A 230,686-nucleotide genomic window follows, 5' to 3' on the forward strand; every position below is an offset into this window, starting at 1 on the left:
ACTTGTAGTGCTCCTGTTTGCAGGCATGGGACTCACGTATAAGAACGTAGTTAAGGACGTTAATCTTGGTCTTGATTTGCAAGGTGGATTTGAAGTCTTATACCAAGTAGATCCTTTACAAAAAGATGATAAAATAGACGATAAAGCGGTAAAAGCAACGGCTAAAACGCTTGAAAATCGTGTGAACGTTTTAGGTGTTTCTGAACCTAAGATACAAGTAGAAGATAAAAATAGAATTCGCGTACAACTTGCCGGTGTGAAAAACCAATCACAAGCGCGTGAGATACTATCTTCTCAAGCGAATTTAACAATTCGTGACGCTGATGATAATATCAAATTAACTGGTAAAGATATCCAGCAAGGTTCTGCAAAACAAGAATTTAAACAAAACACGAATCAGCCAGCGGTTACATTTAAATTGAAAGATAGTGCTAAATTTAAAAAAGTAACTGAAGAAATTTCTAAAAAAGATGAAAATGTTATGGTTGTATGGCTAGACCATGAAAAAGGTGACACTTATCATAAAGAAATGAATAAGAAAGATCCTAAGTATGTTTCTGCGGCTTCAGTTGATAAGCCAATAAACTCCGATAGCGTTGAAATTTCAGGTGGTTTTAATGGTGAAGAAGGTGTAGAAAAAGCAAAACAAATTGCAGATTTATTAAATTCTGGTTCACTACCAGTTGATTTAAATGAAATATATTCAAATTCTGTAGGTGCTCAATTTGGCCAAGATGCCTTAGATAAAACGGTGTTTGCCGCTGCAATCGGTATTGCTATTATTTATCTATTCATGTTAGGATTCTACCGTTTGCCTGGATTAGTAGCTATAATTGCGTTAACTGCGTATATTTACTTAACGTTATTAGCATTTAACTTTATTTCAGGGGTGTTAACACTCCCAGGTCTCGCAGCCTTAGTACTCGGTGTTGGTATGGCTGTTGATGCTAATATAATCATGTATGAACGGATTAAAGATGAATTGAAGATTGGACGAACACTTAAGCAGGCATATAAAAAAGCGAATAAAAGTTCTTTCTTAACGATTGTAGATGCCCAGTTGACAACAGTAATTGCTGCTGCAGTGCTATTCTTCTTTGGTGAAAGTTCAGTTAAAGGTTTCGCTACAATGTTGCTATTAGGTATTTTAATGATATTTGTAACAGCTGTATTCCTATCAAGATGGTTGTTAACATTACTTGTATCATCTAATTACTTTAAAAAATCAAATTGGTTGTTTGGTGTAAGCAAGAAAAATATTTATGATATTAACGATAAAAAAGAAATTCATGATTTGAAAACACCATACGAACGTATTGATTTTATGAAACTTGCTAAACCATTACTATCATTAAGTGTACTTATTATCGCCATAGGTGCCATCATTTTATTTGTATTTAAGTTAAACTTAGGTATTGATTTTACAAGTGGTACGCGGGTTGACTTTGAATCTGATAATAAAGTTACTGAAACTAAGGTTAAAAATACTTTAGAAGATAATGATTTTAAACCTGACCAAGTATCTTTAGGTGAAAATGGTAAAACGGCAACGGTTCAATTCAAAAAAGATTTATCTAAAGATCAAGTATCTAAAATACAGGATACGATAGATGATCAATTTGGTCACAAACCAACTGTTAATACGGTTTCACCAGTAATAGGTCAAGAACTAGCTAAAAATGCTATGCTTGCATTACTATATGCTGCAATTGGTATTATCATCTATATCACATTTAGATTTGAATGGCGTATGGGACTTTCATCTGTGCTCGCATTATTACATGATGCGTTTATGATTGTGGCAGTATTCAGTTTATTTAGATTAGAGGTAGATATTACCTTTATAGCAGCTATATTAACTATTATTGGTTACTCAATAAATGACACGATTGTTACATTTGATAGAGTTAGAGAAAACTTACACAAAGTAAAAGTGATTACTACAAATGCTCAAATTGATGATGTTGTTAATAGATCGATTCGTCAGACAATGACACGTTCTATAAACACGGTATTAACTGTAGTTATTGTAGTTATTGCATTATTATTATTCGGTGCACCAAGTATCTTTAATTTCTCTCTTGCATTATTAGTTGGGTTAATTACAGGCGTATTCTCTTCTGTATTTATAGCAGTGCCACTTTGGGGTATTATGAAGAAACGTCAACTTAAAAAATCCGATAATAATAAACTTATAGTTTATAAAGAGAAAAAATCAAATGACGAAAAAATCTTAGTATAATTTAAAATTTTATTTCAAAAGACCACAATTTTTGCAAATGCATTAATTGTGGTCTTTATCTGTTTAATTACTTGTAAAAATATATTTATTAGTCTGTATTAAAGTAGTGTATTTCAAATAGTATTTGACCATTTTATTATCAAAAAGTCGATTCAAACAATTCTATAAATGAAACTACTTTTTATTTTGGTATATCTTTTGTATAATGACTTGTGGAAATGAGGGAGAATAGTATGATTAAATCAAAATATACATGGGATGTTAAATTACCAGAATATGAAATTGCAGAGGCAGATGCTTCGGATTTAAAACTAACTCCTATTGTAAAAAAAATCCTAGAGAGTAAAGGATTAGCAGATAAAGACACAATTAACAATCTCCTCAATGGCACACCCGTATTGCATGATCCAATGTTAATGAGTGATATGGAAAAAGCAATAGCACGAATTAATTTAGCGATAGATCAAAATCAAAAGATTTTAGTTTATGGCGATTACGATGCAGATGGGGTAACCTCTACAACGATTTTAGTGAATACATTAAAGGAATTAGGTGCACATGTAGGTTGGTACATACCTAATCGTTTTTCCGAAGGCTATGGACCTAACGAAATGGCTTTTAAAAATGCGCATGAAGAAGGTATCTCATTAATCATTACAGTCGATAACGGTATTCAAGGCCATGATGAAATTCAAATGGTTCAGGATTTAGGTGTTGATGTAATAGTGACGGATCACCATGAAATTGGTCGTACAATGCCAAACGCATATGCAATTGTTCATCCAATGCATCCAAAATTTGATTATCCATTTAAGTATTTATGTGGCGCAGGGGTTGCATATAAATTGGCACAAAAATTATTGGACGAACCCCCAGTATATTTCTTAGGGTTAGTTGCGATTGGCACAGTAGCAGATTTAGTATCATTGACAGATGAAAATAGAGCTTTAGTAAAAAAAGGATTGGAAGTATTAAACGATCATTGCCCGCCATCTATAAAAGCAATATTAAGCCAAGCGGGTTATAGTGATAGTATTACGGAAGAGACAATTGGATTTATTATAGGACCAAGACTAAATGCGGTAGGAAGGCTTGAAGATGCAGGTCTTGCAGCAGAATTATTGATGACTGATTCAGATGAAGAAGCAGAATTTCTTGCAGAACAAGTAGAATTTTTTAATCAAGAACGTAAAGACATCGTTTCTCAAATTACTGAAGAAGCATTAGCAGCAGCGGAAATTCAAGTTAATCAAGGGTCGAAATTTTTACTTTTAGCTCAGCCCGATTGGCATGAAGGTGTTTTAGGTATTGTTGCTTCCAAAATAGTAGAAACTTATAGTCTGCCAACTCTAATTTTAAATATAGATGAAGGGCAAAATCATGCTAAAGGTTCTGCACGTAGTATTGAACAAGTATCTATGTTTGAAATTCTAAATGCACACACAGATTTAATAACAAAATTTGGTGGTCATCACATGGCTGCTGGTATCACTATGCCGATTGAAAATGTTGATTCTTTACGAAATGGTTTAAATGATTGGATGGAGCAATTAGCTAGCACTACTTCATTGGAACCACGCAAAAAAGTTGATGTGAAAATTGATGAATCTGATATTACTATTAAAAATATTCAAGATATCCAAAGGTTACGTCCGTTCGGTACAGATTTTTCTAGTCCATGTTTTGAATTAGAAGATATTACAGTCAATCAAAGTAAAGCGATTGGCCAAGATAGTAAGCATTTAAAGTTAGTTATGGGTGATACTAAGTTACAAGCTATATTTTGGCAACATGGTCACTTAGTTAAGGAATTGGGAGAACAACAACCGATTAATGTAATAGGAACATTACAAATTAATGAATGGAACGGCTTCCAATCTCCTCAATTTATGATACAAGATTTAGCTAGTAATAATTTACAGATTCTAGATTATAGAAGTAAACGTAATATTAGTAGTTTTCAACAAGGCGCTGATGATGTCGCATATTTAATTCATAATAAAAATGAAAAATTAGGAGATAATTACTATTATTACGGGGAAACGATTCAACAACAGTATAATAAGTATGTATTTCGTGATTTACCAACGTCTATTCAAGAAATTAAAGATACACTTAAAAGCGTGAATGTTTCACAAATTTATTTAGTTTTAAATCATGAGCAATCGATATATTTTGAAGGTATGCCAAAAATGGAAACATTCAAAAAATGTTTTAAAGCACTAGCAACGAAACGTGAAACTAATTTAGCTAAAGACGGAATGCAATTATGTCAGTTTTTAAATATACAACCTAGTATGCTTAAATTTATCTTAAAAGTTTTTCTTGATTTAGAGTTTATAAAAGAGGAAAATGGTATAATTACGATGAACAGCATTTCCACAAAGAGAGAGATTGAATCCAGTAAATATTATCAAGGTCGATTAAATAGAATAGAAGTGGAAAAAATTCTATTGTATGATGACTTTAGTAATTTAAAGAAATGGATTAAATCAGAGTTGATAGATAAATAGGAGGAAGTTTGAATGGATTTAAAACAATATGTGTCTGAGGTTGAAGATTGGCCAAAACCAGGCGTTAACTTTAAAGATATAACAACGATTATGGATAATGGTGAGGCATATGGTTATGCTACAGATCAAATCGTGGAATATGCTAAAGATAGAGATGTTGATATTATTGTTGGACCGGAAGCACGTGGCTTTATCATTGGTTGTCCAGTAGCTTATTCAATGGGGATAGGTTTTGCTCCAGTAAGAAAAGAGGGTAAATTACCAAGAGAAGTAATTCGCTATGAATATGATTTGGAATATGGAACAAACGTGCTTACAATGCATAAAGACGCAATTAAACCAGGTCAACGTGTATTAATCACAGATGACTTACTTGCGACAGGTGGGACAATAGAAGCGGCGATTAAACTTATAGAGCAATTGGGTGGAATTGTGGTTGGTATTGCATTCATTATTGAACTTAAATATTTAAATGGTATAGAAAAAATTAGAGACTACGATGTTATGAGTTTAATCTCATATGATGAGTAATCAACACAATTAAGTTAAAGGCTTGAATTACCAACATACTTAAAGTAAAAATGCATCTTCATTTTTAAAATGGAGGTGTGTTTTTTTATTTAATTTGTACTAAAAAAACAGTGATCTATTAATTATTTACTGCGATTAAACTAAAGCTAAGGTTAATAGAACATGAGTATTTGCTATATATATATAATAAAGTAAGGAAAATCATTAATGATTTTGGGAAATTAGCTTAATTTTGTATTTATAAGACAAAATTAAAACCATATTTTACTATTAGTATCGCATACTCATTTATTTATTTATTAACATGTAGTATTATATAACTATTATACATAATTTGGCCGAATAACGTTAAAATACGTTACAATCATAATTAAACGAAAATTAATTGAAGCTAACGAAATATAATACTGGGTATCTAATAGCGATTAATATTTAGTATAGGGGTGTCTTAAGTGAACAATGAATATCCATATAGTGCAGATGAAGTACTATCCAAAGCAAAATCATATTTATCTAAAGAAGAGTATGAATATGTATTGAAAAGTTACCACATTGCCTATGAGGCACATGAAGGCCAATTTAGAAAAAACGGTTTACCGTATATTATGCATCCAATTCAAGTTGCGGGCATTTTGACTGAAATGCATTTAGATGGTCCAACCATTGTTGCGGGTTTCTTACACGATGTTATAGAAGATACACCTTATACATTTGATGATGTGAAGGGTATGTTTAATGAAGAAATTGCAGTTATCGTTGAAGGTGTAACTAAATTAAAAAAAGTGAAGTATCGTTCGAAGGAAGAACAACAGGCAGAAAATCACAGAAAATTATTTATAGCGATTGCTAAAGATGTGCGAGTAATCCTAGTTAAATTAGCAGACCGCTTACATAACATGAGAACATTAAAAGCAATGCCAAGAGAGAAGCAAATTCGAATTTCAAAAGAAACTCTTGAAATTTATGCTCCTTTAGCACATAGATTAGGTATTAATACTATAAAATGGGAATTGGAAGATACTGCACTGCGATATACGGATTCTGTCCAATATTTTAGAATAGTAAATCTTATGAAGAAGAAACGTAGCGAAAGAGAAGAATACATTCAAAATGCCATTAACCAAATACAAAATGACTTGTCCAATATGCACATTGTTGGTGACATAAATGGGCGTCCCAAGCATATTTATAGTATTTATAGAAAAATGGTCAAACAGAAAAAACAATTTGATCAAATCTTTGATTTATTAGCAATTAGAGTTATTGTTAATTCTATTAATGATTGCTATGCTGTTTTAGGCCTTGTTCATACATTGTGGAAACCAATGCCTGGAAGATTTAAAGACTATATTGCCATGCCGAAACAAAATATGTATCAATCTTTACATACTACTGTAGTAGGACCAAACGGCGATCCACTAGAAATCCAAATTCGAACTTATGAAATGCACGAGATAGCAGAGCATGGTGTGGCAGCACATTGGGCTTATAAAGAAGGTAAAAAAGTTACTGAAAAATCTCAAAATTTCAATAAAAAATTAGATTGGATTAAAGAGCTGGCTGAAACTGATAACACAACTTCTGATGCAGAAGAGTTTGTGGAAACTCTAAAATTTGATTTACAAAGCGATAAAGTTTATGCCTTTACGCCTGAAAGTGATGTCATTGAATTACCTTATGGTGCAGTACCAATTGATTTTGCTTATGCAGTTCACAGTGAAGTAGGTAATAAAATGATTGGTTCAAAAGTAAATGGTAAAATTGAACCAATCGACTATGTGTTACAAACAGGAGATATCGTTGAGATAAGAACAAGTAAACATTCATATGGACCTAGTCGTGATTGGTTAAAAATAGTGAAATCATCCAGTGCTAAGAGTAAAATCAGAAGTTTCTTCAAAAAACAAGACCGCTCTTCAAACATTGAAAAAGGTAAATTTATGGTTGAGGCTGAAATTAAAGATCAAGGCTTTAGAGTGGACTCAGTTTTAACAGATGAAAATATCGAAATCGTCAACAATAAATATAATTTTGCTAATGAAGATGACTTGTTTGCTGCAGTAGGTTTTGGTGGCGTGACAGCATTGCAAATTGTTAATAAATTAACTGAAAAACAACGTATTTTAGATAAACAAAAAGCATTAAATGAAGCTCAAGAGATAACTAAATCAGTACCTATTAAAGAAGATATAACGACTGATAGTGGTGTCTATGTCGAAGGTATTGAAAATGTCTTGATTAGATTATCAAAATGTTGTAATCCAATCCCTGGTGATGATATTGTAGGATATATCACAAAAGGCCATGGTATAAAAGTGCATCGTACAGATTGTCCAAATATAAAAAATGAAAAAGAACGTCTGATTCATGTAGAGTGGGTACGTTCTAAAGATTCAACCCAACGCTATCAAGTAGATTTAGAAGTTTCTGCATATGATCGTAACGGTTTGCTAAATGAAGTGTTACAAGCAGTTAATTCAACACAAAGTAACTTGGTAAAAGTATCTGGACGTTCTGATATCGATAAAAATGCAGTGATTAATATCAGTGTAATGGTTAAAAATGTGAATGAAGTATATCAAGTTGTAGATAAAATTAAACAACTTGGAGATGTATATACTGTAACAAGAGTTTGGAATTAGAGGTGTAACTAAATGAGAATAGTAGTCCAAAGAGTCAGAGAAGCTTCAGTTTCAAATGATTCTATTGAAAACAAAATAAATAAAGGCTACTGTTTGCTTGTGGGTGTTGGTAAAACTTCAACAGAAGCAGATATAGCTACATTAGCTAAAAAAATCCTTAATGCAAGGCTGTTTGAGGATGAGGATGGGAAATTAAATTTAAACCTTCAACAAATTGGTGGAGAGATTTTATCTATTTCCCAATTTACACTTTATGCAGATGTTAGAAAGGGTAATAGACCAGGGTTTACACAATCCATGCCTCCAGAACGTGCTAATGAATTATATGAAAAATTAAATGAAACACTCCGTTCTTATGGAATAAATGTGTTGACAGGGGAATTTGGAACAGACATGTTAGTAAATATTGCCAATGATGGTCCTGTAACAATTATTTATGAAAGTCAGGATGGCAAAATCATATGAAAAAAATCAATACTTGGCTAGAAAAAAATAAACTTAAAAATTTCCCCGCATTAATTGTCGTTGTAACATTTGTCGTCTTCATCATTATGATTATCTCTTTCTTAAATCATAATGATGAGAATAGTAGTAGTATCTATGTTACTGAAGATGCAGAACTAAGAACTGGTCCAAGCGCCGCGTATCCAGTTATTAATAACATCGATAAAGGACAAAACTTCCAAAAAATAGGTAAGACAGGTAAGTGGATAGAAGTAGAATCTTCTAACAAGAAAGAAAAAGGTTGGGTAGCAGGTTGGCATACGAATTTAAATATTGAAGCGGATGCTAACCATAATGCCAAACCTTTAAAAGATAAAACGATAGTACTTGATCCTGGTCACGGTGGTAGTGACCAGGGAGCATCAAGTAATACAAATAAAAAAAGTATCGAAAAAGTATACACTTTAAAAACTGCTAAAGAACTAAAATCGCTTTTAGAAAAAGAAGGTGCCACGGTTAACATGACTCGTGAGACCGATGCGTATGTTAGTCTTGATGAGCGAAACATAAAAGGTGATGCTTATATTAGTATACATAATGATTCACTAAAGTCATCTAAAGCTAATGGTAGCACAGTATATTGGTTCAAAGATAATCAAAAAGCATTAGCCGAAACATTAAGTGCTAGTTTGCAAAAGAGAGCATTACTGACAAATAAAGGTGCCAGACAGGAAAATTTCCAAGTATTGAGACAGACAGATGTACCAGCTGTATTATTAGAATTAGGTTATATTAGCAATCCTACTGATGAAGATATGATAACGGATCAATTACATAGACATATACTCGAAAAAGCAGTTGTTGATGGCCTACGTGCATATTTTTCAGAATAAAAAGGTTGCATAATTCTAACAAACTGGTTATTATTAAGTATGAATTCTATATTAAAACCGATATGATTCTTGAATTTTCTTAACGAAATGGTAGCAAAATATGCGAAGAGACATAATTCCTGGCTGAAAAATTATGCATAGTAGTTTAGATAAATTGAACACAAGAACAGGTGCTTTGATAAAAGCCGTTTAGCGAGCGTTATTCGTATGAAGTGGATTATAAATCTAACGTTTATAATCAATTAGGGTGGCAACACGGAAATTCGTCCCTTGTATGACTTATTAGTCATGCAAGGGTTTTTTTATTGCATAAAAGGAGAGATTCTATGATAAATATACCTAGAGGGACGCAAGATATTTTACCAGACGAAACAAAAAGATGGCGTTTTATTGAATCAAGATTAGATGAGTTAATGGAAGTTTACAATTATCAAGAAATTCGTACGCCAATTTTTGAAAGTACAGAATTATTTGCACGAGGTGTAGGTGATTCGACAGACGTAGTCCAAAAGGAAATGTACACGTTTAAAGATAAAGGAGACCGCAGTATTACACTACGCCCAGAAGGCACAGCAGCGGTAGTACGTTCTTATATTGAAAATAAGATGCAAGGTTTACCTAATCAACCAATTAAATTATATTACAATGGCCCAATGTTTAGATATGAACGTAAACAAAAAGGGCGTTATCGTCAGTTCACACAATTTGGTGTTGAAGCAATTGGTGCAGAAGATCCTGGTATAGATGCGGAAATTTTAGCGATGGCCATGCACATTTATCAATCATTTGGATTGAAACATTTAAAATTAGTGATTAATAGTATCGGTGACATTGAATCACGTCGCGAATACAATGATGCACTAGTCAGACATTTTGAACCTGTAATTGATGATTTCTGTAATGACTGTAAGGCACGTTTACACACAAATCCAATGAGAATATTAGACTGTAAAATTGATAAAGACAAAGAAGCTATTAAAACTGCTCCTAAAATCACCGATTTTTTAAATGAACAATCTAAAAAATATTATGCTGACGTCAAGCAACATTTGGATGATTTAGGTGTTCCTTATGTAGAAGATCCTAATCTGGTTAGAGGCTTAGATTATTATACACATACTGCATTTGAATTAATGATAGATAATCCAAATTATGATGGTGCGATTACAACATTATGTGGAGGTGGTCGTTATAATGGTTTGTTAGAATTATTAGATGGACCAAGCCAAACTGGTATTGGATTTGCGTTAAGTATCGAAAGGTTATTACTAGCTTTAGATGAAGAACAAATCGAACTTGATGTTGATCATGATTTTGATTTATTTATCGTAACTATGGGTGAAGAAGCGGATCGTTTTGCCGTGAAATTACTTAATGATTTACGTAGAAATGGCATTAAAGCCGACAAAGATTATTTACAACGTAAAGTTAAAGGACAAATGAAACAAGCCGATAGATTGAAAGCAAACTATACTATTGTTATAGGTGAACAAGAATTAGAAGAAAATAAGATAAACGTTAAAAACATGCAATCAGGTGAAAGTGAAACTATTCGTTTAGATGCAATTATAAATTATTTTAAAAACTAAGGAGAAGATATCATGAGTAAGCGTACAACATATTGTGGTTTAGTAACTGAATCATTACTAGACCAAGAAGTAATATTAAAAGGCTGGGTACACAACCGTAGAGATTTAGGAGGTCTTATTTTTGTTGATTTAAGAGACCGTGAAGGATATGTACAAGTAGTATTTAATCCGGATTTTTCTGAAGAAGCATTAAAAATAGCTGAAACAGTGAGATCTGAATATGTAGTTCAAGTTAAAGGTATCGTCAAAAAACGTGATCCTCAAACGGTAAACCCTAAAATTGCTACAGGTCAAGTAGAAGTACAAGTTTCAGAAATTGAAATTATAAACAAATCAGAAACACCACCATTTGCATTAAATGAAGAGAATCAAAATGTTGATGAAAATATCAGATTAAAATATAGATACTTAGATTTAAGACGTCAAGAATTAGCACAAACATTTAAAATGAGACACCAAACTACACGTTCAATTAGACAATATTTAGATAAAGAGGGCTTTTTCGATATTGAAACACCTGTACTAACTAAGTCAACGCCTGAAGGGGCGCGTGACTATTTAGTACCTTCACGTGTGCATGACGGTGAATTCTATGCATTACCACAATCACCACAACTTTTTAAACAATTATTAATGATAGGCGGTTTTGATAAATATTATCAAATCGTAAAATGTTTCCGTGATGAAGATTTACGTGCTGATCGTCAACCTGAATTTACACAAGTCGATATTGAAATGAGCTTTGTAGATCAAGAAGACGTTATGGATATGGGAGAAGAAATGCTACAGAATGTAGTGAAAGATGTAAAAGATGTCGAAGTTCCAAGACCTTTCCCTAGAATGACATATAATGAAGCGATGCAACGTTTTGGTTCAGATAAACCAGATACACGTTTTGGTATGGAATTAATAGACGTATCAGAATTGGGAGAAATCATGGATTTCAAAGTGTTCAAAGATGCTGTAACTAATAATGGTCAAGTTAAAGCGATAGTTGCGAAAGGTGCTTCAGATCAATATACAAGAAAAGATATTGATGGTTTAACAGAATTTGTAAATATCTATGGTGCTAAAGGTTTAGCATGGGTTAAAGTGGTTGATGAAGGTGTGAACGGCCCAATTGCTAAATTCTTCGAAGCAGACCATGTTGCTAAACTACAAACATTAACCGAAGCACAATCTGGTGACTTAGTATTATTTGTAGCTGACAAACCAAGTGTTGTTGCACAAAGTTTAGGTGCGTTACGTCTTAAGTTAGCTAGAGAGTTAGATTTAATTGATGAATCTAAATTGAACTTCTTATGGGTAACAGATTGGCCTTTACTAGAGTATGATGAAGACTTAAAACGTTATACTGCGGCTCATCACCCGTTCACTGCACCAAAACAAGAAGATATCGCTAAATTAGATACTGAACCTGAAAATGCACAAGCTAATGCTTATGATATTGTATTGAATGGTTATGAATTAGGCGGCGGGTCTATCAGAATTCATAATGGTGATTTACAATCTAAAATGTTTGAAGTACTAGGATTTACCGAGGAACAAACCCAAGAACAATTTGGATTCTTGCTAGATGCATTCAAATATGGTGCGCCACCACATGGCGGTATTGCACTTGGATTAGACCGTTTAGTAATGTTATTAACAGGTCGTACAAACTTACGTGATACGATTGCGTTCCCTAAAACAGCTTCAGCTACATGTTTATTAACAAATGCACCAAGTGAAGTTTCGGAAAGTCAATTAGAAGAATTGTCATTACGTATTAGACATTAATTTTTGTTATAAGTTAATATTCTTGCTAATTTCAAATATTGTGTTATTATTAATCCCATAAGATAGTCATCTGTAGTGTTCGTATGTTTGCTTTATATTTGGGCCTAACACTCTTTGATCCGGGAGCCCAATGGGTTTTCTTGCAGCGCACACGCCTCATTAGGAGGACTTGCAAAACAAGAAACAGGGCACCCACCTGTTTTAAGCAGGCCGAATGATCAAGCATTTTATAACTACGGCACTTACGGACTCTATCGGTACGCAAGACTTCGGTCTTGCGTATTTTTTTGATATAAAATACAAAACTTGATATTTTTAATTACATTGAAATAAAATAAATATATTAAATTCAATAAGAGAAACAGATTTTTAAGCGTGAAAATTATATTTAATCACTCTTATTATTAAGGAGAATGACATGAAACATCAATTTTCAAGAAATGAATTGGCTTATGGCCAAGAAGGTTTAGAATTATTAAAACAAAAAACTGTGGTGATTTTAGGTGTTGGAGGGGTTGGCTCGTTTGCTGCCGAAGCGCTAGCACGTACTAATATTGGACATATTATTTTAATAGATAAAGATGATGTAGATATCACTAATGTGAATCGTCAATTACATGCATTAACAACAACTGTTGGACAAAGTAAAGTTACCTTGATGGAAGAACGTATTAAATTAATTAATCCAGAATGTAAGGTAACTTCATTACATATGTTTTATACAGAAGAAACATATGAAGCGTTGTTTAATAATTATGATATTGACTACTTTGTTGATGCAAGTGATACTATCATGTATAAAGTTCATTTAATGAAAGAATGTTTAGAAAGAGGCATATCTGTTATTTCAAGTATGGGAGCTGCTAATAAAACGGATCCAACACGATTTAAGATTGTTGATATTTCTGAGACGTATATGGATCCAATGGCTAAAATTATTCGTCGTAAATTGAAAAAGTTAGGGATAGTTAAAGGTGTACCTGTTGTATTTTCGGATGAAAGTCCTATAGTGATAAGAGAAGATGTTAAAGAAACTGTAGGTGATGCAAACGCATCTACGAGAAAAGGTCAAATTCCACCGTCATCTAATGCATTTGTACCAAGTGTAGTTGGTCTGATTAGCGCTAGCTATGTTGTTAATGATATTTTAAAAGATATACCTGTAACACGTATTAAAGATAAAATATAACATTAAATTTGGTACTGCAGTTACCTAATAGTTAAAAATAGAAAAAGAGGTTGAGATGTAATTTTCTCAACCTCTTTTTTCTATATTAAATTCGGAATTTTTATTTTTTATGTTGTGCTTGGGTGATATTTTCATAAACCGATTTGAATTGTTGTTCACTTTTAGAAGTCGTTTTCGGTTCATAATAAATTCTGTTTTTTAGTTTGTCAGGTAGATATTGTTGAGGGATAAATCCACTATCATAACTGTGGGGATACTGATAACCGATAGCGCGTCCTAGTTCTTTAGCTCCTGCATAATGCCCATCTTTTAAATGATCAGGAATTTGTCCTATATGACCTTTACGTATATCAGATAGGGCAGCATCGATTGCAGAGATACCTGAATTAGACTTGGGTGATAAACAGAGCTCAATAACAGCTTGGCTTAAAGGTATTCTAGCCTCTGGAAAGCCTAAACGCTCAGCTGATTCGATAGCAGCTAACGTGCGCTGTCCTGCACCAGGAGAAGCTAGCCCTATATCTTCGTAACTTATTACTAGTAGTCGTCTAACGATTGTTGGTAAGTCGCCAGCTTCAATTAAGCGTGCTAAATAATGAAGTGCGGCATTTACATCACTACCGCGAATTGATTTTTGAAATGCACTCATCACATCATAATGCATGTCGCCATCTTTATCACTCACGAAAGCCCCTTTTTGCAAACAATCTTTAGCATCTTGTAAGGTGATGTAACGATGGCTGTCCGTTGTATCCGAACTTAAAACTGCTAATTCTAATGCATTTAAAGCACTTCTCACGTCACCTTGACTTTGAGTTGTAAAGTAAGACATCGCATCTTCGTCTACAATGGGATTATAGCTAGCTAAACCACGTTCTTCATCATTTAAAGCTCTATTCAATGAAACCTTGATGTCATCTTCATCTAAAGGATAAAGTTCAAATATTTGAGCCCTAGATCGAATGGCAGGGTTTATTGCATGATATGGGTTTGATGTCGTAGCCCCAATAAGAACAATTTTTCCATTTTCTAAATGTGGTAATAGGAAATCTTGTTTAGCTTTATCTAAACGATGAATTTCATCTAATAATAAAATAACTTGCCCAGACATTTTAGCTTCTTCAACTATGAGTTGCATGTCTTTTTTGGTATTTGTAACTGCATTTAATTGACGGAACTTAAATTGAGTACTTCCTGATATAGCTTTAGCAATACTTGTCTTACCGATACCAGGTGGCCCATAAAAGATCATTGAGGATAATCTTTTTGTTTCTACCATTCTTCTAATAATGCCTTTTGGACCTACTAAATGCTCTTGAGATATAATCTCATCAATGTTACTTGGTCGCATTCTTGAAGCTAGTGGTTCGTTTGACACAATCTTTCACACCTTTCTAATTCTATATTAACGTAAAAAGTGATAGAATGTTATTATATAGTATTCGAATTAAGTGAGGTAATATAATGAAAATTTCAACTAAAGGAAGATATGGGTTAACGCTAATGATATCTCTTGCTAAAAAAGAAGGTCAAGGGTGTGTGTCTTTAAAATCTATTGCGGAAGAAAATAATTTGAGTGATCTGTATTTAGAGCAATTAGTCGGTCCATTGAGAAATGCCGGATTAATTCGAAGTGTTCGTGGGGCAAAAGGTGGTTATCAATTAAGAGTACCGTCTGAAGAGATAACAGCGGGTGATATTATTCGTTTATTAGAAGGTCCAATCACATTCGTTGAAAGTATAGATTCAGAACCACCTGCTCAAAAACAACTTTGGATTAGAATGAGAGATGCAGTAAGAGATGTGCTAGATAACACATCATTAAAATATTTAGCAGAGTATAAAGATACAAATAATCTAGACGGGTACATGTTCTATATCTAATATTATACAGAAATGTCATTTTATACTAATGATATAACATTTTTAAAAAATATTTATTAATCTATGTTTAAGATGTTTATTTTATTGAAATTAGTGGTATGTACAATATATACATCATTAAGGAGGTAATTTACATGGCAGACGAAAATAAAGTAGAACAAGCAAAAGGTAATGTGAAAGAGACATTAGGTAACGTTACTGATAATAAAGAATTAGAAAACGAAGGCAAAGAAGATAAAACTTCTGGTAAAGCTAAAGAATTTGTAGAAAATGCAAAAGATAAAGCTAATGATGTTATCGATAAATTTAAAAAATAAACTATAAACTATATTTTATAACTACTAAAGGAGAGATTTTAAATGGCTGAGAACTTTTTAGATAAAGCAAAAGAAACTGCAAAGACTGTATCAGATAAATTAAAAGATACAGACAACGAAAAAGCTAAACAAGCATCAGAACAAATCGATAAATTTACTGGTGGCAGTGATAACGATAAAAAAGATGATAAGAAAGACGATAAAAAATAATATTTGTTGTAAACAAAATTATTTTAATAAAGGGCTAGGGCATTATATGTCTTGGTCTTTTTTATTTGCAATCAAAAGCATAATAAAAATAATACCCACTAACATCGGATAAAGACTAGATTTAAGCTTTCCATTGTTTAGTAGGCATTATTTATTATAAATTGTAGTGATTGGTTAAGGACGTTAATTAAGTGTGTGACAATCTAGCCTCAATAACCTGAATTTTATATTCAAATATTCGTTTCTTTAATTACTACTTTGATAAATATTAAATATTGAAAGGGTCTAGGTTTATTTTATGAATTATAACGATTCGACAATAGTTTTGAGTTTTTTATAAGAATTTAACTGTTCGTCTTGATTATAGATATAACTAATCGCCATAAGCTCATCAATTTCACCATGTTCTTTGATAAAGTCTTGAATTTTAGCTTTAACTGTCTCTTCTGATCCTATTAGTGATTGTTGCATTCTTTGTTTTGCAATTTCATATTCTGTAGGTGTTAAAAGTCCTCTTAAATCATCAGTTGGTGGTTGCACAGGTTGCATTCTGCCTCTTGTAATGCTTACCATTACTTGTGCTTGTGTAGTTGCTAAGTATTCAGCTTGTTCATCTGTATCTGCTACGATAGCGTTGAGACAAACGATAACATAAGGTTTGCTTAGTATTTCAGAGGGCTCAAATAGTTCTTTATATATTTGAATCGCGTCTTTCATTTGTTGTGGTGCAAAATGACCGGCAAAGACATACGGTAGCCCTTTACGTGCGGCTAGGTGGGCTGAATCTGTAGAAGAACCTAGTATATAAAGTGGCACTTGCTTATTAACAGCTGGATAAGCACGAACATATCCTTGCTGATTAGCTGGGCCAAAGTACGTAGCAAGTTGTTCAACTTCTTCAGGGAATTCATAAACGCCGTTATGTTGGTCTCTGCGTAAAGCGCTAGCAGTCATCATGTCTGTTCCCGGTGCACGTCCTAAACCAAGGTCTACACGATTTGGAAAAACAGTTTCCATTGTTCCGAATTGCTCTGCAACAACTAATGGTGCATGATTTGGTAACATAATACCACCAGAACCAACACGTATTTTTGAAGTGTGTTCTAATGTGTGTTGAATTAATAATGCTGTTGCCGAACTAACTAGATTAGGAGCGTTGTGATGCTCAGCTATCCAATAACGTTCGAAGTCAAGTGTTTCTAAATCTTGCGCGAGTTTAACCATATCTTTGATTGCAGCTTGATCATCTTGACCTTCGCGGATTGGTACTAAGTTAAGCGCAGATAATTTTAAATTGTTCATTTTATATCGTAATCCTCCTTGATCTTGTTAATACAAAGTAGTATAACAGGCGATTTAAAACTTGCGTAAGAAATTGCTCATTGTTATACTTATATGAAATTAAAACGTTAGGTGGCTTAATTAAGACAATGGATAAATCTCATAAGAAATATACAAACCAATTAAATTTAAATAAAAGTTATGGGATATGACTCTGTCTAAATTACATGGAAATACTTAAGCAACCATATATAAAGTAATATATATTATGTAAAGATATGTCATGTCCTAAAAAGTGAGGGAATTGATATGTCTTTTTATTATGAACAAAAACCATTTGAACAGTATGGACGAATACTGATTGACAAAGTGCTAATTGATATAGAAGAAGGAGAGCATGTTGCATTTTTAGGAGATAATGGTGTTGGAAAATCAACACTTTTATATGCACTTAAGAATGCTTATAAAGAAAGTGCATATCTAATGGAACAAGATATGACTGATTATTACGAAATGACAGCAATGGATTTTCTCCTATTTTTAAAACCACAATTAGCTCAATTAAAAAAAGAGATGCTAAATAATTATGAAAAAATAAGCGACTACGTAGCATTGGAAGGCTATGAATTTGAACAAGAAATCATTACGCAAGCGAAGTTATTTGATTTAACGGAAATCGACTTAGATAAAAAGATTAAGTCTCTTAGTGGAGGACAGCAAACACGTGTAGCGATATTAAGAGCTTTCTTATCGAAAAAATCGTTAATATTACTTGATGAACCTACTAATCATCTTGATATGACAATGCTAGATAATTTAATAATTAATATTAATAAATCTAAACAGACTATTGTTTTTGTGTCACATCATAGAGGATTCATTAATCAAACGGCGTCACACATTTATCAAATAACACGTAATGGAACGAGAAAATTCCAAGGGGATTATGACCATTATAAACATGTTGTAGATTTAGCCCATCAATCAGAAGTCAATGCTTATGAAAAACAACAAAAAGAAGTCAAAGCACTTGAAGCAACTATTAAACGTGTGAACGAATGGCATTCAGTTTCGCAAAGAACGACTAGTGTGCGAGACCCGATACAACAAAAAAGGTTAAGCAAATTAGCACAAAAAGCTAAAGTTAAGGAATCACAACTAAAACAAAAGATAAATGAAAAGCAAGTTGAAGCACCCGAAAATGATAATAGAGAATTTCATTTTAATGAACAAACACATTTGCGAAAACGTAGCTTGATTAGATTTGAAAATGTTAGTATAACTATAAATCAACAAGAAATTTATAGAAATGCTAACTTTGAAATGAAAAATAAAGAAAATATACTTTTAACAGGTCCCAATGGCAGTGGGAAATCATTATTTATCGCAATGATAAAACAAAGTATAAAACCGAATAAAGGTGATGTATATATTACACCATCTCTTAAAATTGCTTCTTTTGACCAGCAAAATAGCAATTTAAAATATAATAGCAGTCCATTAGACATGGTGATGGCATTAGAAAGTGTGACTCGTAGTGAAGCACAAACAATCTTAGCTACTTTTGATTTTAATAATGAAAAAATTAATCAGCATATCGCATTTTTATCCATGGGTGAGAAAAGTAGATTGCAGTTTGTATTATTATATTTCTCTAATCCACATCTTCTTATTTTAGATGAACCAACTAATTATTTTGATATCGCTACACAAGATTTAATATTAAAAATGATTGATAGTTTTCAAGGTCAAGTGCTTATCGTTACACATGATCAATATTTACAATCAAGAATCACCGCTACACACTGGCATATTAATGATAAAAAATTGAAAAATATGACTTTGAATAGTAAACAACCAGCAGACATAAAAAAGACTATGAAATTATTAGAGGATTTTAAAGATATTGATGAAAATGGTCATTTTGAAACAGACAACTAGAAAAATTAATTATATGGTGCTATCATTGGAACATTGATAAAAATTTAAGGAGTGTCAAGCATGGAAGTATACGCAGATTATGCTGCTACAACACCAGTTAAGCAAGAAGTAATTGATAAAATGATGGATATTTATTCTGTTCATTATGGTAATCCGTCTTCCATTCATAGTATAGGAAGAGATGCACGAAAGTATTTAGATGAAGCACGCCGTACGATCGCATCTTCTTTTAATGCAAAACCAAGTGAAGTAATCTTTACAAGTGGTGCGACAGAATCTAATAATACTGCTATTAAAGGAATGGCTTATGACCAAATGCACAGAGGAAAACATATTATCACTTCAAAAATTGAGCATCATTCTGTACTCCATGTGTTTGAGCAACTAGAGAAAGAAGGTTTTGAAGTCACATATTTAGATGTTGATAAACAAGGCATAATAAACCTTCAACAATTAGAAAATGCCATTACAGAACAGACGATTTTAGTTTCTATTATGTTTGTTAATAATGAAGTAGGTACTGTAGAACCAATGTACGATATTGAAGAAATTGTTGGAAAATCCAATGCATTGTTCCATGTTGACGCAGTGCAAGCGATTGGTCATTTAGAAATAGATTTTCATGAATTTGCTATTGACGCTATGAGTATTACAGCACATAAATTTGGTGGTCCTAAAGGCGTTGGAATCTTACTGTTAAAAGAAGGTACTTCATTAAAATATCAACAGTTAGGTGGAGAACAAGAGGCTAAACGTAGAGCCGGAACTGAAAATTTACCACAAATTGTTGGATTAGCTGAAGCTGTTACACTTGCAAATCAATATAGAGATGAAAATAATGTGCATTTAATGAACCTTAAAAATTTATTCCTAGTCTCATTACAAGAACGCTCTATACCATTTGAATTAAATGGTTCTATGACAGATTCAACTGGTCACATTGTGAATTTATATCTGCCATTTATAGATGTAGAAACAATGCTAACTTTATTAGATCTCTCCAATATATATGTTTCATCAGGTTCAGCTTGTACTGCAGGGACTACAACACCATCACATGTACTGAAAGCAATGTATGACGAAGAAGATGAGCGAGCAAAACATTCGGTAAGGTTTAGTTTTAATGAACAAACAACTGAGCAAGAAATAAAATATATAGCTACAGAAATTCATAAAATTTATCACAAATTTAAGGAGGAAGTGTAAGTGTCAAATAAAGATACACGAGTTGTTGTCGGAATGTCTGGTGGCGTAGATAGTTCCGTTACAGCACACATATTAAAAGAACAAGGTTATGATGTCATAGGTATATTCATGAAGAATTGGGATGATACAGATGAAAATGGCGTATGTACAGCTACTGAAGATTATAATGATGTCATCGCAGTATGTAATCAATTAGATATCCCATACTATGCAGTGAATTTTGAGAAAGAATACTGGGATAAAGTATTTACTTATTTCCTAGATGAATATAAAAAAGGCCGTACGCCAAACCCTGATGTAATGTGCAATAAAGAGATTAAATTCAAAGCATTTTTAGAACATGCGTTGAAACTTGGTGCTGACTATGTTGCTACAGGTCATTATGCACGTGTGCGTCGTCATGAGGATGGGCACGTTGAAATGTTAAGAGGCGTGGATAACAATAAAGATCAAACTTATTTCTTAAATCAATTATCACAAGATCAATTATCTCGTGTAATGTTTCCAATAGGTGATATCGATAAAAAAGAAGTACGTCGTATTGCTGAAGAACAAAACTTAGCAACTGCTAAAAAGAAAGACTCTACAGGTATTTGTTTTATTGGAGAACGTAATTTCAAAGAATTTCTTTCACAATATTTACCAGCACAATCTGGAGAAATGCGTACACTACAAGGTGAAAAAATTGGCACGCATGCTGGGCTGATGTATTATACAATCGGACAACGTCATGGCTTAGGTATTGGTGGAGACGGTGATCCATGGTTTGTAGTTGGCAAAAACTTAAATGATAACGTATTATATGTTGAACAAGGTTTCCACCATGAAGCATTATATAGTGATTACTTGATTGCATCAGATATCTCATTTGTGAATGATGTTGACTTGGAAAATGGATTTGCATGTACTGCAAAATTTAGATACCGTCAAAAAGATACTAAAGTATTTGTACAAAAAGAGAGTGATAGTGCAATTCGTGTAGTATTCGATGAACCTGTTCGTGCGATTACGCCAGGGCAATCAGTTGTACTATATGATGGCGATGTCTGTTTAGGTGGCGCAACAATTGATGATGTTTTTAAAGAGTCAGGACAATTAAGTTACGTTTTATAAACTAAAAGATGAAGTATTATTTAGAAATCGTTAGTAGACTATATAATATAGTATCTAGCGATTTCTTTTTTTGAAATTCATATTTCAAAAAAATGAGTAAATGTTATAATTAATAGTCAGAAAAGAGGGTTAATGTTGAATCAAGAGCAAATATATCAATTAATTAAACAAGGTAATTTTGAAGAAGCACTTAAAGCATTATTTGAAAATATAGAAGCTAGTCCAAAAGAAGTAGAAAATTACATAAATGCTGGAATATTATTGGCTGAAGCGGGAGAAGGAGAAAAAGCTGAAAAATTCTTTCAAAGAGCAATCACTTTAGATCCGGAAAATGGTGCAATTTATTATAATTTAGGTAATGTATATTACAATGAAGGTCGTTTTAATGAAGCGATAAAATTATACCAACAAGCGTTAAAATTTAACGTTGATAAAGTTGATACAAATTACATGATTGGTATGTCTTTTAATCAACTAGAAGCATTTAACGAAGCTTTACCGTTCTTAATGACAGCAGCGGAACTAGATGATCGTGATGATGCTGAGGTACAATTTCAATATGGACTTGTATTATGTCATTTAGAAATGTTTGAACAAGCTATTGACCAGTTAAAGCGTGTGTTAGCAATTGATAGCAAACACGCAGATGCACTATATAATTTAGGCTTAGCGACTTATATGCAAACGGAGGATACTGACGAAGCTATTCGTCATTTTGAAGCGGCTGTAGACGCCAATCCAGATCATGTCATGAGCCATCATGCTATTAAAACATTTAAAGCTATCGCAGAGGAGGAATAACTTATGGAAAACCCTACACTATTTAACAATTCAATGATTAAAGGGACCGTTGATGCGATTTTGTTTCAAAACAAAGAGAATTTTTATACGGTTTTAAAAGTTGATACGATTGAATCCAATGAGACATTTGATTCAATGCCTACAATTGTAGGGTTTTTCCCAGATATTGCAGAAGGTGACGTCTATACATTTAAAGGCCAAGTAGTTACGCATGCAAAATATGGCAAACAATTAAAGGCTGAAACATTTGAAAAAGAGTTACCACAAACGAAAGAAGCAATTATAAGTTATTTATCTAGTGATCTTTTTAAAGGAATAGGAAAAAAAACAGCTCAAAGTATTGTAAATAAATTAGGTGAAAATGCAATTAGCGACATATTAAATGATCCAACTATATTAGAAAAAGTGCCTAGTTTACCTAAAAAGAAACAAAAACAAATTGCTGAACAAATCGCAAGTAATCAAGAAACGGAACAAATTATCATTCGCCTCCATGATCTAGGTTTTGGGCCAAAGTTAGCAATGGCTATATACCAAGCATATTTAGGAGAAACACTTAACGTAGTTGAAAAGAAACCTTATCAACTTGTATATGATGTCAAAGGCATCGGTTTTAATAAGGCAGACACATTAGCGCGTAATGTCGGCATTCAATTTAACGATGCAGAACGTCTTAAAGCAGGGTTACTTTATGTGTTAGAAGAAGAATGTATAAAACAAGGTCATACGTATTTACCTACTAATAATGTACTAGAGATGACTCAAGATATGCTATCACAACCACCAGGTGAACTAATAGAAACACAGCAGCTTGAACAAGTTTTACAAGATTTAGTTAATGACACTAAATTAATTCAACAAGAAAATGAAGTTGCGATTCCAAGTCTATACTATTCAGAATTGAAAAGCGTTCAAAATTTATACCGTAATTTTTCTTATACAAATAAACTAAAAGAAATTGAGCAATCTGATTTGCTGCTTGAAATAGGAGAAATTGAGGAACGCAATAAAGTGACATATGCAGATTCTCAAAGAGAAGCCTTGCAAACAGCGATTAACTCTAAAATAATGTTACTGACTGGTGGCCCAGGTACAGGAAAAACAACTGTCATTAAAGGAATTGTTGAACTTTATGCAGAGTTGCATGGTCTATCATTAGATTATGACGATTATCAAAATGATGATTATCCAGTAGTTCTAGGTGCGCCAACTGGACGTGCATCGAAGCGTTTGTCAGAGTCAACTGGTTTAGAGGCTATGACGATACATCGCTTAATAGGTTGGAATCAAGATACGCAACCAGAAGATATTTTAGATAATGAAATTTCTGCAAAACTTATTATTATTGATGAAATGTCTATGGTTGATACATGGTTATTCCATCAATTTTTGAGTGCTGTACCTATTGATGCGCAAGTTATACTAGTCGGTGATGAAGATCAGCTGCCATCTGTTGGACCAGGCCAAGTATTTAAAGATCTAATTGATTCGAAAGTAATTCCTCGTGTAAATTTAACTGAAGTTTACCGACAACAAGATGGTTCAAGTATTATTGAATTAGCGCATAGGATGAAACTAGGAGAAACTATTGATATTACACAGAGATTTCATGACCGTAATTTTATAAACTGTACAACAGAACAGATACCTTCAGTTGTTGAAAAAGTGGTGTCAAGTGCAGTGAATAAAGGTTATGATATGAGTGATATTCAAGTATTAGCTCCGATGTATAAAGGATCTGCAGGTATTAAGAAACTAAATACAGTATTGCAAGATATCTTGAATCCCAAAGAACAAGATACTAGAGAAATTGAGTTTGGTGATATTGTCTTTAGAAAAGGTGATAAGGTATTACAACTAGTTAACCGACCAAGCGATAATATATTTAATGGTGATATCGGGGTCATTGTAGGCATCTTTTGGGCTAAAGAAAATGCATTAAACAAAGATGTATTGGTAGTTGATTTTGAAGGTAATGAGATTACATTTGTTCGTCAAGACTTAATGGAGTTGACGCATGCCTATTGTACTTCAATTCATAAGTCACAAGGATCAGAATTTCCAATTGTGATTATGCCAATGGTTAAACAGTACTTTAGAATGCTTCAAAAACCTATATTATATACAGGTTTAACACGTGCCAAACAGTCACTTGTGTTCTTAGGAGATCCGCAAGCATTTGATATTGGTCTAAAGACTCACGGCCAAGTGAGAATGACGCAATTGTGTGCTTTTCTTAAAGCGTATTTTAATAATGAGGAAGAAACTGAAACTGCTGATGTCAGTAAATCCTTTGATTCAGATATTATATTGTCTGAAGAAAATATATTTAAAATAAATCCAATGATTAATATGGGTGAATTTTCCCCGTATGACTTCGTTGAAGATTGACATTGTCGTTGAAAATAAATACAATATAAATAACTTCGCATAAAGATAAGTAAACTATGTTTTATCTTCAGAGATGTACTGGCTGGTGAAAAGTACAGTAAACATAGTTGAAAGCTACTTTGTGTCAGTAAGCATAATAACTAATTGAGTGATAAGTGTATGTTAGTAAATTTGTTAAGACGATTGAATTGCATAATTTTAACAATGAAGTCTATAAAGATTTGCTAACACTTATAACTAGGGTGGTACCGCGAAACGTTCGTCCCTTTTATGAGGATGGGCGTTTTTTATTTTCATTTTTAATGAATTACTGTTATAACTTGAGTTGAGATGGAGGAAATTTAAGGTATGAAAAACTTAAAAGCGAGTGAAATTAGACAAAATTTTATCGATTATTTTGTAGAACAAGGTCATATGGTTGAACCGTCAGCACCATTAGTTCCAATTGATGATGATTCTTTACTATGGATTAATTCTGGCGTAGCAACATTGAAGAAATATTTTGATGGTAGAGAAACGCCTAGAAAACCACGTATTGTGAATTCACAAAAAGCAATTAGAACAAATGATATTGAAAATGTAGGGTTTACTGCACGTCATCATACATTTTTTGAAATGTTAGGTAATTTCTCAATTGGTGATTATTTTAAAAAAGAGGCTATTGAATTTGCATGGGAATTTTTGACTAGTGAGAAATGGATGGCAATGGACCCTAAAAAGTTATATGTGACTGTTCATCCAGAAGATATTGAAGCGTATCGTATATGGAACGAAGATATTGGCTTAGAAGAAAGCAGAATTATTAGAATTGAAGGGAATTTCTGGGACATTGGGGAAGGTCCTTCAGGTCCTAATACAGAAATTTTCTATGATCGTGGAGACAGTTATGGCAAAGATGATCCAGCTGAAGAAATGTATCCAGGTGGGGAGAACGAGCGTTTTCTTGAAGTATGGAATTTAGTGTTTAGTGAATTCAACCATAACAAAGACCACACATATACACCATTACCAAATAAAAACATTGATACGGGTATGGGATTAGAAAGAATGGCCTCTATAGCTCAAAATGTACGCACTAATTATGAGACAGATTTATTTATGCCAATTATTCGCGAAGTAGAAATGCTATCTGGGAAAAAATATTTAGAAAAAGATGCATACGATGTTGCATTTAAAGTTATATCAGATCATATTCGTACGATTGCATTTGCAATTGCTGACGGCGCATTACCAACTAACGAGGGTCGTGGTTATGTATTACGTCGTCTATTACGTCGTGCTGTGAGATTTAGCCAATCTTTAGATATCAATGAACCATTTATGTATCAATTAGTTGATATTGTTGCTGATATCATGGAACCTTATTATCCAAATGTAAAAGAAAAGTCAGATTTTATTAAACGCGTAATCAAATCTGAAGAAGAACGTTTCCACGAAACATTAGAAGAAGGGCTTGCTATTTTAAATAATCTTGTGGCTCAAGCAAAAGAACAATCTAATGAAATTAGTGGTAAAGATGCTTTTAAATTATATGATACTTACGGGTTCCCAGTAGAACTAACCGAAGAGATTGCAACACAAGAAAATTTATCAGTTGATATGGCTACATTTGAAACTGAAATGCAACAACAAAGAGATAGAGCTAGACAAGCAAGACAAAATTCACAATCAATGCAAGTACAAAGTGAAGTATTGAAGAAAATCACTACTGAAAGTAAATTCGTTGGTTATGATGTTATGGACAGAGCTACAACAATTACGGACATCATTCATAACGGCGAGTTAATTGATGTTGCAGAAGCTGGCGAAACTGTTTATTTCATTCTTAAAGAAACACCATTTTATGCTGTAAGTGGTGGACAAGTTGCCGATCAAGGTAAAGTAAGTAATGAAAACTTTGAAATACTAGTAACTGAAGTTACGAAAGCACCTAATGGCCAAAACTTGCATAAAGGTGAGATTCAATTTGGCACAGTAAAAACAAACGCAGAAGTATCTGCAAGTGTTAATCATAAAGAACGAAGTGCAATTAAGAAAAATCACAGTGCAACACATTTATTGCATGCAGCATTAAAAGAAGTATTAGGCGAACATGTTAACCAAGCTGGCTCATTGGTTGAAGCAGAGCGTTTAAGATTTGATTTTTCACATTTTGGTCCAATGACTCAAGACGAAATTGACCAAGTAGAACGTAGAGTTAATGAAGAAATATGGAATAGTATTGAAGTTAATATCCAAGAAATGCCTATCGAAGAAGCTAAGAAAATTGGCGCAATGGCACTATTTGGTGAGAAATACGGCGATGTGGTTAGAGTAGTAAATATGGCACCATTCTCAATTGAATTGTGTGGCGGTATTCATGTGAATAATACTTCTGAAATCGGTCTATTTAAGATTGTAAGTGAATCTGGTACGGGCGCTGGAGTTAGAAGAATAGAAGCTTTAACTGGTAAATCAGCTTTCTTATATTTAGAAACAATACAAACGCAATTTAATGCTGTTAAAACTCAAGTAAAAGTTAAAACAGATGACCAAGTATTAGATAAAGTAAAACAAATGCAAACAGAAGAAAAAGAATTAGTGAAACAACTAGAACAAAAAAATAAAGAAGTTACTTCACTGAAGATGGGAGATCTTACAAATCAAGTTGAAGAAATTAACGGTTTGAAATTCCTTGCTACAGAGGTAGAGGTACCTAACGCCAAAGCTATACGTGAAACTATGGATGATTTTAAATCAAAATTACAAGATACAGTGATTGTACTCATTAGTAATGTAGATGGTAAAGTATCTTTAGTAGCAACTGTACCAAAAGCATATACTGACAAAGTAAAAGCTGGTGATATCATCAAAAATATGGCTCCAATTGTTGGTGGTAAAGGTGGCGGTCGCCCAGACATGGCTCAAGGTGGCGGTACTCAACCAGAAAACATAACAGAAGCATTACGATTTATTAAAGATTACATTAAATCGCTATAACTTAAAGCCATTCTCATGTAGAATGAGAATAAGAACTTTTTTATCTCGATACAAAAGGAGTGTTGTACATGGAAAATTTTGATAAAACAATGAAGTTTAATTATGATGAAATTCCAAAAGAAGATGTCAAAACAGTGTTACAAAATGTCTATAATACGTTAAAAGAAAAAGGATATAATCCAGTGAACCAAATCGTAGGTTATTTACTATCAGGTGATCCTGCTTATATTCCGCGTAATAATGAAGCTAGAAATCAAATACGTCGCATTGATCGTGATGATATTATGGAAGAATTAGTTTCTAGTTACTTACAAGAGAAATCTAACTAATATATGCTAAAACATAAAATTATTGGATTAGATGTAGGTAGTAAAACTGTTGGCATTGCAATAAGTGATCTTATGGGTTGGACAGCCCAAGGATATGATACACTCCGTATAGACGAAGAAAAAAATGAATTAGGTATAGATCAACTTGTAGATATTATACAAAAAGAGAAAGTTGGTACCGTAATTGTCGGATTACCAAAAAATATGAACAATTCTATTGGATTTCGAGGCGATGCTTCGTTACAATACAAGGAGCAACTTCAAGAAGCACTGCCATCATTAGAGATAATCATGTGGGATGAACGCTTAAGCACGATGGCTGCAGAACGTTCACTGCTTGAAGCAGATGTTTCTAGACAGAAACGAAAAAAAGTAATTGATAAAATGGCAGCAGTGTTTATTTTGCAAGGCTATTTAGACTCATTACAATAAAAAGGAGCGTTTAATTATGACTGAACACAATCACGATTCTCAATTAGAAATTAACAACGAAGAGGAATTGCTTACACTTTATGATGAAGAAGGAAATGAAGTCTTATATCGTAAAGTTTTAGAATTCTTCCACCCAGAATTTAAAAAAGAATATGTGATTCTTGCTGAAGAAGGCGCAGAATCTGATGATGATGATTTAATAGAATTAGTACCAATGATTAATGAACCAGACGAAAATGGTGAAGGTGGTAAATTCTTACCTGTAGAAACAGATGAAGAGTGGGACATGATTGAAGAAGTAGTTAATACTGAAATGGACGATCAAGACCATGACCACGACCACGAATAATAGATAGTATTTAGTTAAAATGCGAAAAGCATCAGAGTTTGGGACTTAAACACCTATTCTCAAAATAAGAGGGCTAACCCATTAGGGATTAGCCCTCTTTTATATTTAAAATCTTATGAATTTGACCTTAAACGAGGCTCTTATACATATATTGTGACATGATTTTAATTTTATTAACAATGTTAAATAGAATCCTAAGTATTATGTATGGTAGATAAAATAATGACAACAGCAATAATTATATTTTTAATTTTAATATTCACTGTGACTTTACACTTATATTATCTAAGTGTTTGTGATAAAATATATAAAGTTAAATTTGTGCGTACATACATAAAAGAAAAAGTTTTATACTGAATCATAATTAAAATAAATACGCATATTGAATTTAGGATTTAATATTTTGTTTAAATTATTTAATCAGTCACTTAATGACTGATTTATTTTATTGCTTGAATCCAAAGTATGATTTTACAACAAAGGAAGTTATGAAGAAATGGATAATAATCAATCCTATTTATTAAAATTACACAAGCAAACAGACGAAAACATAGAAACTCTAAGAACGTTTGCAGAAGAAAATAGTGTCCCAATTGTAGATAGACTTACGCTTGAGATGATAAAGCAAGTAATCAGATTACATAAACCAACGAACATATTAGAAATTGGTACTGCTATTGGCTATAGTGCTATGCAATTTGCTTCGATATCAAAAGAAATTAAAGTGACGACAATAGAACGTGATGAAGAAATGATAAATAAAGCAAAAGCAAATATAGATTTATATGGTTTTAATAACCAAGTAAGACTAGTTGAAGGAAATGCGTTAGAACAGTTCAATCAGGTGAACGATCAAACGTATGATATGATATTTATTGATGCAGCTAAAGCACAGTCAAAGAAATTTTTTGAACTATATACACCAATCTTAAAAGATGGTGGTGTTGTCGTTACAGATAATGTTTTATACCACGGTTTTGTCTCAGATATATCAGTAGTACGGACACGAAATGTACGTCAAATGGTTAAAAAAGTAATAGAGTATAATGAATGGTTAATCAATCATGAAGGATACACAACTAATTTTTTAAACATAGATGATGGTTTAGCAATTTCAATTAAAGGAGAATCACAATGACAGAATTATTAGTTACACCCAAATCTGTTAATCATATTGAAGTGTTAATTGAAAAAGGGGCTGATGCGTTTGTGATAGGTGAGCAGAAATTTGGGTTGAGGCTTGCTGGTGAATTTAATAGAGAGGCCATGCGAGAAGCTGTAAACCTGGCTCACAGTAAAGATAAAAAGATATATGCAGCTGTGAATGGGCTTTTTCACAACTATCATTTAAATGCTGTTGAATCATATATAGAATTTTTACACGAAATTAACGTGGATCGTATTATTTTTGGTGACCCTGCAGTAATCATGTTTGTTAAAAATCAGGACAACCCGATTCCACTTAATTGGGATGCTGAAACGTTAGTTACAAATTATTTTCAGTGTAATTACTGGGGTAAAAAAGGTGCCAAACGTGCACAATTAGCAAGAGAGTTAAATTTAGAAGAAATAATAAATATAAAAGCGAATGCAAATGTAGAAATTGAAGTACAAGTCCATGGCATGACATGTATGTTTCAATCTAAGCGCATGTTGTTAGGGAACTATTATACATTCCAAGAGCGACAATTAAAAATTGAGCGTAATCTAGTAGCTGATGAATTATTATTATATGACGAAGAACGTGATAACAAATATCCAGTTTTCGAAGATTATAATGGAACACACATTATGTCTCCGCATGATATATGCTTAATAGAAGAATTAGACGCTTTATTAGAGGCTGGTATAGATGCATTAAAAATTGATGGTGTGTTACAGTCAGAAGAATATATAAATGTATGTACTGAACAATACAGAGAAGCCATTGATTTATATAATGAAGACCCCGAAGCCTATGAAGATGAAAAATTTATGCTAGTTGATCCAATTGAAGCGATACAACCAGAACATCGACCATTTGATGAGGGATTCTTATATAAACAAACAGTATATTAATGGAGGTTGAACAGTGGAAATTTTAGAAGAAATTAATATTCAAAATAAACCTAAAATGAAAAAGCCTGAACTTCTTGCACCAGCTGGAAATTTAGAAAAACTGAAAATCGCCGTACATTATGGGGCAGATGCTGTTTTTCTAGGTGGACAAGCATACGGTTTGAGATCAAACGCTGATAACTTTACACTAGCAGAAATAAAAGAAGGCGTTGAATTTGCCCAACGATATAATGCTAAAATTTATGTTACTACGAACATAATCGCTCATGATGAAAACATGGAAGGTTTAGATGACTATTTGCGTGACTTAGCATTGGCGGGTGTCACAGGCATTATTGTTGCAGATCCGTTAATTATTGAGACTTGTAAAAGCGTTGCGCCAGAATTAGAAATTCATTTATCTACGCAACAATCTCTTTCAAATTATAAAGCGGTTGAATTTTGGAAAGAAGAAGGTTTGGATAGAGTTGTTTTAGCACGTGAGACCGGTGCAATGGAAATGAAAGAAATGAAAGAGCAAGTAGATATCGAGATTGAATCATTTATACATGGAGCTATGTGTATTGCTTATTCAGGTAGATGTACTTTAAGTAATCATATGACTGCAAGAGATTCAAACAGAGGCGGCTGTTGTCAAAGTTGCCGTTGGGATTATGATCTACTGCAAGTGGAATCTGACGGGGAATTAGATTTATATTATGGTGATGAAGAAGTGACGCCATTTGCAATGAGTCCGAAAGATTTAAAATTAATAGAATCAATTCCAAATATGATGGATATTGGTGTTGATTCATTGAAAATAGAAGGACGTATGAAATCAATTCACTATATTGCTACAGTTGTTTCTGTTTATAGAAAAGTAATTGATGCTTACGCCAATGACCCTGAAAATTTCAAAATCAAACAGGAATGGTTGATAGAATTAGATAAATGCGCCAATAGAGATACTGCTTCTGCTTTTATAGAAGGGACACCTGGTTATGAAGAGCAAATGTTCGGACATCAAAATAAGAAAAATTCAGCTTATGACTTCTGTGGATTAGTATTAGATTATGATGAGAAAACTAAGATTGCAACGATTCAACAACGAAATAAATTTGAGCCTGGGCAAGAAATAGAATTTTTCGGACCAGAAATTGAGACTTTTCGACAAGTTGTAGAAACAATTTATGACGAAGAAGGTAATGAACTTGATGCTGCCCGTCACCCATTACAAATTGTGCAAATTAAAGTTAATCATCCAATTTATGCAAATAACATGATGAGAAAGGAAATTGGATAATGAAAAGTACAACAATAATCGGTATAGCTGGTGGGTCTGGATCAGGTAAAACATCAGTCACAAATGAAATTATGAAAAATTTAGAAGGTCATAGTGTTGCACTATTGGCTCAAGACTATTATTATAAAGACCAATCGCATTTAACTTTTGATGAACGTTTGGAAACCAATTATGACCATCCTTTCGCTTTTGATAATGACTTGTTAATTGAAAATTTAACCGACTTAAGAAATGGTAAGCAGGTTGAAGTGCCAACGTACGATTATACAAATCATACAAGAAGTGAGGAAACGATTGCATTTGAGCCAAAAGATGTTATTATCGTAGAAGGTATATTTGCACTTGAAAACAAAACATTAAGAGATTTAATGGATGTAAAAATTTATGTCGATACAGATGCTGATTTACGTATATTAAGACGTCTTCTTAGGGACACTGAAGAAAGAGGGCGTACAATGGATTCTGTAATTAATCAATATCTAAATGTAGTTCGACCAATGCACAATCAATTTATAGAACCTACAAAAAGATACGCAGATATTATTATTCCAGAAGGTGGAAGTAATAAAGTAGCAATCGATATAATGACAACTAAGATTCAAACTTTAGTAAGTAAACAATAGTATTTATATGTAAAGGAAGATGACATAATGGAAAATCAAAAACAATATCCAATGACTCAAGAAGGATTTGAAAAGTTAGAAAAAGAACTTGAAGAATTAAAAACAGTTAAGCGACCTGAAGTCGTTGAAAAAATTAAAGTTGCACGTTCTTTTGGTGATTTATCGGAGAACTCAGAGTATGATGCAGCTAAAGATGAGCAAGGTTTTATTGAACAAGATATCCAACGTGTAGAACATATGTTGCGTAATGCACTTATTATTGAAGATACCGGTGATAATAACCAAGTGCAGTTAGGTAAAACAGTAACTTTTGTAGAATTACCTGGCGATGAAGAAGAAGAATATCAAATCGTTGGTTCTGCAGAATCAGATGCGTTTAAAGGAAAAATCTCTAACGAATCACCAATGGCAAAAAGCTTGATTGGGAAAAAATTAGATGATGAAGTACGCGTACCATTACCAAATGGTGGAGAAATCAACGTAAAAATTGTTAATATTAAATAATATAATTAAGTACCCCCTAACAGAGCTTTTAACTGTTAGGGGGTACTTACTATACTTATGAATTGTATTTAAAAACATCAAAACTCATTTTATAGTATATTGCTAAAAATAACTCAATTTATTAATTAAATTTTAAGGTTTTATGTATTTGTATTTATTATTGTTGTTGATAATTATTTACTATTAAACAAGAAAATAAAATGAATGATACAATGATATTGTTAATCTCTTGATAAAGTTTTTATTCAAAATTAATTGTAGAAAGCATAAAGGGGGATATGTTTTGGAGTATAAATTAATAAACGAGCAAACCATTATGATTTATTTCGAAGCGCAAATAAATCCAGATATTTTTAATAAAGTTCAGCAAATCAGTAATTATATTACAAAGCAAAATCATCCTGCAATTGTAGATATTGTACCGAGCTATAGAGCAATTATGCTCAATATTGATATCGCACAATGTGATGTTAAACAAGTAGTTAAAGAGCTTAAATTAGAGCAATTAAATAATAAAATGGAAGCGCATACAAATGAGAACGCTAAGCAAATCAGTATTCCTGTCCTTTATGGTGGAGCTCATGGTCAAGATCTAAAAGAAGTCGCTTCATACCATGATTTATCAGAAGCAGAAGTTGTGCAATTACACACTGAAAATACATACCTAATATACATGCTTGGCTTTATGCCTGGTTTTCCTTTTTTAGGAGGTTTGAATTCACAATTACATACTCCTAGAAGAAAAGAACCAAGAACAAGTATACCTGCTGGTTCAGTTGGTATTGCTAATAATCAAACTGGGTTATATCCAAAGGATTCACCAGGCGGATGGCAGATAATTGGCCGTACACCTATACAAGTATTTGATATTAATCGATCTCCAATGTGTTTGTATAATTCTGGAGATACCATTAAGTTTTATTCAATTGATGAAGAAACATTTGATCATATACAACAGGCACAACTACAAGATGATTTTGATATTGAAAAGTGGGTGAATAAGTAGTATGAGTATTAAAATATTAAATCCGGGGCTATTTAGTACAGTTCAAGATTTAGGTAGAGTAGGTTACCAAGATCAAGGTTTCTCCACAGCTGGTGCTTTAGATACTTACGCTTTAAGAATGGGGTATACATTAATAGGTAATAATGGACCTGCTATTGAATATACTATTGTTGGACCGACAATACAATTTCTAACGGATAATACATTTGTGCTTACAGGCGGGCAATTTGAAGCGACTTTAAACAATCAAGTTATCTCATCTCAAACAGTAATTTTTGTGAAGAAGGGAGATGAATTAAAAATAGGCTCAGTTGTTGATGGGGCAAGGGGTTATATATTGTTTGGTAAGCCACTTAATATACCAAAAGTAGCCAATAGTTATTCAACACATACTAGAAGTAAGATAGGTGGCTATAAAGGCAGAGCTTTAAAATCTAATGATGTAATTACGTGCCAACAAAATAATATGTATGCCGAGCGTATAGGATTAAGTTGTCCGGTTGAGGCAATAAATCAGCAAGTAATTCATATAATTGAGGGTCCTCAAATAGAGAGTTTTAGTAATGAGGCTAAACAAAAATTAGTAAACGAAGGCTTTAAAATTTCAGAAAAATCAGACCGTATGGGTTTTCGTTTACAAGGTGAAAAAATCGCGCCAATAGAATCTGCAGATATTATTTCTGAACCTGTAGCTCTGGGTAGTATACAAGTTCCAAATGATGGTAATCCTATTATTTTATTAAATGATAAACAAACGGTTGGTGGCTACACTAAAATTGCAACGGTGTGTGCTGCCGATTTATCGCTTATTGCACAGAAACAACCTAATGAAACAGTTAAGTTTGAATGGATAACGGTAGAAGCAGCTATAGAAAAACTACATCAAAAAGAACGAAAACTTAATGAAAAACAAAATGAAGTATTAAAAGCACCTATTTTTGATACATCTCAAATGAGAAAGACTTCAACTCGAATTAATAAATTGCTTAAAGGAGAATAGTAATGAATTTAGAAAAAGTAGAACAATTAATCAAATTGGTTAAAACAAATGAAGTTAAGAAATTTACCTATAAAGATTTTGAACATGAAATCTCAATAGATTTCACTGAAGGTGGAGCTAATAATAATGTTTCAAACCAGCCATCTAATCAGTCAAGTGCAGGAAATTCAAACGATACGTCACAGGAGGAAACAACTGAATCAAGTTACCAGTCAGTCAAATCACCTATGGTCGGAACATTTTTCTTGCAAGACGAGAAAGAGTTAACCAATCCAATCGTAAAAGTTGGTGACGAAATTAAAAAAGGAGATACGATTGGTTATATAGAAGCGATGAAAGTTTTAAATGAAGTAACAAGTGACGTTGCCGGTGTGGTTGATGAAATTCTTGTAGATCACGGTTCTAATGTTGAATACAATCAACAAATCATAAATGTGAAATAAGTTTGTATAAAGGGGTGTTTCTATGTATCGTTGTTTAATCGCTAACAGAGGTGAAATTGCAGTAAGAATTATTCGAGCTTGTAGAGAGCTTAATATTGAAACGGTTGCAATATACGCTCTAGGAGATGAGAAAAGTTTACATGTAAGTTTAGCGGATCAAGCAGTTTGTATCGGTGAAGCTAATCCATTAGAAAGTTATCTAAACCAGGACAGAATTATAAGTGCAGCTAAAATTACAGGCGCGAATGCAATTCATCCAGGCTATGGATTTCTATCAGAAAGTTCCTCTTTTGCCCGAAAAGTAGAAGACAATGATATCTACTTTATCGGTCCCACGCAAAAAACGATGGAAATGATGGGGGATAAAATCACAGCGAGACAAACTGTAGATAACGCTGGCGTACCGATTATTCCAGGATCGACTAAAGCTGTAGAATCAATTGAAGAAGTGCAAAACATTGCAAAAGAAATTGGTTATCCGCTTGTACTGAAAGCTGCTAGCGGTGGTGGCGGTAAAGGTATTAGGATTGTTAAAACAGAAGATATGCTTACTAAATCTTTTAAAGAGGCAAAAAGCGAAGGTGAAAAATATTTTGATGATGATCGTATTTATGTAGAATCATTTATACCAGTTGCCAAACATGTTGAAGTTCAAGTGATAGGTGATGGGAATGGGAATTACATACATTTAGGTGAAAGAGATTGTTCAGTACAAAGGAAAAATCAAAAGTTGATCGAAGAATCACCGTGTGCAGCTATAACTGATGAAATGAGAAAATCTATGTGTTTAGATGCAGTTAAGGTTGCAAATGCTTCAAATTATAGGAGCGCAGGCACCATAGAATATTTAGTTACTAAAGATGCATACTATTTCATTGAAATGAATGCACGTATCCAAGTAGAACATACTGTAACTGAGATGAGAACTAATAGAGATTTATTACAAGCGCAACTTTATTTGATGCAACATGGCACGTTGCCATTTAATCAGGAAGATATTGTTTTTGATGGCCATGTAATTGAAGCAAGAATTAATGCTGAAAATCCAGAAAAACAATTTCAACCTTCACCGGGTACAGTTAAATCTTTACATTTACCACAAGGGTTTAATATTCGTGTAGACAGTTTATTATATTTCGGGTACAAAGTTTCCCCTAATTATGATTCATTAGTTGCCAAGGTAATTGTTAAATCATCTACTCGTCAATTAGCGATTAAGAAATTAAAAATAGTACTTGATGAAATGGTTATAGATGGGTTTACAACTACTGCGGATTTCCTATATGCTGTATTATCTTATCCTTTATATGCGGAAGGAAATGCTGAAGAAGTAGATATCAAGTTTTTAGATAGGCATCAAATCATTAAGGAGGAAATGACATGAAAGTGGATTTAAATTGTGATTTAGGTGAAGCATTTGGTAATTATTCTTTTGGTGGAGACAAAGATATTATTCCCCTAGTTACATCAGCAAATATTGCTTGTGGTTTTCATGCTGGTGATCAACATGTTATGAACCAAACGATTGAACTCGCAAAAAAACATGATATTGGAATTGGCGCACATCCAGGTTTACCAGATTTGCAAGGGTTTGGTCGTAGAAATATGGATATTACACCGAATGAAATTTATGATATTGTAGTTTATCAACTGGGTGCACTTTACGGATTTTCTAAAATACATGATGTTTCAATGAATCATGTGAAACCACATGGCGCACTATATCAAATGGGAGCGAGAGATAAAGCAGTTGCACAAGCAATTGCACAAGCTGTTTATGACTTTGATGAGTCATTGATATTTGTTGGACTTTCCAATACATTGCTAATATCTGAAGCTAAATCAGTTGGACTAGCAACTGCTTCGGAAGTATTCGCTGACAGACGTTATGAAGATGATGGTCAGCTTGTAAGTAGAAAAGATGCCAATGCACTTATAACAGATACAAATGAAGCTATCGAACAAGTTATAAATATGGTAAAATCGCAAAAAGTTATTACTAAAAATAACAATACAATAGCTATAGAAGCTGATACTATTTGCGTACACGGAGATGGTGCGCATGCGCTTGAATTTGTATCGCAAATAAGAGAGAGATTGTCGAAAGAAGGTATTTCTATTTCGAGGCTGGAGGGCTAAATTATGGGGGAGAAATTAAAGTCAGGTGAGCAAGAATTTAAGTTTACTAAGAACCACAAAAGGCTACTGTTAGGATCAGTGTTTTTAATGGCAACTTCTGCAATAGGACCGGCATTTTTAACACAAACCGCGGTCTTCACTGCACAATTCGCTTCAAGTTTTGCGTTTGCAATTTTGTTATCAATAATTATTGATATAGGTGCTCAAATTAATATTTGGCGTGTACTTGTTGTAACTGGAAAACGAGGACAAGAAGTAGCTAATGAAATATTTAATGGTTTGGGAACGTTTATTTCAATTCTTATTGCAATAGGTGGTCTCGCATTTAACATCGGTAACATCGCTGGTGCAGGACTAGGACTAAATGCTATTTTTGGTTTAGATATTAAAATTGGCGCAGCCATTACGGCTGTCCTATCAATTGGTATATTTATCAGTAAAAGCGGACAGAAAATAATGGATGTAGTGACAATGTTCTTAGGCGTATTGATGATTATTGTAATAGCATTTGTCATGTTTAAAGCTAATCCACCTTATGCTGAAGCGGCTAAACACCTAGTAATGCCTGAACAACCACTTGCACTAGTATTACCTATTATTACTTTAGTAGGTGGTACAGTTGGGGGCTATATTACTTTTGCGGGAGCGCATAGAATATTAGATTCTGGTATACAAGGGAAGGCCTATTTACCATTTGTTAATAAAGCTGCTGTCTCTGGTATTTTAACGACAGGGGTTTTAAGAACATTGCTATTTTTAGCAGTACTAGGTGTAGTAGTTACAGGTGTAACATTAAACTCAGAAAATCCACCGGCTTCTGTGTTTGAACATGTTCTAGGACCAATAGGACGTAATATCTTTGGTGTTGTATTATTTTCTGCAGCCATGTCATCAGTGATTGGTTCGGCATATACGAGTGCTACGTTTTTAAAGACACTTCATAAATCAGTTTATAATAAAACAAATATCATTGTAATTAGTTTTATTGTGTTTTCAACTTTAGTGTTCTTATTACTAGGTAAGCCTGTAACATTATTAATCGTTGCAGGGGCGTTAAATGGTTTGATTTTACCTATTACGTTAGGTACAATATTGATCGCTAGTAAACGTAAATCTATTGTTGGAGATTACAAACACCCAACATGGATGCTGATTTTCGGTATTGTGGCAGTAGTTGTAACTATCGTAACTGGCGTATTTTCACTACAAGGGCTAACTGAATTATTTGGTTCGTGATACATTTTTGATACAGTTTTTAAGTTATTGAAATAGTAGTCTATTTTTTGATTAAATGTGTAACATATAAATATCTTATAGTCTGAGAATAGTGAGTTTTGAATCAAATTTAAAAAACAGCATAAAACATTTTTTTGTATAGCTCGATATATGCATAGTGCTTTTTACTATTAAAATATATACATCATTAGGTTCAGCATTTCCTCTTAGTTCTCCAAGTATTACACTTATTTGTTTAAGAGGGGCTATTCCTAATGATGTTTTTGTTATTATAATATTAATAGTTTTTATTTTTATGCGTCGGATATACATTAATTTAACTTAGTGTTAATATTTATTTGGGTAAATTTATGAATGAAGGATGAATAACGTTGATAATATTAACAATGCTTGTTTTGGGAATTATCTTAGGATTTGTTGGAGCAGGTGGAGCAGGTGTAATTATTGCTGTTCTTACTGTTTTTTTTAATGTTCCTATTCATTATGCTATAGGAACGTCTTTGCTTGGTTTAGTATCGACTTCTTTATTTGGCTCCATTAGTCATTATAGAGAAAAAAACGTTGATGTTAAAATTGCTTGTTTATTGGGATTTACAGGTGGTATTGGTGCTTTAATTGCCTCTTTCATAGTAAAACACATACCTCAAAATGATTTGAATTATATGACTGCTGGTGCCTTGTTTGTATCAGGACTAATCCTATGGTTAAAGTTAGCTATAAAACCCAAGAGCAATGTAACAAATGTGTATACTAAAAAAGTACTTTTAGTATCGATTATAATTGGTTTCGCACTAGGAATGATATCAGGCTTATTTGGTATCGGATCGGCTGCTTTTATTCAATTAACTTTATTGTTGGTAATAGGGTTAAGTGTGCAAATTTCAGTAGGCACTACAATGTTAGTCATGCTTCCAATTTCTTTAATAGGTGGAATTGGGTACATAATTAATGGGAATGTTGATTTACTATTATTAATTAAAGTCATTTTAGGAACTTCAATTGGTTCATATATTGGAGCGAAATTCACTAATAAATTGAGGCCTCTAGTTTTAAAGATATCTATGGTCTCAGTTCCAATAATTGGAGGATTAATATTAATTATTAATTAAAACAGGATGCAAACACAAAACAGCCTCCTAAATGAATAGGTTCATTTTTGTGTTTTATAAAAATTCGTGTTACAGTTTTTGTTGCAAAAGTGTATTAATGTTTTGATTGAATAATATGAACTTCTTGTGTTCAGCACGCAATCTTAATTATATTATCAACTTACTTTTATATAATTAATGTATTATTGATTTGCTCTGAAATCGCCTTAATAGTCCGACAAAGATGCTGATTTTCAGTATTGTTACAGTAGTTGTAACTATTGTAACTGGAGTGTTCTCACTGCAAGGACTAACTGAATTATTGAGTAGTTAATAAAATAATTTTATAAAACCCTGTAAGTAATGCTATTAGCGCATGCTTACAGGGTTTTAACTATTAAAAGTGTAATAGTTAAATACGATAGAAATAATTTAGATTAATAATCAAAATAGATAATGAATTGAATATTTGGAATTTGTATAAAAACATAGATCTAATATCGAGCTATACTTTTAAATGTGGTAGAATAACTAAGGCTAGGATTTTAAGATGAGGTGAATAAATGTGATTGGTATTATAGGTGCTATGGAAGAAGAAGTAGCAATCTTAAAAGATAAAATAGAAAATTTAGAAGAAATTAAAATAGCGCATGTAATCTTTTATAAAGGGAATTTAGAAGGTAAAGACATAATTCTTACACAAAGTGGTATTGGTAAAGTGAATGTAGCGATATCAACTGCATTATTAATTAATCAATTTAAACCTGACTTAATTATTAATACAGGTTCTGCCGGAGCATTAGATAAATCACTAAATGTAGGAGACGTTGTCGTAAGTGATATGGTTGCCTATCATGATGCAGATGCACGAGCTTTTGGCTATCAACTAGGACAAATCCCGCAGATGCCGGCACAATTTGTTGCAAATAAAAAATTAATAGACAAAGCAACAGAAGCTATTAAGCAACAACAGATTAATGCAAAGACTGGTTTGATTGTTAGTGGTGACAGTTTTATTGGTACAAGTGAACAACGCATGACAATTAAAGCAAACTTTCCACAAGCTATGGCAGCGGAAATGGAAGCTACTGCTATTGCACAAACTTGTCATCAATTTAACGTGCCATTTATAATTACTCGAGCAATTTCAGACTTAGCTGATGGAGATGCTGGTATTACATTTGAAGCATTTTTAGAAAAAGCAGCAATATCTTCAAGTGAAATCGTAGAACGCTTAATTAAAACTATATAAAAAGGTGAAAATAAAATGGGTATGATAAAGCATTATTTTATGCCAAATGAATATGTTCAATCTATATTTCAAATAGATGTTGAAAAACTTGCAGCTTCTGGTGTAAAAGGTATAATTACAGATTTAGATAATACACTTGTAGGTTGGGATGTATCTGAGCCTACAGAAGCTGTTAAACAATGGTTTGAACAAGCGAAAGAAGCAGGTATTACAGTAACAATTGTATCTAATAACAATAAGCAACGTGTTGGAAGTTTCTCACAATCATTAGAAGTTGATTATATATTTAGAGCGAAAAAACCAAGAGGTAGGGCTTTTAACCAAGCATCAAAATTAATGAATTTGAAACCTTCTGAGATTGTAGTAATAGGTGATCAAATGCTAACAGACGTATTTGGTGGTAATAGAAGAGGTTTATTTACAATTATGGTTGTTCCTGTAAAACAAACAGATGGTTTTATAACAAAATTCAACCGATTAATCGAGCGTAGATTATTACAACACTTTAGAAAAAAAGGTTATATCACATGGGAGGAAAACTGATTGACTGAAACAGAAACATTAAAATGTATTGGCTGCGGTGCACCATTACAAGCTGAAGATCCAAATGCACCTGGGTATGTACCAGAGCATAATTTATATCGTGAAGATGTCATTTGTAAGAGATGCTTTAGATTGAAAAATTACAACGAAGTACAAGATGTAGGACTAGAGAGTGAAGACTTCCTAAAATTACTCAATGGCTTAGCTGATAGAAGCGGTATTGTTGTAAATGTTGTTGATGTGTTTGACTTTGAAGGTTCATTTATTAATGCAATTAAACGCATTGTAGGTAATAAAAAGATTATTTTAGTAGCCAATAAAGTAGATTTATTACCTAAACAAATTAATAAGCGTCGTGTGAAAGAATGGTTGAAAAAGACTGCTAGAAAATATGGCTTAGAAGCTGATGATGTTGTACTTATTTCTGCTGAGAAAAATGAAGGGATTGAAGATTTATTAAACTCAATCAATACATTAAGAAACAGTGAAGACGTATATATCGTAGGTACGACAAATGTTGGTAAGTCAACGCTTATTAATAAATTAATCGAACGTAGCGTTGGTGAAAAAGACGTAGTTACAACATCAAGATTTCCTGGTACGACATTAGACATGATTGATATTCCATTGGATGATGTTTCCTTCATGTACGATACACCTGGTGTTATTCAAGAACATCAGATGACGCATTATGTCACTGAAAATGAACTTAAGACAATCATGCCGAAAAAGGAAGTTAAACAACGTATATACCAATTGAATGAAGGGCAAACTTTATTCTTTGGTGGACTAGCACGAATAGATTATGTAAGTGGTGGCAAACGCCCATTAATCTGCTATTTTTCTAATGAATTAAATATACATCGTACTAAAACTGAAAACGCAAATGAATTGTGGAGAAATCAGTTAGGTGCGGTTCTTGCACCACCTAATAACCCAGAACATTTTGATTTGCAAAATGTTAAAGCGGTAAGGTTAGAAACTGGAAAAGAAAAACGCGATGTTATGATTTCAGGTTTAGGGTTTATTACAATTGATGAAGGTGCTAAAGTTATAATTCGTGTACCTAAAAATGTTGATGTAGTGTTAAGAAATTCAATAATGTAAGGGGGTATAAACATGAAATACGCAGTAATAGGTAACCCAATAGCACATTCATTATCCCCAATTATGCATAATGCGAATTTTGATGCGTTAAACAATCCATCATCTTATGAAGCAATTAACATATCAGAAGATCAATTTCATTTAATAAAAGAAATTATTGATGAAAAAGCACTTTCTGGATTTAATGTGACAATTCCTCATAAAGAAAATATATTGCCATATTTAGATGAAATAGATGAGCAAGCGGAGACAGTTGGCGCCGTGAATACGGTGAAAATTGAAGATGGTAAATGGATTGGCTACAATACAGATGGTATTGGGTATGTAACTGGCTTAAAACAAGTATATCCAGATTTGGAAAATGCTTATATATTAATTTTAGGTGCTGGTGGTGCAAGTAAAGGTATTGCAAATGAATTAGTTAAACACGTTCACTCTAAATTAACAATTGCTAATAGAAATTTGAAACGCTTTGAAAATTGGAATTTAGATGTGAACCAAATTACTTTGAATGAAGCTGAAAAAGCACTCGATGAATTTGATATCGTGATTAATACAACACCTGCTGGCATGCATGAAAATAAGGAAGTAGTTATAAATCTAGACAATTTAGATTCACGTACTTTAGTTAGTGATATCGTGTATGTACCTTTTAAAACACCCATTTTAGAAATAGCAGAAGCAAAAGGAAACCCAATTCACAATGGCCTTGATATGTTTGTATACCAAGGTGCCGAGAGTTTTAAAATATGGACTAATGAACTACCTCAAATCCAAATTATGAAAGAGGCAGTTTTAAAGCATTTATAAAGGAGCTAATTATGTTAACAGGTAAGCAAAAAAGATTTTTACGCAGTAAGGCCCATAATATCGACCCAACTTTTCAAATAGGTAAAGCTGGTATAAATGATAATATGGTAGATCAACTTCAAGATATTTTAGAAAATAGAGAGTTAATTAAAATACATGTGTTACAGAATAATTCTGAAGATAAAAATGATTTAGCACAGACTTTAAGTGATGCAACACGTAGTGATATTGTGCAAGTAATCGGGTCTATGATTGTGTTGTATAAAGAATCACAAGACAATAAGCAAATTCAATTACCGTAATGACGAAATCAATCGTAATATATGGTGGGCAGTTTAACCCGATTCACCTCGCTCACATGGTAGTAGCTAGTGAAGTTAATGATGTTATTAAGCCGGATATATTTTATTTTTTACCTAGTTATATGTCGCCTTTAAAAGTTCATGATAATTACTTAGACGCAAATCATAGAGTTGCAATGATTCATAAAGTTATTAAAGAACTTGGCTTTGGCGAAGTATATCTAGATGAAATAGAGCGAAAGGGACAAAGCTATACATTTGATACAGTTCGTTCTATGTTAGAAAAAAATCCCGAGGCTAAAATATATCTAGTGATTGGCACTGACCAGTATAATCAACTAGATAAGTGGTATAAAATAGATGAATTAAAAGCGCTCATCACATTTGTAATTGTTAATAGAGAAAAGGCCCAACAAAATGTTGATCCAGGTATGATAGCAATTACAATCCCACGCATTGATATTAGTTCAACATTAATTAGAGATAGAATAAAATCTAATAGAAATATTCAAGTTTTAGTTCCTCCTAGTGTTGAAGAATATATCCGAGAGGAAGGATTATATGAAAATTGATCAAGCAGTTGAAATTGTTAAAGAGAAATTGCCTGAAAAAAGGTTTAACCATTCATTAAGAGTAGCAGAAACAGCTGTGAAATTAGCAGATATTTATGATGGTGACAAAGATAAAGCTGAACTGGCAGGTATTTTACATGATTATTCAAAGTACGATGATTTAGGTTCAATGTATCAAATTGTTACACAACACGATTTAGATCGCAATTTATTAAGTTACGGTTCTGAAATTTTACATGGCCCAGTTTGTGCAGTAATTATGAAGGAACACTATGGTATTAAAGATGAAGAGGTATTACTCGCAATAAAAAACCATACGACTGGCCGAGCTCAAATGACAAAGACTGAAAAACTTGTATTTATTGCAGATTATATAGAACCTGGCCGTCAGACCCCAGGCGTTGAAGAAATTAGAGATTTAGCATACAATCAAGGTAGCTTAGATAAAACAATATACGAAATATCTAAGCGAACAGTGTTATATTTAATTAATAAAGATATTAATGTTTATGACGCAACGATTGCATGTTTAAATTATTATAATTACAGTGACGAAAGAGTAAAGGATGATTAGATGAAATCAGATCAACTATTAAAGCTAGCTGTCGAAGCAACAGAGAATAAAAAAGCAGAAGATATTATTTCATTAAATATGAAAGGTATTAGTGATATGACAGATTATTTCGTAGTTTGTCACGGAAATAATGAAAAACAGGTTCAATCAATTGCACGTGCAGTTAAAGACGTCGCTAACGAAGCAGAAATTGAAGTTAAGCGTATGGAAGGCTTTAATGAAGCGAGATGGATTCTTATTGATTTAGCTAATGTAGTCGTTCATGTTTTCCATAAAGACGAAAGAGATTATTACAATATTGAAAAATTATATAGAGATGCACCATTAGAATCGTATAGACAGGTAGTATATTAATCATGTCTCAATACGAAGAAATGAGCCTGTTTTATGATCAATTAACGCTTGATCAACCTTATGAGTCTTGGTTAGAGATTGTAAATTACTTTGCTGAAAATAAAAACTCTATCCTGGATATAGGATGCGGAACAGGTAGTTTAACCTCATTATTTAATGAATTTAAACAAGTGACTGGTATGGATCTCAGTGTCGATATGCTTGCAATAGCAGCACAAAAATCAAGTCATGTTAATTGGCTAGAAGGCGATATGACTGATTTTCAACTCGACAAATCATTTGATGTAATCACTATTTTTTGCGATTCACTAAATTATCTACCAGAGACAGATGATGTTGTTGCTACTTTTAAACGTGTTTTCGAGCATTTAGATAATAAGGGTGTATTTATGTTTGATGTACACACAAGTTTTAAAATGGATACTTTATTTAACAATCAAAGTTATATTGATGAATCGGATGATGTATTTTTAGGTTGGGAAGCTGTTAAAGGTGAAGAACCGCTAAGTGTATGGCATGATATGTCGTTTTTCATTAGACAATCTGATAGTCAGTATAGCCGATTTGATGAATCGCACTATCAGCGTACCTATTTAGAATCTGATTACAAAGATATGCTTACACAAGTAGGTTTTAAGCATATTCAAACATTTGTAGATTTTGAAATTAATAATCATGATGATGAAGGATACCGCTTATTCTTCATTGTTAAAAAATAAAAGTAAAATCACTCCTTTGTACGTGTATAGTATAAAGGAGTGATTTTTATGTTGCCGCAATGGGAAAGATGGAAAGAAATTATTAGCAAATATAAAATTTTATTTACCTTTATTTCAATCGCTTTATTATTAGCAGTCATTTTATTATGCAATATATTTATTCATTTGGACAACAAAGAGATGAAGGGGATTCCAACAGTTTCTATAAATAAAATAAATAAAACTGGAAGCGAACCACAAACTGATAAAACTGAGACCAACGTTAAACGCAAAGAAAAATCAATTAAGTCCGAAAATGAAATTATTGTTGTAGATATAAAAGGTGCGGTTAAATATCCTAATATCTATGAGATGAAGTCTACAGATAGAGTCAAACAGTTATTAGATAAAGCACAAATTTTGGATAATGCAGATCTTTCAACTATTAACCTTGCAGAAAAGTTGTTGGATCAAAAAGTAATATATATACCCAAAAAGGGAGAATCAGCAATTGCAAATGGTAACGGTTCAAATAAATCTAATGACCGTCAACAAGAACAAACGTTATCCTTGGAAAATGAAGGCAATGTTGGACAACAAGGGAAAATAAATTTAAATACTGCTAGCGAATCTCAATTGCTAAGTGTTAATGGCATTGGCCCAACAAAAGCTAAATCTATTGTTGAATTTAGAGAACAACATGGCAAATTTGAATCGGTTGATCAATTGAAAGAAGTTAAAGGTATAGGGGCAAAGACACTGGAAAAGATAAGTGATTTTTTTGTGGTTTAAGTTTTTGTTGCATTTTTAGATGATACAAATTAACCTATAATTAAATCGGAATCATATATTAATCATAATACGGAGGACTATTATCATGGATCGCATTAAATGGGAAGAATATTTTATGGCTCAAAGTCATCTGTTGGCATTACGTTCTACTTGTCAACGTTTATCGGTAGGCGCCACTGTTGTAAAAGATAATAGAATTATAGCAGGAGGATATAACGGGTCTGTATCAGGTGAAGTTCATTGCATTGATGAAGGTTGTTTATTAGAAGATGGCCACTGTATACGTACGATACACGCTGAAATGAATGCATTATTACAGTGTGCTAAACAGGGAGTATCTACTGATGGTGCAACAATTTATGTTACACATTTCCCTTGCTTGAATTGTACGAAATCAATTATTCAAGCAGGAATTAAAACAATTTATTACGCTGAAGATTATCACAATCATGATTATGCTTTGAAACTATTAGATCAATCAGGTATCGAACATACAAAAATTCCTTTCAATCAGGAACATGTAGCACAATACTTAATGAATCAGTAATTTTTGGTATTTTATGCATTAGCATATCTAGTTGGTATTTTATGGCTACATGTCAAATCATTGTCGATGCTGATTTTTGTAAACATAATGATAATTGGGATTAGAAAAAAGTTAAGATGGTTTCAAATACTATTCATTATATTAATACCAATATTATCGAACTTTTATTTTCAATATCATTTTAAGTATATGGTTGAACAACGTAACTTTTTATTGAAACAAACCTTGCATAGTCATGCTTATTTTATAAATAAGCCAAATTTGAACAATCAAAAGTTAACAGGAAAAGTCAAAATAGGAAAACATACATTCAAATATTATTATCAAATAAAAAGTGAAAACGTTAGGGGAGTACAATCAAAACTTGTTCGGCAAAATTGCAAAATTGATGCTACATTTAAGTCGCACAACAATCAGCCGTACAGCCAACTTTCACTTTTTATAAATAATATTGATTTTAATAGTTGTAGGAAATCAAAAATTGATTATACATATATATTAGATTATCACAAGCAGTATGTATTAAATCGACTTAAATATTTACAAATTGAATCTCCGGGCAAGGTTTTTGCACTTATAAGTGGTGATACATCAGCAATTAGTGCAGACGACATTGAGCAGTATAAAGATATTGGTATATACCATTTATTAGCCATTAGTGGAATGCATATAGCTACATTGACTAGTATAATATATTTTTTGTTAAACCATATGAAATGCCCGATTGTTATCATTAAAATAGTCATTTGCATTATTTTACCATTGTATGTCTTTTATACAGATTTAGCTCCAAGTGCAATAAGAGCAACTATGACTTGTCTCTTATTAATCTTATTATCTAAATCAATTGCAAAAAATGCGCTTAATTTACTATCATTATCATTTATTTTTATGTCTTCGCTTCATCCACCTTTTGTTTATAATATAGGCTTTCAATTCTCTTTTCTTATCACATTTTTTATTTTATTTGCTCTTCCAATATTAGAAAATACTCATTTATTAAAGCGTACTATCTATCTCTCTTTAATTGCGCAACTCGGTTCATTTATTATAAGTGCAATTTATTTTAATCATATCCAGTGGATGGGTATTATAACTAACTTATTTTTTGTACCGTTCTATACATTTATTCTCTTTCCATTTGTCATTTTTTTTGTTATTTTCGCACACTTACCTTTAGAACTAAACTGCCTTATCACAGTTCTGAATTTATTAATGAGGTTTCATGATGCAGTTCTGAATTTATTTATACACATGAACATTTATAAATGGCATGTACCTGAACTTAATGAAATGTTTATTACCTTAACTTTTGTAACAGTTTTTATAGCATTAGTTTTTTTAGTTCATAAATACTATGTATGTTTTATTGTAACTGTGCTTATTTTGTATATCATCTCTACAATCATTCCACATGACGATGCTTATAAATTAACGATGTTAAATGTGAATCAAGGTGATGCATTTCTATTCGAGACAAATGAGAGTGAAAGTATACTTATAGATACTGGTGGCACAGGGGTGGACTCAACAATGAAAGAAAATCATAATATTGCTAAATATCATATAATTCCCACACTTAAAAAGCACGGACTAACATCTATAGATTATATTATTATTTCACATCCTCATATGGATCATATGGGTGAATTAAGTTACTTAATAACTAATTTCAAGATAAAAAATATAATCATAAATACAAAAAGTTTCAACATAAATAAAATAGAATATTTAATTAATCAGAGTAAGCAAAAACATATAAAGCTGATTGATTTTAAAGATATACAGCAATTTAACTTAGATGAAGCAAATATTACTTTACTTGATTCAACAATTAATTATTCAGAGGATTTAAACGAGCATTCTATCGTTACTTATATAGAATATAATAAAATTAAAATGTTGTTTATGGGGGATGCAAGCATTAATAATGAACAAATACTTTTACGCAATTTTGAATTACCAAAGATAGACATACTGAAAGTGGGCCACCATGGAAGCAAAACAAGTACTAGCAATGAATTTATACAAAAAATACAGCCAAAAATTTGTCTGGTTTCTGTAGGTAAGACAAATAGGTATCATCTACCTAATAAAGAAATTATAACTAAATTAAAAAGCTTGGGTGCTAAAGTTTTCCAATCAAATGAGAACGGAGAGGTAACGATAAAACTCACCCCCAAATTATCTATAAATACCGAAATGAACTAATGATTATATGTAGAGAGATCAATCTCTCCATGCTATAATAATTAAATGCGTAATAGTGATGAAAGGGTGCTAAGGATGAGCGATAAAATTATTACAATTTACGGTGAAGTACCTGAACTTATTGAAAAAAAGTCAGCTGAAGTTATTAACCGTTACTTGAATGCCCCTAAAGATGATTTTAACTTTGTTAAATATAATTTATATGAAAGTGATTTATCTCCTATAATTGAGGAAACACTGACCTTGCCATTTTTTTCTGACAAAAAAGCAGTATTAGTTCAAAATGCTTATGTGTTTACAGGCGAAAAACCGCCTAAAGATCTAAGTCATAATACTGACCAACTTATTGAATTTATTGAAAAATATGACGGTGAAACTTTAATAATATTTGAAGTCTATCAATCAAAATTAGATGAAAGAAAAAAGTTAGTTAAAACATTGAAGAAACAGGCTAATTTAATCAAAATTGAACAAATGACCGAAGAAGAGATAAAAAAATGGATAAAAAATGAACTTCACGAAAATTACAAAGATATAAAACAAGATGCATTAGATTTATTTTTAGAACTTACGGGTATTAATTTTAATATTGTAAAGCAAGAACTTGAAAAAGTAATACTATTTTTAGGTGATAGAGCTACAATTAATAAGCAAGATGTACATCAAATTGTTAATAGAAGTTTAGAGCAAAATGTCTTTTTATTAACTGATTATATTCAGAAAAACAAAAAATCACAAGCTATACAATTAGTGAAAGATTTGATAGCAATGAAAGAAGAACCAATTAAATTATTAGCATTAATTACAAGTAATTATCGGTTGTTTTATCAATGTAAAATATTAGGACAAAAAGGTTACAGTGGTCAACAAATAGCTAAAACAATTAATGTGCATCCATATCGTGTTAAATTAGCTTTGAATCAATCAAGGAATTATCAACTAGAAAAATTATTAAATATAATTGATACATGTGCGGAAACAGATTATAAATTGAAGTCATCATATATGGATAAACAATTAATTTTAGAACTGTTTATTTTATCACTTTAATCATTTTCGGTTAGTTATATTGAAACTGATAGAATCGGTATTGATAGTGTTGAAATAGCTTTTATCAATGGATTTGTAAATAATTTATTCTAAATTTTAAAAGTAATAAAAAACAAACCCAATGCCTTTAGCATTGGGTTTGTTTGATTTGTTAATTCGAGCAGTTGCTTGAATCTGTTTATTATTTAGCAGCTGTCATTAATGAAGACTTGATACGAGCAGCTTTGTTAGTGTGGATTAAGTTGCGTTGCGCAGCTTTATCTACTTTTTTCAAAGCAAAGCTAACTAAGTCAGCTTTGTTATCAGCACCAGCTTCTATAGCTGAATGTGCTCTCTTAACTGCTGTACGCATTTCATTTTTTTGTGAAATATTACGAGCTTCAGCAGTGTGTGTTGTGTTAACACGTTTAATTGCAGATTTAATGTTTGGCATGTGTGTCACCTCCTAAAAGTGATCTTCGCTATCAAAGTTAATTTGATTACAACAAGAAATATTTTATCAAAACCAGCAACTTTCTGCAATCATTTATTTATCTAAGGCGCGTAAAATAGATATAAATGATACAATATACGATAGACAGATAAGAAAATAACACAAAAGTTTAATTCGAAATCTCTTTAAGAATGTTATGACTTAATAAGTATTATTGTTAAAATACTTAGCAGGTTTGCAATTAACTATTAAAAACGTTATTATATCAAAGAATGTCATACATATTACGGGCTAGAATTATGAAAGTGAGAAGGATAATACATGGATAAACAAGAACGCTATAATCGACGTAAAAATATTAGAAACTTTTCCATTATCGCACATATAGACCATGGTAAATCTACGTTAGCTGATAGGATTTTAGAAAATACAAAATCAGTCGAAACTAGAGACATGCAGTCTCAACTGTTAGATTCTATGGACTTAGAAAGAGAGCGCGGTATAACAATCAAATTAAATGCAGTTCGCTTAAAATATGATGCTAAAGACGGTGAAACATATACATTTCACCTAATCGATACTCCAGGACATGTCGATTTTACTTATGAGGTGTCTAGATCACTTGCAGCATGTGAAGGTGCTATATTAGTTGTAGATGCTGCACAAGGTATTGAGGCACAAACATTAGCGAATGTCTATTTGGCTCTTGATAATGAATTAGAATTATTACCAGTTATCAATAAAATAGATCTACCAGCGGCAGAACCTGAACGAGTAAAACAAGAATTAGAAGACGTTATCGGTATTGATAAAGATGATGTGGTACTTGCTAGTGCAAAATCAAATATTGGTATTGAAGATATCTTAGAGAAAATCGTTGAGGTAGTGCCACCTCCTGAAGGTGATCCAGAAGAACCTTTAAAAGCACTTATATTCGATTCAGAATATGATCCGTATAGAGGGGTTATCTCTTCTATCAGAGTGATGGAAGGCATTGTTAAAGCTGGCGACCGTATTAAAATGATGGCAACTGGTAAAGAATTCGAAGTGACTGAAGTAGGTATCAATACACCAAAGCAATTACAAGTTGACGAATTGACTGTCGGCGATGTTGGTTACATCATTGCAAGTATTAAAAATGTAGATGATTCACGTGTTGGGGATACAATCACTCATGCTAGTAGACCAGCTGCTCAACCATTACAAGGATACAAGAAAATGAATCCAATGGTATTCTGTGGCCTATTCCCAATTGATAACAAGGATTATAATGATTTAAGAGAAGCTTTAGAAAAATTACAGTTAAATGATGCTTCGTTAGAATTCGAACCTGAATCATCACAAGCTTTAGGGTTTGGTTATCGTACAGGTTTCTTAGGTATGTTGCATATGGAAATTATCCAGGAACGTATTGAACGTGAATTTGGAATAGAACTTATTGCCACAGCACCTTCAGTTATTTATGAATGCATCTTAAAAACAGGCGATGAAGTAACGGTAGATAATCCTGCGAACATGCCTGATAGAGATAGAATAGAAACAATATATGAGCCATTTGTGCGCGCGACTATGATGGTACCTAATGATTATGTAGGTGCAGTCATGGAGTTGTGTCAACGTAAACGTGGTCAATTTATAAATATGGAATATATGGATGATATCCGTGTGAATATTATTTATGAGATTCCATTATCAGAAGTGGTGTTCGATTTCTTTGATCAGTTAAAATCTAATACTAAAGGATATGCTTCGTTCGACTATGAATTTATCGATAATAAAGAAAGTGATTTAGTGAAGATGGACATCTTATTAAACGGTGAAAAGGTTGATGCTTTAAGCTTTATCGTGCATAAAGAATTTGCATATGATCGAGGAAAAGCTTTAGTCGAAAAACTTAAAACGTTGATACCTAGACAACAGTTCGAAGTTCCTGTACAAGCAGCTGTAGGACAAAAAATCGTTGCAAGAACGAATATTAAATCTATGGGTAAAAATGTACTATCTAAATGTTATGGTGGTGACATTACCCGTAAGAGAAAACTTTTAGAAAAACAAAAAGCTGGTAAAGCTAAAATGAAAGCAGTAGGAAATGTGGAAATTCCACAAGATGCTTTCTTAGCTGTACTTAAGATGGATGAAGATTAATATAAATTAAAAATGGGGGCCTTAAATCCAAAAGATTTATGGCCCAGTTTTTTGTGATGATTGTTAATCTTCAATATACGAAAGAAGGTGCACGCAATATGGAAGTAAAAAGTGCATATATCCATATTCCATTTTGTGTAAGAATATGTACGTATTGTGATTTCAATAAATATTTTATACACAATCAACCGGTGGATGAATATTTAGATTGCTTAATTAAAGAGATGCAAGATAGCGAGGTTAGAGTATTAGAAACCGTATTTGTGGGTGGCGGGACACCGACAGCATTAAGTTATGAACAACTTAAGCGATTACTTATTGCAATTACTGATACATTCAAAATTAAAGGCGAATTTAGTTTTGAAGCTAATCCAGATGAATTAACACTTGAAAAAGTTCAATTATTAAAAGATTTTGGTGTTAACAGACTATCTATGGGCGTACAAACGTTTAAACCTGAACTTTTAGAAATATTAGGTAGGACGCATCATACAGCAGATATATATCAAGCTGTTACTAATGCGCGAGCAGTCGGTATTCCCTCTATAAGTTTAGATTTGATGTACCATTTACCACAACAAACACTAGAGGATTTTAAGGATAGTTTAGAAAAGGCATTAGAAATGGATATTGATCATATTTCAAGTTATGGTCTTATATTAGAACCTAAAACACAATTTTATAACATGTATAAAAAAGGCAAGTTGAAAATTCCGAATGAAGATATCGGTGAAGAAATGTATGAATATCTAATTGAGAGAATGAATAATTCTGACTTGCATCAATATGAAATTTCGAATTTTGGGAAAGTAGGTCATGAGTCAGAGCATAATAAAGTTTATTGGAAAAACGAAGGATATTATGGTTTTGGTGCAGGTGCAAGTGGTTATGTTGATGGTGAACGTTACAGTAATGTTAACCCTGTAAATCACTATATTAAAAAAATAAACAATAATGAAAGGCCTATTTTACATTCAACTTATCCCACGAAATCAGAACAAATGGAAGAAGAAATGTTCTTAGGGTTAAGAATGAATAAAGGTGTAAGTAAACATAGGTTTTTTGAAAAGTTTGATCAAACAGTCGAACAAGTATACGAACAGGCTCTCAAAGATTTAACTCAAAAAGGACTTATCGTTGAACAAGATGACTACATTTCTATGACTGATCGCGGAAAAGTCGTCGGAAACTTAGTGTTTGAAGCGTTTTTGCTTAATGTATAAAAATTTATAAAAAACCAGTGCTTTAACATTGACTTACTTTGACCAATTTGATAAATTATAATTAGCACTTGAAACAAAGGAGTGCTAATGAGGTGAAAACATGATTAGTGATAGACAATTAAGCATACTAAATGCAATTGTTGAAGATTATGTTGATTTAGGTCAGCCAATTGGTTCAAAAACACTGATTGAACGGCATAAATTGAATGTTAGTCCTGCTACTATTAGAAATGAGATGAAGCAATTAGAGCTTCTCGAACTAATAGAGAAGACGCACACGTCGTCAGGGCGATATCCTTCAGAATCAGGTATCAGATATTATGTGAATCAATTATTACAAGAAACATCTCATCAACAACAAACTAAAATTCAACGTTTGAGAGATTTATTAGTTGAAAATCATTATGATATTTCGACTTCGCTCAGTGATTTTGCAAATGAGCTTTCAAATCAATCTCAGTATACTACGTTGGTAATGCGTCCAAATCATAAAAAAGATATTATTAATAACATTCATTTGTTTAGAGCAAATGCTTATTTGGTTATAATGGTTGTTGTATTCTCATCAGGTCATGTTGAAAACTTACATTTAGCATCTCAAGTTCCATTATCAAATAATGAACTTACGAACATTTCTAATTTTGTTACTGCTAAATATAACGAGTGGAATAATCATCATTTTGAAAATGACTTGAATGCTTTTGTGAAATCAGATATTGAAAAAGATTTTATAAAAGACATGTTGAATACAATAGATATTCATTTTGATAATCAAAGTAATGGCATTTTTATGGGCGGAAAGGTTAAACTCATAGATGCGTTGAATGAAACAAACGTATCATCAATTCAACCGATTCTACAATATATAGAATCAAATAAAATCACACAATTACTTGATGAAATGTCTAATTCATCTATTAATGTCAAAATTGGTCATGAAATTGAATCAAGTTTAAGTGATATTTCAATTGTCACAAGCGAATATCACATTGATGATAGACTTAAAGGTCAAATTGCGGTTATCGGACCAACGGCAATGAATTATCAGAACGTAATAAGATTACTAAATACGATTTGGTAATTAACAATTGTATTGGAGGGCAGACAATGACAGAAAAAAATGAATCAGTTTTCGACCAGAACGAAGATGTAAATGAACAAACATCAGAAGAAAATACGGTTGAAAGCACTGATGAAACTACAGAAACATCACAAGATAATCTGCAGGAGGACGATTCACAAAATATCTCAGAAGACGTAGATCCTAAAGATGAAGAAATTCAACAATTGAAAAAAGATGTTCAAGAAAACGAAGAGAAATATTTAAGATTATACGCTGAATTTGAAAACTATAAGCGTAGAATTCAAAAAGAAAACCAGACAATGAAAGAATATAAAGCACAAGACGTTTTAAATGATATCTTACCAACAATAGATAACATTGAACGTGCTTTACAAATTGATGGCGAAGATGAACAGTTTAAATCACTTAAAAAAGGTGTAGAAATGGTTCATGAAAGCTTATTAAATGCATTGAAAAATAATGGTTTAGAAAAAATAGAAACTGAAGGTCAACAATTTGATCCTAATTTCCATCAAGCTGTAGTTCAAGATGACAACCCTGATTTTGAATCTGGACAAATCACTGAAGAACTACAAAGTGGATACAAATTGAAAGAAAGAGTTTTAAGACCTTCAATGGTTAAAGTAAATCAATAAATTATTTTATTGTTGAAAACACCAAATTATTCAAACATAACAGGAGGAATTTATTTATGAGTAAAGTAATAGGTATTGACTTAGGTACAACAAATTCATGTATTGCGGTATTAGAAGGCGATGAGCCAAAAGTAATTCAAAATCCTGAAGGTGCTAGAACAACACCATCTGTAGTTGCATTTAAAAATGATGAAACTCAAGTAGGTGAAGTTGCTAAGCGTCAAGCAATCACTAACCCTAACACAATTCAATCTATCAAACGTCACATGGGTACAGATTACAAAGTAGACGTAGAAGGTAAATCATATACACCACAAGAAATTTCAGCAATGGTATTACAAAATCTTAAAAGTACAGCAGAAGATTATTTAGGCGAAAGCGTAGATAAAGCTGTTATTACAGTTCCTGCATACTTCAATGATAGCGAACGTCAAGCTACTAAAGATGCTGGTAAAATTGCTGGTTTAGAAGTTGAACGTATTATTAACGAACCAACTGCAGCTGCATTAGCATACGGTTTAGACAAAACAGAACAAGATCAAAAAGTACTTGTATTTGACTTAGGTGGCGGTACTTTTGACGTATCAATTCTTGAGTTAGGTGACGGCGTATTTGAAGTACTTTCAACAGCAGGTGACAATAAACTTGGTGGGGATGACTTTGACCAAGTGATTATTGATCACTTAGTTGCAGAGTTCAAAAAAGAAAATAGTGTAGACTTATCAAAAGATAAAATGGCTTTACAACGTCTTAAAGATGCTGCTGAAAAAGCTAAAAAAGACTTGTCTGGTGTTTCTCAAACACAAATTTCATTACCATTTATCTCTGCTGGAGAAAGCGGTCCATTACACTTAGAACTTACACTAACTCGTTCTAAATTTGAAGAATTAGCAGATTCATTAATCAGAAGAACTATGGAACCAACTCGTCAAGCAATGAAAGACGCTGGTTTATCTAGCTCTGATATCGATGAAGTTATCTTAGTTGGTGGTTCTACAAGAATCCCTGCAGTACAAGATGCAGTGAAAAAAGAAGTAGGTAAAGACCCTCATAAAGGTGTTAACCCTGACGAAGTAGTAGCAATGGGTGCAGCAATTCAAGGTGGCGTTATCACAGGTGATGTTAAAGACGTAGTATTATTAGACGTTACACCATTATCATTAGGTATTGAGATTATGGGTGGACGCATGAACACACTAATTGAAAGAAATACTACAATTCCAACATCAAAATCACAAGTATACTCTACAGCTGCAGATAACCAACCAGCAGTTGATATCCATGTATTACAAGGTGAACGCCCAATGGCAGCAGATAACAAGACACTTGGTAGATTCCAATTAACTGATATCCCAGCTGCACCTCGTGGTGTACCTCAAATCGAAGTTACATTCGATATTGATAAAAATGGTATTGTAAACGTTACTGCAAAAGACTTAGGTACTAACAAAGAACAAAACATTACAATACAATCAAGCTCAGCACTTTCAGACGATGAAATTGATCGCATGGTTAAAGATGCAGAAGAAAATGCGGAAGCAGATAAAAAACGTCGCGAAGAAAGTGACTTAAGAAATGAAGCAGATAGCTTAGTATTCCAAGTTGAAAAAACAATCACTGATTTAGGTGAAAACATCAGCGAAGAAGATAAAACAAATGCTGAAGAGAAAAAAGAAGCATTAAAATCTGCGCTTGAAGGCGAAGATATAGAAGATATCAAAGCTAAAAAAGAAGAATTAGAACAAGTTGTTCAAGACTTATCAACTAAAGTTTACGAACAAGCTGCACAAGCTCAACAACAAGCTCAAGGTGAAGATGCAAACGCTTCTCAAGACAGCAATGTTGAAGATGCAGATTTCACAGAAGTTAAAGATGACGACAGCGAAGATAAGCAAAAATAGGTGTAGTCATGGACTAATTAATTGTTATTGATAGAAATATATGACACAATTGCTTAGCCAAATTAAGTCAAAGTCAATTGAACATTGGCTTTGACTTTTTCCTTTTTTATAAAAGATTTAATAAAACCGTAAAAGGAGAGATAACAGTGGCCAAAAGAGATTATTATGAAGTCTTAGGTGTTAGCAAAGGCGCTTCTAAAGATGAAATTAAAAAGGCTTATCGTAAATTATCAAAGAAATACCATCCTGACATAAATAAAGAAGAAGGTGCTGACGAGAAGTTTAAAGAAATCTCAGAAGCATACGAAATTTTAAGTGATGACAACAAACGTGCCAATTATGACCAATTTGGTCATGACGGCCCACAAGGTGGCTTTGGTGGCCAAGGCTTTGGCGGTCAAGACTTTAGCGGATTTGGAGGCGGCGGTTTCGAAGATATTTTCAGTTCGTTCTTCGGAGGCGGCAGACAACAACGTGATCCAAACGCACCAAGAAAAGGTGACGATTTACAATATACAATGACTGTTACTTTTGATGAAGCAGTTTTTGGTAGCGAGAAAGAAATTTCAATACGTAAAGATGTTACTTGTCACACATGTGATGGTGAAGGTGCTAAACCTGGTACTAAGAAAAAAACATGTCATTATTGTAGTGGTGCTGGTCACGTTTCTGTTGAACAAAATACAATACTTGGAAGAGTTAGAACTGAAAAAGTTTGTCCAGTATGTAGTGGTTCAGGTCAAGAATTTGAAGAGCCATGTCCAACATGTCACGGAAAAGGTACTGAAAACAAAAATGTTAAAATCAGCGTAACCATACCTGAAGGTGTTGATAATGAACAACAAATTAGGCTAGCTGGTGAAGGTGCTCCAGGTGAAAATGGTGGGCCACAAGGTGACTTATATATCGTCTTTAGAGTTAAACCTTCAGAAAAATTTGAAAGAGATGGCGATGATATTTATTATTCTCTTGATGTTAGCATTGCCCAAGCAACGTTAGGCGACGAAGTTAAGGTCCCAACGTTAAATGGTAGCGTCATGTTGACTATTCCTGCAGGTACGCAAACAGACAAACAATTCCGTCTTAAAGAAAAAGGTATCAAAAATGTACACGGCTATGGCTATGGTGACTTATTTATAAATATTAAAGTAGTTACACCAACTAAAGTAAGTGAGCGTCAAAAAGAATTGCTTAGAGAATTTGCAGAAATTGATGGCGAAGAAATTTCAGAACAACCATCAAATTTTAGAGATAAAGCTAAAAGATTCTTTAAAGGAGAATAGTATATGAACTGGACTGAAGTATCAATCAGCATTAATCATGAGGCCTCATCAATAATTTCTGATATATTAGAAGATTTTGGCTCAAATGGTGTAGTTATAGAAGACTCTAAAGATTTGGAACAAGCGTTTGAAGATAAATACGGTGAAATTTATGCATTAAATGCCAATGATTACCCTGAAAAAGGTGTAAGAATAAAAGCGTATTTCAATGAAATTAAACATACAGAAAAGTTTAAGTTAGAGCTTATTAATGCAATTGAGCAAGTTACTTCTTTGGATCTTTCACTTTTTGAGTACGAAGAACAAACATTGCGTGAGCAAGATTGGGAAAATGAGTGGAAAAATTATTTCCATCCATTTAGAGCTTCAGAAAAGTTCACAATTGTTCCAAGTTGGGAAACATACCAAAAAGAAGTCGAAAGTGAATTATGTATTGAGTTAGATCCAGGTATGGCGTTTGGTACTGGAGACCATCCTACGACGAGTATGTGTTTAAAGGCTATAGAAACATTTGTGAAGCCAAGTGATTCTGTTATTGATGTCGGCACTGGTTCGGGCATATTAAGTATTGCTGCTCATTTGTTAGGTGTAAAACGTATTAAGGCATTAGACGTAGATGAAATGGCGGTAAGAGTCGCTAAAGAGAACTTCGAAAAAAATAAATGTGACCATGCAATTGAAGCAACTACTGGAAATTTATTAAAAGAAGAAACTGAGAAATTTGATGTCGTGATCGCTAATATCCTAGCTCATATTATCGAAGAAATGATTGATGATGCTTATAATACCTTAAATAAAGATGGCTATTTTATAACGTCTGGTATTATAGAGGAAAAGCATGAAGCGATTGTAGAACATATGGAAAACACTGGTTTTAAAGTGTTGTCTATTAATCATGAAAATAGCTGGGTCTGTATCATAGGGCAGAAAGTGAGCGATTGATATGCAAAGGTACTTTATTAATCAAAATGCTGATACACATCAGCGATTTTCCATTATCGATAAAGGTGATATCCATCATATTTTAAACGTAATGAGATACCAAATTGATGATGAAATTATTATTACCTTTTTGGATCAATTTGTCTATAAATGTAAAATTAGAAATATAGGTACTGATGAAATTGAAATTGAGCTAGTTGAACAAATTGATATAGATTCAGAATTACCTCAAACCATTACCATATGTAGCGGTTTAATCAAAGCGGATAAATATGAATGGTTATTACAAAAAGCAACCGAACTGGGTGCTAGTGAATTTTTAGCTGTAGGAATGAAACGTTCCGTTGTAAAGTTAAATGATAGTAAAGTAACTAAGAAATTAGAACGTTGGCAGAAAATTATTAAAGAAGCTGCCGAACAAAGTTATAGATTGGCAATACCTTCTATCGATTATAAAGCATCGCTAAAAGAAGTTGTTCAACAAAGTGACTTATATGATTATATTTTGATAGCGTATGAAGATGCTGCGAAACAAGGTGAAGTTAGTAATCTTAAAAGGACAATAAAACAATTTCAGCCAAATGATCGTGTTTTAGTTATTTTTGGACCTGAAGGTGGATTAGCCGAAGAAGAGTTAGCATTGTTTAATGAAAGTGCATATCAAGTTGGGCTTGGTCCTAGAATATTAAGAGCTGAAACAGCGCCCCTATATGTACTTAGTACCATAAGTTATGAAGTAGAACTGTTAGATTAATCCTATCTATGTATAATTATTGAATTTAATCAATATATTAAGCTTAATAACAAATTTACTAGCATTAATATAATTTACAAAAGACTTTAGCTTCCTGCTAAAAGAAGTCTTAGAATAACGTTAAATTAAAAAAATGTAAATTTTACTAATTGACCATTCATAAAATTAAAACACTGATATAGCAATGTTTGTAATGTGTTTTTGATTATTTCAGTACAGTTTTGATACAGTTTTTATTTTAAAGTACACTATTTATCAAATAATTTCATGGCTGATTGCTTTTTATCAGTGTATAAATGTGAATAAGTCTGTATAGTCTGTGTAATGTTTGAGTGACGCATTAACTCCATTAACAGATACATGTCTATACCATTATTAATTAAATACGTTGCATAAGAGTGTCTTAAGCTATGAACTTTTAAATCTGGAAATACTTCTTTAAATCCACGTGTGTAAATGTTATAAGAAATATGTTTATCTTTACGTGGAAATATAAAACTTTCGCCACTGAATCCTTTGTAAAGGGTTTGGTGGTTTTTATATTTGTTATCTAATATTTCTCTAATATGTTTAGGTACTGGAACAATGTTTGTACTTTTTTCAGTTTTGGTGAAATGTTGTATTTTTCGCGTACGTTGTACAACAATTTTATTCACATCTAATTCACCTTTAATCATGTCATAATCTTTCCACTGTAAAGGTAAAGCTTCTCCTACACGTAATCCAGTATAGAATAATAATTTAGTTAAATCACGTACTGTCTCATCTTCTATTTTTTCTACTCTCTTATCAAATTCTTCACGCGTAATATATTCCTGCTTAGGACTTGTATATGGTATCGTTTCTATTGTTCCAGAAGGATCGTAAGTTAATCTATAATTCTTCTTAGCATAGTTAAATACTGATTTAAAATTCATTATAATTGTTCTAGCATAACCAGCAGAAATTTTTTCATCATCTACTAAAGATTTTCTAAACTCTTTACATTGTTCTATAGTAATTTGGCTAATAGGTAAGTGTCCGAACTTAGCCTCTAAATGTTTTTTATATAAATTCTTCTTAGCTCGTTTAGATTGTTCTGTTAAATCTTTATTCTCTAATCTATCAAAGAATATATTACCAAACGTCTGGGAATCAGAATAACCATTTTTAACGTTTTGTATGAATTCAGATTCTGCTAGTTTAGCATCCTTTTTCTTAATAAAACCACGTTTTACTTTACGTTTATGCTTTCCGAATACATCCACATAGAATGCTGAAAAGTAGTATTTTCCTGTTTTCTTGTCTTTATATACTGGCATATTGCTAATCCTCCTAAAAAAGATAAAAATATATAGGGCATAGTTAAATGCCCTTGTAATTATTCTTTTGGTCCAGCAAGTGTAGGCTCTTGCATACCATATGGTGATTGTTTGCTTAACTCACGCATTCTTTCTATTTCTGCATCAGTAGGGTTATCGAAGTCTATTCCTTCATTTAAGGCTTGTTGTCTTGCTTGATTAACAGGTGCCTGTTGTGTTTGCTGCTGTTGTTCTTGAGTTGGTGATTGTTCTTGTGACTGGACAGGTTGCTGTTCTTGAGTATTCACTTGTTCTTGTTGTTGCATAGGTTCTTCTGTACTTTGTTGTTCCTGTGATTGTGGTTCTTCATTCGCTACTTTTTCATTAGTCTCATCGTCTGATTTCTGTTTTTCTTCATCTGATTCTTTAACGTTATCTTTTTTCTTATCGTCTTTCTTACTTTCTTTATCAGATGACTTAGTTTCCTTCTTATCTTCCGACTTACTTTCTTCTTGTCCACATGCTGCTAAAACTAAAAAACTAGCTAATATTAAAAATAATATTTTTTTCATTTTGCATTACCTCCCTAATATTTCTTATAAAATATATAAGCCCCTACACGGGGCTATATAAATTATTTTTCTAAGTTATCGACTGCATATTGAGCTTCTTCTTCTGTAAATTTATCACCGTAACTTGAAGTCAATTGGTCGTATATGCCATCTTTGGACATATTTTGGTCCTCTTGATATGATTCAGCAGCTTTTAAAGCATTCTCTTTGTAGTCAACTTTTAAGTGGTCTACTGCATATTGAGCGTCTTCCTCAGAAAATTGGTCACCTGCATCAGCTGTTAATTGGTCAAAAATACCTTTTTTTGACATATGCATTGTATCAGCATAAGTTTTAGCCGAATTTAGTGCGGCTTGTTGTTCTTTGCTAGCATCGTTGTCTTTTTCGACTTCAGCAGTACCATCATTAATCTCTTTATCAACTTCATTTACTACAGTTGCAGAAAAGATAGCAAAAATGATACCTATTATAATTAATAAACCTAAACAGCCCCCACAGCCCCATAACCATTTCTTTTTCTTACCTTTCTTTTCTCGTTCTTTGTACTCTTCGAATTGCTGTTGCTGCCTCGCTAACAATTCCTCGTTTGTTAATTCTTTGTTCTCTGTTGCCATAAAACATCCTCCTAATAATAAGTATATATATTAAACAACCGTAGTTGTATTAATCCCAATTCTCATGTTTAAACACTTGTAAAGGTTCGAATTTAATTACATAACCCTTGTAATATACATCTAAACCGTATTTCATTTTATAATGCTTCAATGTGTTTAATACATACTGCTCTGAAACGTTGAAATATTCTGACATCTCAAATAAGTTATGTACTCCATGGAAGAAAGCATCAATAATCCCTTCAAGAGAAATAGCTAGTTCAGAGCCTAAACGTCTTGCTTTTAATTCGAATTTTCGATTTAACATTTTGGATTGATCTCGAATATCTCCATATGTAACTAAATGATGTCCAATTTCTTCATACAAAGTTTCGAGTTTATTTACAGAATTCATGCGTTTTTCAATAAGGATGACTTCGCCTAAATATAAACCTGCAAGACCTTTCTTCAAATTGGTTTCCTCAATGATGATTTGGTCATCATACTCTGCTAATAAATTTTCATAATTTCTCATGGAAACACTCCTTATTTTTTACGCTTGCTTTTAACGAATTCTGCATAATCCAATATCTCTTGCCATTCTTCTTCTGTTAAATCACCATCTAAATGAGCAGCAATGGTTTCAAAAGAATTTTTCGTTTGTTTCTCCTCTAAACCTAACAAATATTCAGGTGTAACTTTAAGAACATTGGCAAAATCATCCGCTCTGTTTAACGGAAATTCTCTGGATTTATTTAAATATCTTGAAACTGTAGATTTAGCCATATTAGTTCTGCGCGCTAATTCACTAGTTGATAGATTTTGTTTGTCCATTAAATTTGTTATCACAGTAATGATTTCATCGTTGTTTCTCATAGTTAAGTACCGTCCTTTTATTTTGTTTCCGTATTGGAACAATACAAATATAACATACGTTCCCAATAAGCACAATAGAAAAAATGAAAAACGCTTTTAAATAGGTAAGTATTTGGTTTTTTAATAAAAGTGAAAAATAAATACACTTAATGTGTTGACATTCGGGAACGTGTTTGCAATAATATGAATTGTTCCCGATAGGAAACGGAAACGAGGTGACACATTTGAAACTGAATTTAGAAAGATTGAAACAAACTAGAATCGACAACGAATTTAGTCAGGAATATATGACTAAGGAGCTAGGTTGGAAATCTAGATCTCAATATTCTAAGAGGGAAAGTGGGGCAGTATCTATTGGTGCTGATGAATTAATAGCTATCGCTAAAATACTAGGATATAGCAAAGAAGAAGTAGGTTATTTTTTTGATTAAAACGTTCCCGGAATGAAACAGTGGAAACGTTTAGTCAATGAACTTCAGCACTCACATAGAGCATTTATGAGCGAGAGTAGGCGATGATATGAGCCACACCATAATACATATAAGGTCATTGCCAAGACTGAATCTTGTATGTGGGTGCTGAAAGAAAAGGAGGAAATCAAATGCAAGAATTACAAAACAAGCCGAACATATCACAAATGTTCAATATTCAAGAGAAAGAAAATGGCGAAATTGCAATCAGTGGTCGTGAATTACATGAAGTACTAGAGATCAAAACAGAATATAAGAAGTGGTTCGGTAGAATGACTGAATATGGTTTTGAAGAAAACATCGATTACACAAGGGTGACCCAAAATTGTCTTACCCGAGGTGGATATCAAAATATAACTGATCATGCACTAACATTAGATACTGCTAAAGAAATAGCAATGATACAAAGAAGTGAGCCAGGTAAACGAACTAGACAGTATTTTATTCAAGTAGAGAAAGCATGGAACAGCCCAGAAATGATAATGCAACGTGCTTTGAAAATAGCAAATGATACGAAATTGCAATTGGAAGCACAAATTGAAAAAGACAAACCCAAAGTATTATTCGCAGATTCCGTAGTTGGAAGTCAAAGCTCAGTTTTAGTAGGAGAATTAGCAAAACTTCTTAAACAAAATGGAGTAGACATAGGTCAAAACAGATTATTCGAGTGGATGAGAGAGAATGGATATCTCATAAAACAAAAAGGTGAGAACTACAATTTACCAACACAACGCAGTGCAGACTTAGAAATTATGGATATTAAGAAACGTACTATTAACAACCCAGACGGTTCAAGCCAAATCACAAGAACAACAAAAATTACTGGAAAAGGTCAGCAATACTTTATTAATAAATTTTTATCAGAGTAGGAGGAAACGTAATGAACATAAAACAAGCATTAAAAATAACACTCCTAATCGCCATCTTGGTCGAGGAGATTAAGAGTGTTGGGAAACCGAAAATTTACGTTAGAACTAAAAGCTATTTTGATTAGATGTTCGTCTTGATTAAATTTTTAACAGCATACAATTTTGTCTGAGCACAATTTTTACAGATAACTGTTGCTAACTCCATATGAGGAGCAGGTAAAGAATCGCTTGAGACGTTTAAAGTAAAAACATCAGAAAGTATTTCGAATTTAGGTTGATTACAGCATGGTTGAATGTTTCCACTTTTTAAATGTCTTTGTATTTCAAGCATTTGGCTTTGAGAAAATGCTTTTGTATTCATATTAATTTCACCCCCTTTGCACACAGATAAATAAATTATACCAGAAAGGAATGGTTACATGAGAAAACAATTTTTAAACTCAAAAGACGTAGCACTTATAACAGGGAGATCAATCGCAACAGCCAACAGAAGAATCAACATGATGAACAAAGAATTAAAGGAGCAAGAATATTACACTGAACCTGGTTTAATACCAGTAGTGGTATTCGAAGAAAAGTACAAAGGTATTAAAATACCTGATGAAATGTTGGAGGTGAATTTATGAACGAATTTTTATCGGTTTTAACTGGTGTTTTAGTAATGATGCTTTCATTAGTATTTACGAATGACTTTACGCATTTAATAGTTATCTACTTTGCAACATTCTTCATAACGTACTGTTGGTTCTGGCCAGAGTTTTTCAAGGCAATAAAAAAGACCGCTAAGCGCGCCAACGCTTAACAGTCAAAGAGATTTATTAATTAAATGTATTTTAAATATACACGTAATAGAGGTGTTTCGTCAAATGGCAGAAGAATACGAAACAAAAGAAGTAGCTTATCTAATCAAAGAGCAAGATGGAAAATGTAAATATTTAACAAATAAACCTAATCATCCAGAAGACGCAACTTACAACATTCAGCGTAGAAATGCTAGGCGTTTAACAGGATTAGAAGAAATAAACATTCAATGGGATGAACATCTTATTGAAACAGAAACTACAGTGACAAAAAAATATTATAAAACATTCAGTATAGATGAATTACGGGAGGTACAAGATGACTGAACAATCATTATTTAACAAACTCAATTCGATGAACGTGAATGATCATGTCGAAAAGAAACAAGGGTTATCATACCTTGCATGGTCTTACGCACACCAAGAGTTAATGAAAATCGACCCTAACTATGAAATGAAGATACATGAGTTCCCCCATCCAGACGTAACTAACGACCAATATTTTGTCCCTTACTTGGCTAGTCCTGAAGGTTACAGCGTAACAGTATCTATTACATTAAAAGGATTAACAAAGACGGAAACTTTACCCGTACTAGACTTTAAGAATAAGTCAGTGCCTTACAAACAAGCTGATATGTTCCAAATAAACAAAACATACAAGCGCGCATTTGTTAAAGCAGCAGCATTACATGGTATCGGATTGTATTTATATCATGGGGAGGATGCGCCAGACGCTAGTGAAAGTGATGTAAGTGAATTAACAGAAAAGATTAATCAATTTGTAAGTATCTCACAAGAAAAAGGCAAAGATGCCACGTTAGGCAAAACGAGACGTTGGTTAGGATTACAGACTATAAACAAAGCATCGAAAAGTGAGATTGCAAACGCACACGCAAAACTAGATGCAGGACTAAAACAATTAGACAAGGAGAATGAATAATGATAAACAGAGTCGTATTAGTAGGTAGATTAACAAAAGACCCAGAATTTAGAACAACACCTAGTGGAGTGAGTATCGCCAATTTCACTTTAGCTGTTAATAGAACATTCACAAATGCACAAGGCGAGCGTGAAGCAGACTTCATCAATGTAGTTGTTTTTCGTAAACAAGCAGAAAATGTAAACAACTATTTATTCAAAGGTCATTTAGCTGGTGTTGATGGTCGTATGCAATCACGTAGTTATGAAAACAATGAAGGTAAACGAATATTCGTTACCGAAGTAGTAGCGGACAGTGTTCAATTCATGGAGCCTAAATCACAATCTAAAGGGCAATCTCAACAACAAAGTGGACAAGCTAAGTCACAACAATCACCTGATAAGGATAACCCTTTTGCTAACGGTAACGCAGATATAGATACGGACGATCTCCCGTTCTGATTGGAATGATTAAATGCCGATAATTAAAAACTACATCCATCAAGATGATGGCACAATAACTGCTGTCATCGAGGGTGTAACTTTAGAAAACAAAGACTTCTTACTGTTAGATAACGGACTAGAAGTAGAGTGTGAAGTAATCGTGAGTGATCCATACAAGATAACAGATAAGCAACGTAGGAAAGTGTTCGCAATGGTACGAGATATATTCAACCACTATGGACAACCGATGGATTACTTAAGGTATATGTTCCAAAAACAACTAGAGTTTTTGCATGGGTATGAACCTATTTCATTAAGTAACTGTAGTAGAAGGCAAGCAGGTGAATTAATCGAGTTAATCCTTGATTTTATATTCACTAACAACGTACCAATGAACAAGGCTACTAGCGACCTTATGAGCAACGATAAGTATTTCCTATATAAATCTACCGTTAATAGAACTTGCGTCATATGTGGCGCTCCAAATAGCGATTTAGCACATTATCAAGCAGTAGGTAGAGGACGCAACAGAAACAAGATGGATCATTACGGAAACAAAGTATTAGCGCTATGTAGAAACCACCATACAGAGCAGCATCAAATAGGCATGAACACATTTAATAGTAAATACCACTTACACAATAGCTGGATAGCAGTAGATGATAAATTAAACAGCATGTTACGAGGTGAGAAACAGTGATAGCAAGACCTCTTAATTATAAAGATAGAATCGGCATTGCATATAGGATTATGCAAATTAGAACACAAAGAAATTTTGATCAAACCGAGTTCGCAGAAATTATGGGAGTTACAAGAGTAACAGTTAATCGATGGGAAAACAGAGTTTTAATACCACACATGAAGAAAATCAAATTAATGGCATTCATATTCAAGTTAAAACCTGAATGGATTTTGTACGGAGAAGGTGAAAAACATGGCAACGTTTAGAACAATTAAGCAAGATGGCGATTTCGTATTAGTCCATAAAGGATTTATATACGATGATAAATTATCTGCCAGGGCTAAAGGAGTTTTGCTTTACTTATTAAGTCGTCCTAATGATTGGCAAATATATACAAGTGAAGTTCAGAAGCACATGAAAGATGGAGTTAAATCAGTTAATTCAGCTGTAAACGAGTTAATCAATGTGGGATATATAAAGCGTACTTTAAAGAGAAGCGACAAAGGTACATTTAAAGGTTATGAATATCTAGTTTATGAAACTCCAACCGAAATGCCTTTCGCGGAAAACGGGCAAACGGAAAACGGTTTGACGGAAAACGGGCAAACGGAAAACCGTCAAGGGCATACTACTAATAATAATAGAACTAATAATGATTTAACTAATAATAACAATACTAATAATGATGGTAATACTATGTCGAGTTCCTCGACTGTGTATCCTTATGAATCGATTATAGAATATCTTAATCAATCAGCAGGTAAGCACTATAAAGCTACAACTAGGAAGACTAGAGACTTAATCAAAGCTAGATTTAAAGACGGTTTTGACGAGCAGGCATTCCAAACTGTAATTAACAATAAAGTTAGTGAATGGAAAGGCACTGAGATGGAAAACTTTTTACGACCAGAAACATTATTCGGTACTAAATTTGAAGGTTATCTTAATCAAGAAATAAAAAATACTGGACAAGACCAACTAGAACGTATGAAGTATGACCCTAGTTATTGGGATTAGGAGTGATTAAATGAAACGCATGTTAAGCCCTAGAATAACAGAAACGCTTAAACAATATGAAGCTAACGATGTAGAGAAAGGACTGTATTGCGAAAAGTGTGGTAACAGATATGATCTACACACATTTAGTAGTGGTTATGAATATCGTGATGGTTGTGAGTGTAGCATGATTGCAGCAGGCAAAGAAGCAGAGAAAAAACGTAAACAGAAAGCAATCAATAATATATTTAACCAATCTAATGTTAACTACTCATTACAAGAAGTCACGGTGAACAATTATCAACCACAGAACCAATCACAAACAGATGCTAAACAAACTGCTATAGAGTACGTTAAAACATTTTCTATAGATAAACCTAAGTCATTAATCATGCAAGGCTCATATGGAACAGGCAAATCACACCTAGCGTATGCAATTGCTAAAGCAGTTAAAGCACAAGGTTACTCCGTAGCATTTATGCACATACCAATGTTAATGGATCGTATCAAAGCTACTTACAATAAAAATGCAGTTGAAACTACAGACGAGTTAGTCAAATTACTTAGCAGCATAGACTTGCTTGTATTAGACGATATAGGTGTTGAAAACACAGAACATACATTAAACAAACTATTTAGCATAGTTGATAACAGAGTAGGTAAGAACAACATTTTCACAACCAACTTTAGTGATAAAGAGTTAAATCAGAACATGAATTGGCAACGTATCAATTCACGTATGAAACATAATTCACGCCAAGTAAGAGTGCTTGGTGATGACTACAGGGAGAGAGACGCATGGTAACTAAACAATTTATTAAACAAAATCTTGGTTGTTCAGATATATACGCACAGAAACTAATTAACTACGCTCACGGAGACGAGAAAGTATTATATGAACTATTTATCCAAAAGTTAAATGAAAGACGTACACGTCAAGCTATTTGCGAGGTGTGTTAAATGGGATTAAGTCAGAGATACACGTTAAAGGATAACAATTCAAAAGTTGTAGCGACAGTTATTCCACTAGATAGAAACAGAAATAGCGTAGCTAGATTGAAAAAGTCGTTAGGAATTGATGAAGATATCGTAACTGATGAAAGATTAGATGAAATCAAGCGTATATATAACCTGAATGACAAAGAACAAACAAGCATATTTGATTATCTATAGGAGTGACTAAATGAAACGTATAGAGCTAACAGTAGATGCACCTATGGCATCACCTAGACCAAGGTTTAGGAATGTAGGTAAATATGTTCAGACTTATATGCCTGCTAAATATACAAACCATAAGAGAATTTTAAGAAAACAGATGCCTTACATGATGATAGACAAACCAATTAGGTTAACAATCGAGTTTCATTTCCCTTTACTTAAGTCATGGAGTAAGAAGAAACATGTAGCAATGGTAGGCCAATACAAGAGAACCAAACCAGATATAGATAATCTAATTAAAACAGTATTAGACGCTGCAAATGGTCATGTTTGGCAAGACGATAATCAAATAGTAGAAATCAAAAGTTTTAAGAAGTACGCAGAAACTCCGAAAGTGATTATGGAATTAGAGTACTGGAGTGATCTAAGTGAATGATGAAACAACAATTACACTAAAAATCAAAGTAGAAGTGGAACAAGAGGTAACTGTGCCTGTGAAAGCTAACTATGATTTAGAAAGCATCAAGGAACGTGAAGCAGATAAAGCATATGACAAGTATGTAAATAACCCAGAACGATTAGGATTTGAAGATATTAAATTCAAGGACGTATCAGACGTACAAGTTAAAGATTATTAGGAGGACGAACAATATGGCATTACAACGTGTGAAAGACAAACATGGAGAAGTATGTTTTGTACTTGATATTGGAATTAAACAACATTTAATACCAGTGGAAGATTATAAATTGGCAAAAGAATTAGGGATGGATCGCAAGACGATTAGAAAGCACATTGTTAACGGACCAATTAGTTTTAAGAAATATGTTGAGAGATATCAACGAGAAAAAGAAGGTATTAGACGTTTAGCTATAGAAGATAGAGAACGTGAAGAACGCAGACTAGCAAGAATAGAAGCTAAACAACTTAAGGAACAAGAACGACTGCAGATGATTGAGAAAGCGAAGTGTAGAAGTAAATGGTTTGAGCATTTAGCAGAGAACGACATTTTCCCGAAGGTGGTTAGGTAGATGATACAACTTTTAGAACTATTCGGTGGGATTGGAGCGCCTAGAAAAGCATTACTAAATTTAGGTTATGAACATAAGGCTATTGATTATGTGGAAATAGATGAAAAGTCAGTTAGAACTTATAACGCTTTATATGACCACTTACACAAACCGCAAAGCGTAGTCAATTGGAATTTAAAACCAGACATATTAGTACACGGTAGTCCTTGCCAAGATTTTAGTAGAGCTGGAACAAGATTAGGTGGCAATGATGAAGATAAGACAAGATCGTCATTAATGTGGGAGACAATTCGTATTATCAAAAATATGGGTGAATGGAAACCCAAAGTGGTTGTGTGGGAAAACGTTAAAGGTGTACTTGCTAAAGATATGATACACAACTTCAAAAAGTATTTTGTCGAAATGGAAAAACTAGGTTATGTGAGTAACTACAAAGTTTTAGATAGCAGAGACTTTGGCGTACCTCAAAAAAGAGAAAGAGTATTCGTAGTAAGTATGCTAAATGGTAATACTTTTGATTTTGACACTTTAGAAAATAAACCTATGGATAACATCGAAACGTATTTATTAGATGATGTAGATGAAAAATATACAATCAAATCACCTTCGATGTTAAGAGCAATTAACAAACGTAATAATTTTGGTGGTGGGTTGAAACCGATAGAAGAATATAGTTGGACGATTACTACCAAACAAAACAGATGTCCTAATAGTGGAATCATTCCTATAGGTAACGGTCAATATAGATTGTTAACTGAATTAGAATGTTGGAGGCTAATGGGCTTTGATGATGAGGACTATTACAAAGTAGCAAATGAACACATCACAAGAAAGGATACTACAAATGGAACATTATATAAACAAGCAGGCAATAGTATTGTTGTACAAGTATTAGAAGCAATATTTAAACAAGTGATAGCACAGATGGATACAAGACAGAAAGAGCTATCGCTATGATCCTCTCAAACACAATCGACATACGTTACAAATATAAAACTGGTGGGATGAACACCAAAGAAATGGCACAGTTATTAAAATATTATCGCCTTAAAGGATTCTTGAAATCTGTAAATACTAACAGCTTTATCGTAGCAGTGTTACCAGAGGATAAAACACATAACAGGAAAGTCATGGAGGGGTTGAAAAGGAGTGATGGCGAGTGAGTCCAGAAGAAGAAAAGGTAATTAATAGAAACACTATGAAGTTACAAGAACATTTATATAAATCACTAAAACAACGCGACCAATACAAATCAGAACGCGACTCCTTAATCGATGATATAGCAGTGTTGAAAGCAAATATTAGTAGGTTGGAACGGGAGAATGGAGATTACAAAATAGCGAATAAGAATGTAGCTGACTACGGTCATGAGTGGAAAACAGAATGTCACAAGATTGAACGGAAACTTGAGAAAGTAGCTACTGCTTATAAAACCCTAACCGACCACATACGATTGAAAGCAGAAAACAATCCAGGTGTAAGTCGCTATATAGATTTGGTTAACTACATTGATAGATTGGAGCGTGATTAGATGGCGTATGAGTATGAATGGGAAGAAATAGAAATTGTTGTTAAAGAAGATTATTTAAAATTAAAACGCAAAGCAAAGGCGTTTGATGAAATATTGAATATAGACTTATGTAAACATGAAGAAGAATACGCAGCTGATGTTCTAGATATTGTCGATGAATATAAGGAGCGTGCAGACGATGAAAGATAATTGGCAGAAACTAAAAGATGAACTACGTGAAATGTTTATTTACGGTTACCACTTAGAAGAAGGTACAGCTAGTAAGTATATGAATGAAGCATATGGGATAGTTTTCAAGAGAATGTGTGAGATAGACAACACAAACGAATTTAGCAACTTACTAAGCGATTTGGAGGACGAGTAGATGGAACCATTAGAATCTGTTCTTGGAGAAGAAGTAAAAGACTGTATCGATAAAGATACATTTAGATTTGATTTATTAGGAGGAGAAACAAAATGACTAACACAGTAACTATAGATTTAAAAACTTATAACGAATTATTTTATAAAGCACGTAAATACGACGAGTTAAAGAAAGAGAATGGCATTATGGTGGATATGGATAAGTGGAATGAAGTGGTTATTAAAGCATTTAAACATGATGTGAAGTTAAATTCTGTAGAACTCTCAAAAGCGCTTAAGCACAAATCAAAACTGAATTTGTATAACAATGGAGGTCTTTTATAAATGACTAAATTACAAATCAAACTATTAAGCGACAACGCAACTAAACCTAAACGAGCAGATATTCTAGGATTGGGGAGTAAATAAATGACTGAGTATATGTTAAAACAACCAGGACACGTAGGAGATAGTATTAGAATACCAGGTGAAGTGTTTGAAATTAAGAAGTTAAAACATTTAATTCAATTCAAGGATAAGGATGAGAAGTTTAAATATATAGTCGTGGGTGAAGATGAGTTACTTACTACGAAGTCATTAAAAGAACGTTTCACCAAAGGCACATATAAATCAGAAACGCCTAAACGCATTACTAAAACACTACTGATCATAGCACTATACGAATTATCAAAAGAAATCACATATGAAATCATTTGTCGCACGCAAGCTAATGACATAGTGGACAATGCACCGACAGATTATGAGGAGGAGAAGTAATGTTCTGGATTATAGCAACTATTCTTCTAGGAGTAATCGCAATCGTTTCGCTAACATATAACAAAATCAAAGATAATAGGATAGATGCACTGGAATATGAGGTGGCATACTTATTAGATATTATATTCAATGATCATGGCGATGTTGTATTGAGATTGAAAGAAAACGAATTAACAGATGAAGATATTAGAGAAATTAAAGATAAGTGGTATAAATTAATTAAATAACTGGAGTGAACGTATGTACACAAAAGAAGAAATTCGATATATGATTGATAACTTTAGAAGTATATGTAATACGTTGGAAATGATATTACCAGAGGTGGATAGTAATAGCATCGCGCAATATGGCATTGAATCTACATTACCTAAACCACAAGGTGTTAACAGTAGCAAAGTGGAGTCAGTTGTTATTGCTAGAGAGAAAGCTCATAAGCACATACAAAACAAAATGGATAAGATAGCTTTTATTAATGAATGCCAGAACAAACTAAATGAAGATGACTTTATATTCTTAGAAATTATGAAAGGATACAAAAGACACCAGATATTACCTAAAGCAGAAATGAATAAGAATAGGTATGATGAAAGAAAGAGAGATATCGTAAATAAGATATACAACTTACAAAAGGCAAACTAGGACAGATATGACAAATCAGGACAGTTGTGACACTATTTCATACTATACATGGGTATGGTATATAATTAACTCGTAGGGTATTTCAGTTAAGGCGTTATAAATAAAGATACTATATTATATTTAGGCACACCTATTCCGCAGGTGTGTCTTCTTTGTGCTTATTGATATGAACACTACACATGAACTCCAATCACTAACTACTTAGTCATGATCGTAGTGCTGATATGAGTTAGCATATGTCATTTGTTAATAAAGATAAGGTGATTGCATATGATAGATGATATTAACTATAAAGATGTGAATGATCGTAAGAGATTTTATAAGAAGAGAGAATGGAAAGACATAAAAGCGAGAAGACGTGAGATTGATAATGATGAGTGCCAGTGGTGTAAGGATAAAGGCAAAGTAGTTACATCTAAAGACACGAGATTAATTGTTCATCATAAGCAGGAGTTAAAGGACAGACCAGACTTAGCATTAGATATAGACAATTTAGTTACAGTTTGCTTTGTTTGTCATGAAAATCATCACGATAGAAATATTTATAAAAAGAAAAAAGATAATTGGAATGATGAATGGTGGTAATTTTAAAAAATAAATTTATATAAAAAAATTATTTACCCCCTACCAAAATATTTTTAATTTTATTTTAACCTCGGGGAACGAGGTGGGGAGTCTTTTCTCGACATTTGTTAACAATTATCGCGTATAACCCCTCCCTAAATCATATATAGAAAAGAGGTGATAACTGTGGAAAGAAATGAACAACAAATTAAAGAGCATGAGGCACGAGTAGATAAAGAAAAGAAACGCTTAGACAAGGTTTTCCAATCTATACCAGACGACAAAAAGAGAGTGGCGCAAGGATTAATCGTTCAAGCTGCAAGAATGCGTGTATTACTTGATGACGCATGGTTGGATATTCAAGAAAATGGCGATTATGAGTTATTCACTCAATCAGAGAACGCCCCTCCATACGAACGTGAACGACCAATAGCCAAACTTTTCAATTCTCGTGATGGTGCTTATCAGAAAATTATACAACAACTCACGCGGTTGTTACCTGAAGATGTGGCGCAAGAAGTGAAGGAAAAAGGTAGGAGTTTATTATGACGAAAGTAAATAAACATGTACAACGGTACATAGATAAATATAAAAATGGTGAAATTAACTTAAACAGTGACCGAATTAAATTGATAGATCACTTGGAACTTAATGTTTTGTATCGAGAGGACTTATATTTCGATGATGAGCAAATTGAAAAGTGTATTGCTTTTACAGAAAAGTTTTATTTCAAATTACAACCATTCCAGAAATTTCTAATCGCATTTATTTTCTTATTCGATGAAGAAGACGAATTATACTTTGAACAGTTCTTTTGGTTAGTGGCACGTGGTGCTGGTAAAAACGGTTTGATCAGTGCTTTATCTAACTATCTAATAAGTGAACTACATGGTGTAGATAATTACGATGGCACAGTTGTAGCTAACACTGAAAAACAAGCTAAAACATCATTTGAAGAAATGCACAGGCAAATTACTAAGCATAATTTATATAGTGGAAAAATTAACGATGTAGAAGGTGAAGGTTTCTTTGATTTAACCAAATTACGCATAACATCAGAAGTAACACAAAGTAAATTTGAATTCGCAACAAGTAACGCTGGCAGTAAAGACGGTGGTCGCGAAGGATTTATCATTTATGATGAAATTCACAGATATGAAAACAATGACATAGTAGATGTATTCTCTAGTGGGCTTGGTAAAGTAAAGCACCCTAGAGAATTTTTTATAGGTACTGATGGATTTGTTCGTGAAGGATTCTTAGATAAATTGAAAGACCGAGCTAAAGAAATTCTTGAAGGTCGTTCTCCCGATGATAGATTGTTTCCATTTATTTGTAAGTTAGATCATAAAGAAGAAAAAGACGACCCTACAACTTGGTCTAAAGCGAATCCAATGTTTGAAGAGCCTATGAGTGAATATGGCAAAAGACTTTATCGAAAAGTATTGAATCAATATAAAGATTTAGTGCACAGTCCTAGTGGATATGAAAACTTTATAACAAAGCGTATGAACCTACCTGAAGAAGATTCAAGTAAGATTGTAGCGTCTCGTGATGATGTATTGGCTACAACTCGTAATATACCACCATTAAGTAATAAAACAGCTATTGGTGGTGTTGACTATGCGAGTATTAAAGATTTTGCGGCAGTCGGATTGTTATTTAAACAAGGTGATGATGTGGTGTGGATATCACACTCATTTGCTCGTAAAGGGTACTTAGACGAAGCTAAACTAAAGCCACCAATTAAACAATGGGAGAAAGACGGTCATTTAACAATAGTAGATGAACCATCAATTAATCCAGTTCATATCGTTAATTGGTTTATAGAAATGCGCAAAAAGTACGCAATTCAAAAAGTAGTAGCCGATAATTTCCGAATGGATTTAATGCGTCCGCTGTTTGAAGAAGCAGGTTTCGATATAGAGGTGTTGCGTAATCCTAGAGGTGTTCACAGTAAATTAGCACCACGTATAGAAACCTTATTTGCTAACCATCGTGTCATTTATGGCGATAATCCATTAATGCGTTGGTATACAAATAATGTAGCGGTTCAAATAAAGAAAGATGGCAACAAAGAATTTATCAAGAAGGACGAACACAGAAGAAAAACAGATGGCTTCCATGCATTCTTACACGCTTTGTATAGCGTAGATGAAATAGAAGAAATTGATTTAGATCAAGCATTCGACTTATTAGATAAACTTGATTTCTAGTTAGGAGGTGATTTATTGGGGATTTTTGATTCAATACTGAAAAGGAATCTAGACTTACGAGACATGCTTGATTTAGATTTAGCTTATGACCCTGCAAGTAGGTCGTATTTAAAACGTATTGCACTTGAAACATCTATTAACTTTATTGCCCGTACCTTTAGCCAATCAGAATTTTGGGTTAAAGATGGACAAGAATTAGTTAGAGATAAGTTGTATTACAAATTAAATGTACGACCTAACACTGATTCAAGTGCTTCAGACTTTTGGCATAAGGTTATTTATAAACTTGTGTATGACAACGAAGTATTGATTATAAAGTCTGATAGCGATGACTTATTAATTGCTGATGATTTTTATAGAGAAGAATATGCAGTATATGATGACTTGTTTAAAGATGTAGTAGTTAAAGACTATGTATTCAAACGTAATTTTAAGATGGATGAAGTAGTTTATCTAAACTACAACAACGATAAGCTACAAAGGTTTGTGGATGGGTTGTTTGGTGATTATGGTGAATTGTTCGGTCGTATGATGGACACACAACTACGTAAGAATCAGATTAGAGGTATCGTTAGTGTTGGTAATGGCGGTGGTCAATTAGACGATAAGAAAATGACAAGATTACAGAAGTATATTGATAAAATTTACAGTCAATTTAAAAACAATGATGTTGCTATAGTGCCACAAGTACCTGGTTTTGATTACGAAGAATTATCAAAAGATAATGCTAACGGAACTGATAATGGCGCGGAAAACTTACAAAAAGTTAAACGATTGTTCATTGATGACGTGGCTAAAATTATAGGTATACCGTCTAATCTTATACATGGTGATGTGGCAGACCTTAGTAACGCTATGACAGCTTACATTGATTTCTGTATTAATCCACTTGTTACTAAGATTGAAGATGAATTAAATAGTAAGTTTTTCACAGAACAAGAATACTTAAAAGGAAAATGTGTCAAAGTCGTAGGCATTAACAAGGTAGATCCTATTAAGAATGCAGAGAAAGTAGATAAATTAATATCATCAAGCGCAGCTAAACAAAATGAAGTGCGTGAAATGCTCGGTCTCGAACCCGTAGAAGGTGGAGACCGTTTTATTTTGACTAAAAACTATGAAAAAGAAGATTCAACGGAAGGAGGTGAGACTGATAATGAAGACGAAGAAGGAACTAATCAAAGCAACGTCTAAATATTCGTTTAAGAATGAAGTAGAAGACGATAAAGTCATTCTCACCCTAGGAGGACCCGTTGCTGAATCTTCAATATTTGCAGATGAAACTATCAATAGTACAGACATTGCAAATGCATTAGACGATGTGGGCAAAGATGTTGTTATTAGATTAAACAGTCCCGGTGGTGATGTATTCCAAGGCATTGAAATTTACAACTACCTTAAGAATCATCCGTCAAACATTACAGTAGAAGTTACTGCTTTAGCTGCAAGTGCTGCATCAATTATCGCTATGGCTGCTGATTCTATTGTAATGGAAAAAGGTGCTTCAATCATGGTACATGAAGCTGCAACTTTAGCTATTGGTAATAAAGCCGATATTAAAAAAACGCTAAACGCTTTAGAAACTATTGACGAATCTATTGTGGACATTTACCAAGAAAAAACAGGATTAGATCGTGATGAAATTTCTCAAATGATGTCTGAAGAAACTTGGTTTACTGCTAAAGACGCAGTAGACAAAGGTTTTGCAGACGAGACAAAAGAAAAGGTTGAAACACCTAAAGAAACTAAAGTAGAAAATAACGCAGAAATTATTGAATTACAGAATCAAATTGCGAATTTAACAAATGAATTTAAAGCGTATAAAAATAAAAATAAAAAACCTAAAGCAAAAAGGTTATTATAGGAGGAAAAAGTATGACGATGAAATTTAAGGATGCAATCAACAAAGATGTTGAGAATTTAAAGAATGAATATTTCAATGCAGTACGTAATGAAGAAGACCAAGAGGTAGTAGAAAATAAATATGCTGAATACATGGCTGCCTTTTCTCAAAATTTACACAATGAAGTGTTAAAAGAAGCACGTGAAGAAGTCCACAACACTACTACTGACAAACAAGTACGTATGAATCGTGGAGACAATATCTTAACAGCAGAAGAAAATCGTTTCTTCACAAACTTAGTAGAAGATGAAGCTAACTTAGACACTTATAAAGAAGAAGTTATCTTACCTGAATCTACTGTATTACGTGTGTTCGAAGATATGCAACAGGCACGCCCTTTATTATCTAAAATTAATTTCCAAATTGCTGGAATTAAAACACGTATGATTGTTGGAGACCCAAGAGGTGCTGCAATCTGGGGAGAAATCTTCGGTAAAATCCAAGGGCAAATCCAAGCGAACTTTAAAGAATTAAACTTCTCACAAAATAAATTAACGGCATTTGCAATTGTACCTAAAGACATGCTCGACTTTGGTCCAGAATGGGTTGAACGTTATGTACGTTTACAATTAGCAGAAGCTATGGCACTTAAATTAGAAGAAGGTGTTGTATTAGGTAAAGGTGCAGCATCTAACCAACCATATGGTTTAACTAAAGACTTAACGTATGATACTGATGGAGTAACTGTAACAGGTGCAGCGGATAAAATAGCAACTGGTACATTAACATTCGCAGACGCTCAAACTACTGCTAATGAACTTGCTGGTGCATTAACAACTCTATCTACTAAAGAAAATGGACATAAAGTAGATGTAACATCAGGTGTAACTTTAGTAGTTAACCCTGCTGATCAATTCTATATTAAAGCACAAAATACAATGCAAACGGTTAATGGTTCTTGGGTAACATCATTACCATTCAACGTAGATGTTATTGCTTCAGAATTCGTACCAGAAAATCAAGCATTATTTGTAGTAGGAAGTCGTTATTATGCAGTGCAAACTGGTGCAGTTAACATTAAGTCTTACGACCAAACGTTAGCTTTAGAAGACGCTGATGTATTCATCGCTAAGCAATACGCACACGGTATGCCAGACGATAATAAAACTTCTTTAGTGTACGATTTAAATATTGCTGCTAAACCAACTACAACTCCTGAAGTTTAATAGTAGGTGATTAAATGATCACACAAAACCAAGTAGATGAAATGAAAAGACGATTGAAGATATTCCATGCATTTGAAGATGAGCATATCAAGTCATTGCTTGAGCAATCATACGAAGATATTAAGTATCGTTGCCAAGACTTTGTAGTCGGTGAAAACATAAGAGGTACAGAACTTGTGTATGAACGTACAAGATATGCTTATAACGACGCATTAGAATATTTTCACGAAAACTTTTTACCACAAATCACTTCTTTCGCTATAGAAAATATGAAGGAGGTTGATTATGAAGAAGAGTTATAAACCACCAGAGATAAGTAACGGAGACCTTAGAATTCCCGTTACTTTTTTTCGTATGATTGAAAATGTAGGTCCTTTACCTGGTAGCAGTCAAACAGATGATGTTTTCACTACTTTATGTGAAGTTTACGAAAGCTCAACTAAAGACTTAGAAAAAACAAGTAATGTTACAGGTACTAATAAGGTAACGATTAACTTTAGAAATCCTCATTCAGATTATCGTGTTAAACATTCCGATACGTTTGAGTTAGTACATGACCTTTATCAAGATTTAACATTCAGAGTTATTGACTTTGCATCGAATTCTAGTAATAAAGAAATAATCAAAGTTGTAGGTGTCGCTAATGACAGTTAAATTGAAAGGTTTAAAAGAAATCGAACAAGCATTAGAGCGTAAATACGGTAAGCAAAAAATGAAAAAGATTATTGATAAAGCCCTTATCGCTGGGGGCCAATTAATAATTAAAGAGATACAAGGTAATTTTCAATCCTTTAAAGATACGGGTGCGAGTATCGATGAAGTCACATTATCTAGACCTTACTTATTAAATGGTGTTCGAACAATCAAAATACATTGGAAAGGTCCTAAAGATCGTTACCGAATTATACATTTAAATGAGTTTGGAACAATCAAAAATCCTAACCCAGAAGGTAAAGGTGCGATTGATAGAGCTTTAAGAAGTGGTAGAGATACCTATTTCAAAATAGTTAAAAGAGAATTAGAGAAAGGGTGATGTAGATGAGGGATATTCTAATGGACATTTATAATATGCTGATAAACGATAATCAAGTTATAGAACGTGTAGGAAAAAGAATTAAATTCTACGAATACCCAGAACCCTCTGATGCATCGAAACCTTACATTGTCATGAGTGAAATTGATGATACTTTACCACTTGCATATGCAGATAATGATAACTTGGCTTTAAGTTATTTGGTACAGATTGATTTGTTTGTGCCAGAATCAAATGCTTATCAAGCTTATCATGTTAGGAACGAACTTAGTTATCATATTTCTAGGTTGATGAAAGAAAAGTTAAAAATGGAAAATACCGCAAATGCAAAACCAGAATACGATAGAGAATTAAAAATATACAGGTCCGCTCGTAGATACGAAGGGGCTTTTTATCGTTCTGAATTAAATTTACAGGAGGAATTATAATGGCTAAACAAAAAACAAGTTTTACAGGTTTAGATAACTTTAATTACAAAGTTTTAGGTAAGGAAGATGCAACAGTACAAACACCAGAGCGTATCGAAGGGTTACAAGAGATTACGATTTCCAAAGAGCAAGAAGTTGTTAAAGCCCACGGGGACAATAGAACAATGGAAACAGCAGTATCAAACGGTGATGTTGAATTAGAATCCGGTTTCCACACGTTATCTCTTGAAGATAGAGCGGCTTTATTTGGATTAGAAACAGATGAAAACGGAATCGTTGCAGTAGGTAATGACACACCTAACGATGTGGCAGTTTTATTAGAGCGTACATCAGCTGAAGGTCGAGAAGTTGTTGGTTTACTCTCTGGTAAATTTACATTTGCAGAGGTAGAAGGTTCAACAACATCTGATGAAATCGAATTCTCTAGTCAATCAACTACAGGAACATTTATTGCGAAAGATGTAGAAGGTTACGATGAGCCAAAAGCTATGTTCTTAGGATTTGACCCTAAAGGAACAAATGCAGCGTTACACAGTATATGGGAAAAAGTATTTGGCGAGGCACACCCAGACACAGTAACAGAACCAACAGTCTAAGACAGGAGGTAAATTTACATGACTAAAAAATATGAAGTGATTGCTAACTTTAGAGATGGCGAAGATAAAAACAAACTTTATGAAGTTGGAGACACTTATCCAAAACCAGTGAATAAGAAAGTGAGTAAATCACGTATTGAATCGTTATCAAGTAAAGATAACCAAATAGGCAAACCATTCATTAAAGAAATTGAAGAAGTTAAAGAAGAAGAGTAATTACTGAGGGCTTAATGCCCTCTTTTTATTTGCAAATAAAAATACAAAAACCAAAGGAGAAATTATAAATGGCTAAACAAACAAAATTAAACTTTATCGAATTAATTACAGGAGAAAAAGAAAATGGTGAGTTTGAAACGAAAGTATACTTTACGCCTAAACATTTACCATTTAGTGAGTTAATGAATGTATTTGAGAAAGTGGAAGAAATTGAAAAGCTTGATGAAGAATCAGGAGTTGAAAGTATTAGAGAAATGTTCAAGTTAGTAGCAGAAGATATTTATAAAAATCAATTCACTGTAAAAGAATTAATGGATGGCTTACATGCGCCAGAAGCAATTCCAGAATTAAGAGCGCAAATCCAATTCGTTTCTCAAGGAGAGTTATCAGAAGAAAATGAAAAACGTTTGAAACAGCTTCTAAAGTAATAAGAGGTGATATGAATGAAACACAGCAAAATAGAATTAGCTACAAACTTTAATAGTGAAGGAATGCCGATGAGATACGAAACATTCGTAACTCGTCCAAGCATTCCTTTTTCTTTGGTATATGAATGTGTTTCTTTTCTAGCTTCGTTAAAAGGCAACCCAGACAATGACGAGTTACACGTAATGATAGACCTAGTCGTCCGTATTTTCGATAACCAGTTTTCTAAAAGACAACTTATTGACGGTCTAACATCATATGAAGGTACTCATGAACTATACAAACAAGTTGTATTCATAGGTAGTGGGCAAAATTTAGATGATGAAGTTGAATCTAATGAAAATGTGCAATCCATTTCGGTGAATGGTTGGGAAGATCACAAAGAAAACTTGAGAAAAACCATTAAGAAAATGGTAAAAGACGGTGGACAAACACATAAGCAAGTTTTAGATATTCCGTTTTATTTGGTGTTCGATGATTTAAATACGAAAGCTAAAGCGGAACGAAAGTCGTCTATGCTTGATGCCTTTGGACAGTAAATATTAGGAGGTTTTGAATTATGGAACAACAAATGTTAAATGCGTTTATTGAAGCGCCTATTCATTACAAATGTGACAGCATGTTGACTGCTTGTATCTTTTGATTGCTTTATTAGCAATCTGTAAGTAAGGAGGTGGAACAATGGCAGAAAGAATAAAAGGTCTTCAAATAGATTTATCTATGAAAGATATGGGCGTTGGCGCGACACTTGCAGGTGTTAGACGTAGTTTTAAAACTTTGAACTCTGATTTGAAGTTATCTAGAAACAATTTCAGGAATTCTGAGAAGTCTATGACTTCTTATAAAAATAGAATTCGTGAGTTAGATGGCGCTACTAAACAACAAAGGAATAATGTTAAAGAACTACGTGCACAATATCAAAAGACAGCACAAGAACAAGGCGCAAATAGCGCAAAAGCTGCAAGGTTACGAACAGAGTACAACAAGCAAGCTGATACTTTGAATTATTTGGAAAATGAGTTAGAACAAACAACTAATTCATTTAAAAACTTTCAAAAGGAATCTCAAGCAGCTGCTAGAGTATCTAATAGTAGTTTCGGTAGGTTAGGTAAGAGTTTTACTGAAATGGGACCCAAGATAAACAAAGTGGGCGAATCAATAAAAAGTGTTGGTCGTTCAATGTCTATGTATGTTACTGCACCAGTTGTAGCTGGATTTGGTTTAGCTGCGAAGACTAGTATAGATTTCGATGATTCTATGCGTAAAGTTAAAGCGACATCTGGAGCTACTGGTAAAGAGTTTAACTCACTACGTGATAAAGCGTTAGAAATGGGTGCTAAAACTAAATTTAGTGCGAGTGAGTCAGCAGATGCACTCAACTATATGGCACTTGCAGGTTGGGATTCAAAGCAGATGATGTCTGGTATTAGCGGCGTTATGGATTTAGCAGCAGCATCGGGAGAAGATTTAGGACAAGTAAGTGATATTGTTACGGATTCATTAACAGCTTTTGGCATGAAAGCAAAAGATAGTGGTAAATTTGCCGATGTATTAGCACAAACAAGTTCTAAAGCTAATACAGATGTAAAAGGGTTAGGCGATGCGTTTAAATACGCAGCACCTGTAGCTGGTGCATTAGGTTACAGTGTGCAAGATACATCTATCGCTATAGGTTTGATGAGTAATGCTGGTATAAAAGGTGAAAAAGCTGGTACAGCATTACGTACGATGTTTACTAACCTTTCAAAACCTACTAAAGCAATGAAGGATAAGATGGACGAACTCGGTATATCTATCACAGATAGTAACGGTGAAATGATACCAATGCGTGATGTTATGGATCAATTGAGAAGTAGCATGGGTGGTTTATCTAAGGATCAACAAGCAGCAGCTGCAGCAACTATCTTTGGTAAAGAATCTATGAGTGGTGCATTGGCGGTAATAAATGCATCAGAAAAAGATTATAAAAAGCTTACTAAATCCATTGATGGTTCAAAAGGTGCTTCTAAACGAATGGCTAAAGAAATGGAAGGCGGAATTGGTGGTTCGATGCGTAAGATGAAATCTGCGGTTGAATCATTGGCGATTAGTATAGGAGACGTCGTTGCTCCATTTATAGGAAAAGCAGCAGACGCTATCGCAGGATTAGCAACCAAATTAACTAATTTACCTGGTTGGTTACAAGGTACGATAGTAGCGTTTGGTGCGTTAGCAGCTGCAATTGGTCCACTAGCATTAGTTGTAGGAGCATTTACAGCCTCACTAGGTAGTATTATGACTACACTTGGACCAATAATGGTGGGTATAACTAAAGCGGGTGGAATATTAAAATATTTTTCACTTGTCGCTGGAAATGTAGCAAAAGTTTCACCAATATTAGGAATGGCGTTAAAAGGAATTGGAACTGCAGCAACATTCATGCTTGGACCTTGGGGACTAGTTATTGCTGGTGTGGTAGCGTTAGGCGCAGCATTAGTTGTAGCTTACAAGAAATCTGAAACGTTTAGAAATATTGTGAACGGTATGGTTACAGGTGTGGTTAATGGTTTTAAATTATTATGGTCAGGAATTATGACTGTACTAACACCGGTTGGAAATGCGATTGCTTCATTCGGTCGACAATTGGCTAAGATGTTCGGTCAATTTTGGGCAGAGAATGGTCCTCAATTCATGCAAGCACTAGGTAATATCAAAATTGGATTCTTAGCAATGTGGCAAGTAATCAAGCCTATTATAATGGGAATCGGTGCAGTATTTAAATCTGTGTTTGGTGCAATTGTTGCTACAGTACAATTTTTCATGCCGATAATTCAAGGTGTTTTCTCTGTAGGTTGGGCTTTAGTGAAATATATAATTGTCTCAACTTGGCAGGCTATCAAGGGAGTAATTTCAGGAGCTTTAAATGTAATAATGGGAATTGTTAAGGTCTTCATAGGCTTATTCACTGGTGATTTCGGTAAAATGTGGGAAGGCGTAAAACAAATATTTGTAGGAGCTTTCCAATTCATTTGGAACTTAGTTCAACTATGGTTTGTCGGTAAAATATTTGGCATATTCAAGCTAGGACTTGGATTAATTAAATCCGTAGTATCAGGTTCACTAGGTTCTGTAAGAGGAACATTCTCCTCTATACTTAGTTCTATTTGGGGTATAGTGAAGAAAATCTTCGGATGGATTGCTAGCTTTATGCGTAATATATTCGGTAGCATTTGGAAATTTACTAAGGCTGTTTGGTCGAATATCAAACTAGCAGTAACTAATCCAGTAGCTTTAATCCGAAATATAGTGCCTAATACGTTTAGAATAATGTCAGGCATAATTAGAACAATTTTCTCGGGATTGAGAAAATCAGTATCGATAATTTTTCAGACTATGAAAACTGTACTTGTCAATATCGCAAAAGCTATTTGGAATTTATTACGTGGTAATTTCTCTGGAATGAGAAAGAACCTACAGAATATTGTAACAGCATTAAAAAATGCAGTAATCAAATTATTCCGTATTCTTAAGAATACGGTTATAAGCATAGCTAGACAACTTTGGTCTGGAGCTAAAGGTATTTTTAATTCTCTATTCAATACAGTTAAGAATATTACACAGAATCTGAAAAATTCAGTAGTAGATAAGTGGAGAGGGTTGAAGAAATCCGTTGTTAATTTAGCGACTGGTGCTAAAAATGGAGTAGTCAACGGATTCAAAGGTATGTACAACAAAGGTGTTGAGTGGTTAGATAAACTGAAAGGGTTTATCAAAGGCGCTAAAGACGGATTTAAGAAAGTTGCTAGTGATCTTGGTAAAGGTGTCGCTAATGGTGCGATAGCTGGTCTAAATGCAATGATTGATGGTATTAACGCATTGTCTAAAAAGATAATGAAGAAAAAACTTATCAATAAAAAAATACCTCCATTATCAACAGGTACAGGAGCAAGTCCTAGTGTTCAAACTGATTCGCAAGGTAGATTAAAACATTCTACTAAAGCAGTTGTAAACGACAAAGGTATTGGAAATGCTAAGGGTCCTGGTGGACATAAAGAAATTATTCAACGTAGAAACGGCAAGATGATTCAACCAAAAGGACGTAACAAAGTTGTAAGACTTAGACGTGGTGACGCAGTTCATAACGGTATGCAATCGAAATCGTTAAGACCTCATTTATCAACAGGTACAGGTACAGACCTATTGAAACGTGGTAAGAAACATAAAAAGCATGACGAGGTTTATGGCGATGTACCAACAAATACTAAAGGTGGCGGTGGTAGTTGGAATCCAGTCACTGCAATTGCAAGCGGTTCTAAAAGTGCGTGGAATTGGACAAAAGACCAAGCTAAGAAAGCTAAAGACAGTTTCGGTAAAGCTATTGGCGATGTCATGGATTACGCTACAAACCCAGGTAAACTAATCGGTAAAGTGATGAAACACTTTGGTGTTGATTTCTCTGGTATCGGTGGAGAAGCTATGGGCGGTACAATGTCATGGGCTTATGATGGTTTGAAAAAAGGGCTTAAAGATTTAGTTTCAGGTTGGTTTACAGAATTAGAAGGTGAAGGCGATGGAGGTTATATTGATCTTTCAAAAGGTATAAACTTCCCATTCAGTCCGAATGGTAGAGCGCCTGGTTATCCTTTTGCTGGTCCGCATATGGGCGTAGACATTAACTACATTTACGATAAACTTTATTCTGTTCTATCTGGTAAAGCAACAGCCCGAAGTGGTTGGAATGGTGGCTTCGGTAACATGGTAGACATCGTAAGTGGTGCTACTAAAGTTATTTATGGTCATATGAGTAAACATGCATTTGGTGGTAGTAAGAATGTTAAGCCTGGTGACTATTTAGGTGTGTCTGGTAATTCAGGTCGTTCATCGGGACCACATTTACATTTTGAGGTGCAGAAAAACGGCGTTCCAATTGACCCAATTAAATGGTTGAAGAAAAACGATGGCGGTGGATCAAAATCAGCTAGTAAGTGGTCAGGAGATATTAAAAAGGCTGCCAAACAAATGAAAGTGAATCTTTCTGGTGGAGAACTTAAGGATATCATTTCATTAATTGATACTGAATCAAAAGGTAATCCTAAAGTTATGCAAGGTGTCCAAGATGTAAACAGTGGTAGTAACGCCGCACGTGGATTGTTACAGTACACACCAGGTACATTTGCAGGGTATAAAACTAAGAACGGTGGCAACATCTTAAATGGTTTCCATCAACTGAAGGCGTTCTTTAATAACAGTTCTTGGAGAAGTAACTTATCGGCATGGAAACGTAGAATGGCTAGAGGTCAAACTGGTTGGGGTCCTACTGGTAGCACACGTGGATATGCTACAGGTGGAATCATTAACAGCGAAGGACTGTATAATTTAGCAGAAGACGGACACTCAGAAGTAGTAGTACCACTTGACCCCGCACGTGCTAATGACGCAATGAAGTTAATTGGTTATGCACAAAGTAAGATTAAGGATAAGAAAAACAAACGACCTAATCAAATGCGCACACCATCTACTGGTGAAAGTAACAGTAATGACAACTCAGAGTTGTTAATGCAAATGATTAACGAGCTACAAACACAAAACGGTTACTTGAAAGAAATTGTAAGAAGTAATGCTAGCATTGAAGAACAACCTAAAGGTTTTACTGAACGTGATGTAAGTAAAGCACAAGGTAAAAAAGCGCAAATGATGGCATATAGTATGGGAGGTTCTTTATAATTTGAAAAAAGAAGTAAAGTTATTTAATGATGATATAAACATAAAACTAACCGACATACCTAACTTGAAGTTTCTTGATTTCATTGAGGAAGGTGTCGAAGTAAAAGCCAACACTACCGAAGTTAATGGAACAGATGGAGTATTAGTGGGACCAAATTCGTTTGGTCCTTTTAATTTGATATTAAACTTTTCATTTAAGGGTCAAGATACCAAAGATTTAAGACTGATTAAACAAAAATTAAGAGGTTTATTGTTCAGACGTGAACCTTATTACGTTTGGCACTCTGATTTACCTGGAAAGAAATATGCGGTGTATTGTACAGAAGATGGCAACGAAAGTTTAACAAATTCATTTGCTACGTTCGCAGTCACTTTTGTAGTGTTTAAAGGTTATTCAGAATCACTTAAAGAAACTGATCAGTTTAGTTTATCTAGTGGAGATTGGCAGTTTGAAGGTGGCGTGTTAGCTGATGATAACATCAAGTATAAACATAATACGACAAGTTTTAAAATTTACAATGGTTCCTCCGATGTGATTAATCCATTGTTAAGACATAAATTCAAATTGTTAATAAATATAGATGCACCAAAAGGTTTCAAAATTAAGAATAAATCAACAAGTAAAAAATTGAATGACGGTACCGAAACAGATGTATTTGAATACAAAAAAGGTATCAAGAAAAGTCAACAATTAGTTATAAATGGTGTGCATCCTTTCATTGATAACAAACGTGTCGGGATTGATACTAATTGGCAATGGCTAACATTGGATAAAGGTTTTAACGAAATTGAAATTACAGGCGAGAATATTAGTAATGTAATAACTCAATGGATATTCCCGTTCATATATAGGTAGGTGAATAAATTGAGAGATATGGTTTTAAAGAATAAAAAGGGTACGTTTGGAGAAATACTTGTAGATTATGACTTCGGTTCTTGGAAACTTAATTATGAAAAGAATAATGAACGCTCAATTGACTTCACTATTTATAAAACCTATTCAAATTCCGATTTATTCGATGCTTTGCTTAATGAAATGTTGATAGTTTGGGAAGATCAAGAATATGTTATTAAATCGACTTCTATTAAATATGATGGCGCAGTTGTATCTAACGATGTGACTGCTAAACATATTTTTATGGAGTTTCAAAACCATTATATTCAAAAAGATTTAGAAAATGAAGAAATGAACAGTGATGAAACTACAGATGAAGATAACAAACCCACAATGACACTTGAACAATATCTTGAATTTGGTTTTAAAGGTAACAAACTTGGATTCACTTATGAAATAAGAGGTAAATTCACTAATCGTGTTGCGATTGATGAATTAGGCAATAAAAATGGCATGGAGTTCCTAACCGAAGGCGCAGAATTATTCAATTATATTTATTTTGCCGACAATAAGAAAATTTATATCTATGATGAAGAAACGTTTTATCAAATGTCAGATATACCATTGATCTACAAATATAATTCAAGTGAAGTACAAGCTACAGTTACTACTACGGATGTTAAAACTTATATTCAAGGCTATGGTAAAAAGAAAACAAAAGCTGAAACAAACAATTACAATCCAGTTAAACCTAAAGATATAAGTTACTCGGGTACTTTCATCAAAGATGGCACTTGGAGAACAGAAGTAGTTGGAGCAAGTTACACAAAAACATTTGAATGTAAACATGGCAATGAAAGACTTGAATGGACGTTGAAGAAAATGGCTAAAGGTGGTTTGCTTGATGTTTATTTAGACGATGAATTGGTTGGACGATATGATTGTTATAGTAAAACAGCCACGAGTGAGAAAATAGTTATCGCGAGAAATTTATCAAGAGGTAAACACACATTCAAAGCAGTATTTAGAGGTGCTAAACCTGGTATTGATTATAAAAACTCAAAACCTTGTATGTATGTCGGTACAGAGAAATCAACAGTATTAAACATCACTGCAGTATTGAAAGGTACTGACATGTATCATGCTTATGCAGAATGGCCTTCACCGAACATGGACGCGTTTGGTTTTGCAGAAGCTCCTACAGTATTTGATGATAATGCATTAGACGAAGATGAACTACTTAAGAAAATAAAAGCAGAGCTTAATGATCAACCAACTGTTGAGGTATCAACTAACTACTTAGGTTCCGTTGAAGAAAAGCATTACATTGGTCACAATGATATAAAAGAGAACAACACAATAAGATTTATACATCAACCACTAGGTTATAACTTAGATTTAAAAGTTGTTAAACTCACTGCTTCGCATCCATTAGTAAATGAACCAATTGAAGTTGATTTCAGCAATTCACCAACAGATATTATAAAAATACAACAAGGTATAAACAGAAACATTAAAAAAGTAAATAACTTAGTCAAAGGCGGTTCACTTGGTGGGTCGTCTTTTACTATGCCTGAAAACTACTCTGACATTGTGGGGGTGACAATGGTAAATGAATGAAGTTAATCACAGATATTTAAAAGACAATGAGGGTGAAATTTATTATCCAGTTACCCATATAGACGCACTTCAAGGGGATATTTCGATATCTGATATAAACAACAAAATCAATGAAATGAATAGGTTGATTGATGTCGTTAACGAAAAAGTTTCAAATATAATAGGTGATACAGGTTGGGTAGATATATCAATACCTCCCGAGAATAAAAATACCGCTGTTTCAACAGGATTTAAAAGTTCCATAAGAGAAGTCAGAGCGGGTAATTCATCAATCGGTAAAAGTTTTGTTGTTCGTTCAATAAGATTAAACGTTGGTAACATCACTGGTTCATCGATGCAAATAGCGCAATTGCCAACTGGTTTTGTGACTGATAACCAATCATTCCCAGCTAGACAAAACAGTTATAGAAACCCAATAACAGTTGAATGTTTAAAAGACGGGAAAGTCATGGCTTTTGTACATCCAGATGATCAATCTAAAACAAATTGGGTATATCAGGAATTTACTTGGTTAGAATAAAAAAGGAGCTAAACATATGAGATTACTTTTAGATTTTCCTATTGAAATAGGTCAACAGTGGAGATATAAAACGATTTATAATTTCAAAAACATACTAGATAGTTTTTACACTTTTGAAAAGAATTTCGAACATCATAAATCAGATGAAAAACATGCCCACAATGCGAAACAAATAGACTATAAGCTGACAAATGTTCATGATGAATTACAAAATCAAGATGGACGCATTGAAGGTTTAATTATAGGTCATAATGGCGATGGTATCGAAGAACTTAAGGACAGTAGAACGGCTCTAGATGGTACTAATCAACCTATATTATCCAAACGTTTAAAATATGACTTTGAAATCATTAAAAACAAGATGGAAGAAAACTTTAATTATCTTAATAAAAAGATAGAACGTATTGTAAACGTCAATGATTATGGCGCAGATCCAACAGGCAAACAAGATTCTACGCAAGCATTCAAAGATGCTTTAAGAGGTGGTAATGTCCATGTTCATATGACTGCTGGGACATATAAAATTACCGGTATTAAAATGCCAAATAATACAGTGTTGTCAGGTGAAGGAAAAGATATCACTATAATTAAGTTTGCAGATGAAACACCCGCCGAAAATATTGTAATTACTAATGAAGATATGACAGGTAATGCAAATAACATTGGCATTAAAGACTTTACAGTTAACGGTAATAAGTGGAGGCAAGATAAAGCGTTTAAAGCTGCTGGCGGTTCGTTATCCTCTAATGTAAGATTTGCAGGGGTTAAACATGGATTTGCAAGTAATATTAAATCAGTAGATGCCTTATTACATGGATTTGACATAACTTACGCTAGTGATACTTATTTCTATGAAGGTGATGGCGTAAGAGTAAATGAAGATTTAGAAAGTAGATATATCCACATTGATAACTGTGAAGCAAGTGAATTTGGCGACGATGGTATTACAACCCACCATTCAAGGTACTTAGTTATTACCAACAACTATACACATCATACAACTGGTGGAGGTAATAATAACGGTATTGAAATTGATGACGGTTCACAACATGTCATGTTAGACAATAATATGACTGAAATGAACTATGGTGGTATAGAGGTTAAAGCGCATGCTCCTACATCAGCACCTAATAATGTGCTAATTAGTAATCATATGTCTATTCATGATTCACGCGCTTATAACTTACGTCACATCGGACATCACAGAGCTGGAGACACTAAATCTAAAACAGCACATAGTTTAGTATTAAACAATTGTACGGCAGTTGAACCATATGACAATAAAGTTTATCCAAATACAACACCACGTGCTTTAATTATCTCAGCTTATAGAAATGTACAAGTTAATAACTTTAGTGCAGTTGGTGATGGTAAATTCACATCGGGTCAACCAGCTATTGCGGTACAGTTCATGAGTGAAAACATCATGTTAAATGGTATTAATGTTACTGGATTTAAGAACTCACAAGCAGATATAAAGATATTTGGCGGAGCTAATAGAGGTAAGAAGATTACTTTAAGTAACATTAATATTTGGAATTCATCTCAAAATGTCGGTATCGCTGGTGGTGGAGGTATATACGATTTCCGTATTGTTAATGCCAACTTACAAGGACAAGGAACAGGAAACGGCATCGAATTGTATAACAACACTGCAGAGATTATTGGAGTGAATGCTGAAAAATATACTAATTCAGCATTCATTACAAACAAAGCTTATAAAGTTGTGCCTACTGTTGTAAAAGGTGGATTTAGTGGTGGTTCAACAGGTTCGGGTGCAATTGCCGAACGTTCGGCAGTTATTGCCTCGACTGGTAACTCATACGCCTACAGTGATAGAAGTTGGTTAGCTGGGGTTGGTGCGGGATCTAAAGCTTATGGTTCACGTAGTGCAGTATTAAACTCGTTAGAATCAGAAACTTCATTGGGTAGATATTGTCAGACGATTGTAAACAGTCGTGGAGTTAAAACTGAAGATAACTACATGTTTGCTATGGGCTACGGTACAGATGGTGCTAAGTATGAGAATACTACATTCCAAGTCAAAGGTACTTCAGGGAGTGTCAAATCAAAAGGTACTATCACAGCAGGGCAAAACTTTGGTGACTATGCGGAGTACTTTGAATCTCAATCAGGACAAGAAATCCCTAATGGTTACATGGTTACACTTGATGGAAGATATATCCGTAAAGCTAACTCAAACGATACGCCAATTGGAATTATTTCAGGCACAGCTGGAGTTGTACTCGGTGACCAAATGTTCCACCATAAAGATAAGTTCTTAAAAGATGAATTCGGTGTAACTTTAACTGAATGGGTAACTAAAGAATGGCAAGATGACGAAGGAAACACTTATTCAGAAGAAGTTGAAGTAGAAATTCCTAATCCTGATTACACTGAGAAGGATGAAGAATATATCTCTCGTGCTATTCGTCCTGAGTGGAATGTGGTAGGACTTATGGGTCAAGTCTTTACTAGAATTGATTCTACAGTACAAACTAACGACTATATCAAACCTGAAAAAGGTATTGGTACGAAAGATAATAACAACGGATTCTACAGAGTATTAGAAATAACTACACCATACGATAATGAAAAAGGTTACGGTGTAGCAGTCGTACTAGTAAAATAAGGAGTGATCATGTGAATAATGGTATAGATAAAAAAGCTTTATTCAATTTAAAATCTGAATCTTATTTAAAGCCAATCTCTGATTTAGGGGTTGGTTTTTATAATTTAGATGAAAATACAGCAATATTAAGATTCCAATTAAATAACGCAAAAGGACCTTTATTGATTCATGAAAATAACTTAACAGCATATGCTTATTTCGAATCAGACAATGGTAGTGCTTCAGATGTAATCGAGTTAGATATAGAAGACTCTAATAACGGGATAGTAACGATCACTTTGGATAAAGAGTTTCTACAAGCTTCCACATCTACAAAGGTTAAAGGCCAAGTTTATATCGGTGTTAATAATGTAAGTGGGAAAGCTGAATACAATGAAGTAGCTGTATTTAGAGAGTTCTCTTTTGAAGTTGCAGACGCACTTATTAATAAAATATCTTCATTTACTAAGATTGAATATATTAGAATGTTCAACCAATTAAAAATGAAGATTGAACAACAAGTACGAGATATTGAAGAAGCAATCGCAAACGGTGCAGATTACGTTGCAGAAATGAAATCAGTGTTACAACAAGGGATTGAAACATTAAATGCTATTGTTGCTAGTGGTAAATCAGATATTCAAGCATACATTGCACAGGCTAAGGTTGATTTAACTAAAGTCAAAGATGATGCTGCAGAAGATATAACAACGGTGTCTAATAATGCTAAGACGAGTGTTCAAAATATAGCTTCAAGTGCAGTGAATAATATTAATATGATTTCTACAGAAGCCACTGAACATGTAGACGCTAAAGTTATTGAATTCAATCGAACAGTTGAGGATAATGGTTTCTTATCACCTCAAATATTTGATGAAGAGTTAGGGAAGTTAGAGTGGCAAAAGTATAAATTTGTTAATGATGATGGAAGAACTTTCTATATGACCGGTAAAGATTGGGGTAATACTGAATTCTTAGATTCTTTAATGCCTGGTAATTATTATATAACTGTATCAACAAATTCACCCGAAGGAGTTAGTTATAACGGATTTGTTACAGTTTTTCATAGAGATAATGCATCTTCAAAAATGATTGAATATAGACCTTACAATTCTCCTAGAAGGTTTATAAAATACTTTAACAAAACTTGGTCAAATTGGATGGAGACGGGAGTACCTACTGACACTGGTTGGATTTCATTCACTCTAATAAATGGAGCATTGAGTAACACAGCATATAAAGCAACCACTGACGCTGGATTTGATTGTGCTTATAGAATAGTTGTCAATGGAACTCAAACTAAAAAGATGGTACGAATTAACGGTTCTAACATATCCCCAGGACAACTATTGTTCAATCTACCCTCAGGATTTGTCAAAACTGCACAGACATTCCCAGTCAGAATCCCTACTAATTATCCTAATGGGTGGATAGTTATGAGACCAAGTGGAGAAACGAAATTCTATGTCAGTGGAGATTCTTCGGGATGGGTATCGAGTGATTACGTATATGGGCAAATTGAATGGACAGATTAAGGAGGTAATAAAATGGAATTTAAGCAAGTGTTTTTATATGACGGTACACCGTATTTAGCTTTTGAAAATGAAGATGGCGAATTTGATTACCCTCAAGACGAATGGACTGAAACAGCACCTCCCGAGGGTATTTATAGTCCTTTTTATTTTGATGGTAATGAGTGGGTAGGTTCTACTAAAGAAGAATACAACGAATCGCTCCCAGTTAATAATCCTTATGTTCCGTCAAATGGACAAATGCAATTAGCACAAACACAAATGCAGTTAGCTAAAACAGCAGTTCAAGTTCAGAAAACACAAAATCAATTAGCCGATGCAATGATAGAGATTGCTAAATTGAAAGGAGAAAATTAATATGTATCCATCATTCGACAGTATTAAATGGTTTTACGATATCAATTGTTACACTAACGAAGATATTGCAACCTATGTTCAATTAGGTTGTTTAACTAAAGAACAATATACAGAAATCACTGGTGAAGATTATCCAGAACAACCACAGGCTTAGGCTTGTGGTTTTTATTTTATAGAAAGTGGGTGGCATGTTGAGTGTGGATGGAACAAAAGATATTGAGCGACGGGTTGGTATCTTAGAGGACAAAGACAGATATAACGATAAACGATTTAGGAATATAGAAACGACAATAAAAGAAGATAGAAAAGAAGTTTACAACGCTATTGAAAAACTTCATAACTCGTTAAGAGAAATCGAAAGAGGTCAACACACCCAAGAATTAACAAATCAAAAAATGGATTTTACCTTAGATTCCATAAATAAAGAGAGGGAATCTGAAAGGCTTCACAAAGAAGAAAGTCGTAAAGAATTTAAGCAACTTAAATGGTTAATAATAGGGACAATTTTTACATTGTTTAGTTCTTTAATTATTGCATTAGTTAGAAGCTGGCTAGGTATTTAAAGGAGGTGAAAACCATGTTCAAATTCATATTAGGTGGTAGCTTTTGGCAATGTTTTTGGTTTGGAGATTGTAAATAACATTTAGAGTAAGTCGACTTCGGTCGGCTTTTTATTATGGAGGATGAAAGTTAATGCGAATATATAAAAATAAAGACATTACCACAAATATAGATACAGAAAAAATGAGTATAAATAATTCAGACACTTATTTTTATACGGAGGATAAAGGAAGCGCAGCTTTGAGAATATTTATAAATCATCGCAAGACTGCCTTTAATTTAGATAATACGAATTTAAAACCAGTATTGGACTTGTTCCACAACGATGGGTCAATTTGGTTAGATGAACCTTTGGAAGTAGTTATGTCAGATAAAGGAATTTTACAGTACAACATCCCAAACAACGTTATAGCACATGCTGGTCAAATCAAAGCTAAGTTATTTCTAAGAAATGCAGAACAAAGTGTTCATGTGGCTAACTTCACATTTGACATCAAAGATAGTGGTATTGAGGGTGCAATAGAAAAAGAAATAAGCGTTAATATTGTTGATGATGCAGTTAAAAGAATAATGAATGAACAACCTGAATTATTTAAAGGAGAAAAAGGGGAAAAGCTAACTTTTGAAGATTTAACAGATGAAGATAAAGAAGAATTAAAAGGAGAACAAGGACCCAAAGGAGACACCTTACTAGCACCTCCTAAAATCTATACGAGAGATGAATACAACCAACTAGCAACTAAAGATAGTAACACATTGTATTTCATAAGTGAGGTGTAAAGTATGTCACAAGTTAAATTAGGAAATAAAAATATCCCATTCATATATCAAGGCAATGAGTTGTTATATCCTAACCCTATTAAAGATGGTTTGGTATTATGGTATGACTTTAATGGTATAAAGAATAGTGATGAAAATAAAGGTGTAACTAAAGACTTAACTGGTAGGACTACTGAAAATGCACAGCATTTTAATTTCTTATATAATTCTCAAAGTGGTTATAACAAAGGATTAAAATTTGATGGTATTGACGATAGGGTTATTCCTATATTAAAGCACGCAGATGGAACGACAAGTCAATTAAATATGAAGAAAATTAACAATGGTCAAAAATTTTCAGTTGAAATGACGTTAAAAATGTCAGATAAACTTATAACGCAAGGGTCAGAAATTTTTATGACTTCTAAAACATACGGTAGATTTTGGCTACAGTTTTTAAAAGATAATAACACAGCATCTTCTGATGAATACATTATTTCTGCCTCTACTTATTATGGTTCTGAAGGTGGTAGAAGCGTATACGCATTTAGTAAAACAATGGGCTATAAATACGGTGATGAATTTCATTTAGTGTCTACAGTTGATAAGAACGGTAAATTAATATTATACGTAAATGGAGTAAAATTAGGGGAACAACCTTTAAATGACATTACTATTACTACACCACAGGAAACAAATCTAACAGTATTTTTAGGTCAAGGAGACTCAAAGGCATACTATAGAAGATTTGAACATGAATTATACTCAATGAAAATTTATGACAAAGTGCTTACAGACCAAGAAATACAACACAACTATAAACTAGAAAAAGAAAGATGGGGACTATAATATGAAATTTGTAATTGCAGATTTAGAGTTTTTTCAAAAGTTAGGATATAACACGAAGTATTGGCGTAAGAATAAAGACGGTAGTAAAACAATTTGTCACTTAGAATATGCCGAAATATTAGCACATGATTTAGAAAGCAATGATAAAGTACAAATTGTAGATGCTCCTGAAGCACAAGATATCATGGCTACAGATGAGTGGTCATGGGAAGAAGAATAAAACACTAAGTCATTCCTAACGGGGTGGCTTTTTATTATGCACAACGACAGGTAAATACATTTCTCAATGCAACACAGGGCGTTTCTCAGCGTCCTGTTTTTATTATAAATGGAGGTTTTTATAAATGGAACAAATTATCGCATTTGCTGGGATTATCTCAGTTATCACAATCGCATTAACGGAAGTTATTAAAAGAACGAAGACAATACCTAAAAACTTTATACCGATTGTTTCAATGGTAATTGGAATACTCATAGGCGGCATAACAATATTTATACCAGAAATTGTAAGTGAGTTATCGGTAGCTGGTCGTTTACTAGCAGGGTTAATAAGTGGACTCATGGCTACAGGTATTTGGGAAACGTTCAAGAATAAAAATAATAAACAATCAAATCAATAATCAAATATGGTCATGACAGAGCAGTCATCGCCATAAATTATATTAGGAGGAATTTGGTATGGCAGAGACATGGAAAGGCGTACCAGTTAGATATCAATTACTAACAATTGGTACAAGAAGACCAGGTAAGAAATTAAGAAAAGGAAAACCAGAATTTTTAGTTGCCCATGATACAGGTAACCCGAATTCAACAGCACAAAATAATGTTGATTATTATGAAAATACACATAATATTCAACAAGGTATTGCGTCAGCACACATCTTTGTGGATGACAAAGAAGCAATTATTTGTATTCCAGTTACAGAAGTTGCCTATCACGTATTACCTAGCACTACAATAGATAACGCTTGGTATGGCGTAGATGCAAATGATGGTGCCGCAGGCGTTGAGATTTGTTATTTCACAAATAAAACACGTTCACAAAAATCATTAGATAATGGTGCTCGTGTATTAGCTTATTTGGCTGAATATTGGGGCATTGATTACAAAACAGAAATGCCAGGGCATCAAGATATTCAATATGATAAATCAGACCCTGGTAATGCATTACAAGCTTCAGGATATGGTCGTGCAACGTCAAACTTAGATAACATCGTAGCTAAATATTATAAAAAAGATGAAAAACCAGCAGAGAAAACGAAGTGGGATTGGCCAGGGACTTATTACCCACAACCTACGAATGATAAAGGAATTAAAGTAAGAAAATCACCAAGTACCAGTGGTACTTTAGTAGATAAAAATTCGTGGTTATACAGTAAAGATGATTGGGTTAATTTTGACCAAATTATCAAAGCTGATGGCTATTGGTGGATTCGTTTTAAATATGTACAACCTGGTTCAAGTAAAGATTATTTCTATTGTGCAGTATGTCGCATTACTGATCCACAAGAGAAAATTAAGAATGAAAAGTATTGGGGAACAATTACTTGGAAATAAACGATTAAGTCGGCACAGTGTGTCGGCTTTTTATTATTAAATGGAGGTAATATTATGGTAAATGCAGTAATGACAAAAAATGAATTCTTAGTTTGGTTGAATAATTCAATTGGTAAACAATATGATTTTGATGGTTGGTATGGTTTTCAATGTTATGATTACGCTAATGCAGGGTGGGCTCAATTATTCCCCAGTACATCTTTACAAGGCGATTACGCTAAAGATATTCATACAGATAATCAAGCGTTACTAAAGGATAGAGCGAAAGTTTATAAAAATACATTAGATTTCTTAGCTTTACCTGGTGATATGGTTATTTTCCCTTACACGTATGGAGATGGTGCTGGTCATGTAGGATTTGTAGTATCAGCAGATTTAAATCAACTAACGATTGTCGAACAAAACTGGTTAGGTGGCGGTTGGACAGAAGGGCCAGAACAAGGGGGTACAGGTTGGGAAGCAGTCGCACAACGTGTACATCCATATGACCCTAATATGTACTTTGTGCGTCCTAACTTTAAAGCAGCAGAAAAAATTACATGGAATTGGTCAGGACGTTTTACAGCTAACACAACGATTAAAGTAAGACGCAGTGCTGGATTAAAAGGTGAAGTTGTGGATAGTGGTTCATGGATTTATGCGGATGAATGGGTCGACTTTGTAAGCATAACTAAAAAGGATGGTTATTGGTGGATTAAATTTAAATATCCAACAAATCCAAGCGCTGGGTATTTCTACTTAGCTGTATGTAAGATTACTGATAAAGACGAGAAAATAAAAAATGAAAAATATTGGGGAGAGATTAAATGGAAATAATATGTTGAAATACACTTGCAGTTGATAAACAACCGTCCTATTCATATTTGTTGAAATCTTAATTGAGGCACCTCTTTACGGGGTGTCTTTTTTATGATATAAATTATTCTAGCAATGTATTATTGCTAACCATTCAAATATACCTTACTAAAAGAAGTAGATACGTTGTCCCGTGTCTGCTTTTTTTATTTATCACTTGTAAATTATAGAATATTCTGATAATATATACATTGTGAACTTCTTACCTTTCAAAAAGATTTCTATATTATATCTCTGACAGGCACTTATGTGTCTGTCTTTTTATTTATGTGGTACAATCTATTTGTAAGTTGCCCCCTAGCAGCTTATACCTTGAGTATATTTTTTCACAGCCATCCTTTTGGATGGTTTTTTTAAATTTATAATGCTATAATTTCATTAGTTTCTCAGACATAGAAACTTCCTTAATATTTTGGGCGGTCGTTAATTCGGCCGTCTTTTTTATGTTATAATAAATTTTACCACGTGATCATATTAAGGGTAGGCACTTATGTGCTTGCCCTATTTTTTTAGTTCGCTTTTATGTTCTGTCTATTCCTTTTTTAATAAGTTGTGTATAATGTGTTTAAATTTAAGAAGTGGATGGGTGGAAAATGAAAAATAAATATGAAATAACACTGCATAACGGAAATGGGTATAACACTAATGGTTGTGTTAAGTACTTACAATTAAATGTGTTTGAAAATGAGCATGATATTAATATTAAAAATTATTCTTTTACATCTGATTTAACCAACGATGAAGATTATAGTGATGAAACTAATTGGTGTATTAATTATTTATTACTAGAAGTATACAATGGCGGTCGAATTTTATGCGGCTCGAAACCTTATATACCACATTATATGAATAATCAATTAAAGAGTTTGGATAATCATATAGAAGCTTATAAAGTAATAAACAAACATATTTTTGATCAAAATAGTCTAAATGAGAAAGATAAAAAATTTACAAATGTGATGAGAATAATAATGAAAAGTAAAAATTTGCGAGATTTAAGTATTTTGCTAAATAGAGTATATCTCCAAGATGAAAATTCATTAATCAATTTTTATAAAATTAAAGATTTTGTTAGAACTTATAGAGATTTATTCTCAAAATATAACTCGCAATATAAGGATGAAATAAAAAAAATAAGCGCTGCATATAATGGTTTAAATGAGTACCATAGACTAGTAAATAATTACTTAACAACTGGTTTAACAGCAAGACATGGACTGCAAACACAATCGCCTACTAAAAAAGATTATGACATAAACGAAATCATAAAAGTTTCAATTGAAGCTATTCAGTTAGTTATAGATATTAGTAAAAGGCATATATACTTTGATATTGATAATTTAGTCGAATTAGATTTGAATAATAAGTAATTATAATATATATTTAACCTCCTAATTTATTAAATAGCGTGACAAGAATCAGGTGTTTATCCTGTTTTGCTATACACTTTTCTATAAAGTTAACTTTCAAATTCAAGATACAAAATGTATAATTAATATAAGTGGAACAAGGAGGTATTTATTAAGTTGGGCAATGTATTAGATGAATTAATTCAAACGAATGAGTTTCCGATAATTTTTATTGGATCAGGTATCTCTAAAAGATTTATAGAAGATTCACCTTCATGGATTGAATTATTAAAAGAATGTTGGGAAAAAGCTGATATGGGCAACTTTTACGGCGAATTAAATAAATTAAAAAGTAATATTGTTAAGAAAAGTCCTGAAAAGTCAAATTACGAAATTAATCACGGTATTAATATAAAATTAGCTACTGAAATTGAAGAAAAGTTTAATAACGAATTTTTTGAAGATAAAATAAATATTGAAGAATTTTCATCTAAAGAAGCTTATCAACTTGATATATCACCATTTAAAAAGTTTTTATCTAATAAATTTAAAAATATTAAATTAAAAAAAGAAATGGAAAATGAGCTTATTGTATTTCAAAAAATGTTACGTAAATCTCAAATTATTTTAACTACAAATTATGATGAATTTATTGAAAATACCTATAATAAAGATAATAACTATAAAATAAAAAAATACATAGGTCAAAAAGGCTTTTTTGAAGATACAGAAAATTATTCTGAGATATACAAAGTTCATGGATGTATTGCTGAACCAAAAAGTATTGTAATAACTGAGTCTGATTATAATTATTTTTATGAAAATTCTGTATTGATAAGTGCAAAAATTATTTCTATGATGATTAATTCTCCCATTATTTTTATGGGATATTCATTAACCGATATTAATATAAGGAATATAATTGGAGATTTTACTAAATCATTGAATGATAAAGAACTTATGTATTTTGAAAAAAGACTTATTTTAATTGAATATGATGAAAATGAGGATGATATTAAAGAAGAAAGAGTGAAAGACTCGGATCTTGGTTGCAGCATTAGAGTTATAAAGACTAATAATTTCTATGAAGTATTCGATAAAATATCTAAGATAAATCAGGGTATTGCACCAGCAGAAGTTAGAAAATATAAACATGTAATGAAAAAACTTATTATTGATAGAGGAAAAGATGGCGCATTAAATTCTGTATTAATTTCACCTGAAGAAATTGATAAAATTGAAGAAAAGATACAAAATAGCAATATAGCTATAGCTATAGGTGATAGTAAGTACATATTTCAAATACCAGACAATATTTCATATGCCTTAGATTACATTTCAGATAATGATGAAATAAGTAATGAAACGAGATTAAGATATGCTAACATGCAAACTGGTAATGCAAGGTTTCCATGTAACAAATTTTTAACAATGCATAATATTAATAACTCAAAGCTACATGATACTGAGAAAGAAAAACTGCGAAATAAAGTTTTAACACTTTCAGATTTTTCTAAGCATTATAACTCTATTAATAAGTCATCGATAATTAAAAATTGGAATTTATCTATTGAAGAATTAGTTAGTATGGGAAGTAAAAAGGCAAAAATATATGAAACAATCTCATATAATATTAGTGATTTAAATCTTATTGATGTTAGAAGATTTCTAATTAATGAATTAAAAGAACTAAGAGAAAAAGGAGAAATACAATTAACTACAGAGTTGAGAAGGTTACTACTACTCTATGATATTATTAAATACAAAAAAGGCAGCCCCTAACCACTATGTGTGATTGACACTGCCTCCCTGTTTTTCTTACTTTAATTATAACAAATTATAGATAATATCTCAAACCATAAAAAACAAATAAATTATATTATTTAATAAAAGACGGTGAACTTTCTAAATGACACTATCTGTTTATATGTAGGAGGGTCAACTTGAATTTTGATGATTATGCATGGAATGAACATGAAAAAACGCTGAAAAGACAAAAAATAAATAAAAATCCCATCACAATATAAAGTTCAAATAAAAGATGAAAGCGCTAAAAGGATAGAACTAGAAGGGATTTTAGAAGGTTTTACGCAAAAAAATTAGCAGAATGGTCGATAAAAAATGCGAAAAGATTTATAGAATACATCGACATGATGATATCAATTTACAAAATTCAATAATTTCAAGAGCAGAAGAAACTTTATATAAAAGAATACAAGGTTTGGTTAGTGCATATGAATTAAGGCAAATGGGATTTTTAGCAAATCAATTATCAAAACAATCAATTTCAGAAATAAGTAAATTTGCTTCTCGTGTTTTTGCACAGGCAATTGCTACAGGGCATATGCGTGGACATGACATTGTATCATCTGATTATGCTATAAAAGTTGTGAATTTAAAGTATGATAATTGTAAAGATTCAATTATTAATGAAAGAGATGAGCAAATAAATTTAGCAAATAGACTAAACAAAACCTGACTAATTTAAAAGACATATTGGAGATAAAATAAACCCACCAATTAAGGTGGGAAGGTGTATAACTTATGCATAATGTATATATGGAAAAAAATTAAAAAGTACAGTTATCAGTACAGTTTTGGAATAATTTTAAAAATTTCAATGATTTTTATGATTTGTAGATACTGATTTAAAGGCTTTTTGATAATAATGTGTAATATGAATATACAAATAAAAATTTTACTAATTGACCACATTAATCAGATATATTATACTAAGTTATACATGGTTAGTACCATGTGATGATAATAAAGTTTCGTTGATATTTGGAGGGAGGGAAATACACATGTCTAAAACAGTAGTCAAAAAGAACGAATCACTTGAAGATGCGTTACGTCGTTTCAAACGTACAGTTTCTAAAAGCGGTACAATTCAAGAAGTACGTAAACGTGAGTTTTACGAAAAACCTAGCGTTAAACGTAAAAAGAAATCAGAAGCTGCACGTAAACGTAAATTCAAATAATTAATTGTTTCGTTGACTCCCTCAACACCAACATTAATTATAAACCAAAATAGCCTTTAGTTGATCATCAACTAAAGGCTATTATTTTTTTATCTAGAATCTTATATAATGTCAATAATTTATAGTCTTTACCACTACAAATTATTGGTGTTTCATGATATATCTATATAATTAAGAAAACTCATAAAAATTAATTTATTGATTATGAAATTTTATGGTGTAAACGCTATAATCACGTATTAATTTCATGTATAATTAAATTGAGAGCGAGGTGATAGAGTGATTCCTTCAAGTAGTTTACATACAATATTTTCAGCTAATTTTGTTGAAAGTGGAAACTGGGTTGACGATATAGCTAATTTCATTGTAAATCCAGTAGTTTCGTTAATTTTAACATGTATTATTTTCTTGGGTTTCTTATACCAATTGTATTCAAATAAAATTAACATAATAGGAATTGTTGCCACATTAACTTTATTGATTTTCTTTTTAGGATTTTATTTAAAAGGAGATGTCAATTTATATTCTGTAATTTTATTTGGCATAGGCGTTATATTTGTAATAATTGAACTTTTTGTCGTGGGCGCAGTTATCGGTATTATCGGTATGGCACTTATAGTTTTTAGTATTATTACCTTAGGAGATAATTTAGTTTATATGATTGCCAATGTCGTCGTCGCATTAATACTATCAATTATTGAATGGGTGATACTTGTGAAGATATTTAAACGAAAAATTCCATTTTTAGACAAGGTTGTATTGAAAGATTCTACAAATGCAGAAGCAGGTTACACATCACACGAAGATCGCTCTCATTTAGTTGGGCAAACTGCAACAACTTCAACTGATTTAAGACCTGCAGGAATTATTACTTACAACAATGAACGTATTGATGCAGTTTCTGATGGTTCTTTTATTTTAAGAAATAAACAAGTTACCATTTTAGAAGTTGAAGGTACAAGAGTTGTTGTAAGAGAAAACGAATCATAAAGGAGAGAAAGTATGATCGGATTAATTATTATTGTCGCAATAGTAGTAATAGCATTATTGTTATTATTTTCATTTGTTCCAGTCGGATTATGGATTTCAGCAATTGCCGCTGGTGTTAAAGTAGGAATAGGTACATTGGTAGGTATGAGATTACGTAGAGTATCACCAAGAAAAGTTATTTCACCGCTTATCAAAGCGCATAAAGCAGGGCTTAACTTAACTACGAATCAACTTGAATCTCATTATTTAGCTGGTGGTAACGTTGACCGTGTAGTTGATGCAAATATCGCAGCACAAAGAGCGGACATTAACTTACCATTTGAGCGTGGCGCTGCTATCGACTTGGCTGGTCGTGACGTCCTAGAAGCTGTGCAAATGTCAGTAAACCCTAAAGTTATAGAAACACCATTTATTGCTGGTGTTGCTATGAACGGTATCGAAGTAAAAGCTAAAGCGCGTATTACAGTACGTGCCAACATTGCTCGTTTAGTTGGTGGTGCTGGTGAAGAAACAATCATCGCTCGTGTAGGTGAAGGTATTGTTTCTACAATCGGTTCAAGTGAACATCACACACAAGTATTAGAAAATCCAGACAATATTTCGAAAACTGTTTTAAGTAAAGGTTTAGATTCTGGTACAGCTTTTGAAATATTATCAATTGATATAGCTGATGTTGACATTAGTAAAAATATCGGTGCAGACTTGCAAACTGAGCAAGCACTTGCAGATAAGAATATTGCACAAGCTAAAGCTGAAGAACGTCGTGCAATGGCTGTAGCACAAGAACAAGAAATGAAAGCGAAAGTACAAGAAATGCGCTCTAAAGTTGTTGAAGCCGAAGCTGAAGTACCTTTAGCAATGGCAGAAGCTTTACGTTCTGGAAATCTAGGCGTCAAAGATTATTACAACTTGAAAAATGTTGAAGCAGATACAGGTATGAGAAATTCTATTAATCAACGCACAAATCAACAAGATGATGAATCACCGGATAAATAATTTTAGGGGTGATTAAATGAATATAGGTATTATTATTTTTGTAATATCTGTGATTGTAACAATAATCGGAGCTATTAATGATAATAGTCATAAAGATAGACAAAATCAAAAGCCACCAGTAAATAAACGACCAAATAGTAATGGTGAGCAACCGAAAAAAGGCGGTTTCTTCGACGAATTAGGTAAAACATTCAAAGAGATTGAAAAACATATTAATGAAGACCCTACGTCTCAAAGAAGAGAACCCGAGCAAATGCCTCAACCTGAACAATCTCAATCATCACCAATGGAAACACGTGCAGAAAAAATGGAATCACCAAGTTCTGAACGTAAAATGAGAAAAGATAATGAAACAGAAGCAGATAAATTAAAACAAGCTCAACAACAAAAAGATAATAAATTACAAAAAGAGCTTGAAGCTGATTTAATGGGACAAATACAAGATGTTCGAACTGAAATTGATCGTGAAAACGAGAAAAAACTTCAGAGAACGGAGAAAAAAGCGCGTGCAATTATTGCGGATAAATACTTATCTGAAAGAACAAAGAGATTTCGCTTGAAACAATTGATGAATGCACACGCTATTCAAAGTCCCGCTAATAATGATCAGTTTAGGTTTGCCGATGATGAAGTGGTGAATGGTATTATTTGGTCAGAAGTACTGGAAAGACCTAAAAGGTTATAATTTCATATTTTAACGTCTTATATAAATCCACGTATGTAGGTTTTATAAGGCGTTATTTTTTTGTTGCAAAACACTGTACAAATGAATCTTTTTTAACTATTATTGAATAATTACTCAATTTGCGTACTACTTAATTTATTCAATTAGATAGAATGTAAATCTTCTGTTAAAATTGTAGAAACCACATATGATTCAATACGCTTTAAAATAATATCAGTCATTTTCGTGATATAATGAAGATGTAACTTGAATAGTAAATTTGAATCATGAAATTCAAATGAATAAATATCTGAAATGATTTATTGTTTATTAAAACTTTTTGTAACTTAAAATCTAATAGGATAAAATGAGAACAACGAATATATTTGTAAAGGAGTACTTATATGCCTGGAATTATTCAAATAGATGACAATAACGAAGCGCAAGCACTCATTGGTAATAATGATGAACATCTTAAATCAATAGAGGAAGCCTTTGATGTCATTGTGCATGCTCGAGGACAAGAAATCTCTGTGAAAGGTGAGTATGTTGAGCATGTTGAAAAAGCAGAATCAGTACTAATTAACTTACTGAAAGTCATTCAACAAGGGGTTTCTATATCTATTAAAGATGTAGAAGCTGCTGTAAAAATGGCGCAAAATGGTACGATTCAATACTTATTAGATTTATATGAAGATGAAATTACTAAAGATGCATATGGCAAAACAATCCGTGCTAAAACAATGGGACAACGTATGTATGTCAATGCAATGTACCACAATGATTTAGTTTTTGGTGTAGGGCCAGCTGGTACTGGTAAGACTTTCTTGGCAGTTGTTTATGCCGCGAAACAATTACGCAAAGGTAATGTAAAGCGTATAGTGCTTACTAGACCTGCCGTTGAAGCTGGAGAATCATTAGGATTCTTACCTGGTGATTTAAAGGAAAAAGTAGATCCATATTTAAGACCATTATACGATGGTTTAAATACAGTTTTAGGAAGAGAACAAACAGCTAGATTTATAGAAAGAGGCATAATTGAAATTGCTCCGTTAGCTTATATGAGAGGTAGAACTTTAGATGATGCTTTTGTCATATTGGATGAAGCACAAAATACCACTCATGCTCAAATGAAAATGTTTTTAACTAGATTAGGCTTTGGATCTAAAATGGTAGTAACTGGAGATAAAACACAGATAGACTTACCAAAAGGCGTTAAAAGCGGTTTAAAAGAAGCGATTAAAAAGCTAGAAAACGTAAAAGGATTAAGTATTCATAATCTTGACCAAAGTGATGTTGTACGTCACCCATTAGTAAGTAAAATTATTGATCGTTATGAGGGAGAAGAATAAATGTTTACAATAGATTTTAGTGATCATACAGAGTTAGTTCAAAATGAATGGTTAACACAAATAGATGAACTCCTTACTTTTGCAAAAAAACAAGAAAATATTGAAGAAGAAGCCGAATTATCTGTGACATTTGTTGATAAAGAAGAAATTCAAGAAATCAATAAAATGTATCGTGATAAAGATAAAGTAACAGATGTTATCTCTTTCGCTTTAGAAGAAGATGAACCAGAAATAACTGGTCTTGATATGCCAAGGGTATTAGGAGATATAATTATTTGTACTGATGTTGCGAAAGAACAGGCTGATAATTATGGTCATAGTTTTGAAAGAGAACTCGGTTTTCTTGCATTACATGGTTTTTTACATTTATTAGGCTACGATCATATGAATGAACAAGATGAAAAAGAAATGTTCGGACGACAAGAACAAATACTTAATGCCTATGGATTAACAAGAGATTAGAGGCGCATATGAAACGATTTAGTTATGCTTTTCAGGGTATGTTAGTACTGATAAGAAAAGATCATAAATTTTTATTACATCTTTTATTAGCTTTAATAGTCATTATTGCGGGTTTTACTTTTAAAATTAATGAAGTAGAATGGCTTTTTATTATTATATCAATTGGTCTAGTACTCGCGTTTGAGGCGATTAATACTGCCGTAGAATACGTTGTAGATTTAGTTACCAATGAATATCATGTTTTGGCAAAAAATGCTAAAGATGTTGCTGCCTTTAGTGTTGTGCTTGCTTCTCTCGTCGCTTTAGTTATAGGACTCATTATTTTTTTACCTTATGTATTTAAATAGTAGTGCAATTTCGGAAATTTTGTTTATACTAAAAAGACATAGCAATTAAAATAGAACAACTTATTATTAAATAGGGGAGATAAACGATGGCTTACCAATCACATTATTTTACAGAAGTAAGAAATGCTCAAGCTAATGCATATGCACCATATAGTAATTTTAAGGTTGGTGCGTATTTAAAGACTAAAGATGGAAAAACATATTACGGGGCTAATGTAGAAAATGCTGCTTATCCTATGTCTATATGCGCAGAAAGATCTAGTTTAGTGTCAGCAATTGCGGATGGTTATCGACCGGGAGATTTTGAGTCAATTACTGTTACTGTAGATGCAGATGAACCTTCTTCGCCCTGCGGTGCTTGTCGACAAGTAATGAAAGAATTATGTGATGATGACATGCCAGTGTATATGACAAATCATCAAGGCGATATGATAGAATCAACAGTAAATGAACTACTACCATTAGGGTTTTCAGGAAAGGATTTAAATTAATGACAGAACACAAATCAGGATTTATCTCAATTATAGGTAGACCGAATGTTGGTAAATCAACTTTTGTAAACCGAGTAATTGGACATAAAATTGCAATAATGTCTGACAAGGCACAAACTACTAGAAACAAAATACAAGGTGTTATGACGCAAGAAGATGCTCAGATTATCTTTTTGGACACACCGGGTATTCATAAACCAAAACATAAATTAGGCGATTACATGATGCGTGTGGCTACAAATACACTATCTGAAATTGATGCTATTATGTTCATGGTAAATGTTAATGAAGATATCGGTCGTGGTGACGAGTATATTATGGAAATGCTCAAAACTATTAAAACACCAATATTCTTAGTATTGAATAAAATTGATTTAGTACACCCAGACGAATTGATGCCACGAATCGAAAAATACAAGCGATATTTGGATTTCACTGAAATTGTTCCAATTTCAGCTTTAGAAGGTCACAATGTTGACCATTTTATCAATGTACTAAAATCTTATTTACCAGAGGGTCCTAAATATTATCCAGACGATCAAATATCTGACCATCCAGAACAATTTGTAGTTGGTGAACTTATACGCGAAAAGATTCTACATTTGACTAGTGAGGAAATACCTCATGCCATCGGGGTTAATGTTGATCGCATGGTTAAAGAAGATGAAGATAGAGTGAGAATTGAAGCTACGATTTTCGTAGAAAGAGATTCTCAAAAAGGTATTGTGATTGGAAAAGGCGGTAAAAAATTAAAAGAAGTTGGAAAACGTGCCCGTCTTGATATAGAACGTTTACTTGGCTCTAAAGTTTATTTGGAACTATGGGTAAAAGTTCAAAAAGACTGGCGTAATAAAGTGAACTTCATACGTCAAATGGGTTATTTAGAAGATCGAGATTAAGGCGAAGAATTTTTCGGAAGTCGGTGAGCTATTATGTTGATCAAACAAAAAGGTATAATCATTAAAACAGTTGATTATGGCGAATCCGATAAAATTATAACAATTTTGAATGAATATGGCGCAAAAGTACCTTTAATGGTAAGACGAGCTAAAAAGAGTAAGAGTGGTTTACAAGCCAACACGCAATTATTTGTGTATGGCTTGTTTATTTATTCTAAGTGGAAAGGCATGGGGACATTAAGCTCCGTCGATGTGATTGAACAAAATTATCACCTTCGTTTAGATATTTACGAAAGTAGTTTTGCTAGTTTATGTGCTGAAACAATTGATCGTTCACTTGAAGCAGATGAAGTTTCTAAATATAGTTATGACCTTTTACATTTTGTCTTGGACAAAATAAAAGATGGTGTTTCAGCTCAACTGATGTCTGTAGTTGTCTTGCTAAAATGTATGAATCGTTTCGGGTTTAATGCTATATTTGACAAGTGTGCAGTTACTGGCAATGATGATCAATCCAAATTAATAGCATATAGTTTTAAGCATGATGGTGCTATTTCTGAAGTTGTTAAATATCAAGATCCACATGCACTAGTTTTATCTAATAAAACGCTTTATTTGCTAGATATTCTTCAAAAATTACCAATTAATCAAATGAGTTCCCTTAGTATTCATGCTGATGTTGTCAATGAGATGTCTGAATTAATGATACTATTATATAAAGAATATGTGGGAATGTATTTTAAAAGTCAGAAACTAATCAATCAATTACATAGATTAGATAATTTATCTTGACTGAGTCATATAAACATTGGCTTTTATCAATTTCTGTATAAAATCAACTGAATAAACACATGATAAATTAGATAAAAATGCACTTCTAATATAAGATACAAAAATCTTATTGTTAGGGTGTATTTTTTATTTTTAAGTATAGTCCATTTAAACAGCCCCCAAAACGCTATATTCTTTACTAAATGATATATACTCAAATATATGAAAAGTCTTGCTTTTAATAAACTATAATTATATTATGTAAACCTAAAATATAGTTGAATAAGATCAAAAACAGATTATAGGGATTGTTGAAATTGATATAGAATCTTCAATCTCATGATACTTTACTTGAAAATTTCGGTGTTTAAGGGGGGATAAAGCCGTATAAATTACAAAAAGTTAAATTATAGATATTGAATCTAACTTCTATTATCTGTGAAAACAATTAAAAGAGAGTAGTGGTATAACCTAATACATTAAATGTTCACCAATTTAGTAAAATCATTACACAAAAATCTCTTGTATGAATACTCAAGTGTAAATAAATAAAAATAAACCAAACGCTATATTTAACGTTTGGTTTATTTATAAGTAATATTAACTTTAACTAAATTAGAATTTAACTTTTTCAGTTAAGAAAGCATTTAGTTCTGTGATTGGCATACGAACTTGTTCCATAGTGTCACGATCACGTACAGTTACTTGTTTATCTTCTAAAGAATCAAAGTCAAAAGTAATACAATATGGTGTACCGATTTCATCTTGACGACGATAACGTTTACCAATTGATTGTGACTCATCGAAGTCTATAGAGAAGTTAGCACTCAATTCTTCAAATACTTTAATCGCGTCACCAGATAGCTTTTTGCTCAATGGTAATACTGCTGCTTTATATGGAGCAAGCGCAGGGTGGAAGTGTAATACAGTTCTAGAATCTTTACTACCTTCAACGCCTTCTTCATCATAAGCGTCACATAAGAACGCTAATGTGACACGATCAGCACCTAATGAAGGTTCGATACAGTAAGGGATATATTTTTCACCTGTTTCTTGATCGTGATATTGGAAATCTTCACCTGAGTGTTCGCTATGTTGTTTTAAGTCGAAATCAGTACGGCTAGCGATACCCCATAGCTCACCCCAACCAAATGGGAAGCGATACTCAATGTCAGTAGTTGCATTTGAATAGTGAGAAAGCTCGTCAGCATCATGGTCACGTAAGCGAGTAGCTTCTTCGCTTAAGTTTAAATCTTTTAGCCATTGGCTTGCGAATGTTTTCCAATAATTTTGCCATTCTATTTCTTCACCTGGTTTACAGAAGAATTCTAGTTCCATTTGTTCGAATTCACGTGTTCTGAAAATGAAGTTACCTGGAGTAATTTCATTACGGAATGACTTACCTACTTGACCAATACCAAATGGTAATTTTTTACGCATTGTACGTTGTACATTTTTATAGTTTACGAAAATACCTTGTGCAGTTTCAGGACGTAAGAAAAGTTCATTTGTAGAATCCTCAGTTACACCTTGGAAAGTTTTGAACATTAAATTAAATTGACGAATATCAGTCCAGTTTGCTGTTCCACTCACGGGACAAACGATACCTTCTTCATCAATGATGCGTTTCATTTCATCGAAGCTTAAACCATCAGCAACAAAATTTTCATCGCCTTTTTCATTTGCCATGTAATCCTCGATAATTTTATCAGCACGATAGCGAATTTTACTATCTTTGTTATCGATCATAGGGTCGTTAAAGTTACCAAGGTGACCAGATGCTTCCCATGTTTTAGGGTTCATTAAAATTGCAGCATCAATACCCACGTTATATGGAGATTGAGTAATGAATTTTTGCCACCAAGCTTTTTTAACGTTATTTTTTAATTCTACTCCAAGTGGACCGTAATCCCATGTATTTGATAAACCACCATAAATATCACTACCAGGGAACACAAATCCTCTATGTTTCGCTAATGAAACAATTGTTTCCATATCTTTTGCCATAAAAAATACACTCCTTTTTAACATAAAAACGTCCCAAGACACAGAAAAAAATAAACTTTATCCGTGCCTTGGGACGAGTTAATCATTTTTAATCACATATTTGTAATATGTGTTTGTTTACTGAATTTTTGTTAACCCGCGGTTCCACCCAAGTTAGTGTGAACACTCGCTTTTACAAATCATTTAGTTGTAGCCATTAATCTTTGTTAAGCTTTCACTATCCTTAACTCGCTTTAAATCTAATTTTAATGTATTGATGCTTTATAAGCAAGTAAATATATGTATTTGTAGCAATTTAAGATTCAATGTATAATTAAATAAATTGATTAAAGGGGTGAGCGTTATAGAACTAAGTAAAAGGCAACAACAAATCGTTGAAATTGTGAAGAATAATGGCCCGATTACTGGTGAACATATAGCTGAACGGCTGAGTTTAACACGCGCGACTTTAAGACCCGATTTAGCTATTTTAACAATGTCTGGTATTTTAGAAGCTAGACCACGCGTTGGTTACTATTATTCTGGGAAACCAAAAAATAAATTAATAGCCGATGAACTAAAACAATATGTAGTTAAAGATTATGCTTCTCACCCAGTAGTAGTGAAAAGTGAGATGACTGTATATGATGCGATATGTACTATATTTTTAGAAGACGTTAGTACACTTTTTGTAATTAACAGTAACGGTGATTTTATGGGGGTTTGTTCACGTAAAGATTTATTGAGAGCATCAATGATCGGGGAAGATATACATACGATGCCCGTGAATATCATCATGACACGCATGCCTAATTTAAGTTTCGTTTTAGAAGACGAAAGAGTAATATATGCAGCTAATCTCATGATTGAAAAAGAAATCGATTCTTTACCTATTGTGGTTAAAAAGGAAAATGGAAAATATGAAGTTAAAGGTCGTATTTCTAAAACAACGATAACTAAAATCTTTGTATCATTATTAAATGAATAGGTGGTATTAATTAATGGAAAATATTAGAATAATAGTCGCATCTGACTCAGTAGGTGAAACCGCAGAACTAGTAGCAAGAGCCTGTATTTCACAATTTAATCCGAATCAATGTGACAGTGAAATCAGCAGATATCCTTACATTGAAGCACTAGAAAACGTAGATGAAGTAATTTCTGTTGCGAAAGATACTGAAGCAATTGTGGTTTATACACTAGTTAAACCAGAAATAAGAAAATATATGGAAGCAAAAATTAGTGAATTTGATATTAAATCTGTAGATATCATGGGACCATTAATGAATATTTTATTAGATAAAATTGATGAACAGCCATATTTTGAACCAGGACTTGTCCATCAATTAGATGAAGCCTATTTCAAAAAGATTGATGCAATTGAATTTGCAGTTAAATATGATGATGGTAAAGATCCGAAAGGTTTATCAAAAGCAGATATTGTCTTATTGGGGATTTCAAGAACTTCAAAAACCCCATTATCTCAATACCTTGCACATAAAAGTTATAAGGTTATGAACATTCCAATTGTTCCAGAGGTTACACCACCAGACGATTTATTTAATATTGATTCATCTAAATGTATAGCTTTAAAAATAAGCGAAGAAAAATTGAATAAAATTCGTAAAGAACGTCTGAAGCAGCTTGGGTTAGGGGACAGTGCTAGATATGCTACGGAACAGCGTATTGAAGAAGAGTTAAATTATTTCCATGATTTAGTTGAAAGAATCGGCTGTCCGGTAATTGATGTTTCTGATAAAGCGATTGAAGAAACTGCAAATGATATTATTAGTATTATAGAGCAAAATAGTTTCAAAAAATAAATAAAACATTTATAATAGTGTAACTAATGTTTAATAGGTGATTATTTTGCGAATCGAACAATCTACAATAAATGAAATAAAAGAAAAAACTGATATACTTGACTTGGTTAGTGAGTATGTGAAGTTAGAGAAAAGAGGACGCAATTATATAGGTTTGTGTCCTTTTCATGATGAAAAGACTCCGTCCTTTACCGTGTCAGAAGATAAGCAAATTTGTCACTGTTTCGGTTGTAAAAAAGGGGGCAATGTTTTTCAATTCACGCAAGAAATAAAAGATATTTCCTTTACTGATGCTGTTAAAGAATTAGGAGAACGTGTTGATATTAAAGTTGAAACAGAATCTTCAAATTCAAATCAAGAGGTTTCACATCAAGTTGCATCAGACGATTTGAAAATGATTGAAATGCATGAATTAATGCAAGAATATTATCATTATGCTCTGAAAAAAACAGTTGAAGGCGAAGCAGCATTGAATTATTTGAAAGAACGAGGTTTTACTGATGCGCTAATCGATGCGAGAAAAATTGGCTATGCGCCAAACAATTCACATTTTTGTCATGATTTTTTAAAGAAAAAAGGATATGATATTCAATTAGCATATGAAGCTGGGTTGTTATCTCGAAATGAGGAAAATTTTAGTTACTATGACCGTTTTAGAGATCGTATTATGTTCCCGTTAACTAACGCGCAAGGAAGAACTGTTGGTTATTCTGGTAGAACGTATACAAACCAAGAACCAAAGTATTTAAATAGTCCGGAGACACCAATATTTCAGAAGCGTAGATTACTATATAACGTTGATTACGCTAGAAAATCTATCAGAAAAACTGATGAATTAATTTTATTAGAGGGCTTTATGGACGTGATTAAAGCGGACCAAGCTGGACTTAAACAAGTTGTTGCTAGCATGGGAACACAAATATCACAAGAGCATGTAGCATTTATTAAAAAGTTAACGACTAATGTTACTTTGATGTTTGATGGAGATTACGCAGGTACGGAAGCTACATTAAAAACTGGACAAATGCTGCTACAACAAGGTTTTAATGTATTTGTAGTGCAATTACCTAAAGACATGGACCCCGATGAATATATCGGGAAGCATGGAGTGGAAGCCTTCAATTACTATGTAGAACATGAGAAAAAATCATTCATTATTTATAAAGTGCATACGCATCAAGATGAAATTGAAAATAACGATTTATCATATGAACGGTATTTAAAGGAAATCACCAACGATATTTCTTATATGAGTTCAACTATTTTACGGAAAAAGATATTGCAAGAAGTTTCGGAATTGTTTAAAGTTAGCTTGGATAGTCTAAATAATATAGTAGGACAGCAACAAGATTACTATCAACCCCAAGAGTATCGAGTGCCTTCTGTGCCACAATTTAATAATTTAAATAAGAATGAGAAGGCAGAACGTGCTTTGCTTAAACATTTTATGAATGATAAAGACACATTTTTAAATTATCATAAATTACTTCAGTTAGAAGACTTTACAAATGAATATTTTAAGCGTATATTTAATGTTTTACACGAGTTTTACTCTGAAAATGATACGTTTAATATTAGTGATGTATTACAGTACATTGATTCCAATGAAATTAAAGAAGCATTTATATCATTAGATAACTATTTGATAAATGAAGAACCTTTTGAACATGAAATTGATGACTATATAAATACACTGACAACTAATAGAAATGAAGAAACTATTGAATCACTTAATCAAAAGCTTCGAGAAGCGTCGAGATTGGGTGATTTAGAACTGCAAAAATATTATTTAGAAAAAATTGTAACTCATAATAAAAGTAGAATGAATTGAAAAATATGTATTTGTCTGTATGTTTATAACACTTAATGTGTATACGATACAATGTTTTGAGTAGATTTTACTAATTTTATCTATAAAATTTTTTGATATCAAGTAGATATTATATTCGGGAGGCCTTTTCATGTCTGGAAATAAAGTTAAAGTTAAAAAGCAAACCATCGACCCATCTCTAACTTTAGAAGATGTAAAAAAACAATTAATTGAAAAAGGTAAAAAAGAAGGGCACCTAAGTCATGAAGAAGTTGCTGAAAAATTACAAAACTTCGAAATGGATTCTGACCAAATGGATGAACTATTTGATCAGTTAACAGATAACGACATTAGTTTAGTTAATGAAAAAGATAGTTCTGATAAAGATTCTAAATTGAATTTAAATGATTTAAGTGCACCTCCAGGCGTAAAAATAAATGATCCAGTTCGTATGTACTTAAAAGAAATTGGACGAGTAGATTTATTAAACGCTCAAGAAGAAATTGAATTGGCTAAAAAAATTGAGCAAGGCGACGAAGTTGCAAAATCTCGTTTAGCCGAAGCCAACTTACGTCTCGTTGTTAGTATTGCGAAGAGATACGTAGGACGCGGCATGCTATTCTTAGACCTTATTCAAGAAGGTAATATGGGATTAATAAAAGCTGTTGAAAAATTCGATTTTAATAAAGGATTTAAATTTTCAACATATGCAACGTGGTGGATTCGTCAAGCGATTACACGTGCCATTGCAGACCAAGCCCGTACAATTCGTATCCCTGTTCATATGGTTGAAACAATCAACAAGTTAATCCGTGTTCAGAGACAATTATTACAAGACTTAGGCCGTGATCCTGCTCCTGAAGAAATCGGAGAAGAAATGGACTTACCTCCTGAGAAAGTAAGAGAAATACTGAAGATCGCTCAGGAACCTGTGTCATTAGAAACGCCAATTGGTGAGGAAGATGATAGTCATTTAGGTGATTTCATTGAAGACCAAGAAGCGCAAAGTCCTTCTGATCATGCAGCTTATGAACTGTTAAAAGAACAATTAGAAGATGTATTAGACACATTAACTGATCGTGAAGAAAATGTATTACGCTTACGTTTTGGATTAGATGATGGTAGAACACGTACACTAGAAGAAGTAGGTAAAGTATTTGGTGTTACGAGAGAACGTATTCGTCAAATAGAAGCAAAAGCACTCAGAAAATTAAGACATCCAAGTAGAAGTAAACGTCTAAAAGATTTTATGGACTAATTTTTAGTGCTTGAGACACCAAATATCCCTTAAATAAGCGGTGATGTGTCTCTATGTACAATTGCTGACGAAAGTGTACGATATGCTATTTAATAGCTTTAAAAACAAGTGAGTGATACAGGGAGCGGGAATGCGAGATCAAATTGAAAATTTTGATTTCTCTTCCGCTCTTTTTTTACATATTGAAAGAGGAGCACTTTTATGATTCCATTAAATCAAAGATTAAAGAGAGTAAGTAATTATATTAAAGGAGATTATTTAGCAGATATTGGTTCAGATCATGCTTATCTGCCTATTTTTGCTATAGAAAACAAATTAACAAAAAAAGCAATTGCAGGCGAGGTCATTAAAGGACCTTTTGATGCTTCTAAACGAAATGTGAGTGAACATCAACTCAGTCAGCATATCGATGTACGACTAGGCGATGGGTTAACTGTTATACAAGATGGAGATGCTATAACATCAATTACAGTATGTGGTATGGGGGGACCTCTCATAGCTAAAATTATTAGTGATGGTGCCAATAAATTGTTTAATAAACCAAGATTGGTGTTACAAAGTAATATACAGTCAAGTGCCATTAGAATTAAGCTTACAGAATTAAATTATTGCATAATAGCTGAAGAAATCATGGAAGAAAAGGGACATATCTATGAAATTATTGTTGCTGAGTACTGCGAAAAAAAATCATCCATGTCTCAAATAGAATTGAAATTTGGCCCTGAATTAGTTAAAGATAAAAATGATTTATTTAACAAGAAATGGCAACGCGAAAAAGAAGCATTATTAAAGATAAAAAATAATTTAAACCCTAAAACACATGCTAAACGTTTAGATGAAATTAATCATGAGTTGGATCTAATTAACGAGGTGTTATAAATGACTATAGATGAACTATTAAAAACTATTAATACACACGTACCTTTCAATACAGCGGAATCATGGGATAACGTAGGTTTATTAATTGGTGATAAAGCTAACAAAGTAACAGGAATATTGACAGCACTCGATTGTACTGAAGAGGTCGTTGATGAAGCATTAAATAAAGGCTATAATACAATTATTTGTCATCATCCTCTCATTTTTAAAGGGATAAAAAATATTACTCAACAAGAAGGATACGGGCTAATCATACGTAAACTAATCAAGCATGATGTTAACCTTATTGCATTACACACTAATTTGGATGTATATCCAAAAGGTGTGAACTCGATGCTGTCCGATAAACTAGGTTTAGAGAAGCAACAGATTTTAAACCCTGAAATTATACCTTATTACAAAGTGCAAGTATTTATTCCAGAAGAAAACTTAAACGATTTTAAAGATGTATTAAGCGAAGCAGGCGTTGCTCAAGAGGGAGATTATCGATACTGCTTTTTCGAAAGCCCAGGCATAGGCCAATTTAAACCGGTAGATAATGCAGATCCACATATTGGTGAAAAAGGTCAAATTTCTCACGTGCAAGAATATAAATTAGAATTTATGATCGACCATACGCAAAAAACTTTAACGCAAGACTTAATAATACAACATCATCCATACGAAACACCGGTTTATGATTTTATAGAATTAACAAAACAAGCAAATTATGGTTTAGGCATGATAGGCAAACTTAATGAAGTTATGACAGTGGAAAAATTTGTGAGCCATGTTAAAGAACGATTAAAAATGCCAAGCGTACGTTTCTCTGGCGATTTCAATGCAAACATTGAAACAGTAGCTATTGTCGGTGGGTCAGGTATTGGATTTGAGTATACAGCTAGTCACAAAGGTGCCGACATCTTTGTGACTGGGGATATTAAACACCATGACGCATTAGACGCTAAAATCGCAGGTGTTAATTTATTAGATATTAACCACTACAGTGAATATGTAATGAGAGAAGGATTGTGCCAACTTTTAGAAGATTGGCTGAATGAAGATGACAAAATATTTAATATTGAAGCATCTGAGATAAACACAGACCCATTTGAATACTTGTAACAACATTTTGTGGCTGAGGCATAAACAATGCTTCAGCCGTTAATATGAAATATTGCATAACAATTAAGATACAATTAACCTTTGACAATCAGAATATATTATAGTTAACATTCTCAGAGTGAGTCATTAAAATACTGCTATAAGTTTATATTGACACTGTTAAGCACAAATATTTTATAGCAATAATTACCTATTTAACTTGATATAATAATTTAGTTCAAAATTGTACAGTAATGCTTTATAATAGATAAGATGAAGATTTAAGGAGGCCAAGACATGGCAAATCACCCATTTGAGAAATTTAATTTAGAACCAAGTCTGATTGATGCTGTGAAAGATTTGAATTTTGATCAACCGACTGAAATTCAAAGCCGAGTAATACCAAAAATAATAAAACAAGTAAACTTAATCGGCCAATCACAAACAGGGACAGGTAAATCCCACGCATTTTTATTACCGTTAATCAATTCAATAGATACAGAGTATAAAGAACCACAAGCAATTGTTGTAGCTCCTACAAGAGAACTAGCACAACAACTTTTTGATGTTGCTAGCCATATAACAAAATTTAAAGAAGACGTGTCAGTCAAATTATTCATAGGTGGCACAGATATTGAAAAAGATCGTAGTCGTGCAAAGAATCAACCACAACTTGTCATAGGTACACCTACACGTATTAATGATTTAGCTAAACACGGGGATTTACATGTACACTTAGCATCCTATTTAGTCATTGATGAAGCAGACTTAATGATAGATTTAGGACTAATGGATGAAGTAGATTACGTTGCTACAAGATTAGATGAGAAAGCGCATATTGCAGTGTTCAGTGCTACAATACCTAAATCTTTACATCCATTTTTAAATAAATATCTTGAAAACCCTGATTTTGTAGAAATTGAAAATACAGAAAAGAACAAAAAGAATATTGAATTCTATTTAATTCCAACAAAAGGCGAAGCTAAAATAGAAAAGACCTTAAAATTAATGGATATACTAAACCCTTATTTATGTATCATTTTCTGTAATAGCAGAGACAGTGCTGATGAATTAGCTAACCAACTTAATGCTGCTGGTTTGAAAGTAGGCATGATACATGGTGGTCTTTCACCTAGAGAACGTAAGCAACAAATGAAACGTATTAGAAATTTAGAATTTCAATACGTAATAGCTAGTGATTTAGCATCACGTGGTATCGATATCGATGGCGTAAGTCATGTGATTAACTTTGATGTACCAAATGATATTGATTTCTTTACACACCGCGTAGGACGTACTGGTAGAGGACAATATAAAGGCGTTGCAATAACTTTATATAGCCCTGATGAAGAAAATAATGTTGCATTAATTGAACAACGTGGCTATCATTTTGAAAACGTAGATATTAAAGACGATGAGTTAAAGGCCATTAAAGCTCATAATTTACGTCAATCACGTAAAAATAAAGATGATCATTTAACAAATCAACTAAAATATAAAGTTAAAAGCAATAAGAAAAAAGTCAAACCTGGTTATAAGAAAAAATTCAAACGTGATTTGGATGATTTAAAACGTAAAGAGCGTAAACAATTCAGCAAACAACAGAGTAGACAGGAAAGAAAAAATAGAAAAGGATAGGTGAATTTTATGTTATTAGGGTCTCATGTATCGATGAATGGTAAAAAAATGTTAGAAGGCTCAGCTGAAGAAGCACAAAAATTTGGTGAGTCTACATTTATGATTTATACAGGTGCACCACAAAACACTAGAAGAAAGCCTATCGAAGAATTAAATATTGAAAAAGGTCATGAAGTAATGAAAGCTCATGGTCTTTCAAATATTGTCGTACATGCACCATACATTATAAATATTGCTAATACTGTTAAACCACATGTCTTTGAGTTGGGTGTGGAGTTCTTACAAAGTGAAATAGAACGTACACAAGCACTAGGCGCAAAAGATATAGTTTTACACCCAGGTGCTCATGTTGGCGAAGGTACAGATGCAGGTATTAAAAAGATAATTGAAGGTCTTAACGAAGTTTTAACGAATGATAACGATGTTAGGATAGCATTAGAAACAATGGCTGGTAAAGGTTCTGAAATTGGCAGAAACTTTGAAGAAATAGCTAGAATTATTGATGGCGTAGAAAATAATGAAAGATTATCAGTCTGTTTTGATACATGTCATACACATGATGCTGGTTATAACGTAAAAGAAGATTTCGATGGTGTTTTAAATGAATTTGATAAAATTATAGGTGTCGATAGAATTAAAGTCGTACATGTAAATGACAGTAAAAATGATATTGGTGCACATAAAGATAGACATGAAAATATCGGATTTGGTTATATTGGATTTGATGCGCTTAACTATATTGTGCATCACGATACTTTTAAAGAAATTCCCAAAATTTTAGAAACACCTTATGTTGGTGAAGATAAAAAGAACAAAAAACCTCCATATAAATTAGAAATTGAAATGTTAAAACAACAACAATTTGATCCTGATTTGAAGAATAAAATTTTAAATCAATAATAATGTTTCTGAATAAACGATTATTTCTAAAGGGAGTTATTAATCCTTTTAAACAATATAAAAAATTGTTAGGAGTTTATTCGGTAGGAACGGTAAAGAGTAATATGTGAATTCTAATGATCTACTTAGAATTTGCACGTTGCTCTTTTTTTGTTAATTCGTAAACATTACTATTTACATAATTAATATCTCATTGTATAGTATAGAACGAGGTGAAAACATGTCTACGCCAGTATTCGAATTAAAAAATATAGATTATTATTTTGACAACAAACAAGTACTTGAAAATATAAACATTAAAATTAATCGAGGAGAATTTGTTGCAATTGTAGGACCAAATGGTGCCGGGAAGTCAACTTTACTAAAAATCATACTGGGCTTATTACCAATTCAAAAAGGCCAAATTTATGTTGATGGCAAAGACTATAATGGAAATCAGTCTTTACTAAAAATTAGTTATGTTTCCCAAAAAGCACAAGCGTTCAAAGCAGGGTTTCCTGCTAGCGTCAAAGAAGTCGTTATCAGCGGGCTTACTAAGCGGAAGAAACTATTTCGATGGTTTAATAGAAATGATGAAGAAAGTGTGAAAACTGTTTTGTCACGACTTAACATTGAACATTTAATCGACAAAAACATAGCCGAATTATCCGGTGGACAACAACAACGAGTGTTAATTGCACGTGCGTTAATCAGTGAACCGTCTGTACTCATTCTTGATGAACCAACTAGTGGTATTGATGCAAAGCATGTGAGTGAGTTTTATGAGACTTTGGAGACACTAAAGCAAGAAGGTGTTACCATCATACTTGTTACACATGATATTGGGGTCGTTGCAGATACGGCAACTGAAGTTGCGTGCTTGAACAAGCATTTACATTTTCATGGTACAACTGAAGATTTTAAATCATTAGACGAAGTTGAAATATCAAAAATTTATGGACATCCTATCCAATTTGTTGATCATCAACATAGTAGGGAGTGTTGTTCATCATGATTGAAGCCTTGCTAAATTTTGATTTTATGAGATATTCACTTGCAAGTGGCCTGCTCATCGGTTTAATCGCACCATTAATCGGTGCTTTTATTGTTGTTAGGAGACTATCATTGATTGCAGATGCGTTAAGCCATGTCACACTTGGGGGAATTTCTTTTGGAATGTTTGTTGTGACGGTAATACCTACATTGGCATTTATTAATCCAATGTGGTTTGGTATTTTATATGCTGTAATCGGTGCATTGCTTATTGAAAAGTTAAGAACTTCTTACAGTAATTATCAAGAAATTGCTATTCCAATTATTATGAGTGCTGGTATTGCGTTAAGTGCAATATTTATTTCTTTGGCAGATGGCTTCAACCAAGAAATTGTAGGGTTATTGTTCGGTTCTATCAGTGCAGTAACTTTAAGCGACCTAATTACAATTATTGTAATTGTCATCATTGTTCTTGTATTTATACTTTCTTTTTACAAAGAATTATTTATATTATCTTTTGATGAAGAATATAGTAAAGTAATAGGAATACCTAAATGGATTCAATTTATATTTATTATTATTGTAGCAATGGTTATATCTGCATCTATGCGTGTAGTAGGTATCTTATTAGTGAGTGCATTAATCACGTTACCTGTTGCGATTTCAATGCGACTCACAAAAGGTTTTAAACAGTTAATCATTTTAAGTGTTGTTATTGGAGAAATTTCAGTTATTGGAGGACTCGTATTAGCGTTTTATATGAATATATCACCTGGTGGTGTAATTGTAGTATTACTTGTACTCATACTCGCTATTGCGATGATGTATCAGAAATTTAAAATACGAACAATAAAAGGAGATGCTAACGATGAAAACTGAAGAGGCTATTAGTATCATTAAAGATCACGGTCATAAATATACAAATAAAAGACGTGAAATGCTTGATATATTTGTCTCTGAAGATAAATATATCAATGCTAAATTAATCCAACAGGAGATGGATAAAAATTTCCCTGGTATATCGTTCGATACAATTTATCGTAATTTGCATTTATTTAAAGATTTAGGCATTGTTGAAGGTACAGAATTAGATGGAGAAATGAAATTTAGAATTGCTTGCACAGATCATCATCATCATCATTTTATATGCGAATCATGTGGCGATACAAAAGTAATCGATTTTTGTCCTATTGAACAAATTAAAGCGTTCCTTCCTAAAGTTGATATTCATAAACATAAATTAGAGGTTTATGGTGTGTGTGAAACTTGTCAGCAAGCTAGAATGTAATATGTACAAAAAATATTCAAAATACAATTTATTTGCCATAAATCATAGGTCATTCGTATGATTTAAATTGAATTTTTAAAATTGTTGCTTAAACATGTTTAAATAAGCTCAATTTGAGATATACTAGTAGAGTAACTAAAGATGACAAATATTATTCAATAACTTTTCAATTAAACTTTAAGCAGATTAATTGTTGTTATAATAATTAATTGTTATGCTTTATTTAAAGATTAATTAGGAGGATGATTATTTATGGCTTTTGAATTACCAAACTTACCTTATGGTTTTGATGCATTGGAACCACACATTGATCAACAAACAATGGAAATTCACCATGGCAAACACCATAACACTTATGTAACTAAATTAAACGCAGCAGTAGAAGGAACTGATTTAGAATCTAAATCAATTGAAGAAATTGTTGCAAATCTAGACAGTGTTCCAGAAAATATTCAAACAGCTGTTCGCAATAATGGCGGTGGACATTTAAACCACTCATTATTCTGGGAATTATTAACTCCAAACTCAGAAGAAAAAGGTACTGTTGTTGATAAAATTAAAGAACAATGGGGTTCTTTAGATGCATTTAAAGAAGAATTTGCAGACAAAGCAGCAGCACGTTTCGGTTCAGGTTGGGCCTGGTTAGTAGTTAATAACGGTAACTTAGAAATCGTTACTACACCTAACCAAGACAATCCAATTACTGAAGGTAAAACACCTATCTTAGGATTAGATGTTTGGGAACACGCTTATTATCTTAAATACCAAAACAAACGTCCAGACTATATTAGTGCATTCTGGAACGTAGTAAATTGGGAAAAAGTTGACGAATTATATAACGCTGCTAAATAATTGAGCTAGCGAATATGACGGCCTTTTACTAGGTCGTCATTTTTTTTAACTAAAATAATAGAAATATTCGCTAATTTCATATATCATTTATAGTGAGAATTTTTGAATTGAGGTATGCTGTTTTGTTAAAAAGATTAAAAGAAAAGTCAAATGATGAAAAAATTAGAAATACAATGAATAAAAGAATTAGTTTTATATTTGGTGTGATTGTATTTATTTTTGCAGTAGTTGTCTTAAGGTTAGGTTATTTACAAATTGCACAAGGTTCTCATTATAAACAACTGATAAAAAATAGCGAAAATTTAACAGTTAATGAAGCCGTACCGAGAGGGCGTATATTAGATAGAAATGGCAAAGTTCTTGTTGATAACGCTTCTAAAAAAGCGATTACATATGCGCGTGGTAGAAAAACTTCGCAAACAGAAGTTTTAAAGATTGCAAAAGATCTATCTGAATTAATTAAAATGGATACTGATAAAATAACAGATCGAGATAAACAAGACTATTGGCTTCAATTACATCCTAATAAAGCGAGAACATTAATGCAAAGTGAACAAGCATTGCTAGATGACGGAAGTATTTCACAAGATGACTATGACGAAGCTCTATATAAAAAAATCGGCAAAAAGCAAATAAACACATTAAGTGATAAAGATTTGCAAGTGTTAGCGATTTATAGAGAAATGATGTCTGGTTCAGCGCTTGATCCACAAATGATTAAAAATGAAGATGTGACTGACGAAGAATACGCTGCGGTATCACAAAAATTATCTGATCTGCCAGGTGTAAATACGACAATGGATTGGGATAGAAAATATCCTAATGGTGATACATTAAGAGGTATCTTTGGAGATGTATCTACGACTGAAGAAGGTATCCCTAAAGAACTAACTGAGCAATACTTGGCTAAAGGATATTCTCGTAATGATCGTGTCGGAAAATCATATCTGGAATATCAATATGATGACATTTTAAAAGGTAAAAAGAAAGAAATGAAATATACTACTGATAAATCAGGTGAAGTCATTGATTCCAAAGTGGTTAATCCAGGTTCTCGCGGAGACGATTTAGTATTAAGCATTGACATCGATTTACAGAAGAAAACCGAAGAATACTTAGAGAAACAAATATCTAAACTGCGTAGTGAAGGCGCTAAAGATATGGATAATGCATTAATTGTTGTTCAAAATCCAAATAACGGCGATATTTTAGCTATGGCTGGTAAGCAAATAGACAAGAACGGTGATTTAACAGATTATGATATAGGTACATTTACATCACAATTTGCTGTTGGCTCATCTGTAAAAGGCGGTACTTTATTAGCGGGGTATCAAAATAATGCAATTAATGTTGGTGATCAAATGGTCGATGAACCACTAAAATTTGCTGGCGGTCTAACAAAACGCTCTTACTTTAACCAAGATGGTAGAAAAACGATAAACGATAAAGAAGCACTCATGCACTCATCTAACGTTTATATGTTCAAGACAGCCTTGAAGATGGCTGGATCTCCATATTCAGCAAATATGACATTACCAAATGATATTTCAGAGGCAGGTCAAAAGTTACGTAAAGGATTGAATCAAGTAGGACTTGGCGTTAAAACAGGTATCGATTTACCAAATGAAACAAATGGACAAATTGAACCATTAACTGATAATCCAGGTAATTTCCTTGATTTAGCAATCGGGCAATATGATACGTATACGCCTCTACAATTGTCACAATACGTTTCTACGATTGGTAATAATGGTTATAGAGTTCAACCACATATTGGCTTAGAAATTAGACAGGCAACAAATAAAGATACTTTAGGTCCTGTCAAAGAGAAGGTTAAGGGTAAAGTGCTTAACAGAGTGAATAACTCAGGAGAGCAAATTAAACAAATTCAAGATGGGTTTAAGATGGCATTTAATGAAAAACCTGGTACAGGCTATCAAAGTTTTAATGATACCGAAGTTCCATCAGCAGGTAAAACAGGTACGGCCGAGGTTTTCCAAAACGGTGAATCAAGAGTAAATTCAACATATGTTGGATATGCACCAATTAAGGATCCTAAACTTGCATTCTCAATAGTGTATACAAATCAACCAGTTCCAGAACCGTGGTTAAATGGTGGAGATTTAGGTAGAGATGTTATAAACTATTACTTTAAAGAACGAGCTGAAAAATAAAAGAAGCGATTTTGTTATAAATACTGATATAGTCGTCTTTATTGAAAAATAATACTTTTCAATTTTATAACTAAATGGTATGATTAATAGGTCGTATTTTGAAAAGGTAAGGAGGAATTAGCATGCGCGTAAACGTAACTCTAGCTTGTACAGAATGTGGAGAAAGAAACTACATTACTACAAAAAATAAACGTACTAATCCTGAACGTATAGAAATGAAAAAACACTGTGCTCGTGACAACAAACACACTATGCACCGTGAAACAAAATAATTAATATTTTAAACCAGATTCTTGTCTAGAATCTGGTTATTTTTTCGCATATTTTAAAAAGCAGTTGAATGACATTATAAATTTTAAACGTTATAATAATAAAAGTATGTATTACGGGAAGGTGTTCATAATGTCAAAAAGAACTTTGCGTCAAAAAACTATTAATTTAATGAAACAATTTATGAAACAAAAGAATAAGCAAGAGGCAGATCAATATCTAAGTGATCACTTTTTCAATACAGATGAATACAGACAATCACAACGGATTGGTATAGTGTTATCTATGCCACATGAAGTAAATACATATCCCATCATTCAACAAATGATAGAAGACGGAAAAACTGTTTTTGTTCCAGAAACTAATTATCAAACGAAGGAAATGACATTTAAACATGTAGATGATTTAACTCACATTGCTCCAGATGACAAAGGCATTAACCACGTAAATACAGAAACTGAAATTACCAACAATTTAGATTTAGTTGTAGTTCCTGGTGTCGTATTTAATAATATTGGTTATCGTATTGGTTATGGTGGAGGGTATTTCGATAAATTTTTAAGTAATAATAAACAAACAACTATTAGTCTGCTTTATGACTTCCAAATGAATTCGTTTGAACCAGAAACACATGATGAACCCGTCGAAAAAATAATCATAGCAACAACTAAATAATGGAGGCAAATATGATCATTGAGAAACATTATTGGAAGTGCATATATACTTGGATTAAATATCTGAATTATCATGTTGTTCATACTAATAAAGATTATGATGAAATTTGGTTAGCAAATAAAAAATCAGAAAGTATTGTGATATTTAAACATGGTGCTAATTCAACTCAAGATGTTAGATTTGATAAAACTCGAATCCAAGAAAACCAAGATAATATTATTGCATTTTTAGGGTTCAAACCCAAGAATTATGAATTATATATTTTTACAGACAAAATGTTTACAGATGAGAACTTAAATGAAACTAAGCCAGTTAAATTTAAAGTTAAAATCATTAGAGAAGCAGGGCATGTAGAAAGGATTATGCCAAACTTCTTTGTGAAAAAAGTGTATAATCGTAAAACTAAGCACACAAAATCATACTATAAACAACGTGCACTTAATAATAATCCTATTGAAAAACATATGCTTAAATTCGCTCCTGTTACATACACGTTAATAGCAATTAATATTATAATTTGGTTAGCTATGACGTTGTTTTTAAATCGTTTTTCAGATTTAAAATTATTAGATATAGGTGGACTGGTTCATTTTAATGTTGTACATGGTGAATGGTATAGATTGATAACCTCTATCTTTTTACATTATAATTTTGAGCATATTTTAATGAATATGTTAAGCCTATTTATATTTGGGAAAATTGTAGAAGCCATCGTTGGCCATTGGAGAATGGCTGTAATATATATTGTTGCTGGTTTATTCGGTAATTTTGCATCGCTGTCATTTAATACAGATACCGTCTCCGTGGGTGCAAGTGGTGCTATATTTGGGTTAATAGGAGCCATTTTTACATTTATGTATGTAGATAAACAATTTAATCGTAAATTAATTGGACAATTATTAATTGTACTTTTAATTATGATTGGACTATCACTGTTTATGCAAAACGTGAATATTGTAGCGCATATAGGCGGCTTCATTGGTGGTTTATTAATCACATTAATAGGATTTTATTTTAAAACAAATAAGAATCGTTTCTGGTTTCTAATAATATTAATACTAATCTTATTCATAGCTGCTCAAATCAGAATTTTTACAATTAAAGAAGATAATATATATAACACGATTATTAGAAATGAAATGAAACAAGGGAATTATGATGATGCAAAAGATATGGTAAAACATACTATTAATAAGAATTACGCCGATGATGAAACTTATTATTTAAATGGTCTTATTAAAGCAACGTTAGATTCGAAAGCAGAAGGCATCGCAATATGGGAAAGAGGATTAAGAGAACACCCTAACTCAGGGCTCTTAAACTATCAATTAGCCATTGCAAACAGATCCCTTGATAATAAAGATAAAGCCAAGAAGTACATAAAAGCTGCGTTAAAATCCGATCCTAGTAACAATGATTATATTAATTTAAATAAAGAATTGAGCGATGATAGTGATTCAGAAAATTAATACATTTTATGACGTGCAGCAACTCCTTAAGAAATTTGGATTTATCGTTTATTTTAAAGATAAGGCAGACATGTATGAAATGATGGAACAAGAAATAAAATCGCTATACAATATTGGTCTTATTTCAAAGGACGATTATTTAAATTGCCGATTAATTATTAATCAAAGAAAAAGTAAATAAAGTTGTAAAAGAGGTCGAGACAAAATAATGTCTCGACCTAAAATATTATATTATGACTATTTATCTTAATTTTATCTAAGCACTATGATAATAGCTTAAACTCAATGTTTTGTAACATGCAATTGCTATAAATTACAAGTATCTTGCACTGTTAGATAAGTTGTTTCATAATTATTGCAATTGAGAATTGATTAAGATTAAAATGTAAATAAGGGAATATAAATCTATATTAAGTGGTTTATAAAGTTAATATTCAAAAAGTCTTAATATCTGGAATACTTATTGGTGTAAAATCTCCAAATGCCTTGATATATAAGATTTTTTGAACTACAGTTAAAGGAAGTGCACCCTTTTAATAAATCAGAGAAGGATGAAAATTAAATGAATAAAATTATATTAGCAGCAGATATTGGTGGAACAACATGTAAACTAGGAATTTTTGATGAAAATCTTAACCGTTTATCAAAGTGGTCAATCGATACAGATACTTCAGATACTACTGGATATTTATTATTAAAAAATATATATGATTCTTTTATACAGCACATAGATAAATCAGACAACACTTTTTCAGATGTTTTAGGTATTGGAATTGGTGTGCCTGGACCTGTGAATTTTGAAACGGGAGAAGTAAACGGAGCGGTTAACTTATACTGGAAAGGCACAGTAAATGTAAGGGATATTTTCAAACAATTTGTAGATTGTCCAGTTTATGTTGATAATGATGCAAACGTGGCCGCTTTAGGTGAAAAACACAAAGGCGCAGGAAATGGTGCAGACGATGTAGTCGCTATTACACTTGGTACTGGCTTAGGCGGTGGCATTATTTCAAATGGTGAAATCGTGCACGGTCATAATGGTTCTGGAGCTGAGATTGGGCATTTCAGAGTAGATCATGATCAACGCTTCAAATGCAACTGCGGAAAATCCGGTTGTATAGAAACTGTGGCATCTGCTACGGGTGTCGTAAACTTGGTTAATTTTTATTATCCTAAATTAACATTTAAATCTTCAATTTTACAATTAATCAAAGATAATAAAGTAAGTGCAAAAGCAGTTTTTGATGCTGCAAAAGCTGGTGACCAATTCTGTATTTTTATAACAGAACGAGTTGCTAATTATATCGCTTATTTATGCAGTATTGTCAGCGTTACAAGTAATCCAAAATATATTGTCTTAGGCGGCGGTATGTCTACTGCAGGGCTGATACTAATTGAAAATATTAAAACAGAATATCACAATTTAACATTTACACCTGCTCAACAAAACACTGAAATTGTTCAAGCTCAACTAGGGAACGATGCAGGTATTACGGGTGCTGCAGGGTTAATTTATACTTATATTATTGAAAAGGATGGTGTTAAATAATGGCTATCGTAGATGTAGTTGTTATACCAGTCGGGACAGAAGGACCGAGTGTGAGTAAATATATTGCTGAAATTCAAACTAAATTAAAAGAATATAAAGCACAGGGCAAAATTGATTATCAATTAACGCCAATGAATACATTAATTGAAGGTGATTTAAAGGATTTATTTGAAGTTGTGCAAGCAATTCATGAATTACCGTTTGATAAAGGGCTAAGTCGAGTATGTACTAATATTAGAATTGATGATCGCCGAGATAAGTCGCGTAATATGAACGAGAAAGTGAAGGCTGTAGAAAAATATTTAAACGACGGAGGCAACTAGAATGAAAATTTCAAGTCTATCTTTAGGTTTAGTCGAAACAAATGTCTATTTTATAGAGAATGATACAAGCGTTATTTTAGTTGATCCTGCTAATGATAGTGATTTGATTATTAAGAAGTTAAATCAAATTAATAAAAAATTAGTAGCCGTATTACTTACTCATGGTCATTTTGACCACATTGGCGCTTTAGACGACATTATTGAGAAATACGATGTGCCAGTGTTTATGCATAAATCGGAATTTGATTTCTTAACAAATGTAAATAAAAACGGTTCAGAAAAGTTCAAACAGTATGGATTACCTAATGTTATTAGCAATGCTAAACCACAGCCATTAGAAGAAGGCGATGCAAATGTTGCAGGTTTTCATTTCAATGTATTACATACTCCTGGCCATTCGCCTGGAAGTTTAACGTTTGTCTTTAATGAATTTGCTGTTGTTGGTGACACATTATTTAAACAAGGTATAGGTCGAACAGATTTATATAAAGGTGATCATGAAACATTAGTTAATTCAATATTAGATAAATTGTTCGAATTAGATGATGATCTACCTTTATTCCCAGGTCATGGACCATATACTACAGTGGAAGATGAACAAATGAATCCTTATTTATATGGGTAAATTTATTGTAAATAAAGTTCTATATCGATATTTACTATACAAATATAAAAGTAATTTTCACACCTCTTACGTGTACATATGTAGGAGGTGTTTTTTTATTGAAGCTATTGTTTAATAGTATGATTGAAAAGGCAATTAGTAATGATGCATCAGATATTCATTTTATCCCCGCTGATAAAGAAGTAATGATTAAATTTAGAATACGTGATGATTTGAAGTCTATAGAAACATTGCAATTAAATACGTATTTAAAATTATTAACCTATATGAAATACCAAGCTGGATTAGATGTCTCTAAACATAATGCTGCACAGAGTGGTAGATATATTTATAAATTAAAACAAATTTACTTCCTTAGAATATCAACGCTTCCTTTATCACTAGGAAATGAAAGCTGTGTTATTAGGATTATTCCGCAATATTTTCAAAAGCATAAAAATAATCAGAACATAACGCATTTATATAATCTAATGAATAAAAAACAAGGATTAATTTTATTAAGTGGACCTACTGGCTCTGGAAAAAGTACGTTAATGTATCACATGTTATCTTATGCTAAAGAGAACTTAAATTTAAATATAATTACAATTGAAGAACCCGTTGAACAATTAATAAATGGCATAACTCAAATATCTTTAAATGAAAAGGCAGGGATAAATTATGAAACTTCTTTTAAAGCTATTTTACGCTGCGATCCAGATATTATCTTGATCGGAGAAATAAGAGATGCAAACGTAGCTAAACATGTCATACAAGCCAGTTTAAGTGGTCATTTAGTACTTTCGACAATTCATGCTAGTAATTGCAAAGGAGTTATTTTAAGACTGCTAGAAATGGGGATAACGGTTCAACAACTCATACAATCAATCACTAGCATATTAAATCAAAGGCTTATTACTAACGTAAAAGGTGAAAGAGAGCTTGTATATGAACAGATAACTAAAGAAGATGTTTATCACTTCTTTAAAAATAGCTATACATTACCCAAAGAATTTCATAACTTATCTTATAAACTAAATAAAATGTCAAAAGAGGGGATGATATGTGAAACATCAATGGAACGTTATCTCTAAATTTTATTCTTATGCAGTATTAAGCGAAAAGGACAAAATTAGGTTACTATCAAAGCTAAAAGACTTACTAGAACATGGTTTTACTTTAAGTGATTCATTTGATTTCTTACTTCAGCATACTAAGATTAGGTCGCTAGAAACCAAATTATTGATTAAAGCAGAATTACAACATGGTGCATATTGTTCTCAAATTCTTAAATTACTAAAGTATCCAAAATCAATTATTATGTTAATATATTTTGCCGAGATGTTTGGTGATTTAACAGACACTTTACCTCATGCTCAAGAATATTTATTACGTAATTATAAGATTAAGAAGCGTTTATTTAAAACAATACAATATCCTTTACTTTTACTTTCTATATTTATCATTATGCTAATTATTATTAATCATACTATCATCCCAGAGTTTCAAAATTTATATCATAATATGGGAGTAGAAATATCCTCAGTCCAGCGAGACTTATCTTTTATAATATTAAATCTGCCTTCTTTCATATGGTATTTGCTTCTTGTTATTCTATTAACCTTAGTACTATTCTGGTTATTGTATATAAAGCTCCCGATACATTATAAACTTAAGTTAATGTTATCAATGCCTATTGTGTCAAAGTTCTTTAAGCTTTATAAAACTTTTCGCTTATCTTCTGAGTTCTCGTTATTTTATAAAAATGGCATTAGCCTTCAAAAAATAGTCGACATTTATTCTGAGCAAAAAGATGACAGTTATTTAAATTATTTAGCAAATGCACTCTCAAGTGGTACACAAAAAGGTTTGAAATTGAGTGAAATTTTAACAAAATTATCATGTTTTGAAAGGGAATTAGTTATTTTTATAGAAGAAGGTGAGAAAAAAGGACGGCTTGAAGTTGAATTAAAATTATATAGTGAAATTATTATTGATAAAATTCAACAATCAATGCAATTCATTATCAAATTTATACAGCCATGTATATTTTTAGTAATAGCTATTATGATTGTGTCACTATATTTAGTTATCATGTTACCAATGTTTGATTTAATGCAAACAATAAAATGAAATGAGGGTTTAATAATATATGAATAATTTTAAAAATAAGTTTAACAAAAAGGCATTTACACTCATTGAAATGCTATTGGTTTTATTAATAATAAGTTTGTTATTAATACTAATAATACCTAATATAGCTAAACAATCCTCACACATACAAACAACTAGTTGTGAAGCGCAACTCAAAATGGTAGATAGTCAAATTGAAGCTTATAGTTTGAAGTTCAATAAGAAGCCAACTACTATGGACGAACTCGTCAACGAAGGTTATATCAAAGAGAACCAAAAACAATGTAAGTCAGGCGCCTTAATATCGATAAATGATGGTGAAGCAGTTGCAAATTAGTAAAGCATTTACTTATGTTGAAATGCTATTTGTATTGAGTATAATAAGTTCGCTTATTTTTTTACAAATGCAAAGATTTTCTTATATCAAAAATGACTTAACGTCACCACATTCAAAGATAAGTAACTTAATAATGCAATTTAATTACTTAAAATCAAAAGCAATCAAAGACCAACAATTTATTACATTAATATTCAATGATTATTCTAAACAGGTCCATGTTAAAGAACAATATATGCAGAATTCTACTTTTGATTTACCACAAAACACCTATATACATCCTCGCACAAATTTAAACTATATAAATTTCAATAAAAATGGTGATGTAAACAAATTTGGTTCGTTATATCTAAGTGTTGATCAAACTTTATATAGAATAATATTTCATATAGAAAAAGGACGCTTAAGATATGAGAAAGTATAATTTGTACGGCTCATTATTTTTAGATGCACTTTTATCTTTTACAACAATAACTTCAATATGTATTATATTTATCCCTCTGATGTTACAACTTTCAAAAGAAATAGAAAATAAAACAATCGAAATAGAGATGAAAAGGGTTATATTAAACTCATTATGCCATTATGATAAACCAGCTCTGAAAAACGGATTAGATTTAGATATTTATCATTTGCAACTAAGCAATCAAAAACTTTGCATAAAAAGAAAAGGAACTAAATATGAAAAATGCTATGGTAAAAAGATTTAAAGCATTTACGTATATCGAAGTATTATTTGCACTATTTATTACTATATTAATCTTTACAATATTGCCTGCATTATTTAAAACAACCCACTTTATCGAAACGCGTTTAGCAACTCAATCCAATCTAGACCTAGAATTTTTTGCTGTTGATTTAACACGTGATTTATTAGAAAAAAATTCTCGAATTATAGAAAATGGCATACGCAAGAATAAAATAGTAATAAAAAATAATGATAAAGATATTGTTTATGAATACAAAAACAACAAGATAATCAAAAGTGTTAACGGTAATGGAAATATAACTATATTAAATAATGTGAAGTCTGTAGAATTTAATATTATAAATTATGAAACGTTGAAAGTTAATTTAAACATAATTGCAAAAGGGAACTACTATGAAAGACAATTATATATTTAACAGAAAAGCATATATCTATCCTTTTGTGTTGGTGCTATTTATGCTATATTTATCTATAATTACAATTTATGTAATTCAAATTGGTATACAATTAAAAACTTTAGATAACATAGAGAAATATTATGAAAATCAAATTAATTTATTTTTAAAAAAGGAAGATATTTTTGAATAACATTAAAATGGAGCCATTGATATTAATCGGATTTATGGGAACTGGTAAGACAACATTAGGTAAATATCTTTCAAAGCATAATCAGCTATCATACGTTGACTTAGATGCGTACATTGTTGAACAAGAAAATCAATCTATCCCAGATATATTTGAACAAATAGGTGAAACGGGCTTTAGAGAATTAGAATATAAGTATCTAAAAGAATGTATAAACTATTATCATATTATTTCGACCGGTGGAGGTATCATTGAAAGCGATCAAACGTTAGACTTTTTAAAACTACAAAGGAGAGTCATATGGTTAGATTGCGACTTAAATATTGTTTACAATAGAATTAAAAATGATAGCAATAGACCTAATGCAAACAATAAATCTCTTTTTGAATTAAAAAGCTTGTATTCCTCAAGGGTTTCAAGATATAATGAAATCGCATTCATAAAATTAAATAGCAGTAAATCTCTTCACTCATTACAAAGTGAGATTATGGAAGAGATTGTTTGCGAATGATCAGTATTGGAGAGAATGGTTGGTTATATTATATATAACTTTAGTCCATCGCCGAAGGTGCAAGTTTAACGAAACTCTCAGGCAAAAGGATAATACTGTGACGCATTCCTGGAGAATTTAAACAGGGTAGCTTAGTCTACTCTGTTTTTTTAATATATTTTTACTTAAATAATAGGAGGTTTATTCATGTCCAATGAACTGAAAAAAACACCGCTTTATCAAACTTTTGTAGATAGTGGTGCTAAAATCGTAGAATTTGGTGGATGGGCTATGCCAGTCCAATTTTCAAGTATTAAAGAAGAACATAATGTTGTTAGAACAGAAATCGGTTTGTTTGATGTAAGCCATATGGGTGAAATTCTGATAAAAGGTAGTGAAGCTGCACAGCTAGTACAATATCTACTTTCTAACGATACTGAAAATTTGACTACAAATAAAGCTCAATATACTGCACTGTGTAATGAAAATGGCGGTATTATTGATGATTTAATCACATATAAATTAGATGAAAATCAATATTTATTAGTAGTAAATGCTGGCAATACAGATAAAGACTTTGCTTGGATGAAAGAAAAAGCCGAAAACTTCGATGCAGAAGTAATTAATGTTTCGAATGATTATGGTCAATTAGCAATTCAAGGGCCAAATGCGCGTAACCTAGTTCAACAACATGTTGATGTAGATGTATCTTCAATGAAACCTTTCGAATTTAAGCAAAATGTAGCGTTTTTTGGGAAAAACGTAATTTTATCACAATCAGGATATACTGGTGAAGATGGCTTTGAAATATACTGCGACGCGGATGATGCTCCTTATTTATGGAAGGAAATATTAGAGTATAACGTTGTTCCATGTGGCTTAGGAGCAAGAGATACATTGAGATTGGAAGCTGGTTTACCTCTACATGGTCAAGATTTAAGCGAAGAAATTACACCATATGAAGCTGGTATCGCATTTGCAGTCAAGCCATTAATCGAAGCCGATTTCATTGGCAAAAGTGTTCTTAAAGAACAAAAAGAACATGGTTCAAAACGTAGAACAGTTGGTTTAGAAATGATTGATAAAGGTATTCCTAGAACTGGTTATGAAGTATTGGATTTAGATGGTAATCAAATTGGAGAGATTACTTCGGGTACTCAATCACCATTAACTGGTAAATCAATTGGTTTAGCTCTAATAAATCGTGAAGCTTTTGAAATGGGCAAAGAAGTGTTAGTACAAGTAAGGAAGAGACAAGTTAAAGCAAAAATTGTTAAGAAAAATCAAATAAGCAAATAATACAAAGGGGTGTTACTGTGAGTCATCGTTATATTCCATTAACAGAGCAAGATAAGCAGGAAATGTTAGATACTATTGGTGCAGATTCAATTTCAGAATTATTTGGAGATGTACCTAATGACATATTATTAAATAGAGAGTTAGCTATTCCAGACGCAGAAGCTGAAACTACATTAACAAAGCGCTTAAGTAGAGTTGCTAGTAAAAATATCACTAAAGAAACGCACACTTCATTTTTAGGTGCAGGCGTATACGACCATTACGCACCAGCTGTAGTAGATGCAATGATTTCTCGTTCAGAATTCTATACTGCATACACACCTTATCAACCAGAAATTTCACAAGGTGAACTACAAGCAATTTTTGAATTCCAAACGTTAATTTGTGAATTAACTGACATGGATATTGCAAATTCATCTATGTATGATGGTATTACAAGTTTTGCTGAAGCATGTATTTTAGCTTTTAATCAAACACGAAAAAATAAAATTGTAGTTTCTAAAGGATTACATTATCAAGCATTACAAGTTCTCAACACATATGTAAAAACACGTGAAGAGTTTGAAGTCGTAGAAGTTGATTTAGATGGTACTATTACAGATTTAGAAAAATTAGAAGCGGCTGTAGGTGACGATACAGCTGCGGTAGCCGTGCAGTATCCTAACTTCTATGGTTCAATTGAAGACTTAGAGAAAATTCAATCATTTATTGAAGGTAAGAAGGCTTTATTTATTGTTTATACAAATCCACTTGCATTAGGTTTATTAACACCTCCAGGTAGTTTTGGTGCGGATATTGTAGTTGGAGATACACAACCATTTGGCATACCTGCACAATTTGGAGGGCCTCATTGTGGTTTCTTTGCTACAACTAAAAAATTAATGCGTAAAACACCTGGTCGTTTAGTAGGGCAAACTGAAGATGCAGATGGGCATCGTGGCTTTGTTCTAACCTTACAAGCTCGTGAACAACATATACGTCGCGATAAAGCTACTTCAAATATTTGTTCAAACCAAGCATTAAATGCATTAGCTTCTTCGATCTGTATGTCAGCATTAGGAAAACAAGGTATTTATGATATTTCAGTACAAAACTTTGAAAATGCAAATTATGCAAAAGAACAATTTAAGCAAGTTGGTTTAGAAGTGTCAAATGGAACATCGTTTAATGAATTTGTAGTGAAATTCGATAAACCTGTTAAAGATATTAATGATGCTCTTATACAAGAAGGAATTATAGGAGGTTTCGATTTAAGCGAAGTATCAGAATCATTTGAAAACCATATGCTTGTTGCTGTAACGGAATTGAGAACAAAAGATGAAATTGACACATTTGTTAAGAAAGCAGGTGAATTAAATGGTAGTAAGTAAATCAAGTCCATTAATTTTTGAGCGTTCTAAAAAAGGTCGTTATGCGTATTCGTTACCAAAGAAAGAAATAGATAATGGTGCTGTTGAAAAATTATTAGATGAAAAATATATTAGAAAAAATAAAGCAGAACTACCAGAAGTTGCTGAATTAGATTTAGTGAGACATTACACAGAGCTTTCAAATAAAAACTTTGGTGTGGATTCAGGATTTTATCCATTAGGTTCTTGTACTATGAAATATAATCCGAAAATAAATGAAAAGATTGCCAGAATACCGGGATTTGCGGAATCGCATCCATTACAAGATGAATCGCAAGTTCAAGGATCTTTGGAGATTATTCATAGTTTACAAGAAGAGTTGAAAGAAATCACAGGTATGGATGAGGTAACATTACAACCTGCTGCTGGTGCTCATGGTGAGTGGACAGCTTTAATGATTTTTAAAGCATACCACCAAAAAAATGGAGAAGGTCATCGTGACGAAGTTATCGTTCCTGACTCTGCACACGGAACTAACCCAGCTTCAGCTGCATTTGCAGGCTTTAAGGCTGTAACAGTTAAATCAAATGAACGCGGAGAAGTAGATATTGATGATTTGAAGCGTTTAGTTAATGATAAAACAGCTGCTATCATGTTAACAAATCCAAATACTTTAGGTATTTTCGAGAAAAATATTATGGATATTCGTAATATCGTTCATGAAGCTGGAGGATTATTATATTATGATGGTGCAAATTTAAATGCCATTATGGACAAAGTTAGACCAGGTGATATGGGATTTGATGCAGTTCACTTAAACTTACACAAAACATTTACGGGACCACACGGCGGTGGTGGACCAGGTTCTGGACCAGTAGGCGTTAAAAAAGAACTTGCGAGCTTTTTACCTAAACCGATGGTTGTTAAAGAAAACGATATTTATAAATATGATAATAATATAGAAAATTCTATAGGACGTGTTAAACCTTTCTATGGTAACTTTGGCATCTACTTAAGAGCGTATACTTACATTCGTAGTATGGGTAACAAAGGTCTTGAAGAAGTTTCTGAAGCTGCTGTGTTAAATGCCAATTATATTAAAGCAAGACTGAAAGAACATTTCAATATTCCTTACAGTCAATATTGTAAACACGAGTTTGTTTTAAGTGGATCTAAACAAAAAGAACAAGGTGTTCGTACATTAGATATGGCTAAACGTCTATTAGATTTTGGCGTGCATCCACCGACTATTTATTTCCCACTTAATGTCGAAGAAGGTATGATGATTGAACCAACTGAGACCGAGTCAAAAGAAACTCTAGACCACTTCTGTGATACGATGATTCAAATTGCAAATGAAGCTAAAGAGAACCCAGATATTGTATTAGAAGCGCCACATACAACTATCATTGATAGGTTAGACGAAACCAAAGCAGCAAGAAATCCAGTATTAAAATTTGAAAACTTACGTTCAGAAAAAGAATAGTTAGTTTACTTGGTTATAGTGATAGTAACTTAAATATACAAACAAAAGATCGGACTGGTATAAAACCAGTTCGATCTTTTTGTGCAAAATAAAAAACGTAGTCAACTTTAAATGTTAACTACGCTTTTTATTTTAAACATTCACTTTATATCAATAATTTTAAGATATGAAGTTATTTTTTAGATTTAATTTTACCAGTCCATTTTTTATATCCACCTTTTAACATGTAGATATCCGTGTAGCCGTTTTTCTTTAAAGTTCTAGCTGCACGATAACTGGCAATGCCATTCGCATCACAAAGATAGATAGGTTGGTCTGTTCGTAAACCTTGGTATCTTTGTTTAAACATAGTAATTGGAATATTACGTGCACCGTTGATGTGCCCGTATTCATAGTCCACTTTTTCTCTTACATCAATAACTTGAGCTTTGCGCAAACCATCATGGAACTCATTTTGGTTTAATTCTGTGACTGCTCTTTTATTAAGAAGATAATTGATTAGCATGTAAGCGATGATAATTATTAAAACTGCTAACGCTATAAACCAAAAGTTACTCATCTTGCATCCTCCCTAATTAACCGATATTATATATTATAAGACTGTTAGCGCAATTTATCAAAATATTTTTCTCACGATAAATAGTTATTGCTGACAAACTTGAACAATTATTGAAAACGATAACACATAATTGCTGTTATCACAATTTAATTTAGCGATAGGAGTTTTGAAAGTGACAGAAACATGGAATTTTATAAATACTGGTAGCAAAGACCCATATTATAATATGGCAATGGATGAAGCTTTACTTAATTTTGTATCTAGAGGAGAGATAGATCCAGTAATTAGGTTTTATACATGGGACCCTGCGACTTTATCAGTTGGTTATTTTCAAAGGCTAACTAAGGAAATAGATATTGAAAAGGTGAATGCTAAAGGTTACGGACTTGTACGCCGTCAAACTGGTGGCAGAGGGGTGTTACATGATAAAGAACTGACATACAGTGTCATCGTTCCAGAATCACACCCTGAGATGCCTTCAACAGTGACTGAAGCTTATAGAGTTATTTCAGAAGGATTGTTAGAAGGTTTTAAATATTTAGGTTTTGATGCTTCATTTGCCATTCCAAAATCAAAAGAGGAAAGAGCAAATTTAAAACAACCAAGAAGTGCAGTTTGTTTTGATGCACCTAGCTGGTATGAATTAGTAGTAGAAGGGCGTAAAATTGCTGGCAGTGCTCAAGTTCGTCAAAAAGGAGTTATCTTACAACACGGTTCTTTGCTACAAGATGTAGACGTAGATGATTTGTTTGATATGTTTGTTTTTAAAAATGATCGCCTCAAAGATAAAATGAAGCAAGCATTTGTAGAAAAAGCTGTGGCAATAAACGATATTTCAGATCGTCATATTAGTATCGAAGAGATGGAAGAAGCATTTGAAATAGGCTTTAAAAAAGGATTGAATATTGACTTTATGCCACTAGAACTTAATGAAAAACAACAAAATGAAATAAATGAGTTAATTGATAAATACAAATCTGACGATTGGAATTATCGTAAATAGGTTAGTCTTAAATTGTTTACTCTATAATTTAAAGCAGTGACACATATCAAAATATTTTAAATAAGTATAAATTATAAAACAACCCCGAAAAAGATATCTTTTTGAGATAATCTATCCGGGGTTATTTATATATCCAAGTATTTGTTATTTTTTCTTTCTATTTTGTTTTTTATACTTACGTTGCGCACGTTTGTATTTACGCTGATCCTCAGTTAAGAAGAAGAAATAGTAAATTGCATATATAATACCACCAAAAATGGCTAAGCTAACGACCATTCTTACAAAACTGAAGATAAAGGCATCAAGATTGAGTACTAATCCCACGATTGCAATTGCGATAACGATATAAAATATTGCTTGTTTCACCTAAAACACTCCTATGTGATTGTTAACTTTGACTATCTTTAATACTGATGGTTGATAAAGCTGCTTGACCTTTTTGAATCTTCTTCTTATCTTTAGCATCGTAACCATCTTTAATGTCACTAAATGCTGAATTTAAGTCTTTATCCAATTTAGTTATGTTTTTATTTTTGGATTTATCTTCGCTATCCATTTTATCTTTATCCACATCATTTTTATATGTCGTAAATGCGGTATCCATCTTATTTTTGAGTTCTGCAAGTTTATCTTGTACTTTCTTATCACCCTTGTTTTTTGAAACATCACTTTCGATGGCGTTGTATTGGTCAATTAATTTAGCAATATCTTGATAATATGTAGAAGATGCTTTTAAATTAGCTACTTTCTTTTTATTACTTTTTGCTTTACTAATATCTTTCTTATCTTTCTCTAAAGCCGCAATTTTATTTTGCTCTTTGCTAATTTCTTGTTTTAATTCTTGAATGTTCCCCTTTAACTTATGGTTTTCATCGCGAAGTTTGGTCGTCTTTTCTTCTAATGGACCAAGGTTTTGACTTCCGCAACCAGCAAGTATACATGAAGCACATAAAATAGCCACTATTTTTTTCTTCATAACTCTCTCCTAATTCAAAAACTATAAATTTTTACTATAATTATGCTATCATTTTAATGTATAAAAAGAAAATGTACAAACTTATTGTATAGGAGGATGACAAATGACAAGAATTGATAAATTAAATACCGCTATAGAAGCCAAACATTTAGAAGCAGTGGTAGTCCTTTCTGACTTTAACAGACGTTATTTATCCGGTTTTACTGGTACAAGTGGTGCGTTAATCATTACGAAAGATCACAACTTGTTGCTAACTGATTTTAGGTACATTGAACAAGCGACTGCTCAAGCCCCAGAATTTGAAATCATCAAACAAGAAGGTAGTTTAATTGATGAAGTCAAAAAGCAACTTGAAAAGTTAGACGTACAAAATGTTGGATTTGAAGGTGACTTAGTCAGCTATGATACATATCTTCAATTAAGCAAATCATACATTAGTTTAATTAGTATTTCAGGTATGATTGAAAAAATACGTGAAGTAAAAGATGAAGCAGAGATTAAGTTGATTCAAAAAGCTGCAAATATTGTTGATGAAGCATATGAATATATATTAACTGTAGCAAAAGCTGGTATGACTGAACAGCAACTAAAAGCAAAATTAGAAAGCAAAATGTTAGAACTAGGTTCTGAAGGAACTTCATTTGAAACGATTGTTGCTTCTGGAGAACGTGGTGCGCTCCCTCATGGTGTTGCTAGTGACAAAGTTATAAATTCAGGAGAATTAATTACATTAGATTTTGGTGCATATTACAAAGGTTATTCATCAGACATCACTCGTACATTTGCAATAGGTGAGCCTGATCCAAAACTTAAAGAAATTTATAATATAGTTCTAGAGGCGAATCAAAAAGGTATTGATGCTGCTAAAAAAGGTATTACTGGTAAGGCGTTAGATGCTATTGCAAGAGATTATATCGCTGAAAAAGGTTATGGCGAAGCGTTTGGACATTCACTTGGTCATGGTATTGGATTAGACGTTCACGAAGGTCCTAATCTTTCTAGAAAATCTGATGTGTCATTAGATATAAATAATTGTGTTACAATTGAACCTGGTATATATATAGATGGATTGGGTGGCGTTCGTATTGAAGATGACATTTTAATTAAAGAAAATGGCTGTGAATGCTTTACTAAATCTCCGAAAAACCTTATTATTTTATAGAAGACCTTACAATTGAGGAGGAAACTGAATGATTTCGGTTAATGATTTTAAAACAGGCTTAACAATAGCAGTAGATAATGGTATTTGGAAAGTTTTAGATTTCCAACATGTTAAACCAGGAAAAGGTTCTGCGTTTGTACGTTCTAAGCTACGTAATTTAAGAACTGGTTCGATCCAAGAAAAAACATTCAGAGGTGGCGAAAAAGTAGAAACTGCTATGATTGAAAATCGTCGTATGCAATATCTATATGCCGATGGAGATACTCATGTTTTTATGGATAATGAAACATTTGATCAAACAGAGCTACAAGAAGATTATTTACAACACGAATTAAACTTCTTAAAAGCAAACATGGAAGTTCAAATTCAAACATATGGTAATGAAACACTTGGTGTTGAATTACCAAAAACTGTTGAACTTGTAGTAACAGAAACTGAACCAGGTATTAAAGGTGATACAGCTAATGGTGCTACTAAATCTGCTACAGTAGAAACAGGATATACTTTAAATGTACCTTTATTCGTTAATGAAGGTGACACACTTGTAATTAATACAGGTGATGGTAGTTATATTTCTAGAGCCTAACATTTTATTATTTAAAAATCATATGCAATTAAAGTGATGAGTAAAAACCTTTCCGATATATATAATTGGAAAGGTTTTTATGGTTATTATGAATATAAAAGGTTATATTAGAGAATATAATGTTTATGAATACTATAAATTCTATAATTAAAATGTTAAATTATAAATGTTTAACTTTGTATGTAGCGTTTATACTAAGTGTTATTAATCGTATTACACTGTGATACATATCGAATTGAACCTGAGCGCTAAAGAAGCGAATTGAACTACTATCGGATTTTAACAATTAGTGATATCAACATTATAGTGATGTAATATATTAATTAATAAGAATTACATCATCTCACTAAAAAAATTAGATTTTAGACACTTATGGTATATAGAACACGATAAAAGTTAATCAGTTTATTATAGAAAGTATGTATATGCTTGAATTGAACATATCACTAAAGTAAAATAAACAAGGTAAATGAAAACAATCTGAAGGAGTCAGTATTTATGAATTTTAAAGAAATTAAAGAATTGATAGAAATTCTTGACCAATCTAGCTTGACTGAAATTAATATTGAGGACAAAGGTAATATTGTAAATTTAAAAAAAGAAAAAGAAACTGAAATTATAACACCTCAAATTTCACAGCAACCGATGCAACAAATGGCACCCCAACAAGGTGTGGCATCAACTCCTGCAGGAATACAAGGTGCTGATGAAGTTAGCACGAATACTAATGCCACAGAAGATAACTTGCAAACAATTAATGCGCCAATGGTTGGTACGTTTTACAAATCACCATCTCCAGAAGAAAGTGCCTACGTGCAAGTTGGAGATTCTGTAACAAACGATTCAACTGTATGTATATTAGAAGCTATGAAATTATTCAATGAAATACAAGCCGAAGTCAGTGGTGAAATTGCTGAAATCTTAGTAGAAGACGGTCAAATGGTAGAGTATGGCCAACCGTTATTTAAGGTAAAATAATGAATAAAATTTTAATAGCAAATAGAGGGGAAATCGCAGTAAGAATTATTCGTGCATGTCACGATTTAGGTTTACAAACGGTGGCAATATACTCAGAAGGAGATAAAGACGCTTTACATACTCAAATTGCTGATGAAGCATACTGCGTCGGGCCAACACAATCTAAAGATTCTTATTTGAATATCCCAAACATTTTATCTATTGCAACATCAACAGGGTGTGACGGCATTCACCCTGGATATGGTTTCTTAGCAGAAAATGGTGATTTTGCTGAACTATGTGATGCATGCCAACTTAAATTCATTGGACCAAGCTTTGAATCTATTCAAAAAATGGGTATCAAAGACGTAGCTAAAGAAGAAATGAAACGCGCTGAAGTGCCAGTTGTTCCTGGTAGCGAAGGGCTTGTTTTAAATATTGAAGACGCGAAAAAGATTGCAAACAAAATAGGTTATCCAGTTATCATCAAGGCTACTGCTGGTGGCGGCGGTAAAGGTATTAGAGTTGCTCGTGATGAAAAAGAATTAGAAACTGGCTTCAAAATGACACAACAAGAAGCGGAAACTGCTTTTGGTAATAGTGGACTATATTTGGAAAAATTCATCGAGAATTTCAGACATATTGAAATACAAATTATGGGTGATAGCTATGGCAACGTGATTCATTTAGGTGAACGTGATTGTACAATTCAACGTAGAATGCAAAAACTTGTTGAAGAAGCGCCTTCTCCAATATTAACTGAAGAAAAGAGACAAGAAATGGGTAATGCGGCAGTAAGAGCTGCAAAAGCAGTTAATTACGAAAATGCTGGTACTATCGAATTTATATATGACTTAGATTCTAACGAATTTTACTTCATGGAAATGAATACACGAATACAAGTTGAACACCCAGTTACCGAAATGGTCACAGGCATAGACTTAGTTAAACTACAATTAAAAGTTGCGATGGGTGAAAAGTTACCGTTTAAACAGAAAGATATTAAAATTGAAGGACATGCAATGGAATTTAGAATTAATGCTGAAAATCCATACAAAAACTTTATGCCTTCCCCAGGTCAAATTACCCAATACTTGGCTCCAGGTGGATTTGGCGTAAGAATTGAATCTGCATGTTATACTAATTATACAATTCCTCCATATTACGATTCTATGGTTGCAAAACTCATTGTTCATGAACCAACTAGAGACGAAGCAATCATGACTGGTTTACGTGCATTAGGCGAATACCTGGTATTAGGGATAGACACAACGATACCATTCCATGTTCGTCTATTAAACAATGAAATTTTCAGAAGCGGGGAATTTAACACTAATTTCTTAGAAACATATAATATTATGGATGATGAATCTAATTAGGGGGTAAGTGAAATGGTCAAAGTATCAGAGTCCACACATTCCAATTTAGGGAAAATTGAGATTGCGCCCGAAGTTTTAACAGTTATAGCAAGTATAGCAACATCTGAAATTAAAGGTATTCAAGGTCATTTTAAAGAGTTAAAACATGCAAGTATTGAAAATATAAGCAAGAAACAATTAAGTAGAGGCATAAAAGTAGATACAAGGGAAGATGGCATTTATATAGATGTTTATTGCACATTATCCTATGGAATTAATATCTCAGAAACAGCAAAAAAAATACAACAGGCTATATATAATTCATTAACTACAATGACCACGATTGAACCAAGTCAAATTAATGTCCACATTACGCATATCGAACCAATAAATTAAAATTAAATAAAGCAAATTTACTTTATAAATACATTATGTGACAACTGAAATAATCGTTTGTTTTTTTAACATGTCTTATTTCTATGCACAAATGATTTACAAATAAAACTATGCTTAAGGGAGTTTATAATGAGTCGTAAAGAATCGAGAACACAAGCTTTTCAAACTCTATTTCAGCTTGAAATGAAAAATAATGAATTAACTATTGATGAAGCTATAAGTTTTATTAAAGATGATAATCCTGATTTAGAATTTGATTTTATCAACTGGTTAGTAACTGGTGTGAAAGATCATGAATCGGTCTTAGATGAAAAAATCCAACCACATTTAAAAGATTGGACTTTAGATAGATTACTAAAATCTGATCGTATTATCTTAAGAATGTCTACTTATGAATTGTTAAATAGTTCAACACCACAAAAAGTAATCATCAACGAAGCTGTGGAATTAGCAAAACAATTCAGTGATGATGATCATTATAAATTTATAAATGGTGTATTGAGCAATATTGAATAAAAGAGTGATATAACATGGCAGAATATTTAAGTGTATCTACACTTACAAAATATATTAAATATAAATTTGATCAAGATCCTCACTTGCAATCTGTGTTAATTAAAGGTGAACTGTCTAATTTTAAAAAACATAGTAGTGGTCATCTATACTTTAACATCAAAGATAATAATAGCGTTATAAGTGCGATGATGTTTAAAGGCAATGCCTCGAAAATTGATTTTGCACCTAAGGAAGGTGACGAGGTACTTGTAGAAGCACGTGTGTCAGTATATGAACGCCGTGGGAACTATCAAATTTATGTCAATAAGATGCATTTAGATGGCGTCGGTAATCTATATCAAAGATTAGAACAGCTGAAGAAGAAACTTACTAAAGATGGCTATTTTGATCAAAATAACAAAAAACCTATACCTAAGTTCCCTAAGAAGATTGCAGTGTTAACAGCAGGTACTGGTGCAGCCATTAGAGATATTCATACTACAATCAACAGTAGATATCCTTTAGCAGAACAAATACAAATCAATACACTAGTACAAGGCGAACAAGCTAAAAACGATATTATTAAAAATATACAACATGCAGATGAAATGGGTGTAGATACGATAATTATCGGACGAGGCGGAGGTTCTATTGAAGACTTATGGAACTTTAATGAAAAGGATGTAGTCAAAGCCATACACGCTTGTACTACACCTATTATTTCGGCAGTTGGTCATGAGACGGATTTTACGCTCAGTGATTTCGTTGCAGATGTTCGTGCAGCTACACCGACACAAGCAGCAGTTATGGCAACACCAGATCAATTTGAATTACGTCAATATTTGCAACAAATCAATTTGTCGCTTACTCGTTTTATAAAACAACATTTACAACATCAAAGAAAACATTTAGAACATGTATCATCGTATTATAAATTTCAAACGCCAACATTATTGTACGATCAACAGATTCAAAAACGAGATGATTTAGAAAAGCAACTTAACCTTTCGATGAATTTAGCAATCAAAAATCATCAACAGCAATTACAATTATTGTTGAATAAGTTTAATCTTAAAGGTTTTAAACAAGATATAAATAGAGAACAAATAACAAATGCTCAAAAGCGTGATGATTTGAATAAAGTTATGAATAATTTTATTCATAATCAAAAAAATAACCTAGCTAGAAAATTAGAAAGTCTTAATAATTTAAGTCCTACAAATACGATGTTGCGTGGTTATACAATCGTTAATAAGGATGACAATGTTATTACGAGTACTAGTGATTTAGCTGAGAACGACAACATAGTATTAACAATGAAAGATGGCGTTGTTGATGCTCAAGTTAAGAAGGTAAGGTGTAATGATGAGTAATAGTAATACACAAAGTTTTGAGGAAATGATGAAAGAGTTAGAAAATATAGTGCATAAACTTGATAACGAAAATGTATCATTAGAAGAATCTCTGAACTTGTATCAACGCGGTATGAAATTGTCAGCAACTTGCGATGAAACGTTAAAAAACGCTGAAAAGAAAGTCAACGAATTAATGGCAGATGAACATACTGATAATAATGACGATGTCGTGAAGGAAGATAATGAAAATGAATAAAAAGATGGAAAACTTAACAGCGGAAGTTAACCAACTATTATCCGAGACAATCCCGGATTCAGATTTAAATACAAATTTAGAAGAAAGTATGCGTTACTCATTAGAAGCTGGTGGTAAGCGAATTAGACCAGTGTTATTACTATTAACTTTAGAGATGTTATCTAGTGAGTATAAAGCCGGGCTTTCTTCTGCACTTGGCTTAGAAATGATTCATACTTATTCTTTAATACACGATGATTTGCCACCAATGGATAACGATGATTATCGCAGAGGCAAACTTACAAATCATAAAGTGTTTGGTGAATGGAAAGCGATTTTAGCTGGCGACGCACTCCTAACCAAAGCATTTGATATTATCGTTAATGATGAAGCAGTTGATGATACTGCTAAAATCAAGTTAATTAAACGTTTAGCTTTTGCTAGTGGCCATTTGGGTATGGTTGGAGGTCAAACTCTTGATATGCAAAGTGAAGGCGAAGGTGCCAAAGTGAATATCGATACACTCGAACAAATTCACAACGCCAAAACAGGCGCGTTACTTAAATTTGCAGTGATGGCTGCAGTAGATATTGCAAAACCAGAACAAAGTGTTGCGAATGCATTAGAATCATTTAGCGAACATTTAGGTTTAATGTTTCAAATCAAAGATGATTTGTTAGATGTATATGGTGACGAAGCAAAATTAGGTAAAGCTGTAGGTAGCGATATTGATAATGATAAAAGTACATATGTATCACTATTAGGACAACAAGGTGCCGAAGATAAAATGACATATCATACACAAAAAGCTTATGATTGTCTAAGTCGATTACCAGATCAATACAATACAGAAAACTTAACTTATATTATTGAATTGTTTAATAATCGCGAATCTTAAAGCGTTCTTGTAGAGGGCGAGAATACGAAATCATTTTTTCATTTTGATTTCTGTTTCCGCTCTCTTTTTTATTTTTATTAAAGTTTAATATAAGCTACATACAGTAAGCGATTGAAATTTATTTTTGAAAACAAGGACGATTGTTATTTATTAGAAATCACATACTATTCAATAATTATTCATCACATTCATAATTTTCAGCGTGATTTAGCAGTTGTTTAAATATACTTTAAGTTGTGATTTTACCTTTGATATGCAGAGTTATCGTTTTCACATAAGTAAAATTCCAACTATCTTTAGTAGTAGTATTTATATGCATGTGTTAAAATAAATGTATAAATATTCGTTCATAGAGGTGCTGTATATGGCTAAAAAATCAGTAAGACATATTAAAATTAGAGAAATAATTTCAAACGAAAAAATTGAAACACAAGATGAATTAGTGAAAAGATTAAATGAGTACGAATTAAATGTTACTCAAGCTACAGTTTCCAGAGACATCAAAGAATTACAGTTGATAAAAGTCCCCACACCAACAGGACAGTACGTTTATAGTTTACCAAATGATAGAAAATATCATCCTCTAGAAAAACTAGGCCGTTATTTAATGGATTCATTTGTAAATATAGATGGTACTGGCAACTTATTAGTTCTAAAGACATTACCCGGAAACGCTCAATCAATCGGTGCAATCTTAGATCAAATTGATTGGGAAGAAGTTTTAGGTACTATTTGTGGTGATGATACTTGCTTAATTATCTGTAGAGATGAGTTAGCAAGTGAAAAAATCAAAACGCGCATCTTTAATTTATTATAAGTATAAGGAAGTGTTTAGAAGGATGCTACAGACTTTATCTATCAAACAATTCGCAATCATTGATGAACTAGAAGTTCACTTTAGTGATGGATTAACAGTGTTAAGTGGTGAAACTGGCGCAGGTAAATCAATTATTATCGACGCTATCGGACAACTGATTGGTATGCGTGCATCATCAAATTATGTGAGACATGGTGAGAAGAAAGCTATTATAGAAGGTATATTTGATATTGATGAAAGTAAAGAAGCTATTTCAATACTTGAAGCTTTAGACATCGATATAGATGAAGATTTTTTATTAGTTAAAAGAGAAATTTTTAGTACAGGTAAAAGTATTTGTAGAGTTAACAATCAAATAGTTACTTTGCAAGATTTACGTAAAATCATGCAAGAATTATTAGATATCCATGGCCAACATGAAACACAATCTTTATTAAAGCAAAAATATCATCTACAATTACTAGATAACTATGCTGATGATCAATACAAAACCATACTTGAACAATACGTTGCCACTTATGATCAATATAAAGCTAAAAAGAAAGAACTGGAAGATTTAGAATCTGCAGACCAAGCGTTATTGCAACGCCTAGATTTACTTAAATTCCAGTTTGAAGAAATACAAGAAGCAAACTTGGTTGACGGTGAAGTTTCACAACTCGAATCAGACATTAAGCGTATACAAAATTCAGAAAATCTAAGTTTAGCTTTGAATAATGCTCACCTCACTTTAACAGATGAGCATGCGATAACAGATCGATTATATGAATTAAGCAATCAATTGCAATTAATAAGCGATATTCTACCTGAAAAATATGACGTACTTAAAGAAGACGTAGATCAATTTTACTATACTTTAGAAGATGCTAAACATCAGTTGTATGATGAATTGACGAATACTGAATTTGATGAGCACTACTTAAATGAACTTGAAGCTAGAATGAATGTCCTGAATGATTTGAAAAGAAAATATGGTAAAGATATTAGTGAATTAATTAAATACCAAGATAAATTAGAGAATGAAATTAATAAAATCGAAAACTACGAAGAAAGCACTTCACAGCTAAGACAAGAAATTGAAGAATTATATGAAGATATAATTAAATTAGGTACAGAATTATCACGTGAACGTCGAATTGTGGCACAAACTCTGCGCGACCACATCGTGAATGAAATTCAAAATTTACAAATGAAAGATGCTAACTTAGAAATTTCATTTAAACCTTTAGATGTACCAAATCGAGAGGGTATTGAATTTGTAGAGTTTTTAATCAGCCCTAATAAAGGTGAACCACTTAAAAGTTTAAATAAAATTGCATCTGGTGGGGAACTATCACGTATTATGCTTGCGCTTAAAACTATTTTTGTAAAAACACGAGGACAAACTGCAATATTATTTGATGAGGTGGATTCTGGTGTTTCTGGACAAGCAGCACAAAAAATGGCTGAAAAAATGAAAGGGTTAGCAAAACATATTCAAGTGATTTGTATCTCGCATCTACCACAAGTAGCATCAATGAGCGATCATCATCTATTTATCAGTAAAGATTCAGCTGATGACCGCACTACAACACACGTACAAGAGCTTTCAGGTTCAGAACGTATAGATGAAATAGCAAGAATGATTTCAGGCGCTAGTGTAACTGATATCACACGTCAAAATGCTAAAGAAATGATAGAGCAAAATCAACATGCCTAACGACGTACATTTTTAAATAATTATTTATAGTGATATCAAATATAATCACTTTTATAAAATAAGAAAGGTGTTGATTGTTATGCAATATCAACATTTAATTGATCCTTCATATAATTTAAAAGGTAATGTTGCTATTTTATATGCAAATGATGAAAAAATGTTATCCGTTATCATGAAAGCACTCGTTTTGACAGAGATTGAAGTATATTTATACGACACACAAGATCCAACAGAGATAATTCGCTCTTTCGACATGCATCCACAATTACTCAATAGAATTCATATTCTTACTTTTAGTAACGACAATGAACTTTTTAAGCAATGTGCTGATGATTTGTCTGCTGGTAAAGTATCAGTATTAGTCAAAGGTAATTTGATGTCATCGACATTATTATCCTTTGTACTTAGTAATAAAAGCTTTATTGCTAAGCATGGATTCTTAAATCATGTTGCCTGTTTTAACGTGCCGACTTATCATAAAACATTAATGTTAAGTGATGTAGCATTAAACATTAATCCATCAGTTGAAGAAAAGAAACAAATCATTAATAATTTAACTGAATTTTCTAAAGCGCTTGGCTATGACCAGTTTAAAGTTGGTATTCTTTCATCCGTTGAAAAACCTACCAAGAAAATCTTGTCATCCACGGATGCTGAAAAGCTCAAGAACATATTTAGTAGAACAACATCTGACTTTCTATTTGTCGATGGTCCATTAGCTTTCGATAATGCAATTAGTATGGAAAGTGTTATTAAAAAGAATATCAAGTCGCATGTAGCAGGTGATGTAGATGCATTATTGGTATCAAATATAGATGTTGGCAACGCACTTTACAAATCCTTCACTTATTTTGCTGGTGCTCGTGTAGCTAGTTTAGTTTTAGGAGCAAAATTCCCGATTGTATTGACCTCAAGGGCAGATACGAAACAAAATAAACTAGACTCATTGTTATTAGCATTAAAAATGTTAAATTAATATAAGAACTTTAATTCAACAAATTTTCCTACATTTCCGACTACTAGCTTAATTTCGGAAATAGGTTATTAATTTTATAATGTAAGAACTTGATGTAATATATAAGTAGATAATATAATTTATATATACAATGAATCAGTTGAATGGTACATATTATCTAACTATATATCATAATTAAATTTTAGTATTTAGACTAACATACAAAAGGTATGTCAGTTTCAAGAAGAAGGTGCTACAATGTCTCAAATTCTTGTTTTAAATTTAGGTAGTACATCATCGAAAGTTGCAGTATATAAAGCACATCAGTGTATGTGGCATGATACAATTCGACATGATATACAACTTACTTCTGAATCATTATGTGAACAAAAGCAATCAAGACTTAAAGAGATTATACTTTCATTAAATCATACATCTGATTATACATTGAAAAGCTTTGATGCTATTGCCTGTAGAGGTGGATTACTAAAACCAATGCAAGGTGGCGTTTATCAAATAAACAAAGAAATGTATGATGACCTTAGAGCATGTAAATATGGTATACATGCATCAAACCTGAGTGGTATGATTGGTTATGAATTAGGAATAGAGATGAACATACCCGCTTTTACAATTGACCCAGTCGTTGTTGATGAATTACTCGATATTGCAAAAATCACAGGAATAAAGCATATTAAACGTCGTAGTATATTTCACGCATTAAATCAAAAAGCTGTTGCTAGATTATATGCAACCTCTATTCACCAAGCATACGAAGATGTAAATGTTATCGTTGCACACATGGGTGGAGGCATAACGATTGGCGCACATAAAAATGGACAAGTAGTAGATGTAAACGAAGGATTGTTAGGTGAAGGTCCTTTTAGTCCAGAGCGTGCCGGTTCGTTACCCAATGATCAACTCTATGAATTTGGGTACAAGCATAATTTCACACCACAAGAGATGAATCACTTTTTAAGTAAAAAAGGTGGTTTCATTAGTATGTTCAAAACAAATGATTTAAAATTATTATCGGATAAATATGATTCAAACTCCGAAATCAAATTAGCGTTTGATGCATTAGCATATCAAGTTTCTAATGCTATTGGAGCTAGGTCAATTATTTTCCGTGGACAGGTAGATCAAATTATTTTAACAGGTGGTTTAAGTTACAATAAGTTATTAGTTCAAAAAATAAAATCATTCGTTGATTGGATTGCACCTGTAACAATTTATCCAGGAGAAAAAGAAATGGATACATTGGCATTACGTACATTAGATGTACTAGACGGGAAAGAAAAGGTTAAAGCTTATAGTTAGGAGTATTAATATGTCAGAAGAAAAATATGATTTAGTCATTCTTGGCGGGGGTACTGCGGGTTATGTATCTGCGATAAGAGCTTCACAATTAGGAAAGAAAGTTGCATTAGTAGAAAAATCATTACTAGGTGGAACTTGTTTACATAAAGGATGCATTCCGACAAAGGCGTTGTTAAAATCTGCAGAAGTTATGCGTACTGTTACAAACGCAACTGATTTTGGTGTGGACGTTGATGGATTTAAAATAAATTTTGGGCGCATACAAGAACGAAAAAACGAAGTGATAAGCCAAATGTTTAGTGGTGTTAACCATTTGATGGAACATAACAGTATAGATATATTTAATGGAACAGGTAGGATATTAGGTCCTTCTATATTCTCTCCACAAAGTGGCACAATTTCTGTAGAGTACGAGGATGGTGAATCTGAATTAATTCCTAATAATAACGTTCTTATAACTACAGGGTCACAACCTATGTCATTACCGTTTCTATCATTTGATCATAAAGTTGTGCTTTCAAGTGATGATATCTTACAATTGGAACAATTGCCAAATAATCTAGCTATTATTGGTGGAGGTGTTATCGGCTTAGAATTTGCTTCGCTGATGACTGATTTTGGTGTCGATGTAACTGTAATTGAGGCTGGCGCACGTATTTTACCTACTGAAAGTAAAGCAATTGCCAAGACTTTAAGAAAGGAACTAACTGATAGAGGTGTCGCATTTTACGAAAATACACAACTATCTGAATCAGATATAACAGTCGACAAAGATCATATTAATATCAAATTAAATGACGAAATTGTACAATTTGAAAAGGCATTAATTTCTATTGGCAGGCTACCTAATACTGATGATATTGGCTTAAATAATACAAAGATTCAATTAACAGACAAAAAGCATATTGTTGTTAATGAATACCAACAAACCGACGATAAACATATCTATGCAGCGGGTGATTGTATCGGTAATTTACAACTTGCGCATGTTGGCTCTAAAGAAGGCATTATCGCAATTGAACATATGTTTGATCAGTCACCACTTCCAATTGACTATAATAAAATGCCCAAATGCGTTTATACTCAACCTGAAGTGGCAAGTATTGGACTAAATATAGACCAAGCTAAATCTGAAAACATTAAAGCAAAAGCAGTTAAAGTCCCATTCAAAGCTATCGGTAAAGCAGTTATAGAAAATACGACTAATCAAAGTGGTTTTTGTGAAGTTATAATCGATCAAGAACAAGATACTGTGTTAGGACTTAATATGATAGGTCCTCATGTCACAGAATTAATTAACGAAGTGTCACTATTCCAATTTATGAATGGTTCAACTTTAGAACTTGGCCTAACAACACATGCACACCCATCACTATCAGAAGTTTTGATGGAATTAGGATTGAAGGTTGAGAACAGATCGATTCATGTTTAATTTAGGAGGAAATAAGATGTTTGATTATAAATCAGTTGGACTAGAAGAGTCTGATTTAAAAGCAATGTATAAATGGATGGATTTAGGGCGTAAAATAGATGAACGTATGTGGCTATTAAACCGTGCAGGTAAAATACCATTTGTTATAAGTTGTCAAGGACAGGAAGCAACTCAAATAGGTATGGCATATGCTATGCGAGAAGGAGATATTTCTTCACCTTATTATAGAGATTTGGCATTTGTTACCTATATGGGCATGACAGCTTTAGACTCAATGTTAGCAGCGTTTGGTAAACGTGATGATATTAGTTCAGGTGGAAAGCAAATGCCATCTCATTTTAGTAAACGTGAAAAAGGCATTTTATCCCAAAGTTCACCAGTAGGTACACAAATCGTACATGGTGTTGGGGCAGCATTAGCGTTGAAAATGGATAATAAACCAAATATTGCTATGGCTACAGTTGGTGAAGGTAGTTCTAACCAAGGTGATTTTCACGAAGGATTAAACTTTGCAGGCGTACATAAACTACCATTTGTTTGTGTAATTGAAAATAATAAATATGCTATTTCTGTTCCAGATTCGCTACAATATGGTGCCGAAAAATTGTCAGACCGTGCTATTGGTTACGGTATGCATGGTGAACATGTAGACGGTAACGATCCAATTGCAATGTATAAAGTTATGAAAGAGGCTAGAGAACGGGCATTAAATGGTGGCGGTTCTACATTAATTGAAGCTATGTGTACAAGGTTGACAGCCCATTCTTCAGATGATGATGATAAATACCGTACTAAAGAAGAACGGGAAGAATTAAAATCATTAGACTGTAATCTTAAATTTAAAACATTTCTTCTTGAAGAAGGTATTATAAATGAACAATGGTTAGAACAAGTTGAAAGTGAGCATAAAGAAATTGTAAACCAAGCAACTAAAGAAGCCGAAAAAGCACCTTATCCGTCTCCAGAAGAAACATATACACATGTTTATGAAGAAGGGAGTTTAGACAATGCCTAAATTAAGTTACTTAGAAGCAATCCAACAAGGACTAGACCAAGCAATGGAAAAGGACGACGACGTATTTGTATTAGGTGAAGATGTCGGTAAAAAAGGTGGCGTATTTGGCGTTACTTTAGGTTTACAACAAAAATATGGCGAAGCACGTGTTTTAGATACTCCGCTAGCTGAGTCAAATATCGTAGGTACAAGTATTGGTGCGGCAATGTTAGGCAAACGTCCTGTAGCAGAAATACAATTTGCCGAATATATTCTACCTGCTACAAACCAAATTATGAGTGAAGCTGCTAAAATGAGATATCGTTCAAATAATGATTTTTATTGTCCTATTACAATTCGTTCTCCATTTGGAGGGGGGATTCACGGTGCACTTTATCACTCTCAAAGCGTAGAATCTATATTTGCCAACACGCCAGGACTTACAATTGTTATTCCGTCCACGCCATATGATGCAAAAGGTTTATTATTAGCTTCAATCGAATCAAATGACCCAGTATTATATTTCGAACATAAAAAAGCTTATCGCTTACTTAAAGAAGAAGTGCCGGAATCGTATTATACAGTGCCAATTGGTAAAGCTGATGTTAAACGTGAAGGCGATGATATCACTGTATTTACTTATGGACTGTGTGTAAATTATTGTATTCAAGCAGCCGATATGCTCTCAGAAGATGGCGTTAATGTAGAAGTTGTTGATTTACGTACAGTATATCCATTAGATAAACAAACAATTATCGAAAGAGCACAACTAACAGGTAAAGTTTTATTAGTTACCGAAGATAATTTAGAAGGTAGTGTTATGTCTGAAGTAGCTGCTATAATTGCAGAAAACTGTCTGTTCGACTTAGATGCCCCAATAATGAGACTCGCAGGTCCTGATGTTCCAGCGATGCCATTTGCACCGACACTCGAAGACGAGTTTATGATTAATCCAGATAAAATAAAAATTAAAATGCGTGAACTCGCAGAATTCTAAGGAGGCACAAACATGGAAATAAAAATGCCTAAACTCGGTGAAAGTGTTCATGAAGGAACTATAGAACAGTGGCTTGTCTCAGTGGGAGATAAAGTTGAAGAATATGAACCATTATGTGAAGTAATTACAGATAAAGTCACTGCAGAAGTACCTTCTTCTTATGCAGGTACAATTACAGAGATAAAAGTTGAAGAAGGCGATACTGTAGCTGTAGATGAAATTATTTGTCTATTAGATACTGGTGACGAACAAAATGAAACTGAACAAGAACAATCAACTAATAACCAAGCTGAAGATGTTAAAGAAGAGCTGCAAAACAAGCAGACGACAGGTAATGATAACATCCAAAATGATTCAGTTTCAGCTAATGCAGATGGACCTAAAAATAATGGACGGTATTCACCAGTCGTCTTCAAATTAGCATCTGAAAATCAAATCGACTTAAACCAAGTTGTAGGAACAGGATTTGAAGGTCGTGTAACTAAAAAAGATATAGAGAAAGTTATTAAAGAAGGAACAAGCAAAACATCTTCTACTATTGTAGCGCCAAAAGATTCTCCTAAGGTATCACAACAATCAGCGTATAATGAACCATCACCAGGTTCATCAATACCAGTTAATGGCGTACGTAAACAAATAGCTCAAAATATGGTGAATAGCGTTAACGAAATCCCACATGCATGGATGATGGTAGAAGCAGATGCTACTAACTTAGTTAAAACACGTAATTATCATAAGAATGGTTTTAAAGAAAGTGAAGGCTATAACCTTACGTTCTTTGCATTTTTCGTTAAAGCAGTTGCTGAAGGATTAAAAGCTTATCCATTGTTAAATAGTAGTTGGCAAGATTCTGAGATAGTTATGCATAAAGATGTTAATATCTCTATAGCTGTAGCAGACGAAGATAAATTATATGTGCCTGTGATTAAAAACGCTGATGAAAAGTCAATTAAAGGGATTGCTAGAGAAATTAACGAATTAGCTCAAAAAGCACGTAACAAGAAATTACGCTCAGAAGATATGCAAGGTGGCACATTTACTGTAAATAATACAGGTACGTTCGGTTCAGTATCTTCTATGGGGATTATTAATCATCCTCAAGCTGCAATACTACAGATTGAATCTGTGATTAAAAAACCAGTGGTTATTGATGATATGATTGCGATACGCAACATGGTTAACTTATGTATTTCTATCGATCACCGTATTTTAGATGGTTTGCAGGCGGGTAGATTTATGAACTTCGTGAAAACACGTATTGAACAATACTCAATTGAACATACAAGCATCTACTAATTAACATACAATTTAATAAAGTTGATAATATTTTAGGCTGAGACACAAAATATATGTCTCAGCCTAAAATATTATATTATTAATGGATATCTGTTATTACGTTATTTAATAAATTTTTATATGAGAGGGATTACATCAATTATGCTTAAAAGCATATATATAAGATTTATACAATTGCTGGTACTAATTTTGTTTATCACACTAATATTTGCTCAAAAGCCAGTCTTTTTCGTAGTTATTTACGCTATATCTACTGTACTTCTAATTTTTTCTACAATACTGACAAAACAATTTATGAAAACCAAAATTATATTAATATTAATATATATTTTAATCTTGGTATTACAACAAGTCTATATAAATGGTTTTGTATTCAATGAGAAAGGTATTTGGATAGCATTTATAATTGAAAAAATAGTTGCTATTATAATAATTTTTGTACCGTTTTTTGTAAGGTATCTACATTATTTATATACTTTAGAAAATCAATTCTCTTCCCAAGAACAATCTTCGGTAAATTTTGCTATGATCAAATTATTTAACAATAAACATAATAGCCTAAAGTAAAATCTTAATCAGGGTAAAGTCGCACTATCTAAAGAAAACCTTAACGAAATACTTGAGGACATACCTAGGCACAGTTACGTTAGATATTTAAATAAAAACACATTAAATGACAATTATTTTGAAGAATGTATAAAAAGTTTGTCTGATCCTTATATATATTGTAATTTCTAGTACAGGTAGTTCGGCTAGCGAAGTGATATCGCTCTTTACTCACAAAATATATAATCATGTTTCTTTAAGTTTTGATAAAGATTTAAAAACTACAATTAGTTATAATGGTGGTGAAAAACTTACTCAACCTGGTTTGAATAGCGAGCAAATCATTTCATTTAACAAAAAGAGTGATGCAAGTATCATGGTTTACAAATTAGCTACTACTATAAAACAAAAGAAAAAATGATTGATACAATTAAAGAAATAAATCAACAAGGTAGTGCTTATAATTTAGTTGGGTTAATAACTAAAATTTCAATCAGACCAAACATCATGTTTTGTTCCCAATTTGTCTATCATATTTTAGAAATATCAAACTCAAATTATTTTAATATGGACCAAACAAAAGTTAAACCTACAGATTTTGTAGAAAAAGATTATTATAGAAAACTTGAATACTGTTATGAAATAAAATTTAATGAATTAGATGATACTATAACATCTTAAATTGGCTATATTTCAATTTAAATAGGAGGTGAAGGTTTGTTTTCTTATATACATCAAAATTTTAATTTAGATAATACAGTTGCTATACACATGGCATCTAAAAATAAAAATTGGAGTAATATGTTTCGATTATCTGCAACTTTGAATGAACCAGTTGATGTAGATATCTTACAATCTTCAGTGAATGAAATAAGTAAGAGGTTTCCTACAATTATTTCATGTATAAAAAAAGGATTCTTTTCATATTATCAACAATCATTAAAGACTCCATTGTTAATTGAGAAAGAAACAGAATTACTTAAACCAATGTCTAACAAAACTTTAGCTAATCAAGCTATAAGAATATTATATAATAAACACCTTATACACATAGAATTTTTTCATGCTATTACAGATGGTAAGGGCGGTATTGTATTTCTTAAAGCCTTAATTTATGAATATTTAAAGCAAAAGGAAAATTTAAAAATTAATGACAGTACTATTTTAAAAGCTGAAGCACTACCAGAAAAAGAAGAATTAGTTGATGCATATACTGGCATTACTACGAATTTTAAATATAAAGCAAAACATAATACTAAAAAAACTTTTCAAATTTCAGATCAACAAGATAACACTTTAAAAATACAACACTTCACAATAGATATAAATAATATAAAACCAATTGCTCGAAAAATGAATATAAGCTTAACGGTTCTTATTACTTCATTAATAATAATGTCAATTCAAGAGATTCAAAATAAAAAACATAAAGCTATTAGAGTTTTCTTACCTATAGATTTAAGAAATATTTTTAGTAGTAAAACTTTAAGAAATTTTGTGTTATACAGTAAACCAGAAATTAATCCTAAAAAGCATAATTACAATTTGACCGATATTATAAGCACGGTCAATACACAATTGCAACATGATTTAGATACAAATATATTGGCATCCAAGATAGTAAGGAATATAAATATACAAAATAAAAAATTCATTAAGTTTATGCCACTATTTATAAAAAACATAATAATGAAACTAGCGTTTCTATATTCAGAAAAAACAACTTGCTTAACTATTACAAATATGGGAATGATAAATTTACCAAAAGAGATGTCACATTTTATCAATTCAATGTCATGTATTTTAAATACGAGATCACGAACACCGTATAATTGCAGCGTTTTGACTTATAATAATAAGCTACAAATCAGTTTTATTAGAAATATAAATAACGCAAAAAATTGAAAATGAGTTTTCGAATCTTTTAAAAAAAATTAAATATAAATTTTGACCAAGAAGAAATAACTTATAATTAATTAACTTTCATTTTTGCGATATTATCTATGTCTGAAAGGCAAATATTCTTGAAAGTTTATTGAATCATGTGTACACATGTTGAACAATTGAATATATATTAGTAGAATGAAGATATCAATTTGAAATGAAAGGTGAATTTATTATGGACTTAAACTTTGATTTATATATGACAGATGTCGTTAATCAAGCACGTAATGAAATTGAAGATGCAGGTTACGAACAATTAACATCTGCGGAAGAAGTAGATAATGTTTTAAAACAAGAGGGTACAACATTAGTAATGGTCAATTCTGTTTGTGGCTGTGCAGGTGGTATTGCGAGACCAGCAGCAGCGCATGCATTACACTATGATAAATTACCAAATCGTCTTGTTACTGTTTTTGCTGGTCAAGATAAAGAAGCTACACAGCAAGCTAGAGACTATTTTGAAGGCTTTGCTCCATCAAGTCCATCGTTCGCCTTAGTCAAAGATGGTAAAGTCACAGAAATGATTGAAAGGCACCAAATCGAAGGCCATGATGTGATGGATGTGATTAATCAATTACAAAACTTATTCGACACTTATTGTGACGAAAAATAGAGGTCTTATTAAATGATGAGTTTAAATCCATATCGAATCGGATTTAGAACAATTAAGACTGCAGTTGGAATGGCGCTAGGAATCATAATTGCTAAATTAATGGGTTTAGATAATTTTGCTTCCAGTGCCATTTTAGTTGTTTTATGTATCAAACATACTAAAGTACATTCACTACAAGCAATTGTTTCTCGTTTTGTATCATGTCTTATGGTTCTAATTCTAGGTTCTGTTGCATTTAGTATGTTAGGGCAAAGTGCGATTGTTTTAGGTCTAATTGTTCTGTTTTTTATACCGTTAACAGTGGTATTTAAAGTACAAGAGGGTGTTGTAACCAGTTGCGTCATCTTATTACACGTATTCAATGCGTCAGTCATTGATTTGCAATTGTTTTACAATGAGATTCTGCTTTTAATCGTTGGTTTGGGAATTGCATTCTTAATGAACGTTATTATGCCTAGTTTGGATAGTAATTTAAAACATTACAAACAAGAAATCGAACAACAATTCACTTATATTTTTGAGCAATTTAGTAATACATGTAAAAAGCCAAACAATAATGTAAATATAGCTTTTGACGAATTGAAATATACGATTCGGAAGGCAAAATCTATCGCTTTTAGAGATGTTAAAAATCATTTTGTTAGAAATGAAAACTCTTATTATCATTATTTTGATATGCGAGAGGAACAATTAGAGCTTTTACGCCGTATGTCTACAATTATTGAAAATATTGAATCCAAAGATTGTTTATTGTCCAAAATATCTAATTTATTTGCAGAAGTAGCTACTAATGTAAATAGCAATGATTACACAGTATTACGTCTACATTCCTTATATGAAATAAGGTTAGAATTAAATAAATTAGAATTACCAACCACTCATGAAGGATTTAGAACGCGTGCAAATCTATTACAATTATTAAATGAATTAGAAGCATATTTAGTTGTTAAATCACAATTTGGTTCACTACGTCTTCACAGTGATCAAAAGCCTGCAGCATCATAAAAAGCTCACATATAGTATGAGAGCGGTTTGAGTTTATATACTCAGTCGTTTACTCATGCTATATGTGAGCTTTGTTTATTTTAGGAGATGGATATACAACATTCATATACTTAATTAATGATTAATTCACTAGTGGAACGACACTTGTTAATATCAATGCAAGTACAACAGCTACTAACATTACTACGATAATAACTCTCAATACTTTATTATTGTTCAACTTATATTCCTCCAAATCATTGAAAATAGGATTAATCTGTACATTTTCATGCATAAAAATCAACCAACTATATTCAAATTTAAATTTGTTTTATATTGTTATTATAGCATATGATCAGTCTGAACACAGAGTCATATTAGTTTTACTACTACATATATTTCGTTAAACTGAACTAGTAGATATAAATATAAGAATGGGGAATTATAAATGATAAATAAACAACGACTTATAGATACTTTTTTAGAATTAGTGCAAATTAATTCTGAAAGTGGTAAGGAACAAGCCATACAACAATTCCTTAAATCTAAATTTGAAACTTTAGGTGTTACTGTAGAAGAAGATAACGCAAGTATTAATAAATGTTTGGGTGCTAATAATTTAGTGTGTACATTAAAAGCAACTGAAAATATGGATAATGTTGATAAAGTGTATTTTACAAGTCACATGGACACTGTAACTCCAGGTGTCGACATTAAACCGCAAATTAAAGATGATGGATACATATATTCCGATGGCACAACTATTTTAGGTGCTGACGACAAAGCTGGATTGGCAGCTATTTTAGAACTTGTACAAACAATTAAGGACCAAGAATTGTCACATGGTCAAATACAATTTGTTATAACAGCGGGGGAAGAAATAGGATTAGAAGGAGCAAAGGCTTTAGATTATACATTATTAGATGCTGATTATGGTTATGCAATCGATGCAAGTGTTGATGTTGGTAAAACAGTTACCCACGCTCCTACACAAATGAAAGTCAATGCAACAATATATGGAAAAACAGCACATGCAAGCACTCCTAATAAAGGAATAAGTGCAATTAATATTGCAGCGAAAGCTGTTAGTGAAATGAAGTTAGGACAAATAGATGAGTTTACGACTGCAAATATCGGTCGTTTTGAAGGAGGTTCTGCTACAAATATCATTGCAGATAAAGTTACGCTTAAAGCTGAAGCACGTTCACATTCAGAGTCAAGTATACAAGCTCAAGTTGAACATATGAAGTCTGTTTTTGAAGAAACAGCTCAAAGATATGACTGTACGGCCGATGTTGAAATAATTAAAAGTTATCCAGGATTTGAAGTTGCAAATGATGCGCTAGTTACCAAAGTAGCTAAGTCAAGTGCTGTCGCTTTAGGATTAGCTCCTGAGGCAGTGATTGCTAGCGGTGGATCGGATGGCAACATCATTAATCAAATAGGTATACCAACTGTAATATTAGGTGTAGGGTATGAAAATATTCATACTACTGATGAACGTATGCCTATTAGTTCATTAAACCTGTTAACAGAACAATTAATTAAGATCGTTGAAATAATTAGTCAGAAATCTTTAAACTGATTAAGTGAATATTCTTACGTCTTTATGATACAATATACTAGAAAACTTTAATAAGAGAGGTTAGTAATATGACACAACAAATTGGTGTAGTAGGTTTAGCCGTAATGGGTAAAAATCTTGCTTGGAATATTGAATCACGTGGATATAGCGTTTCTGTTTTTAATCGCTCATCTGCAAAAACGGATGAAATGGTTACAGAATCTGAAGGTAAAAACATACATCCAACATACTCTATAGAGGATTTTGTTAATTCTTTAGAAAAACCCCGCAAAATTTTATTAATGGTTAAAGCTGGACCAGCAACAGATGCAACAATCGATAGCTTATTACCATTATTAGATAACGATGATATCTTAATTGATGGTGGTAATACGAACTATCAAGATACTATTAGACGTAACAAAGCACTTGCTGAGAGCGGTGTTAACTTTATCGGAATGGGTGTATCCGGTGGTGAAGTTGGTGCGTTAACAGGTCCTTCATTAATGCCAGGCGGTCAAAAAGACGCATTCGATAAAGTAAGTCATATTTTAGAATCAATCTCAGCTAAAGCTGATGATGGTGCTTCTTGTGTCGCTTATATCGGTCCAAATGGTGCAGGTCACTATGTAAAAATGGTGCACAACGGTATTGAATACGCAGATATGCAATTAATTGCAGAAAGTTATGCAATGATGAAAGATTTATTAGGCATGTCTCACGAAGAAATTTCAAATACTTTTAAAGACTGGAATGCTGGTGAATTATCAAGTTATTTAATTGAAATTACTGGTGATATCTTTACTAAATTAGATGAAGGTAAAGACGAAGCTCTAGTTGAACAAATTTTAGATACTGCTGGCCAAAAAGGCACAGGTAAATGGACATCAATCAACGCTTTAGAATTAGGAATTCCATTAACAATTATTACAGAGTCAGTATTTGCTCGTTTTATTTCTTCAATAAAAGAAGAACGTGTTAATGCTTCTAAACAATTAAATGGTCCACGTTCTAAATTTGAAGGAAATAAAGATGAGTTCCTTGAAAAAATTCGTAAAGCACTATATATGAGTAAAATTTGTTCATATGCACAAGGTTTCGCTCAAATGAGAAAAGCTAGTGAAGATAACGAATGGAATTTAAAACTAGGTGAATTAGCTATGATTTGGCGTGAAGGTTGTATTATTCGTGCACAATTCTTACAAAAAATTAAAGAAGCATATGATAATGATAATGAATTACAGAACTTATTATTAGATCCATACTTCAAAGATATTGTAACGAATTATCAAGATGCATTACGTGATGTAGTTGCAACTGGTGTTCAAAATGGTGTACCAACACCTGGTTTCTCTGCAAGTATTAACTATTATGATAGTTATCGCTCAGAAAACTTACCAGCTAACTTAATCCAAGCTCAACGTGATTATTTCGGCGCACATACTTATGAGCGTAAAGATCGCGATGGAGTATTCCATACACAATGGATTGAAGATTAAGATTAACTGTTGATTTAATTTTATAAAAAATAAACTACCCGTAACCAAAGACATGTGTCTTTAGTTGCGGGTAGTTTTTGTATCTTATAACTTTTTCTAAATTTTTAAAAATGATTTTGTGCAAACGCTTGCACAAATTCTTTGACATGCTGAATAGCTTTAATTATTATAAGAGTTAGTTACATAATGTTTCGTTTGGAAACTAAACAAAGGAAGGCATTTATGGTCACAATTAAAGACATTGCCCAAGCAGCTAATGTTTCAACTTCAACTGTTTCAAGAGTTATCAGTGGCAACCCAAGAATTAGTATACAAACACGAGAAAAAGTAAAGGCAGCTATGAAATCTTTCAATTATCAACCAAACCGAGCAGCGAGAACGTTAGCAACAAAACAATCAAATACAATTGGTATTATACAAAAGTCTGCTTCTATTGAAGATAGTCAAAATCCATTTGTTTTAGATGTACTTTCTGGTATTTTTAGCAAATGTAAAAATCATGGGTATGCCACAATTTCAACTACAAAATGTCAGAGGATTGAGATAGAACTAGAAGTCCAAGAAATGATTCATTATCATTCTGTTGATGGCTTTATAGTACTTTATTCTAAAAAGAATGATCCTATAGTTGATATATTAAAATCACACGCCATGCCATATGTGATTATTGGTAAGCCTTTAACAGATGATGGCATCATTCATATAGATAATGACAATGTAAGTGCATCGCAATCATTAACACGGTATTTAATTGATAAAGGACATAATAAATTTTTATTTGTAGCAGAAACAGGTAACTATGAAGTTTTAAAAGATAGGATAGCAGGCCATTTAAATGCTATAGAACAGACCGATTCAGTAACCGATATTGTGTATTTTGCTAAAAATCGCCACTATATTAGATCATTTTTTCAAGATCTTATTGAACATTGTACATTACCGACTGTCGTCATTACTTCCGACACACTACTGAATCACCTAATATTAAGTATTTTTTATGAATTAAAGTTGCATATACCTACAGATATTCAAACGGCAACATTTAATGATTCTTATTTAAATGCATTTGCATCTCCACCACAAACAACTGTGGATATTTATCCGAAACTACTCGGAGAAACAGCAGCTGAATCAGCTATAAATATTATACAAGGTCACAATATCTTAGATTTTTATAAATTAATACCAACAACAATTATTGAACGTGAATCAACCACAACAATTCAGGAGGTATAGTATGAACAAACAATGGTGGAAAGAAGCAGTAGCATATCAAATTTATCCAAGAAGTTTTAATGATTCTAATAATGATGGTATCGGTGATTTACCTGGAGTTATTGAAAAGTTAGATTACTTAAATGAATTAGGTATTGATGTGATATGGTTAAGCCCTATGTATAAATCTCCTAATGATGATAACGGCTATGACATTAGTGATTATACTGATATTATGGATGAATTTGGAACAATGGACGATTTTAATTTATTGTTAGAAAGTGTTCATCAACGTGGCATGAAATTAATTCTTGATCTAGTTGTTAATCATACTTCTGATGAGCATCCATGGTTTATAGAATCTAAATCCAGCAAAGATAACCCTAAACGTGATTGGTATATATGGCAAGAACCTAAAACCGATGGCTCAGAACCTAATAATTGGGAAAGTATATTTAATGGTTCTACATGGGAATATGATGACACTACAGGTGAATATTACTTCCACTTATTTAGCAAAAAGCAGCCAGACTTAAATTGGGACAATAAAGAAGTTCGTCATGCTATTTTCGAAATGATGAATTGGTGGTTTGAAAAAGGAATCGATGGTTTTAGAGTAGATGCAATCACTCATATTAAGAAATCGTTTGAAGCAGGAGATTTACCTGTTCCAGAAGGAAAAACTTATGCCCCTGCATTTGATGTAGATATGAATCAACCTGGAATTCAAAGTTGGTTACAAGAAATGAAAGAAAAATCATTAAATCAGTACGATATTATGACAGTCGGTGAAGCAAATGGTGTAAACCCAGAAAATGCAGTGGAATGGGTAGGGGAAAATGAAGGAAAGTTTAATATGATATTCCAATTTGAGCATTTAGGTTTATGGAATACTGGTGATTCTAAATTTGACGTTAAAGCTTATAAAGACGTTCTTAATAGATGGCAGAAACAATTAGAGAATGTAGGATGGAACGCACTGTTTATAGAGAACCATGACCAACCTCGTCGCGTCTCAACATGGGGAGACGACCAAAATTATTGGTATGAATCAGCTACAAGCCATGCTATTGTCTATTTCTTACAACAAGGTACACCTTTTATTTATCAAGGACAAGAAATCGGAATGACAAACTATCCTTTTGAAAGTGTTGAAACATTTAATGATGTTGCAGTAGTTAACGAATATAATATTGTTAAATCACAAAATGGAGATGTTTCAGCATTATTGGAAAAACATAAAATGGAGAACAGAGATAATTCAAGGACACCAATGCAATGGAACAATCAAACAAATAGTGGCTTTTCAGAACATAGTCCTTGGTTCCCAGTAAATCCAAATTATAAAGCGATTAATGTTGCTGAACAGCAGCAAGATCCAAATTCAATATTAAACTTTTATAAATCATTAATTACCTTAAAAAAATCAGATGATATATACACATACGGTACATTTGATTTAGTAGATAAGAATAATGAGCAAGTATTTGCTTATACGAGAACACTAAACAACAAAAAAGTACTAATTGTAGCTAACTTAACAAATCAGACTGCTACGTTCAAATATGATAATTCAATAAATCAGGATAATATTTTACTTCATAATTATAAAAATGAAGGAATAGATATTAATGCTCTCAAGCCTTTTGAAGCGTTTGTTTTATCGACGTAATAATTAATGTTTAAGAAAAATCATAGACTAGCTATTGAAAGTTTTCATATAAAAAAGCATAGGTAAACGATATCTAAATTTCTATTAAGATATCGTCAGCCTATACTCACAATGATATTTTATTATATTAAATATAGCTTTTATATGTGTTTTTAATCTTACTGCCAGCAAAGCATCTTTTTTGTTGGCAGTATTTAATTTCGTACTTTAAAATTTGTGTTTTTCAAATAAACATACTTTCAAATGTTAGTAATGACACTACTTAAAAATCGTCAGTTAAATATTGTTCCTGGTCAACAGGAATCCATAATTGAACTTTAGTGAATGGGTCGTCAAATGAAATATCGAAAGGGTAAATTTCTACATAAAGACTATTGTGTTCGTACGGTAAAGTCATTTGTAGGCTAGTTTCAATATAATACCAAGCTTCATTTACTACGTAATCGAGTTCTCCTTGCAAATTAAATTTTGCATATTGTCTTTCTGGCAAAAATCGGCTTTCTAAATGAGCAGGGTATCTTTCACTTGGAACACCAACAAATATTTCCATACCTTCATCTAGGGGACAATTAACGACAAACAATTCATGCGGACCAATATCATTATAGCGTTGAAGCTCAGTTATTTTGTCTTCATTAAGTAAATCATCTAAAAAGTCAGGAACCTTAAATGGATTTTCTAAATGATTTGAATCAACAAATCGAGCATATCCCACTAATGAAATACCTTCTGTATCTTCTAAACGGTAAGTATTCGGCGGCTTTTCTGTTGTTGTAAGTTTGATATAAAGCCTAGCTTGCATCTTTAATTCATCACGCTTTGTATTTACTTGTATAGGTGAGACACCATGAAAATCGCTAAAGTCATTTGCAAATTCATTTGTATTAGCATAATTGTACTTTTTTGCAACATCTACTAACCGACTTGAACCACTGATAATTTCTTTTGCTGCCAAAGTCATTCTACGAGCTCTAGCATATTCAGTGGGGGATTGACCAACTATCATTTTAAACGATTGATCAAGATGATAAGGTGAAAGACCAACGTAATCACTGAGTGATTGCAAATGAAAAGGCTCTAGCAAATGATCCTCAATATAAACAATTGCCTGTTGTATTTGCTTGATAACGTCCAAAACTTTCACTCCTAATTTTCATTTAACTACTTTTCACTTTTAACCTATTTAATACTATATCCATATGCTTGGCATATTTACTAATTAAGTATATTCTACATCATTTCTGTTTCACTTACATCTAAAAAATAATTAATAGGGTAAAATGTAAATAACAGATTTAATCTACTGTTTACTTCAATAAATTAAATAATAACACAAAAAAGATATAAGAAAAAAGATATAAGAAAAAGAGAGCGCGACCGAAATCAAATATTTACAATTGATTTCACGCCATGCTCTCTTGACTTAAATTTGTTAATAATCAAAAATTATAGTAGTTCATAAATATCGCTATATAAATGCTTTATAACGTCATAGTTACGATGTTATAAAGCAACATTATATTAAAACCTCATAATTTTTACTTAGCGGTTAATGGATATCGTCCCACCAATGGAAACCATCTCTACTTAATAGCAAATCACTTTCCAATGGACCATTTGAACCTGATTCGTAGTTAGGGAATTCTGGCTCGTTTTGATTCCATTCTTCTTGTATAGCATCTACAAATTTCCAAGTAGATTTTAATTCTTCCCAATGCGTAAAGTTTGTGGCATCTCCATTTAAACAATCAAAGAGTAAGTTTTCATATGCATCCACTGTATTCATCTTATCTTGTGCACTCATAGCATATGATAATTGGACAGGTTCAGTCTCAATACCTTGGACATTTTTCTTCGCATTTAAATGTAATGATACACCTTCATTAGGCTGGATATTAATAACGAGTAAATTAGAATCTAATTTTTTATCTGTTTCATAATATAAATTCATAGGAACTTCTTTAAATTCAACGACTACTTGAATCGTTTTGCTCTTCATTCGTTTACCCGTTCTAATATAAAATGGGACACCAGCCCATCTGAAATTATCGATAGTTAATTTACCAGATACAAATGTAGGAGTCGTAGAGTCTTCAGCTACTCTATCTTCATCTCTATATTTAGGAACTTTTTTACCATCAATTGTACCTTCATCGTATTGTCCACGAACAAAGTTATGGCGTACTTCTTCTGCTTCTAGTTTACGTAATGACTTTAATGCCTTAACTTTTTCTGCTCTGATGTCTTCACTGTTTAAGCTGATTGGCGCTTCCATCGCAAGTAGAGCAACCATTTGTAACATATGGTTTTGTACCATATCTTTTAGGGCACCGCTAGATTCGTAATAGCCACCTCTATCTTCGACGCCAAGCACTTCTGAAGACGTAACTTGAATATTAGAAATATATTTATTGTTCCATAGAGGTTCAAACATCGCGTTGGCAAAACGTAAAACCTCAATATTTTGTACCATATCTTTACCTAAGTAATGATCGATACGATAAATTTCTTCTTCTTTAAATGAACGACGCAATTGTTCATTTAACTTTTCAGCTGATGCTAAATCTGTACCAAATGGTTTTTCAATAACAAGACGCTTGAAGCCTGTTGTATCTGTTAATCCAGATGATTTCAAATAGTCTGAAATTACACCAAAGAATTTAGGTGCCATCGCTAAATAAAATAGTCTGTTTCCATTTAACTGGAATTCACTATCAAGCTTATTACTTATTTCTAGTAATGATTGATAACTTGATTCATCACTAACATCATGCTTATGATAAAAAACGTGTTCCATAAATTTATCTAAATGTTTTGTATCTTTAACATGTTCTTGTATTGATGATTTCACTTGATTACGGAAATCATCATTTGTTAAGTCTCTTCTACCAATACCAATTATAGCAACTTGCTCATTTAAATTTTCTTGTTGGTATAAATGGAACAATGACGGGAATAATTTTCTATGACTCAAATCCCCAGTTGCCCCAAAAATTGTTATTAAGCATGGAATGTCTTTATTTTTAGTATTCAAGATCAAAACCTCAATTCTTTTTATAAATCTGTATTTATTATAGAACAATAATAAGACATGTTCCTACCATTTTGCTTAAAAGAATTTATTTTTAATATATTTTTTATTCTTTTCTGTGATAAAATGTGAACAAGAAGAGGAGGCACATGCATGGAAATCACATTTTTTGGTACGAGTGCTGGTCTACCAACAAAAGAACGTAACACGCAAGCTATCGCTTTAAATTTAGAACCATATTCTAATAGTATCTGGTTATTTGATGTAGGTGAAGCTACCCAACACCAGATTTTGCACCATTCCATAAAACTAGGTAAAGTTGATCATATTTTTATCACGCATATGCATGGCGATCACATTTTTGGATTGCCTGGTTTACTAACAAGCAGATCTTTTCAAGGTGGCGAAGGAAAAGGTTTAACTGTCGTTGGGCCAAAGGGGATAAAAGCATTTATAGAAACAACTTTACAGTTATCTGAATCGAAATTAAATTATCCAATTACTTACATAGAAATAGAAGATCATTTATCATATCAAAATAATGGTTTTAATGTAGAAGCGCATATGTTAAAACATGGTATACCGTCGTTTGGTTATCGCATAGAGGCACCTTATACATCTGGTAAAATTGATGTAGCTGCCCTTAAAAGAATAGGTCTTGAACCTGGGCCTAAATACCAAGAAGTTAAAAATAATGAAACTTTTGAATATAATGGTCAAATCTATACTTCGAAAGACTTTAAAGGAGAAGCAACTAAGGGGCCTGTTATTGCAATTTTTGGTGATACTATGCCATGTAACAATGAAGCAATTATTGCAGATAAGGCCAATGTTATGGTCCACGAAAGTACATATATTGAAGGTGATAAATCATTAGCAAACAATTATCATCACAGTCATATCGAAGACGTGTTTAACTTAATAGAAACAGCGCAAGTGGAGTATAGTTTAATCACGCATTTAAGTAATCGATATACTTTGAGTGAAATAGAAGATATTAGCTTATCACTTAAATCAAAACCTTCCACACCGCCATTCACTTTCGTTAAAGATTTTGATTCTTGGACATTTTAATTACTTGTTTAAAATAAAAAATGTGGTTGAGACATAATGAATGTCCTAACCACATTTTTTATAAATTTATTAACAAACGTCAATTAAGCTAAAATTGATTTATTCATCATCTTGATTTGATAATTCAACGCTTCGATTGACTGCCGCTCTTAAACAATCTTCAAACACACTTTCTAAGTCATGTTGACTTAATGCATTTAAGCCAGCCTGTGTTGTACCACCTTTAGAAGTGATGTTCTTTCTCAACTGTTCCATACTTAATTCTGAACGTTCAATCATTTTACTTGTTCCAATAATTAAATTACGTATAGATTCTTCGACTTGAGCTTTTTCAAGACCTAGCCTAGTTCCAGCAGTTACATACTGTTCAAAAACATGATATAAAAATGCTGGTCCGCTCCCAGTAATAGCAGTCACTTGATGTAAATTATCTTCAGAGACTTCTATCGCTGAACCGAATGCATTGATTAAACTATCAACTTCTTCTTTTGATTTTGCCCCAAAGTTACTAGAAAAACTAATGCCTGTTACAGAATGACCGACGTGTGCATTCGTATTTGGCATAATACGAGCAATTGGACTGTTAAAATCCAATTTTTCACGAATATAACTAATTGGTAAACCGGCCATTATTGATATAAATTTATTATTTTCAACAATATATGGTTTGATTCTTTCTGCTAAATTATCAAAATCATATGGTTTCGTTCCCAAGAATACATAATCTGCATCTTTTAATAAAGCTTCATCATCATAGCTGTAATTGACGCCTAAGTCATCAGCATATTCTTTTAAAGCAACTTCATTTGAACGATTTGTTAAATATATATCGTTAGAATCAATAACATTTGAATTAACGATACCTGTAAAAATTGCATGTGCCATATTTCCAGCACCATAAAATACTAGTTTCATGTGAACATTTCACTTCCTCTAAGTTTTTATGTATCCATACTAACATAGTTTTAACATATGGCTAATATTAATAGATGACATATATAAATCTTTTCGTTTATACTGGAATTAAATTAACAAAGGCAGGGGTGTCTATATGATTGGGAAACATTATGTGTTGACTGGAGGCACAAGTGGATTAGGTCAATCTTTATTAGAAATATTATTAAGCAAACAGGTACACGTAACTGTACTTGCACGTAATCCACAAAAAATTAAAAAAAAGTATGACAGTTCATTATTAACAGTCATAAAATGTGATTTACAATCTCACAAACAAATTTTAAATCTCAAGAACGAATTTAACAAGAAACTAATTGATGGTATTATCTATAGTTCAGGATTAGGTTATTTCAAATCTATAGAACAACATTCAACAGAAGAAATGCTTGAAACTTATAACTTAAATGTAGTTAATTTCAATACATTGTTAACTACGTTACAACCGTTTTTCAGTCAATTTCCTACAATCGTTGGTATTGGTAGCCAATCTGCATTTTTAACACAAGCATACGCAGCACATTACGGAGCCAGTAAAGCTGCATTTAATCAAGTGTTAAACGCCTTACGTATTGAAAAAACTAATTATCATGTATTAACAGTTAATACAGGGCCAATTGCCACGCCATTTCACGAAAAAGCAGATCCATCATTATCCTTTGCCCAAAAATATAAAAGTATTATGCTTGATCCTGATGAATTAGCTCATAAGATCATAAAAGGGATGCTCAGTAAAAAACAAGAAATCAACGAACCTAAATGGATGCATTTATTTTTAAGAATATATCAAATAGCGCCACGATTCGTCGAAAAACATTTCACATTCCTGTTTAAAAACAAAATATAAAGTCCCACTACTTAAAGAGCCACTTCTTGTAAGAATTAGTGGCTCTTACGCCTGAGTAAGTACTCAGGTGTTCCACTTTTTAAGAGTTAGTGGGACTTATGTATTATGCATGAGCGTTAGCTCAGATAATCATTGAAAACCACTTTCTTAGATAATCAACCTATAAAAAAGATCACTAATTTAATAAATTAGTGACCTTAGTACACGAGCTTTAGCTCATTATTTCAAATGTTGCGTATACTCTAAATTTTCAACTCTTTCACGGGCAGCCTTTAATTGTTCTAAACTGATATCTTTTGAATGCTCATAATTCTTCACATTCTCATCTAATTGATCAACACTACTTGCGCCAACTATAATTGAGCCTAAGGCATCATGCGAAGTAAGATAATTAAATGTCAAACCTGTTAAATTACTTTCTATCTCTTTAATAGAAGCAATCGTTTCTCCTAATTCTTGATAACTATAATCAAAAATACCTTCAGCAAACTTGTCATCTAAAGCTTTATTACTATTAGAAGTTAATAACCCTTTAAATACGGGTCCGCGTGCAAGTACTTTAACCCTTTGAGCATGAATATCATCCAATAACGCTTCTGGTCTATTATCAATTAAGTTAAATTGTGACATTAACGTTTCAATATCACTATGTTTCAAATAATAATCAATTACATTTGGACGTATGGATGAAATTCCATACGCACGAACTAAACCTTCTTGTTTTAACTCATCAAATGCACTAATCGTTTCATCTAATGGGTCATCAATAGTACCGCCGTGCAATTGATATAAATCTAAATGATCTAATCCTAAACGCTTTAGTGAGTCTTTCACAGCTTTTTTAATATAAGTTTTTGATGGGTCCCAGAATGTAGAACCATCTTCTGCTAAATGATTACCAACTTTTGTACCTATAACGATATCATCTCTATCTTGGTATTTTTTTAATGCTTTACCCACGATATCCTCATTAATACCTTTGTCATAAATATCTGCTGTATCAAAATAAGTGATGCCATGTTCTATCGCACGTTCAATAATAGGTTCTGCTTTATTATAATCAGTACCTAAACTCATACAACCCAAACCTAATTCCGAAACCTCGATACCACTTCTCAATACATTTTTTTGCATGTCGTTTCTCCTTTCGATACACTTAATTCATAGGGCGTAAAAATAATATACGCAATATTACTTAACTGGATATTTATATTAACTGTAATAGTTACTCCCTACATACTACCGTATATATCTTAACAATAACTTAAACCAAATAAAAGGAACGTGATTAAAATGAACCTATATGAAAAGACAATACATAAAACATCCATTTATCAAGGATCTATTATTGACTTAGAAGTACACGATGTTGAATTACCCGATGGTAAAACGTCTAAACGTGAACTTGTTTATCACAATGGCGCGGTAGCAGTCTGTGCATTAACTCCTGAGAATAAAGTATTACTCGTTAAACAATTTCGTAAACCAGCTGAAAAACCATTATTAGAAATCCCAGCAGGCAAACTAGAAATAGATGAAGTGCGTACAGAAGCGGCTAAACGTGAGCTAGAAGAAGAAACTGGCTATATTGCTGATGAGTTAGAATTAATAACTGAGATGTATGGGTCTCCTGGTTTTTCAAATGAAAAAATATCAATTTATTTAGCTAAAGACTTAAAAACAGGTCAAATGAATTTAGATGATGATGAATTTATTGAATTAGAACAGTATTCTTTATTAGAAGTCGAAGACATGCTGAAAAATAAAGAACTTGAGGATGCTAAAACCATTATTGCGATACAACATTTACTACTTAATTATAATGATTATAAATAAGAAACGAGTTTACTTGCGTATTTTATCAATTACTGGTATTTTATATATAAATCATTATACAAATTAAAATGATTATAATTATTAGTAGGGGAGTGAGGCTTCCGTGGAAGAACGTCTAAATCGCGTGAAGCAACAATTACAACAATCTTCATATAAATTAACGCCACAACGTGAAGCGACGTTACGTGTATTAATTGAAAATGAGAAAGATCATTTAAGTGCTGAAGATGTATATTTAAAAGTAAAAGACAAAGCACCTGAAATAGGTCTAGCTACTGTGTATCGTACACTTGAGTTATTATCAGAACTTAAAGTAGTTGATAAAATTAATTTTGGAGATGGTGTTGCTCGATTTGATTTGCGTAAAGAAGGAGCTAAACATTTCCACCATCATCTTGTATGTATGGAATGTGGTAAAGTTGAAGAAATTGAAGAAGATTTATTGCCTCAAGTAGAAGAACGTGTTGAACAAGATTTTGATTTTAGAATCTTAGACCACCGTTTAACCTTTCATGGTGTATGTTCAAATTGCCAAGCTAAGGGTAAATAATCATGTACGAACAAAAACCTTTTATGAATAGAGGTGTTAGGCTTGGATGACATAATTGAAGAATACTTGAAATTTATACAATTAGAAAAAGGTTTGAGCACTAATACAATTGGTGCATATCGTAGAGATTTAAAAAAATACAAGGATTTTATAGAACTTCAAAAAATTAGCCACATTGACTTTGTAGATAGACAAGCTGTGCAACTATGTCTTGGTCACTTACATGATGATGGGGCATCTGCAAAATCATTAGCACGTTTTATTTCAACGGTTAGAAGTTTTCATCAATTTGCTTTAAGAGAAAAATACGCAGCAAAAGATCCAACTGTACTAATTGAAACACCTAGGTATGATCGTAAATTACCTGATGTATTAGAAATCAATGAAGTCTTGGCATTATTAGAAACACCAGACCTATCAAAAAATAATGGTTACAGAGACCGTACAATGTTAGAACTTCTATATGCTACAGGTATGCGTGTTTCTGAATTAATTCATATTGAGCTTGAAGATATCAATTTAATTATGGGCTTTGTTAAAGTTTTCGGTAAAGGAAACAAGGAGCGAATAATTCCATTGGGAGATGCTGTTATCGATTATTTAACTAAATACATAGATACAGTGAGGCCACAATTATTAAAAAAAACCGTAACTGACGTATTATTTTTAAATATGCACGGTAAACCTTTGTCTAGACAGGCGATATGGAAAATGATCAAATTAAATGGTGTCAAAGCAAATATTAACAAATCTTTAACACCACATACCTTAAGGCATTCATTCGCAACACATTTACTAGAAAATGGCGCAGACTTGCGAGCAGTTCAAGAGATGTTAGGACATTCCGACATTTCTACAACTCAACTATACACGCACGTATCAAAATCACAAATTCGTAAAATGTATAATGAATTCCATCCACGTGCATAAACACAGACCAGTTTATTCGTAGAATAACTAGCCTGTGTTTTTATATGTCTAATATTCAAAATAGTCATTGCATTATTACATTTTGGCATTTCTTCTTTCGTGAAGTGCTTGTAAACGCGCAGCAGTCACTTCGGAACGATCTCTTTCTAAATGATGATTTACTATATAACTGTCCTTAATAGTATAATCGGTCATTGTATAGTTAGGATAAGCCTTTAATATAACTTGGTGCATAGTTGGTGTTAACGGTAACTGAATCGGTACAAATTCATTGTTATTTTTAGCTGCTTCTATCAATTCTAAAAGTAATGTTTTATAAGATTCTAATTCAATGCCTAATTCTGTATCATTAGTATAAGCTTGGATTACATTTAATGCTTTACTAAATGATTTCATAGCACCTTTATGATTAGCTCGACGAAAATGATAACACCCTGTTGCTAACAGGATTAAACTTACAACAGCATCATCTTTGCGAAAGGGTTCGTTGTCTTTCCATGCTTCTTCTAATATATCATGACATAAAAAGTAGTGCTGTTTAGTGTGAAAGTGAAAATAAAAATCTTTTAATGCTTTTTTCATATTAAAACCGCTCCAAATTTAAATGTTTACTATAAACATGCTATAATATTTTAGTGAATTACGCACTTAACTTGCGATACGAGGTAGATAAAATGTATGAAGTAAAGTTAGATGCCTTTAATGGTCCATTAGACTTATTATTGCATCTTATTCAAAAAATTGAAATTGATATTTATGATATTCCAATGAAGGAATTAACTGAGCAATATATGCAATATATTCATGCGATGAATCAGTTAGAAATAAATATTGCAAGTGAATATTTAGTAATGGCTTCTGAATTACTTGTGATTAAAAGTAAGTTGCTATTACCACAAACAGATGAAGAAGAAACTTTAGATGACGACCCACGTGATGACTTAGTCGGTCGTTTAATAGAATATCAAAATTATAAAGCTTACACGGAAATACTAAATGAAAAGAAATCAGAGCGCGCTTACTATTTTTCAAAGCACCCAACCGATTTATCACATTTAGAATCAACAGAAACATGGGATTCAGAAAATGCAATTGATTTAACAGAATTAATCATTGCCTATCAGAAAGTGAAGAATAGGGTAGAATTTAATACACCTAAAACTGTTGATATACGCAAAGAAACATTTACTATTCAACAGGCAACGACTCAAGTTTCTGAACGTTTAAAGCAACATGATTCATTTAATTTCTTTAGTTTATTTAATTTTACTGAACCTGTAGAAATGGTTGTAACACATTTTCTAGCAATACTTGAAATGTCCAAATCTGGTATTGTTAACATTGAACAACCCAAAAGTTTTGAGGATATCAATATTTTAAGAGGGGTAAATTATGGCATTGAACGTTAAAGGGATTTTAGAATCACTACTATATACAGCTGGTGATGAAGGATTAGACAAAAAACAAATACTTGAAATACTAGAAATAGATGAGACTACATTAACAGAACTTGTAAATACATATCAATCCGATGGACTAATGATACAACAGTTTGGACAGACTTATGTATTAACAACTAAAAAAGAAGCTTCAGAATATATTGAAAAATTAATTGAACAAAAATCAAAAATGAAGTTATCACAAGCAGCGATGGAATCTTTATCTATCATTGCCTATAATCAACCTTTATCTCGAAGTGATATAGAAATGATTAGAGGTATTAATTCTGATGGTGCTGTAAAAACTTTAATCGCTAGAGGACTCGTAGAAGCAAAAGAACAAGCTGATTCAAGAAGCCAACAACTCTATACTACCGAATTGTTTCTAAATGTATTTGGTATTGAGCATTTGGACGATTTACCTACGACAGATGAAGAAGATGAAGAAATAGAAGCTTTCTTCAGTAATTTAGTGAATCAAAAAGGAGAAAATAATGAATAAAGAGACAGAAAGATTACAAAAACGTATAGCTAATAGCGGTTATACATCCCGCCGTAAAGCAGAAACGCTTATTACAGAAGGTAAGGTTAAAGTCAATGGTTCAGTTGTTACTGAATTAGGAACTAAAGTGAAAAATTCAGATAGTATAGAGGTTGAAGGTATTAAACTAGAACAAGAAGATAAGTTATACATTTTATTTTATAAACCAGCACAAGTGATAACAAGTGTATCTGACGATAGAGGCAGAAAAGTCGTAACTGACTATTTCAAAGAAATTAAAACTAGAATCTATCCTGTTGGACGTTTAGACTATGATACTTCCGGATTACTTTTATTAACAAATGATGGAGAATTTACAAATCTAATGACCCATCCTAGCTATAAAATAAAGAAAAAGTATGTTGTTAAATTAAAAGGATACCTGATGAGAGAGGAAGTTAAAGCATTGGAACAAGGTATTAAATTAGAAGATGGTGTCACACAACCTGCAATTGTTAAAGTGAAAAATCAAGATAAAGATAAAAATAATACGCTTGTTGAAATTACCATTACTGAGGGACGTAACCGTCAAGTTCGTCGAATGTTTGAACATTTTGGCCATCAAGTAACTAAACTCCAACGTATTGAATTCGGCCCACTAAATTTAAAAGGCTTGAATGCAGGTGAAGGCAGAGTTTTAACGCCACATGAAGTTAAAACAATTCGTCACCTTGCAGAGCACGGTAAATAGATATTAATTTCGCCACTTCTATGCTTATGAGAATTTTTTCACAAACTTTAATGCATAGTCACTTTTAAAGACGAACCTATGATATAATATTGTTAAATTTGAAAGTAGCAGTGTGGGAGGTATATATGCATGTCAAACGAAATACTTATCGTAGACGATGAAGATAGAATCAGAAGATTATTAAAGTTATATCTTGAAAGAGAATCTTTTGAAATACACGAAGCAAGTGATGGAAATGAAGCATATAAAATGGCTGTAGAACATGATTATGCTTGTATCTTATTAGATTTAATGCTACCAGAAATGGATGGAATCACCGTTGCATCTAGACTAAGAGAACACAAAGAAACACCAATTATTATGTTAACTGCTAAAGGTGAAGAAACAAATAGAGTAGAAGGTTTTGAATCTGGTGCTGATGATTATATCGTTAAACCATTTTCACCACGCGAAGTTGTGTTACGTGTCAAAGCGTTATTAAGACGCACGCAAGTTGCGTCAGCTGAACAAAGTGAGCCTCACGCAAGAGATTTAATCGAATTTGATCACTTAGTTATTGATAATGATGCACACAGAGTGTTAGCTGATGGTAATCAAGTGAACTTGACACCTAAAGAATATGAGCTATTGATCTTCTTAGCTAAAACACCGAATAAAGTATTCGATAGAGAACAATTATTAAAAGAAGTCTGGCATTATGAGTTCTATGGCGACTTGCGCACAGTAGACACGCACGTTAAACGTTTAAGAGAAAAGTTAAATCGAGTATCAGAAGAGGCTGCTCATATGATACAAACAGTATGGGGTGTAGGATATAAATTTGAAATCAAATCAAATAATGAACCTACTTAATAGTGTAGTTGTAAAACTGTGGTTGACTATAATATTTATAGTAACTACAGTTTTAATTCTATTAAGTGCAGCTCTTATAACGTTTATACAGTCTTATTTTACTCAAGAAACAGAAGATTCTTTATTGAAAGATGCCAAAAGGATAAGCCAACTAGTTGAAAGTTCTGACGATAGAGCTACTGCTATCGAACATAGTCGTAAGTTAATTGAAGGCCCTGTTGGATTAATCATAACGAACGATAAGCATAAAGATAACAACGACAATGACATTACTAAAAATGAAATGTTCAAAGAGATTAAAAATAATAAAGATTATGACCGCGTCTTTGATGACGGTAAACAAATTTCAGAACATGTAACGGTTAATTTTAATGATAAACAACGTACATATGTATTAATTGGTTATCCAACAAAAAATATTGAAACAACAAATACTCCAAATGGAAAATATAGTGGCGTGTTTATCTATCAAGACTTAAAGACAATAGAAGAAACCAATAATGTTATTACTGTAATTATCTTAATCATTGCTATTATCTTTTTAGCGATAACAACAGTATTTGCATTTTTCCTATCTTCACGCATAACTAAACCATTACGCAATTTAAGAACACAAGCTCAAAAAGTTTCTAAAGGTGATTACGCTCAAGTTGTACCAGTCAACTCTAAAGATGAAATTGGTGAATTATCACGTACATTTAATACAATGAGTTCTGAAATTCAGCAGCATATTGATGCATTATCATCCTCTAAAAATATTCGGGATAGCTTAATTAACTCAATGATTGAAGGCGTTCTAGGATTTAATGATAAAAAAGAAATTATTATCTCTAATAAATTAGCCAATACAATTTTAGAGATGTTAGATGAATATGCATTAGAGAAACTAGATAAACAAAACGAGCTTACTTTTAGTAGTAAAAAAACGCAATTTGAAGTTTATGAAATCAACACACGTTATTTTGTAATTATTACAAGTTATATAGAGCAAATACAACCTGATGGTAGAAGCGGTATCGTGGCTATTATTCGTGATATGACAAACGAGCATAATATGGATCAAATGAAAAAAGATTTCATTGCCAATGTATCTCACGAATTACGTACGCCAATATCCTTATTGCAAGGATACACTGAATCTATTGTAGATGGTATTGTAACTGAGCCAGATGAAATCCACGAGTCATTATCTATCGTTTTAGATGAAACTAAAAGGTTAAACAGGTTAGTAAACGAATTATTAAATGTAGCGCGAATGGATGCTGAAGGTTTAACTGTGGATAAAGTTATACAGCCAATTGATCCATTACTCAACAAGATGCAACAAAAATATCAAAAACACGCCAAAGATTTAGAATTAAATATGAGTTTAAATCCAGATACACATCAACGCTTATGGTATTTTGATTCGGATAGAATTGAACAAGTATTAACTAATTTAATAGATAATGCATCTAGATATACTGAACCTGGAGATGCGATTAACATAGAGATAAGCGAAACTAATTCAGAACAAATACTTTATATAACTGATACTGGTTCTGGTATCGCACCTGAACATTTACAACAAGTGTTTGATCGCTTTTACAAGGTAGATACTGCACGTAAGCGTGGTAAACAAGGGACTGGATTAGGATTGTTTATCTGTCGTATGATAATTGATTCTCACGGTGGTACCATTGACGTAAAAAGCAAACTGGGTAAAGGGACTACTTTTATTATTTCTTTACCTAAACCAGAAACTGAAGACGACAATGTTTAAGTATCGTTTCTAGATGAATGAATTGATGAAGAACTAATAATGACTACATATAAGAACAATAAATTGAAATAGCATTTATAAAGCATATTCTTATATGAAATTCATTTATGCATAGAACTTAAAAACTGCCGGCAAAGTTAAACGCTTTGACGGCAGTTTTTATACCAGTTTCATCCTTTTTATTTATGTCGTTAATATATTTTAAGCAAGTATATTGTTTTTACCAGAGTAATAAGCTATGATAAATTTATAAAATTTAAGAAATTCATCTTCGGGGTAGGGTGCAATTCCCAACCGGCAGTAAAATAAGCCTGCGACCCATTAATCTATTAAATAGATTAATGGCTGATCTAGTGTGAATCTGGAGCCGACAGTATAGTCTGGATGGGAGAAGATGGAGGGTTTATTTGTTGTGCAATTATATCCTCCTATTCTGAGAAAGATGAATGGAAGGAGATAATTTAATATGCAACAACAAACAAAACGCCTCATTACTATTAGTATGCTGAGTGCAATCGCATTTATTTTAATGTTTATAAAGTTCCCAATACCATTTTTACCACCATATTTAACTTTAGATTTTGGTGACGTACCAGCTTTGTTAGCAACATTCACACTTGGTCCTGTTGCGGGGCTTATTGTAGAATTCATTAAAAATTTGCTCAATTTTCTATTCAACATAGGTGATCCAGTAGGTCCTGTAGCTAACTTTTTAGCTGCATCAAGCTTTTTATTAACAGCTTATTTCGTCACTAAACATAAAGGCGTTCTAAAATCTCAAATTATAGGGCTTAGTATGGCAACGCTAGTTATGACAATTGTTCTAAGCATATTAAACTATTTTGTGTTATTACCTTTATACGGTATGATCATGAACCTGTCTGACGTAGTAGAAAATGTTAAGATAGTCATTGTATCCGGTGTTATACCTTTTAATATTATTAAAGGTGTTGTTATCTCAATCGTATTTATTCTTTTATATAATCGATTAAAAAACGTTTTACCACGTTAGAAATATAGCAGAACTTACCATCAAAAAAATAATAAACGCCTTTCAAAGTAACACTTTACAAGTGAGAAATGAAGGGCGTTTTTATTTCAAATATAAATATTAATTTTGGAAAAGTTAATGTTGAAGTAATGCAACCTATAAGAATAACTGGGTGCAAAAAATCCGAGACAATTATTTATGTCTCGGATTTAACTCTAACTATGTCTAAGTCATTAAATGAGGTTATTGCTATAGTAGGTAAGCAATTGTTTAAACTTAAATATAATCTAACTTCTATTCAAATTTTAACGCGTCACCATCAAATGGTTCTTCCTCAATTTTAATAGAATCAGTAGGGCATCCGTCTATTGCATCTTCCATATCTTCATATAATTCTTCTGGTACCTCCGCAGTACCTTGGTTATCATCTAGTATTACATAAGCGATACCTTCATCATCATAGTCGTATATATCAGGGGCAGCGGCACCGCAAGCGCCACATGCTATGCATGTGTCCATATCAACAATTGTATATTTAGCCAATTTCTTCGCCTCCTTCGACAAAAATGCTACAATAATTACACAAATATTATTGTAATCACTGTTTATCATTTTTTCAAATGTTTTCGATTTATAAAAGTGAGGGAGCATCCATGTATAATTTAATTCATTTTGCATACACGAAGTCACATAATTACAAAACCGAAAAAAGTATATTTAATATTATCACAGGTAAAAAATCGCATCAAACCTTTTTTGATGCCTGTAGTCAACAACTCTTATCATTGTATCATAGTATGCCTAAACTAAAATATTCTTTATTCGAACAATATTCTAATAATTTTAACATCGAAGAACAACAATTTCAAAATATCATTAGCCATCCACGTCATACATATGACAGCTTATCAAATACTTTCAATGCAATACAATTGTTGACTCAAACATTGTCTAATGTCCAACATAATAATTATCAATTTGTGCCTATTACACAACATAGAGCAGTTCATCAGAAAGTTAAACACTTATATAAAAAAATTTCTGACCATCATTTAGAAAACTTATTTATAGACGAACTTACATTACTTTTTCAATCTTTAACTAACCAAAACAGTGACCTATATATTCATTATTATTTACAAGGTTTTGAAGAAAGTATGTATACAAGACAACAAATTAGTTTAATAGAAGCGATATCACAGGAAATGCTTTTTGAATTAGAAATCAGAGATTTAGTTACTTTAATGTATGAAATAGAGAATGAGCAAAAGTATCCATTATTACATAGCTTAATTATTCTTCCAACATTATTAAACAAAACCGAAAAAACTTATATAGGAATACAAAATGGGTTAAACTTCAAACAACTGGTAGCACAACAAAATGTTAAACCCAATACAATAGATGATCATATTTTAGAATTATTTATCAAGGGATACATAACCGATTACGATAATTATTTAAATCATATAGATTATACACCATTTATGACGTATTACATTTCTAATCGTAGCGAAAGACTGCGTAACTACAAGGACTCTTTCTCTGAACTCAGTTACTTTGAAATTAAATTAGTTATTGTTGGTGTCGAAAGAGGTGAATTAAATGTTACACGATGATTTAAAAAGATGTTTTGGATTTGAATCATTTAAGCCGGGGCAAGAAGAAATTATTAATAATGTACTTAATAATATTGACACTTTAGGTATTTTACCTACTGGTAGTGGTAAAAGCTTATGTTACCAATTGCCAACCTACATAAAACAAAAGCCAACATTAGTTATTTCACCGTTAATTTCACTGATGGATGACCAAGTTATGCAACTCAAGTTACAAGGAGAAAAAGATGTATGTTGCATACATTCAGGCATGGATGAAAATGAAAAACAACAAAATATAAATCACTTAAAGATGAGTAAATTTATATTTTTAAGTCCAGAGTTTATATTACAAAAACACAATTTCAAATTAATTAAAAATTTAAATATCGGTATGATCGTATTAGATGAAGCACACTGTTTATCAGAATGGGGATATGATTTTAGACCACACTATGCGCTTGTAGGAGAAATTTCAAACCATTTCAATGAAGCTACCGTATTAGCATTAACTGCGACGGCACCTTCTTATTTAACTTTTGATTTAGAGCAAATATTAGGTAAGTCATTTTCAGTTATAAAAAATAGTATGAACAGAGATAACATTTCTCTAACACATAAAAATTTTGCTGATGATGATGAAAAATTAAACTGGCTTTTACCTACATTAGAGCAATCAGGACCGACTATTATTTACGTATCATCTAAAAAAATGTGTCTATCATTAGCTCAAAGTATTTATAATTATGGTTTTTTAACTGGTATTTACCACGGTGATTTATCATACCAAGAAAGGCATACAGTACAACATCAGTTTATTAATAACGAAATCCCCATTATCGTTGCTACAAGTGCCTTTGGCATGGGAATTAATAAAAAAGATATTAGAACAATTATTCATTTCCATTTATCTACAAGTCCATCTAGTTATATGCAAGAAATAGGTAGAGCAGGGCGTGATGGTAATCAAAGCCAAGCAATAAGCCTTTATCAACCTGATGACAGCTTTCTGTTAGAAACTTTATTATTTACAGACATAATTAATATAGAAGATATAAATGCGTATGAATTATCTCAGTTTCTACCACCCGAAAAGACAGACATACTCGATGTACTCAGTACACAGTATACTTTTGGACAATTACGTAATATCTTTGATTTGGCTTATAGACGTAAAAAATTAGGTTATATACGTATGCTAGGTTATAAAAACCTTGATCAGTGCAGAAGATCTTATTTAGTTGAATTTTTTGATGAAATTTTGGTAGAAAAGCCTAAACAATGTTGCGATAATGATTGTGAATTAAATTTATTAAATATAATAAATAGAAAAAAAGTAAAAAGAAAAATGGATTTTAATGAAAAATTACAAAATATGTTTAAAACATAGACAATTACTTTACTTCATATTTTCAATCAAGCTATAATACGATATATACACTTATTTAACAGTATTTTTTCTTAACAAATTATACATATTTACGTTCTGTTCGGGTAAAACAGTATATACTTAAATAAAAAAGGAAGGATGATGAATTTGTCTAAAAACAATTTTAAAGATGATTTTGAAAAAAATCGTCAATCCATTGATCCAAAAGAACAACAAGACAATGCTAAGGATTCAGTTAGCAATTCGGTTGACAATGCGAAAGAGGAAGTTTCTGATAAAACAGACGAACAATTCCCTCCAAGAAATGCTCAACGTAGACAACGTAGAAGAGATACTGCTACAAATCAACGTGAAGACGAAGAGACTAATCAAACAGGTCAACAAGGACATAGTGAGGATGGCGAATTTGATAGCCAACAGTATAACGAAGACAATTCAACATCTGAACACAATACTGATGACCCTTCACAAAATAACAATTTAAGTCATGAACCTACTAATGATAAAACGAATGCTAATGATCATAAGTATAGCGATGACAGCGATGCTCCAGAGAACGATAACAGTTCTAAGAAAAAAGGAGCTGCCGTAGCAGGTGGGGCTGCAGCTACTGGTGCCGGTGCCGGCGCTTATGCTGCTAACAAACATCAAGATAAAGACAATCGTAATTCAAATGTTGATGAGTCACAAAATGACAATCAAAACCAAAATGAATCACAACAAGGTGATTCTAAAAATGGTTCTAAGAAAAAAGGTGCTGTTGTAGCAGGTGGAGCCGCGGCTGCTGGTGCAGGTGCATATGCAGCTGGCAAACATAAAGGTAAAAATGATAAAAATGCTAGTCATGATGATGGGAAATCAAAAAATGACAAAAACGACAACAAAGATCAACAAAATGATGAGAAAAGTGGTAACAAGAAAAAAGGTGCCGCTGTAGCTGGCGGAGCCGCAGCTGCCGGAACTGGAGCTGCCGTTGCTAGCCATTCAAAATCAAGTGGTGGAAATGGTAACGGTAATGGCGGAAATGGTAATGGTGGTAACAACAATAATGACGATGATAACAACAAGAAGAAAAAAGGTGGCTTATTAGGTAAATTACTACCAATTCTTGCTGCTATTTTAATCTTAGCTGCTATTGCTATCTTCTCTGGTATGGCTCTAACTGGTAATAACGATGATAGCAAAAACAATGATGATAAAAAAGTCGCTGATAATAAAGATAAAGATTCTAATAAAGATTCTGACAAAGATAAAAAATCAAACGACGATAAAGCTAACAAAGATGATGACAAAAATGGTTCATCTGATTCTGATGGCAACAGCACTTCTTCAGATGATGCTAATAGCGATTCTGACCAATCAAATTCTAACTCTCAAGACCAAGCAAATAGCGATCAAAATCAAAGCGATCAAGATCAAGCTAATCAAAGCGATCAATCACAACAAAATCAACAAGGTAGTCAATCACAACAAAATAATCAAGCCAATACACAAAATGGTTCGACTGAACAATCACAAGGTTCAACAAGTGATAATCAACAGAACCAAGGTGCAAATAGCAATTCTGGACAACAAACGCATACTGTAAATGGCCAAAACCTTTATAGAATTGCAATACAATACTACGGTGACGGCTCACCAGAAAATGTAGAAAAAATTAGAGAAGCCAATAACATACAAGGTAATGAAATCCATAATGGTCAACGTTTAGTTATTCCTCAATAAAGAAGATAAATATCTCTTTCTATAGTTCGAAACGGATATTAGAAACAATCCAATCATATTAAAAGATCTCACTATTTATTAATTTTTATAGTGAGATCTTTTTTATTTTCTTAATATATTCATAGAGACAAACAATTTTGTAATAAAATTTACAATTTCTTTCATTTGGTTTTTTAAAAACTATTGGTATAATATATGGGTGGTAAAGGAGGACGAAGAAAGAATGCAAACAGTCGAAAGTATAATTATAGGCGGCGGTCCTTGTGGACTTAGTGCTGCTATTGAACAAAAAAGAAGAGGGATAGATACATTAGTTATAGAAAAAGGGAACGTTGTAGATGCAATTTATAATTATCCAACACATCAAACGTTCTTTTCTTCAAGTGATAAATTAAGTATTGGGGACGTTCCATTTATAGTGGAAGAAAGCAAACCACATCGTAATCAAGCGTTGGTTTACTATAGAGCTGTTGTAAAACATCATCAACTTCGTGTCAATGCTTTTGAAGAAGTCCTCACAGTAAAAAAGATAAATAACCGTTTTACAATAACAACTACTAAGGACGTATATCAATGTAGATTTCTTACTGTAGCTACAGGCTATTATGGACACCATAACCAACTTGAAGTTGAAGGTGCTGAACTTCCTAAAGTTATGCATTATTTTAAAGAAGCGCATCCTTATTTTGATCAAGATATAGTGATTATTGGTGGTAAAAATTCTGCTGTTGATGCGGCATTAGAATTAGAAAAAGCAGGTGCAAATGTTACAGTTATTTATCGAGGTAGCGATTATCCTAAAGCGATTAAACCATGGATATTACCGAATTTTGAATCTCTCGTCCGTCACGAAAAAATCAATATGGCGTTTGATTCAAATGTGACTAAAATCACTGAAGATAGTGTTATTTATGAACAAAATGGACAAACATTTGAAATAGCTAATGATTATGTTTTCGCGATGATAGGATATCACCCAGACTATGAATTCTTACAATCCATAGGTATTGATATAAACGAGAATGAATATGGTACTGCACCTATTTATAATAAAGAAACATATGAAACAAATGTAGAAAATTGTTATATCGCAGGGGTTATTGCTGCCGGTAATGATGCAAACACAATATTTATCGAAAATGGTAAATACCATGGCGGTATTATAACTCAAAGTATCTTATCTAAAAAGCAAACACCACTTGAATCATAAAAATGGTAATATCATAATCATAGCTTAGCTATGCATTTATTATTATTTAATAAAACAAGCACAACCATTTATATAGTTTATAAATGGTTGTGCTTTTTATTTACCTATATTTCATTATAATTGAGATTCAAAATATTGTTTCAATTGTTCAGATGACAATTGGTTACTTAGTCCTACAAGAAGTTTTAAACGTGCTTTAGGACCGTTTAAACCATTTGAAAAAATAACGCCTTTCTCAGCTAGAGTTGCGCCGCCGCCTTCATAAGCGTATATAGGCCCGACAATGCCATTGAATGATCTAGAAACTAGAACTATTGGTATGTTTTTACGTAAACAATGATCCAAGCCTTCCAAACTAGTTGGTGGTAAATTACCTTGCCCAAGTCCTTCAATAATAATGCCATCTACATTGTTTTGGCTATAAAAAGTCAAAACATCACTGTTCATACCCATATAAGCCTTAACTAAAGGAATATTTAAATTGTGATGTATTTCATCAAGGATTAGATGTTCAAAAGGTTTATGATGAAATTGCACACTATTTTTTGTTACCACACCTAAAGGACCATGGTTAGGACTTTGAAATGTATTTGTATTTGAGGTATGTGTTTTTGTCACATTGCGAGCAGTATGTATCTCATCATTAAAAACAACCATAACGCCCATATCTGTAGCTTCGTCACTTGTCGCAACTCTAATAGCTGATATAAAATTATACAAACCATCAGAACCAATTTCATTTGAGGAACGCATTGCACCTGTAATTGCTATAGGTTTAGAAATTGCGATTGTTAAATCTAGCAAGTATGCAGTTTCTTCTAATGTATCTGTACCATGTGTAATAACAAATGCATCATAGCTTTCATTCTGAGCAGCATCTTCAATTAATTCTTTTAATTTTTCAACATATTTAATGTCCATATGTGGTGACGGAACATTAAATGGTGTAATTTCAGTTACATCAGCATACCTTTCTATTACATCCTTGTGATTAGATATAGGGTTATCTGTATTTGTAACTACTTTATTAGCTTCATCTTGTGACATGCTAATGGTGCCACCAGTATGAATAACAAGAACTTTTTTCATGCGGGCATTCCTCCTATTTATAAAGTACATATTTATGATAAAATATTATTGATAAAACAACAAGGAAGGGTTACTAAAATGAAATTATTAAATATCGCACTTGATGGGCCTGCAGCAGCAGGTAAAAGTACAATTGCTAAGCTTGTTGCTGGCGAATTATCTATGATCTATGTAGATACTGGCGCAATGTATCGTGCAATTACTTATAAATATTTACAACAAAATAAAAATGAAGACTTCAATCAATTAATCGATACCACAGAATTATCACTCACATATGATGAAATTAAAGGTCAAAGAGTCATTTTAGATAATCAAGATGTTACCGACTACTTAAGAGAAAATAATGTAACTAGTCATGTATCATATGTGGCTTCAAAAGAACCTGTTCGTACATTCGCAGTAAAAAAACAACAAGAATTAGCTGCCAAAAAAGGTATTGTTATGGACGGTAGAGATATCGGAACTGTAGTATTACCAAATGCTGATTTAAAAGTCTATATGATAGCTTCAGTTGAAGAACGTGCATTACGCAGACAGAAAGATAATGAAGAAAGAGGTATTGAATCAAATATAGAGCAATTAAAAAAGGAGATTGCAGACAGAGACCATTATGATATGAACCGTGAAATTTCTCCTTTAATGAAGGCTGACGATGCGATCACTGTGGACACAACTGGTAAAAGCATTGAAACTGTAACAGCAGAAATATTAACTTTAATAAGATCATTAGATTAACCATTGCCGCCTCAGATTCCACGCAAATATTATTCATATAGTGTAAAAATGTTATATTATATGAAAAGTGGGTATATAATACACGTGTATTATTATACTAATCAGAATTACTATACTATATAAAATGTAAATTATAGGATAATTTTTTGTAGTTTTTATTAGGTCAAAAAAACCTATTTTACAAAATATTAACAATTTAAAATCGATTTTCTCGAATAAAGGGGAATTTCTTGACAATTCTGTCAGTTTATAAGATGTTATAATTATGTAGTGTAATAAGGAGGCAGACAAGATGACTGAAGAGTTCAACGAATCAATGATTAACGAGATTAAAGAAGGGGATAAGGTTACTGGTGAAGTTCAAGAAATTGAAGAAAAACAAGTAATCGTCCATGTCAATGGCGGTAAATTTAATGGTATAATCCCTATTAGCCAACTTTCAACGCATCATATTGACAACCCAAGTGATGCAGTAAAAGTAGGTGATGAAATCGGCGCATATGTTACGAAAGTAGAATATGATGAAGAAAATGAAACGGGCGCATACATCCTTTCAAAACGCCAACTCGAAACTGAAAAATCATATGAATTTTTACAAGAACAGTTAGATAATAACCAAACTATCGAAGCTAAAGTGACAGAAGTAGTTAAAGGCGGCTTAGTTGTAGATGTTGGCCAAAGAGGATTTGTACCGGCCTCATTAATTTCTACAGATTTCATTGAAGATTTCTCTGGTTTTGAAGGACAAATTTTAAAACTTAAAGTTGAAGAATTAGATCCTGCAAATAATCGTGTCATTCTTAGTCGAAAAGCAGTAGAGGCACTAGAAAACGCAGAGAAAAAAGATGAATTACTAGAGTCACTTAACGAAGGTGACGTTATCGAAGGTAAAGTAGCGCGTTTAACTAACTTTGGTGCTTTTGTTGATATTGGAGGCGTGGACGGTCTTGTACACGTTTCAGAATTATCACATGAACATGTTAAATCACCTGAAGATGTTGTAGCTATTGGAGATAGTGTGAAAGTTAAAATCAAATCAGTAGACAAAGATTCTGAACGTATTTCATTGTCTATCAAAGATACATTGCCTAGTCCTTTTGAAGCAATCAAAGGCGAAATCAATGAAGGTGAAGTTATAGAAGGAACTGTTGTTAGATTAACTAACTTTGGTGCTTTCGTAGAGATTCAACCAGGCGTACAAGGATTGGTTCATATTTCAGAAATTAGCCATTCACACATCGGCACACCTGGCGAGGTACTACAACCAGGCGAAAAAGTGAGTGTAAAAATATTAAGTGTAGATCCTGAAAACGAGCGTATTTCATTATCAATAAAAGCCACATTACCAGATGAAAATATTATTGAAAGCGATAGCGAAACTACGCAATCTTATTTAAATGATAATTCAGAAGATGAAGATAACCCAACGCTTGGTGATGTATTTGGAGATAAATTAAAAGACTTCAAATTTTAATAACTTAAGTAATAGCAACTTTAAATCTTGTCCTAGTGTATGTTAGGACAGGATTTCTTTTTTTGTTATTCAAAATTCACATGATAATTCTATATCAAAAATATTGATTTAATATTTCTTTTGATTTAATTACCCCTTATGATAGAATTATAGAGATTAAAAAAGAGAGGAAGTTAGTTTATGACTAAACCTATAGTAGCAATTGTAGGCAGGCCAAATGTAGGCAAATCTACAATTTTTAACAGAGTCGTAGGTGAACGCGTTTCAATCGTAGAAGATACACCAGGTGTAACTCGCGATAGAATTTATTCATCAGGTGAATGGTTGACTCACGATTTTAACATTATTGATACTGGTGGTATCGAGATTGGAGATGCCCCATTTCAAACTCAAATTAGAGCACAAGCTGAAGTTGCAATCGATGAAGCCGATGTAATTATCTTTATGGTAAACGTAAGAGAAGGCCTAACTCAAAGTGACGAAATGGTTGCTCAAATGTTATATAAATCAAAAAAACCGATAGTACTAGCAGTTAATAAAGTTGATAATCCAGAAATGAGAAATGAAATTTATGATTTCTACTCACTTGGTTTCGGGGATCCTTATCCAATTTCCGGTTCCCATGGATTAGGATTGGGAGATTTATTAGACGAAGTTGTTAAACATTTTAAAGAAGAAGAACTAGACCCATATGACGATGATACAATTCGTTTATCAATCATTGGACGTCCGAACGTTGGTAAATCAAGTTTAGTAAATGCAATACTAGGCGAAAACCGCGTAATCGTATCAAACGTAGCTGGCACAACTAGAGATGCTGTTGATACTGAATATAGCTTTGATGGTCAAGATTATGTATTGATAGACACTGCTGGGATGCGTAAAAAAGGTAAAGTCTATGAAAATACAGAAAAATATTCGGTACTACGTGCGTTAAAAGCTATTGAACGTTCTAATGTAATTTTAATCGTAATTGATGCAGAGCAAGGTATAATCGAACAAGATAAACGTGTTGCTGGCTATGCACACGAAGAAGGTAAAGCTATTGTAATAGTCGTGAACAAATGGGATACAGTAAATAAAGAAACGAATACTATGAAAAAATTCAAAGATGAAGTTCGTAAAGAATTCCAATTTTTAGATTATGCAGAAGTTGCATTTGTTTCTGCAAGAGAAAAGCAACGTCTCAGAACATTATTCCCATATATTAAAGAAGCTAGTGAGAATCATAAAAAACGTGTTCAAAGTTCAACATTAAATGAAGTGATTACGGATGCAATTTCTATGAACCCTACGCCGACAGATAAAGGTCGTCGTTTAAACGTATTCTACGCTACACAAGTTGCTATTGAACCACCAACATTTATCGTGTTTGTAAATGATGTAGAGCTATTGCATTTTTCATACAAACGTTATTTAGAGAATCAAATAAGAGCGGCATTCGGCTTTGAAGGTACACCAGTACACATTATAGCAAGAAAAAGAAATTAATTACCGGGGGGATTCCATGTCTAAAGTAACTGTCTTTGGTACGGGAAGTTTTGGTACGGCATTGGCGAATGTCTTAGCAGAAAATGGACACCAAGTTTTAATGTGGGGAAAAAATGAGCAAACAATCAATGAGATTAATTCACAACACATTAATAGCAAATACTTAAAAAACGCACAACTTAATGACTCAATCGTAGCAACATTAGATATCAATAGCGCTGTATCATTCTCAGAAGTCTATTTAATGGCGTTACCGACAAAAGCAATGAGAGAGGTAGCGAAGTCAATTGATTCACTATTAACTTCTAAAAAGACCTTTATTCACGTAGCTAAAGGCATCGAAAACGAAACATATAAACGCGTTTCTGAAATGATAGAGGATTCAATTTCACCAGAGCATAATGCAGGTATTGGTGTACTTTCTGGACCAAGCCACGCTGAAGAAGTTGTAATTAAACAACCAACTACAGTAGCAGCTTCATCTAAAACACCAGAAGTTAGTAAATTAACACAAGATCTTTTCATGAATGATTATTTGCGTGTGTATACAAATGATGATTTAGTAGGCGTTGAACTAGGCGGTGCATTAAAAAATATTATCGCAGTAGCTAGTGGTGTTATATCAGGAATGGGATTCGGTGATAACGCTAAAGCAGCGCTAATGACTAGAGGTTTAGCTGAAATTAGTCGTTTAGGTGAAAAACTAGGCGCAGATCCAATTACTTTCTTAGGTTTAGGAGGCATTGGGGACTTAATTGTAACTTGTACCTCAACCCATTCTAGAAACTATACACTAGGTTATAAATTAGGTGAAGGTAAATCACTAGATAAAGCATTAGACGAAATGAACATGGTTGTTGAAGGTATATACACAACAAAATCTGTTTACCACTTAGCAAAAGAGGTCGATGTAGATATGCCAATTACTGCCGCACTTTATAGTGTATTGTTTGAAAATAGACCTGTCGATGAAAGCGTTAAAGACTTGATGGGCCGTGGAAAGAAAGCAGAATAACGAGGTATTATTACACTTTTTAGTTAATTTATATCAATTAACTGTCAAAATCCTATTATTTCAACGTTTTTTGCGCATAAATCATTGCAGTAGCAGTAATCGTTGTGTTAAAGTCATAGCATAATGATATTAAGTTATCATTATTAACCCTAGGGGAGGTGAATTCATAATGAACAAGACAGATTTAATCAATGCTGTTGCAGAACAAGCTGACTTAACTAAAAAAGAAGCTGGCTTAGCTGTAGACGCAGTATTCGAATCAATTCAATCATCACTTTCTAAAGGTGAAAAAGTACAATTAATTGGATTCGGTAACTTCGAAGTACGCGAACGCGCTGCTCGTAAAGGCCGTAACCCTCAAACTGGTAAAGAAATTGATATCCCTGCAAGCAAAGTTCCAGCATTCAAAGCTGGTAAAGCTTTAAAAGACGCAGTAAAATAATTCTTTACTTAAAGTAAAGCCCTTTTATAGGGGCTTTTTCTTTTTTTATAGAGAATTTTTTATAAAGCTTTAAATCATATATCTTTTAACTTTATAATTGTGATATCATTCGAAGTAGCGATTTTAAATAATTGTGGAAATACAACTACTGAAAATTTATGAGTTTATCGAACAACTTTACATATAACAATTACTCTATTACACAAATAAATGAGTATTTTAAATATATATTACATAAATATCCTTTACTTTGATTTACGTTGATTTTATTTTTCTCTATATAATGTTAATATGTATATGGATAATAACGTGAGGTGTGAACATGGAAACAACATTCAGCATATTAGAAACTCAAATTGCACAGCGACTCAGCAGTGTAAATCATTATGAACCAATCTATATCAATCAAGCATTAGCAGAAATACTTGATTCTTATGATATACCTCAAGAAGCTAAATTAGCTTGCCTCACAATAGATACCGCGATGCGTCACCTAGACGAAGTTTCGACTACATTATCGTCTAAGAAATCTATTTTAATTGGCGACTTATTAAGCGCTCATTTTTATACATTATTAGCAAAACTCAATGACCCAATTTATCAAAAAGAAATTAGCACAGCAATTGTTGAAGTAAATGAAATGAAATCTACTATTCATCATACCGCAATTGATAACAATGACATCAGTGACTATATTTTAAAAGTAGAAAATACTTTTCCGTTTATTACGATTAAAAGATATGTCCCCGACGTTAATATTAATTTTATCAATGACAAAATGATAGCGAGTTTAGCTGAACATCATCCTTCTTACTTAAGCGAATTTTCTAAAGAAAAACTAGATGGTTTTATAGATAAATTAAAAGCTGAAATACATTCAAAAAGAGGTAATTAACATGGCAGATAATAAAGCAAAAAAAGAACAAGTACACAATGTTTTTCAAAATATTTCTGGTAAGTATGATCGACTCAACAATATCATTAGCTTTGAACAGCATAAGACATGGAGAAAACGTGTTATGAAAGAAATGAATGTCAAACCTGGTAGCAAAGCACTAGATGTGTGTTGTGGTACTGCTGATTGGACTATCTCATTAAGCAAAGCAGTAGGGCCAACTGGCGAAGTGATTGGCGTTGATTTTAGCGAAAATATGCTTGAAGTAGGTAAGAGCAAGACATCAGACATGCATAATCTAAAACTTGTACATGGCGACGCGATGAATTTACCATTTGAAGACAACGAGTTTGATTACGTGACTATTGGATTTGGTTTAAGAAACGTTCCTGATTATTTAGCAACTTTAAAAGAATTAAACCGCGTTTTAAAACCTGGCGGCATGGTGGTTTGTTTAGAAACTAGTCAACCAACGACACCAGTTTTCAAACAATGCTATAAACTTTATTTTAAATTTGTAATGCCTATATTTGGTAAAATATTTGCTAAGTCCAAAGACGAATACGAATGGTTACAACAATCTACATTCGATTTCCCAGATAAAGAAAAATTGAAACGCTTGTTTACACAAGCTGGTTTCAGCAACATAAAAGTCCGTAGCTTTACAGGTGGCGTTGCAGCAATGCACCTTGGCTATAAATAAAATGAATCAACCAAAGGTGATTAGCGTGGCAAAGTTAAACATGAATAGTGAAATAAAAAAAATTGAAAAGCAATTAGAACAATCTATAAAAAGTAACGACCAAATTCTTGAATCAGCGTCATATCACTTGTTTGCATCGGGAGGTAAACGTGTTAGACCAGCCTTTGTAATCTTAAGTAGCCAATTTGGCAAAGAAAGAAACGAAGAAGTCTATCGTGTTGCGGTAGCACTTGAACTTATTCATATGGCAACGCTGGTACATGATGATGTTATAGATAAAAGTGATAAACGAAGAGGTAGCTTAACTATAGCTAAAAAATGGGATCAGAATACAGCTATACTTACAGGTAACTTCTTATTAGCTCGCGGACTTGAGCACATATCTAACATCGAAGATACTCGTGTACATAACGTCATATCAAGTGCAATTGTAGAAGTTTGTATGGGCGAGTTATATCAATTCCAGGACCAATTCAATGGCAATCAAACAATTATTAACTACTTGCGAAGAATTAATCGTAAAACAGCATTGCTTATTCAATTATCTACAGAAGTAGGTGCGATTGCTTCGGGAGCAGATGCTAAAACAATTCGCAATTTAAAATTGATAGGGCACTATATTGGTATGAGTTTTCAAATTGTCGATGATATCTTAGATTTCACGAGCACTGAAAAAAAATTGGGTAAACCAGTTGGTAGTGATTTAATGAACGGCCACCTTACACTTCCAGTACTGCTTGAGATGAGAAATAACGAGGAATTCAAAGTAATTATACAGCAATTAAATGCGAATAGTAGTCAAGAAACGTTTGACTATTGTATTAACCATGTGAAGAATTCTGATGTCATACAACAGTCCCAGGCAATCAGCGACAAGTATTTGGATAAGGCACTTAACTTAATTGATCAATTGGAAAATAAAGATTCAAAACCATTATTTAAGAAACTAATTAAAAAAGTTGGAAAAAGAAATGTGTAACTTGTGTGAAAAGCATTGAAAGCGCTTTAATTACCTGTTAATATATTAATGTGCTTCAAAACATACTTTTATTTTGATACATATATAAAAATATATTGTTCAAAAACCAAAGTGCATTGATACATAACAAACAGGGGGATAAACACACAATGGAAAGAACATTTTTAATGATTAAACCAGATGCAGTGCAAAGAAATCTAGTAGGAGAAATTATTTCTCGTATAGAAAGAAAAGGGCTAAAACTTGTAGGTGGTAAGTTTATGACTGTACCACAAGCACTTGCTGAGGAACATTATGCAGAACATACAGATAAACCTTTTTATAAACATTTAATTAGCTTCATTACATCAGCACCAGTATTTGCAATGGTTGTCGAAGGGGAAGATGCTGTGAATGTTGCTCGTCACATCATCGGCAAAACAAACCCGTCAGAAGCAACTCCAGGTACAATTCGTGGAGACTTAGGTTTAACTGTAGGCAGAAACATCATTCATGGTTCAGACTCAGTAGAATCAGCTAACAAAGAAATTAATCTTTGGTTTAAATCAGACGAATTAAGTGATTATACTGCGTCACGTGAAACATGGTTATATGAATAATTAAATTACTAATAAAACAAAATTCAAGATTAGATTGTCTTAAACTATAGATAGACGATGATGTATACCGATATAGGGTAAACATCATCGTTTTTTGTATTTTAACATGTCGAATTAATTAAAATTATGGTATCAAAACTAAAAAAAGCAAAATTCAATATTAATAAAAATGTTTAAATGTTACACTAAAAAATAACATTCTAACCGTAAAAATTTAAGAAGATTCTTCATTTGTAAATTTTTCTGTTAATTTGAACAATTGAATATGATAAGATATAGAACATATAACAATTTAAAGTACTAAAGAACGGAGTGGGTAAAGTATGAGATATTTAACTTCTGGTGAGTCACACGGACCACAGTTAACTGTAATTATTGAAGGTGTTCCAGCAAATTTAGAAATCAATGTTGCTGACATCAATGAAGAAATGTTTAAGAGACAAGGCGGTTACGGCCGTGGAAGACGTATGCAAATTGAAAAAGATGCTGTTGAAATCGTATCTGGTGTAAGAAATGGCTATACTTTAGGAAGCCCTATTACGCTTATAGTAACTAATGATGACTTTACACATTGGAAAAAAATTATGGGTGCAGATCCAATCAGTGAAGAAGACCAAGACAATATGAAACGTGTAATTACTAAACCTCGTCCTGGACACGCAGATTTAATCGGTGGTATGAAATATAATCACAGAGATTTAAGAAATGTCTTAGAACGTTCTTCAGCAAGAGAAACAGCTGCTCGAGTTGCTGTTGGTGCAGTTTCTAAAATATTACTCAAACAACTAGATATTAATTTTTATAGCAGAGTAGTAGAAATCGGTGGCATTAAAGATGACATAGAATATGATATCGATACAATTAAATCTAATATTGATAAAAATGATGTGCGCGTTGTTAATGATAAAATTGCACAAGCTATGCGCGACAAAATTGATGCAGCTAAAAAAGCTGGCGACACAATTGGCGGGGTAGTTCAAACTATTATAGAAGGTGTACCTGTTGGGATAGGTAGTTATGTACATTACGATCGCAAACTTGATGGTAGAATTGCTCAAGGCGTAGTAAGTATCAACGCTTTCAAAGGTGTAAGTTTTGGCGAAGGTTTCAAAGCCGCAGAGAAGCCAGGTAGCGAAATACAAGACGAAATATTATATGATACAACAAATGGTTATTATAGAGGTTCAAATCACTTAGGTGGTTTTGAAGGTGGTATGTCTAATGGTATGCCTATCGTAGTCAACGGTGTAATGAAACCTATTCCTACGCTTTACAAACCTTTAAACTCAGTAGATATTAATACTAAAGAATCATTCAAAGCGTCTATTGAGCGTTCTGACAGCTGTGCTGTACCTGCTGCAAGTGTCGTTGTTGAAAACGTAGTCGCTTTTGAATTAGCAAAAGCATTACTCGAAGAGTTCCAATGTAATCACATTGAACAATTACAATCACAAATCAAGGAACGTCGCTTATTAAATATTGAATACTAATCAATAAATTAAAATTTATGAAATAATTAGGTGATTATATGAAATTAGAAACCACTTATAAATCTAATAACTATCCAATTATCATTGAACATCATGCCCTCGATCAATTACATGAATATATTAAAAATTATCAAGATGTTGTCCTTGTTATTGATCAAAAAGTTGAAAATGAATGGAGTCATATCACTGACTTCATCGCCAGTGAACATGAAGCACATAAACTTATCATACCTTCTGGTGAAACAACGAAGACGCTATCGTTTTATGAAGAAACGATTGAATCGTTGTTGAGTAAACAACTAACTAGAAACACTTGTTTAATAGCTATTGGAGGTGGCGCTACTGGTGACTTTACTGGGTTCCTTGCCGCAACTTTATTAAGAGGTGTCGATTTTATTCAAGTACCAACTACCATCCTAGCTCATGATTCGAGTGTGGGTGGTAAGGTTGGAATCAATTCTAAACATGGCAAAAATCTTATTGGTGCTTTTTATAGACCTAAAGCAGTCATTTATGATTTGAATTTTTTAAGTACATTACCCTATTCAGAAATTTTAAGTGGTTATGCAGAAGTATATAAACACGCTTTATTAAATGATATTGAATCGGTAAATCATATTGAGGCGCAGTACTCGGATGAACAAGCACTTAAATCACTTGATGAAATCGAATATTATTTATACAAAGGCGTTCAAACAAAATTGAACATCATTGTAGAAGATGAAAAAGAATCAAACGTCCGCAAATTTCTTAACTTGGGACATACATTTGGCCATGCCGTTGAATATAAATTTAAAATTCCACATGGTCATGCTGTTATGATAGGTATTGTTTTTCAATTTATAGTTGCGAATTTAGCACTAAACAAATCATTTAATATTGCACATTATGTGAATTATTTAAGTGATTTAAACTATCCATTAGATATCGTTAACGATTTAGAATTTGATTCTTTATATCAATTAATGCTAAATGACAAGAAAAATGATGAACAAGGTGTGCAAATGGTACTACTCAATGATATTGGAGATCCAATTGTGAAACACGTTGATTACACGACTCTTTCTAAAGCTTTTGCAACATTTAAAACATATTTTAATAAGTAGGTGACTGATTTGGCAAACAGTAAGACGATAGACATTAACGGACCGTTAGTCGGTGAAATCGAAGTACCTGGGGATAAATCCATGACTCATAGAGCGATTATGCTCGGTTCTTTAGCCTCAGGAAAATCAACAATATATAAACCACTACTTGGTGAAGATTGTTTACGTACTGTTGAAATATTTAAGTTATTAGGTGCTGATATTAAAGTATCCGAAGATAAAATAGATATTGATTCACCAGGATTTAAGCATTTTAAAACACCTCATCAAGTTTTATATACAGGTAATTCTGGTACAACCACACGTTTGGTTGCTGGTTTATTAAGCGGTCTCGGCATAGAAACTGTGCTATCTGGTGATGAATCAATAGGCAAACGACCAATGGACAGAATTATGAAGCCTTTAAAATTAATGCAAGCCAATATTACAGGCATCGATAACAACTATACGCCTTTAATTATCAAACCAGCTAAAATCAAAGGTATTGCATACGAAATGGAAGTTGCTAGCGCACAAGTTAAAAGTGCAATACTATTTGCAAGTTTATTCGCTGAAGAGCCAACAACAATTAAAGAATTTGATACTTCTAGAAATCATACAGAAACGATGTTCCAACAATATCAAATCCCTGTTTCTACAAAAGACAAATTGATAAGTATGCCTGCACGTGGCATTGACCATATCAAACCTGCAGATTTTCATGTTCCAGGTGATATATCTTCAGCAGCATATTTTATTGTTGCTGGCTTGATAACACCTGGAAGTGATATTACAATACACAATGTTGGCATTAACCCAACTCGTTCAGGTATTATTGATATCGTGACACAAATGGAAGGGAATATTACCTTATTTAATCAAACTGATGGACCAGAACCAACTGCATCCATACGAGTTCAATACTCTCCAGACATGAAGCCTATTCATATCGATGGTGACTTAGTACCTAGAGCAATCGATGAAATTCCTATCATTGCTTTGCTTTGTACACAAGCTAATGGTACGAGTGTAGTTAAAGAAGCTGAAGAATTAAAAGTAAAAGAAACTAATAGAATTGATACAACCGCTAATATGTTGAATTTACTTGGTTTTATGTTACAACCTACTAATGATGGCATGATTATTCATCCATCTGCTTTAGAACAATCTGCAACTGTAGATAGCTTTACAGACCATCGAATAGGTATGATGTTAGCAGTTGCATCACTTTTAACCGATGAGACAATTACAATTAATCAATTTGATGCAGTTAATGTTTCTTTCCCAGGATTCTTACCAAAGTTAAAACAATTAGAAAAAGAGGGATAAAAGCATGGAAGATATCTATAAATTAATAGATGATATCAACTTACAAAAATTAGAGAACCTAGATACACGTGTTAATGATGCATTAAGTTCCCCAAAGGACGATGCTTTATTTATTCTAGGTGAAACATTATATAATTATGGATTGATGCCACAAGGTCTAGAAGTATTCCGTACCCTTTACCATAAATATCCTGATGAAAGTGAATTACTAATATACTTTATCGAAGGATTAATGGCTGAAAATCATACAGATGAAGCTTTAGAATATTTAAGTGAAGTTGAAATATCAACAGAACGCTTAATGCTTGAAGCAGACTTATATCAACAATTAAATATGCTTGAAGTTGCAATTAGTAAGCTTGATGAAGCGATTGATATTGAGCCAAATGATCCAATCATACATTACGCACTTGCTGAGATATTATACTTTGACGGACAATATTTACGTGCAACTTCAGAATATGAAACCGTGCTTGAAACGGGTGAATATGAAGTGAATGGTGTAAATCTATTTTCTCGTTTAGCCGATTGCAGCTTGCAAAGTGGTAACTATAGTGACGCAATTAAAATGTTTGATGAAATTAGCGAAGATGAAATGGATTCAGAAGATTATTTCAAAAAAGCTATCGCTTACGAAAAAAATGATCTCTCACAAGAAGCTATTAAATTAGTTCAAACATTATTATCTAAAGATCCTGATTTTCTGCAAGCATATTTCTATCTACAACAGTTATATGAAAACGAGCATAATCACGCCGACGCGATTGAAATTGGTAAAGAAGGATTAAGATTAACACAATTCTATAAAGAATTAATGGTATCAACTGGTAGCATCCAAATAGAACATGGCGACGCTAATGAAGGTGTTCAATTACTAATTCAAGCACTCGAAGTTGATAACGCGTACCAGGAACCATTATTGATATTAAGTGATTTATATAGACAAGAAGAAGATTATGAGTCACTTATTGGATTATTGAAATATGTAGATGAAGAAGACTTAGATCCAGTATTTATGTGGCATCTTGCATATGCATTAGGGCAAGAAGAACGTGATAAAGAAGCACAGCATTTCTTTGAATTAGCATACGACACGTTACAAACACAATCTGCATTTTTAAGCGACTATTATTTTTATGTAATAGAAATCGGTCAAATTGAGTTAGCTAAAAAGCTATTAGACCAATTAGTTGAATTAGAACCATCTAATGAAACATGGCATGATGAAGCAGAAAGACTGGCGTCTTTCTAGTATAGGAAGGTGAGTTAAATGTTTGATACCCTACAGCAATCAAAAGCAACTTTCATAGAGTATTTACTCTTTCAATATGAATTCAAGTCTAGGATTAGTGTATGGGTATTGAACTTGCTTAAATCTTCTCCAGAATTACTACAAAATATACATTTTGTAGATGAACGTATCGATGCACATAATACGCTTGAAATTTCTATGATACACACTGAGCAATATGGTATTAAATTTAATTATAAAAACCAAGAATTGATTAATAGTAATGAGATTTTCGAGCATATCGCTCTCAATCAATTATCCTTTGATATTAAACTGAATTTTAATGTTAAACAAGATAGGGAAGCGAGATTAGATGACTTACTCATTAAACAATTATTACATTCACCATATTATGCTTTATATATTCAAGACATCTATCAAATTCCGCTTTCAAAACAAAGTGAATCTTCTATTATCACACATTTACAGGATAATATTGATTTAAGCTTACAATTACATGATAGCGATTTGTTTTATCAATTATCACAAATCCTTAATACTTTTAAGTTAAGAAATGTAAATATAACAACGAAGGATTGACAGTATGAATATAAAATCACTTTGGGAATTAATGTTGTATCACAAAGGCATACTATACTTTTTACTTTTGTGTAACTTGTTAGGCACAATTTATGGTTATATTTGGTACGGTGAGCAATTAAGTATTACTGAAACTCAATTTAAAATATTTGTACCAGATAGTCCGACCGCGTCACTATTTTTATGTTTCGTACTTGTTACTTTCATATTAGGTAAGAACATCCCAGTGTTTGAAGCTCTTGCTTTCGTCTCACTTATTAAATACGGAGTTTGGGCAGTTATAATGAATATAATCATGTTTATTCAATATGACACAGTTACAATCACAGGATGTATGCTCATACTCTCACATGGTATTATGGCTATCGAAGCATTTATATTTTATCCGAGATTTAAAATTTCAATGATGAGTTTTATTATTGCTATGATATGGGTGTTTCATAATGACATTATAGATTATGTATTTATGCAATATCCTTATTATGATTTTATTGCAAGTCATTTAGAAGCTGTTGCTTACCTCGCGTTTTGGTTAAGCGTAATTCCATTAATACTTTATTTATATTTAACTCGATTTAAAAAAGATAAAATATTTGACCGTCATTGATGTTCACAGTAAAATGTTTATAAAGGAGTGAGGTTTTTGTCTTTTATCTATATGATTATATACTTTGTTATTTTAATGGTGCTGCCTCTATGGGCACAGCATAAAGTTAAATCTAATTACGAAAAATATTCACAAGTTAGATCAACAAGTGGAAAGACTGGTCAAGAAGTTGCTTTAGAAATTTTGCATGCAAATGGTATCTATGATGTTGATGTGGTAGAAGGAAAAGGTTTCTTAACTGACCACTACGACCCAAGAAAAAAGATACTTGTACTATCGCCAGCCAACTTTAGTAGACCTTCTGTTGCTGGTACAGCTATTGCTGCTCATGAAGTTGGCCATGCAATCCAACATGCGCAAGGTTATTTCTTCCTAAGATTTAGAACATCGTTAGTACCACTGGCAAATCTTGGTAGCTCAATTGGTTATTTAGCCGTTTTTGCAGGTATTATTTTAACAAGTTTACAAAGCACGTTAGGTTCAACTGCACTTTGGATAGGAATTGCATTCATGTCATTTGCTGTTCTTTTCTCTATTGTTACACTGCCGGTTGAATTCAATGCAAGTAGTAGAGCTATGAAACAAATTCAAAGCTTAAACATTGTTAATGAAAAGGAATATCGTCATGCCAAAAAAGTGCTGACAGCTGCAGCAATGACTTATGTTGCATCAACTGCAGTAGCTTTAGCGGAACTTGCAAGATTTATCCTTATCGCTAGATCTAGTGAATAATAATATGAATAAAGTAATAGAATCTAATATTTGAGGCTAGGACATTATAAAAATGTTTTAGCCTCCTTTTTTATGCTAAATTTGATAGGTTACTTTGTTTAACTCAAGTTCAGTATGTCATAACATCTTTGACACCATATAAAATATCAAGAAACACTTTTGAAATCCCACAAATTATACTAGCTAATTAATTTATTTAAATGTGTATGTCATAAGCCTTAAGTGTTGCAGGAATAATGCATGAAACATAAAATTAGTCTATACTATATAAGAAACCTAAAGGAATGTGAGGCGTTTAAAATGAAATCTATGAAAGATATGCAAACAGAAGTTGATGACTATATTGGTCAATTCAAAACTGGATACTTTTCTCCTTTGGCAAACCTTGCGCGTCTAACTGAAGAAGTAGGTGAATTGTCGAGAGAAATTAACCATTATTATGGTGAAAAAAAGAAAAAATCGTCAGAAACTGAAAATACAATTAAAGCAGAACTAGGTGACAATCTATTCGTATTAATGTGTATTGCGAATTCTTTAGATATAGATTTAACTGAAAGCTTTGATGAAACAATGGAAAAATTTAATACTCGAGATAAAAATAGATTTGAACGTAAATAATATAAACAATTAAGAAAGGATGTTCCGCCTTATGAAAATAGGCATCACTTGTTATCCATCTATGGGTGGTTCAGGCATTATAGCTACAGAATTAGGCATAAAACTTGCTGAACGTGGACATGATATTCATTTCATCACTTCCAATATTCCTTTTAGAATACGTAAACCATTACCAAATATTACATTTCACCAAGTAGAAGTGAATCAATATGCAGTTTTTCAATACCCACCGTATGATATTACACTAAGTACTAAGATAGCAGAAGTGATTAATGAATATGATTTAGATTTATTACATATGCACTATGCAGTTCCTCACGCAGTATGTGGTATTTTAGCAAAACATATGTCTAATAAAGATATAAAAATTATGACTACACTTCACGGTACAGATATCACCGTTTTAGGCTATGATCATTCATTAAAAAATGCTATTAAATTCGGCATAGAAGGTAGTGATATCGTTACAAGTGTAAGTCAATCACTTGCAGAGCAAACATACGATATCATTGAAACAGATAAACGCATTGTTCCAATATATAATTTCGTTAGAGAGAAAGAGTTTCCTGTTAAACCAGATCAAGCAACAGAGGAGGGTGAACGTTTGAAAGCTTGTTATGGTATAAAGCCAGGTGAAAAGGTATTAATACATGTATCTAACTTTAGAGCAGTTAAAAGAATTGATACAATTATAGATACTTTTGCAAAAGTTCATCAAGCGATACCTTCAAAGTTAATCTTATTAGGTGATGGTCCAGAATTAATGGATATGAAGCAGAAAGCACGTGATCTAGATATTGAAGACGCAGTTTTATTTTTAGGAAAACAAAATTGGGTAAGTGAGTTCTATCAAATATCAGATTTGGTATTACTTTTAAGCGAAAAGGAAAGTTTCGGGCTGACTTTACTAGAAGCTATGAAATCTGGCGTGGTTCCTATTGGTTCTACAGCAGGAGGTATAAAAGAAGTCATTAAACATGATGAAACTGGCTTTATAGTGGATGTTGGAGATAGTAAACTAGCGAGTGAATACGCAATTAAATTATTAACAGATGCAAAAATTTATAAATGCATTCAAAGAAATATGTTGAAAGATGTATCAGCTCGTTTCTCATCTGATTTAATTGCAGATCAATATGAATATTACTACAAAAAAATGTTAGAGGGTAACAATGACTAATACTTTATTTGAAAAAGCTAAACCCATTTTAGAAAGTCTACAATCACACAATTTCCAAGCATACTTTGTAGGTGGGTCTGTTAGAGACTATATCATGAATAAGTCAATTCACGACATTGACATCACAACAAGTGCTACTCCAGATGAAATCGAGTCGGTATTTGAAAAAACTATTCCCATAGGTAGGGAACATGGCACGATTAATGTTGTTTACCAGGGTGAACAATACGAAGTGACAACTTTTCGTGCTGAAGGTGAATACATCGATCACCGCCGACCCAACGAGGTCTATTTTGTAAGGAATTTATTTGAAGATGTGAAGCGCAGAGATTTCACGATGAATGCGATTGCTATGGATATGCAGTATCAAATACATGATTACTTTCATGGACAACAAGACATTGCTAATAAAATAATCAGAACCGTGGGTGATCCGTCAGAGCGCTTTAATGAAGATGCACTTCGTATCATTAGAGGACTACGTTTTCAATCTCAATTAGGTTTTGAATTAGATATTGATACTTATAACGCAATGGAACAACATATTTCAGATATTTGTCATTTATCAATTGAACGAATCGTTGTTGAACTTAAGAAGTTAATGCTTGGCAATGCTATTAAACAAAGTTTTAACAACCTAAGGCAATTCCAAGCATTTTCTTACATGCCATTTTTTAAACATTTTGATTTATCGAAAGTTACCATTGAACAACCAATGCCAATTACAGTATTTATTGCATTATTAAAAGTTCAACAACCTGACATGACTTCAAATATTTCAGATTTGAAAATGAGCAACCAAGAGAAGAAATATATTGATAAAGTCGTTCAAATAATAGAAAATATGCCTAAAGTACAAACAAAAGTACAACTTAAATTATTTGTTTATGATTATGGTAAAGAAGATATATTAGAAGTATTGAGTTATGCTGATACTTTTAGAGAAAATCAGATAGCAACAAACTCTCCATTTATCATAAATAGCAGAGCAATTGTAGGAATGGCGCAAGTACTGCCAATACACTCGAGAAAAGAAATGGATATCAACGGCAAAGATATTTTAGCATTAGTTGATAAACCCAGTGGACCGTGGCTCAAATCAACATTACGAGAAATTGAGTGTGCCATTATAACAGGTGAAGTGAACAATTATAAACCTGAACTAATAAAGTGGGTGAAAACACATGTCTAAATATAGTAAAGATGTGATACACATGTTGTATCAATATCAACCTGAATATATTTCAGGTCAATTTATCGCTGAACAGTTATCAATTTCCAGAACTGCTGTAAAAAAAGTTATAGATCAACTAAAATTAGAAGGTTGTCAAATCGAATCAATAAATCATAAAGGTCATCGGTTAATACAACTACCAGATAAATGGTATAGTGGAATTGTTATACCTAGTATAAAAACACAGCAGCTATTTAAGCATGTTGAAGTATTTGAAAATGTAGATTCCACACAGTTATTAGCAAAACAAAAATTAGTAGGAAATACTGATACATTTTTAATACTTAGTGACGAGCAGACCAAAGGCAAAGGCCGTTTTAATAGGCCATGGTTATCCACACGAGGAAAAGGTTTATGGATGTCAATTGTATTACGTCCAAATGTTCCGTTTGATATGATTACAAAGTTTAATTTATTTATGGCTTTGGGAATTCGTGATGCTATACAAGCTTTTAGTGAAGCTCCAGTTTCTGTTAAATGGCCGAATGATATTTATATTAATAATAAAAAAGTTTGTGGTTTTTTAACAGAAATGGTAGCCAACAGTGATGGTATAGAAGCGGTTATTTGTGGTATTGGTATCAATATGAACCAAACACAGACAGATTTTGAGGGTGAATTGTCACAAAAAGCGACGAGTATGCGTATACAAGGAAATGAAAAAGTAAATCGCTACGAATTTTTAAAATTACTTATACAACAAATAGAATATCGTTACACACAATTTTTAAAAGAGCCGTTTGCCACAATTCGTCAAGAATATATAGAAGTATCCAACATTTGGGATAAGCAATTAAAATTCACTGAAAACGATAATCAGTTCCAAGGTGAAGCAATAGATATTGACAAAAACGGCTATTTAATTGTTAATGATGAACATAACCAACGACATCAATTAATGAGTGCAGATATCGAAATATAAACAAAATAATGATGAAAGGAGGAATCGATATGACAAAAACGTGTTATGCTGTTGTCGACTTAGAAACAACAGGTAATCAATTAGATTATGATGAAATTATTCAAATAGGTATTACATTTGTGCGGGAAAATAAAATTATTGGCACTTATCATTCAATGATAAAAACAGATTTAGAAATTCCTCCTTTTATTCAAGCTTTAACGTCAATAGAAGAAGACATGTTAAATCAAGCGCCATATTTCCATGAGGTTGCAGAAGATATATACAAGCAAATAGAAGATTGTATATTTGTTGCACATAATGTCGCTTTTGATTTGAATTTTATAAAAAAATCGTTTAAAAATTGCAATATTAAATACCGCCCCAAAAAAGTTATGGATACCTTGGAACTATTTAAAGTTGCCTTTCCAACAGACAAAAGCTATCAATTAAGTGAATTAGCAGAGTCTCACGGCATTGTTCTAACAAATGCACATAGGGCAGATGAAGATGCTGCAACAACAGCAAAATTAATGGTGATGGCCTTTGACAAATTCGAATCACTCCCGTTAGATACACTTAAACAACTTTACTATCTCAGCAAAAATTTAAAATATGATTTACATGATATTTTATTCGAAATGGTACGAAATCATAGCGTTCAATCTCTAGACAAACAATATGAGCAATTCGAACAAATTATATATAAAAAGCAAATCGACTTTAAAGCACCGACTGTTAATTTTAGTGGGACATTAAAAGAGCTATACACACACATAACTAAAGAGTTAGGTTTAACATATCGACCACAACAGTTATATCTGTCTGAAATTATTTTAGAACAACTCATGAACAGTGAAAAAGCAATGATTGAGGCTCCTTTAGGAAGCGGAAAATCATTTGCCTATTTGCTAGCTTCTCTCATGTATAATATAGAAACTGGCAAACATGTAATGATTTCTACGAATACCAAATTATTACAAAATCAGTTGTTAGAAAAAGATATTCCAGCGTTAAAACGAGCGCTAGATTTCAAAATTAACGCAACTTTAATTAAAAGTAAGCGAGACTATATTTCATTAGGCTTGATTAGTCAAATATTAAAAGAAGATTCTAGCAACTATGAAGTTAGTATTTTAAAAATGCAGTTGCTTATATGGATAACAGAAACAGCTACAGGTGATATACAAGAATTAGATTTAAAAGGCGGACAGAAGATGTATTTCGAACAAAAATTAGAAACATATGTACCTGTCCGCAATGACATTAATTATTTCAATTTCATTAAGCGCAATGCACAAAATATACAAATAGGTATTACAAATCATGCACATTTAATACATGCTGCACATGATAATTCAATTTATCAATTATTTGATGACTGCATTATAGATGAAGCACACAGATTACCAGATTACGCTCTAAATCAAGTTACAAACGAACTCAGTTATTCAGATATTAAGTACCAACTAGGCTTAATAGGTAAGACAGAAAATGAAAAACTTCTTAGATCTATTGATAATTTAGAACAACAAAGAATATTAGAGAAATTAGATATACCACCAATAGATGTATTTGGTTTAAAAACTACAGTCAATGAAATTCACGACTTGAATGAAAAACTATTCTCAACAATGTATGATATCATTCAAGCTTCAGAAATTCAGGATGACGAAGTTCATAAACTACATTTCGTTTATCACTTTGATGTCACACCAATATTAAATGATTTACATGCTATTATTCATAAATTAAATATGACATTGGAATTTTTCAATGGAATGAGTCATAAATCAATTAAATCTGTGCGCAAGCAATTTTTATATATTAATGACCGTTTTAAAGAAATTGAGCAAAGTCTCAAAAACAACCATACAAGTTACCTTTCAATCAAAAACTTAAATCAAAAATCAACGATTAAATTAAATGTGAAAGATTATGGGGTGAAAGAAATACTAACAAAACAAGTGTTAGATAAATTTAATTCACTCACTTTCATTTCAGGTACATTAACTTTTAACCATACGTTTGATAATTTCAAACATTGGTTTAATAAAGATATAAACTTTAATACTTATGAAATAGACTCTACTGTAATGTCTCAAAATCAAACTACAGTATTCATACCAAATGATGTAACGTCTTATAATTATAAAAATATTAATGATTACGTAAGTTCAATCGTCAATTATGTGATTGAATACGTAAATATCATCGAATCTAAATGTTTGATACTTTTTACAAGTTATAAAATGATGCACATGGTACAAGAATTATTAAATGAATTACCTGAATTTGAGGATTATGTCATATTGACACAACAACAAAATCAAAATTATAAAATAGTTCAGCAATTTAATAGTTTTAATAAAGCAATATTACTGGGCACGGGAACTTTTTTCGAAGGTTTTGATTTTGAATCAAACGGAATTAAATGTGTCATGATTGCTAAATTGCCATTTATGAATCAAAACAATACTAAATATTGGCTTATGGAATCAGAGTTTACATCAACTTTTAAAGAATATGTTTTACCGGACGCTGTCACACGTTTCAGACAAGGACTGGGTAGATTGATACGTAATGAAAATGATAAAGGAATTATTGTATCTTTTGATGATCGGTTAATTAGAAGTAACTACAAACAATTTTTCGAGCAATCTTTAGAAAGTTATCGCCAAAATAAAGGAGATATCAAACAATTTTCGAGCATCCTTAAAAAATTAAAAAAAGATGAGAATAACCGATAAACATTGCGTTCACAACTAGAACTTATATATGGATTTTGTTAAAATATATAAGGATAAAGCATAGAAAATTACAATATAATAGGAGACTGGTTATGAATATAACGATAAAACAAGCAAAAGAATATATCGACCAAGAAGTTACAATAGGCGCTTGGTTAACAAACAAACGTTCAAGTGGTAAAATCGCATTCTTGCAATTAAGAGATGGGACTGGATTTATGCAAGGTGTTGTTGCGAAAGCTGCAGTTGATGAAGATACTTTCCAAAAAGCTAAAGAGATTACTCAAGAAAGCTCACTTTATATCACAGGTGTCATCAGTGAAGATAATCGTTCAGATATCGGTTATGAAATGCAAGTTACATCTATTGAAGTCATTTCAGAAGCTCATGATTATCCAATCACTCCAAAAAACCATGGCACAGAATTCTTGATGGATCACCGTCATTTATGGTTGCGTTCGAAAAAACAACACGCAGTTATGAAAATAAGAAATGAAATTATTCGTTCAACTTACGAATTCTTTAATGATAATGGTTTCACAAAAATTGATCCACCAATCTTAACGGCAAGTGCACCTGAGGGTACAAGCGAATTGTTCCATACAAAATATTTTGATCAAGATGCCTTTTTATCTCAAAGCGGTCAACTTTATATGGAAGCTGCAGCTATGGCACACGGTAGAGTATTTTCATTCGGACCAACATTCCGTGCTGAAAAATCAAAAACACGTCGCCATCTTATTGAATTTTGGATGATTGAGCCAGAAATGGCATTTTGCGAACATTTCCAAAGCTTAGAAATTCAAGAACAATACGTTACACACGTTGTTAAATCTGTTTTAAATAACTGTAAATTAGAATTAAACGCATTAGAACGTGATACTTCAAAATTAGAAAAAGTATCAACGCCGTTTCCACGTATCACATATGATGATGCTGTTGTATTCTTAAAAGAACAAGGCTTTGATGATATTGAATGGGGCGAAGATTTTGGGGCGCCGCATGAAACTGCAATTGCCAACCATTATGATTTACCTGTATTCATCACAAATTACCCAACAAAGATTAAACCATTCTACATGCAACCAAATCCTGAAAATGAAGACACTGTCTTATGTGCCGATTTAATCGCACCAGAAGGTTATGGTGAAATCATCGGAGGATCAGAACGTATTAACGATCTCGAACTACTTGAACAACGCTTAAGTGAATTTGAATTAGATGCTGAAAGTTATAGCTATTATTTAGATTTACGTCGTTACGGTAGTGTGCCTCATAGTGGATTTGGCTTAGGCTTAGAAAGAACTGTAGCTTGGTTATCAGGAGTAGATCATGTTCGTGAAACTGCTCCATTCCCACGTTTATTAAATCGTTTATATCCATAAGCATTATATATTTCAACATTCGTCCAGTCTAATATTTATGGCTGGACGTTTTTATAACGGAATTAATAAAAAGGAGGGCGCATATTTGAATAAAGAACAACTTAAAGTTAGACCGGTGATTATTAGACACGAACTACTAAATAACTATGATCAATTAGGTATAAATGAAACTGAATTAGTAATTTTAATTAAACTCATTTATGCCTCAGAAACATCTAACAAACAGCCTTCCATCGAATTATTGCAACAAGGTACATCTCTAGATTCCAGAGCAATTACTTCTGTCATTCAAAGTTTAATTCAAAGTGATTTGCTAGAACTTAAAGTAAATAAAGATGAAGAAGGAAAATTCACAGAATACATGAATCTGGATCCATTTTATAATAAATTAAGTGAAATCATGGAAAAAATGGAAGTTCAAAACGATGAAGAAAAATCTGAAGTAGATTTTAATACATTATTTCAACAAATTGAACAAGCTTTTGCACGGCCATTATCTCCGTTTGAAATGGAAACTTTAAATCAATGGTTAGATGTTGATAAACATGATTTAAGTGTGATTCAAGCAGCACTTGATGAAGCAACAAGTCAAAACAAATTAAGCTTTAAATACATGGATCGCATTCTACTCAATTGGAAGAAGAATAATGTCAAAACGATAGAAGACTCGAAAAAAATTAGTCGTCAATTTAATCAACCTAAAATGAAGCACACCGTAACAAAAGTACCCAAATTTGATTGGTTGAATGGAGAGAATCCAAATGATAAGTAACAAAAAAGCATTAAAAATGGTAAACGTTATTGCTGAGATGTTTCCAAATGCTGAATGTGAACTGAAGCATGATAATCCTTTCGAATTAACTATTGCAGTATTATTATCTGCTCAAACTACAGATATTTCTGTAAATAAATTAACAGATAAACTTTTCGAAAAGTACAAAACACCTGAGGATTATTTAAATGTAGATATTTCAGAATTAGAAAATGATATTCGCACAATTGGTTTATATAGAAACAAAGCTAAAAATATACAAAAATTATGTAAATCGCTTTTAGACAAATTTGATGGCGAAATTCCACAAACACATGGCGAACTAGAAAGTTTAGCAGGTGTCGGAAGAAAAACAGCAAATGTTGTCATGAGTGTTGCTTTTGGCGAGCCATCTCTAGCTGTTGATACTCATGTTGAACGTATTTCTAAACGCTTAGGTATTTGCAGATGGAAAGACAACGTTAGGCAAGTAGAAGATAAATTATGTAACGTAGTTCCCAGGGAGCGTTGGAATAAAACACATCATCAACTCATCTTTTTTGGACGTTATCATTGTCTAGCAAGAAGTCCTAAATGTGATGTCTGTCCTTTATTTGAAGAATGTAGAGAAGGGCAAAAGCGTTATAAAGCTAGTGTGAAAGAGGCGTAAATATAATGATTACAAAAGAGGATTTTACAAATTTAGAAGATCAACTTGATCATTTTGCAAAAGTAAAGCAACTAAAATCTAATGAAGCGAAAGCCTTACTAGATGATTACTTTGATTTAATCGAACAATATTTTAAACAAATAAATAATATTGATAAGCTTCAATTTCAAGACCTAGATCAATATCCTGTTGTTCCGATGAATTTTGAAGAGCGCTACAATTATATGATTGCTAGAAAATATCACTTTATGGGTTATAGTCAAATGAAAACCTTAAAGTCAGAACTCATTAAAATGAATGCATCTTATCAAATTCGTCGTAAAAATAAAAAATAGTTAATCTGCACGGTGTTCATTGGAAATGTTTAATTCCTTTGATAATACCGTGCCTTTTTTTATCTCAGCTAAGACAATAGTTAATCCATAACCAAGATAAAAAAACACACTCAACGCTATACTTAGCTTTGAGTGTGTTTAAAAGCTTAGACACGGGGGACGTAATATTGTTAAATAATATTGTTCCACCTTTGTCCTAAACTAATGATATTTAATTAAGTACTATCTTGCGGCACTTTGACCGTTTGTACTATTTGATGAACTACTAGTACTACTTGAACTATCACTGCTATTTGAACTTGATGAAGAACTGCTACCTCCACCTTGTCCTTGAGGTTTATTCGATGTTGTATTGTCATCTGGGCTACCCTTAACAGATAATGAGTCTTTCGAATCTCCACTTACTGAATCAGGTTTATTGAAGTCTTTACCATCTCTCGGTGAAATGTTATCCATAACATCTTCTAACAGATATTGTGGGTATTCTTGTTCTTCATGGCCAACAAAGGAGTTTGTACCACCTTGTTTAACTTCACTGAATCCCATCCATACAGACATACTGTATTTCGGTGTAAATCCGTTAATCCAAACATCTTTAGCGGCATTATCTGGTAAATTGTATTGTTGATAAGTTTCAGCACCATAAGTACCTGTACCAGTTTTTGCAGCTATGTTAACACCAGAAATATTATGTCCATAAGCTGAACCATAGGCTTCAAATGTACCTTTTAATACTTCTGCTAACATGTAAGAAGTTGAATCTTTCATTGCTTTTTTACTTGTGTGATCATATTCAATAGTTTCGCCATTTTGTTTTTCAACTTTTTTAATTGAATGGGCGTTATTGTATTCACCACCATTTGCAATTGCTGCAAAGGCAGAAGCTAATTGAGTAGGTGAGAATTCAGATGCCGAACCACCTAGTACTTCAGATGGGCCAATCTCTCCTTCATAATCAAGACCTACATTTTTAGCAAAGTCTTTAGGTGCATCGTTACCAGCATTTTCTTTAGTTGACTGCCATGCTTTAAGTGCTGGAATGTTGAAACTTTGACGAAGTGCATCATAAAGTTTAACTTTACCATGGCTTTCCGTATCATAGTTTCTGAAAGTAACACCATCTACTTGATATGATTCCTCATCTTGAATTGCATGGTTAGTTGCCCAAGACATGTTCTCAATTGCTGGACCATATGCTAAGAATGGTTTAAGTGATGAACCAGTTGGGTGTGCGTCAGTCGCTAAGTTTCTATCTACGATATCTTTATAATTTCTACCGCCTGATATAGCAACTAGGCTACCATTTTCACTATCTACAATAGAAGATCCTACTTGTTGATCATCATTTTTGTAATAACTACCGTTGTTAATACGGTCTTGTAATGTTTGTTGAACATTTTTATCCATATTAGTATAAATCTTAATACCACTATTTAATACAGATCCTAAATCTTGATCTTTAAATGCTTTGTTGTTCATAAGTTCAGATTTCACAAAGTTAATATATGAATCATATTCTGGGTTTGAGTTATCTTCACTTACCTCACGATCCTCAGAAGAACGTTGAACTAGATTGTCTTCAACAGAGGTATTTTGAGCTTTTTCTTTCTGTTCTTTTGTAATTCTATTATGGTATTCCATTAAATAAAGAACAGTGTTTTTACGTGATTCTGCTTCTTTTGGATGGTCGTAGATGTTATAAGTATTTGGCACCTGTGGTAAACCAGCGAGATAAGCAGATTCAGCTAGATTTAAATCTTTCAAATCTTTGTCGAAATAATATTTAGCAGCTGCTTTAACGCCATACACACCGTCAGAATAGTAGATTTTGTTTAAGTACATTTCGAATATTTCATCTTTACTGTACTCTTGTTCTAGTCTATAAGACAAGTATGCTTCTTGCGCTTTACGTGCAATTGATTTTTGATCAGTTAAAAATGAACGTTTAACAACTTGTTGTGTCAGTGTCGAAGCACCTTCGGCTCCAAAACCACCAGTTACGTTTTTAGCAACTGCACCAAACAAACGTTTATAGTCTAGTGCACCGTGATCATAGAAACGATTATCTTCGGTAGCTAATACCGCTTCTTTCATCGTTTTCGGTACTTCGTCTAAATTAACGTGTTCTCGTCGTTGTCCATTATCTAACGACTTAACCAAATCGCCATCTTTATCATAAATCTTTGCTGGAATAGGGTCTTGTAATTTTGATTCCGTAAATGCTGGTGCTTTCCAAGCATAATACGCAAATAACAAGATACCAATTAACGCTAAAACGATAAATGCAATAATTAGAAACCCAAATATCTTAATTATCGTTCGTTTTATATTCCTATTCTGTTTTTGTTCAGACTTTCCATTCTTACTGTTAGATTGGGAAGTCTTTTTTTCTCCGTCATACGCGGTCCTCACTTTCATCTAATATCAACTTATCAACTGTTTTGAGATAATTCAATCGTGGTTGATACTGATAAGGAATATAGTAACCATTTTTTCTTATTTCTTCAACCGTTATCGACTTTTTAATTTCGTTAATGTGTCTTTCCCAAAACATTTTGAAATTAGAGTATGGAAGCAAATAAACTTCATCGAGCGATTTAAAGCGAATTAATAAAAAGACAATTCCATTTTGGTTATAACAGGCATCCATATGTTTTACTTGATGATCATGCATATTATTTAAAGGAAAAGAGGTTTTATTTTTCGTTTCTTTCGCTTCAAAGTCTAGATATCGGCCATTATAAATACCGTTATAGTCGGTAGTCGACGGCGTTCTGAAATAAGCCTCATTAATAACAGCTTTACTTCTCATTGGATAGTGAACATTTACTATTTGAACTGGCGTAGGTTTCTTATGTATTACAGCCATACCATGATTCAAATAATACGTATTCGACAACTCTATATCGTTTTCTAGCGACATACCTCTGCCACCATAGTCAATTTTACTAGTTTGCCCCCGATGAGTTCGTCCGTCTTGAGACTTATTTCCATTAAATGGCTTTCCATTTGGGTAATTCATTTATTTTTCACCACTTTAGTTTGGAAATAAAAAACTTGCTTCATTATACATGAGTAAAGCAATTTTTCCCAACTATGAAATTTGAACCAATGTATTTACAAATACATCACATACATTTTAACGTGCTTTGCCCAATTAAACAATATTTGAAACAAAATATTATAATATTATAAGGTAAATGTGAGACGACTTTTTAAAAAATGACTGAAAATCAATTTTATGGTAAATTTGAAGTGTAGGGGGAAGTCTCAATGCAACAAATTGTTACACAACTATTAAATGATGTTTTGTTAATGCAAAAAAGGTATGAGTCCGTGAAAGCATCAGGAGAAGACTACGATTTTTATTCAACGGTTGTACCGTTCACCACTGAGATAGACCAACGCTTAAATACACTTTTAAACCGAGAATCACAAATCCTTCAATTACAGTATATGAACAAAAAAAAGTTTGATCTTTTAATTTCAAATATAGAGTCACTTTCAGTTGAATGCCATTTTAAACGTACAAGCCGTAAATTATTCACAGAAAAATTAAAAGCTGTACAATACGATTTAAGTTATATTCAAAGAAATGAGTTTTGTTTATGATAAAAACGATTTATGTTACTGGTTACAAATCCTTTGAACTCAACATATTCAAAGATGATGCACCAGAGGTTAACTATTTAAAAAAATTTATCGAACATAAATTAAATCAGTTGATTGAAGAAGGGTTAGAATGGGTATTAATACAAGGACAGATGGGTATAGAATTATGGACAGCAGAAGTGGTTCTTGAATTGAAGTCGAACCATCCTGATTTGAAATTAGGTGTGATAACACCATTTTATGGACATAGTGAAAGGTGGAACGAACAGAATCAAGCTAAGTATAATAACATTACGCAAAAAGCAGATTACGTTGATAGCGTGTTCCACGCTCCATATGAAGGCCCACATCAGTTTAAACAAACGGATCAGTTCATGCTAGACCATACTGATTTGACACTTTTAATTTACGATGAAGAGCAAGAAGCTAGTCCTAAGTTCTTTAAGCGCATGTTAGTTGATTTTATGGAAAAAACAAATTATACTTGTGATATTGTGACGTTCGATGAATTGACTGAGTTCATTAACGACTTACAGTGGTCTCAAGAACAAAGTTTTGAATGAGGTGGAAAAAATGTCAGATGTTTCATTAAAATTATCAGCAAAAGATATTTATGAAAAAGATTTTGAAAAAACTATGACTCGTGGCTATAGAAGAGAAGAAGTAGATGCCTTCTTAGACGATATTATAGCGGATTATCAAAAAATGGCAGATTTAGATAATGAAGTTGTTAAACTTTCAGAAGAAAACAATAAACTAAAAAAAGAATTAGAAGAGTTACGTTTACGTGTTGCTACATCGAGACCACAAGAAAATAAAAATTTCTCTTCAAACAGTAATGCAACTACTAAAAGCAATACTAATAACAACAATAACAATGTTGATATTTTAAAACGAATATCTAACCTTGAAAAAGCAGTTTTCGGAAAATAACATATACGCGCATTGAGCTGATGAAATGTTATTAGCGTAGATTTCATATCATCTACATAGAGATAAGTTTTGATTTTTTCAAAACTTATCTTATTTTATTTGTTTAACAACCAAAATAATGATATACTTCTTGGGATGGTGTTTCGGGTAATCGCTATAGCGATATAGAGGAAAGTCCATGCTCACACAATCTGAGATGATTGTAGTGTTCGTGCTTGATGAAACAATAAGTCAAGGCATTAAGTTGACGGCAATGAAATAACCTAAGTCTTTGGATACGGTTAGAATAGTTTGAAAGTGCCACAGTGACGTAGCTTTTATAGAAATATAAAAGGTGGAACGCGGTAAACCCCTCGAGTGAGCAATCCAAATTAGGTAGGAGCACTTATTTAGCGGAATTCAACGTATATTTAAGGCATACTTTTGATAGTATGCAGACAGATGGTTACCACCAGCGTACGAGTGTTTCTAGTACACGCTAGCAGTACAACGGTACAAAACATGGCTTACAGAAATATCATCACTAGACCCAAGCTCTCCCAATATAGGAGAGCTTTTTTAATTGATTAAAATGAATTGAAATAATCATCGATTCACTTTAGAACTTGATGAAATGTCATATCTATTTAAAATAACTTTTGATAAAATAAAATAAAATCTTTAATAAGAAGGAGCAAAACAATGTATCAATTATTAGCTGTATGTCCAATGGGATTAGAAGCAGTTGTAGCCAAAGAAATTCAAGAATTGGGTTATGAAACAACTGTCGAAAATGGCAAAATCTTCTTTGAAGGTGATGAAACCGCAATTGTTAAATGTAACTTATGGTTACGCACTGCCGACAGAATCAAAATAGTAGTTGGACAATTTAAAGCTACAACTTTTGATGAACTATTTGAAAAAACAAAAGCATTACCTTGGGAAACCTTGATTGAACAAAGTGGAAACTTCCCTGTACAAGGCCGTAGTGTTAAATCAACATTATATAGTGTGCCTGACTGTCAAGCCATCGTTAAGAAAGCAATTGTAGAGCGCTTAAAACACGCTTATCAAGAACGTGGGTGGTTAAGTGAAAATGGAGCAAAGTATCCAGTTGAAGTTGCTATTTTAAAAGATATTGCGCTATTAACGATTGATACTTCTGGTTCAGGTTTAAATAAACGTGGTTATCGTTTAGCACAAGGTGAAGCTCCAATTAAAGAAACGCTTGCAGCAAGTTTAATTCGTCTAGCTAACTGGACTGGCGACACGCCTTTAATCGATCCATTTTGTGGGTCTGGAACAATTGCAATTGAAGCTTGCTTAATTGCTCAAAACATCGCACCTGGTTTCAACCGTGATTTTGTATCAGAAAAATGGGATATTATGCCAGATAATTTATATGACGAAATGAGAGACGAAGCCGATCAACAAGCAAATTATGATCGGGAACTGGAAATATATGCCTATGATATAGATCCAGAAATGATTGAAATTGCGCGTAGAAACGCTGAAGAAGTTGGTCTCGCTGATATTATTCAATTTAATGTTAAAGACGTTAACACCTTAAATTTAGATAATGAAAAACCATACGCTTTAATTGGTAATCCACCATACGGTGAACGTATAGGGGATAGAGATAAAGTAGAAGAAATGTATCGTTATATTGGATCACTTATGGAAAGACATCCACAAATATCAACTTACGTTCTTACAAGCAATACTGAATTCGAATTTTTAGTTAATAAGAAAGCAACAAAACGTAGAAAATTATTTAATGGTTATATTGAATGTACTTATTATCAATACTGGGGAGACAAAAAACCTCGCAAGTAAATTCTTCTCGTGTCTTGACCATTAGAAAGAGGTGTTACAATTGAATACAGAATTTAAAAAAGGAATTTTCTTTGCATTTGGAGCATATTTCTTATGGGGTATACTACCCATTTATTGGGGATTAATTAACGATATAGGGGCATTTGAAATATTATCATTTCGAATTGTACTTTCAATGATTTTCATGTTATTTATCGTTATTCTCACCAAAAATACCGAGCCGTTCAAACGAGATATTCAACGACTATTCACGAACCCAATACAACTTATTGCGATTATTGCAGCCGGATATGTGATAACTATTAATTGGGGAACATTCATTTGGGCCGTTACAAACGGACACGTACTACAATCCAGTTTAGGTTACTACATAAATCCTCTTGTAAGTATTTTACTTGCATTAATATTTTTAAAAGAGCGATTTAACAAACTAGAATGGATTGCCATAGGGCTTGCCGTTGTAGGTGTGTTATACATGACATTGAAAATAGGGGTCTTTCCTGGTATTTCTTTATTATTAGCAGGTTCATTTGGAATCTATGGATTAATTAAAAAGCTTATTCCAATAGATGCTATAAGTAGTATAACTATCGAGTGTATTGTAACAGCGCCTGCTGGATTTATCTATTTATGGTATATATGGCACCACGGTGGTCTTACATTTGGTATGAACGTTTCTTCTTTTTGGTTGCTATTCTCAGGAGCTGTTACAGCGGTTCCACTTATATTGTTCTCAGCCGGTGCAAGACGCATACCATTATCTTTAACTGGCTTCATACAATATATCGGCCCAACTTTAATGTTCTTGATTGGCATCTTCCTATTCAAAGAACCCTTTGATTTAGATCAACTCATTACATTTATTTTTATTTGGATCGGTATTATAATTTATAGCATTTCACAATATGTAAAAATCAAAAAAGATAAAAACCCAGTGATCAATTAAACAGACTATAATAATGTCTCTAGCGCAAGGACAACATATTACATTTATGTGTGCAAACCGTCCTTGAACTAGGGTTTTTATTTTATCCAAATTATAATTCAAAAATTTGATTATCTTATTTTCACGTTTATTTAACAAAAAATAGGATAACTATAATATTGTGAGTGTAAACATAAGAAGTGAATTATTTTGTCCAATTAATTATACTATACATACCACTATAAAATAATAAGAGAAAAATAAGATCTCGTTTAATAACTAAATTGAATAGGAGTGATTAGATGACAAGAGTATTGATACTAGGAGCTAATGGTGCGATTTCTAAAGCAGCTATCAACTCATTTTTAGAAAATACAACATATACCTTAAGATTATTTTTAAGAGACGCAAATAGATTACCGGATTTCGCCTCAGACCGTATACGAGTCCGTGAAGGTGACGCCACAAATTTAGATGATGTTACTAATGCAATGGAAGATGTTGATATCGTTTTCGCCTCATTATCAGGGGATTTAGATAAAGAGGCGAAAACAATTGTCGACGCCATGAAAGCAAATAAAGTGAAACGACTTGTATTTGTTACATCACTCGGTATATACAATGAAATTCCAGGTGAATTTGGCACATGGGTAAAAACTCAAATTAGTGATTCATTACCAGTCTACAAAAAGGCCGCAGACATAATTGAACAATCCGACCTTGATTATACAATTTTGAGACCAGCTTGGTTAACTGATATAAACGAAATTGATTATGAGATCACTAAAAAAGATCAACCATTTAAAGGTACTGAAGTATCTAGAAAAAGTGTAGCTGCAGTAGCAGTGCAAATTGCCAAAAATCCAGAGCTTTATTTAAATGAAAATATTGGCATAAATAAGCCAAATACAAATTTTGATAAACCTAGATGGAAATAATTGATTTAAAATCAGCATTTTAAAAGCCAGTCCGAGACGTAAATAGTCGTCTCGGACTGGCTTTTGTAAATATAGAGTAATTGGATCATTGGCTAAAACAAATCAATTACAAAGAATGGCTAAATATGGAAGAGACAGTTTAACGAAAATTATTTCTGGTGTGCACTATCATTAAGCTTTAAACTTTGAATTTTGTAAAAAAATATTAAAGAGCTATAACAACTTTAATTAAATGATAGTATTTTCAATTTTATAGCAACTTATTTTAAAATACTTACTTTAGACAAGTAACGATTTGTTATACAATAAGTAGTAATTACATATAAGTAATAAAGGGGATACGAAACATGTCTAATACTGAGCAACTCGATATTTTATATAAATTAAAAAAAGAAGTAGAAAAATCTAAAAACGGTAGATTAGTCCACATTATCAATCAAGTAATTAAGAAAGTGTTTTTGCAACAATACACTGCTACTTTTGTAGGGCATTTTTCAGCAGGAAAATCTACATTAATCAATTTACTACTAGAAGAAACGATATTACCAAGTTCTCCCGTTCCTACAACTAGTAATACCGCAATTGTCTCTGTCGCAGATCAACCAGGAATTATTGCAAATCTCAGTAATAAACAATATACATTATTAAATAATTACGATGATGTAAAAAAAATGAATCGCGAAAATTTCGATGTGGAATCTTTAGAAATTAAATTTCCGTCTGATAAATTCCGCAAAGGATTCACATTACAAGATACACCTGGAGTCGACTCCAATGTATCTAGCCACCAATCTAGTACAGAAGAGTTTATGTATACGAGCAATGTACTCTTCTATACAGTAGATTATAATCACGTTCAATCTGCTTTAAATTTTCAATTTATGAAACAACTGAATCAAGCAGGTGTGCCAGTAGTGTTTGTAATTAACCAAATTGATAAGCATAATGAAGACGAAATTAGTTTCGACACATTTAAATCGCGTGTTGAAAAGTCTATAGCAGAATGGGAAATCGATTTAGATAAAACTTTTTATGTATCTAAATTTAGTCATACACATAATGAAATTGAAGCACTTTCAAAATATCTCGTAGAAAAAGATAAAAATCGTGAAACAATTGAGGATTATGTTAACCGAATCGTAAAATTCATCACAGAAGAACAGTTATCATATATTAATTATGAAATCCAAGACCTTTTAGATAAACTAGATATTTTCGAGGCGGATTTTGAACAAGCTTATATCAATTTCAAGCAACATCAGCAGGTTAGCGAAGAAGCAAAGCTATTAAATAACCCCAATGAGTTGTATGAATTTTTAAAACAAAAAAGAAAAGCAATCATTGATAATGCTTATATAATGACTCATGACACAAGAGAAACGATTCGAATATATTTAGAAAGCCGTACTAAAGACTTTACAGTTGGTGGACTGTTTAATAAAAAGAAAAAAACACAAGAGGAACAACAACGTAGATTAAATCAGGCACTCGCGCAATTACAAGAAAAAGCTAACCAAGAGATCAGACAACCACTTAGAGAAGATATGTCATTTTTAACTCGTTTTATAAATGATTCTGAAATAAATGAAGCTATATTAAATCAACATTATGAAATTCCAGAATCGTTAATAACTGATTTATATCAAACACAGATTACTATTAGTAATCAGTATGTATTAACATTTTGTGATGATTTGATGAAGTCACTTAAACAGTATATTGGCAAAACATCAGACCCATTGTTCAAAAAAGCTATCAATCATGCAGAAGCAAATGATATTGGGATAGAGCAAGAAGATGACTATAATGATTATGAAAAATTTATGGAAATGCGTAATCTAAGAGAATCACTTCAGACACAAAATTACTTACATTATTACATCCATATCGATGACTCACTCGATAAACTTATAGATCGAAAGGAAATCACATATACACCGAAAGAAAATAAAGTAAAAGCTGTTAATCATTCAAAATCAGAAACATCTGCAGAACCAAACCAAGAGGACAAGACACAAAA

Annotated in this window: 247 protein-coding genes, 2 other RNA genes, 3 pseudogenes and 2 riboswitches (2 of these 254 cut by a window edge); of the genes and pseudogenes, 229 read left to right on the forward strand and 23 right to left on the reverse strand. The window is 32.5% G+C overall.

Annotation, left to right across the window (positions count from 1 at the left end; all coding sequences use genetic code 11):
• The 10 genes from secDF to ACM591_RS07255 all read left to right on the forward strand — a co-directional run.
• Positions 1-2,242 carry the 3' portion of a protein translocase subunit SecDF gene (gene secDF / locus ACM591_RS07210; RefSeq protein WP_029377113.1) on the forward strand. 35 nt of this gene lie to the left of the window's left edge, so the window shows 2,242 of its 2,277 coding nt (coding positions 36-2,277); its start codon lies off the left edge, out of view; it ends in the stop codon at positions 2,240-2,242.
• Positions 2,243-2,475: 233 nt separating this feature from the next.
• Positions 2,476-4,755 carry a single-stranded-DNA-specific exonuclease RecJ gene (recJ, locus tag ACM591_RS07215; protein ID WP_029377114.1) on the forward strand — a complete coding sequence of 760 codons (2,280 nt, stop codon included), beginning with the start codon at positions 2,476-2,478 and terminating at the stop codon, positions 4,753-4,755.
• A 12-nt stretch (positions 4,756-4,767) separates the two neighbouring features.
• Complete coding sequence (locus tag ACM591_RS07220) at positions 4,768-5,286, forward strand: adenine phosphoribosyltransferase (RefSeq protein ID WP_029377115.1); 519 nt, start codon at positions 4,768-4,770, stop codon at positions 5,284-5,286.
• A 452-nt stretch (positions 5,287-5,738) separates the two neighbouring features.
• Entirely contained in the window at positions 5,739-7,928 is a 2,190-nt protein-coding gene (locus ACM591_RS07225; protein WP_326026756.1) for a bifunctional (p)ppGpp synthetase/guanosine-3',5'-bis(diphosphate) 3'-pyrophosphohydrolase, read from the forward strand.
• Between the two features lie 12 nt (positions 7,929-7,940).
• On the forward strand, positions 7,941-8,393 hold the full coding sequence (gene dtd, locus ACM591_RS07230) for a D-aminoacyl-tRNA deacylase (protein ID WP_029377117.1): 453 nt from the start codon (positions 7,941-7,943) through the stop codon (positions 8,391-8,393).
• Positions 8,390-9,265, forward strand: a complete 876-nt coding sequence (locus ACM591_RS07235) for an N-acetylmuramoyl-L-alanine amidase (protein WP_038678688.1) — start codon at positions 8,390-8,392, stop codon at positions 9,263-9,265. The genes dtd and ACM591_RS07235 overlap by 4 nt, the downstream gene beginning before the upstream one ends.
• A gap of 326 nt (positions 9,266-9,591) precedes the next feature.
• Positions 9,592-10,854, forward strand: coding sequence for a histidine--tRNA ligase (gene hisS / locus ACM591_RS07240; RefSeq protein WP_029377119.1), 1,263 nt, complete (start codon positions 9,592-9,594; stop codon positions 10,852-10,854).
• A gap of 12 nt (positions 10,855-10,866) precedes the next feature.
• Positions 10,867-12,633 carry an aspartate--tRNA ligase gene (gene aspS, locus ACM591_RS07245; RefSeq protein WP_029377120.1) on the forward strand — a complete coding sequence of 589 codons (1,767 nt, stop codon included), beginning with the start codon at positions 10,867-10,869 and terminating at the stop codon, positions 12,631-12,633.
• A 64-nt stretch (positions 12,634-12,697) separates the two neighbouring features.
• Positions 12,698-12,888, forward strand: a non-coding RNA gene (ssrS, locus tag ACM591_RS07250) — 6S RNA.
• A gap of 163 nt (positions 12,889-13,051) precedes the next feature.
• Positions 13,052-13,822: a tRNA threonylcarbamoyladenosine dehydratase gene (locus tag ACM591_RS07255; RefSeq protein WP_029377121.1), complete on the forward strand. Its 771-nt coding sequence runs from the start codon at positions 13,052-13,054 to the stop codon at positions 13,820-13,822.
• A 100-nt stretch (positions 13,823-13,922) separates the two neighbouring features.
• Here ACM591_RS07255 and ACM591_RS07260 read toward each other — a convergent pair whose 3' ends face one another.
• A complete protein-coding gene (locus ACM591_RS07260; RefSeq protein WP_029377122.1) occupies positions 13,923-15,200 on the reverse strand; it encodes a replication-associated recombination protein A in 1,278 nt (425 codons plus the stop codon).
• An 86-nt stretch (positions 15,201-15,286) separates the two neighbouring features.
• Between ACM591_RS07260 and cymR the strand changes: the two genes are divergently transcribed.
• From cymR to ACM591_RS07275, 3 genes are all read left to right on the forward strand, one after another.
• Positions 15,287-15,706 carry a cysteine metabolism transcriptional regulator CymR gene (gene cymR, locus ACM591_RS07265; RefSeq protein WP_017724657.1) on the forward strand — a complete coding sequence of 140 codons (420 nt, stop codon included), beginning with the start codon at positions 15,287-15,289 and terminating at the stop codon, positions 15,704-15,706.
• A gap of 134 nt (positions 15,707-15,840) precedes the next feature.
• Positions 15,841-16,023, forward strand: coding sequence for a CsbD family protein (locus ACM591_RS07270; RefSeq protein WP_029377123.1), 183 nt, complete (start codon positions 15,841-15,843; stop codon positions 16,021-16,023).
• Positions 16,024-16,065: 42 nt separating this feature from the next.
• Entirely contained in the window at positions 16,066-16,233 is a 168-nt protein-coding gene (locus ACM591_RS07275; protein ID WP_167330406.1) for a hypothetical protein, read from the forward strand.
• A 303-nt stretch (positions 16,234-16,536) separates the two neighbouring features.
• On the opposite strand, the gene ACM591_RS07280 is transcribed toward ACM591_RS07275, so the two are convergent.
• Positions 16,537-17,535: an LLM class flavin-dependent oxidoreductase gene (locus tag ACM591_RS07280; RefSeq protein ID WP_029377124.1), complete on the reverse strand. Its 999-nt coding sequence runs from the start codon at positions 17,533-17,535 to the stop codon at positions 16,537-16,539.
• Between the two features lie 288 nt (positions 17,536-17,823).
• Between ACM591_RS07280 and sal the strand changes: the two genes are divergently transcribed.
• From sal to holA, 34 genes are all read left to right on the forward strand, one after another.
• Positions 17,824-19,455, forward strand: coding sequence for a Sal family ABC-F type ribosomal protection protein (gene sal / locus ACM591_RS07285; protein ID WP_029377125.1), 1,632 nt, complete (start codon positions 17,824-17,826; stop codon positions 19,453-19,455).
• A 60-nt stretch (positions 19,456-19,515) separates the two neighbouring features.
• On the forward strand, positions 19,516-20,661 hold the full coding sequence (locus tag ACM591_RS07290; protein WP_029377126.1) for a cysteine desulfurase family protein: 1,146 nt from the start codon (positions 19,516-19,518) through the stop codon (positions 20,659-20,661).
• Positions 20,662-21,774, forward strand: coding sequence for a tRNA 2-thiouridine(34) synthase MnmA (gene mnmA / locus ACM591_RS07295; RefSeq protein ID WP_042362572.1), 1,113 nt, complete (start codon positions 20,662-20,664; stop codon positions 21,772-21,774).
• Between the two features lie 132 nt (positions 21,775-21,906).
• On the forward strand, positions 21,907-22,575 hold the full coding sequence (locus tag ACM591_RS07300; RefSeq protein WP_326025806.1) for a tetratricopeptide repeat protein: 669 nt from the start codon (positions 21,907-21,909) through the stop codon (positions 22,573-22,575).
• A gap of 3 nt (positions 22,576-22,578) precedes the next feature.
• Entirely contained in the window at positions 22,579-24,966 is a 2,388-nt protein-coding gene (locus ACM591_RS07305; protein WP_038678681.1) for an ATP-dependent RecD-like DNA helicase, read from the forward strand.
• 348 nt (positions 24,967-25,314) lie between these two features.
• On the forward strand, positions 25,315-27,945 hold the full coding sequence (alaS, locus tag ACM591_RS07310) for an alanine--tRNA ligase (RefSeq protein ID WP_326026754.1): 2,631 nt from the start codon (positions 25,315-25,317) through the stop codon (positions 27,943-27,945).
• Positions 27,946-28,013: 68 nt separating this feature from the next.
• Complete coding sequence (locus ACM591_RS07315) at positions 28,014-28,274, forward strand: IreB family regulatory phosphoprotein (protein ID WP_029377131.1); 261 nt, start codon at positions 28,014-28,016, stop codon at positions 28,272-28,274.
• A 3-nt stretch (positions 28,275-28,277) separates the two neighbouring features.
• Positions 28,278-28,706 (forward strand): Holliday junction resolvase RuvX, encoded by a 429-nt coding sequence (ruvX, locus tag ACM591_RS07320; protein ID WP_029377132.1) that lies wholly within the window; start codon positions 28,278-28,280, stop codon positions 28,704-28,706.
• Positions 28,707-28,722: 16 nt separating this feature from the next.
• On the forward strand, positions 28,723-29,055 hold the full coding sequence (locus ACM591_RS07325; RefSeq protein ID WP_029377133.1) for a DUF1292 domain-containing protein: 333 nt from the start codon (positions 28,723-28,725) through the stop codon (positions 29,053-29,055).
• A gap of 496 nt (positions 29,056-29,551) precedes the next feature.
• The gene (locus ACM591_RS07330) at positions 29,552-30,193 is read left to right on the forward strand and encodes an O-methyltransferase (RefSeq protein WP_216715189.1); all 642 of its coding nucleotides are present in this window, start codon (positions 29,552-29,554) and stop codon (positions 30,191-30,193) included.
• A complete protein-coding gene (locus ACM591_RS07335) occupies positions 30,190-31,113 on the forward strand; it encodes a peptidase U32 family protein (RefSeq protein ID WP_326025805.1) in 924 nt (307 codons plus the stop codon). Before ACM591_RS07330 ends, ACM591_RS07335 begins: the two co-directional genes overlap by 4 nt.
• A gap of 13 nt (positions 31,114-31,126) precedes the next feature.
• Positions 31,127-32,395, forward strand: a complete 1,269-nt coding sequence (locus ACM591_RS07340; RefSeq protein ID WP_029377136.1) for a peptidase U32 family protein — start codon at positions 31,127-31,129, stop codon at positions 32,393-32,395.
• Positions 32,395-33,018 carry a uridine kinase gene (gene udk / locus ACM591_RS07345; protein ID WP_017724641.1) on the forward strand — a complete coding sequence of 208 codons (624 nt, stop codon included), beginning with the start codon at positions 32,395-32,397 and terminating at the stop codon, positions 33,016-33,018. The genes ACM591_RS07340 and udk overlap by 1 nt, the downstream gene beginning before the upstream one ends.
• A gap of 27 nt (positions 33,019-33,045) precedes the next feature.
• Positions 33,046-33,522: a transcription elongation factor GreA gene (gene greA / locus ACM591_RS07350; RefSeq protein ID WP_029377137.1), complete on the forward strand. Its 477-nt coding sequence runs from the start codon at positions 33,046-33,048 to the stop codon at positions 33,520-33,522.
• 283 nt (positions 33,523-33,805) lie between these two features.
• Positions 33,806-34,528 carry a 5-oxoprolinase subunit PxpB gene (pxpB, locus tag ACM591_RS07355; RefSeq protein WP_080661252.1) on the forward strand — a complete coding sequence of 241 codons (723 nt, stop codon included), beginning with the start codon at positions 33,806-33,808 and terminating at the stop codon, positions 34,526-34,528.
• 1 nt (position 34,529) lies between these two features.
• Positions 34,530-35,528, forward strand: a complete 999-nt coding sequence (locus ACM591_RS07360; protein WP_058625558.1) for a biotin-dependent carboxyltransferase family protein — start codon at positions 34,530-34,532, stop codon at positions 35,526-35,528.
• A 2-nt stretch (positions 35,529-35,530) separates the two neighbouring features.
• Entirely contained in the window at positions 35,531-35,971 is a 441-nt protein-coding gene (locus ACM591_RS07365; RefSeq protein ID WP_029377139.1) for an acetyl-CoA carboxylase biotin carboxyl carrier protein, read from the forward strand.
• A gap of 22 nt (positions 35,972-35,993) precedes the next feature.
• Positions 35,994-37,355 (forward strand): acetyl-CoA carboxylase biotin carboxylase subunit, encoded by a 1,362-nt coding sequence (locus ACM591_RS07370; protein ID WP_326026752.1) that lies wholly within the window; start codon positions 35,994-35,996, stop codon positions 37,353-37,355.
• On the forward strand, positions 37,352-38,110 hold the full coding sequence (gene pxpA / locus ACM591_RS07375; RefSeq protein ID WP_326026751.1) for a 5-oxoprolinase subunit PxpA: 759 nt from the start codon (positions 37,352-37,354) through the stop codon (positions 38,108-38,110). Before ACM591_RS07370 ends, pxpA begins: the two co-directional genes overlap by 4 nt.
• A gap of 3 nt (positions 38,111-38,113) precedes the next feature.
• Positions 38,114-39,346: an NRAMP family divalent metal transporter gene (locus tag ACM591_RS07380; protein ID WP_029377142.1), complete on the forward strand. Its 1,233-nt coding sequence runs from the start codon at positions 38,114-38,116 to the stop codon at positions 39,344-39,346.
• Positions 39,347-39,717: 371 nt separating this feature from the next.
• Positions 39,718-40,455: a sulfite exporter TauE/SafE family protein gene (locus ACM591_RS07385; RefSeq protein WP_029377143.1), complete on the forward strand. Its 738-nt coding sequence runs from the start codon at positions 39,718-39,720 to the stop codon at positions 40,453-40,455.
• A 544-nt stretch (positions 40,456-40,999) separates the two neighbouring features.
• Positions 41,000-41,686, forward strand: a complete 687-nt coding sequence (gene mtnN / locus ACM591_RS07390; protein ID WP_214269458.1) for a 5'-methylthioadenosine/S-adenosylhomocysteine nucleosidase — start codon at positions 41,000-41,002, stop codon at positions 41,684-41,686.
• Between the two features lie 15 nt (positions 41,687-41,701).
• Entirely contained in the window at positions 41,702-42,229 is a 528-nt protein-coding gene (locus tag ACM591_RS07395) for a YqeG family HAD IIIA-type phosphatase (RefSeq protein WP_029377145.1), read from the forward strand.
• Positions 42,230-43,336 carry a ribosome biogenesis GTPase YqeH gene (yqeH, locus tag ACM591_RS07400; RefSeq protein ID WP_029377146.1) on the forward strand — a complete coding sequence of 369 codons (1,107 nt, stop codon included), beginning with the start codon at positions 42,230-42,232 and terminating at the stop codon, positions 43,334-43,336.
• 12 nt (positions 43,337-43,348) lie between these two features.
• Entirely contained in the window at positions 43,349-44,146 is a 798-nt protein-coding gene (gene aroE / locus ACM591_RS07405; protein ID WP_029377147.1) for a shikimate dehydrogenase, read from the forward strand.
• 11 nt (positions 44,147-44,157) lie between these two features.
• A complete protein-coding gene (gene yhbY, locus ACM591_RS07410) occupies positions 44,158-44,448 on the forward strand; it encodes a ribosome assembly RNA-binding protein YhbY (protein WP_029377148.1) in 291 nt (96 codons plus the stop codon).
• On the forward strand, positions 44,448-45,020 hold the full coding sequence (gene nadD, locus ACM591_RS07415) for a nicotinate (nicotinamide) nucleotide adenylyltransferase (RefSeq protein ID WP_029377149.1): 573 nt from the start codon (positions 44,448-44,450) through the stop codon (positions 45,018-45,020). The genes yhbY and nadD overlap by 1 nt, the downstream gene beginning before the upstream one ends.
• Positions 45,010-45,594, forward strand: a complete 585-nt coding sequence (gene yqeK, locus ACM591_RS07420) for a bis(5'-nucleosyl)-tetraphosphatase (symmetrical) YqeK (RefSeq protein ID WP_029377150.1) — start codon at positions 45,010-45,012, stop codon at positions 45,592-45,594. The genes nadD and yqeK overlap by 11 nt, the downstream gene beginning before the upstream one ends.
• The gene (gene rsfS / locus ACM591_RS07425) at positions 45,595-45,948 is read left to right on the forward strand and encodes a ribosome silencing factor (RefSeq protein WP_029377151.1); all 354 of its coding nucleotides are present in this window, start codon (positions 45,595-45,597) and stop codon (positions 45,946-45,948) included.
• Positions 45,949-45,950: 2 nt separating this feature from the next.
• Positions 45,951-46,667 carry a class I SAM-dependent DNA methyltransferase gene (locus tag ACM591_RS07430; protein ID WP_029377152.1) on the forward strand — a complete coding sequence of 239 codons (717 nt, stop codon included), beginning with the start codon at positions 45,951-45,953 and terminating at the stop codon, positions 46,665-46,667.
• A 48-nt stretch (positions 46,668-46,715) separates the two neighbouring features.
• Positions 46,716-47,438: a helix-hairpin-helix domain-containing protein gene (locus ACM591_RS07435; protein ID WP_260987859.1), complete on the forward strand. Its 723-nt coding sequence runs from the start codon at positions 46,716-46,718 to the stop codon at positions 47,436-47,438.
• Between the two features lie 85 nt (positions 47,439-47,523).
• Entirely contained in the window at positions 47,524-47,985 is a 462-nt protein-coding gene (locus ACM591_RS07440) for a ComE operon protein 2 (RefSeq protein ID WP_017724623.1), read from the forward strand.
• Between the two features lie 189 nt (positions 47,986-48,174).
• On the forward strand, positions 48,175-50,196 hold the full coding sequence (locus tag ACM591_RS07445; RefSeq protein ID WP_418354316.1) for a DNA internalization-related competence protein ComEC/Rec2: 2,022 nt from the start codon (positions 48,175-48,177) through the stop codon (positions 50,194-50,196).
• 75 nt (positions 50,197-50,271) lie between these two features.
• Positions 50,272-51,246: a DNA polymerase III subunit delta gene (gene holA, locus ACM591_RS07450; protein ID WP_029377155.1), complete on the forward strand. Its 975-nt coding sequence runs from the start codon at positions 50,272-50,274 to the stop codon at positions 51,244-51,246.
• A 181-nt stretch (positions 51,247-51,427) separates the two neighbouring features.
• On the opposite strand, the gene rpsT is transcribed toward holA, so the two are convergent.
• The gene (gene rpsT / locus ACM591_RS07455; RefSeq protein WP_017724620.1) at positions 51,428-51,679 is read right to left on the reverse strand and encodes a 30S ribosomal protein S20; all 252 of its coding nucleotides are present in this window, start codon (positions 51,677-51,679) and stop codon (positions 51,428-51,430) included.
• 321 nt (positions 51,680-52,000) lie between these two features.
• Between rpsT and lepA the strand changes: the two genes are divergently transcribed.
• From lepA to ACM591_RS07495, 8 genes are all read left to right on the forward strand, one after another.
• On the forward strand, positions 52,001-53,824 hold the full coding sequence (lepA, locus tag ACM591_RS07460; RefSeq protein WP_029377156.1) for a translation elongation factor 4: 1,824 nt from the start codon (positions 52,001-52,003) through the stop codon (positions 53,822-53,824).
• Positions 53,825-53,922: 98 nt separating this feature from the next.
• Positions 53,923-55,047, forward strand: coding sequence for a radical SAM family heme chaperone HemW (gene hemW / locus ACM591_RS07465; RefSeq protein ID WP_029377157.1), 1,125 nt, complete (start codon positions 53,923-53,925; stop codon positions 55,045-55,047).
• A 100-nt stretch (positions 55,048-55,147) separates the two neighbouring features.
• Positions 55,148-56,128, forward strand: coding sequence for a heat-inducible transcriptional repressor HrcA (hrcA, locus tag ACM591_RS07470; RefSeq protein WP_038678665.1), 981 nt, complete (start codon positions 55,148-55,150; stop codon positions 56,126-56,128).
• A gap of 26 nt (positions 56,129-56,154) precedes the next feature.
• The gene (gene grpE, locus ACM591_RS07475; protein ID WP_029377159.1) at positions 56,155-56,766 is read left to right on the forward strand and encodes a nucleotide exchange factor GrpE; all 612 of its coding nucleotides are present in this window, start codon (positions 56,155-56,157) and stop codon (positions 56,764-56,766) included.
• A 56-nt stretch (positions 56,767-56,822) separates the two neighbouring features.
• The gene (dnaK, locus tag ACM591_RS07480) at positions 56,823-58,667 is read left to right on the forward strand and encodes a molecular chaperone DnaK (protein WP_029377160.1); all 1,845 of its coding nucleotides are present in this window, start codon (positions 56,823-56,825) and stop codon (positions 58,665-58,667) included.
• Positions 58,668-58,813: 146 nt separating this feature from the next.
• Entirely contained in the window at positions 58,814-59,950 is a 1,137-nt protein-coding gene (gene dnaJ / locus ACM591_RS07485) for a molecular chaperone DnaJ (protein WP_029377161.1), read from the forward strand.
• A gap of 3 nt (positions 59,951-59,953) precedes the next feature.
• The gene (prmA, locus tag ACM591_RS07490; RefSeq protein ID WP_326026746.1) at positions 59,954-60,892 is read left to right on the forward strand and encodes a 50S ribosomal protein L11 methyltransferase; all 939 of its coding nucleotides are present in this window, start codon (positions 59,954-59,956) and stop codon (positions 60,890-60,892) included.
• Position 60,893: 1 nt separating this feature from the next.
• A complete protein-coding gene (locus ACM591_RS07495; RefSeq protein WP_029377163.1) occupies positions 60,894-61,646 on the forward strand; it encodes a 16S rRNA (uracil(1498)-N(3))-methyltransferase in 753 nt (250 codons plus the stop codon).
• A 248-nt stretch (positions 61,647-61,894) separates the two neighbouring features.
• Here ACM591_RS07495 and ACM591_RS07500 read toward each other — a convergent pair whose 3' ends face one another.
• The 5 genes from ACM591_RS07500 to ACM591_RS07520 all read right to left on the reverse strand — a co-directional run bounded on the left by ACM591_RS07500 (position 61,895) and on the right by ACM591_RS07520 (position 64,967).
• The gene (locus ACM591_RS07500; RefSeq protein ID WP_418354317.1) at positions 61,895-62,947 is read right to left on the reverse strand and encodes a tyrosine-type recombinase/integrase; all 1,053 of its coding nucleotides are present in this window, start codon (positions 62,945-62,947) and stop codon (positions 61,895-61,897) included.
• Between the two features lie 59 nt (positions 62,948-63,006).
• Positions 63,007-63,498, reverse strand: a complete 492-nt coding sequence (locus ACM591_RS07505) for a hypothetical protein (RefSeq protein ID WP_418354318.1) — start codon at positions 63,496-63,498, stop codon at positions 63,007-63,009.
• Positions 63,499-63,560: 62 nt separating this feature from the next.
• The gene (locus ACM591_RS07510) at positions 63,561-64,112 is read right to left on the reverse strand and encodes an Ltp family lipoprotein (RefSeq protein ID WP_225489560.1); all 552 of its coding nucleotides are present in this window, start codon (positions 64,110-64,112) and stop codon (positions 63,561-63,563) included.
• A gap of 49 nt (positions 64,113-64,161) precedes the next feature.
• Positions 64,162-64,626, reverse strand: a complete 465-nt coding sequence (locus tag ACM591_RS07515; RefSeq protein WP_326010367.1) for an ImmA/IrrE family metallo-endopeptidase — start codon at positions 64,624-64,626, stop codon at positions 64,162-64,164.
• A gap of 11 nt (positions 64,627-64,637) precedes the next feature.
• Positions 64,638-64,967: a helix-turn-helix domain-containing protein gene (locus tag ACM591_RS07520; RefSeq protein WP_029376916.1), complete on the reverse strand. Its 330-nt coding sequence runs from the start codon at positions 64,965-64,967 to the stop codon at positions 64,638-64,640.
• 188 nt (positions 64,968-65,155) lie between these two features.
• Between ACM591_RS07520 and ACM591_RS07525 the strand changes: the two genes are divergently transcribed.
• Positions 65,156-65,398, forward strand: coding sequence for a helix-turn-helix transcriptional regulator (locus ACM591_RS07525; protein ID WP_326025205.1), 243 nt, complete (start codon positions 65,156-65,158; stop codon positions 65,396-65,398).
• A 170-nt stretch (positions 65,399-65,568) separates the two neighbouring features.
• Positions 65,569-66,306 carry a phage antirepressor KilAC domain-containing protein gene (locus ACM591_RS07530; protein ID WP_418354319.1) on the forward strand — a complete coding sequence of 246 codons (738 nt, stop codon included), beginning with the start codon at positions 65,569-65,571 and terminating at the stop codon, positions 66,304-66,306.
• Between the two features lie 121 nt (positions 66,307-66,427).
• On the opposite strand, the gene ACM591_RS07535 is transcribed toward ACM591_RS07530, so the two are convergent.
• Entirely contained in the window at positions 66,428-66,667 is a 240-nt protein-coding gene (locus ACM591_RS07535; protein ID WP_418354320.1) for a hypothetical protein, read from the reverse strand.
• 58 nt (positions 66,668-66,725) lie between these two features.
• Here ACM591_RS07535 and ACM591_RS07540 point away from each other — a divergent pair, with 58 nt between their 5' ends.
• From ACM591_RS07540 to recO, 67 genes and pseudogenes are all read left to right on the forward strand, one after another.
• Positions 66,726-66,932 (forward strand): hypothetical protein, encoded by a 207-nt coding sequence (locus ACM591_RS07540; RefSeq protein ID WP_418354321.1) that lies wholly within the window; start codon positions 66,726-66,728, stop codon positions 66,930-66,932.
• Complete coding sequence (locus ACM591_RS07545) at positions 66,929-67,108, forward strand: hypothetical protein (protein ID WP_418354322.1); 180 nt, start codon at positions 66,929-66,931, stop codon at positions 67,106-67,108. Before ACM591_RS07540 ends, ACM591_RS07545 begins: the two co-directional genes overlap by 4 nt.
• A gap of 64 nt (positions 67,109-67,172) precedes the next feature.
• Positions 67,173-67,433 (forward strand): hypothetical protein, encoded by a 261-nt coding sequence (locus ACM591_RS07550; protein ID WP_418354323.1) that lies wholly within the window; start codon positions 67,173-67,175, stop codon positions 67,431-67,433.
• On the forward strand, positions 67,426-68,046 hold the full coding sequence (locus ACM591_RS07555) for a DUF1071 domain-containing protein (RefSeq protein ID WP_418354324.1): 621 nt from the start codon (positions 67,426-67,428) through the stop codon (positions 68,044-68,046). The genes ACM591_RS07550 and ACM591_RS07555 overlap by 8 nt, the downstream gene beginning before the upstream one ends.
• The gene (gene ssb / locus ACM591_RS07560) at positions 68,046-68,486 is read left to right on the forward strand and encodes a single-stranded DNA-binding protein (RefSeq protein ID WP_349789813.1); all 441 of its coding nucleotides are present in this window, start codon (positions 68,046-68,048) and stop codon (positions 68,484-68,486) included. Before ACM591_RS07555 ends, ssb begins: the two co-directional genes overlap by 1 nt.
• Before the next feature lie 13 nt (positions 68,487-68,499).
• Entirely contained in the window at positions 68,500-69,168 is a 669-nt protein-coding gene (locus tag ACM591_RS07565) for a putative HNHc nuclease (protein ID WP_418354325.1), read from the forward strand.
• Positions 69,165-69,416, forward strand: coding sequence for a helix-turn-helix transcriptional regulator (locus tag ACM591_RS07570; RefSeq protein WP_418354326.1), 252 nt, complete (start codon positions 69,165-69,167; stop codon positions 69,414-69,416). Before ACM591_RS07565 ends, ACM591_RS07570 begins: the two co-directional genes overlap by 4 nt.
• Positions 69,403-70,167, forward strand: a complete 765-nt coding sequence (locus tag ACM591_RS07575) for a conserved phage C-terminal domain-containing protein (RefSeq protein ID WP_418354327.1) — start codon at positions 69,403-69,405, stop codon at positions 70,165-70,167. Before ACM591_RS07570 ends, ACM591_RS07575 begins: the two co-directional genes overlap by 14 nt.
• A gap of 10 nt (positions 70,168-70,177) precedes the next feature.
• A complete protein-coding gene (locus ACM591_RS07580) occupies positions 70,178-70,951 on the forward strand; it encodes an ATP-binding protein (protein WP_107540769.1) in 774 nt (257 codons plus the stop codon).
• The gene (locus tag ACM591_RS07585; protein ID WP_418354328.1) at positions 70,945-71,106 is read left to right on the forward strand and encodes a hypothetical protein; all 162 of its coding nucleotides are present in this window, start codon (positions 70,945-70,947) and stop codon (positions 71,104-71,106) included. Before ACM591_RS07580 ends, ACM591_RS07585 begins: the two co-directional genes overlap by 7 nt.
• Positions 71,107-71,319, forward strand: a complete 213-nt coding sequence (locus ACM591_RS07590) for a hypothetical protein (RefSeq protein WP_418354329.1) — start codon at positions 71,107-71,109, stop codon at positions 71,317-71,319. It begins immediately after the preceding gene.
• Between the two features lie 10 nt (positions 71,320-71,329).
• Complete coding sequence (locus ACM591_RS07595; RefSeq protein WP_418354330.1) at positions 71,330-71,740, forward strand: RusA family crossover junction endodeoxyribonuclease; 411 nt, start codon at positions 71,330-71,332, stop codon at positions 71,738-71,740.
• Positions 71,733-71,942: a hypothetical protein gene (locus ACM591_RS07600; RefSeq protein WP_029376930.1), complete on the forward strand. Its 210-nt coding sequence runs from the start codon at positions 71,733-71,735 to the stop codon at positions 71,940-71,942. The genes ACM591_RS07595 and ACM591_RS07600 overlap by 8 nt, the downstream gene beginning before the upstream one ends.
• Positions 71,943-71,955: 13 nt before the next feature.
• Positions 71,956-72,333 (forward strand): hypothetical protein, encoded by a 378-nt coding sequence (locus ACM591_RS07605; protein WP_418354331.1) that lies wholly within the window; start codon positions 71,956-71,958, stop codon positions 72,331-72,333.
• Positions 72,334-73,290, forward strand: coding sequence for a DNA cytosine methyltransferase (locus tag ACM591_RS07610; protein WP_418354332.1), 957 nt, complete (start codon positions 72,334-72,336; stop codon positions 73,288-73,290).
• Positions 73,287-73,496 (forward strand): hypothetical protein, encoded by a 210-nt coding sequence (locus ACM591_RS07615; RefSeq protein WP_418354333.1) that lies wholly within the window; start codon positions 73,287-73,289, stop codon positions 73,494-73,496. The genes ACM591_RS07610 and ACM591_RS07615 overlap by 4 nt, the downstream gene beginning before the upstream one ends.
• The gene (locus tag ACM591_RS07620; protein ID WP_418354334.1) at positions 73,493-73,864 is read left to right on the forward strand and encodes a hypothetical protein; all 372 of its coding nucleotides are present in this window, start codon (positions 73,493-73,495) and stop codon (positions 73,862-73,864) included. Before ACM591_RS07615 ends, ACM591_RS07620 begins: the two co-directional genes overlap by 4 nt.
• On the forward strand, positions 73,865-74,053 hold the full coding sequence (locus tag ACM591_RS07625; RefSeq protein ID WP_418354335.1) for a hypothetical protein: 189 nt from the start codon (positions 73,865-73,867) through the stop codon (positions 74,051-74,053). It abuts the gene before it with no gap.
• Positions 74,043-74,228 (forward strand): hypothetical protein, encoded by a 186-nt coding sequence (locus ACM591_RS07630; protein WP_418354336.1) that lies wholly within the window; start codon positions 74,043-74,045, stop codon positions 74,226-74,228. The genes ACM591_RS07625 and ACM591_RS07630 overlap by 11 nt, the downstream gene beginning before the upstream one ends.
• A 92-nt stretch (positions 74,229-74,320) precedes the next feature.
• Complete coding sequence (locus ACM591_RS07635; protein ID WP_418354337.1) at positions 74,321-74,551, forward strand: hypothetical protein; 231 nt, start codon at positions 74,321-74,323, stop codon at positions 74,549-74,551.
• 84 nt (positions 74,552-74,635) lie between these two features.
• On the forward strand, positions 74,636-74,983 hold the full coding sequence (gene rinB, locus ACM591_RS07640; protein WP_418354338.1) for a transcriptional activator RinB: 348 nt from the start codon (positions 74,636-74,638) through the stop codon (positions 74,981-74,983).
• Positions 74,983-75,210 carry a DUF1514 family protein gene (locus ACM591_RS07645; protein WP_418354339.1) on the forward strand — a complete coding sequence of 76 codons (228 nt, stop codon included), beginning with the start codon at positions 74,983-74,985 and terminating at the stop codon, positions 75,208-75,210. Before rinB ends, ACM591_RS07645 begins: the two co-directional genes overlap by 1 nt.
• A 13-nt stretch (positions 75,211-75,223) precedes the next feature.
• Entirely contained in the window at positions 75,224-75,622 is a 399-nt protein-coding gene (locus ACM591_RS07650) for a hypothetical protein (RefSeq protein ID WP_340083196.1), read from the forward strand.
• Between the two features lie 270 nt (positions 75,623-75,892).
• Positions 75,893-76,207, forward strand: a complete 315-nt coding sequence (locus ACM591_RS07655) for an HNH endonuclease signature motif containing protein (RefSeq protein WP_418354340.1) — start codon at positions 75,893-75,895, stop codon at positions 76,205-76,207.
• A gap of 165 nt (positions 76,208-76,372) precedes the next feature.
• The gene (locus ACM591_RS07660) at positions 76,373-76,735 is read left to right on the forward strand and encodes a hypothetical protein (protein WP_082342107.1); all 363 of its coding nucleotides are present in this window, start codon (positions 76,373-76,375) and stop codon (positions 76,733-76,735) included.
• Positions 76,732-78,402, forward strand: coding sequence for a terminase TerL endonuclease subunit (locus ACM591_RS07665; RefSeq protein ID WP_418354341.1), 1,671 nt, complete (start codon positions 76,732-76,734; stop codon positions 78,400-78,402). Before ACM591_RS07660 ends, ACM591_RS07665 begins: the two co-directional genes overlap by 4 nt.
• A 15-nt stretch (positions 78,403-78,417) precedes the next feature.
• A complete protein-coding gene (locus ACM591_RS07670) occupies positions 78,418-79,596 on the forward strand; it encodes a phage portal protein (protein ID WP_418354342.1) in 1,179 nt (392 codons plus the stop codon).
• A complete protein-coding gene (locus ACM591_RS07675; RefSeq protein ID WP_418354343.1) occupies positions 79,559-80,266 on the forward strand; it encodes a head maturation protease, ClpP-related in 708 nt (235 codons plus the stop codon). Before ACM591_RS07670 ends, ACM591_RS07675 begins: the two co-directional genes overlap by 38 nt.
• Before the next feature lie 11 nt (positions 80,267-80,277).
• A complete protein-coding gene (locus ACM591_RS07680) occupies positions 80,278-81,471 on the forward strand; it encodes a phage major capsid protein (RefSeq protein ID WP_418354344.1) in 1,194 nt (397 codons plus the stop codon).
• Between the two features lie 14 nt (positions 81,472-81,485).
• Entirely contained in the window at positions 81,486-81,773 is a 288-nt protein-coding gene (locus ACM591_RS07685) for a phage gp6-like head-tail connector protein (RefSeq protein ID WP_418354345.1), read from the forward strand.
• A complete protein-coding gene (locus ACM591_RS07690) occupies positions 81,757-82,125 on the forward strand; it encodes a hypothetical protein (protein ID WP_418354346.1) in 369 nt (122 codons plus the stop codon). Before ACM591_RS07685 ends, ACM591_RS07690 begins: the two co-directional genes overlap by 17 nt.
• A complete protein-coding gene (locus ACM591_RS07695) occupies positions 82,115-82,504 on the forward strand; it encodes a hypothetical protein (protein WP_418354347.1) in 390 nt (129 codons plus the stop codon). Before ACM591_RS07690 ends, ACM591_RS07695 begins: the two co-directional genes overlap by 11 nt.
• 20 nt (positions 82,505-82,524) lie before the next feature.
• Complete coding sequence (locus ACM591_RS07700) at positions 82,525-82,932, forward strand: hypothetical protein (RefSeq protein ID WP_418354348.1); 408 nt, start codon at positions 82,525-82,527, stop codon at positions 82,930-82,932.
• The gene (locus ACM591_RS07705; protein ID WP_418354349.1) at positions 82,932-83,528 is read left to right on the forward strand and encodes a major tail protein; all 597 of its coding nucleotides are present in this window, start codon (positions 82,932-82,934) and stop codon (positions 83,526-83,528) included. Before ACM591_RS07700 ends, ACM591_RS07705 begins: the two co-directional genes overlap by 1 nt.
• 18 nt (positions 83,529-83,546) lie before the next feature.
• Entirely contained in the window at positions 83,547-83,744 is a 198-nt protein-coding gene (locus tag ACM591_RS07710; protein WP_418354350.1) for a hypothetical protein, read from the forward strand.
• 68 nt (positions 83,745-83,812) lie between these two features.
• The gene (gene gpG / locus ACM591_RS07715; RefSeq protein WP_418354351.1) at positions 83,813-84,172 is read left to right on the forward strand and encodes a phage tail assembly chaperone G; all 360 of its coding nucleotides are present in this window, start codon (positions 83,813-83,815) and stop codon (positions 84,170-84,172) included.
• A gap of 15 nt (positions 84,173-84,187) precedes the next feature.
• Entirely contained in the window at positions 84,188-84,709 is a 522-nt protein-coding gene (gene gpGT / locus ACM591_RS07720) for a phage tail assembly chaperone GT (protein WP_418354352.1), read from the forward strand.
• A 142-nt stretch (positions 84,710-84,851) separates the two neighbouring features.
• Positions 84,852-89,873: a phage tail tape measure protein gene (locus tag ACM591_RS07725; RefSeq protein WP_418354353.1), complete on the forward strand. Its 5,022-nt coding sequence runs from the start codon at positions 84,852-84,854 to the stop codon at positions 89,871-89,873.
• A 1-nt stretch (position 89,874) separates the two neighbouring features.
• The gene (locus ACM591_RS07730) at positions 89,875-90,729 is read left to right on the forward strand and encodes a distal tail protein Dit (protein ID WP_418354354.1); all 855 of its coding nucleotides are present in this window, start codon (positions 89,875-89,877) and stop codon (positions 90,727-90,729) included.
• A gap of 9 nt (positions 90,730-90,738) precedes the next feature.
• On the forward strand, positions 90,739-92,328 hold the full coding sequence (locus ACM591_RS07735; RefSeq protein WP_418354355.1) for a prophage endopeptidase tail family protein: 1,590 nt from the start codon (positions 90,739-90,741) through the stop codon (positions 92,326-92,328).
• A 115-nt stretch (positions 92,329-92,443) separates the two neighbouring features.
• On the forward strand, positions 92,444-92,848 hold the full coding sequence (locus ACM591_RS07740; protein WP_419749105.1) for a hypothetical protein: 405 nt from the start codon (positions 92,444-92,446) through the stop codon (positions 92,846-92,848).
• Positions 92,849-93,209: 361 nt separating this feature from the next.
• Positions 93,210-93,932, forward strand: a pseudogene (locus ACM591_RS07745) (glycosyl hydrolase family 28-related protein); the annotation flags it as partial.
• Positions 93,933-94,274: 342 nt separating this feature from the next.
• Positions 94,275-95,480, forward strand: coding sequence for a peptidase G2 autoproteolytic cleavage domain-containing protein (locus ACM591_RS07750; RefSeq protein ID WP_418354444.1), 1,206 nt, complete (start codon positions 94,275-94,277; stop codon positions 95,478-95,480).
• A gap of 11 nt (positions 95,481-95,491) precedes the next feature.
• Positions 95,492-96,994 carry a hypothetical protein gene (locus ACM591_RS07755; RefSeq protein WP_418354357.1) on the forward strand — a complete coding sequence of 501 codons (1,503 nt, stop codon included), beginning with the start codon at positions 95,492-95,494 and terminating at the stop codon, positions 96,992-96,994.
• 12 nt (positions 96,995-97,006) lie between these two features.
• Positions 97,007-97,348, forward strand: a complete 342-nt coding sequence (locus ACM591_RS07760) for a hypothetical protein (RefSeq protein WP_326030415.1) — start codon at positions 97,007-97,009, stop codon at positions 97,346-97,348.
• A 1-nt stretch (position 97,349) separates the two neighbouring features.
• Complete coding sequence (locus ACM591_RS07765; protein WP_326030413.1) at positions 97,350-97,502, forward strand: XkdX family protein; 153 nt, start codon at positions 97,350-97,352, stop codon at positions 97,500-97,502.
• Positions 97,503-97,545: 43 nt separating this feature from the next.
• Positions 97,546-97,911, forward strand: a complete 366-nt coding sequence (locus ACM591_RS07770) for a DUF2951 family protein (protein WP_029376964.1) — start codon at positions 97,546-97,548, stop codon at positions 97,909-97,911.
• Between the two features lie 130 nt (positions 97,912-98,041).
• Positions 98,042-98,689: a BppU family phage baseplate upper protein gene (locus ACM591_RS07775; protein WP_326030412.1), complete on the forward strand. Its 648-nt coding sequence runs from the start codon at positions 98,042-98,044 to the stop codon at positions 98,687-98,689.
• A gap of 3 nt (positions 98,690-98,692) precedes the next feature.
• On the forward strand, positions 98,693-99,517 hold the full coding sequence (locus ACM591_RS07780) for a LamG-like jellyroll fold domain-containing protein (RefSeq protein WP_418354358.1): 825 nt from the start codon (positions 98,693-98,695) through the stop codon (positions 99,515-99,517).
• Position 99,518: 1 nt separating this feature from the next.
• Positions 99,519-99,737 carry a hypothetical protein gene (locus tag ACM591_RS07785; RefSeq protein ID WP_326030410.1) on the forward strand — a complete coding sequence of 73 codons (219 nt, stop codon included), beginning with the start codon at positions 99,519-99,521 and terminating at the stop codon, positions 99,735-99,737.
• Between the two features lie 124 nt (positions 99,738-99,861).
• Positions 99,862-100,137 carry a holin gene (locus ACM591_RS07790; protein WP_017722743.1) on the forward strand — a complete coding sequence of 92 codons (276 nt, stop codon included), beginning with the start codon at positions 99,862-99,864 and terminating at the stop codon, positions 100,135-100,137.
• A 58-nt stretch (positions 100,138-100,195) separates the two neighbouring features.
• A pseudogene (locus ACM591_RS07795) lies at positions 100,196-100,621 on the forward strand (N-acetylmuramoyl-L-alanine amidase family protein); the annotation flags it as partial.
• Between the two features lie 144 nt (positions 100,622-100,765).
• Positions 100,766-101,074 (forward strand): annotated as a pseudogene (locus ACM591_RS07800) (N-acetylmuramoyl-L-alanine amidase); the annotation flags it as partial.
• Positions 101,075-101,128: 54 nt separating this feature from the next.
• Positions 101,129-101,890: a CHAP domain-containing protein gene (locus tag ACM591_RS07805; RefSeq protein ID WP_418354359.1), complete on the forward strand. Its 762-nt coding sequence runs from the start codon at positions 101,129-101,131 to the stop codon at positions 101,888-101,890.
• Between the two features lie 632 nt (positions 101,891-102,522).
• On the forward strand, positions 102,523-103,299 hold the full coding sequence (locus tag ACM591_RS07810; protein ID WP_418354360.1) for a hypothetical protein: 777 nt from the start codon (positions 102,523-102,525) through the stop codon (positions 103,297-103,299).
• 156 nt (positions 103,300-103,455) lie between these two features.
• Positions 103,456-105,060 (forward strand): SIR2 family protein, encoded by a 1,605-nt coding sequence (locus ACM591_RS07815; RefSeq protein ID WP_418354361.1) that lies wholly within the window; start codon positions 103,456-103,458, stop codon positions 105,058-105,060.
• A gap of 325 nt (positions 105,061-105,385) precedes the next feature.
• Positions 105,386-105,757, forward strand: a complete 372-nt coding sequence (locus ACM591_RS07820) for a putative immunity protein (protein WP_418354362.1) — start codon at positions 105,386-105,388, stop codon at positions 105,755-105,757.
• Positions 105,758-106,082: 325 nt separating this feature from the next.
• A complete protein-coding gene (gene rpsU / locus ACM591_RS07825; RefSeq protein ID WP_002483157.1) occupies positions 106,083-106,259 on the forward strand; it encodes a 30S ribosomal protein S21 in 177 nt (58 codons plus the stop codon).
• 279 nt (positions 106,260-106,538) lie between these two features.
• Positions 106,539-107,249, forward strand: coding sequence for an NfeD family protein (locus tag ACM591_RS07830; protein ID WP_029377164.1), 711 nt, complete (start codon positions 106,539-106,541; stop codon positions 107,247-107,249).
• A gap of 12 nt (positions 107,250-107,261) precedes the next feature.
• A complete protein-coding gene (floA, locus tag ACM591_RS07835) occupies positions 107,262-108,245 on the forward strand; it encodes a flotillin-like protein FloA (protein WP_029377165.1) in 984 nt (327 codons plus the stop codon).
• 16 nt (positions 108,246-108,261) lie between these two features.
• Complete coding sequence (locus ACM591_RS07840; RefSeq protein WP_029377166.1) at positions 108,262-108,930, forward strand: DUF6479 family protein; 669 nt, start codon at positions 108,262-108,264, stop codon at positions 108,928-108,930.
• 383 nt (positions 108,931-109,313) lie between these two features.
• Positions 109,314-110,261 (forward strand): PhoH family protein, encoded by a 948-nt coding sequence (locus ACM591_RS07845; protein WP_029377167.1) that lies wholly within the window; start codon positions 109,314-109,316, stop codon positions 110,259-110,261.
• Positions 110,262-110,723: an rRNA maturation RNase YbeY gene (gene ybeY / locus ACM591_RS07850; RefSeq protein WP_029377168.1), complete on the forward strand. Its 462-nt coding sequence runs from the start codon at positions 110,262-110,264 to the stop codon at positions 110,721-110,723. It abuts the gene before it with no gap.
• A gap of 8 nt (positions 110,724-110,731) precedes the next feature.
• Complete coding sequence (locus tag ACM591_RS07855; RefSeq protein ID WP_029377169.1) at positions 110,732-111,070, forward strand: diacylglycerol kinase family protein; 339 nt, start codon at positions 110,732-110,734, stop codon at positions 111,068-111,070.
• A gap of 86 nt (positions 111,071-111,156) precedes the next feature.
• Positions 111,157-111,561 carry a cytidine deaminase gene (cdd, locus tag ACM591_RS07860; RefSeq protein WP_017724603.1) on the forward strand — a complete coding sequence of 135 codons (405 nt, stop codon included), beginning with the start codon at positions 111,157-111,159 and terminating at the stop codon, positions 111,559-111,561.
• A complete protein-coding gene (era, locus tag ACM591_RS07865) occupies positions 111,561-112,460 on the forward strand; it encodes a GTPase Era (protein WP_029377170.1) in 900 nt (299 codons plus the stop codon). Before cdd ends, era begins: the two co-directional genes overlap by 1 nt.
• A 33-nt stretch (positions 112,461-112,493) precedes the next feature.
• Positions 112,494-113,252, forward strand: a complete 759-nt coding sequence (gene recO, locus ACM591_RS07870; RefSeq protein WP_029377171.1) for a DNA repair protein RecO — start codon at positions 112,494-112,496, stop codon at positions 113,250-113,252.
• A gap of 594 nt (positions 113,253-113,846) precedes the next feature.
• Here the strand turns inward: recO and ACM591_RS07875 are convergent.
• Positions 113,847-115,238, reverse strand: a complete 1,392-nt coding sequence (locus ACM591_RS07875; RefSeq protein WP_029377172.1) for a glycine--tRNA ligase — start codon at positions 115,236-115,238, stop codon at positions 113,847-113,849.
• A 334-nt stretch (positions 115,239-115,572) separates the two neighbouring features.
• Between ACM591_RS07875 and ACM591_RS07880 the strand changes: the two genes are divergently transcribed.
• From ACM591_RS07880 to gcvPB, 31 genes are all read left to right on the forward strand, one after another.
• A complete protein-coding gene (locus ACM591_RS07880) occupies positions 115,573-116,205 on the forward strand; it encodes a helix-turn-helix transcriptional regulator (protein ID WP_029377173.1) in 633 nt (210 codons plus the stop codon).
• Positions 116,206-116,218: 13 nt separating this feature from the next.
• Positions 116,219-117,040, forward strand: a complete 822-nt coding sequence (locus ACM591_RS07885) for a pyruvate, water dikinase regulatory protein (protein WP_029377174.1) — start codon at positions 116,219-116,221, stop codon at positions 117,038-117,040.
• Positions 117,041-117,086: 46 nt separating this feature from the next.
• Positions 117,087-118,871 (forward strand): DNA primase, encoded by a 1,785-nt coding sequence (dnaG, locus tag ACM591_RS07890; protein ID WP_029377175.1) that lies wholly within the window; start codon positions 117,087-117,089, stop codon positions 118,869-118,871.
• 130 nt (positions 118,872-119,001) lie between these two features.
• Positions 119,002-120,108, forward strand: coding sequence for an RNA polymerase sigma factor RpoD (gene rpoD, locus ACM591_RS07895; RefSeq protein WP_017724596.1), 1,107 nt, complete (start codon positions 119,002-119,004; stop codon positions 120,106-120,108).
• A gap of 201 nt (positions 120,109-120,309) precedes the next feature.
• Positions 120,310-120,987, forward strand: coding sequence for a tRNA (adenine(22)-N(1))-methyltransferase (locus ACM591_RS07900; protein ID WP_029377176.1), 678 nt, complete (start codon positions 120,310-120,312; stop codon positions 120,985-120,987).
• A complete protein-coding gene (locus ACM591_RS07905) occupies positions 120,988-122,091 on the forward strand; it encodes a Nif3-like dinuclear metal center hexameric protein (protein WP_029377177.1) in 1,104 nt (367 codons plus the stop codon).
• Between the two features lie 276 nt (positions 122,092-122,367).
• Positions 122,368-123,708 (forward strand): DEAD/DEAH box helicase, encoded by a 1,341-nt coding sequence (locus tag ACM591_RS07910; protein ID WP_029377178.1) that lies wholly within the window; start codon positions 122,368-122,370, stop codon positions 123,706-123,708.
• Positions 123,709-123,717: 9 nt separating this feature from the next.
• Positions 123,718-124,608 (forward strand): deoxyribonuclease IV, encoded by an 891-nt coding sequence (locus ACM591_RS07915; RefSeq protein ID WP_029377179.1) that lies wholly within the window; start codon positions 123,718-123,720, stop codon positions 124,606-124,608.
• Between the two features lie 220 nt (positions 124,609-124,828).
• Positions 124,829-125,602 carry a metal ABC transporter ATP-binding protein gene (locus ACM591_RS07920; protein WP_326026745.1) on the forward strand — a complete coding sequence of 258 codons (774 nt, stop codon included), beginning with the start codon at positions 124,829-124,831 and terminating at the stop codon, positions 125,600-125,602.
• A complete protein-coding gene (locus ACM591_RS07925; protein ID WP_029377181.1) occupies positions 125,599-126,459 on the forward strand; it encodes a metal ABC transporter permease in 861 nt (286 codons plus the stop codon). Before ACM591_RS07920 ends, ACM591_RS07925 begins: the two co-directional genes overlap by 4 nt.
• A complete protein-coding gene (locus tag ACM591_RS07930; protein WP_029377182.1) occupies positions 126,449-126,868 on the forward strand; it encodes a Fur family transcriptional regulator in 420 nt (139 codons plus the stop codon). The genes ACM591_RS07925 and ACM591_RS07930 overlap by 11 nt, the downstream gene beginning before the upstream one ends.
• 252 nt (positions 126,869-127,120) lie before the next feature.
• Positions 127,121-127,720: a superoxide dismutase gene (locus ACM591_RS07935; protein ID WP_017724588.1), complete on the forward strand. Its 600-nt coding sequence runs from the start codon at positions 127,121-127,123 to the stop codon at positions 127,718-127,720.
• Positions 127,721-127,842: 122 nt separating this feature from the next.
• A complete protein-coding gene (locus ACM591_RS07940; RefSeq protein WP_029377183.1) occupies positions 127,843-129,894 on the forward strand; it encodes a peptidoglycan D,D-transpeptidase FtsI family protein in 2,052 nt (683 codons plus the stop codon).
• A gap of 122 nt (positions 129,895-130,016) precedes the next feature.
• Positions 130,017-130,166 carry a 50S ribosomal protein L33 gene (gene rpmG / locus ACM591_RS07945; RefSeq protein ID WP_002483181.1) on the forward strand — a complete coding sequence of 50 codons (150 nt, stop codon included), beginning with the start codon at positions 130,017-130,019 and terminating at the stop codon, positions 130,164-130,166.
• 130 nt (positions 130,167-130,296) lie between these two features.
• Entirely contained in the window at positions 130,297-130,839 is a 543-nt protein-coding gene (locus ACM591_RS07950; protein ID WP_029377184.1) for a 5-formyltetrahydrofolate cyclo-ligase, read from the forward strand.
• A gap of 11 nt (positions 130,840-130,850) precedes the next feature.
• Positions 130,851-132,308 (forward strand): rhomboid family intramembrane serine protease, encoded by a 1,458-nt coding sequence (locus tag ACM591_RS07955; protein WP_029377185.1) that lies wholly within the window; start codon positions 130,851-130,853, stop codon positions 132,306-132,308.
• Positions 132,292-132,489, forward strand: coding sequence for a YqgQ family protein (locus tag ACM591_RS07960; protein ID WP_029377186.1), 198 nt, complete (start codon positions 132,292-132,294; stop codon positions 132,487-132,489). Before ACM591_RS07955 ends, ACM591_RS07960 begins: the two co-directional genes overlap by 17 nt.
• A 381-nt stretch (positions 132,490-132,870) precedes the next feature.
• The gene (locus tag ACM591_RS07965) at positions 132,871-133,857 is read left to right on the forward strand and encodes a glucokinase (protein ID WP_029377187.1); all 987 of its coding nucleotides are present in this window, start codon (positions 132,871-132,873) and stop codon (positions 133,855-133,857) included.
• Positions 133,857-134,180 carry an MTH1187 family thiamine-binding protein gene (locus ACM591_RS07970; RefSeq protein WP_029377188.1) on the forward strand — a complete coding sequence of 108 codons (324 nt, stop codon included), beginning with the start codon at positions 133,857-133,859 and terminating at the stop codon, positions 134,178-134,180. Before ACM591_RS07965 ends, ACM591_RS07970 begins: the two co-directional genes overlap by 1 nt.
• A 1-nt stretch (position 134,181) precedes the next feature.
• Complete coding sequence (locus tag ACM591_RS07975) at positions 134,182-134,805, forward strand: MBL fold metallo-hydrolase (protein WP_029377189.1); 624 nt, start codon at positions 134,182-134,184, stop codon at positions 134,803-134,805.
• 98 nt (positions 134,806-134,903) lie between these two features.
• The gene (gene comGA, locus ACM591_RS07980; RefSeq protein ID WP_029377190.1) at positions 134,904-135,878 is read left to right on the forward strand and encodes a competence type IV pilus ATPase ComGA; all 975 of its coding nucleotides are present in this window, start codon (positions 134,904-134,906) and stop codon (positions 135,876-135,878) included.
• A complete protein-coding gene (comGB, locus tag ACM591_RS07985) occupies positions 135,850-136,917 on the forward strand; it encodes a competence type IV pilus assembly protein ComGB (RefSeq protein WP_051664335.1) in 1,068 nt (355 codons plus the stop codon). Before comGA ends, comGB begins: the two co-directional genes overlap by 29 nt.
• Positions 136,918-136,936: 19 nt before the next feature.
• Positions 136,937-137,254, forward strand: coding sequence for a competence type IV pilus major pilin ComGC (gene comGC / locus ACM591_RS07990; RefSeq protein WP_029377192.1), 318 nt, complete (start codon positions 136,937-136,939; stop codon positions 137,252-137,254).
• Entirely contained in the window at positions 137,232-137,678 is a 447-nt protein-coding gene (gene comGD / locus ACM591_RS07995) for a competence type IV pilus minor pilin ComGD (protein WP_419749106.1), read from the forward strand. The genes comGC and comGD overlap by 23 nt, the downstream gene beginning before the upstream one ends.
• Positions 137,665-137,964, forward strand: a complete 300-nt coding sequence (locus ACM591_RS08000) for a hypothetical protein (protein WP_326026743.1) — start codon at positions 137,665-137,667, stop codon at positions 137,962-137,964. Before comGD ends, ACM591_RS08000 begins: the two co-directional genes overlap by 14 nt.
• Complete coding sequence (gene comGF, locus ACM591_RS08005) at positions 137,936-138,379, forward strand: competence type IV pilus minor pilin ComGF (protein WP_029377195.1); 444 nt, start codon at positions 137,936-137,938, stop codon at positions 138,377-138,379. The genes ACM591_RS08000 and comGF overlap by 29 nt, the downstream gene beginning before the upstream one ends.
• Positions 138,357-138,551 (forward strand): hypothetical protein, encoded by a 195-nt coding sequence (locus tag ACM591_RS08010; RefSeq protein ID WP_029377196.1) that lies wholly within the window; start codon positions 138,357-138,359, stop codon positions 138,549-138,551. The genes comGF and ACM591_RS08010 overlap by 23 nt, the downstream gene beginning before the upstream one ends.
• A 7-nt stretch (positions 138,552-138,558) precedes the next feature.
• Positions 138,559-139,059: a shikimate kinase gene (locus ACM591_RS08015; protein ID WP_037557022.1), complete on the forward strand. Its 501-nt coding sequence runs from the start codon at positions 138,559-138,561 to the stop codon at positions 139,057-139,059.
• Positions 139,056-139,162: riboswitch (glycine riboswitch) on the forward strand. Its footprint overlaps the gene before it by 4 nt.
• A gap of 83 nt (positions 139,163-139,245) precedes the next feature.
• Positions 139,246-140,337 (forward strand): glycine cleavage system aminomethyltransferase GcvT, encoded by a 1,092-nt coding sequence (gene gcvT, locus ACM591_RS08020; RefSeq protein ID WP_326026742.1) that lies wholly within the window; start codon positions 139,246-139,248, stop codon positions 140,335-140,337.
• Positions 140,338-140,354: 17 nt separating this feature from the next.
• The gene (gene gcvPA / locus ACM591_RS08025) at positions 140,355-141,707 is read left to right on the forward strand and encodes an aminomethyl-transferring glycine dehydrogenase subunit GcvPA (RefSeq protein ID WP_038678548.1); all 1,353 of its coding nucleotides are present in this window, start codon (positions 140,355-140,357) and stop codon (positions 141,705-141,707) included.
• Positions 141,694-143,172, forward strand: a complete 1,479-nt coding sequence (gene gcvPB, locus ACM591_RS08030; RefSeq protein ID WP_325996798.1) for an aminomethyl-transferring glycine dehydrogenase subunit GcvPB — start codon at positions 141,694-141,696, stop codon at positions 143,170-143,172. The genes gcvPA and gcvPB overlap by 14 nt, the downstream gene beginning before the upstream one ends.
• Before the next feature lie 172 nt (positions 143,173-143,344).
• Here the strand turns inward: gcvPB and ACM591_RS08035 are convergent, their stop codons facing one another.
• A complete protein-coding gene (locus tag ACM591_RS08035) occupies positions 143,345-143,731 on the reverse strand; it encodes a rhodanese-like domain-containing protein (RefSeq protein WP_017724569.1) in 387 nt (128 codons plus the stop codon).
• 172 nt (positions 143,732-143,903) lie between these two features.
• Between ACM591_RS08035 and ACM591_RS08040 the strand changes: the two genes are divergently transcribed.
• Positions 143,904-144,734, forward strand: coding sequence for a biotin/lipoate A/B protein ligase family protein (locus ACM591_RS08040; RefSeq protein ID WP_326025786.1), 831 nt, complete (start codon positions 143,904-143,906; stop codon positions 144,732-144,734).
• A gap of 144 nt (positions 144,735-144,878) precedes the next feature.
• On the opposite strand, the gene ACM591_RS08045 is transcribed toward ACM591_RS08040, so the two are convergent.
• Together ACM591_RS08045 and ACM591_RS08050 are read right to left on the reverse strand one after the other, a co-directional pair.
• Positions 144,879-145,100, reverse strand: coding sequence for an SA1362 family protein (locus ACM591_RS08045; RefSeq protein WP_029377203.1), 222 nt, complete (start codon positions 145,098-145,100; stop codon positions 144,879-144,881).
• Positions 145,101-145,122: 22 nt separating this feature from the next.
• Positions 145,123-145,710, reverse strand: coding sequence for a hypothetical protein (locus ACM591_RS08050; RefSeq protein WP_029377204.1), 588 nt, complete (start codon positions 145,708-145,710; stop codon positions 145,123-145,125).
• 103 nt (positions 145,711-145,813) lie between these two features.
• On the opposite strand from ACM591_RS08050, the gene ACM591_RS08055 reads away from it, so the two are divergent.
• From ACM591_RS08055 to ACM591_RS08155, 21 genes are all read left to right on the forward strand, one after another.
• A complete protein-coding gene (locus ACM591_RS08055) occupies positions 145,814-146,872 on the forward strand; it encodes a M24 family metallopeptidase (protein WP_029377205.1) in 1,059 nt (352 codons plus the stop codon).
• Positions 146,873-146,900: 28 nt separating this feature from the next.
• Positions 146,901-147,458 carry an elongation factor P gene (gene efp / locus ACM591_RS08060; RefSeq protein WP_029377206.1) on the forward strand — a complete coding sequence of 186 codons (558 nt, stop codon included), beginning with the start codon at positions 146,901-146,903 and terminating at the stop codon, positions 147,456-147,458.
• A 498-nt stretch (positions 147,459-147,956) separates the two neighbouring features.
• Positions 147,957-148,436 carry an acetyl-CoA carboxylase biotin carboxyl carrier protein gene (accB, locus tag ACM591_RS08065; RefSeq protein ID WP_042362630.1) on the forward strand — a complete coding sequence of 160 codons (480 nt, stop codon included), beginning with the start codon at positions 147,957-147,959 and terminating at the stop codon, positions 148,434-148,436.
• Entirely contained in the window at positions 148,436-149,794 is a 1,359-nt protein-coding gene (accC, locus tag ACM591_RS08070) for an acetyl-CoA carboxylase biotin carboxylase subunit (protein ID WP_029377208.1), read from the forward strand. The genes accB and accC overlap by 1 nt, the downstream gene beginning before the upstream one ends.
• A gap of 12 nt (positions 149,795-149,806) precedes the next feature.
• A complete protein-coding gene (locus tag ACM591_RS08075; protein ID WP_029377209.1) occupies positions 149,807-150,169 on the forward strand; it encodes an Asp23/Gls24 family envelope stress response protein in 363 nt (120 codons plus the stop codon).
• A 129-nt stretch (positions 150,170-150,298) separates the two neighbouring features.
• On the forward strand, positions 150,299-150,685 hold the full coding sequence (nusB, locus tag ACM591_RS08080) for a transcription antitermination factor NusB (protein WP_017724560.1): 387 nt from the start codon (positions 150,299-150,301) through the stop codon (positions 150,683-150,685).
• Positions 150,686-150,699: 14 nt separating this feature from the next.
• On the forward strand, positions 150,700-152,037 hold the full coding sequence (xseA, locus tag ACM591_RS08085; protein WP_418354364.1) for an exodeoxyribonuclease VII large subunit: 1,338 nt from the start codon (positions 150,700-150,702) through the stop codon (positions 152,035-152,037).
• Positions 152,030-152,275 (forward strand): exodeoxyribonuclease VII small subunit, encoded by a 246-nt coding sequence (locus tag ACM591_RS08090; RefSeq protein ID WP_058625685.1) that lies wholly within the window; start codon positions 152,030-152,032, stop codon positions 152,273-152,275. The genes xseA and ACM591_RS08090 overlap by 8 nt, the downstream gene beginning before the upstream one ends.
• Positions 152,268-153,152, forward strand: coding sequence for a polyprenyl synthetase family protein (locus ACM591_RS08095; RefSeq protein WP_081324832.1), 885 nt, complete (start codon positions 152,268-152,270; stop codon positions 153,150-153,152). Before ACM591_RS08090 ends, ACM591_RS08095 begins: the two co-directional genes overlap by 8 nt.
• Before the next feature lie 364 nt (positions 153,153-153,516).
• Positions 153,517-153,969 (forward strand): transcriptional regulator AhrC/ArgR, encoded by a 453-nt coding sequence (ahrC, locus tag ACM591_RS08100; protein ID WP_017724556.1) that lies wholly within the window; start codon positions 153,517-153,519, stop codon positions 153,967-153,969.
• A gap of 22 nt (positions 153,970-153,991) precedes the next feature.
• Entirely contained in the window at positions 153,992-155,668 is a 1,677-nt protein-coding gene (recN, locus tag ACM591_RS08105; protein WP_029377213.1) for a DNA repair protein RecN, read from the forward strand.
• 79 nt (positions 155,669-155,747) lie between these two features.
• The gene (locus ACM591_RS08110; RefSeq protein ID WP_326026740.1) at positions 155,748-156,644 is read left to right on the forward strand and encodes a phosphate acyltransferase; all 897 of its coding nucleotides are present in this window, start codon (positions 155,748-155,750) and stop codon (positions 156,642-156,644) included.
• 237 nt (positions 156,645-156,881) lie between these two features.
• Positions 156,882-157,943, forward strand: a complete 1,062-nt coding sequence (gene buk / locus ACM591_RS08115; RefSeq protein ID WP_326026739.1) for a butyrate kinase — start codon at positions 156,882-156,884, stop codon at positions 157,941-157,943.
• A 10-nt stretch (positions 157,944-157,953) separates the two neighbouring features.
• Positions 157,954-159,375 (forward strand): dihydrolipoyl dehydrogenase, encoded by a 1,422-nt coding sequence (lpdA, locus tag ACM591_RS08120; protein ID WP_029377216.1) that lies wholly within the window; start codon positions 157,954-157,956, stop codon positions 159,373-159,375.
• Between the two features lie 16 nt (positions 159,376-159,391).
• Complete coding sequence (locus ACM591_RS08125; protein WP_029377217.1) at positions 159,392-160,390, forward strand: thiamine pyrophosphate-dependent dehydrogenase E1 component subunit alpha; 999 nt, start codon at positions 159,392-159,394, stop codon at positions 160,388-160,390.
• A complete protein-coding gene (locus ACM591_RS08130) occupies positions 160,383-161,366 on the forward strand; it encodes an alpha-ketoacid dehydrogenase subunit beta (RefSeq protein ID WP_029377218.1) in 984 nt (327 codons plus the stop codon). The genes ACM591_RS08125 and ACM591_RS08130 overlap by 8 nt, the downstream gene beginning before the upstream one ends.
• 12 nt (positions 161,367-161,378) lie before the next feature.
• The gene (locus ACM591_RS08135; protein WP_029377219.1) at positions 161,379-162,662 is read left to right on the forward strand and encodes a dihydrolipoamide acetyltransferase family protein; all 1,284 of its coding nucleotides are present in this window, start codon (positions 161,379-161,381) and stop codon (positions 162,660-162,662) included.
• 963 nt (positions 162,663-163,625) lie between these two features.
• Positions 163,626-163,889, forward strand: coding sequence for a hypothetical protein (locus ACM591_RS08140; protein ID WP_256092461.1), 264 nt, complete (start codon positions 163,626-163,628; stop codon positions 163,887-163,889).
• A gap of 36 nt (positions 163,890-163,925) precedes the next feature.
• Positions 163,926-165,113, forward strand: coding sequence for a hypothetical protein (locus ACM591_RS08145; RefSeq protein WP_326026737.1), 1,188 nt, complete (start codon positions 163,926-163,928; stop codon positions 165,111-165,113).
• A gap of 214 nt (positions 165,114-165,327) precedes the next feature.
• Positions 165,328-165,765 (forward strand): bacilliredoxin BrxB, encoded by a 438-nt coding sequence (gene brxB, locus ACM591_RS08150; RefSeq protein WP_029377220.1) that lies wholly within the window; start codon positions 165,328-165,330, stop codon positions 165,763-165,765.
• 12 nt (positions 165,766-165,777) lie between these two features.
• Positions 165,778-166,770 (forward strand): aromatic acid exporter family protein, encoded by a 993-nt coding sequence (locus ACM591_RS08155; RefSeq protein WP_029377221.1) that lies wholly within the window; start codon positions 165,778-165,780, stop codon positions 166,768-166,770.
• Positions 166,771-166,891: 121 nt separating this feature from the next.
• On the opposite strand, the gene prli42 is transcribed toward ACM591_RS08155, so the two are convergent.
• On the reverse strand, positions 166,892-166,990 hold the full coding sequence (gene prli42, locus ACM591_RS08160; RefSeq protein WP_017724546.1) for a stressosome-associated protein Prli42: 99 nt from the start codon (positions 166,988-166,990) through the stop codon (positions 166,892-166,894).
• 207 nt (positions 166,991-167,197) lie between these two features.
• Here prli42 and ACM591_RS08165 point away from each other — a divergent pair, with 207 nt between their 5' ends.
• The 4 genes from ACM591_RS08165 (at position 167,198) to ACM591_RS08180 (ending at position 172,699) form a co-directional block, all read left to right on the forward strand.
• Positions 167,198-168,334, forward strand: coding sequence for a M20/M25/M40 family metallo-hydrolase (locus ACM591_RS08165; protein WP_029377222.1), 1,137 nt, complete (start codon positions 167,198-167,200; stop codon positions 168,332-168,334).
• A gap of 68 nt (positions 168,335-168,402) precedes the next feature.
• The gene (gndA, locus tag ACM591_RS08170; protein ID WP_029377223.1) at positions 168,403-169,812 is read left to right on the forward strand and encodes an NADP-dependent phosphogluconate dehydrogenase; all 1,410 of its coding nucleotides are present in this window, start codon (positions 168,403-168,405) and stop codon (positions 169,810-169,812) included.
• A 222-nt stretch (positions 169,813-170,034) separates the two neighbouring features.
• Positions 170,035-171,048, forward strand: a complete 1,014-nt coding sequence (locus tag ACM591_RS08175; protein ID WP_029377224.1) for a LacI family DNA-binding transcriptional regulator — start codon at positions 170,035-170,037, stop codon at positions 171,046-171,048.
• Position 171,049: 1 nt separating this feature from the next.
• Complete coding sequence (locus ACM591_RS08180; RefSeq protein ID WP_029377225.1) at positions 171,050-172,699, forward strand: glycoside hydrolase family 13 protein; 1,650 nt, start codon at positions 171,050-171,052, stop codon at positions 172,697-172,699.
• Positions 172,700-172,961: 262 nt separating this feature from the next.
• On the opposite strand, the gene ACM591_RS08185 is transcribed toward ACM591_RS08180, so the two are convergent.
• Entirely contained in the window at positions 172,962-173,834 is an 873-nt protein-coding gene (locus ACM591_RS08185; protein ID WP_418354365.1) for an effector binding domain-containing protein, read from the reverse strand.
• 414 nt (positions 173,835-174,248) lie between these two features.
• On the reverse strand, positions 174,249-175,733 hold the full coding sequence (gene zwf, locus ACM591_RS08190; protein WP_038678532.1) for a glucose-6-phosphate dehydrogenase: 1,485 nt from the start codon (positions 175,731-175,733) through the stop codon (positions 174,249-174,251).
• Positions 175,734-175,883: 150 nt separating this feature from the next.
• On the opposite strand from zwf, the gene rnz reads away from it, so the two are divergent.
• Entirely contained in the window at positions 175,884-176,804 is a 921-nt protein-coding gene (rnz, locus tag ACM591_RS08195) for a ribonuclease Z (protein ID WP_029377228.1), read from the forward strand.
• Between the two features lie 99 nt (positions 176,805-176,903).
• Here rnz and proC read toward each other — a convergent pair whose 3' ends face one another.
• A complete protein-coding gene (proC, locus tag ACM591_RS08200; protein ID WP_058625674.1) occupies positions 176,904-177,719 on the reverse strand; it encodes a pyrroline-5-carboxylate reductase in 816 nt (271 codons plus the stop codon).
• A 136-nt stretch (positions 177,720-177,855) separates the two neighbouring features.
• Between proC and ACM591_RS08205 the strand changes: the two genes are divergently transcribed.
• A complete protein-coding gene (locus tag ACM591_RS08205; RefSeq protein WP_029377230.1) occupies positions 177,856-178,605 on the forward strand; it encodes an SDR family NAD(P)-dependent oxidoreductase in 750 nt (249 codons plus the stop codon).
• A 219-nt stretch (positions 178,606-178,824) separates the two neighbouring features.
• Here the strand turns inward: ACM591_RS08205 and ACM591_RS08210 are convergent, their stop codons facing one another.
• Complete coding sequence (locus tag ACM591_RS08210; protein ID WP_418354366.1) at positions 178,825-179,739, reverse strand: aldo/keto reductase; 915 nt, start codon at positions 179,737-179,739, stop codon at positions 178,825-178,827.
• 159 nt (positions 179,740-179,898) lie between these two features.
• On the opposite strand from ACM591_RS08210, the gene ACM591_RS08215 reads away from it, so the two are divergent.
• The 3 genes from ACM591_RS08215 (at position 179,899) to xerD (ending at position 181,921) form a co-directional block, all read left to right on the forward strand.
• Positions 179,899-180,441 carry an NUDIX hydrolase gene (locus tag ACM591_RS08215; RefSeq protein ID WP_029377232.1) on the forward strand — a complete coding sequence of 181 codons (543 nt, stop codon included), beginning with the start codon at positions 179,899-179,901 and terminating at the stop codon, positions 180,439-180,441.
• Positions 180,442-180,544: 103 nt separating this feature from the next.
• Positions 180,545-180,991: a Fur family transcriptional regulator gene (locus ACM591_RS08220; protein WP_029377233.1), complete on the forward strand. Its 447-nt coding sequence runs from the start codon at positions 180,545-180,547 to the stop codon at positions 180,989-180,991.
• 42 nt (positions 180,992-181,033) lie between these two features.
• A complete protein-coding gene (gene xerD / locus ACM591_RS08225) occupies positions 181,034-181,921 on the forward strand; it encodes a site-specific tyrosine recombinase XerD (protein ID WP_029377234.1) in 888 nt (295 codons plus the stop codon).
• Positions 181,922-181,996: 75 nt separating this feature from the next.
• Here xerD and ACM591_RS08230 read toward each other — a convergent pair whose 3' ends face one another.
• A complete protein-coding gene (locus ACM591_RS08230) occupies positions 181,997-182,503 on the reverse strand; it encodes a DUF309 domain-containing protein (RefSeq protein WP_326025778.1) in 507 nt (168 codons plus the stop codon).
• Between the two features lie 92 nt (positions 182,504-182,595).
• Between ACM591_RS08230 and ACM591_RS08235 the strand changes: the two genes are divergently transcribed.
• The 6 genes from ACM591_RS08235 (at position 182,596) to ACM591_RS08260 (ending at position 188,218) form a co-directional block, all read left to right on the forward strand.
• A complete protein-coding gene (locus tag ACM591_RS08235; protein WP_326025777.1) occupies positions 182,596-183,330 on the forward strand; it encodes a segregation and condensation protein A in 735 nt (244 codons plus the stop codon).
• Positions 183,320-183,862 (forward strand): SMC-Scp complex subunit ScpB, encoded by a 543-nt coding sequence (scpB, locus tag ACM591_RS08240; protein WP_029377237.1) that lies wholly within the window; start codon positions 183,320-183,322, stop codon positions 183,860-183,862. Before ACM591_RS08235 ends, scpB begins: the two co-directional genes overlap by 11 nt.
• Positions 183,855-184,592 (forward strand): pseudouridine synthase, encoded by a 738-nt coding sequence (locus ACM591_RS08245; protein ID WP_029377238.1) that lies wholly within the window; start codon positions 183,855-183,857, stop codon positions 184,590-184,592. Before scpB ends, ACM591_RS08245 begins: the two co-directional genes overlap by 8 nt.
• A gap of 129 nt (positions 184,593-184,721) precedes the next feature.
• Complete coding sequence (locus ACM591_RS08250) at positions 184,722-185,444, forward strand: response regulator (RefSeq protein ID WP_029377239.1); 723 nt, start codon at positions 184,722-184,724, stop codon at positions 185,442-185,444.
• The gene (locus ACM591_RS08255) at positions 185,431-187,206 is read left to right on the forward strand and encodes an ATP-binding protein (protein WP_172606470.1); all 1,776 of its coding nucleotides are present in this window, start codon (positions 185,431-185,433) and stop codon (positions 187,204-187,206) included. Before ACM591_RS08250 ends, ACM591_RS08255 begins: the two co-directional genes overlap by 14 nt.
• A 263-nt stretch (positions 187,207-187,469) precedes the next feature.
• A riboswitch (FMN riboswitch) is annotated at positions 187,470-187,606 on the forward strand.
• A 66-nt stretch (positions 187,607-187,672) separates the two neighbouring features.
• On the forward strand, positions 187,673-188,218 hold the full coding sequence (locus tag ACM591_RS08260; protein WP_138405771.1) for an ECF transporter S component: 546 nt from the start codon (positions 187,673-187,675) through the stop codon (positions 188,216-188,218).
• A 273-nt stretch (positions 188,219-188,491) separates the two neighbouring features.
• Here the strand turns inward: ACM591_RS08260 and ACM591_RS08265 are convergent, their stop codons facing one another.
• Complete coding sequence (locus ACM591_RS08265) at positions 188,492-188,740, reverse strand: ferredoxin (RefSeq protein ID WP_026113585.1); 249 nt, start codon at positions 188,738-188,740, stop codon at positions 188,492-188,494.
• A 110-nt stretch (positions 188,741-188,850) separates the two neighbouring features.
• Between ACM591_RS08265 and ACM591_RS08270 the strand changes: the two genes are divergently transcribed.
• The 4 genes from ACM591_RS08270 (at position 188,851) to ypdA (ending at position 194,120) form a co-directional block, all read left to right on the forward strand.
• On the forward strand, positions 188,851-189,816 hold the full coding sequence (locus ACM591_RS08270; RefSeq protein ID WP_058625670.1) for a helix-turn-helix domain-containing protein: 966 nt from the start codon (positions 188,851-188,853) through the stop codon (positions 189,814-189,816).
• The gene (locus ACM591_RS08275; protein ID WP_326026736.1) at positions 189,803-191,185 is read left to right on the forward strand and encodes an ATP-dependent DNA helicase RecQ; all 1,383 of its coding nucleotides are present in this window, start codon (positions 189,803-189,805) and stop codon (positions 191,183-191,185) included. The genes ACM591_RS08270 and ACM591_RS08275 overlap by 14 nt, the downstream gene beginning before the upstream one ends.
• A gap of 141 nt (positions 191,186-191,326) precedes the next feature.
• Positions 191,327-192,910: an elastin-binding protein EbpS gene (gene ebpS, locus ACM591_RS08280; protein ID WP_326026735.1), complete on the forward strand. Its 1,584-nt coding sequence runs from the start codon at positions 191,327-191,329 to the stop codon at positions 192,908-192,910.
• A gap of 223 nt (positions 192,911-193,133) precedes the next feature.
• On the forward strand, positions 193,134-194,120 hold the full coding sequence (gene ypdA, locus ACM591_RS08285) for a bacillithiol disulfide reductase YpdA (protein ID WP_029377245.1): 987 nt from the start codon (positions 193,134-193,136) through the stop codon (positions 194,118-194,120).
• Between the two features lie 114 nt (positions 194,121-194,234).
• Here ypdA and ACM591_RS08290 read toward each other — a convergent pair whose 3' ends face one another.
• Positions 194,235-195,209, reverse strand: coding sequence for an asparaginase (locus tag ACM591_RS08290; RefSeq protein ID WP_029377246.1), 975 nt, complete (start codon positions 195,207-195,209; stop codon positions 194,235-194,237).
• A 78-nt stretch (positions 195,210-195,287) separates the two neighbouring features.
• Here ACM591_RS08290 and cmk point away from each other — a divergent pair, with 78 nt between their 5' ends.
• From cmk to ACM591_RS08415, 25 genes are all read left to right on the forward strand, one after another.
• Entirely contained in the window at positions 195,288-195,947 is a 660-nt protein-coding gene (cmk, locus tag ACM591_RS08295) for a (d)CMP kinase (protein WP_029377247.1), read from the forward strand.
• A gap of 292 nt (positions 195,948-196,239) precedes the next feature.
• Positions 196,240-197,421, forward strand: a complete 1,182-nt coding sequence (rpsA, locus tag ACM591_RS08300) for a 30S ribosomal protein S1 (RefSeq protein WP_029377248.1) — start codon at positions 196,240-196,242, stop codon at positions 197,419-197,421.
• Between the two features lie 180 nt (positions 197,422-197,601).
• Positions 197,602-198,912 (forward strand): ribosome biogenesis GTPase Der, encoded by a 1,311-nt coding sequence (der, locus tag ACM591_RS08305; RefSeq protein ID WP_418354367.1) that lies wholly within the window; start codon positions 197,602-197,604, stop codon positions 198,910-198,912.
• 16 nt (positions 198,913-198,928) lie between these two features.
• Positions 198,929-199,927 (forward strand): NAD(P)H-dependent glycerol-3-phosphate dehydrogenase, encoded by a 999-nt coding sequence (locus ACM591_RS08310; protein ID WP_029377250.1) that lies wholly within the window; start codon positions 198,929-198,931, stop codon positions 199,925-199,927.
• Between the two features lie 169 nt (positions 199,928-200,096).
• Positions 200,097-200,369 carry an HU family DNA-binding protein gene (locus tag ACM591_RS08315; RefSeq protein ID WP_002483248.1) on the forward strand — a complete coding sequence of 91 codons (273 nt, stop codon included), beginning with the start codon at positions 200,097-200,099 and terminating at the stop codon, positions 200,367-200,369.
• A gap of 322 nt (positions 200,370-200,691) precedes the next feature.
• Positions 200,692-201,264, forward strand: coding sequence for a heptaprenyl pyrophosphate synthase subunit A (locus tag ACM591_RS08320; protein WP_029377251.1), 573 nt, complete (start codon positions 200,692-200,694; stop codon positions 201,262-201,264).
• 1 nt (position 201,265) lies between these two features.
• Positions 201,266-201,967, forward strand: coding sequence for a demethylmenaquinone methyltransferase (locus ACM591_RS08325; RefSeq protein WP_029377252.1), 702 nt, complete (start codon positions 201,266-201,268; stop codon positions 201,965-201,967).
• Positions 201,968-201,992: 25 nt separating this feature from the next.
• Positions 201,993-202,946 carry a polyprenyl synthetase family protein gene (locus ACM591_RS08330; RefSeq protein WP_172606477.1) on the forward strand — a complete coding sequence of 318 codons (954 nt, stop codon included), beginning with the start codon at positions 201,993-201,995 and terminating at the stop codon, positions 202,944-202,946.
• A gap of 149 nt (positions 202,947-203,095) precedes the next feature.
• Positions 203,096-203,545, forward strand: coding sequence for a nucleoside-diphosphate kinase (ndk, locus tag ACM591_RS08335; protein WP_029377254.1), 450 nt, complete (start codon positions 203,096-203,098; stop codon positions 203,543-203,545).
• Positions 203,546-203,868: 323 nt separating this feature from the next.
• Positions 203,869-205,035, forward strand: coding sequence for a chorismate synthase (aroC, locus tag ACM591_RS08340; RefSeq protein ID WP_029377255.1), 1,167 nt, complete (start codon positions 203,869-203,871; stop codon positions 205,033-205,035).
• Positions 205,036-205,073: 38 nt separating this feature from the next.
• Positions 205,074-206,141, forward strand: a complete 1,068-nt coding sequence (gene aroB / locus ACM591_RS08345) for a 3-dehydroquinate synthase (protein WP_029377256.1) — start codon at positions 205,074-205,076, stop codon at positions 206,139-206,141.
• Positions 206,142-206,150: 9 nt separating this feature from the next.
• On the forward strand, positions 206,151-207,449 hold the full coding sequence (gene aroA, locus ACM591_RS08350) for a 3-phosphoshikimate 1-carboxyvinyltransferase (RefSeq protein ID WP_029377257.1): 1,299 nt from the start codon (positions 206,151-206,153) through the stop codon (positions 207,447-207,449).
• 4 nt (positions 207,450-207,453) lie between these two features.
• Complete coding sequence (locus tag ACM591_RS08355) at positions 207,454-208,701, forward strand: tetratricopeptide repeat protein (protein WP_029377258.1); 1,248 nt, start codon at positions 207,454-207,456, stop codon at positions 208,699-208,701.
• Between the two features lie 18 nt (positions 208,702-208,719).
• Complete coding sequence (locus ACM591_RS08360) at positions 208,720-209,280, forward strand: YpiB family protein (RefSeq protein ID WP_326025771.1); 561 nt, start codon at positions 208,720-208,722, stop codon at positions 209,278-209,280.
• A gap of 4 nt (positions 209,281-209,284) precedes the next feature.
• The gene (locus tag ACM591_RS08365) at positions 209,285-209,887 is read left to right on the forward strand and encodes a DUF1405 domain-containing protein (protein WP_029377260.1); all 603 of its coding nucleotides are present in this window, start codon (positions 209,285-209,287) and stop codon (positions 209,885-209,887) included.
• A gap of 36 nt (positions 209,888-209,923) precedes the next feature.
• Complete coding sequence (locus tag ACM591_RS08370) at positions 209,924-210,619, forward strand: zinc metallopeptidase (RefSeq protein WP_029377261.1); 696 nt, start codon at positions 209,924-209,926, stop codon at positions 210,617-210,619.
• Positions 210,620-210,919: 300 nt separating this feature from the next.
• On the forward strand, positions 210,920-211,237 hold the full coding sequence (locus ACM591_RS08375) for a nucleotide pyrophosphohydrolase (protein WP_326025769.1): 318 nt from the start codon (positions 210,920-210,922) through the stop codon (positions 211,235-211,237).
• 31 nt (positions 211,238-211,268) lie between these two features.
• On the forward strand, positions 211,269-212,417 hold the full coding sequence (bshA, locus tag ACM591_RS08380; RefSeq protein ID WP_326025768.1) for an N-acetyl-alpha-D-glucosaminyl L-malate synthase BshA: 1,149 nt from the start codon (positions 211,269-211,271) through the stop codon (positions 212,415-212,417).
• A complete protein-coding gene (locus tag ACM591_RS08385; protein WP_029377263.1) occupies positions 212,410-213,609 on the forward strand; it encodes a CCA tRNA nucleotidyltransferase in 1,200 nt (399 codons plus the stop codon). The genes bshA and ACM591_RS08385 overlap by 8 nt, the downstream gene beginning before the upstream one ends.
• The gene (locus ACM591_RS08390; protein ID WP_038678511.1) at positions 213,602-214,573 is read left to right on the forward strand and encodes a biotin--[acetyl-CoA-carboxylase] ligase; all 972 of its coding nucleotides are present in this window, start codon (positions 213,602-213,604) and stop codon (positions 214,571-214,573) included. Before ACM591_RS08385 ends, ACM591_RS08390 begins: the two co-directional genes overlap by 8 nt.
• A gap of 29 nt (positions 214,574-214,602) precedes the next feature.
• The gene (locus ACM591_RS08395) at positions 214,603-217,302 is read left to right on the forward strand and encodes a helicase C-terminal domain-containing protein (RefSeq protein WP_038678509.1); all 2,700 of its coding nucleotides are present in this window, start codon (positions 214,603-214,605) and stop codon (positions 217,300-217,302) included.
• 92 nt (positions 217,303-217,394) lie between these two features.
• Complete coding sequence (asnS, locus tag ACM591_RS08400; RefSeq protein ID WP_029377266.1) at positions 217,395-218,687, forward strand: asparagine--tRNA ligase; 1,293 nt, start codon at positions 217,395-217,397, stop codon at positions 218,685-218,687.
• 85 nt (positions 218,688-218,772) lie between these two features.
• Entirely contained in the window at positions 218,773-219,459 is a 687-nt protein-coding gene (locus tag ACM591_RS08405; protein WP_029377267.1) for a DnaD domain-containing protein, read from the forward strand.
• Positions 219,449-220,108: an endonuclease III gene (nth, locus tag ACM591_RS08410; RefSeq protein WP_038678507.1), complete on the forward strand. Its 660-nt coding sequence runs from the start codon at positions 219,449-219,451 to the stop codon at positions 220,106-220,108. Before ACM591_RS08405 ends, nth begins: the two co-directional genes overlap by 11 nt.
• A gap of 5 nt (positions 220,109-220,113) precedes the next feature.
• Entirely contained in the window at positions 220,114-220,443 is a 330-nt protein-coding gene (locus ACM591_RS08415) for a YpoC family protein (RefSeq protein WP_029377269.1), read from the forward strand.
• A 222-nt stretch (positions 220,444-220,665) separates the two neighbouring features.
• On the opposite strand, the gene ACM591_RS08420 is transcribed toward ACM591_RS08415, so the two are convergent.
• Positions 220,666-222,861, reverse strand: a complete 2,196-nt coding sequence (locus tag ACM591_RS08420) for a transglycosylase domain-containing protein (protein ID WP_418354368.1) — start codon at positions 222,859-222,861, stop codon at positions 220,666-220,668.
• Entirely contained in the window at positions 222,839-223,465 is a 627-nt protein-coding gene (recU, locus tag ACM591_RS08425) for a Holliday junction resolvase RecU (protein ID WP_029377271.1), read from the reverse strand. Before recU ends, ACM591_RS08420 begins: the two co-directional genes overlap by 23 nt.
• A gap of 251 nt (positions 223,466-223,716) precedes the next feature.
• Between recU and ACM591_RS08430 the strand changes: the two genes are divergently transcribed.
• From ACM591_RS08430 to ACM591_RS08465, 8 genes are all read left to right on the forward strand, one after another.
• Positions 223,717-224,055 carry a DUF1798 family protein gene (locus ACM591_RS08430; RefSeq protein ID WP_029377272.1) on the forward strand — a complete coding sequence of 113 codons (339 nt, stop codon included), beginning with the start codon at positions 223,717-223,719 and terminating at the stop codon, positions 224,053-224,055.
• The gene (locus ACM591_RS08435) at positions 224,052-224,618 is read left to right on the forward strand and encodes a DUF1273 domain-containing protein (protein WP_029377273.1); all 567 of its coding nucleotides are present in this window, start codon (positions 224,052-224,054) and stop codon (positions 224,616-224,618) included. Before ACM591_RS08430 ends, ACM591_RS08435 begins: the two co-directional genes overlap by 4 nt.
• A gap of 10 nt (positions 224,619-224,628) precedes the next feature.
• A complete protein-coding gene (gpsB, locus tag ACM591_RS08440) occupies positions 224,629-224,988 on the forward strand; it encodes a cell division regulator GpsB (RefSeq protein ID WP_029377274.1) in 360 nt (119 codons plus the stop codon).
• A gap of 139 nt (positions 224,989-225,127) precedes the next feature.
• Positions 225,128-225,502: RNase P RNA component class B (gene rnpB, locus ACM591_RS08445), an RNA gene on the forward strand.
• Positions 225,503-225,669: 167 nt separating this feature from the next.
• The gene (locus tag ACM591_RS08450; protein WP_029377275.1) at positions 225,670-226,803 is read left to right on the forward strand and encodes a THUMP domain-containing class I SAM-dependent RNA methyltransferase; all 1,134 of its coding nucleotides are present in this window, start codon (positions 225,670-225,672) and stop codon (positions 226,801-226,803) included.
• Between the two features lie 40 nt (positions 226,804-226,843).
• Complete coding sequence (rarD, locus tag ACM591_RS08455) at positions 226,844-227,749, forward strand: EamA family transporter RarD (RefSeq protein WP_029377276.1); 906 nt, start codon at positions 226,844-226,846, stop codon at positions 227,747-227,749.
• A 281-nt stretch (positions 227,750-228,030) separates the two neighbouring features.
• Positions 228,031-228,666, forward strand: coding sequence for an SDR family oxidoreductase (locus ACM591_RS08460; RefSeq protein WP_029377277.1), 636 nt, complete (start codon positions 228,031-228,033; stop codon positions 228,664-228,666).
• Between the two features lie 347 nt (positions 228,667-229,013).
• Positions 229,014-230,686 carry the 5' end (the start) of a dynamin family protein gene (locus ACM591_RS08465; RefSeq protein ID WP_326026733.1) on the forward strand. It continues 1,768 nt past the right edge of the window, so only the first 1,673 of its 3,441 coding nucleotides appear in the window; it begins with the start codon at positions 229,014-229,016; its stop codon lies beyond the right edge, outside the window.

The sequence above is a fragment of the Staphylococcus sp. Ze2 genome, assembly GCF_048568365.1.
Taxonomy (GTDB): Bacteria; Bacillota; Bacilli; order Staphylococcales; family Staphylococcaceae; genus Staphylococcus; species Staphylococcus xylosus.

Excerpts from the sequence above, each read along its gene's own strand:
- recJ (WP_029377114.1), top strand. The coding sequence starts at position 2,476 with ATGATTAAATCAAAATATACATGGGATGTTAAATTACCAGAATATGAA.
- ACM591_RS07220 (WP_029377115.1), top strand. The coding sequence starts at position 4,768 with ATGGATTTAAAACAATATGTGTCTGAGGTTGAAGATTGGCCAAAACCA.
- dtd (WP_029377117.1), top strand. The coding sequence starts at position 7,941 with ATGAGAATAGTAGTCCAAAGAGTCAGAGAAGCTTCAGTTTCAAATGAT.
- ACM591_RS07235 (WP_038678688.1), top strand. The coding sequence starts at position 8,390 with ATGAAAAAAATCAATACTTGGCTAGAAAAAAATAAACTTAAAAATTTC.
- hisS (WP_029377119.1), top strand. The coding sequence starts at position 9,592 with ATGATAAATATACCTAGAGGGACGCAAGATATTTTACCAGACGAAACA.
- aspS (WP_029377120.1), top strand. The coding sequence starts at position 10,867 with ATGAGTAAGCGTACAACATATTGTGGTTTAGTAACTGAATCATTACTA.
- ACM591_RS07255 (WP_029377121.1), top strand. The coding sequence starts at position 13,052 with ATGAAACATCAATTTTCAAGAAATGAATTGGCTTATGGCCAAGAAGGT.
- cymR (WP_017724657.1), top strand. The coding sequence starts at position 15,287 with ATGAAAATTTCAACTAAAGGAAGATATGGGTTAACGCTAATGATATCT.
- ACM591_RS07270 (WP_029377123.1), top strand. The coding sequence starts at position 15,841 with ATGGCAGACGAAAATAAAGTAGAACAAGCAAAAGGTAATGTGAAAGAG.
- ACM591_RS07275 (WP_167330406.1), top strand. The coding sequence starts at position 16,066 with ATGGCTGAGAACTTTTTAGATAAAGCAAAAGAAACTGCAAAGACTGTA.
- ACM591_RS07280 (WP_029377124.1), bottom strand. The coding sequence starts at position 17,535 with ATGAACAATTTAAAATTATCTGCGCTTAACTTAGTACCAATCCGCGAA.
- sal (WP_029377125.1), top strand. The coding sequence starts at position 17,824 with ATGTCTTTTTATTATGAACAAAAACCATTTGAACAGTATGGACGAATA.
- ACM591_RS07290 (WP_029377126.1), top strand. The coding sequence starts at position 19,516 with ATGGAAGTATACGCAGATTATGCTGCTACAACACCAGTTAAGCAAGAA.
- ACM591_RS07300 (WP_326025806.1), top strand. The coding sequence starts at position 21,907 with ATGTTGAATCAAGAGCAAATATATCAATTAATTAAACAAGGTAATTTT.
- ACM591_RS07305 (WP_038678681.1), top strand. The coding sequence starts at position 22,579 with ATGGAAAACCCTACACTATTTAACAATTCAATGATTAAAGGGACCGTT.
- alaS (WP_326026754.1), top strand. The coding sequence starts at position 25,315 with ATGAAAAACTTAAAAGCGAGTGAAATTAGACAAAATTTTATCGATTAT.
- ACM591_RS07315 (WP_029377131.1), top strand. The coding sequence starts at position 28,014 with ATGGAAAATTTTGATAAAACAATGAAGTTTAATTATGATGAAATTCCA.
- ruvX (WP_029377132.1), top strand. The coding sequence starts at position 28,278 with ATGCTAAAACATAAAATTATTGGATTAGATGTAGGTAGTAAAACTGTT.
- ACM591_RS07325 (WP_029377133.1), top strand. The coding sequence starts at position 28,723 with ATGACTGAACACAATCACGATTCTCAATTAGAAATTAACAACGAAGAG.
- ACM591_RS07330 (WP_216715189.1), top strand. The coding sequence starts at position 29,552 with ATGGATAATAATCAATCCTATTTATTAAAATTACACAAGCAAACAGAC.
- ACM591_RS07335 (WP_326025805.1), top strand. The coding sequence starts at position 30,190 with ATGACAGAATTATTAGTTACACCCAAATCTGTTAATCATATTGAAGTG.
- udk (WP_017724641.1), top strand. The coding sequence starts at position 32,395 with ATGAAAAGTACAACAATAATCGGTATAGCTGGTGGGTCTGGATCAGGT.
- greA (WP_029377137.1), top strand. The coding sequence starts at position 33,046 with ATGGAAAATCAAAAACAATATCCAATGACTCAAGAAGGATTTGAAAAG.
- ACM591_RS07360 (WP_058625558.1), top strand. The coding sequence starts at position 34,530 with ATGAGTATTAAAATATTAAATCCGGGGCTATTTAGTACAGTTCAAGAT.
- ACM591_RS07365 (WP_029377139.1), top strand. The coding sequence starts at position 35,531 with ATGAATTTAGAAAAAGTAGAACAATTAATCAAATTGGTTAAAACAAAT.
- ACM591_RS07370 (WP_326026752.1), top strand. The coding sequence starts at position 35,994 with ATGTATCGTTGTTTAATCGCTAACAGAGGTGAAATTGCAGTAAGAATT.
- pxpA (WP_326026751.1), top strand. The coding sequence starts at position 37,352 with ATGAAAGTGGATTTAAATTGTGATTTAGGTGAAGCATTTGGTAATTAT.
- ACM591_RS07380 (WP_029377142.1), top strand. The coding sequence starts at position 38,114 with ATGGGGGAGAAATTAAAGTCAGGTGAGCAAGAATTTAAGTTTACTAAG.
- ACM591_RS07395 (WP_029377145.1), top strand. The coding sequence starts at position 41,702 with ATGGGTATGATAAAGCATTATTTTATGCCAAATGAATATGTTCAATCT.
- aroE (WP_029377147.1), top strand. The coding sequence starts at position 43,349 with ATGAAATACGCAGTAATAGGTAACCCAATAGCACATTCATTATCCCCA.
- yhbY (WP_029377148.1), top strand. The coding sequence starts at position 44,158 with ATGTTAACAGGTAAGCAAAAAAGATTTTTACGCAGTAAGGCCCATAAT.
- nadD (WP_029377149.1), top strand. The coding sequence starts at position 44,448 with ATGACGAAATCAATCGTAATATATGGTGGGCAGTTTAACCCGATTCAC.
- yqeK (WP_029377150.1), top strand. The coding sequence starts at position 45,010 with ATGAAAATTGATCAAGCAGTTGAAATTGTTAAAGAGAAATTGCCTGAA.
- rsfS (WP_029377151.1), top strand. The coding sequence starts at position 45,595 with ATGAAATCAGATCAACTATTAAAGCTAGCTGTCGAAGCAACAGAGAAT.
- ACM591_RS07430 (WP_029377152.1), top strand. The coding sequence starts at position 45,951 with ATGTCTCAATACGAAGAAATGAGCCTGTTTTATGATCAATTAACGCTT.
- ACM591_RS07435 (WP_260987859.1), top strand. The coding sequence starts at position 46,716 with ATGTTGCCGCAATGGGAAAGATGGAAAGAAATTATTAGCAAATATAAA.
- ACM591_RS07440 (WP_017724623.1), top strand. The coding sequence starts at position 47,524 with ATGGATCGCATTAAATGGGAAGAATATTTTATGGCTCAAAGTCATCTG.
- ACM591_RS07445 (WP_418354316.1), top strand. The coding sequence starts at position 48,175 with ATGGTTGAACAACGTAACTTTTTATTGAAACAAACCTTGCATAGTCAT.
- holA (WP_029377155.1), top strand. The coding sequence starts at position 50,272 with ATGAGCGATAAAATTATTACAATTTACGGTGAAGTACCTGAACTTATT.
- rpsT (WP_017724620.1), bottom strand. The coding sequence starts at position 51,679 with ATGCCAAACATTAAATCTGCAATTAAACGTGTTAACACAACACACACT.
- lepA (WP_029377156.1), top strand. The coding sequence starts at position 52,001 with ATGGATAAACAAGAACGCTATAATCGACGTAAAAATATTAGAAACTTT.
- hemW (WP_029377157.1), top strand. The coding sequence starts at position 53,923 with ATGGAAGTAAAAAGTGCATATATCCATATTCCATTTTGTGTAAGAATA.
- hrcA (WP_038678665.1), top strand. The coding sequence starts at position 55,148 with ATGATTAGTGATAGACAATTAAGCATACTAAATGCAATTGTTGAAGAT.
- grpE (WP_029377159.1), top strand. The coding sequence starts at position 56,155 with ATGACAGAAAAAAATGAATCAGTTTTCGACCAGAACGAAGATGTAAAT.
- dnaK (WP_029377160.1), top strand. The coding sequence starts at position 56,823 with ATGAGTAAAGTAATAGGTATTGACTTAGGTACAACAAATTCATGTATT.
- prmA (WP_326026746.1), top strand. The coding sequence starts at position 59,954 with ATGAACTGGACTGAAGTATCAATCAGCATTAATCATGAGGCCTCATCA.
- ACM591_RS07495 (WP_029377163.1), top strand. The coding sequence starts at position 60,894 with ATGCAAAGGTACTTTATTAATCAAAATGCTGATACACATCAGCGATTT.
- ACM591_RS07500 (WP_418354317.1), bottom strand. The coding sequence starts at position 62,947 with ATGCCAGTATATAAAGACAAGAAAACAGGAAAATACTACTTTTCAGCA.
- ACM591_RS07505 (WP_418354318.1), bottom strand. The coding sequence starts at position 63,498 with ATGAAAAAAATATTATTTTTAATATTAGCTAGTTTTTTAGTTTTAGCA.
- ACM591_RS07510 (WP_225489560.1), bottom strand. The coding sequence starts at position 64,112 with ATGGCAACAGAGAACAAAGAATTAACAAACGAGGAATTGTTAGCGAGG.
- ACM591_RS07515 (WP_326010367.1), bottom strand. The coding sequence starts at position 64,626 with ATGAGAAATTATGAAAATTTATTAGCAGAGTATGATGACCAAATCATC.
- ACM591_RS07520 (WP_029376916.1), bottom strand. The coding sequence starts at position 64,967 with ATGAGAAACAACGATGAAATCATTACTGTGATAACAAATTTAATGGAC.
- ACM591_RS07530 (WP_418354319.1), top strand. The coding sequence starts at position 65,569 with ATGCAAGAATTACAAAACAAGCCGAACATATCACAAATGTTCAATATT.
- ACM591_RS07535 (WP_418354320.1), bottom strand. The coding sequence starts at position 66,667 with ATGAATACAAAAGCATTTTCTCAAAGCCAAATGCTTGAAATACAAAGA.
- ACM591_RS07540 (WP_418354321.1), top strand. The coding sequence starts at position 66,726 with ATGAGAAAACAATTTTTAAACTCAAAAGACGTAGCACTTATAACAGGG.
- ACM591_RS07545 (WP_418354322.1), top strand. The coding sequence starts at position 66,929 with ATGAACGAATTTTTATCGGTTTTAACTGGTGTTTTAGTAATGATGCTT.
- ACM591_RS07550 (WP_418354323.1), top strand. The coding sequence starts at position 67,173 with ATGGCAGAAGAATACGAAACAAAAGAAGTAGCTTATCTAATCAAAGAG.
- ACM591_RS07555 (WP_418354324.1), top strand. The coding sequence starts at position 67,426 with ATGACTGAACAATCATTATTTAACAAACTCAATTCGATGAACGTGAAT.
- ssb (WP_349789813.1), top strand. The coding sequence starts at position 68,046 with ATGATAAACAGAGTCGTATTAGTAGGTAGATTAACAAAAGACCCAGAA.
- ACM591_RS07565 (WP_418354325.1), top strand. The coding sequence starts at position 68,500 with ATGCCGATAATTAAAAACTACATCCATCAAGATGATGGCACAATAACT.
- ACM591_RS07575 (WP_418354327.1), top strand. The coding sequence starts at position 69,403 with ATGGCAACGTTTAGAACAATTAAGCAAGATGGCGATTTCGTATTAGTC.
- ACM591_RS07580 (WP_107540769.1), top strand. The coding sequence starts at position 70,178 with ATGAAACGCATGTTAAGCCCTAGAATAACAGAAACGCTTAAACAATAT.
- ACM591_RS07585 (WP_418354328.1), top strand. The coding sequence starts at position 70,945 with ATGGTAACTAAACAATTTATTAAACAAAATCTTGGTTGTTCAGATATA.
- ACM591_RS07590 (WP_418354329.1), top strand. The coding sequence starts at position 71,107 with ATGGGATTAAGTCAGAGATACACGTTAAAGGATAACAATTCAAAAGTT.
- ACM591_RS07595 (WP_418354330.1), top strand. The coding sequence starts at position 71,330 with ATGAAACGTATAGAGCTAACAGTAGATGCACCTATGGCATCACCTAGA.
- ACM591_RS07605 (WP_418354331.1), top strand. The coding sequence starts at position 71,956 with ATGGCATTACAACGTGTGAAAGACAAACATGGAGAAGTATGTTTTGTA.
- ACM591_RS07610 (WP_418354332.1), top strand. The coding sequence starts at position 72,334 with ATGATACAACTTTTAGAACTATTCGGTGGGATTGGAGCGCCTAGAAAA.
- ACM591_RS07615 (WP_418354333.1), top strand. The coding sequence starts at position 73,287 with ATGATCCTCTCAAACACAATCGACATACGTTACAAATATAAAACTGGT.
- ACM591_RS07625 (WP_418354335.1), top strand. The coding sequence starts at position 73,865 with ATGGCGTATGAGTATGAATGGGAAGAAATAGAAATTGTTGTTAAAGAA.
- ACM591_RS07630 (WP_418354336.1), top strand. The coding sequence starts at position 74,043 with ATGAAAGATAATTGGCAGAAACTAAAAGATGAACTACGTGAAATGTTT.
- ACM591_RS07635 (WP_418354337.1), top strand. The coding sequence starts at position 74,321 with ATGACTAACACAGTAACTATAGATTTAAAAACTTATAACGAATTATTT.
- rinB (WP_418354338.1), top strand. The coding sequence starts at position 74,636 with ATGACTGAGTATATGTTAAAACAACCAGGACACGTAGGAGATAGTATT.
- ACM591_RS07645 (WP_418354339.1), top strand. The coding sequence starts at position 74,983 with ATGTTCTGGATTATAGCAACTATTCTTCTAGGAGTAATCGCAATCGTT.
- ACM591_RS07650 (WP_340083196.1), top strand. The coding sequence starts at position 75,224 with ATGTACACAAAAGAAGAAATTCGATATATGATTGATAACTTTAGAAGT.
- ACM591_RS07655 (WP_418354340.1), top strand. The coding sequence starts at position 75,893 with ATGATAGATGATATTAACTATAAAGATGTGAATGATCGTAAGAGATTT.
- ACM591_RS07665 (WP_418354341.1), top strand. The coding sequence starts at position 76,732 with ATGACGAAAGTAAATAAACATGTACAACGGTACATAGATAAATATAAA.
- ACM591_RS07675 (WP_418354343.1), top strand. The coding sequence starts at position 79,559 with ATGAAGACGAAGAAGGAACTAATCAAAGCAACGTCTAAATATTCGTTT.
- ACM591_RS07680 (WP_418354344.1), top strand. The coding sequence starts at position 80,278 with ATGACGATGAAATTTAAGGATGCAATCAACAAAGATGTTGAGAATTTA.
- ACM591_RS07685 (WP_418354345.1), top strand. The coding sequence starts at position 81,486 with ATGATCACACAAAACCAAGTAGATGAAATGAAAAGACGATTGAAGATA.
- ACM591_RS07690 (WP_418354346.1), top strand. The coding sequence starts at position 81,757 with ATGAAGAAGAGTTATAAACCACCAGAGATAAGTAACGGAGACCTTAGA.
- ACM591_RS07695 (WP_418354347.1), top strand. The coding sequence starts at position 82,115 with ATGACAGTTAAATTGAAAGGTTTAAAAGAAATCGAACAAGCATTAGAG.
- ACM591_RS07700 (WP_418354348.1), top strand. The coding sequence starts at position 82,525 with ATGGACATTTATAATATGCTGATAAACGATAATCAAGTTATAGAACGT.
- ACM591_RS07705 (WP_418354349.1), top strand. The coding sequence starts at position 82,932 with ATGGCTAAACAAAAAACAAGTTTTACAGGTTTAGATAACTTTAATTAC.
- ACM591_RS07710 (WP_418354350.1), top strand. The coding sequence starts at position 83,547 with ATGACTAAAAAATATGAAGTGATTGCTAACTTTAGAGATGGCGAAGAT.
- gpG (WP_418354351.1), top strand. The coding sequence starts at position 83,813 with ATGGCTAAACAAACAAAATTAAACTTTATCGAATTAATTACAGGAGAA.
- gpGT (WP_418354352.1), top strand. The coding sequence starts at position 84,188 with ATGAAACACAGCAAAATAGAATTAGCTACAAACTTTAATAGTGAAGGA.
- ACM591_RS07725 (WP_418354353.1), top strand. The coding sequence starts at position 84,852 with ATGGCAGAAAGAATAAAAGGTCTTCAAATAGATTTATCTATGAAAGAT.
- ACM591_RS07740 (WP_419749105.1), top strand. The coding sequence starts at position 92,444 with ATGAATAGGTTGATTGATGTCGTTAACGAAAAAGTTTCAAATATAATA.
- ACM591_RS07750 (WP_418354444.1), top strand. The coding sequence starts at position 94,275 with ATGTTAAATGGTATTAATGTTACTGGATTTAAGAACTCACAAGCAGAT.
- ACM591_RS07760 (WP_326030415.1), top strand. The coding sequence starts at position 97,007 with ATGGAATTTAAGCAAGTGTTTTTATATGACGGTACACCGTATTTAGCT.
- ACM591_RS07765 (WP_326030413.1), top strand. The coding sequence starts at position 97,350 with ATGTATCCATCATTCGACAGTATTAAATGGTTTTACGATATCAATTGT.
- ACM591_RS07775 (WP_326030412.1), top strand. The coding sequence starts at position 98,042 with ATGCGAATATATAAAAATAAAGACATTACCACAAATATAGATACAGAA.
- ACM591_RS07780 (WP_418354358.1), top strand. The coding sequence starts at position 98,693 with ATGTCACAAGTTAAATTAGGAAATAAAAATATCCCATTCATATATCAA.
- ACM591_RS07785 (WP_326030410.1), top strand. The coding sequence starts at position 99,519 with ATGAAATTTGTAATTGCAGATTTAGAGTTTTTTCAAAAGTTAGGATAT.
- ACM591_RS07790 (WP_017722743.1), top strand. The coding sequence starts at position 99,862 with ATGGAACAAATTATCGCATTTGCTGGGATTATCTCAGTTATCACAATC.
- ACM591_RS07805 (WP_418354359.1), top strand. The coding sequence starts at position 101,129 with ATGGTAAATGCAGTAATGACAAAAAATGAATTCTTAGTTTGGTTGAAT.
- ACM591_RS07810 (WP_418354360.1), top strand. The coding sequence starts at position 102,523 with ATGAAAAATAAATATGAAATAACACTGCATAACGGAAATGGGTATAAC.
- ACM591_RS07820 (WP_418354362.1), top strand. The coding sequence starts at position 105,386 with ATGGTCGATAAAAAATGCGAAAAGATTTATAGAATACATCGACATGAT.
- rpsU (WP_002483157.1), top strand. The coding sequence starts at position 106,083 with ATGTCTAAAACAGTAGTCAAAAAGAACGAATCACTTGAAGATGCGTTA.
- floA (WP_029377165.1), top strand. The coding sequence starts at position 107,262 with ATGATCGGATTAATTATTATTGTCGCAATAGTAGTAATAGCATTATTG.
- ACM591_RS07840 (WP_029377166.1), top strand. The coding sequence starts at position 108,262 with ATGAATATAGGTATTATTATTTTTGTAATATCTGTGATTGTAACAATA.
- ACM591_RS07845 (WP_029377167.1), top strand. The coding sequence starts at position 109,314 with ATGCCTGGAATTATTCAAATAGATGACAATAACGAAGCGCAAGCACTC.
- ybeY (WP_029377168.1), top strand. The coding sequence starts at position 110,262 with ATGTTTACAATAGATTTTAGTGATCATACAGAGTTAGTTCAAAATGAA.
- ACM591_RS07855 (WP_029377169.1), top strand. The coding sequence starts at position 110,732 with ATGAAACGATTTAGTTATGCTTTTCAGGGTATGTTAGTACTGATAAGA.
- cdd (WP_017724603.1), top strand. The coding sequence starts at position 111,157 with ATGGCTTACCAATCACATTATTTTACAGAAGTAAGAAATGCTCAAGCT.
- era (WP_029377170.1), top strand. The coding sequence starts at position 111,561 with ATGACAGAACACAAATCAGGATTTATCTCAATTATAGGTAGACCGAAT.
- recO (WP_029377171.1), top strand. The coding sequence starts at position 112,494 with ATGTTGATCAAACAAAAAGGTATAATCATTAAAACAGTTGATTATGGC.
- ACM591_RS07875 (WP_029377172.1), bottom strand. The coding sequence starts at position 115,238 with ATGGCAAAAGATATGGAAACAATTGTTTCATTAGCGAAACATAGAGGA.
- ACM591_RS07885 (WP_029377174.1), top strand. The coding sequence starts at position 116,219 with ATGGAAAATATTAGAATAATAGTCGCATCTGACTCAGTAGGTGAAACC.
- rpoD (WP_017724596.1), top strand. The coding sequence starts at position 119,002 with ATGTCTGGAAATAAAGTTAAAGTTAAAAAGCAAACCATCGACCCATCT.
- ACM591_RS07900 (WP_029377176.1), top strand. The coding sequence starts at position 120,310 with ATGATTCCATTAAATCAAAGATTAAAGAGAGTAAGTAATTATATTAAA.
- ACM591_RS07905 (WP_029377177.1), top strand. The coding sequence starts at position 120,988 with ATGACTATAGATGAACTATTAAAAACTATTAATACACACGTACCTTTC.
- ACM591_RS07910 (WP_029377178.1), top strand. The coding sequence starts at position 122,368 with ATGGCAAATCACCCATTTGAGAAATTTAATTTAGAACCAAGTCTGATT.
- ACM591_RS07915 (WP_029377179.1), top strand. The coding sequence starts at position 123,718 with ATGTTATTAGGGTCTCATGTATCGATGAATGGTAAAAAAATGTTAGAA.
- ACM591_RS07920 (WP_326026745.1), top strand. The coding sequence starts at position 124,829 with ATGTCTACGCCAGTATTCGAATTAAAAAATATAGATTATTATTTTGAC.
- ACM591_RS07925 (WP_029377181.1), top strand. The coding sequence starts at position 125,599 with ATGATTGAAGCCTTGCTAAATTTTGATTTTATGAGATATTCACTTGCA.
- ACM591_RS07930 (WP_029377182.1), top strand. The coding sequence starts at position 126,449 with ATGAAAACTGAAGAGGCTATTAGTATCATTAAAGATCACGGTCATAAA.
- ACM591_RS07935 (WP_017724588.1), top strand. The coding sequence starts at position 127,121 with ATGGCTTTTGAATTACCAAACTTACCTTATGGTTTTGATGCATTGGAA.
- rpmG (WP_002483181.1), top strand. The coding sequence starts at position 130,017 with ATGCGCGTAAACGTAACTCTAGCTTGTACAGAATGTGGAGAAAGAAAC.
- ACM591_RS07950 (WP_029377184.1), top strand. The coding sequence starts at position 130,297 with ATGTCAAAAAGAACTTTGCGTCAAAAAACTATTAATTTAATGAAACAA.
- ACM591_RS07955 (WP_029377185.1), top strand. The coding sequence starts at position 130,851 with ATGATCATTGAGAAACATTATTGGAAGTGCATATATACTTGGATTAAA.
- ACM591_RS07965 (WP_029377187.1), top strand. The coding sequence starts at position 132,871 with ATGAATAAAATTATATTAGCAGCAGATATTGGTGGAACAACATGTAAA.
- ACM591_RS07970 (WP_029377188.1), top strand. The coding sequence starts at position 133,857 with ATGGCTATCGTAGATGTAGTTGTTATACCAGTCGGGACAGAAGGACCG.
- ACM591_RS07975 (WP_029377189.1), top strand. The coding sequence starts at position 134,182 with ATGAAAATTTCAAGTCTATCTTTAGGTTTAGTCGAAACAAATGTCTAT.
- comGC (WP_029377192.1), top strand. The coding sequence starts at position 136,937 with ATGAATAATTTTAAAAATAAGTTTAACAAAAAGGCATTTACACTCATT.
- comGD (WP_419749106.1), top strand. The coding sequence starts at position 137,232 with ATGGTGAAGCAGTTGCAAATTAGTAAAGCATTTACTTATGTTGAAATG.
- ACM591_RS08000 (WP_326026743.1), top strand. The coding sequence starts at position 137,665 with ATGAGAAAGTATAATTTGTACGGCTCATTATTTTTAGATGCACTTTTA.
- comGF (WP_029377195.1), top strand. The coding sequence starts at position 137,936 with ATGAAAAATGCTATGGTAAAAAGATTTAAAGCATTTACGTATATCGAA.
- ACM591_RS08010 (WP_029377196.1), top strand. The coding sequence starts at position 138,357 with ATGAAAGACAATTATATATTTAACAGAAAAGCATATATCTATCCTTTT.
- ACM591_RS08015 (WP_037557022.1), top strand. The coding sequence starts at position 138,559 with ATGGAGCCATTGATATTAATCGGATTTATGGGAACTGGTAAGACAACA.
- gcvT (WP_326026742.1), top strand. The coding sequence starts at position 139,246 with ATGTCCAATGAACTGAAAAAAACACCGCTTTATCAAACTTTTGTAGAT.
- gcvPB (WP_325996798.1), top strand. The coding sequence starts at position 141,694 with ATGGTAGTAAGTAAATCAAGTCCATTAATTTTTGAGCGTTCTAAAAAA.
- ACM591_RS08035 (WP_017724569.1), bottom strand. The coding sequence starts at position 143,731 with ATGAGTAACTTTTGGTTTATAGCGTTAGCAGTTTTAATAATTATCATC.
- ACM591_RS08050 (WP_029377204.1), bottom strand. The coding sequence starts at position 145,710 with ATGAAGAAAAAAATAGTGGCTATTTTATGTGCTTCATGTATACTTGCT.
- ACM591_RS08055 (WP_029377205.1), top strand. The coding sequence starts at position 145,814 with ATGACAAGAATTGATAAATTAAATACCGCTATAGAAGCCAAACATTTA.
- efp (WP_029377206.1), top strand. The coding sequence starts at position 146,901 with ATGATTTCGGTTAATGATTTTAAAACAGGCTTAACAATAGCAGTAGAT.
- accB (WP_042362630.1), top strand. The coding sequence starts at position 147,957 with ATGAATTTTAAAGAAATTAAAGAATTGATAGAAATTCTTGACCAATCT.
- accC (WP_029377208.1), top strand. The coding sequence starts at position 148,436 with ATGAATAAAATTTTAATAGCAAATAGAGGGGAAATCGCAGTAAGAATT.
- ACM591_RS08075 (WP_029377209.1), top strand. The coding sequence starts at position 149,807 with ATGGTCAAAGTATCAGAGTCCACACATTCCAATTTAGGGAAAATTGAG.
- nusB (WP_017724560.1), top strand. The coding sequence starts at position 150,299 with ATGAGTCGTAAAGAATCGAGAACACAAGCTTTTCAAACTCTATTTCAG.
- xseA (WP_418354364.1), top strand. The coding sequence starts at position 150,700 with ATGGCAGAATATTTAAGTGTATCTACACTTACAAAATATATTAAATAT.
- ACM591_RS08090 (WP_058625685.1), top strand. The coding sequence starts at position 152,030 with ATGAGTAATAGTAATACACAAAGTTTTGAGGAAATGATGAAAGAGTTA.
- ACM591_RS08095 (WP_081324832.1), top strand. The coding sequence starts at position 152,268 with ATGAATAAAAAGATGGAAAACTTAACAGCGGAAGTTAACCAACTATTA.
- ahrC (WP_017724556.1), top strand. The coding sequence starts at position 153,517 with ATGGCTAAAAAATCAGTAAGACATATTAAAATTAGAGAAATAATTTCA.
- recN (WP_029377213.1), top strand. The coding sequence starts at position 153,992 with ATGCTACAGACTTTATCTATCAAACAATTCGCAATCATTGATGAACTA.
- ACM591_RS08110 (WP_326026740.1), top strand. The coding sequence starts at position 155,748 with ATGCAATATCAACATTTAATTGATCCTTCATATAATTTAAAAGGTAAT.
- buk (WP_326026739.1), top strand. The coding sequence starts at position 156,882 with ATGTCTCAAATTCTTGTTTTAAATTTAGGTAGTACATCATCGAAAGTT.
- lpdA (WP_029377216.1), top strand. The coding sequence starts at position 157,954 with ATGTCAGAAGAAAAATATGATTTAGTCATTCTTGGCGGGGGTACTGCG.
- ACM591_RS08125 (WP_029377217.1), top strand. The coding sequence starts at position 159,392 with ATGTTTGATTATAAATCAGTTGGACTAGAAGAGTCTGATTTAAAAGCA.
- ACM591_RS08130 (WP_029377218.1), top strand. The coding sequence starts at position 160,383 with ATGCCTAAATTAAGTTACTTAGAAGCAATCCAACAAGGACTAGACCAA.
- ACM591_RS08135 (WP_029377219.1), top strand. The coding sequence starts at position 161,379 with ATGGAAATAAAAATGCCTAAACTCGGTGAAAGTGTTCATGAAGGAACT.
- ACM591_RS08140 (WP_256092461.1), top strand. The coding sequence starts at position 163,626 with ATGATTGATACAATTAAAGAAATAAATCAACAAGGTAGTGCTTATAAT.
- brxB (WP_029377220.1), top strand. The coding sequence starts at position 165,328 with ATGGACTTAAACTTTGATTTATATATGACAGATGTCGTTAATCAAGCA.
- ACM591_RS08155 (WP_029377221.1), top strand. The coding sequence starts at position 165,778 with ATGATGAGTTTAAATCCATATCGAATCGGATTTAGAACAATTAAGACT.
- ACM591_RS08165 (WP_029377222.1), top strand. The coding sequence starts at position 167,198 with ATGATAAATAAACAACGACTTATAGATACTTTTTTAGAATTAGTGCAA.
- gndA (WP_029377223.1), top strand. The coding sequence starts at position 168,403 with ATGACACAACAAATTGGTGTAGTAGGTTTAGCCGTAATGGGTAAAAAT.
- ACM591_RS08175 (WP_029377224.1), top strand. The coding sequence starts at position 170,035 with ATGGTCACAATTAAAGACATTGCCCAAGCAGCTAATGTTTCAACTTCA.
- ACM591_RS08180 (WP_029377225.1), top strand. The coding sequence starts at position 171,050 with ATGAACAAACAATGGTGGAAAGAAGCAGTAGCATATCAAATTTATCCA.
- rnz (WP_029377228.1), top strand. The coding sequence starts at position 175,884 with ATGGAAATCACATTTTTTGGTACGAGTGCTGGTCTACCAACAAAAGAA.
- proC (WP_058625674.1), bottom strand. The coding sequence starts at position 177,719 with ATGAAACTAGTATTTTATGGTGCTGGAAATATGGCACATGCAATTTTT.
- ACM591_RS08205 (WP_029377230.1), top strand. The coding sequence starts at position 177,856 with ATGATTGGGAAACATTATGTGTTGACTGGAGGCACAAGTGGATTAGGT.
- ACM591_RS08210 (WP_418354366.1), bottom strand. The coding sequence starts at position 179,739 with ATGCAAAAAAATGTATTGAGAAGTGGTATCGAGGTTTCGGAATTAGGT.
- ACM591_RS08215 (WP_029377232.1), top strand. The coding sequence starts at position 179,899 with ATGAACCTATATGAAAAGACAATACATAAAACATCCATTTATCAAGGA.
- ACM591_RS08230 (WP_326025778.1), bottom strand. The coding sequence starts at position 182,503 with ATGAAAAAAGCATTAAAAGATTTTTATTTTCACTTTCACACTAAACAG.
- ACM591_RS08235 (WP_326025777.1), top strand. The coding sequence starts at position 182,596 with ATGTATGAAGTAAAGTTAGATGCCTTTAATGGTCCATTAGACTTATTA.
- ACM591_RS08245 (WP_029377238.1), top strand. The coding sequence starts at position 183,855 with ATGAATAAAGAGACAGAAAGATTACAAAAACGTATAGCTAATAGCGGT.
- ACM591_RS08250 (WP_029377239.1), top strand. The coding sequence starts at position 184,722 with ATGTCAAACGAAATACTTATCGTAGACGATGAAGATAGAATCAGAAGA.
- ACM591_RS08255 (WP_172606470.1), top strand. The coding sequence starts at position 185,431 with ATGAACCTACTTAATAGTGTAGTTGTAAAACTGTGGTTGACTATAATA.
- ACM591_RS08260 (WP_138405771.1), top strand. The coding sequence starts at position 187,673 with ATGCAACAACAAACAAAACGCCTCATTACTATTAGTATGCTGAGTGCA.
- ACM591_RS08270 (WP_058625670.1), top strand. The coding sequence starts at position 188,851 with ATGTATAATTTAATTCATTTTGCATACACGAAGTCACATAATTACAAA.
- ACM591_RS08275 (WP_326026736.1), top strand. The coding sequence starts at position 189,803 with ATGTTACACGATGATTTAAAAAGATGTTTTGGATTTGAATCATTTAAG.
- ebpS (WP_326026735.1), top strand. The coding sequence starts at position 191,327 with ATGAATTTGTCTAAAAACAATTTTAAAGATGATTTTGAAAAAAATCGT.
- ypdA (WP_029377245.1), top strand. The coding sequence starts at position 193,134 with ATGCAAACAGTCGAAAGTATAATTATAGGCGGCGGTCCTTGTGGACTT.
- ACM591_RS08290 (WP_029377246.1), bottom strand. The coding sequence starts at position 195,209 with ATGAAAAAAGTTCTTGTTATTCATACTGGTGGCACCATTAGCATGTCA.
- cmk (WP_029377247.1), top strand. The coding sequence starts at position 195,288 with ATGAAATTATTAAATATCGCACTTGATGGGCCTGCAGCAGCAGGTAAA.
- rpsA (WP_029377248.1), top strand. The coding sequence starts at position 196,240 with ATGACTGAAGAGTTCAACGAATCAATGATTAACGAGATTAAAGAAGGG.
- der (WP_418354367.1), top strand. The coding sequence starts at position 197,602 with ATGACTAAACCTATAGTAGCAATTGTAGGCAGGCCAAATGTAGGCAAA.
- ACM591_RS08310 (WP_029377250.1), top strand. The coding sequence starts at position 198,929 with ATGTCTAAAGTAACTGTCTTTGGTACGGGAAGTTTTGGTACGGCATTG.
- ACM591_RS08315 (WP_002483248.1), top strand. The coding sequence starts at position 200,097 with ATGAACAAGACAGATTTAATCAATGCTGTTGCAGAACAAGCTGACTTA.
- ACM591_RS08320 (WP_029377251.1), top strand. The coding sequence starts at position 200,692 with ATGGAAACAACATTCAGCATATTAGAAACTCAAATTGCACAGCGACTC.
- ACM591_RS08325 (WP_029377252.1), top strand. The coding sequence starts at position 201,266 with ATGGCAGATAATAAAGCAAAAAAAGAACAAGTACACAATGTTTTTCAA.
- ndk (WP_029377254.1), top strand. The coding sequence starts at position 203,096 with ATGGAAAGAACATTTTTAATGATTAAACCAGATGCAGTGCAAAGAAAT.
- aroC (WP_029377255.1), top strand. The coding sequence starts at position 203,869 with ATGAGATATTTAACTTCTGGTGAGTCACACGGACCACAGTTAACTGTA.
- aroB (WP_029377256.1), top strand. The coding sequence starts at position 205,074 with ATGAAATTAGAAACCACTTATAAATCTAATAACTATCCAATTATCATT.
- ACM591_RS08355 (WP_029377258.1), top strand. The coding sequence starts at position 207,454 with ATGGAAGATATCTATAAATTAATAGATGATATCAACTTACAAAAATTA.
- ACM591_RS08360 (WP_326025771.1), top strand. The coding sequence starts at position 208,720 with ATGTTTGATACCCTACAGCAATCAAAAGCAACTTTCATAGAGTATTTA.
- ACM591_RS08365 (WP_029377260.1), top strand. The coding sequence starts at position 209,285 with ATGAATATAAAATCACTTTGGGAATTAATGTTGTATCACAAAGGCATA.
- ACM591_RS08375 (WP_326025769.1), top strand. The coding sequence starts at position 210,920 with ATGAAATCTATGAAAGATATGCAAACAGAAGTTGATGACTATATTGGT.
- bshA (WP_326025768.1), top strand. The coding sequence starts at position 211,269 with ATGAAAATAGGCATCACTTGTTATCCATCTATGGGTGGTTCAGGCATT.
- ACM591_RS08385 (WP_029377263.1), top strand. The coding sequence starts at position 212,410 with ATGACTAATACTTTATTTGAAAAAGCTAAACCCATTTTAGAAAGTCTA.
- ACM591_RS08390 (WP_038678511.1), top strand. The coding sequence starts at position 213,602 with ATGTCTAAATATAGTAAAGATGTGATACACATGTTGTATCAATATCAA.
- ACM591_RS08395 (WP_038678509.1), top strand. The coding sequence starts at position 214,603 with ATGACAAAAACGTGTTATGCTGTTGTCGACTTAGAAACAACAGGTAAT.
- asnS (WP_029377266.1), top strand. The coding sequence starts at position 217,395 with ATGAATATAACGATAAAACAAGCAAAAGAATATATCGACCAAGAAGTT.
- nth (WP_038678507.1), top strand. The coding sequence starts at position 219,449 with ATGATAAGTAACAAAAAAGCATTAAAAATGGTAAACGTTATTGCTGAG.
- ACM591_RS08415 (WP_029377269.1), top strand. The coding sequence starts at position 220,114 with ATGATTACAAAAGAGGATTTTACAAATTTAGAAGATCAACTTGATCAT.
- ACM591_RS08420 (WP_418354368.1), bottom strand. The coding sequence starts at position 222,861 with ATGAAAGTGAGGACCGCGTATGACGGAGAAAAAAAGACTTCCCAATCT.
- recU (WP_029377271.1), bottom strand. The coding sequence starts at position 223,465 with ATGAATTACCCAAATGGAAAGCCATTTAATGGAAATAAGTCTCAAGAC.
- ACM591_RS08430 (WP_029377272.1), top strand. The coding sequence starts at position 223,717 with ATGCAACAAATTGTTACACAACTATTAAATGATGTTTTGTTAATGCAA.
- ACM591_RS08435 (WP_029377273.1), top strand. The coding sequence starts at position 224,052 with ATGATAAAAACGATTTATGTTACTGGTTACAAATCCTTTGAACTCAAC.
- gpsB (WP_029377274.1), top strand. The coding sequence starts at position 224,629 with ATGTCAGATGTTTCATTAAAATTATCAGCAAAAGATATTTATGAAAAA.
- ACM591_RS08450 (WP_029377275.1), top strand. The coding sequence starts at position 225,670 with ATGTATCAATTATTAGCTGTATGTCCAATGGGATTAGAAGCAGTTGTA.
- ACM591_RS08460 (WP_029377277.1), top strand. The coding sequence starts at position 228,031 with ATGACAAGAGTATTGATACTAGGAGCTAATGGTGCGATTTCTAAAGCA.